Here is a 226,787-nt window from a genome sequence, read left to right as displayed (position 1 = left end):
GCTCCAAAAATCCGCTGTAAATATGGTCGACATCAACGACGCGGTCGCTTAAAAAGTCTTCTGCCTGCAGCCCGATGGCATCCGCTTTGACGCGCACGAGCGCATCTTTGCTCACCAAAATGACGGAGCGTCCATCTTCCTTCGCCTGCTCTTCAAGCGATAAATTTTTCGCCACCGCCAGAATGCGGTTGTCATTTGTTTTTTCGACAAAAATTTCTTGCAGTTGATGAAACGAACGATGGTTCAACTCAATGCGCAGCGCCCCTCCGTTTTCAAGCGGAATTTTTTCATGCAGCTTGCCGTTTTCGCGCAGACGGTCGATGAGCTTTGACACTTGGCGGGCATTTCTACCAATTTCATCCATATACCGCTTTTTCGAATCCACTTCCTCAAGCACGACCGCTGGAATGACGACCTCATTATCCTCAAACGCGAAAATCGAATACGGATCTTGCAACAGCACGTTCGTATCGAGCACGTAAATTTTTTTTCCCAAATTCCGCTTCCCCCCATGTGAGTTTTTCACGTTTTTCCGTTGGATGGGAATGGCTGTAATACAACATATGAAAACATGTATAAAGATAGAAGGACATTTGCAAACTAAAGAAAAAAAGTCGAGGTGGCCCATTATGAAGAGAAACTGCTGGCTCGCCGTTTTCTTCCTTCCCCTTTTGATTTTCAGCGGCTGCACGTTTGGAAACGATCATGAAGCGAACGAGCCCAATCGTTCACTCGTGCGCGTCAAAAATACGGTCGATGAACGCGTCGAGAACAAATCCGGGCAAGAGATCGCCCGCCGGCTTGCAGAAATCGCCGACCGTGTTCCAAACGTTCACAATGCCGCCGCGATCGTCGTCGGCAAATATGCCATCGTCGGCATTGACGTCGGCGCCAATATGGATGCCTCACGCGTCGGCACCATCAAATATTCCGTCGCCGAAGCATTGCAAAAAGATCCGTACGGTGCGAACGCTATTATTGTCGCTGACCCAGATCTTTACACCCGCGTGCGCAACATCGGCCGGCAAATCGATGAGGGGAGGCCGGTGCAAGCGTTCATGAACGAAATCGCCGACATCGTCGGACGAGTGATGCCGGAAGTGCCAAGCGACCTATTTGAAACGACGCCGAAGCCGACCGAAGAAAATGACGGACAGCTGAACGAACGGGAGGAGCGGCAACTGAACGAACAGCAAAACAAGCAATCGAATGAACATTTAAATCGATAAACGGTTTCTGTGTGGGTTATAATGGAACAGAAAGCGCGGCTCATTTCCGAGGAAAGCGGGAGTGAAATGCATTTGAATCAACAAACGATGGCGGGAAATGTGGTATAATGGGAACGAAAGAACACTCTACCATTTCGCGTTTGGATGTATTGAGGTGAACAATGAGAGTCAAATGCGTGCTTTGCGACCAAATCGATACGATCGACGATGAATCGCCGCTCGCCAAGCGGCTGCGCAACCGCCCGATCCACACGTACATGTGCCGCGAATGCCACGACCGCATCACCGAAAAAACGAAACAGCGGCTGGCAACAGGAAAGTTCCGCTTCTATCGCGGCCGCCGCGCAGACGATGATTGGTGATCCCGCAAAAAAAAACGGTGCGGAAGAGCGATCGCTTTTCCGCGCCTTTTTGGTTGTCATCATCCATACTTTTCCGGTTCGGCTTCGATCTGCCGCCACATCGCCTCAGCCAGCTCAAGCGGGAAACACGCCGCCCTTGTTTCCCCGCCGCGCACATATTCGACGATGTATTGCCCATTCGTTTCATCTTTGACGGCGTCTACGGCCGTCACACCAAAGTCGTTTTCCAAGATGGCGCGGAAAAACGAGGCCGTATCGCGCGCCGCCGCATCGTGCGGACGGGCTTTGGCGACGATGTGGATCGTCAGCCAGTTATAAAGGGCATCCTGCACGGATTTCATGACTTTTCTCCCTCTTTCGCCTGCTTCAGGCGCACTTTATAAATGATTAATACGAGGGCGGCGACGGCCAATCCTTCTGCCACCGGCAAAAAGACAGCAAAAAAGGTCAAAACCGTGCAGCCAAGCGCCAGCAAAACGTAAATGATGACGTTTTTCAACAGCGGCAGGCGCCGGGCAAAGCCGAGTCGATACACAAGCGCAGCAAGCAGCAACACTGTCACATACAATAGCCACATACCGCGCTCGGGATGATCGTGCACCTTATAAAGCGAGGCGAAAAACGTGAGCCGTTCGAGCACATTCACACCATTCCCCTCCCGTTCATCCTAATAGCGCCCTTCTCCAAGGCGTTTTCGATTGTTCGCAAACCAAAGACGCGCGCATGGCGCTTCCGGCTATTTCGCCTGCTCAACCGCTTTCTTTTTCTTCTCCGCCTTTTCACGCTCGCTTTTATTCAAGATTTTTTTGCGCAACCGGATCGAGGCTGGCGTCACTTCACAATATTCATCATCATTCAAATACTCGAGCGCTTCTTCAAGCGTCAACAGACGCGGCTTTTTCATCGTCACCGTCTGTTCTTTCGTCGATGAACGCATGTTGGTGACATGTTTTTCGCGGCAAATGTTGACGACCAGGTCGTTTTCGCGGTTATGCTCGCCGACGATCATCCCTTCGTACACCTCAGTGCCCGGCTCAACAAAAATGGTGCCGCGATCCTCAAGTTGCATAATGCTGTAAGCCGTCGCCTTTCCGGTTTCCATCGAGACGAGCACCCCTTGGCGGCGGCCGCCGATTGCGCCAGGCTGCACGGGGGCATAATGGTCAAACGAATGGTTTAAAATTCCATATCCGCGCGTCAACGACATAAATTCACTCCGATAGCCGATCAAGCCACGCGACGGCACAAGGAAGACGAGACGCACTTGCCCGTTGTCGCCGTGCACCATATCGACGAGCTCGCCCTTGCGGCTGCCGAGCGACTCCATGATCGCTCCCGTATATTCCTCCGGGATGTCCATGACGACCCGCTCGATCGGCTCGCACGTGACACCGTCAATCTCTTTTAGAATGACTTCCGGCTTCGATACTTGCAGTTCGTATCCTTCGCGGCGCATGCTTTCAATCAAAATCGCCAAATGAAGCTCCCCGCGGCCGGAGACAATCCACGCATCCGGCGACTCGGTCGGCTCAACGCGCAGACTGACATCCGTCTCCAGCTGGGTGCGAAGCCGCTCCTCCAGCTTTCTCGCCGTCACGTATTTGCCTTCGCGCCCCGCAAACGGGCTGTTGTTGACGAGAAACGTCATTTTGAGCGTCGGCTCATCGATGCGAAGCGGCGGCAGCGGCTCTTGATGATCGGGCGGGCAAACCGTTTCACCGACATTGATGTCCTCCATCCCGGCGACCGCGACGATGTCGCCAGCGTGCGCTTCTTCAATCTCAATCCGCTTCAACCCAATAAAACCAAACAGCTTCGTGACACGAAACATCTTGACGGCACCGTCGCGCTTTAAAAGAGCAACTTGCTGGCCTGTTTTCATCGTGCCGCGGAAAATGCGGCCGATGCCGATGCGTCCGACATATTCATTATAGTCGAGCAACGCCACTTGAAACTGCAACGGTTCGTTGCGGTTGTCCGCCGGCGCCGGAATATGCTCGATGATCGTCTCAAACAAGGCGGTCATGTCACCGTCCTGGCGATCCGGATCGAGGCTTGCCGTCCCGCGCAGCGCCGATGTGTACACGACTGGAAACTCGAGCTGCTCCTCAGAAGCACCAAGTTCGATAAACAGGTCGAGCACCTCATCAACGACTTCCGCCGGCCGAGCAAATTCGCGGTCGATTTTGTTGACGACGACGATCGGCACAAGCTGCTGCTCAAGCGCTTTTTTGAGCACAAACCGCGTCTGCGGCATGCAGCCTTCATACGCATCGACGACAAGCAAGACGCCGTCGACAAGGCGCATGATCCGCTCCACTTCCCCCCCGAAATCAGCGTGTCCCGGCGTATCCAAAATGTTGATGCGCGTTCCTTTATACAAGACAGCCGTGTTTTTGGCCAAAATCGTAATGCCGCGCTCCCGCTCCAGATCGTTGCGGTCAAGCGCCCGCTCCGCGACTTGTTCGTTTTCGCGGAACGTCCCTGACTGCCGAAGCAGCTGATCAACGAGCGTCGTTTTCCCATGGTCGACGTGAGCGATGATCGCGATATTGCGGAGATCGATTCGTTTGTTCGTCAATGTCGGTCACTCCTGTTCGGCAAACTGCTTGTCTATTATATCACAACCGATAGAAAATCGGCATGTTTTCCTGTACACTAGAAAAAGACGCCCACTTTGCCAGAAAGGAGTCAACCCAGTCAACTACCCCCACTTCGCGAACGCTTGAAGTGGGGGCTTGCCACTCCCCAGAAGTGCAAACGGACTTCGTCCTCCTTCCTTGACTTGGGGTTGCATCAGGGGGCAGGTTGACGACTGCCCAACGACGCAGGTCATGCCTGCATCGTTGCCGATTCTCTCGGTGTGTCTGTTGGCAGTACTTGGCTTCCACACACAACAGACGGACCTACGCTCGATGTTTTACGTTGCAACGTTTCCTGCAACCAACTCCATACATCGAGCAGCAGTTTATTGGAGTGCCTTTATTGAACGGTTTTCTCCACGCCTTTATTCTATCATATACAAAAGAAAGGGGGAACGCGCATTCCTCTCCCACTTACTCCCTTTGGTCGTTGAAGTGGGAGTCTCCTGCGCGAAATAGGATGAAACGGATCGAGCCTGTACCGCTGTTGCTCGCCATTCTTGCCGTCGCCGCCATCATGGCGATCGGCGTCTTCATCGCCGAGCAAAGTTTGATCGGCATCGCCGCTTCCACGGTCATCTTGATCGCCGCCATGGGCGCCGGGTTCGCCCATAAAAAACGGACGCGTTGAAAAACGGGACAAGCTGGATGCTTGTCCCGTTTTCGCGATTTCGCGCCTCATCAATCGTGAAGATAGCGCCGCAAAATTTCTTCGTGCACCCCAGGTTTCGCAGCAAGCACCGAATTGCGGCCAAGCAGATCCAGCGGCTTCCCGTCAAGGGTCGTCACCATTCCGCCCGCTTCTTCAATCAAAATCATCCCGCCGGCGAAATCCCACGGCGACAGGCGCGGCGAAATGTAGGCGTCCAAACGGCCGGCGGCAACATACGCGAGCTCAAGCGCCGCTGAACCATACGAGCGCGTGCCGCGCGCCTCTTTCGCCAGCCTCATGAGCGGGCGATGGTCGAGGCGCTTGTTTTCCATGAGCCATGTCCCGTTGATGGCGATGATCGACTCCGCCACTGGCGCGGGCTGCAGGAGGCCGAGCGGCTCCCCGTTCAAAAACACCCCCCGCCCTTTTTGCGCCGCATACAGTTCGTCAAACACGACGTCATACACGTAGCCGAGCTGCCCGATGCCATCTTCAAAAATGCCGATCGATACAGCAAAATGGCGCCGCTGATGAACGAAATTCATCGTGCCGTCGATCGGGTCAATCACCCAAACAACGCCGTCCAAGGCATCGATCCGGTCGCCAAATCCTTCTTCCCCCAACAGGCGGTGGCTAGGGAACTGGCGACGGATGTGCTCGGCGAAAAACTGCTCAATGGCGCGGTCAACATTCGTCACTAAGTCGTTCGGGTTCTCTTTCGCTTCCACCGTCAGCTGTTTGGCAAACGAGGCGCGGATGCGCTTTCCTGCTTCGTCGATCCATTGCCGGGCGTATCGGTCGATTTCTTCCCATTTTTCTGCCATATTGATTCCTCCTGCCTTCGGTTATGTATAGATCGCAACCGGAACGGGGGCGGATGCGGCTCAAGAAAAAAACGAACCGGAAAGATGGTTCGCCTTGAATCAGAATCATACTTGAAGGCGCATCAGTTCTTGGCGCAGCTTTTCAAGCCGCCGTTTGCACTCTTTTTTCTTTTCTTCATCGTTTTCCATCATGGCCTCGTACAGCGTCGCTAATTCGTAATCGAGTTCGAGCCGCAACACCGCCATGCGTTTGTCTCCATCTGGTCGCTTCAGCGAATTGGCGGTTTTTTTCATATTCGTCCGCACCCCTTTCTCGATCATCCGCTAAACTTCCGGCGCCCGTCACGAATGTGCTGCTTCATTTTGTTTTATATTATATTATGTGGAAAAAGGGGTGTATGCAACTAATTTGTGCGTTTACCTACCGCGCTTCCGTTGTGGCTCGAATGATACCACAGCGATAATCCCAGGGGAACTATGACCATCAATGATTTCTTGTGTTGACCAGTCGTAGGAAAATGGATAGGAATAACCCATTGTTCCACCTCCACCGTTAGTTTGCCCAACGGCGCCGAATTTGTTCCGCCTCTTCCATCATGCGGGCAAACAACTCAGCGACGGACGGAACGTCGTGAATGAGCCCGATCGCCTGCCCGGCCCAAGCGAATCCTTCGTCCACCTTTCCTTCGTAAATGAAGCGCCGGTTCGCTTCTCCGCTAATATATTCTTTTAAATCATCATACGTACCGCCTTGGCGCTCGATTTCCAATATTTTTTCCGCCCAGGCGTTGGCCAGCACCCGCCCTGGCGCCCCGAGCGACCGTTTAATGATGACCGTATCGTTTTCGGTGGCGTTGAGAATCATTTCTTTATATGCGGGATGAGCATGAACGCATTCTTTCGTGGCGATAAACCGCGTTCCCATCTCAATCCCTTCCGCTCCAAGCGCCAATGCCGCCATCAACCCGCGTCCATCGGCGATGCCGCCCGAGGCGATGACCGGAATCGATACGGAGTCAACGACTTTCGGAATAAGGACGAACGTGCCAGTATCGTATTTGCCGAGATGCCCGCCCCCTTCCTGACCGACGACCATCACCGCATCAGCACCGAGCTCCTCTGCTTTCACTGCCTGGCGGACGGCGGCAACGAGCACGAGCTTTTTCACGTTCGTTCCTTTCAATTGTTCAAAAAACGGCGCCGGATTGCCGCCGGTGACCGAAACGACCGGCACCCCCTCATCAAGCGCTGCTTCAAGCATATGAGCAAACGGGCGGCCGTGCTGGCCAATGGCGAAATTGACGCCGAACGGCCGATCGGTTTTTTCCTTCACCTTGCGGATTTCCTCGCGCAGTTGCTCCGGTCCATCGAGCGACATCGCCGTAATTTGTCCGAGCCCACCGGCGTTCGAGACCGCTGCGGCCAAATCAGCGTACGCCAAGTAAGCGAGCCCCCCTTGAATGATCGGATATGTAATGCCGAGCAGCTCTGTCACCCTCGTTCTCCATTTCATTTCGATAACGCCCCCTTTTTGCTTTGTCTTTCTTTTATTTCTCTCTTGAACCGCTGTTTTCCTTTTTCAGCGTCCATTCATTTCTTCTTTGCAAACGGAAAAATCCATGCTATAATGCACTTGTTTTATCCTCGAGATAAAGAGGTGTGAAAAACCATTGTCGCAACTCGAGACACCATTGTTTACCGGTTTGTTGGAGCATATGAAAAAAAATCCGGTTCAATTTCACATTCCCGGCCATAAAAAAGGGGCCGGCATGGATCCGGAGTTTCGCGCTTTCATCGGAGACAACGCCTTGGCGATTGATTTAATCAACATCAGCCCGCTCGATGACTTGCACCATCCAAAAGGGATGATCAAACGGGCGCAGGAGCTCGCTGCCGAAGCGTTCGGCGCCGATTATACGTTTTTTTCCGTGCAAGGAACGAGCGGCGCCATCATGACGATGGTCATGTCGGTCGCCGGGCCGGGCGATAAAATCATCGTGCCGCGCAACGTCCATAAATCGGTCATGTCGGCCATTGTCTTTTCTGGAGCGACGCCGATTTTCATTCATCCCGAAATCGACAAGGAGCTTGGCATTTCCCATGGCATTACGCCGCAAGCAGTGGAAAAAGCGCTCCGCCAGCACCCGGACGCCAAAGGGGTGCTCGTCATCAACCCGACGTACTTTGGCATTGCCGGCGATTTGAAAAAAATCGTCGATATCGCCCACTCGTACAACGTTCCGGTGCTTGTCGACGAAGCGCACGGCGTGCACATTCATTTTCATGAGGACTTGCCGCTCTCAGCGATGCAAGCGGGCGCCGATATGGCGGCGACAAGCGTCCATAAGCTCGGCGGATCGCTGACGCAAAGCTCGATTTTGAATGTGCGCGAAGGACTCGTCTCCGCGAAACACGTGCAGGCGATTTTAAGCATGCTGACGACGACTTCAACGTCGTACTTGTTGCTCGCTTCGCTTGATGTCGCCCGCAAACAGTTGGCGACGAAAGGGCGTGAACTCATCGACAAAGCCATTCGACTCGCCGACTGGACGCGCCGGCAAATCAACGAGATTCCATATTTGTACTGCGTCGGCGAAGAGATTTTAGGCACGGAAGCAACGTACGACTACGATCCGACAAAGCTCATCATTTCGGTTAAAGAGCTCGGGCTGACCGGCCATGACGTCGAACGGTGGCTGCGCGAAACGTACAACATTGAAGTCGAGCTTTCCGATTTATACAACATTTTGTGCATCATCACCCCGGGCGATACCGAACGGGAGGCGAGCCTGCTCGTTGAAGCGCTCCGCCGCTTGTCGAAGCAGTTCAGCCATCAGGCAGAGAAAGGGATCAAGCCGAAAGTGCTCCTTCCGGACATCCCGGCCTTAGCCTTGACGCCGCGCGATGCGTTTTACGCCGAAACGGAAGTCGTGCCGTTTCACGAATCGGCCGGCCGAATCATCGCCGAATTTGTGATGGTGTATCCGCCTGGCATTCCAATTTTTATTCCAGGCGAAATCATCACGGAAGAAAACTTGAAGTATATTGAGACGAACTTGGCTGCCGGCCTCCCTGTCCAAGGGCCGGAAGACGACACGCTGCAGACGTTGCGCGTCATTAAGGAATATAAACCGATCCGCTGATCGCACAAGCCGGTTTTGCCTGGCTTGTGCTTTTTTGCCAAAATAAACGGCGCGCATGTGACTTGTCGACATGCGCGCCTCTATCCGTTCCTTTCCCCCATCGGTTTGACCGTTTTATTCTTTTTCTCCGCCCTCATGGTCATGCTCGCAGCAATCACATTTCCCATAAAGCGTTGTCACTTTTTCATCTTCGAAATACGCAATCGTCGCATCACACGTTTGACATACGATCGTGCCCATCCCCAAAACCCCTTTGTGATGATAAATTCGCTTGTTGATTTCATAATAATATATCACATTTCAATTGTCAATCCTAATTTGTATATCACATTTAATAAAAAAGAACTTTTTTGAAACCGCTCTTTTTCCATTTATTGTCCGCCAACATATGGTACAATAAGGATAAAGACGCAATGGAAATGGTGGGAGGGGAAGGAATGATGAACACCGATCTAAAGCTGCCTGCGGGGAAAACGATGACCATCGAGGACGTCAAACAGCTGCTCGAGCGCTACCAGATGGCGCTCAAAAAGACAGGGGAACAGCTTGGTTGGGCGTATGAACAGGCCGCTTTCCCGTATACGGTCCGCATACACGAATCCGTTCTCTACTTGCAAGGCGACGGCCGTTTGTACAAAGGGATGGCGATTTCCGTGCGAACAGCTGGAGAAGAGACATTCATTGACATCGCACTGCCGCCGGGGGCGACGCATGGGGATAAAGGGAAGGCCAATGAATTCAGCAAATGGCTGGCGAAAACGCTCGGCGGTGAACTGCACTTGTTCAGCGGCCGGACGATGGTGTTTGGCAGCGCGTAAACAGCGGGCATTCGACCGCTGTTTTTTATTGAACGGCCTGCCAAATGACATGCTGACCGGCAAAGTACACCGCCGCCGTCCCAATCGTCGTCAGCGCCGCCTTGCGCGTCGCCAAGCCGAGCTGGCGGGCCAGCAAAAACGCGATGTACATAAAGATGCACAGCATCAGCCCGCGGAAAAACAGGCGGTCTCTTCCTGACAGCCACTCGATCAATGAGAAACTGCTCCAAATCATCATCTGCATCAAAAATGCAACGTAAGCTTTCATTTCAACTCCATCTCCCGCTTGTTCTTTACCATAACGATATGAAGCGAGAGCGGAAAATAGTATGGGAAATTGGACAAGAAATGGACCAGGCCGCTCCTTTGGACAAAAGACTGTCGACCGGGCGCAGCAACAGGCGAACATACAGCTGCCGCCGCAGATTCATTTCTTTTCTGCCAATCATCTTGCTTCTGGATGATGTTTCCTGCTTATTGCACCGCAGGAAAAAGGTGCCCCGCTGTGTTTGGGGCACCTTCGTTTTCCGTTACTTCGCAATGATATGAATCGGCGTGCCAAGCGCCACTTCCGCCGCTTCCATGGCGATTTCGCCAAGCGTCGGATGGGCATGAATCGTCAAGGCGATATCTTCCGCCGTCATGCCGGCTTCAATGGCCAGCCCAAGCTCGGCGATCATATCCGAGGCGTTCGGGCCGATGATTTGCGCTCCAATCACAACGCCGTCTTCTTTGCGGACGACAAGCTTCAAGAAGCCGTCCGTATCGTTGAGTGACAGAGCGCGGCCGTTGGCGGCAAACGGGAATTTCGCCGTAATGACGTCGATGCCTTCCTCTTTCGCCTGTTGTTCAAAGTAGCCGACCGAGGCGCATTCTGGATCGGAGAAGACTACAGCCGGAATGGCGATGTAATCCACTACCGACGGATGGCCGGCGATGGCTTCCGCCGCCACTTTCCCTTCATACGACGCTTTATGGGCGAGCGCCGGGCCTGGAACGATGTCGCCGATGGCGAAAATGTTCGGCACGCTTGTCCGGCATTGTTGGTCCACTTCAATCAAGCCGCGGTTCGTCATTTTGATGCCGATTTGTTCAAGACCAAGTTCATCTGTATTCGGTCGGCGGCCGACCGTCACCAACACATAGTCGGCGTCGATCGTTTTCGTTTCGCCGTTCGCCTCATACGTGACCGTCACGCCGTCTGCACGCTCTTCGGCTCCTTTTGCGAGCGCATTCGTCACAACTTCGACCCCTTTGTTCTTCAGACGGCGCTTAATGATGGACACCATTTGCTTTTCAAAGCCGGATAAAATCTCACCGGCCCCTTCCAGAATCGTCACTTTCGCACCAAAATTGGCGTAAGCCGTACCGAGTTCGATGCCGATGTAGCCGCCGCCGATGACAACGAGCGATTTCGGGATTTCCCCGAGGTTGAGCGCACCGGTCGAGTCGAGAATGCGGCCGGAAAACTTGAAGTTCGGCAGCTCGATCGGACGCGAACCGGTGGCCAGAATCGCGTTTTTAAACGTATACGTCTGCGCGCTGTCGCCGTTGACCACGCGCACCGTATTGGCGTCGACGAAGTACGCTTCCCCTTTGACAATGTCGACTTTGTTGCCTTTGAGAAGTCCTTCGACGCCGCCCGTCAATTTTTTGACGATGCTCGCTTTCCATTCTTGCACTTTCGAGAAATCAACCGTGACGTTTTCCGCCTTGATGCCCATCTCGTCGGAATGTTTCGCCTGCTCGTAGCGATGGCTTGCCGAGATGAGCGCCTTGGACGGGATGCAGCCGACGTTTAAGCAGACGCCGCCCAAATTTCCTTTTTCCACAATCGTCACTTTTTGGCCGAGCTGTGCGGCGCGGATGGCGGCGACATAGCCGCCAGGGCCGGCGCCAACGACGAGCGTTTCTGTTTCAATTGCAAAATCGCCAACTACCATCGTTTTACGCCTCCATTAATAATAATTCTGGATCGCTTAACAGCTGCTTGATATGGTTGAGCGCTTTTTGCGCTGTCGCTCCGTCGATCATCCGATGGTCAAAGCTGAGCGAGAGCGCCAAGACCGGAGCAGCGACAATTTCACCGTCGCGGACGATCGGTTTTTCGGCAATGCGGCCGATGCCAAGAATCGCCACTTCCGGATGGTTGATGACCGGCGTAAACCATTGCCCGCCGGCTGAGCCGATGTTCGTGATCGTGCACGATGCGCCTTTCATTTCGTTTGGCATCAGTTTGCCTTCGCGCGCTTTTTCAGCGAGTTCGTTGATTTCCTTCGCCAGCGCGAAAATCGGCTTCCGGTCGGCATGTTTAATGACCGGCACGAGCAACCCTCGATCCGTATCAGCGGCGATGCCGATGTTGTAGTAATGCTTATGAATAATTTCCTCCGTCGCATCGTCGATCGACGTATTCAGCACCGGATATTCACGCAGCGCAGAAACAAGCGCTTTGACGACATACGGCAAGAACGTCAGCTTGATGCCTTTTTCCGCGGCAATGGCCTTGAATTTTTTTCGGTGAGCAACAAGCTTCGTCACATCGGCTTCGTCCATCAGCGTCACGTGCGGGGCCGTATGTTTCGAATGCACCATGGCCTTGGCGATCGCCCGACGGATGCCGCTCATTTTCTCGCGCGTTTCCGGGAATTCGCCTTCCGGCATAACCGGTTTCGCCGCTGGCGCTTGCGGCGCTGCCTTCTCTTCCGCCGCTTGCGGCGTCGGCTCAGCCGCGGCTTTCGCGCCGCCGGCGAGGAAGGCATCAATATCTTCTTTCAAAATGCGGCCGTTTTTCCCCGTGCCTTGGACGAGGCGGATATCGACGCCTTTTTCACGCGCATATTTGCGCACAGACGGCATCGCGATGACGCGGCGGTTCGGGTCGACTTCCGCTTCGGCCGCCGGTGCGCTCGGAGCAGCGGTCTCAACCATTTCCTTTTTCGACACCGTTTCCGCTTTTTCCTCTTTTTTCACTTCTTCGTGTTCTTGTCCTTTAAACGTCATGTTTTCATAGCCCGGCGCATCGAGCGTAATGAGCGTTTGCCCAACCGTCGCCACCGTTCCTTCCGGGACGAGAATCTCAAGCACTTTCCCCTTGACAGGAGATGGGATCTCGACGACCGCTTTGTCGTTTTGCACTTCGCACAACACGTCGTCTTCGTTCACTTCATCGCCCGGCTTGACGAACCATTTGACGATCTCGCCTTCGTGAATGCCTTCGCCAATGTCCGGCAGCTTAAATTCAAATGCCACTGTAGGTCGACCTCCTATCGTTTGCCGAAAATGAGCGGGGGAAGGCGCTTCGCTCCCCCGGACTTGTCCAAATTAGAAGTTGATCACTTTTTTCGCCGTCTCGATCACGTCTTTAAAGTTCGGCAGCCACACCGATTCTGCTTGAGCGAACGGATAGACGGTATCCGGCGCGGCGACGCGCAATACAGGCGCCTCAAGGCTTAAAATCGCGCGCTCGTTAATTTCAGCAACGACGTTGGCGGCGATGCCGGCTTGCCGTTGCGCTTCTTGAACGACGATGGCGCGGCCCGTTTTTTCGACCGAACCAATGATCGTCTCAATATCGAGCGGCTGCACGGTGCGCAAGTCGACGACTTCGGCAGAAATGCCTTCTTTCTCTAATTCTGCCGCCGCCTTTAACGATTCATGCACCATGGCCCCGTACGCGATAATCGTAATGTCTTTCCCTTCACGCTTAATGTCTGCTTTGCCGATCGGAATTGTGTACTCTCCTTCCGGCACCTCTTGTCGGAACGAACGGTACAGTTTCAAATGCTCAAGGAAAATAACCGGGTCGTTGTCGCGGATCGCCGAGATGAGCAATCCTTTCGCATCATACGGCGTCGACGGGATGACGACTTTCAAGCCCGGCTGTTGGGCGACGAGTCCTTCTAAGCTGTCTGAGTGCAATTCTGGCGTATGGACGCCGCCCCCAAACGGCGAACGAATCGTAATCGGAACATGGTAGCGGCCGCCAGTGCGGTAGCGGATGCGCGCCATTTGTCCGCAAATCGCATCCATCGCCTCATAGACGAACCCGAAAAACTGAATTTCCGGCACCGGGCGAAACCCTTGCAAAGCCAAGCCGATCGCCAAACCGCCAATTCCCGATTCGGCCAGCGGCGTATCAAACACACGTTCTTCGCCAAACTCAGCTTGCAGCCCTTCGGTCACCCGGAATACGCCGCCGTTGACCCCAACGTCTTCGCCAAACACCAGCACGTTCGGATCGTTTCTCATCTCGATGCGCAGCGCATCGGTGATCGCTTGAACCATTGTCATTTGCGCCATGGCTTACTTCGACTCCTTCTCTTTATAAATTTCATACTGCTCTTTTAAGTTCGCCGGCAGCTCTTCGAACATGATGCTGATTAAGTCGGTCACTTTTTGTTTCGGCGTTTCGTCCGCTTTTTTGATCGCTTCCTTGATGTCCTCTTTCGCCTGCTCGATGACGCGGTTTTCTTCCTCTTCGCTCCATAAACCTTTCGCTTCTAAAAACTTGCGGAAGCGGACAAGCGGGTCTTTTTTCGCCCATTCGTTTTCGAGTTCTTTCGAACGATAGCGCGTCGGATCGTCGCCGGACATCGTGTGCGGACCGTAGCGGAAGCAAAGCGTTTCGATGAGCGTCGGCCCTTCGCCGTTAATGGCGCGTTCGCGGGCTGCTTTCACCGCGGCGTAGACCGCAAGCGGATCCATGCCGTCGACTTGAATGCCCGGAATGCCGGCAGCGACCGCTTTTTGCGCCAATGTTTTGGCGACCGTTTGCTTCTCCACTGGCGTCGAGATGGCAAAGCGGTTGTTTTGCACAACAAAGATGGCCGGTGCCTTAAACGCCCCCGCGAAGTTGATCCCTTCATAAAAGTCGCCTTGCGATGTGCCCCCATCGCCGGTATATGTAATGGCCACCGCCTTTTTGCCCCGCATTTTCAAACCGAGCGCCACGCCGGCCGCTTGAATGTATTGAGCCCCGATAATAATTTGCGGCGGCAAGACGTTGACGCCTTCAGGAATTTGATTGCCATGAAAGTGGCCGCGCGAGAACAAAAACGCTTGATAAAGCGGAAGCCCGTGCCAAATGATTTGCGGAACGTCGCGATATCCCGGCAAAATGAAATCTTCTTTCTCAAGCGCAAAATGGCTGGCGATTTGGCTCGCTTCTTGCCCGGCGGTCGGCGCGTAAAACCCGAGTCGGCCTTGGCGGTTCAACGAAATGGAGCGCTGGTCGAGGATGCGCGTATACACCATGCGGCGCATCAGCTCTTTCAGCTGCTCATCGCTTAACTCCGGCATCGCCTCTTCGTTGACGATTTCGCCTTCTTCATTCAAAATTTGAAACGTCGGAAACTGCTCGGCTACTTTCTCGAGCTGCTCCGCAAATCGAAACTGGGAGGTTTTCACACCCATGTCATCCACCTCTGCCTTTCATGAGAAATTTTAGAAATGAGAATACATTCACCCATATACTATTAATGTACCCAAAATGAAAGAGAAATAAAAAACGGCCGCCATCCGGCGCCAACGCAAGCAACAAAGGCGCCGAAATCTGTTTCACTATTTTTCAAGATTGAATTAGTACAATACGCATTTGCAAGTTTTAGTTTACACGTTCTTGGATCAACCGTCAACGACTTTGATTTCTCATGTTTTTTCGCTTTATCTTTTGGGTGAAATTGGAATTGGTAATATTCCGCCCACAAACTGTTATATTACATCCCTCACCATCTGTATGAGTCCTGTATTATATTTTCACAAAATACAAAACACACAGTGGCTTGACAAGATAATGAAAACGTTTTCTCGAATTTGTCTTATTGTTTTCCTTATACTCGAATAATATATTCGTGCGGTTGCGTTTTTATTTACGATCGATGCTCATTTTGTTAGACTAAACGATAGACAGCGATGCCAAACGTAGGGAGTGAACGAAGCGAATGATCACGATGAAGGACATCATCAAAGAGGGGCATCCGACATTGCGGAAAATCGCCGAACCCGTTCCGTTGCCGCCTTCAGAGGAAGATAAGCGCATTTTGCAAAGCTTGCTTGACTACGTGAAAATGAGCCAAGACCCGGAGCTGGCAGCGAAATACGGCCTGCGGCCCGGCATTGGCCTTGCCGCCCCGCAAATCAACGTCTCAAAGCGGATGATCGCCGTCCATGTCACCGATGAAAACGGGACGCTGTACAGCTACGCCTTGTTCAATCCGAAAATCGTCAGCCATTCCGTCCAGCAATGTTACTTGACGACCGGGGAAGGCTGCCTGTCGGTCGACCGCGACGTGCCGGGGTATGTGCCGCGCTATGCCCGCATCACGGTCACTGGGACGACGATCGACGGCGAAGAAGTCACACTGCGCTTAAAAGGGTTGCCGGCCATCGTCTTCCAACATGAAATCGATCATTTAAACGGCATTATGTTCTATGACCGCATCAACCCCGATGACCCGTTTCAAGTGCCGGACGGAGCGATTCCAATCGGGCGCTAAAAAGCCCGCTGTCAATGGCGAGCGGCCTCGCCGAAAAGGCCAAGGCCGCTTTTTATCGGATGAGCTGCAGCTGTTTCAATCCGTACCAAATGCCTTCCTTATCGACCGGCTTCGTAACGAAGTCGGCGACCCTTTTCACTTCCTCATGGGCGTTGCCCATCGCCACCCCGGTTCCGACAAACGACAGCATTTCAATATCATTCAATCCATCGCCGAACGCGTACACATCCTTCTTATCGATCCCGAGCTTTTCGATCATCATGCGGATGCCTTCCGCCTTCGAGCCCCCTGCCGGCAGCACATCCGTCGAGACGTCGTGCCAACGGACGAAGCGAAATTCGGGATAGTTGCGCACATACGGTTCTTCTTCCTCGGCGCGGCAAAACAGAAGCGCTTGGTAAATGTCTTTGTTCTCATAATAAAGAGGGTCGACAGGCGGGTGGGCGAATTTTAGGCTCGCCATGCTGACGTGGATGTGCGGATGGTCGCTGATGCTCGCTCTCATTTTCTCCGCATCCATAAAGACGAGCGGATGGCCGTTTTTGTGGGCTTCCTCCGTCAGCGCCCTGATTTTCTCGCGCCGGAGCGGCTGCTTGTATAGCACATTCCCTTCAAAAACGACGTATTGGCCGTTGAAACTGACGAACGAATCGATGCCAAGCTGTTTGCGCACATGCTCAAACATAAACGGAGCGCGTCCGGTGGCGATGGCGACATAAACGCCCGACTGCTTCAGGCGGCGAACCGCTTCGATCGTTGACAACGGCAGCTGCTTTTGCTCATCAAGAAGCGTGCCGTCGATGTCGAAAAAGACGATTTTTCTGCCCACGTTCACTTCCCCTTGTAAAAAAATTGTTCATTGTTTACCGTACTGAAAAACGCCCGGAATGTCAACCAAGAGGCACGATCTGTCCCATTTTTACCCATGAAAAACAAACCTCCGCCTACATATCATATAGAATAGAACATTTACTTTCACCGCAAAATGAGTACAATAAAAGGTAAGGAGTGATGAAACATGTTGAAAAAGCTGAAAAAAAAGCTGCTTCAACAGTGGAAAGACCTGCTCCGGAAAAAATTGATCGCCTGACCGTTACAACAACAGCCCTTCCATTCGAAGGGCTTCTTTCCCACTTTGGCGAATAAAGCGGGCAACATTCATCAAAGATGATGCATATCGTCGGCACATCTCACGCCTGTTTTTTGCTTTTGGCAACAAAATACATGAAAAGAACGTTACATTCTTATATAATAGATAGAGCAACCATTGTACGATAAGGAGAGATTTCACGATGATTTTCAAAGTGTTTTACCAAGAAAACGCAGACGAGGTGCCCGTGAGAGAAAAAACGAAAACACTCTACATCGAAGCAGAATCAGAGCGGGATGTACGCCGAAAACTCGAAGGCCGTCCGATCAATATTGAGTATATTCAGCCGTTAGAGGGAGCGCATCTAGAATACGAAAAGAAAAGCCCGAACTTTCAAGTATTGGAGATTTCATCATGAAGCTGTTGACAGACCAGCAAGTTGGCGTTTTTGCCCTCGGCGGACTGGGTGAAATCGGAAAAAATACATACGGCGTACAATTCCAAGACGAAATCATTGTCATTGACGCAGGCATTAAGTTTCCGGAAGATGAGCTGCTTGGGATCGACTATGTCATTCCAGACTACTCCTATTTAGTGAAGCACGCGGACAAAGTGAAAGGACTGTTCATCACCCACGGGCACGAAGACCATATCGGCGGCATTCCGTATTTGCTCCGGCAGGTGAACATCCCGATTTACGGCGGCAAATTAGCGCTTGGGCTGATTCGCAATAAGCTTGAGGAACATGGATTGTTGCGCCAAGCGAAACTCATTGAGATTCGCGAAGACGATGTCATCCGCTTCCAAAAAACGGCCGTCACCTTTTTCCGGACGACACACAGCATTCCGGACAGCTACGGTATTGTTGTGAAAACGCCAGTCGGGCAAATCGTTCACACTGGGGATTTTAAATTCGACTTTACGCCGGTCGGCGAGCCGGCCAATTTGACAAAAATGGCCGAAATTGGGAAAGAGGGAGTTCTTTGCCTGCTGTCGGACAGCACGAACAGCGAGATCCCGCATTTTACGATGTCGGAGCGGCGCGTCGGTGAAAGCATTCACGACATTTTCCGCAAGGTGGAAGGACGCATCATTTTCGCCACATTTGCATCCAACATCCACCGTCTCCAACAGGTGACGGAAGCAGCCGTCGCCAACAACCGAAAAATCGCTGTCTTCGGTCGAAGCATGGAAGCGGCGATTGAGATCGGACAAGACCTCGGCTATATCAAATGTCCGAAAGGCACGTTCGTCGACGCGAACGAAATCAACCGCCTGCCGGCCAACCGGGTGACGATTTTATGCACCGGCAGCCAAGGGGAGCCGATGGCCGCCTTGTCGCGCATCGCCAACGGCACGCACCGGCAAATTCAAATCATCCCGGGCGACACGGTCGTCTTTTCCTCATCGCCGATTCCGGGCAACACGGTGAGCGTCAACCGGACAATCAACATGCTGTACCGCGCCGGTGCAGAAGTCATCCATGGCCCGCTCAACGACATCCATACGTCCGGCCACGGTGGGCAGGAAGAACAAAAATTGATGATCCGGCTGATGAAGCCGAAATATTTCATGCCGATCCACGGCGAATACCGCATGCAAAAAATGCACGCCAAGCTCGCCATCGACTGCGGCGTGCCGGAGGAAAACTGCTTTATTATGGACAACGGCGAAGTGCTTGGCATCAGCGACAAAGAAGCGCGCATCGTCGGCAAGATCCCGTCCGGCTCCGTCTACATCGACGGCAGCGGTGTCGGCGACATCGGCAACATCGTCTTGCGCGACCGCCGCATTTTGTCTGAGGAAGGGCTCGTGATTGTCGTCGTCAGCATCAACATGAAAGAGTTCAAAATCGCCGCCGGCCCGGACATTATTTCTCGCGGCTTCGTCTATATGCGTGAGTCAGGTGACTTAATCAGCGAAGCGCAAGTGTTGATCTCCAAGCATCTCGAAAAAGTGCTGGAACGGAAAACGAACCAATGGTCGGAGATCAAAAACGAAATTACGGAAACGCTCGCTCCGTTCTTGTACGAGCGGACGAAACGGCGGCCAATGATTTTGCCGATCATCATGGAAATCTAAAGAAAAAAGGGCGTCCTTGCAAAAGGATGCCCTTTTTCCGTCATCATCATGCACAGGCCGCCTGCCAGCCGTCAACCGACCACTTTTTCCTCAAACCGGTCAATGTCGCTGTCAGCGCCGATGACGACCAACACGTCGCCTTTGCGGATGATTTCCGAAGCGAGCGGGGAGACGATGACGCTTGCTCCACGCTTGATGGCGACGATGTTGATGCCATAGCGGGCGCGGATGTCAAGCTCCAAAAGCGAATGGCCGTCAAGCCGCTCGCTTGCCACGATTTCGACAATGCTGTATTTGTCCGACAGCTCCAGATAATCTAGGACGTTGTTGGAAATCAAATTGTGAGCGATCCGCTCGCCCATGTCGCGCTCTGGATGCACGATTTGATCAGCGCCGATTTTTTTCAGCACTTTCTCATGGTAATCGTTCGTTGCCTTGACCGTAATATGGTTGACGCCGAGCTCTTTTAAAATCAGGGTCGTCAAAATGCTCGCCTGGATGTTGTCGCCGATCGCGACAATGACATGGTCGAAGTTGCGGATGCCTAAACTTTTCAGCACGTTTTCATCGGTCGTGTCGCCGACGACGGCGTGCGAAGCGATCGACGCAAATTCGTTTACCCGGTCTTCATCAATATCAATGGCCAATACTTCCATCCCTTGTTCGCTCAGCGTCCGGCAGATGCTGCCGCCAAAGCGCCCGAGGCCGATGACGGCAAACTGTTTCTTTTTCATTGACACTCCTCCATCGTTGATCAAGCATTGTTTCTTCCCCTTATTTTAGCAAAAAAGAAAAAGGAACGAAAACGTTCTTCGTTCCTTTTCCACCATTCCTTTACGCTATGCGATTTCGCCATTTCGCCAAAAACGGGCTGCCAGCGCACACAGTCCGAACGTTCGTCATCAGCGAAGTTTTTCTTCGACTTTTTGGCAAATCTCTTCTGCGGTGAGCCCGCTCGCTTCAATGACCGGACCGGACGTCACGATGTTGTGAATGCCGGCGATATTGGCGTCCAGGCCGGTAATGACGCAGCAGTCGCAGCCTCTTGCGTCTTGCTCCCCTCGGAGCGGCACAACGTCATATCCTCGCTCTTTCAACGCTTCCTGTACATCCGTCAACGATGGCTCAACACCAATTTTCGCCATCACAATCCACCTCCTCACACTCATTAATGTGTGTTGCTAGAGGCGGAACTATACTTCATTCTGCGTTTCCTTTCCATGAAAAATAGTCGATTAAAAACGCGATGGCGCGGTCGATCGCTTCCTCGTTCGGAACCAGTTTTGCATGGTGCAGCCCATATGGCGAATCAACACCGAGCCAAAACATAAATCCAGGAATTTCCGCCAACATATAGCCGAAATCTTCGCCAGTCATCGCTTCTTTGCAACGGATCACATTCACGCCGCCGTGCGCCTTGGCAAACTTCATAAATTCCGCTGTCAGATCCGGATCATTGTACACTTCATGGTACATGGCACCGTAATCGATGGATGTTTCACATTCGTACGCGACTTCAATGCCATGCACGATCGCTTCAATCCGCCGCTTCACCTTCTGCATCGCTGCAGTCGACAGCGTCCGAATCGTTCCTTCGAGCCGGGCGTGCTCCGCAATGACGTTTTGCACCGTCCCGCCGGCAATTTTCCCGATCGTAATGACCGCGCTGTCAAGCGGATCGACGTTGCGGGCGACGATCGACTGCAGCTGCGTCACCAATGCGCAGGCGGCGACGACCATGTCATTCGCTAAATGCGGAAACGCCGCGTGGCCACCTCTTCCCTTCAAATCAATAAACAGCTCCGACGTATTGGCAAACAGCAACCCTTCTTTCGTTGCAATCGTACCGACTGGATATTCCGGCGCAATATGCAAGGCGACGATCATATCCGGCTTCCATTCCCGCATGATGTCGCTTTCTAACATTGGCTTTGCTCCGCCCGGTCCTTCCTCGGCCGGCTGGAACACAAACAGCAAATCATCTTCCAATGGATGATGAGCAAAATGGGTGAGCACGCCAAGAGCGATGCTCATATGCACATCGTGGCCGCACGCGTGCATGTGCCCTTCATGTTTCGACCGATACGGCAAGCCGGTCTCCTCGCGAATCGGCAGCCCGTCCATATCGGCGCGGTAGCCGATCGTTTTGCGCGGCGATGTTCCGTTGACTTTGACGAAAATCCCGGTTTTCCACGTCCGGACTTGAAGCCGCTCTTGCGGCAGGGACTGGATATAGCGAAGCAAATATTGCTGCGTCTTAAACTCCTGAAACCCAAGCTCCGGAATTTGATGCAAGTCGCGGCGAATGGCGACAAATGGGCTGATCGCAGACATCGTCTCTCCTCCATGGGTAAAAAAGCTGTCCTCGTGTGAAGGGACAGCTTTTATGATGATTATAATTGGCGAAGCTCCTGCTTAATCTCCGTTTTCGCCCGCGTTTGCTCGTCGATCTGCTTAATGACGCGCGCCGGCACGCCGGCCACGACCGTATACGGCGGCACGTCTTCGACAACAACGGCGCCGGCAGCCACAACCGCTCCTTTGCCGACCGTGACGCCTTCCAAAATAACGGCATTCGCCCCGACGAGCACATCGTCTTCAATGACGACCGGCTTGGCTGATGGCGGCTCGATCACGCCTGCCAACACCGCGCCGGCGCCGATATGGCAGTTTTTCCCGACCGTCGCCCGGCCGCCGAGCACCGCGTTCATGTCGATCATCGTTCCTTCGCCGACGACGGCGCCGATATTGATGACCGCTCCCATCATAATGACGGCGTTGTCGCCGATTTCGACATGGTCGCGGATGATAGCGCCCGGCTCAATGCGCGCCTTGATGCCTTTCAAATCCAAAAGCGGAATGGCCGAGTTGCGGCGGTCGTTCTCGACGACATAGTCCTCGATTTTGTCTTGATTCGCTTCGATTGCCGCTTGAATGTCTTGCCATTCGCCAAACACGACGCCGACGTTGCCGGTAATAAACGTTTTCGCGCTTGAGCCGAAATCGATGCCTTCGAGATCCCCTTTTATGTATACTTTGACTGGTGTCGATTTTTTGCTGTTTTGAATAAAGGAAATGATTTCATTGGCGTCCATCATCTTCATGGGCGATATCCTCCTTTACACCTGTATTCTTTTTTACTTTAGCAAAACAGAGATCATTGTGACAAGCACAAATTCATCGAGCAAAATGCTGTAAATATCTTCTCGAAGGCTTGTACTTGCGGAAGTTGCCACGCAGCTTCCGAACTGATCAGCCAAAGCCAGCTGCTCTTGTTATTGCACACGATTACCTTTCTGCTCATTGTTCAGCCTCTTTTCGGCCTAGCTTCCGGCCGCCATTAGGCCTGTGCAGCTGTTTATTCAGTTGCTTCAGTACTTCCCGTCGAGTGAAAATGCCTGCAAAATAGCCGTCGTCATTTTCCACACACACGAACGGATGGTTGACAATAAGCCCCACTGCCTTCATCAGGCTGTCGTCAAGCCGCAGGCGCGGAATGTTTCGGTTCATCACTTCTTCGACCTTCATCGTCTCGAGACGTTCAAATTCGATGCGCTCCAATCCTAAAATTGCATCCATCATCATCGTCATGCTGATGAGCCCGTGAAGCTTATAAGATGTGTCCAATACCGGAATCGCCGAATAGCCGGTTTTCGTCAGGACGAGCAGCGCATGATCCAAATAATTTCCCGGCTGCACATGCGCCACTTTATCCGCCGGAATCAGAAATGGCTTGACAGTCATTTGCATGAATTCATTGTGTTCCCATGTCATGCCGATGTTCCGCCTTTCTTCTGCATCTTCTCCTCTCCACACTGTTATCATACCATAAAAAAGACTATCGCTTCCTGCGATAGCGATAGTGCACAACAATTTTTATCCTTCCTCTTCCTCTGTCAACAGGCGGTCGTATAAACGCAACAGCTGCCGGTACCGGTGTTCATCGACCTCCTTGTCTCCGTTTTCGATATCCGCCAGCTCGGAGCGGATGAGCTCGAGTGCATATTGCTGGCTGAACAAAACGTCAAGCAATAACGCCGCTTCCTCGCCCGACAGCCTTGTCGGCAGCCGCTTCGTCATCTCCATTCCCCCTTTGCCTCTTCCGCTTCCATATATATTCGCCGGCAAAGGAAAAAAGTCATGGAAAAAACCGTCATTTCCAAGCGACCAAAAAACGGTTTTCTCTCCTTAAAGCAGACAGATGCGTGATATTTTGTGCATGGCGGCCATCAAAAAAGGTGTCCCGCCTTGTTGGGACACCTTCCGTTCAATAATATCGAAGCGCCAAATAACCGATGGCAAACACAGCAAGCAAGACGGCGAGCACATACGCAAGCAATATCGGGTTGCGCAAATAGGCATGCTCCTCGACCGTTTTCGGGATCGGCCCGTCAAGCTCTCCTTGCCAGCGCTGCTGGCGGCCGAGACGGACCGTATAGATAAATCCAATCACCGCAATCAATACAGAAAGGACAGATAATACGAAAGTCAGCTGTGCCATACGTTTCACCTCATGCTTACTTTGCCGCAATGAGGCGATTTTATGCAGTCAATAATGGGCGTCATGCTCAAACAAATAGCTGTACGACAAGTCAATAAACAAGTAATGGCGCTCATCGATCGGATACGAATACGTCCGGATCGTTTCCCCTGTTTCAATATCCGTGTATAAATCGGACAAAATCCCTCTTCGGCGCGAGCGCATGCGAATAATGTTTTCCAAAAAATATGGGCGCCAGCTCCAGTTTTTCATATAATATTGCGGCTGAAGCTCCCACCGGCCGCCGCGCTTGAACATATTGCCCGACTGCTGGAAGCCGTCCTCATCACAAACATAAATGCGGAAGCAAACATCGTCGAGCTCGCCGGCCAACAGGGAAATGAGCTCGTTAAAATCGGCGGCTTTTTTGTATTTGCCAAGCAGCGCGCTGATCCGCTGCTGAAACTGCTCAGCAATTTGATACAGCGTTTCAAGCTTTTTCTTTTCCTGCTGGATGAAGCGATGGCACTCTTGGCGGAGCAAGTCTTTCAACAAATCGCGCGGCACAACCTCAGGCGCCGGCTTGGCCAAATAATACCCTTGATAATAGCGGCCGCCATGCCGCCAAGCATACTGAAGCTGAAATGACGTTTCGATGTCCTCATACAGGAGCGTCGCTCCGATTTTGCGCGCCAACAGCGAAATCGAGTGAACGATTTCCTGGTATGCTTGATGAACGGACGTTTTCCGCAATTCACGCAAATCGATTTTTAAAATGTCAGGCGACAAGACGCCGATTCGCTCAAGATGAATGCTATGTTCGGCGATGTTGTCGACCGCCACTTTAACGCCGTATGTACGAAGATACGTCAATAAATGGCTGAGCTGATCGACGTCTCCCTTGAAATGCTGCTCGTTGATTTCCAAAACGATGCGGCTTAGCGCCAACCCTTTCGCTTCGTAGGTGAGAAGCAGCTGCAAAAACGACTCGCCGCGGTCAAGCATCAGCAAGTTGGCATCACGGTTTAAAAAAATGAGCAACGTTTGATCATCAAGCGACAGAAAATAGTCGAGCGCCTTTTTCGTAACCACATCATCCACTTCGATGCGAAATTCTTCTGGAATGGTTTCATCGTGAAAAAACGGCCCAAGGCTGACCGGCCCTGTTTCCGTTTGAAACCGACCGAGCACTTCATAGCCGACGACCCCATGCTCATCGGCGCTGAAAATCGGTTGATAGTGCGGAATCACTTGCGGCAAGTTGGCCATAACGTCTAATGCATCCATCGTGCCCACCTCATTCCCATCGACCATCTTTGCCTTTATTATAGCATAATTGCCCAATCGTTCCTGACGTAAAAAAAGCGGCTCCCCTGACAGCAGGGAATCCGCTTGTGACAAAAGCCGTTACGTGCAATGAGCCGGTTGCCCGCGATAAATGAAGAAATACCGCCTGCAATCCCTTTTGGGTGAGGACCATCTTTCTTTACGGCAAATTTGAGTGAACTACCCACCACCTACGCTTCGCTTAGAGATGGGGGCTTCAAGCGACTTGTGTGTGTTCGCCGAACGGTAAGCCACACACAAGAACCCTTTACGCTTCCCTTCGTTCCGAAGGTGTCCGTTCTAGCCATATTCTATCCTATTCGTTGGCTAACGCCAACCGAATTCATCTCCCACTTTCACTTCGTTTCAAAGTGGGAGACTTCTTTCGGAAAGATGTTAAAACGGCCGCCGGTTCAGCCATTGGCCGCCGTCGACTGTGATGCAAGCGCCGTTAATGTAAGCGGCTTCATCCGAAAGCAAAAACGAGGCGACCGCCGCGATTTCTTCCGGCGTCCCGAGCCGCCCGAGCGGCACGCTTTCCAACGTCATCCGCTCCGCTTCCTCTGATTCCCAAAGCCGCTCCGCCCCGCCGGTCCGTTCGATCGGTCCGGGAGCGATCGCATTGACGCGGAAGCCGTACTTTTTCCCCCATTCCACAGCAAGCGTGCGCGTCATTGCCAGCACTCCAGCCTTGGCGCTCGCTGAATGAATGACCCCGGCGCCGGCATGCCAGGCATATGTCGCAACGATGTTGATAATGTTCCCTTTCAAGCCGCGCTGAATCCAGTAGTTGCCGACTTCCCGGCTGCAGTAAAACGTGCCGTTTAACACAATGTTAATGACGCTGTTCCAGCCGTTGATCGACAACTTTTCCGCCGGGCAAATGAAATTGCCCGCCGCATTGTTGATGAGGGCATCGATGCGGCCGAATTCCGCATCAGTCCGCTCCACCATGTGCGCCACTTGTTCCGGGTTGCGCACATCCATCGGGATCGTAAGCACTTTCCCTCCATCCGGCGCGGCGATTTCCCGCTTGGCCTCTTCGAGCGCCTCGGCCCGCCTTCCCGTAATGACGACGTTGGCCCCCTCAGAAACAAACCGCTTCGCCATATATTTCCCCATTCCGCTCGACCCGCCGGTCACAATGATCACTTTTCCGTTCATCCATTTCTCCTCCTAATGACTGATTACTCATTCATTTCTATCATATCATAAAATAGCGGAATATTCGAACATTATTGTTCCCCTATTGTCCTTCTCTCCCCCTTTTCGTTATAATAAAGCTACTTGTGAAAGGACGGCGAAACGATGCACCATATCGAAACAACCAAACTAAGCCGGCGCGCCTTTTTGAAAAAGCTGGCGCGCACAAGTTTCAGCGCAGCGCTGGCGATGGCAGCCGCCTCTGGCTACGCCCGCTGGATTGAGCCAGCCGAGCTGACCGTGACGCACCATGCACTGTCGCATCCGCTGATCCCAAAGTCGTTTGCCGGCGTCAAGCTGCTGCAGTTCAGTGATCTCCATCTCGGCCATTATTACGGCTTGGAACGCTTTTACCGCATCATGGGCCGCATCAACGAACTCGGGCCCGATCTCGTCGTATTCACAGGCGATCTGCTCCATGAGGCGAACCGGTATCCGCACGTCGACGCGGTCGCTGAGGCGTTGGCCGGCGTCCGCGCTCCTCTTGGGAAATTTTGTATTTACGGAAACCATGATCACGGCGGCTATGGAACAGATATTTACCGTCGATTGATGGAACGAGCCGGGTTCCGCGTTCTCGTCAATGAGCATGCACTCGTCCGGCGCGGCCACGGGGCGATCGCGATCGCCGGCAGCGACGATATGATGCTCGGACGCCCGGACTGGTCGAAAATGACGAACGGCATTCCGCGGGCGACATATACGATCGCCCTCGTTCATGAGCCGGACGGTGCCATTGAGGCTCGCCGCTTCCCTATTCACGTTCAACTGTCTGGCCATAGCCACGGCGGGCAAATTCAGTTGCCGTTTATCGGGCCGCTTATCACGCCGCCGTTGTCTGAGCGGTATTATGAAGGGTTTTACCACGTCGGCGGACTCTTGTTGTACGTCAACCGCGGCCTTGGCACGACGCGGGTGCCGCTTCGCTTCTTCGCTCCGCCGGAGTTGACCGTTTTTTCGCTTACCCCCGGCTAGAAGTAGGACAAACCGGCCAACAACGCTGCTTCCTATGTTATAATAGAAAGAAAAAAGGAGACATGCCGATGAAACCGTTGCAATTGACGGTCGACAATATTGCCAAAGCGATTTTTACCGTCAACCGCCATGCGAAAACCGCGTTGAATCCTGCATTCCTTTATCTTCTAAAGAAAAAGGCGATTGAAAAGCTGCTCGAGGAGGGGAAGGCGAAAAAAGTGGGCCTCCATTTTTCCCGCAATCCGAAATACAGCCAACAACAATCCGACGTGCTTGTCGCCGTCGGCGACTACTACTTCCACATCCCACCGACAAAACAAGATTTCGCCGCCCTTCCGCACCTTGGCGCTCTCAACGATTCATACCGCAACCCTCCAGCTCGGATGCCGCTGTCAGAGGCAAAAGCCATTCTCATGGCCTACACCGGATTAAAAGAAAAGCCGGAACAAAAGCCGAAACGGCTGACAAAACCCGTATTTAAACGACTCGGCGACCGCTATTAAGCGGACGCCTGTTTTTTCAACAAGGGGGGCATCTTAGCACCGAGCCGGCAGCAGAAACATCGATCTCTCTTTTGTTTCACCCTGTTTTTTCACCAATCCTAAAAATACCCGAACTCCAAAATGTGTAAAGTGGCAGCGCTCAATATAGGGACATGTTCATCCTTCTGCTGATGACGAATTTTTTTGTGGCTCTTCACCAAAAGTTGTACTTGATTTTTTCTGAACATACCCTATTTACGCTTGTGAGGGAAAATCAACAAATCAGTGATTTTTGCACATCTTTGTGCAGGAAACCGTATTGCTTGTCAAGTACATGTTGTGGTGAAGAGCCAATATCCGTAAGGCTTCTCCGTTTGAGGAAAAACAGGATTGAGCCGCCTTCCCTGTTCAATCACCAGTCCTCTAAAGGAGCACAAATGCTGCTTGAGCCTCTCCGCTTCAAGCGGCATGCCGATTTCCGCCATCGCCTTGAGCGCGCGAACGCGAAGCTCCAACTCATCGGATGCCAACAGCTCCAGCAAAAACGACCGCTCCTCGCGCCGGCGGATGCCGATCATATCCACGAACGCGCATTTCCCCGCCCGCGTCAGCTCATCAAATCGCTGTTCCACCTGTCGAAGCAGCCGCTCGCTCATATGGCCAAAAATAACTCGGTACGCAAACTCGGTCAATTCATATTTCGGCTCAAGCACGTAGGCCACCACTGAGCTATAGTCAAATCGGGCGAAAATCGTCAACAGTTTTGCTTCTTCTCCTCTCGTCACCCGGTCGGAGAGGTACAACCGCTCCATCTCCGGCAGCATCGCCTTCATCTGCAAATCCTCGATCAGAAACAGTGCGTTCATCCGCTCGCTCCAATCCCGGCTTGACAACCGGCGGCGCAGCCATCCTTGAAAATGCTTTTCCGCCAATGTTCGGATTCTCTCCTGCACCTTTTCTCCTTTCAAGAGCGAAGCGAAATGGTCAAGAAGCTCCATCATCGCCTCACGCTCAAGCGGCGAAGACGGCAACGGCAGCTCTTCCTCTTCGCCGAGCACATAACGAAACAGCGGAAGATGGAACCGCTTCTTCAAAACCCTGATCTCTGCCTGGCGTCTATTTTCCCTCCATTTTCGCACCACCAAATAGAGAAAGAGGTTTACTAACAGTGCAAGGAAAACAATCGTTGCGGCTAAGGCAGAAAAAAGCGCCATCACTCCTCCAACTCCTTCAACAGCCGGCGCAGCCGCGCCTCAAGCTCAAGCCATTTAAACGGCTTTGTCACATACTCGTCCGCTCCTCGGTTCAGCGCATGGGCAATATCCCGCTCATCTTGGCGCGACGTCAGCATCATCACCTTGTATGGCTTTCGCTCTTGACGGAGGCGGTTCAGCACTTCAAGGCCGTCCATTTTTGGCATCACCCGATCCAAAATGACGACAGATTGCCGCCCGCTTTGATAAAACGGAGATTCGAGAAACGAAAGGCCGTCGCCAAACTCGTAAATGTCTGCTTTCCTCCCCTGTTCATTGACGAGCTTGCGGACAAGATCAGCAATCATCATCCGCACGAGTTCATCGTCGTCTACGATGGCAATCGCCCATCGCCGCCGATCCGTTGATGCTTGGCTTGGGGCCTCATCCGAAAAACCGCTTTTCTCACGCGCCGCCTCTTCGATCCGATTGCCGCCGCCTCGTTTCGCCGCATACAGCGCCTTGTCGGCCAGACGCAGCCAATAGTCAAGCGGCCGATCCGGTTCATCGCACTCAACCAGGCCGGCGGAAAACGTACATGATAGGAGTGCGCCATCCGCTTCGACTTTTTCGGCGGCGAACTGGCGTTGCAGCCGCTCAAGCACTGCACGAGCCTCGCTTTTGGACGTTTTGGCCAGCCAAACGACAAACTCTTCGCCCCCCAAGCGAACGACCGTATCCACTCCACGTGTATGTTGGCGCAAAAAGGCAGCCAGCTTTTGCAATACCGCATCGCCTGCAAGGTGGCCGAAACGGTCATTGACTTGTTTGAAATGGTCCAAATCAAGCAACGCCAAACAGCTTGGCGCTCCGTAACGCTCGAGGTCGCTCCGAAGGCGGGCGTATACCCGCGGCAAATACTTCCGGTTGTACACACCTGTCAATTCGTCAATGAGCACAAGGTCATCGATTTTTCGTTTTTTTTCAATGAGCCGGCGAACGCGAACGAACAGCTCATCTGCCGCTGGGGTGGTGATGACATCATCCGCGCCAAGCTCATAACCTTTCAACCGCCCCTCTTTGCCCTCGTCTCTCCTTACAATGACAACAGGAAGATAGGGGCGCTGTCCGGCGCGCTCAAGCAAAACCGTCAAGTCCGGATTCTCCCACTCTCCCTCCTTCACGCTGACGATGATGCAATCCGGGCTGAGACGAAACATCGACGCGGCCGCCTGCTCAAGGGAGGGAATCGTCGTGAAACGCCATGGCACGGTTTGCAGGGCGCCGCGGACGTAAGCAAAAAACAGGGGATCATTTCCACAGAGGAGAATCGCTGCTTTCGGCCCTTGGCGGTGCGAAGAGGGAATGGCGGCAGAAGCCGCTTCCCCGGCTTCATAGAAGCAGCGAAGGAGAGAAACCATCTCCATCAGCGCCTCCTCCGCTGTCCATTGCCGTTTTGTTTGGCCGTTCAATCGATGAATGAGCCGCTCTGCTTCAGCAGCGATGTCGCTGCGACCAATCACCGCCGCCGTCCGGCCGACAGCATTGAAAAATCGGGCCAATTCCCCACCGTCAAGCGGCGGCCCCGCCCTCCATCGTTCGTATTGTTCATGGATGCGATCCAACAACGAGGCGACAGATCGATCCATATTCCCTCTCCTTTCGATCATCGTTCCGTTTTTCCCAACCGACTGACATCCTCCTTTTTTCCTATTACTAATATAATCAATCCAAGCAAAAAAATTAAAAGAAAAGACGCGCAACAGCCAACAATTCTTTAGCCGCATAAAAAAGCCGCTGCCTTTTTGCAACGGCTTTGTTCAATACAAAAAGTCCAATAGGCGTCGGTCAGCTAAATTCGTGTCAACCGGGCAGACTTCTGCATCACGTCCGTACTGCCACACCCAGACATTCGCGCTGCAAGGCGGGGCAGCCGGCTGATAGCGCGGCGCTTTCTGCTCTTTCGTCGTTCCCGGCCTTGGTGCGGCGCTCCAAATGACCGCCTGCACCGCCACTTGGTTGTTCCGGCTGACCGCCTCGCAATAGGCAGCGGCGAAATCCCCTTTCGTCGGGTCCGCGTACAGCCCCGGCCGGTATCCGGTCGGATAGAGCGTTTCCACCCAAGCAGCGATCCAAGCGGCATCCACAGCGAAAAAGTCTTCGATGTTGGCAAACAGCAGTTTATTTTTCGGAATGCCGAGCCGCCGCGCATGGAACACCGCGTTGCGCGCCGCCACCTGACCGTTCGCATAGCCGACCGCTTCGCGGAAGGCGTTATAAATCGGCAGCACCTTCACGCCATAGTTGCGGATGCGGGCGATCTCGTCGCGTGTCAACCCTTCGGACACGTTCGGCACTTCCGACAAATAACGGCCCCAAAATTTCGGATAGCCAAGCTCCGTCCGCACGCATTGAAACAGCTGATCCGTTACGGCTTGCGCCGAGTCGACGCCCCAAATTCCTCTTGCCATCGGTTCCCCTCCTTCGCGCTTACGCTGCCGTCATGATGTAATTATGTATATGAGGGGAACAGCCCGTTTTATACGGCTACTGGCGGCGCTCTCGCTCCTCCTTCGCCCAGTCTCCTTTCAACAACTGAAACCAACCGTTGCGCTTAAACCAGACGAACATCGTCATGCCGATCACCGCCATGGCGGCCAATACAACAAAGTATCCGTACTTCCAGTGCAATTCAGGCATATAATCAAAGTTCATCCCATAAATGCCGGCAATAAAGGAGAGCGGCATGAAAATGGTCGTAATGGCTGTAAATGTCATCATAATATTGTTCATTCGATTCGAGTTGAGCGATAAATAGCTGTCGCGGATATCCGCGGTAATTTCTCGGTTTGTCTCAATCATTTCCGACAGCTTCAGCAAATGATCATAAATGTCATGAAAGTACAGCTGCCGTTCTTTCATGCGCTGCAGCCGGTCGGAGTGGATGATGCGGTACAACAAGTCGCGCATCGGCACGATCGTTCGGCGCAGCTTCGATAAATCACCGCGAATGTCAAACACTTTTTCAATAATGTCGTGAATCGGTTCATTGTTCGTATTCTCCTCTAAATCGTTCAGCACGTCTTCAATATGGTAAAGCGGTGGAAAATAATCATCCACAAGCTTGTCGATCAGCCGGTACATGACGTGAAACGGCCCCTGCTGAACATCTTCTTCATGCTTCAATCGCTCCCACACCTCGTCGACGGCATGAATCGGCGACTTATGAAACGAAACGATGAAGTTTTGCCCGACAAACAAATCGACTTCCTCAGCCTCCAGCGTCATCCCGGCAATGGCATGAAGCACAACAAACAAGTAGCGGTCATAAAAATCGAGCTTCGGCCGCTGCACATATTCGAGACAGTCTTCAATCGCCAGTGGGTGAAAACGGAAAAAGGAGGCGAGCAGCGCCGATTCCTCATCCGTCGGCTCATGAAAGTCAACCCAATACCATGAGACATCCGGGCTGTTGACAAGCGTTACGTCAACATCATACAAAATCTCAAATTCTTTTGTCACGACACACGTGCGAATCATCGCCATCACCTTTGCCTTGTTCTCCTCTTATCATAACCGAAAAACTGTTAAGCCCCAACAAAAAACGGGTATAAAAATCATGTAGAGAAAAAATTGACAAAAAATATTTATCTAAATTTTCTTTACATTAGCATCAAAAACGACGATAATATAAGAAAGGGAACTGTTTCGTTCCCATATGGGAGGGACTGAATCATGTACGAAAAACAATACCCGAATGAAGGCACCGTTTTGTTCAACCAGCCGGAAGAAAAAAGCAGCTACGGACCGATGGCCGAACAAGTGCTGAAAGAAGCGATCTTCCAGTTTCAAAGAAAAAAACTGATGGAACAAATTGATGAAGCGCTCGCGGCCGGTGACAAGCCGTTGTTTTTCAAGCTTTCCGCCCAATATAACGACCTGTTGAAAAAATACGGCGCGTAAAAGGAGCGAACGAAGTTGGAAAGTGAATCGTCGATGACCGAGTGAGCCCCATTTCCGTTTGTGGGAACCATCCGGACGGAAAGGGGCTCATTTTTGTTTTTTCGTTTTCCTCGCCAATGGTACAATAGAAACAAAAAAGAAAGGTGGACAACCGTGAAACACCTCATTCAACCACGTGTTCAAGCCATTCAGTTATCAGGCATCCGCCAATTTTTCAACCTTGTCGCCGACCGGCCGGGACTTGTTTCCTTGACGATCGGCCAGCCTGATTTCCCAACGCCCGATCATGTCAAAGCAGCCGCTCAGGAGGCGATCGCCGCCGATTTCACGACGTATACAGCGAACGCCGGCCTGCTGGAACTGCGCCAGGCGGCTTGCCAATTCGTCGCTGACAAGTACGGCCTTCGCTACACGCCGGACGAAGTCATCGCCACCGTCGGCGCCAGCCAAGCGCTTGATATCGCATTTCGCACGATTTTGGAGGAAGGGACGGAAGTGCTTCTTCCCGCACCCGTCTATCCTGGCTATGAACCGCTCATCCGCCTGTGCGGAGCGAAACCGGTGTACATCGACACAAGGCCAAACGGTTTCCGTCTCTCGGCTGAGCTCATTGCGCCTTATTTGACGGAAAAGACGCGCTGCCTCGTTCTTCCATACCCATCAAATCCAACCGGGACGGCGCTGTCAGCCGAAGAGCTTGAGAACATCGCTTCCCTTTTGAAAGGACGGCCAATTTGGATCGTTTCCGATGAAATTTACAGCGAGCTCGTTTACCACGGACGCCATCACTCGATCGCCGAGTGGCTGCCGGAGCAGACGATCGTCATCAACGGTTTAAGCAAATCGCACTCCATGACCGGTTGGCGCATCGGGTTTGTCTTCGCTCCAGCGTTCGCCGTTGAACAAATGGTGAAAGTGCACCAATACAGCGTCTCGTGCACGTCATCGATCAGCCAAAAAGCGGCGGTGGAGGCGCTGACCGCCGGCAAAAACGACGCCGAGGTGATGCGCGCCGCCTACGCCGAGCGGCTTGAGTATGCCTACAGTCGTCTCACCGCCATGGGGCTGCCGGTTGAGAAGCCGGATGGAGCCTTTTACTTGTTTCCGTCAATCGCCGCCTTTGGCATGTCTTCGTTTGATTTTGCCCTCGATGTCGTCGAAAACGCCGGCGTCGCCCTCGTTCCCGGCAGCGCCTTTTCTGAATACGGTGAAGGCCATGTCCGCCTGTCGTACGCTTATTCGCTCGATGTGCTCAAAGAAGGGCTTGACCGGCTCGAGCGGTATATCCAAACGAAGCGCCGCAGACCGTAACGGTTTTCAAAAATCGTATCGGTTTAGGCCGCCATGCCCCCATAAGAAAAAGGCTGCTTTTCTTTCGACTTTTGTTCACCATTGGCTTTAGGGGAATATGCAAGAAAAGGGTGTCCCAAAAGGATCGGGACACCCTCTTTCGTTTCTATATATACGCACTGACCGATTCTTCCGCACTATATTTTGTGTTTGCCCTGAAGGCAGACAGCCTTTTGGGTCAGCCCCCCTCTTCTTTACTTATGGCACAAGCAATAGCTTGCCATGCGTTTTCCGCCCCTGCAGCAGCTGATGCACTTCAGAAGCCTGCTCAAGCGGGTAGACGCCGCCGATCATCAGCTTCAGGCTTCCTTCCTGCACCCACGCGAGCAATTCCCGCAAACTTTGTTCGTACAACGCCCGCTTTTTCATGATTTGCGGCAAGAAAAAGCCGATCACCGACCAGTTTTTCGCCATCAGCCGGACTGGATTGAGACGCGTCATTTCCCCGCTCGCCGCCCCATATACGACCAGGCGGCCGAACGGAGCGAGGCAATCGAGCGTCTGATGAAAGACATCGCCGCCCGCCATTTCCAAAGCGACATCGACGCCGCGCCCACCGGTCGCCTCCATCACGGCCGCCGCCCAGCTGTCTTTTGTATAATCAATGGTGACATCAGCGCCAAGCTGTTTGGCGAGCGCTCGTTTTTCCTCCGTGCTTGCCGTGGCGATGACCATTTTGGCGCCGAACCGTTTCGCCAATTGGACGGCAATCGTCCCAACGCCGCCGGCTGCGGCATGAACGAGCACCGTCTCTCCTTCTTCCAAGCGGCCCATCGTTTTGAGAATATGGTAGGCGCTTAGCCCTTGCACCGGCAAGGCCGCCGCCTGCCGGGCATCCATTCCATCCGGAAGCGGCACGACCGCCCGTTCATCGACGGCGACAAACTCAGCGTAGCCGCCGGATTCGATCAACGCGACGACGCGTTGCCCCGGGAGGACCGTTTGCACCTCCGGACCAACTTCACGGACAACGCCCGCCACTTCCGTCCCAGGTATGAACGGAAGCGGCGTCGGCACAACATAGCGGCCTTCCCGTCGGGCTGTATCCGCATAGTTGACGCCGATCGCTTCAGCTTCAATCACGACTTGCCGCCCCGTGGGTTTCGGACGTTCGCCTTCGCAAACACGCAAGACATCCGGTCCACCGTATTCAACGAATTGGACAAATTTCATGGCGATATCCCCTCTTTCGTTACTTTTGTCGACGCCATATCGCGCAGTTCCGGGCCGAACGGCCCCAGCTCAAGTTTTGGAACGGCAGAAAGCGACCCATGCCGGTTGATGTAGTCGATTTCTTTTTCCAAGCCGTACGCCATCATCCAACGGCCGACGCGCGAGGCAGACAACACTTCTTTCGCCTTTCCTTCATCCGAATATTGCCGGTAAAAGAGCCATGCGGCCGTCGCGCTGTCGGACAGCTCCGCCGCGTTGATCCCTTGCTCGATCAAGCAGTGCACAAAGTAGCCGGCGCCATAAAAGTCTTCTAGGCAAAAACGGCCCGACGAGCCGGAACAAATCACAATGATCGTCTCTTCCTGATGTAAACGGCAAATATGCTCGCCGACCGCCGGGCTGTTCAGTAAGCTCGCCGCGTACACCGCACGGGCTGGCTGAGCTCTGCGAATCGCCACCGTGCCATTGGTCGTCGATAGCACGACTGTTTTCCCTGGACAAACCGTTTGCAAAAATAGCGGCGCCGGCGGATGAAAACCGGCGATCGTCCGCCCTTCGTATTCGCCGACGAGCTCATAGCTGCCCTCTGGCAAGCGAAGCGCGATCTCCTTGGCCTCCTCGGCATCGCGCACCGGGATCACCGAACGAGCGCCGGCAGCGAGAACTGCTGTAATCGACGAGGTGGCAAGCAAAACATCGAACACGACAGCCACCTTTCGATCAGCAAGCGCCATCTCATCAATGTCTTCTTTGCGCAGCACGACATGCACTTTTGTCATCACGCCGCCTCACCGTCCTGTCGCCAGCTGCCATGCATGCTCAATGAGCGCTTCGACAAACTGGCCAAAATGGCGAAACCGCTCATCGTTCGTCTGTCCGCGGCGGTAGCGGTAATAAATTTGCTGGCAAATGACCGCTAATTTAAAGTAGGCAAACGTTAAATAAACGTGTATATCGGACACATCACGGCCGCTTTTTTTGGCATATGCCTCAATAAACTGTTCGCGCGTATAAAAACCGGGACGGACGGTGACCGGCGCGCGGCCAAACCCACTTTTAATGAGTGGAGGATCGTCTTCCTCAATCCAATAACTCATGGCCACCGCCAAATCGGCAAGCGGATCCCCGACCGTCGACATCTCCCAATCAAACAGCCCAACCATTTTGGTGATGTCGTCTTTGGCAAACAAAGCGTTATTCAGCTTAAAATCGTAATGGATTACGGTTGCTTCGCGCTGCGGTGGGATGTGGGAAGCGAGCCACTTCATCAGCGCCTCGGCTTCCGGAATATCATCCGTCTTGGCCCGCTCATAGCGCTGGATCCATCCGTGCACTTGCCGTTCCATAAACCCATCCGGCTTTACCATCTGAACGAGGCGTGTGTTCGTATAATCAATTTGATGGATACGGACAAGCGTCTCGACCATCGTCTCAGAGATGCCACGGCAAACGTCTTCTGTCGGGATGACGCCATCGGGAAAATCACTGTCAATCACGACGCCATGCCGCCGCTCCATGACGAAAAACGGACTGCCGATCACCGATTCGTCTTCACAAAAATAGAATGGTTTCGGCGCCAACGGGAACAGCGGATGGATTTCAGAAAGCCACGTGCTCTCCCGCTTCATATCGTGCGCTTTCGGCGGCACCGGGCCAAACGGCGGCCGGCGCAGCACCGCCTCCCACTCCCCACAGCGGAGCAAATACGTCAAATTCGACCGGCCGGCGGAAAATTGCTGGATCTCGAGCTCCCCATCCGGCATGTCCGGCAGCACCGTTCGCAAAAACTTGGCCAGCTTCCCTGCCGGCAGTTCTTCCCCCTTGCGCACTGGAATAATCGCTGTCATCTCCCTCTCCCCCTTGGTCAACAATTCAAGCGAGCCATTGCCGCCGCACGAACAGCATCCATCGACACACCTCGGATCAAACTTGTTTGTCTCTCTTTTCACTCGGCTTTCGAGACAGACGGCGCGCTCATGCCATCAAGCAGGATCTCCACCATCTGCTTCGCCACCTCGGCATCGGTCAGCTCGCCGTCCGGACGAAACCATTGGTAGCTCCAATTGGCCGCCCCAAGAACGGTAAGCGTGGCGATCGATGGTGACAAATCGCAGCGCAGTTCACCGCTTTTCATTCCTTCCTCAATCAACGACTGCAGCCGATAGCGGAACAAATCGCGCTTTTCTTTTACTTTCTGTAAATGCTCTTCATTCAAATGCTTCATTTCACGAAAAAAAATACGCGCTTCCCGTCCCTGCCGTTCGACATTATGGATGAGCATGAAGACGATGTCATACAGTCGTTCCCGCACCGAGCGCTGTGTATCGCTTATAATCCGCTCCTCTTCGTCCAGCAGCCATTCAATGTAGCGAAGGTGAATATCCATCAACAGTTCTTCTTTGCTTGTAAAATAGTAATAAAACGTCCCTTTTGTCACCCCGAGGGCGTCAACGATGTCTTGGATCGATGTTTCGCTGAAGCCGTTTTGTTCAAACAGCTCAATGCTGGCAGCCATAATTTTCTCCTTCACGTTTTTACACCTCTTGCCTAAAATGTAGTCGCTGCCAGCTATTGTACCATAAAACAGCCAAGCCTGCTTCGGACTTGGCCGAAAGCCGCGCCGTTATTGCGAGCGGGATGCTTCTTCACGCAAGGCGCGGCGCAAAATTTTCCCGACGTTCGTCTTCGGCAGTTCGGCACGGAACTCGACAATGCGCGGCACTTTGTACGCCGCTAAGTTTTTTCGGCAATGGGCAAGAATGTCTTCTTCGCTTGCCTGTTGTCCGTCTTTTAACACAATGATCGCCTTCACCGTTTCACCGCGATACGGATCAGGCACGCCAACCGCCGCCGCCTCTTTCACCGCTGGATGTTCGTACAGCACTTCTTCGATTTCACGCGGATAAATGTTATAGCCGCCGGCGATGATCAGATCTTTTTTCCGGTCGACAATCGTCACATACCCTTCCTCGTCAATCGAAGCCAAATCGCCAGTGTACAGCCATCCGTCACGCAGCGCCACGGCCGTTTCTTCCGGCATGTTCCAATAGCCTTTCATCACTTGCGGTCCACGGATAATCAGCTCGCCGACTTCTCCTGGCGGCAACTCTTGCGTGCCAGTCGCCACATCGACGACTTTGTACTCAGTCAGCGGCATGCCGATGCCGACCGTGCCCGGCTTGCGAGCCGCAAACGGCGGATTGCAATGCGTCACCGGCGAGGCTTCAGACAAGCCGTATCCTTCAAGGACAACCGCTCCCGTTTTCGCCTCGAAGTCGCGCATCAATTCAAGCGGCATCGGTGCGCTGCCGCTGTTGCACGTTTTGATGCTGCTGATGCCGTACTGCTCGACACCCGGCGTATTGGTAATCGCGACATACATCGTCGGCACGCCTGGAAACACGGTTGGTTGCTTGTCGCGAATTGTCTCCAACACTTCTTTCAGCTCAAAGCGCGGCAGCAAAATGTTTTCCGCTCCTTGGTAAATGGCCAAGTTCATTCCCGACGTCATCGCGAACACGTGGAACAACGGGATGACGGTTAAATATCGCTCTTTCCCGAACTCAAATGTCCCTTTGAAAAATTCGGCGCATTGCAAGACGTTGGCGAAAATGTTGCGGTGGGTGAGCATCGCTCCTTTGGAGCGCCCCGTCGTCCCTCCCGTATATTGCAATACAGCAACGTCGTGCATCGGCTCGATCGGCACCGGGCGCACCACTCCGCTTCCTGCGGCAAGAAATTCGTCAAACGTGACATCTCCTTCAGCCAGCGCAACGGACGACGGCGCCCCAAGGCTGACGGTGACCGCCTGCTTGACGGCTGTCTCCCCTCTGACGGCGGCAAGGCGCGGATAAAGCGGTTCATAAATGACGATCGTCTCGGCGCCGGAGTCTTTGAGCAAATAGGCAAGTTCGCGCTCAACAAGCATCGGGTTCACTTGTGTGACGATCGCGCCCGCCTGCAAAATGCCATAGTAAGCGATGACATATTGCGGGCAGTTCGGCAGCATGATTGCGACGCGGTCGCCTTTTTGCACGCCGCGCGCCTGCAGGCTTGAGGTGAAACGGTTGACCGCCGCCTCAAGCTCGGCATAGGTGATCGTCTTGTCGTAAAATGTCAGCGCCGGCTGGGAGCCGAATTCCGCCGCTCGTTCATGCAGTACATCGCATACCGTTTTGTCGGGAATATCCATATAGAACGAAATGTGTTCCGGATAAAGAGACAACGCCCGTTTTTCGCCCATTTGCGTTTCCCCCTTTTTTAATTAAATGCCGGTCGCATGGCTGCCTCCGTCAACGACTAACAGCGCACCGGTGACAAACGCAGACGCCGGCGAGGCGAGAAACAGAACGGCGCCTTTTAAGTCATCCTCGCCGCCAAAGCGGCCGAGCGGCGTATGCTCGAGCACTTTTTTCCCAACGCGTTCAAGAACGACTTTTGACATTTTCGTCGGGAAAAAGCCCGGAGCCACCGCGTTGACGCGAATGCCGTGCTTCCCCCATTTGGCTGCTAGGTCCCTCGTAAACGTAATGACCGCCCCTTTGCTCGTGTTGTAGCCGATCGTATTTAAAATGTCCGGGTGCGTGCCGCCAAGGCCGGCGACGGAAGCGATGTTGATGATGGCGCCGCCCGTTTGCTTCTCAATCATCACCTTGCCGGCCGCCTGGCTCATGAGAAACGTGCCGGTTACATTGACGTTCATCACCTTTTGCCATGCTTCAAGCGGCATCTCTTCGACCGGCGCTCCCCACGTCGCTCCGCTGTTGTTCACCAAAATATCGATGCCGCCAAACTCCTTCACCGTCGTTTCGACGACATGTTGGACATCATCCGGGTTCGTCACATCACACTTTAGCGCCAATGAACGGACGCCCAGCTGTTCCAACTTTTCTTTCACTTGCTCGCACGCCTCCACTTTGCGCGAGCAGACGACAACGTTCGCCCCCGCTTCGGCGAGGCCGACGGCGATTTGCTCGCCGAGCCCGCGCCCGCCGCCGGTGACGATGGCGGTTTTTCCTTCGATTTTAAACAAGTCCAACACATGCATAAACGCCACTTCCTCTCCCTTTATTGTTCATATGGACGCAACTCAAGCTTGGCTACTTGCTCTTTATGCACCTCATCCGGCCCGTCGGCCAACCGAAGCGTGCGCGAGTTCGCCCACATGGCAGCAAGCGGAAAATCGTTGCTCACCCCGGCGGCGCCGAACGCCTGAATGGCGCGGTCGATCACTTTTAAGGCGACATTCGGAGCGACAACTTTAATCATGGCAATTTCTTTGCGCGCCGCTTTGTTGCCGACCGTATCCATCATGTACGCTGCCTTCATTGTCAACAGGCGCGCCTGCTCGATCTCAATGCGCGACTGAGCGATCCAATCGCGAATGACGCCATGGTCCGCAAGCCGCTTGCCGAACGCGACCCGCGACTGCACGCGCCGGCACATAAGCTCAAGCGCCCGCTCCGCCGCTCCAATCAAGCGCATGCAATGATGGATTCGCCCCGGTCCAAGCCGCCCTTGGGCGATGGCAAATCCTTTCCCTTCTCCCCAAATGATGTTCTCTTTCGGCACTCGCACGTTGTCATACGTAATCTCCGCATGCCCGTGCGGCGCATGGTCAAAACCGAACACCGGCAGCATCCGTTCGATTTTCACCCCCGGCGTATCAAGCGGAACGATGATCATCGACTGCTGCTCATGCTTCGGGGCATCCGGATTCGTTTTCCCCATCACAATGGCGACTTTGCAGCGCGGGTCGCCGGCGCCGGACGACCACCATTTCCGCCCGTTGATGACGTATTCGTCCCCGTCGCGGACGATGGAAGCGCGAATGTTCGTCGCATCGCTTGACGCGACGTCCGGTTCGGTCATCGAAAAGCAGGAGCGGATTTCTCCGTTCAAGAGCGGGATGAGCCATTTCCGCTTTTGTTCTTCTGTTCCATAGCGGACGAGCACTTCCATATTGCCGGTATCCGGCGCATTGCAGTTGAACACTTCCGGAGCGATGAGCGAACGGCCCATAATTTCGCAAAGCGGCGCGTATTCGACGTTCGTTAAGCCGGCTCCGTATTCGCTGTCCGGCAAAAACAAGTTCCAGAGCCCTTCTTTTTTCGCTTTTTCCTTCAGCTCTTCGATGATGGGCGGCACCCCTGACCATCTTGACTCTTGGGCGTTCAGCTGCTCCTCATACACCCTTTCGTTCGGATAAATGTACTCTTCCATGAAAGCGCTTAATTTTTTGATCAACTCTTGGACTTTCGGCGAATAGGAAAAGTCCATGTCATCCCCTCCCTGTATACTAACCGGTTAGTATGTGCCCTTTATTTCTACTATACCTCGACCAAAAGAAATATTCAATATTTTTTGATAAATATATCTCACATTCAAAAAAAGAGAGGACGAATCCGCCCCCCATGTCACTGTCTGATATAGCGTTTGTACAATGCTTGCGTGCCGCTGTTTTCCTCACCGGCTTGCGCCAGCTCCTCATACATTTGTTTGGCGAGCGCCAGCCCTGGCAGCGGCAAGTTCATCCGCTCGGCTTCCTCAAGCGCAATTTTCATATCTTTAATGAAATGCTTGATGTAAAACCCCGGAGCAAAATCGCCTGACAACATGCGCGGCGCCAAGTTGCTCAGCGACCAGCTGCCCGCCGCCCCTTTGGCGATGCTTTCCAACACTTTGAATGGATCAAGACCAGCCCGCTTCGCATACGCCATGGCCTCGCAAACGCCGATCATATTGGTGGCGATGGCAATTTGGTTGCACATTTTCGTATGCTGGCCGGCTCCAGCTCCTCCTTGCCGCACGATGTTCGTGCCAAGCCGCTCGAGAATCGGCTTGCACGCCAAAAAGACGTCTTCATCACCGCCGACCATAATCGTCAACGTTCCTTCGCGCGCACCGATGTCACCGCCGGACACCGGGGCGTCCAACGCGTGAATCCCTTTTTGCTTGGCTGCTTCATAAATGGACTTTGCAAGCGTCGGCGTTGACGTCGTCATATCGATGACATACGTTCCCGGCCGCGCATTCTCCAAAATGCCGCCTTCGCCGAAATACACTTGCTCGACATCGTGAGGATAGCCGACCATCGTGATGACGACATCCGCCTCCCGCGCCAAATCAGCGACCGTTTCCTTCCAAACCGCCCCTTCCTGAAGCAAGTCTTCCGCCTTTTCTTTTGTGCGTGTATAGACGAGAAGCGGATAGCCCGCCTTCAGCAAATGGCGCGCCATGCTTTTTCCCATGACGCCAAGGCCGATAAACCCGATCGTTTTCAACGCTGTCCTCTCCCTTCTTGTCCGTTTGGCCGCAAGCGCCCAGCGATCTGCCCACCACCTGCGCTTCGCTTAGCAGCGGAGGCTTCTTTCGAAAATCGTTAAATCGCTTTGACCATGCCGCCGTCGACGATCAACGCTTGTCCGGTGACGTACGAGTTCGCTTCGGACAATAGAAAGACGACGACGTTCGCAAATTCTTCCGGCGTCCCGTAGCGGCCGAGCGGAATGGCGCTTTTCATGCGCGCTTCCATTTCCTCTTTTGTAATGCCAAGCTTTTCGGCGTTCACCTTATCTAAAAAGGCGACGCGTTCTGTCGCAATCCGCCCGGGAGCGACGGTGTTGATCAAAATGTTGTCCCGCGCGAATTCCGTCGCCAACGTTTTCGTCAGCCCGACAATCCCGGTGCGAAACGTGTTCGACAAAATCAAGCCCGGAATCGGTTCTTTGATCGATGACGAAGCGATGTTGACAATTTTGCCGCCGTTTTTCTTTAAATATGGCAGCGCTTCACGAATCAGCCGAATGTAGCTCAATAAATTGAGCTCAAACGCATATTGCCAGTCTTCGTCGCTCACCGTTTCAAACGTTCCCGCCGGAGGGCCGCCGGCGTTGTTGACGAGCAAATCGATCGTCCCAAACGTCTCGACCGTTTTGGCGACAAGCTGGCGAATGTCGTCGGCGTTGGTGACATCTGTGCGCGTATAAGCGACGCGTCCCTTATGTAAACTGTTCAATTCTTCCGCCACTTCGTGCAACTTTTCTTCGTTTCGGCTCGTGATCATCACGTTTGCTCCTTCAAGCACAAGCGCCCGGGCGATCGCCTTGCCAAGCCCTTGGCTCGAGGCAGCGACAAGCGCCGTTTTTCCCGCCAATCCAAGTTCCATCGTCATCCCTCCAACAAAAGAATGGTGTTACGTAACCATATTCGCGCTCATTCGTCATTTTCCTTCTTTCGATCAGCGAAAAAAGTGATCCGCTGGGCGGATCACCTCTCTTCGAAAAGCGACTGAAACCGTTTCATCCCTTCCTCGACGTCAAGGCGATCAACGTGAAACGAATTCGGATTGGCAGCCTTCATCGGATCAGCATCAGTCCGCACCCCAATCGCCTCGGCGCCGTCGGCGGTCGGATCGTTAATGACGCTTTCGCGGGCGCCGTCGCGGTAAAACATGTGCGGGTGATCGTTTCGTCCACGCTCTGGCATCAAATTCCCCCCTTTTTTCCGGTAGTGTTCCGTAAGACATGGAAAATCATTCACCGATCAAGGAAAGGCGGGGAAAAAGAAAGAGCCCGCGCATCGCAGGCTCCCCTTTTCCTTTTCAGCTTTCAAGCAGCAAATCTTCCGGATTTTCGATCAAGTCTTTCACCGTTTTCAAGAACCCGACGGCCTCTTTGCCATCGATAATGCGATGGTCGTACGACAAAGCAACGTACATCATCGGCCGGTTTTCGATCCGCTCTTCGTCGATGGCGACCGGGCGCAGTTTGATCGAATGCATCCCTAAAATGCCGACTTGCGGGCCGTTGAGAAGCGGAGTCGACAGAAGCGAGCCGAAGACGCCGCCGTTTGTGATCGTAAACGTGCCGCCTTGCAAATCGGCAAGCGACAACTTATTGCTGCGTGCTTTCGCCGCCAATTCGGCAATGTCGCGCTCAATTTCGGCGAAGTTTTTCCGGTCGCAGTCGCGCACAACCGGAACGACAAGCCCTTCATCCGTCGATACGGCAACGCCGATATCGTAATATTTTTTCAGCAAAATCTCATCGCCTTGGATCTCCGCGTTGACGTACGGATATTTTTTCAGCGCCGCGACAGCCGCTTTGACGAAAAACGACATAAAGCCAAGGCGGACGTCATGCTCTTCGAAAAATTTATCTTTTTTCCGCTTGCGCAAATCGATGACCGCCGACATGTCAATTTCGTTAAATGTCGTCAACATCGCGGTCGTTTGCGTCACTTCCAACAGCCGTTTGGCGATCGTTTGCCGACGGCGCGACATTTTTTCGCGGATGACCGGCTTGCCGGCCTCAGCGGTTGGAACGGCGGCCGGCGTCGACGTCGGCGCGGCTTGCGGCGCCGGCTGCGGAGCGGCGGCCGGCTGGGCGGCAAACGAGGCGACGTCTTGTTTGCGCACGCGTCCAAGCGGATCAACGGTCGGCACTTGCGTCAAGTCGATCCCTTTTTCACGCGCCATTTTCCGAGCAGCCGGCGAAGCAATCGGTCGTTGGCCTGGCGCTTGGGCAACCGCAACCGGCTGCGGCGCTGGCTGCTCAGCACGGTCGACCGGCACAGCCGGTTTTGGTTCCTCGGCCAGCTGCGGCGCCTTCTCTGGTGCAGGCGGTGCCGACGCCGCTCCTTCTCCGATAATGGCGATCGCTTGACCGACCGCAACCGTATCGCCTTCATTGGCAAGCAGCTGTTGCAAAACGCCCGACTCTTCCGCCATAATTTCCACGTTCACTTTATCCGTTTCCAGCTCGCAAATCGATTCTCCTTTTTCCACGTAGTCGCCCGGTTTTTTCAGCCATTGGGCGATCGTTCCCTCCGTGATGGATTCTGCTAACTCTGGGACTTTGATCTCAGCCACGTTGATGCCCTCCTCAAATGTTCCGTAGTCATCATTCATGCTTCGTCAATGCACAGCGGATGATGCGCTCCTGCTCTTTTCGGTGGACGACCGGATCGCCTTCCGCCGGGCTCGCCCGCCGGCGCCGCCCGATATAGCTGACATCGACACCTTCTGGGGCAACGGCACGCAGGTGCGGCTCCATATACGTCCACGCGCCCATGTTTTTCGGTTCTTCCTGCACCCAGACGAGCTCTTTGACGTTCGGATAGCGGGCGATGATGTCTCTCACTGCTTCTTCCGGGAATGGGTACAGCTCTTCAATGCGCACGACGTGTAGCCAATCGAGCCCTTCGGTTTTGCCGATCTGTTCGGCTAAATCGATCATCAATTTGCCGGTGCCAAACACGATGCGTTCCACTTTGCCAGCGTCAGCGCCCAATCCCGGCTGTTCCAGCACCGGCGAGAACGCACCGTCAACGAACGCTTCCGCATCCGATTCCGCCAGCGGATGGCGGAGCAAACTTTTCGGCGTCATAATGATGAGCGGGCGAACTTCTTCCCTTGTCAACAGCGCCGCCTGCCGCCGCAAAATATGGAAATATTGCGCGGCCGTCGATAAGTTGGCGACCGTCCAGTTGTTTTCCGCCGCCAGCTGCAAAAAGCGCTCGACGCGGCCGCTTGAATGTTCCGGGCCCTGCCCTTCGTAGCCGTGCGGCAAGAGCATGACAAGCCCAGATTTTTGCCCCCATTTCGCCCGGCCGGATGAAATGAATTGATCAAACATCACTTGCGCCATGTTGGCGAAGTCGCCAAATTGCGCTTCCCAAAGCACGAGCGTCTCCGGCGCGTAAACGTTGTAGCCGTATTCATAGCCGAGCACAGCAGCTTCCGTCAGCGGGCTGTTGTACACGACAAACGACGCTTTGGCGCCGCTGATGTGGTGAAGCGGCACATACTCTTTGCCGGTTTTCACGTCATGCAGCACTAAATGGCGCTGTGCGAACGTGCCGCGCTGCGAATCTTGACCAGTCAGACGGATCGGCACCCCGTCTTGCAAAATCGTGGCGAACGCCAAAATTTCCGCGTGCGCCCAATCGACTTTGCCGTTTTGCGCAAACACGCCGCTTCGCCGTTTTAAAATGCGCTCAAGCTTGTTAAAGACGTTGAATCCGTCCGGAAACTGCAACAATTCTTCGTTCACACGATGGAGCACGTCTTTCGCCACGCTTGTTTTCACTTCCGGTAGCCGATCGACGACCGGTTTGGGCGGATCCATGATGAAATCAAGCTCGTCTTCGTTTTTCGGCACCCGCTCGTAGGCGATTTTCAGCCGTTCCGCCACCTCTTGCTCCATTTCGTCGACTTCCCGCTCGGTGATGATCCCTTTTTCCATCAATTTTTGCGCATACAGCTTGCGCACAGTCGGATGTTGGTTGATGATCGCGTACATCGTCGGGTTCGTCGCCATCGGCTCATCCATTTCATTATGACCGAAGCGGCGGTAACCGATTAGGTCAATGACAAAGTCTTTTTTAAACCGCTGGCGGTAGGCAAACGCCAAGCATGCGGCCGCCAAACAAGCCTCCGGGTCGTCGGCATTGACGTGCACAATCGGCACCTCAAACCCTTTCGCCATATCGGAAGCATACGTCGTCGAGCGTGAATCGTAACTCTCCGTCGTAAAGCCGATCATGTTATTGGCGATGATATGGATCGTCCCGCCGGTCGTATAGCCGCGCAGCTGGCTTAAGTTGAGCGTTTCCGCGACGATCCCTTGTCCCGGGAACGCGGCATCGCCGTGAATCAAGATGGCAAACGACGCATCCATATTTTGCACCGGCACTCCTGGTTTTGTCCGATCTTCTTGCGCGGCGCGCGTGTAGCCAAGCACAACCGGATTGACCACTTCGAGATGGCTTGGGTTGTTAGCGAGCGTAATCCGCATCGTATGCGCGCTTTTATTGCGAAGGCGGCGCGCCGCTCCTAAGTGGTATTTGACATCGCCCGTCCACCCGTACGTGATCGCCACTGACCCTTCAGACGGAATGAAATTTTTGCTTTCCGCATGCTGAAACTCGGCGAAAATCATTTCGTACGGCTTGCCGAGCACGTGAGCCAGCACGTTCAACCGGCCGCGGTGCGCCATGCCGATGTTGACGGCGTCGATTTCATGTTCGATCGCCTGCCTGACAAGCTCATCCAAAAGCGGCACCATGGCGTCAAGCCCCTCAATCGAAAACCGCTTTTGCCCGACGTACGTCCGATGGATGAATTTTTCAAACCCTTCGACTTCCGTCAAGCGGCGCAACAAGGCGACCCGCTCTTTGTTCGCCAGGCTCGGATAGTACGCTCCGGACTCAATTTGCTGGATGAGCCAGTTCCTTTCTTCTAGATTATGTACTTGCGAGAATTCAAACGCGATTTTATCGGTATAAACTTTGCGCAAGTGCAAGATGGCATCCCAGCCGTTTTGAACATGGGCCGGAGCATGCGGGCAAAGGAACGCAACTGGAATGCGCTTTAAGTCCTCTTCCGTCAAATCGTACTCGTCAAGCTCGAGACGGCGCAGCTTTTTCTCTTCTTTGACGAGCGGATTCGTGTCGGCAGCCAGATGGCCATAATGGCGAATGCTGTCCGCCAGCTTGACAGCGGCGACAAGCTTGCTGAAGGCGTTCGGCGTTTCCGGCAGCCGGAACGTTTGATGCGTTTTGGCTGTTTCGTCATCCGCAGGAGAAACCGGTTCTTCCAAGACCGGCGCCCCCCACTGTTCGAATAATCGTTTCAGTTCCGGGTCGACACTGTCCGGGTCATCGAGATACTGTTCATACATGTCGATGACATAGCCGAGGTTCGGCCCGTAAAACTGGCTCCACGGTTGAGCGTAGTTCGTCTGTTTTGCCATCGTGAAAAAACCTCCACCTTGTTTTCGCATCGTTTGGGCTGGCAACAGCTATGCATAAAAGTCCTCATTGCGCTGCCAGCATCCCCAAACGTACAGCAAAATAACGGTATAAACGTTTTCACTATTTATTTTAGCACTATCGCTCACTAAAATCGACGAAGAAGCTGAAAAAATTTCACTTATTATCATTGTATGAATAGAAAAAAGATCGTGACTGCACGGCGGCGGGACATTCATGATTTTAAGCAAACGCCGACCGACATTCATCTCCCGCTTATTTTTGGACTGCACCCTGTACAAAGCGAAAGTGAAAGTCTCCTATTCGAAAATGATTGAACGCTCTCTTGCCTGCGCAAACGTTTAGCGGTGGGAGATTCTTTGGAACAACCGCTCCACGACAGGCTTGCCAGCCAAGCCATCCTCGTGTGTCCCACGGTTCCGTTGTCTTACGAAGACAGCAAGCGAAATCCTTCTTTATTTTGGGCGGCGTTAGGGAACATCCTTGATGCTTCATCCCCCACTTACGCACGCGGAAATGGGAGCCTTCTCGGCTGGAGATGATAAAAAAGGCGCCCCGTTGCCGCTAGGACGCCTTCCATTTTTTATGAAATCTTAAACTTCTCAACCAGTTGTTTCAACTGCCGGCTCATTTCGCTTAACGCCTCCGCCGATTCGGTCACCGTCGAAAGCGCCTGCAACTGATCATCAGCCGAAGCAGCCACTTCTTCCGCCGCTGCCGCTGCTTGTTGGGCGATGGCGGCGATGTTTTGCATCGCCCCGACGACATCGTCTTTGCTCGCGTTCATCCGCTTTGCTTCCTCCATAATCCCAGCGAGCGCTGTTGCCACTTGCTCCATCATGCCAGTGATTTTGACAAATGAATCGCCGGTCGTGTGCACCGCTTCCCGCTGTTCGTCGTACGCCTGCTTGGAGCGGCGGACCGCCTCCATCACCAGCCCGGCTTGCTGCTGGATGGCGGCGATCGTCGCGCGGATCATCTCCGTCGCTTTCGCCGATTGTTCCGCCAGCTTCCGCACTTCGTCCGCGACAACGGCGAACCCTTTGCCGTGCTCGCCGGCGCGCGCCGCCTCAATGCTGGCGTTTAACGCGAGCAAGTTCGTCTGCCCGGAAATGGCGGTAATCGTTTGAATGACATCGTCAATTTCTTTCATTTTTTTCACAAGGTCGTTAATGACGTTTTCTACTGACTCCAGCTCATGTTTCGCTTCCTCCGATTTTTTCTGCAAAATGTTTAAATGCTCCAAGCCGTCGTAGCTCGCGGTTTTCGTTTCATCGGACAGCGACTCCATGCCAGCCGTCGCATTCGTGACCGCTTCGATTTGCTGCGACAGCGCCGTCGTCCGCTCATTGATCGTATCAAGGCTTCCTGCTTGATCGGTCGTTCCTTTGGCGATTTCGCCGATCGCTTTCGCCACTTGTTCGCTTGTGGCCATCGTTTCTTCGGAGACAGCGCTCAAATGGTCGGCCGAAACGGCCAATTCATTGACCGAGCGGTTCACCTCGCTAATCAGCATCCGCATATGGTCGATCATGTCATTGAAGTGGCGGGCGAGGCGGCCAATCTCATCTTTGGCAGTGATGCGCGCGTGCACCGTCAAGTCGCCGCCCGCCGCCTTTTCGACTTGCTCTTGCAGCGCCACAATCGGCCTTGTGATCGAGCGCGCCAAGAAATAAACGACGACCAAAGCGATGATGAACGCAATCACCGTAATGACAAGCATCGTCATCCCAAGTGAGCGGCTCATCGCGGATAAATCGCTTTCTCTATAGACAGCGCCGACTTTCCAGCCGAGCTCTGGAATCGTAGTGAAGTAAATCACCTGCCGTTCGCCGTCTTGCTCGTATTCGTGCATTCCTTTTTCATGCTCGAGCATATAGCGGACCGTCGCGTTTTTCGCCATGTTTTTCCCCTTATATTGAGGGTGGACGACCGCCGTCCCTTTCGCGTCAAACAGCACCGGATAGCCGTGATAGCCGACGTCGCTCGCATTGACGATTCTTGTCACCGCATCGAGCGTCATATCGATGCCGATGACCGCAGCAATGCGGCCGTTTTCGCTCACCGCTTTGGCCAACGTCACAACGTGCTTGCCGGTAATCGCATCGACGTACGGTTCGGTCCACACCACTTCATCCGGCCGCTTCATCGCCGCTTTATACCACGGGCGGCTCGTCGGATCATATCCGTCCGGGAGCTCTGTCATCGGCGATATATACATTTTCTTCTGCTCCGTGCCAATATAGATGAATTGCACATTCTCATGCAGGCGCAAAAACGTGCGGAACTGTTTCTCAAGCTGCAGCCACATTTTTTCATCTTGAACCATTTGCAAAGCCAACGGCGATTCACTGAATTGCACTAAGCTATTCTCCTCACTTTGAAAACTGTCGCGAATATCGCCGAGCAGTCCGTCAAGCGCCGTCTGCGCCCGCTGTTTCACGTCAGCATCCACCATCTTCCGCATTTGCACAACCCCAACGAGTTGTGTTGCTGCCAATGAAATCACTAACAATAAAGCCATCAAGACGATCAATTTGCTGCGCAATGTCCGGAACACTCTCTATTTCTCCCCTCTGTTTCCTCTTTTTGTCGAACCACGTCCATTATAAAAGGACAATCGTCCTGCGTCTATAGGATGAGCTTCTTATTCATACATAGAGAGCCGCGCCTGTGGGACATTAAACGTAGGCAGGTGAACCACAATGGGCGCGATTGAACATGAGGGCTATATATTTGAGATCGAATACAGCGTCTTGCTGCAAAAAGGGGCGCTGCACGTTTATCGCGACGGTGAATTGATTGAGGAAATTGAGTTTGCATTTTGCGGCGAAAAGCCCGATGAACAGCAAATCGAAGCGCTTGTGAGCGAGTATGTCGAGCAAAAAACCTCCGGCCGCTGTTAGTTGTCGGAGGCTTTTCTTGCCATTTTTTCGCGTTTTCTGTTATGATGAAGGTAAAAAAGCAAGGGGGATCGGCATGTACGATAAACGTTTATACGTCTTTGACGGCAACACCCCGCGCGAAGCGGTCATCCGCAACTATACGACAGACGACTTTGCTGATCTCATCCGCGTGCAGCAAGAAAGTTTTCCGCCCCCGTTTCCATCGGAGTTGTGGTGGAACGAGGAACAATTAACCAACCATGTCACCTTGTTTCCCGAAGGAGCGCTTTGCGTCGAAGTCGAAGGGCGCATCGTCGGATCGATGACCGGCTTGATCGTTGATTTTGATCCAGCCCATGCCGATCATACATGGGAAGAGATCACCGACGGCGGCTACATCCGCAACCACCGCCCGGATGGCAACACGCTGTATGTCGTCGACATTTGCGTCTCGCCGCCATACCGGAAGCTCGGCCTCGGCAAGTGGCTCATGCAGTCGATGTATGAAGTCGTCGTCCATCTCGGCCTTGACCGGCTGCTCGGCGGCGGGCGGATGCCTGGCTACCATCGACATGCGGCTGAACTATCGCCGGAAGCCTACATCGACAAAGTCGTTGCTGGCGAGCTGAACGATCCGGTCATTACATTTTTGCTCCGTTGCGGGCGAACGCCGCTTGCGATTGTCCGTAATTATTTAGAAGACGAAGAATCGCTCAACCATGCCGTGTTAATGGAATGGCGCAATCCGTTCAAGCAAAAACAAGGACACAATTGACAGAAACGAAAAAAAGGAATCACCCGCATCGGCCGCGAACTAAGAAAAGGAGAACGACCGACGGAAAGGAATCGCGGCCGATGAAATCGATTTTGTATAGTGATCCGCTTGCTCCTTTGCTTATTCGCAATGAATTGTTTTCCCTGCTGCCAGCGCACATTTCCCGTTTGACCGTCGTTTGCATCGGCAGCAACCGCATCAACGGCGACAGCTTAGGGCCGTTCGTCGGCACGCTGCTGGAAAACGCTTATCCGGATCATTTGACCGTCATCGGTACACTTAGGAAGCCTGTCGATGCAACGAACATCCATCGTGTTTCCGAGCGGCTGCAACACGAGCGCGGAGCGTATGTGGTGGCAATCGACAGCATTGTCGGGCCGCAGCCGTTTGTCCATACGATCGCCATCCGCCCTGGCGCCCTTTCCCCTGGCACGGCGCTCGGCAAATCGCTGCCACCGGTCGGAGACATCAGCGTCATGGGAGTCATGATGGAGGACACGGCCGATGTAAGCGCGCTTCCGTATACGAATTTGCACATAGTTTACCAAATGGCGAAAGTTATCGCTATCGGCCTTTCGCTTACGGTCCGGCAGCGGTATGGCTATGAATCGTCGACGCCGCTGTTGGCATAACGCAAAACGAAAAAAGCGCGGCGAACGTAAACGTCGCCGCGCTTTCATTCAGGCAAGTGAAAATGTTCGTTTGACAAACGACACGACTTCCTCAGCCGTGCCGAGCGACAACACCGTTTCTTTGATGCGAGCCGCCTCTTCTTTCGACAATTGTTTCAACTGAGCGCGCGCCGGCAAAATCGAGGTGGCGCTCATGCTGAACTCATCAAGGCCAAGGGCAAGCAAAATCGGAATCGCGATCGGGTCGCCGGCCATTTCTCCGCACATCCCGACCCATTTTCCTTCGCGATGGGCGGCATCGATCACGTGGCTGATGAGCCGCAAAATCGCCGGGTTGTACGGCTGGTACAAATACGCAACCCGCTCATTCATCCGATCGGCCGCCATCGTATATTGGATCAGGTCGTTCGTTCCAATGCTGAAGAAATCGACTTCTTTCGCAAACTGGTCCGCCATGACGGCAGCTGCCGGGATTTCCACCATCATGCCGACTTCAATTCCATCCGCAACGGCAACCCCTTGGCGGAGGAGCGCCTCTTTTTCTTCAAGCAAAATGGCTTTCGCTTGGCGGAATTCATCGAGCGTCGCAATCATCGGGAACATGATTTTCAAATTGCCGTACACACTCGCCCGCAACAAGGCGCGCAGCTGCGTCCGAAACATGTCTTGCATCTCAAGGCAAAGGCGGATCGCCCGGAACCCTAAGAACGGATTCATTTCTTTCGGCAGCTGCAAATACGGCAGCTCTTTGTCGCCGCCAATGTCAAGCGTCCGCACAACGACCGGCTTGCCATTCATTTGTTCCAGCACCGTTTTGTAAGCCACAAACTGTTCGTCTTCCGTCGGCAGTTCCGAGCGTCCCATGTATAGAAATTCTGTGCGATACAATCCGATTCCTTCCGCTCCGTTCGCCAACGCTCCTTTCACATCGTCTGGCGTGCCGATGTTGGCAGCCAGCTCGACATGAATGCCGTCAGCCGTCACGGTCGCCTCGTGAACGAGTTTCGCCCATTCTGCCTTTTGCGCCTCATAGCGGGCCCGTTTTTGTTCATATTGGGCGAGCAACTCCGGCGATGGATTGATGATTACTTGGCCGTCGAGCCCATCGACAATGACGATGTCGCCGTTTTTTACTTCCGCCGTCACCGTCTTCGTGCCGACGACGGCAGGGATTTCGAGCGAACGGGCCATAATTGCTGAATGCGACGTCCGCCCGCCGATGTCGGTGGCAAATCCTTTCACATATTGGCGGTTCAGCTGCGCCGTATCGGATGGCGTCAAGTCTTCCGCGATGATCACGACTTCCTCAGAAATGAGGCTCGGGTTCGAGATTGTGACGCCAAGCAGATGGGCGAGGACGCGCTTTGTCACATCGCGGATGTCAGCGGCCCGTTCTTTCATATATTCATTGTCCATCGCCTCGAACATCGAGATGAAAAACGAGGCGGTTTCATCGAGAGCGTACTCGGCATTGACGCGCTCCGTTTGGATTTTTTCTTTAATCGGGTTCAACAATTCTGGGTCGTCAAGCACAAGCAAGTGGGCGGCAAAAATGGCCGCTTTATCTTCGCCAAGCTTTTCCAAGGCATGCTGCTTGATGGCTTCCAGCTCTTCTTTCGCTTTCGCCACCGCCGCCTCAAGCCGCGCTACTTCCGCTTCAACATCGGCAACAGCCCGTTTTTCGGCTGCCAAATCAGGGGTTTCTAAGCGGTATGCCTTCGCGATGGCAATACCGCTCGATGCAGCAATCCCATGGATCGTTTTTTCACGGATTGCGTTTCCCATTATTCTGCAAGACCTTCTTTCGCCAACGTATCCGTTAACGCCGCCATTGCTTCCGCCGCATCGGCCCCTTCTGCCGTGATTTTGATCGTTGCCCCTTTCGGAATGCCTAACGACATGACGCCCATGATCGATTTCAAGTTCACCGTTTTGCCGTTGTACTCAAGCTGGATTTCGCTGTTGAATTTGCTCGCCGTTTGCACCAAAATCGTCGCCGGACGAGCGTGGATGCCGGAATCAGAAACGACTTTAAACGTTTTTTCTGCCATGTTCATCATTCCCCTTTTCTTCAATTTTTTCTTTGCCATCATATCAAATGCAGGGGCGGGAAGGCAACGGAAAATGCTTGTCCCCGCCCCGCGGCGAATAAGCAGCTTAGCGGATCGTCACAACAGCGTCTTCTCCTCGAGCAACTGAGCCTTGCTTGTTGACGTGAACCGTTTCGCCGGCTTGGAGATTCGTGAAAATCACCGGTGTGACGATCGATGGGGCGTTCTGTTTGACATAATCAAGGTCGACGCGCAAAATCGGCTGTCCTTTTTTCACTTCGTCGCCTTCCTTCACAAGCGCTTCAAACCCTTGGCCGTTCAGCTTCACCGTATCGATGCCGACGTGGATCAAAATTTCATGCCCGCCGGCCGACTGAATGCCAATGGCGTGCTTCGTCGGAAAGACGTTGATGATCTTCCCATCAACCGGAGAGACGACCGTGCCGTCCGTCGGCATGACTGCGAACCCATCGCCCATCATTTTTTGCGAAAACACTTGGTCCGGCACTTCAGCGAGCGGAACGATTTCTCCGGACATCGGCGAAGCGATCGTTTCGGACTCCGCGGCTTCCGAAGCCGCTGTTTTCGGCTTTTCTTCTTCCGCCGCACGGGCCGGCGCTTTTCCTTGCATGATGTCTTGAATTTGCCCTTTTAACATATCCGATTTCGGACCGAAAATCGCTTGCACGTTGTTGCCGACTTCCAGCACCCCGGCAGCGCCAAGCGCCTTCAGGCGGTCTTTATCGACTTGGCCAATGTCATGGACCGACACGCGCAAACGTGTAATGCAGGCGTCCAAATGTTCGATGTTTTCCTTTCCGCCAAGAGCAGCGAGCACTTCATACGGCAGGTCGCCAGCAGCGGCCGCCTCGGCTTTCGGTGCTTCCTCGACCGTTTTTTCCCGGCCCGGCGTCGCCAAATCCCATTTGCGGATCGCAAAGCGGAACCCGAAATAATAAATCACGGCAAACACCAAGCCGACCGGAATGACGAGCCACCATGCCGTCCGGTTTGGCAGAACGCCAAACAGCAAGAAGTCAATGACCCCGCCGGAGAACGTCATCCCGATTTTGACGTTCAACAAGTGCATGATCATAAACGACAAGCCGGCAAAAACGCAGTGAATGGCAAACAGCACCGGAGCGACAAACAAGAACGAAAATTCGATCGGTTCGGTAATCCCAGTCAAAAACGATGTCAACGCAGCCGATCCCATAATGCCGGCCACAACTTTTTTGTTTTCTGGCCGCGCTTCATGGTAGATGGCAAGCGCCGCTGCCGGAAGGCCGAACATCATAAACGGAAACTTCCCGGTCATGAACGTGCCGGCCGTCAGTTCCACGCCGTCTTTCAGCTGCTCGAAAAAGATTTTTTGGTCGCCATGGACCACTTGCCCGGCTTTATTGACGTATTCGCCAAATTCAAACCAAAACGGTGCATAGAAAATATGATGCAAGCCAAACGGAATCAACGCCCGTTCGATGACGCCGAAAATAAAGGCGGCCAACGGTTTGTTCGCATCGATCATATTGTGCGAAAACGCATTGAGCCCGTGCTGAATCGGCGGCCAGATGAATGTCATGATAATGCCAAGCACGACCGCAGACGCCGCCGTCACGATCGGCACGAACCGCTTGCCGGCAAAAAAGCCGAGATATTGCGGCAGTTCAATATTGAAGTATTTGTTGTACATGTAGGCGGCCAAAATCCCGACGATAATCCCCCCAAAGACGCCGGTTTGCAGCGTCGGGATGCCGAGAATGTTGGCATACGACGGGTCAGCGCCGACCATATCGGCCGTTACACCTAAGATGACGCTCATCGTCACGTTCATAATCAAGTAGCCGATGATCGCCGCCAAGCCTGCGACTCCGTCCCCGCCGGCAAGGCCGATCGCTACGCCGACCGCAAACAAGAGCGACAAGTTGGAGAAGACGATGCCGCCCGCTTGCTCCATCACGTTGGAGACGAGCACGACCCAATCGGCTTTTAATGCGGGAATTTTATCCGTGAGCGCCGGGTTTTTCAACGCATTGCCAAACGCCAGCAAAATCCCGGCCGCCGGCAAAATCGCCACCGGCAACATGAGCGCTCTCCCGACTTTTTGCAGCGTGCCAAACGCTCGCTTCATCTTCATAACCTCCTTTAGGTTCCTTTTCTTAAGTTTTGCAGCAAACAGCCGATTCATGTATCGAAAATGGAGCGGACGCTTCCGAGGGGCATCGGCGCAATAAAAAAGGCATGACTAAAGAGAGGCAAAAAGAACGCTTACAACAGCGCGCATACATTCGCAACTGTTGCCGCCTTATTTGCCCTCTTTACTCATGCCTGATCGAGTCAGTAACACGTAAAGCGAGACAACCTATGCAGTTGTATTGTTCTTTTTCTCCGCCAGCCGTTGCAAATGCAACGTCAAATAGACCGCCTCGGCATCGTCCGCCGGCAGATGAAGCGTTTGCTGCATGACCTTAACCAACTTCCATGCTAGATTATAGCACAATGGATACGCTTCCTTCAAGATTTTCGACAAATTTTTTGGTTCTTCGACTTTTTCACCTTTTTTCATCCGCTCAATCGCATAGCGCAAATGGCGGACGAAACGCAAATAATGAACGCTCTCGCGGTCGATGTCAACGCCAAGCTGTTGCTCGACGATCTTGACAAGGTCAGCAATGAGCTGGGAATATCGATTCGCTTCTGACACGCTTTGTTTCGAAATCGCGCTATGAATATGAAGAGCAATAAAGCCTGTCTCCCCTTCAGGCAGGGAGACTCCGAGCTTTTGTTCAATCGTGCGGGCCACTTCATGGGCAATTTCATATTCCAACGGATACAAGCTTTTCGTCTCAGCCAAAAACGGGTTTTTGACGTCCAATCCTTGCTCAAGCCGCTTTAATGTAAAGGCGATATGGTCCGTCAGCGCCACATGGATGTGCTCGTCGAGCGGTGCGCCCACGCGTTGCTGAATATGTTGAACCACCTCGCTCATGAGGGCGATGAATTCTTCGCTCAATTCCGGAAGCAGCTTTTTGTATTGCTCTTGTTCGCGTTCGTTTTTCAGAACGAAACATTTTTCCACAGCGCTCTTCGCAATCTCGTCCCCCCGTTTTTTGCCGAAGCCGATTCCTTTGCCAAGCAGGACGACTTCGCCATACGCCGGATGGGAAGCGATTAACACGTTATTGTTGAGCGTTTTTTCGACGCGAAACGGCTGTTCCATCAGGCTCCCTCCTTTCCGCACCCATCGTCTGCCGCTAGTCTATGCAGACTACATTATAAACCGGACGGGCCATCGCTCTCAATGACGTTTTTTGGATGGGGAGATGCTCTTCTCGACATACTAATAAGAGGGCTGGGAGGGAGGAAAGGTTTTGCGGGCATACGGCAAGCGGAGCGAAACGAGCCGAAAGGAGGGGATCGCATGTCGAACAAAGGGAGACAAAACAAGGTGAGCCAAGAAACAGCCAACCCGACCGTCTCCAAGGCGGAGGCAGAAATGGCCAAAGACAGCGTGGATACGGCCAAACAAGCGAAAAAGAACCGCTCGTAGCGACAGCGAGGCTGCCCTTTCTTGGGGACAGCCCCGCTGTTTTGCCGCTATAGCGCCGGCCATCGGCCCGGCCGCCCACTTCGACGGCGACTAGGCCGTCCGGCGCACCGGATGAAGACGGCTGAAAATCATCTTCAATAATGGCGGCGTCACAACAGTCGTTACCAATACGACGATGATCATGACCGCAAACATGTCTCCATCAAGCAGGCCGGCTTCCAAGCCGATGCCGGCGATGATGAGCGCCACCTCACCGCGCGACACCATGCCAGCACCTACCGCCAGCGAGCTTCCCCACGAAAATCCGGCCCATTTTGCCCCCAGCGCGGCGCCGACAAGCTTTGTCAAAATCGCGAGCGCACTCCAACCGACAATCAGCGGCCAATGCTCGACGATGCCGGAAAAGTCGGCCGCAACCCCGATGGAGGTAAAAAAGACAGGGACAAACAAAGAATAGGCGATCGTTTCCACTTTCTCAAATACTTCTTCCCGATAGTCCGTAAAACTCGCGCCAAGCCCGGCCATATAGGCGCCGATGATCGCCGCCACCCCCATCGCCTCAGCAAAATAGGCAAAGGCAAAACAGATGACCAGCCCGGCTGAGACGACCGCCTCTGTCACACGCAACGGGGCAAACCACTTTAATACGAGCGGGATGGCTTTCCAAGCGAGCAAAATGGCGACGGCAAAAAAAACAGCTTTTTTCAGCACGACCGCACCAAGCTCGACGTCGCCGCCAGTTAGGCTTAATAAAAACGCCAAGGCAATGACGACCAGCACGTCGTCGATGACCGCCGCGCCGAGAATCGCGGATCCTTCCTTCGATTGCAGCTGTCCCATCTCTTTGAGCGCCTGCACGGAAATGCTGACGCTCGTTGCGGACAGCAAAAGTCCGAGGAAAAGAGCTGTGCCGGTTTCCATGCCGAACGCTGCGCTAGCCGCATACCCGGCGAGCAGCGGAACGAGAATGCCGAGCACTCCGACCGCCACAGCAGCTTTTCCAGTGCGCCGAAACTGGTCCATATCCGTCTCAAGGCCGGCGATAAACATAAGCAAAATGACGCCGATTTGGCTTAACTCCTGCAAAAGGTCGGTATCCTCGATCACACCGAGCACGCTCGGACCAAGCACAATGCCGATGAGCAGCTTGCCGAGCACGGCGGGCTGGCCAAGGCGCACGGCAAGATCGCCGGCAAGTTTGGCGGCGAACAAAATGACTGCCAGTTGGGCGATGAACACACCATCACATCCTTTTCCCATTATCCCTCCCCAAACTACGTTTATCATGTGCAATAGGTTTCATTTTTAACGGATTTCCGAAAGAAGTCTCCCACTTCAAGCAAAGCTAAGTCGGAATCGTTCCCTGCACGATCGGCAGTTTCGACCCTAAACAACTGAAAGAGAAATTTTACGAACCAAAACGCGCTGTGCACCGACAGGGCCTATGATGATCCGCAAAGCATCGGCCTCTGCCTGCCATAGAACTCGGCTGCCTATCAGCCATCGATTGAGCCGTTAGCCCAAAAAAAAACAGACATCCTCGCTCTGCGTGGACGCCTGTTGTTATGACAGCGCATTTTGCCGGCCGTTTGCGGCTTTGACGCCGCCGGACGGAAACGTCAAATGAACAGTCGTTCCCTTCCCAACCTCGCTTTCGATCCGCATCGTTCCTTTATGTTCTTGAACGATTTTCATGCTTGTCGTCAGCCCGAGCCCCATTCCTTTTTCTTTCAAAGTGAAAAACGGTTCACCGATTTTCTGCAGCCGCTCTTTCGAAATGCCGACGCCGGTGTCGGCAACATCGACATAGATCTTCCCGTCCGCTTCCGCAACGTGGACGTATAAAATTCCGCCATCAGGCATCGCTTCGATGGCATTTTTCATAACGTTCAACAACACTTGAACAATTTGGTTTTGATCGCCGTACACACAAGCTTTCGGAGCGGTGTTATGGACGGAAATGGAAACGTTGTTCAACGTCGCCTCATGGCCAATCAAGCTGATGACATACGAAATGGCCTCGTCTAGCAAAAACGGCCGATAATCGTGGCTTTGCGGCTTGGCGAGCACCAGCAGCTCGCTCACAATTTGGTTGATGCGGCCGAGTTCACTTAACATAATGCGCATATAATGATCATTCACTTCGCGCGTTTCTTGCATCATCTGAATAAATCCTTTCATGGAGGTGAGCGGATTGCGGATTTCATGGGCAATGCCGGCGGCCAGCTCGCCAAGGACGGACAGCTTTTCTTTTTTCAAGAGCAGCTCCTCGGCAAGCTTTTGCTGGGTAATGTCGCGGCCGATCGTCAGCAGCCCTTTGCGCGCTCCGTTTTCGTCAAAGAGCGGCACTTTAATGACGTCAAACGTCTTCACTTCCCCATCCGGCGTCGCAAACGACTCCTCGCGGCGGGTGACCGTTCCGCTTTTCCATGCTTCGCGGTCCGATTCGATGCACTGCTCGAAAGCGTCCTTAAAAAACGGCACCAGCTCGCCAAGTTCACGATCGGTTTTCCCGACATAGTCGATACGCTCGAGATGATAAAGCCGCTGTCCGAAATCGTTGACGCGCAGCCATCGACCCTCGCTGTCTTTAAAGCAAACGAAATCGGGCATCGAATTGATGAGCGTAAGCAGCTGTTGTTCATTTTCTTCGATCTTTTCCAGCTGCTCGCGTTTTTTTAACAGCTGGTACAAAAAAATAGCCGAGAGCAAAATAAACACGGCCCCTTTGGCGGCGCCAAGCGCCATATATACAGCGCGGCTGATCGACAGCATATTGAGCAGGGTGTCGGTGGCGGCAATCCATAAAATGCTGCCTATGATATATACTGCGATTACTTTTGTTTTGTTGACCACGTTGTCATCGAACCCCTAACATGCAAAGTCGCTGGCGGCCACGGTCGCCCTCTAGGCTACATTTCCCGCGCCCAGCCGAGCAACCGCACGGCCAAGAGGGCGGCGCGCTCATGGTCAAGCCGCTTTTTTAGCGATGCCTCAAGCCGCTCGGCCACCGCCTCCGCCTCTTCCTCATAGGCGAACGAAAATGACCACTCAAGCGCCGGAATGGCAATCACGATATATTCTTCTTTTCGATTTTCGTAAATGTAGACATTAGCCGGAGCTTGTCCGTCCATCACCGGCGTTTTGCGGATTTTCATTTTTCCGTCCCACCTTTTCCTTTCAAGCCGTCCCCATTTTGTTTATTTTAACAAACGCCCGCTCCCTACTCAATATAAATCATTTTCCTTGTCATTCCCCCGTCGATGACCAAATTGACCCCGGTGATAAAATCGTTTTCCTCATCGCATAAATACAGACAAGCGCGGGCGATATCGTCCGGTTTGCCGACGCGGCCGGCCGGGTGCTGCCGGTGGTCAATGTCTCGCAGTTGCCCATAATCGCCCGTTTCAATCCAACCGGGGCTGATGCAATTGACGCGAATGCGATCATCCGCAAACGACACCGCCAGCGCATGGGTCAAAGCGACAAGGCCGCCTTTCGATGCAGCGTACGCCTCGGAATTCGGCTCGGACATGAGCGCCCTTGTCGAGGCAATGTTGACGATGGCTCCGCCTTTTGCATTGCGGCGCATATATTTCGCTGCTTCTCGAGAAGCAAAAAAAGCGCTGCGCAAATTCGTTGACAGCACGTCATCCCACTCCTCAACCGTCAGCTCATACGGCGACTTCCAGCGTGAGACGCCAGCATTGTTGATCAAATAGTCAATGCGGCCGAAGCGGCCGGCAGCTTCTTGTACAAACCGTTCAATATCGTCCACCTTCCGCACATCCGCTGCCACAAAGATCGCCTTGAACCCGTCCGACTGCAATTGCGCGGCGAACGCTTCACCGTTTTGAATATCGCGGTCGATGATCACGACGTTCGCTCCCTGTTTTGCGAATGCTCTAGCGATCGCCTTGCCGATCCCATTCGCTCCACCGGTGACAATGGCTGTTTTCTGTTCCATGCTCATGTGCAATCTCTTCTCCCTTCCTTTGCTCCGTTTGCTTTCGGATGGGATCCAACCGAAAGAGGTAGGCCTTATGCATGGCCTTCCCTCCTACGATAAGGAACGTTTGTTCTATTCATGACCATTTTATACCTTTCGTTCTCTTGATGCAAGAGAAAGGTGGATGAGGAAAGATACCGATTCATCCCCCACTTGCGCTCACGCATGGAAGTGAGGATTTTCTCGGCCCGAGATGTAAAAAAGACCGCCATTCGGCGGTCTTTTTTGGCATCTTACCGATAGGGGCCATACGAGATTGGAAAGCCAGGTGCATACGGGGTTCCTCCGCCATAATATGGAGGCAGCGGCGCAGCGGGATAGCCATAGCCATACGGCATCACCGGGGCATACGGCTGCGGCGCCATCGGTGGATAGTACAGCGGCGCATACGGATGTGCGCCAGGAACGAAACCTGGTGTTGCACCAGCAGCCATTCCAGACAGCGTGCCAGGAACGGCCACGGGAGCCGTGCTGCCAGCCGGGGGGACGTTTTCTGCATACGGGGCCGTCATGCCATACGGAATAGCGGCGTCATCAGGCGTCATCGGCGGCGTGTTTTCTTTCCCACCCATCGGCCAAACGGAAGCATGGGCCATATTCGGCCCGGCTCCTAAACCGAGCGGCGGCGCCGGCAGCATCATATCGGAGCTGTCCGGACTGTCTGGACTGTCAAGATGGACCGGACTGACAAGCGGCGCTGGCGGCGCAACCGGTGGACACCAATAGCCATAAGGCGCTGCCGGCGGATAATACGCCATCGGCATCACTTGAGTCGGCGTCGCTTCATTTGGCGTCGTTGCCGATAGCGGAGCCATCGGCGGCACGTTATTCTCCATCCACCCGGCTTCATTGTCATGGCCGGAAGAGGTTGAAAACGGACCATTCATATACGGATCCCAATGATTCATTGTTCTCTCCCTTTCTTGCTTATATTCTCGGGGCGCGTACCCACCCATATTGTATGTCAGAACAAGCAAAGGGTGTTTGCCCGGCCAAAATATAGGTATTTAACCCAACAGGCGTCTGTGATACGATAAATAACGGTGACGATGCCGAATCAACGCTTGGGGGGACATGCGATGGATGAAGCACTGGCGGCCAAGCAAATCGATGAATTGCGCAACGGAATCATCTCCGAACTGTTGGTGAAAAAAGAGGACTTCCCTGTTTTTCGTGCCGTGCTCGTCAAACAGCCCGACTTCAAACGATTTCGCGGCATCGCCCAGCGCGGCGGCCACGTTATTTACCACTATATGGATGCTCCACGCAGCTAAAAGCTCCTGTCCCCATGGCTTCACACCCGGCTTTCCGTCCTGGAAGCCGGGTGTTTTTGCTCGCGGAGAATTTTCCATCCCTCTCTATGAAACTAGTCATTTCAATGCCTCGCGCGTTTTTTCCATCATTTCGATAATGACTCATCGCGTGATCCTTGTTACTCTAGTAGCGAGTTTGCAAGACAAAAGGAGGGATGTGGATGAAACAAGCAAAAGCATGGGTGACGGCTATGTTGTGCGGCATATTTTTCTTTGCCGGCCATGCCGATGCGGCGATGATCCACACCGTCAAGCGCGGCGATACGCTTTGGAAAATCGCGAAACAATACGGTGTGCCGCTGAAACAACTGCAGCAGACAAACCGCAAAGACGATTGGCTATATCCTGGTGAAAAACTCGTCATCCCTGATGCCGGCATCACGGCGGCGGAGAAAGATTTGCTCGCTCGCCTCGTCCATGCCGAGGCGAAAGGGGAACCGTACGCCGGGAAAGTGGCCGTGGCAACGGTCGTGCTCAACCGCGTCGACCATCCGGATTTTCCGGATACGATCCGCGCTGTCATTTATGAGCGCTCTGGCGGCCATTATGCATTCACGCCGGTCGCAAACGGATCGATCAACGAACCGGCCGACCGTGAATCATACCGCGCCGTTGAAGAAGCACTTGCTTTTCGCGGTTTAGGAAACGGCTCGCTCTATTTCTACAATCCGAAAACGGCGAAAAGCAAATGGCTGCGCTCGCGTCCAGTGACCGTCGTCATCGTCAACCATGTGTTTGCCAAGTAGACGAAAACAAGGGGACGGCTTCGCCCCTTGTTTTTTTTTTTAAAATATCAGATTTTAGGAAAGAAACCCCTTTACTTGTGCATAAAAATAAGGCAAACTAGTAAAAAAGCGCCTGCTCCTTTTTATAAAGAGCGGGCACAACGGCCAGGGCGCACCGGCCGGCCGCCTTTTCGGCCGATCACGCCCGTTTTAGCCGCCGACGACTATATTCGGTTTAAAAAGGGGAATGATAGAATGGTGAAAAAAGCAAAAGTCGGGGACATTATTGAATTTAAAAATGGATTGCGCGGCATCGTGGAAAAAGTGAACGAAAACTCGGTCATCGTCGATTTGACATATATGAAAAACTACCGCGAGCTTGATTTGCAAGAGCGGACGGTGGTCAACCATAAAAATTATAAGATTATTGAATAGAAAAAAGAGGCCGTCAAGAGCCTCTTTTTTGTTTACGAAATGCGGGCGAGTTCATCACATTCATAGATGTGGACGCCGTTCGCTGCGGACGCCGCCCGGTAAAACATCGCCAAAGCAAGCTGATGGGCGTCAACCGGCTTATATTTTTTCCATTTGCCGACGAACAAAAACGGCAGCCGGCATAACAGCCACCCGGCGAGCATCTCGCCAAGGCGGAACTCCCGACGCTTGCCGACGAGCAACGATGGACGGAAAATATGAAGCGATGGGATGGAAAGCCGCTGCAACGCCTCTTCCACCTCTCCTTTGACGCGCTGGTAAAAAAACGGCGAACACGGGTTGGCGCCAACCGAAGAGACGGTCAAAAAGCTTTTCACGCGGCACTTTTCCGCCAACGCCGCCGCGCGCAGCGTATATTCATAGTCAACTTGAATGAACTGCTGCTTCGTTTTCGCCTTTTTCCGCGTCGTTCCGAGGCAGCAAAACACATCATCGACATAAAAATGCCGCTCATACGATTCAAGCCGCGCAAAATCGGCGACGACTTGCTGCAGTTTTTCATGTTTAATCGGCAGCGGGGTGCGGACAAAAATGGTCACTTGCCGGTACAAATCCGACTCAAGCAGCAACTTGAGCAGTTCCCCGCCGACCAAGCCGCTCGCCCCAAGCAAAAGAGCTGTTCTTCGCTCCAACGCCAAAACCTCCAAGGCAAACATTCACTGTCCATTATATAGGAGTGTTGGCGAAAAAACTACCTCTTTTTTGTAGTTTAGCGGTTGTCGACTTTTTCTGGATACAAGTCGTGGTTGAGCAGCCGGTATTCCGCTATTTTTTCGTATTTTGTCCCCGGGCGCCCCCAATTGCAGTACGGATCGATGGAAATGCCGCCGCGCGGGGTGAATTTGCCCCACACTTCGATATAGCGCGGTTCCATGACTTTAATCAAATCGTTCATAATGATGTTGACGCAGTCTTCGTGAAAGTCGCCATGATTGCGGAAGCTGAACAAATACAGCTTCAACGATTTGCTTTCGACGCATTTTTTGTCCGGGATGTAGCTGATGTAAATCGTCGCGAAGTCCGGCTGCCCGGTTTTGGGACATAGCGAGGTGAACTCCGGACAATTGAACTTCACGAAATAATCCCGGTCAGGATGTTTGTTGTCAAACACTTCAAGAAGATTGGGGTTGTACGTAAACGAATACGTTGTCCCTTGATGGCCAAGCAGCGTCAAGTCTTTCAATTCTTCCTCTTTTCTTCCTGCCATTCCTTCATTCCTCCCTTTGATTCATGCAACGTGAGCGGCCGCACCCCGCTTTACACGCCGCGCTTGTTTCCCCAAAGAAGCGTGTGCAGCTGCGGCAGGATGTGGACGTCTGCCAGCTCTTCCGAATCGGCGGCTTGTTCCACGAGCCATTCCAACCGACTGAGAAGCTTCGCGCGGAGTGCATCCACATCCGAATCGGCCACATCGGCGTTTCCTGTCTGCAAATAAAACGGAACACCTGGGTAGCGGCAGTGCACCTCTTTCGCATACGCCAAATCGGCGTCATCAAAGACGACGACTTTCAAGCTGATGCGCCGCACCCGGCTTTGGTCAGCCTGCAGCCGTTCCATGATTTGATCGAGCGCCGACCAGTCGGTGTCCATCCCCGAGCTTGGCGGCTTCGGGGAAAGGGTGACATCGTCAATGTCAAGCAGCCAATCCTGCCAACGGCTCCCTTGCGTTTCAACCGCAACCCGCATCCCTTTTTCATGAAGAAGCGCGATGAGCTCCCCAAGAGCCGCAATCAGAAGCGGGTTGCCGCCTGAAATCGTCACGTGGCGGAAGCGGCGGCCGCCCATGGCTTCAAGCCGCCGCCAAATGTCGTCTGCCGTCAACTGCTCGATCTCGTCTTTCGCTGATCCGTCCCACGTAAACGCCGAATCGCACCAGCGGCAGCGATAATCGCAGCCGGCTGTGCGGACGAACATCGTCTTTTGGCCGATCACCATTCCCTCTCCTTGGATGGTCGGACCAAAAATCTCTAGCACCGGAATCGTGCGCGCCATTACCGCTCCCCCGCTTTCGGCCGGTAGACGACATAACTTGTCGGCGTTTCGCGGACAAACACTTGCAAACATGTCGGCTTGTGCGGCAGCGTATCCAAATAGCGCTGAATCGTTTCATAAATCGTGCGCGCCACCACTTCCGTCGTCGGAAACCGATTCGGGTCATGACCGTCAAACCAATCGCTATGGTCATTGAGCAACGTATGATCCAGCTTTCCATGCACAAGCTGTTTGATCGTTTGAAAATTGACCAAAAATCCGCTTTCATCGAGCTCATCGCCAGCAATCGTCACATTGACGATGTACGTGTGGCCGTGCACGTTGGCGCAGCTCCCGGCCGCTTCGTGCGGGATGAAATGGGCGGCGGCGATGTGCATATCTTTGTTCAGCTCATAGCGGTAAGGGTGCATCACTTGCGGATAAAGCTGGTGCATCATGGCCGCTCCACCCCCGCTTTTTCCCGCAAATATTCATCCAACCCGCGCTTGCGCAGCAAGCATGCCGGACATTCGCCGCAGCCGTCGGCGATGATGCCGTTATAGCACGTCAGCGTCTTCGTGCGAATGAACTCGAGCGCCCCGAGCTCATCCGCGAGCTTCCACGTCTCCGCTTTCGTCAGCCACATGAGCGGCGTATGAATGACAAATTCGTAATCCATCGCTAAATTCAGCGTGACGTTCAATGATTTGATAAACACATCGCGGCAGTCCGGATAGCCGCTGAAATCTGTTTCGCACACTCCGGTGACGAGATGGCGCGCGCCCCGCTGTTTGGCAAACACCGCGGCGAATGATAAAAACAACAAATTGCGCCCGTCCACAAATGTCGTCGGCAGCTCGCCTTCCTTTTGTTCAATGGCGATGTCCCGGCGCGTTAGGGCGTTCGGCGCCAATTGCCCAAGCAGCGACATATCGAGCACCGTATGACGAACGCCAAGCTCAGCGGCAATTGCCTGAGCGACTTCAATTTCGCGGCGATGACGCTGCCCATAGTCAAACGTCACCGTTTCCACTTCACCAAACTGTTTTTTCGCCCAAAACAAACACGTCGTGCTGTCTTGGCCGCCGCTGAAGACAACGACCGCCTTTTCTTCATTCATCTTCATCATGATCAACCTCCTTCTGAATCAGCAGCAGAAGAGGTTTCCAAAACAAAAAAGGCCATACCCCTAGGATACAGCCGTCCCTAGTTTTTTATAGAGGGTTTTGCTAGAAACCTCTCCCGTACAAGCGTACGGAATTGCGATTCTTCTGTTTTTCTTCTTTACTATACCATACTTATGGCTTTTGTTGTAGCGTCTTTTTCACTTTTTCCGCTGTCCATACATACACATACAGGAGCGGAACATACACCGCGACAAGATAAAACCCTGCCTTCGCTGTCCATTCCGTCAACTGCTCAATATCTGTCTTCTCTTGGAAAAACAGCGTCCCGACAAATAAGCAAGCGAGCAACACGGGAAGCGAACGGCGCTGCTGAACAGCGAACAGCTGTTTGATCACGCGCGTCGCCGCCCAAATAGAGACCGCGATGATCGGGAACACAACGAGCACATAAATCGAGATGACAATATACTCCATCCGCTCGATAAACGGCACTTCCGGAATTTTGGCCAGCGTCAGCGTCGGCCATGTAATATGCTGAATTTGCTCTTTGTTATAAAACACGATGGAAATAAGGATCAAAACAAAATAAATGAACATCGTAAATGCGTTGGCCGCATGCGCCCACTTTTGCGAGGACGGAGCCTGTTTTAAAAACGGGTAATACATCAGCAGCATTTCAAACCCTAAATATTGCAGCACCATCTCTTTCGATGCTTTTGCCAATTGCCCAAACGAATGGTCGAACACCGGCAATAAATTCCGGTATTGAGCATACTCAAGCGGAAAGAAAACCATCGGAAAAATCGTCAACAGCGGAGTCACCACCCCCCAAACGCATAAGCCGACAACGACGCGAAACCCGCCGGAGACGACATAATACGTCATCAGCAAAAACATAAGGCTGAACTGCCACGCCCCCATCAACGGGAACACCCATACTTTAATGATTTCAATGTATGATTGAAGCACCATAAACGCCGCCAACGCGTAGTAAAAAAGAAGTCCAAGGCTCAGCACCCCGCCGATCCACCGCCCGAAGTACTGTTCATGAAGCGACACGAGGTCTCCGCCTGATGGCAAATGCGACAGCAGCCGATACATCAGCCAAATCAACACGTGCGCCGCCAGCCCGGCCATTAAGACTGCCATCCAGGCATCCTGCCCCGCCTCTTTCATCAGTGGACGCTGAAAATTGAGTGCCCCGACCCCAACTTGCGTAGCATGAATGACAAAAAACACAAGAAACGGGGAGATGAGAAACCGTTCCTGAATGGCCTGCTTCATCCTAATCCCTCCTCATGTTCCCCGTCTTATTCGCCAATGCCGGTATGGACGATATCCACCGTGACGTGCGGGCGGATGTCTAGATCCGGGTATTCACGGTAAAACGCGTCGGAATCCCAATGTCTTGTCACACTGCGAACAAAATCGCCGATGCCGAGCGGGTCAATCCGTTTTTTCTGAAAATAACGGAATAACCGACGCATATTATGCTCCAATTCGTTTTGCATTTTTTTCTTCACATCAGCAAACAAATCTTGACCCGGCTGATCGAGCCATGACGGGTAATCCCGCACCGACGCATGGATATGGACGAACACATCAAGCACATGGCGGCTTCCATCACGCTTCCATTCATATTTCGACTTCGCCCATAAGTTTTGCAGCATCACCCGATCCTCGCCCTGTTTCCCGCGATTCCCAACCTTCAGCTGGTAGACGCCGTTTTTCGTTTCTCCAAGCAAAATTTTCATTAAAAACGAATCACGCAAACTCACATGCCCGACATATTGGTCGTCGCGAAACAACGCGACCCCTTCAAGCTTGACGAAATCTCCTTTTTTTTCAAAATACGGCAAAAACGGATCGCTGCCTGGGGAAAAATAGCGATACAAAAACAAGTGCAAATTCGTTTTCGGCAAGTTCATCGACTGCTCATTCTGCTCCACCAGATTCGGCAAATACAACGTATCGCTCAGCGTCGTTTTCGCCGTGATTTTCAGCAGCTCCTTCGCGCTTTCTTCCGCTACGCCAAGCAGCAAATGACTGCCGACTTTGTTGTTGCGCGCGAGGCTGTGCGTAATTTGCGTCACCCCCCGCCTGGCAAACTCCTTGCCGAACAAAATCAAGCGCAGCTGCCCTTCCTCAACCGGCAGCGCGGATTTCGATGACAGGCGCGGAATCAAGTCGTAGACCGTCGGCGACGTCGTCGTCAGCATATTCGGCTTTGTCATCGGCCCTTGCTTGAACGTCGGGTACACCGCGGTGCCCGTGTAGCGGCCGTTCTCGAAATCATACCCCATCTGTTGAATAATTTGAATTTCATCAATCGGCCGCGAACTGGCGCAGCCGCCAAGCAACAGCAGCGCACCGACCCATGCGAGCCCACGCCTCATCATGATCCCCCTTACTCATCAATGTCGCGTTTTTGCTTCGCCGCATTCGGATCGTAACGAAACCGCGACCGCGGACGAAGAAACATCGGCCGCTCCGCCGTTTCACTGTATGGCGAACGAATGAATGTATCGCGGAAGCTGCGAACACGAAATGGATAAAACGGCAGCAAATACGGATAACCAAACGACTGCAGCCGCCCTAAATGAATGAGCAGCCCGCAGACGGCAAAGATAATGCCGATCCCGCCCCAGAAAGCGGCAAACAAAATAAATGGAAACCGGATGAACCGAATCGTGTTGGACATTTTGAAAATCGGCGTTGTAAACGAAGCGAGCGCCGCCAACGCGACGACAATCAACAAAATCGTACTCGTCAGCCCGGCATCAACGGTTGCTTGCCCGATGACAATCCCGCCGACAATCCCGAGCGTTTGCGCGACTTTCGTCGGCAGCCGCGCCCCGGCCTCGCGCAACAGCTCAATCGTAATTTCCAAAAACAGCACCTCGAGCATCGGCGGAAATGGCACGTTCGAGCGTGAATAAATGATCGGTCCAAGCAAGTCTTCGGGAATCATTTCATAATGATACGTCAGCACCGCCACATAAATCGGCGACGCCAACACGGAAAACGCAACGCCGAAAAACCGAATGAGCCGGAAAAACGTACCGAGCACCCATGGCAAGTAATAATCTTCGGGCGACGTAAAAAAATCGAAGAGAGCGGCGGGGCCAATCACGGCATACGGGGAGCCGTCGCAAAAAATGGCCACCTGACCCGACACAAGCGCATAGATGGCCCGATCGATCCGCTCGGTCGAGATAAAAAGAGGAAACGGCGTCCGTGAATTATCCGCGAGCAGCTGATCCAAAATCGCGTTGTCAAACACGACGTCAAAATGAATGGACTCAAGCCGCTGCGTCACCGTTTGAATGACTTCCGGATTAGCGACACCGTCGATGTAGGCGATGACCACTTTCGTTTTCGACATCGAACCGATCGACATTTCCCGAAACACAAGATTTGGCGTCACCACTTGCCGGCGGATGAGATGCAAGTTGACGCCGACATTTTCCACAAATCCGACTTTGGGCCCAACGACGCTGAATTCGTTTTCCGAATCATTGTTTTCCCGAAGCCCCAAATTTTCAGCCGCGGCGCCCATGAGCGCCGCTTTGTTCGGTTGCTCGCGGAATGTGACAGCGACAAACCCTTTCAGCACCTTCTCTTCAATCAGCGCCGTGTCTTCGCTCACTTCAATGCGCTGAATCGGCACGATTTGCTGCAAGTCTTCCAAACGGACAGTTGGATGGTTTGGAATGTCGTTTTGCAAATGGCAAAGAATCCGCTCTTGCAGCACTTGCGGATCGACGAGTGAATCAAAATAATAAATCGACAGCTCCTTACCTCCCACAACAAACGACACTTCGACAAAATCGCTCGATTGCCGCAGCGTTTCCCAAAGCTGCGAAATGGGCCGCTGAGGGGGGCGTTTTTTCTTTTTTTTCCAAAATGAGAATAAACCCACGAACATCCCCTCGCCTTTCCGTTTACGGCATAGTCTTCCAATCGATCGATATTTTTATGCATCCCCCTTTCATCCTATTGATTCGACAAAATCTTCTATATATTATTGAAAATAGACAAATGAAAAAAGGAGAATCGTCTATGAGCGAACTGACGAAACAGCGTCGGTCGAAACGAGCGTTGAAAAAAGTGACAGAAACGGCGGAAGCGCTGCGAAAGATGATCGACCGAACGCGTCCGCTTGAAGAGCAGCTCGACCGCATCCGCGCCTTGTTGGATGAACAGCTTGGCCATGATGAATATTTTGTTCTTGTCGATGAAAGCGGATACGGAGTTGTCCATACGAACCGCCTCCGCGAGGGAAGGGTGTTTGCCGACCCAGTCGGGCTGGCTGCCGCCCGCACGAATGAACCGCTCTTGCAAGTGTACGAACGCGATACGGGCGAGGTGCTGATTGACGCCAGCTGCCCGTTTTGGACGGAGCCAGGCGGAAGGCGGTTCAATTTGCGGATGGGGCGGCTCATGCACCGCCCGTATTTGCAATGGGTGTTAGCAAGCGTCGCCATTGCGCCCGCAGCCGTTGGGCTGGCCGCTTCCATCGCAGGGGCGCCGCCCGTTTTGGCCGCGCTGTGCGCCGCTCTCGCTGGGCTTGGGCTTGGCGCCGCCTGGCATCGGGCCATTGCCGCCGAGCTTCGCCATTGGTACAGCGTCGCCCGCACCGTCTCCTCAGGCCAATTGCAGACAGAAGTGAAAACGACGGGAAAACGGAATGAATTTCATCAAATCGCCTACGAAATCAACAAAATGATTCTCGGCATCCGCACGATCATCCATGAGCTTGGCAAAGCGGCCAAAACGGTGCATGATGTGAGCGTTGAACAGCAGATGGAAATGCGCCGCCTCTCTGAATCGTTTGACGAAATCGCCGCCGCCGTCGAAACGTTCCGCGAAGGGGCGAAACAACAAACGACCGCCGTCGAGCAAGCGGGTGACGTCATCGGGCAGATGGTGGAACGCGTGCAACTCATGCGGGCCGCCGTTGAACGCGTCGTAAGGCAAGCGGGCGACACTTGGTCGTCAGCAGCAGAAGGCATCCGCCTCATTGAGGAAACGAAAACAAACATGGACGCGATGCAGCGCGGCATCGGCGAAATGACTGCCCTCATCGACAAAGCAGCCAATGAAGCGGCGCGCGTTCATGAGATGATCGCCGCCATTCGCACGATCGCCAAGCAAACGAACTTGCTCGCCCTCAACGCCTCGATCGAAGCGGCGCGGGCGGGTGAAGCGGGCCGCGGCTTTTCCATCGTCGCCCAAGAAGTCCGGAAGCTTGCCGAAGATACAAACGCCTTCGCCGCTGAAATTTTCGCCTCGCTCGACGCCATGACGAACGCGCTCAAAGAAGCCGTGCATGCGATGCAAGGAAGTGGCCGCCACGTCGAAAAAACGAAAGACTCTCTTTGGAAAACAGGGGAAACGTTCACATCGTTTCAAGGCATGTTCGCCCAGCTGAACGACTTGCTTCAGCAAAACGAATCATATGTCAACGACATCACCGCCGACGGCGAGCAGCTCGGCGGACTGATGGAAGACGTACGCACCGTCGCCGCCGATTTTTCAAACATGGTGCAAGAAACGGCGGCGGGGCTTGAGCAACAGACGCTCGCCCTTCACCAGTTGGCGCGGGAAGCCGACACGTTGGCTGCAGCAGCGCGCGATTTAGAAAAAATGATCGCCCGCTTCCACTCATAACGAAACGAAGCCCTTTCGTCCCCCTTCACCAAAAAACTTTGGGGAACGAAAGGGCTCATTTACCGGCGCGGCAGCTGCCGGCGCCAAAGAAGCCACAAAAGCACAAGACTCATATAACCAAACAGCGGATAGATGAATGACAGCAGCTCCCCGTAATGAAACGGGCTGACCGCCGCAAACAGCAAAACGAGCAGCACGCCCAGCCATTTCCCGCCAAGCGGCGCCCAAACGCGCACTTGGCGTGCAAGTCCAAACATGCCGCCGATGACCGATGTAAAAATTTCTCCGTAAATGACGACGACATAAAGCCAATACAACACAGTAAAAAACGTATGAACGACTTCGGCCATTGGAATATCATAATCGTCCTTGTGTGGAAACGACAGCAGCACCATATGGTTCAACAGCAGCAAAACCGTCAACACCATTCCGCCTAACATCGCTCCGCGCCTCACCGCTCGCTCATCGGTCGCTTCGCGGGCGATGGGGACAAGCACCGCTTGGGCCATCGCCAAGTTAAAGGCCGCATAGGAAAACGGGGACAACATCGCCTTGAGGGAATAGTCCACCGCAGCCATGTCCGGACGGCACAAATCGCCAGCCACGATTGTTTTCACAAAGGCGATGGCGCTGAACAGCACCATCATCGGCGCGACGAACACGTTGACGCCAAACAGCCCTTTGCGGTCAAACAACATGACAAGAAGCGCCAAACCGAGCGTCAGCGTGACGCCCGCCTGCCTCGGCCAGCCGATCTGCTCTTCAAACACGGCACCCGCCCCGGCGATCATCACCGCCGTCACCCCTGCGATCATCACCGTCATCACGAGCGTCACAAACGGGCTCAACATGTTCCCGAACAAATAGCGATTCAATTCATCATAGGACGCGGCTCCAATGCGGCGCGCCATCACCATGAGCCGCGCGCCTCCCCATATAAACAAACAACCGCTGATGATGATGCCAACCGTTCCAGCCGTCCCATAACGAGTGAAAAATTCCATAATCTCTCTTCCGGTCGCAAATCCTGCCCCAATCACCGTTCCAACGTAAACAGCAGCGATTTGCCACGCCTCCGACCACTCGTGTCTCTTGCCCAAATCCTCCATCTCCCTCTCTTGTCCGTTGCTTTTCCATATATATGTATATGTCCGGCATGGACAAGAAAGACGACAGAACGAAAAAAGAAGGCATCCGAGACAAGATGCCTTCTCACACACCGCAAACTCTCTTCATTAATATGGCATGCGATGTGAAATCGCGTTTCCATCAATGAACTGTCACGTGTTCGACTTGATGTTCGTGCAGCCCGCCGCTTCCTTCGACGTGCACTTTCACCGAATACGTTCCTTTGTTGGCAAACGTGGCCATGGCTTCGTACTCGCCGTTTCCTTTTTCCTTTGCATCGACAAATTCATGCTTATTGTCCGCCTGCCAAATCTCAAAACGAACGGTCGCACCTGTCAACGGCTTCCCATCTTTGGAGAGGCGGACGGTCAACGCCGCCGGTTTTCCGGCTTCGAACGAACGGGACGACAGCGAAATGGCGACGGCGCCATGATGATTTTCTTCAGCACTGCCTTGGGAATTTTCGCGCGCACCGTCGGCCGTCGCCGCCTGTTCCGGGCTGCCGGCGACAATATCTTTCTTCGGCATGTTATGCATGTCGCGCGCCGTCACATGGGCGACCACCGAATATGTTCCCGCTTCGGTGAACGTTTTTTCCACCGAGTATCGGCCGTCGCCGTCATGCTTCGCTTCAAGCATTTCCCGCTCGTCGCTTCCATGCTTCCATACTTCAAACTTGACTTCGTTCGCATCGTCTACTTTTTCGCCGCCGTACGTCACGACGCAGGCGAGCTTGGTCGGTTTGTTCAAATCGATATGATCCGGCGCATCGATTTTCACGTCAAGCACGGCCGGCGTCTCGGCTTGCTTGTTGTGATTTGTACAAGCAGCCATGATCATCATCCCCAAAAGTACAACAGCAAACGCGAAACCAACCTGTCTTCTCATCTTCACCTTTCTCCTTTTTCCTTCAAATTCATGATCATCATGAGCACCAAAGACGGAGTCTTTTCCGCCTCTTTTTCTGTTTTTCACTTTATCATAGCTTTGCCGCACCTACATTAGTATTCACCATTTTTTCAAAAACATTTCATCGTTATTACAATTTTTTTGTACAAAACACTTGAAAGTCAAAAAAGGTCAAAGTATAATAAAGTCAGAAAGTCAAAGAAAGTCAAAGTCAAATCCCGAATAAGAGAAAAGGGGGTATGTCTCATGCTATGCCAAGCATGCCAACAACGTGAAGCAACAGTGTTTGTCAACTTGCAATGGAACGGGGAAAAACAACAACTTCACCTGTGCCATGAATGCTATGAAAAGCAAAAACAACAACTGTCCATTCCGATGAACTTCGGCTTTTCACCGTTTTCCTTTGATGACTTCTTTACTAGCCCGTTCACAGCCGCCAACGCCGGAATGAGCGCGCCGAAAACGATGGCGAAGCGCCCGCAAAGCCATGGCGGTGGATTTTTGGATCAATTCGGCCGCAACTTGACGCAAATGGCGAAAGCGGGCTTGATCGATCCGGTCATCGGCCGCGACAAAGAAATCGCCCGCGTGATCGAAATTTTAAACCGCCGCAACAAAAACAACCCGGTGTTGATCGGGGAGCCGGGTGTCGGGAAAACAGCCATCGTTGAAGGGCTCGCGCTGAAAATCGCCGAAGGGCAAGTGCCGGAAAAACTATTGAACAAAGACGTGTACTTGCTTGACGTCGCTTCGCTTGTCGCCAACACCGGCATCCGCGGTCAATTTGAAGAGCGGATGAAGCGGCTCATCGCCGAACTGCAAGAGCGGAAAAACATCATCTTGTTCATTGACGAAATCCATCTGCTCGTCGGTGCTGGAGCCGCTGAAGGCTCGATGGACGCGGGCAACATTTTAAAACCGGCGCTTGCCCGCGGGGAACTGCAAGTCGTTGGGGCGACGACACTCAAAGAATACCGGCAAATTGAAAAAGACGCGGCTCTTGAGCGCCGCTTCCAACCGGTCATCGTCCACGAGCCGACCGTTGAGGAAGCGATCGCCATCTTAAAAGGCATTCAGCCAAAATATGAACAATTCCATCATGTCCGCTATACGGACGAAGCGATCGAAGCGTGCGTGAAATTGTCGCACCGCTACATTCAAGACCGCTTCCTCCCGGACAAGGCGATCGACTTGCTTGACGAGGCCGGCTCGAAAGCGAACTTGCGCCTCGGCCCGACCGATGAAAAGCAGCTGCAAGAGCGGTTGATCCAAATCACGAAAGAAAAAGAACAAGCGGCGAAAGAAGAAAACTACGAATTGGCGGCGAAACTGCGCGATGAAGAGCTGAAGCTCGAAAAACAACTCGAGCAAGGCGTCAACCAAGAACGCCCTGTCGTCGATGCCGCCGACATCGAACAAATCATCGCCGAGAAAACCGGCATCCCGGTCGGCAAGCTGCAAGCCGATGAAAAAGAAAAAATGAAACATCTTGAAGAACACTTGGCGAAAAAAGTGATCGGCCAAGCGGAAGCGGTGAAAAAAGTCGCGAAAGCCATTCGCCGCAGCCGCGCCGGCTTGAAAGCGAAACACCGCCCGATCGGTTCGTTCTTGTTCGTCGGCCCGACCGGCGTCGGGAAAACGGAGCTCGCCAAAACGCTCGCCGAGGAGCTGTTTGGCACAAAAGACACCATGATTCGCCTCGATATGAGCGAATACATGGAGAAACATTCCGTCTCGAAGCTGATCGGTTCGCCGCCGGGCTATGTCGGCTTTGAAGAAGCCGGCCAGCTGACGGAAAAAGTGCGCCGCAATCCGTACAGCATCATCTTGCTTGACGAGATTGAAAAGGCGCACCCGGATGTACAGCACATCTTCTTGCAAATTTTAGAAGATGGCCGCCTAACCGACAGCCAAGGCCGCACCGTCAGCTTCAAAGACACGGTCATCATCGCGACAAGCAACGCCGGTGCGACCGACAAAAAAATCACCGTCGGCTTTGAAAAAGAGGGCAACGGGCAAACAAGCGTCCTTGACTCTTTGAGCGCCTACTTCAAGCCGGAATTTTTGAACCGCTTCGACGCCATCATCGAGTTCAAGCCGCTCGAAAAACAGCACTTGCTCCAAATCGTCGATTTGATGCTCGCTGACGTCAAAGCGGCGATGCGCGAACAAGGCATTGAACTCGAAGTGACCGAAGCGGCGAAAGAAAAACTGGCCGAACTCGGCTACCATCCGGCCTTTGGCGCCCGCCCGCTCCGCCGTGTCATCCAAGAGCATGTCGAAGACAACATCGCCGACTGCCTGCTTGACGCAAGCAGTCCCGTGCGCGCAATCCGCATCGACGCAGAAGGGGACGCCATTGTGGCGAAAATCGAATCATAACTTACAACAGAGGATCCGCCGAACATCAATTTTGCTTTCGGCGGATCTTTCTTTCCAATGGACCGTTTATCAAACCGATTTTTCACCTCGATTCAGTCAAGCACACTTTTAGTGAAGGGGTGAATATTTTATAAAATAATTTTTTTGGAAATATTATTGACACTTACTTTTTTTTTTTGCTAAAAATAAGTTATAAATTCTAAATATTAGGAGGGATTGTGATGTTCAAAAGAAAGATGATTCAAACCATTAGTCCGATTCTTTTGGCTGGATTGCTTTCTCTTACCCCATTTAATAAGACAGAAGCAGAAATCAATCCAACCTATATCCCTTATGATGGATATGAATACGTTCACAGCACAGATACAAGAGGGCTGACCATTTATTGGACTCATACCCACGTAAACAACAAATCTACTACTGACACTGTTTCCCACACAGTCAAGAGAGAAGCGTATGCAACCGCTACTGTTTCTTCGTCGTCCACATTTAACGAGATGGTCCTGGAAGTAGGAATTAGTACGGAAGTAAGTTTAGGAGCGCGGGTGGAAAAAACAACAACTGTTACTTGGACGATCCCTCCTTATTCCACCTATACCCTTCGATATGGAAGCCGTTGGGTGAAAGCGACCGGTAAAGAAAATTACTACAGCAGAGGAACTCTCATCAGCTCGAAAACCGTCAGCGGACAATGGACATATGAGGGATATTCCGACAGCATTAAACAAAACTAAACACTCATGAATGGTGATTTTATGAGCAAAAAATTTTTCCATCCCCTTTTCATCTGCTTTCTCTTGCTGGCGGCGTGCGAACGCGGACACGACCCCGCCCCTGTTGCGCCGCATCCGGTGGAGAAAGCGAAGCAGGAACATGAAAAAGCGGAGACGGAACAAAAGCCGTTATCGTTGGAACAGAAATTTCTCCCTCCGCATTTTCTAGTCAATCAATTTATTGCAAAGGCGACAAGTCGATCGATCGAGCTGACGATTCATTACACCATCTCGGAACAGCTGTACCGTTTGCTTGAACAGTATCGAGATTACTATTTCGTCATTCAATATCCAGAGGAACTCTCGCGTCTGACCCATGTTGACCGTTCCAACGCTGTCAAAGGCCCTTTGCCGGCAAACGGACAGTTATCATATACCATCACCATTTCTTCCACTTGGACAAATGATATACCAAAAGATTTGATCAATCGAATCAATCATGGAGACTTGCGGTACAATCTTCTCATTTTGGACAAAGAACGGTTCCCCGTGCATATTTTCAATGATGTTCAATGGTACCAATCGTTCGACCCAAACAAAGGATCCAGCGTCATTTCGGAAGACGGTGGTGCAAGAAAATGACGGCCGTTCGGTCAAACGTTTTCATCGACCGCACGTCCGTTTCTTGAGGTCAGACTCTTTCGCACGAATAAAGGATTTTCGCTGTAAAAAGGGGCGGTCGCCATCGCCTCTTTTTCTTTTTCCGTCTTTTCTCCAGGAACGAAAAAATTTTGCTATAATGAAGAAAAACGCAAGGGGGCATCGCGATTGCCAAACGAAATGGAGACGATCATCATTCAGACGCTCCGCCCGGCTCTTCACCCGTTCGTCATCTACCTGTTCGGTTCAGCCGCCCGTGGGGCGATGCGCTCGGACAGTGATGTCGATATCGCCTTTGTCAGCGACGGCGAACCGCATGATCCGTATGAGCTGTTTCGGCTCGCGGGGCATTTGGCTGACAAGTTAGGGCGAGATGTCGATCTTGTCGATTTGCGCCAAGCCAGCACCGTGTTTCAAGCGCAAGTCGTCTCGAGCGGAAAGGTGATCGATTGTTGCGACGAACGGAAACGAATGGAGTTTGAAATGAAAACGTTGAAAATGTATGCAAAGCTGAATGAAGAGAGGGCGCCAGTATTAAAACGAATTGCAGAAAGTGGGTCGGTGTATGAAACATGATGTGATTTTGAATAAGGTCAGCATCATTGAACGATGTCTGAAACGAATTGACGAAGAATATGACCACGACCCCCAAAATTTACAAAATTATACAAAACAAGACTCGATCATTCTCAATTTACAGCGGGCGTGCGAGGCATGCATCGATTTGGCCATGCATATCGTGGCCGAGCAGAAATTCGGACTGCCGCAGCATAGCCGCGATGCGTTCGCTCTCCTCGAAGAACATGGGGTCATCTCCCCTTCCGTAAGCAAAAAGATGAAGGCGATGGTCGGATTCCGCAACATCGCCGTTCACAACTACCAACAACTGAACCTTGGCATTTTGCAAGCCATCATCGACCACCATCTCGATGATTTTAAACACTTTGCCAAAGCCATCCTCGATTATGCCAAGAAAAACGGCTAGGCCGGCTCCCACGCGGAAGCCGGCCGGTTAGCGCCGCAGACCGTTCATCAACACGTGAATCGTCCGCTCCATTTCCGCCTCATCGTCCCAATGGTGATCAGGCAAAAGGAGAAAGCGGGCGGCCAAAAAGCCGGTGAGCGATGTGATCGTCAAGCGGATGACCGAATCAACCGGCAGCTCGGCCAACTCCCCTTTTTCTTGAAAATGGCGGACAATACGGGCAAATTTTGGATACACGTGCTCTGTAAACACGCGTTGAAAGCACTGTTTAATCTCGGAATGAAAGGCAACCTCCTGCCAAAGCACGCGAATCGCCGGCAAATACGTTTTCACAAAGGTGTAGCGGTTGGCGAGCACCGCGCGCAAAAACTGTTCATACGTCTCATATTCGTTATCAAACACTTCGCGGACGAATTCTTTCGCCAAAAACGGGGCGACGGAATGAAACAACGTCGGCGTGACGATGGCCAGCAATAAATCTTTTTTCGTCTTATAATGGCGGAAGATCGTCCCTTCCGCCACCCCAGCCTTTTTGGCGATTTCGCTCGTCGACGTCGCCGCATAGCCTTTCTCGGCGAACATTTCAACGGCAGCTTCCAAAATTTTTAGCTGCTTTTCGCTGAACTGCCCTTCCTTGCCGCCGATTTGCAGCAATTCCTGAATCCATGAATGCTCGCTCATTGCTCTACCCCTTACAGCTTGCGATATTTTTTCAGCGTTACTACATTTAGTACCATAAACAGCAGCGTGAAACCAAGCAGCACGTATACGTCAACAGCGATAGCGCTCCACCCCTCTCCGCGCACCATAATATCGCGCAGCGCATCCGCCCCGTAGTTGAGCGGCATGACGACGCTCAGCGAACGCAGCCATTCTTCCATCGTGTCAAGGTTGAACAAGCCGGAAAAAAACACTTGCGGCACGACGACAAGCGGGATAAACTGCATCATTTGCAGCTCGTTGTTGGCAAACGCCGACAGCAGCATCCCGAGCGCCAGCGCCGTCATCGCCAGCAAAAACGTAATGAGCAGCACATACCCGAACGAACCCTCCATCATCATGTCGAGCACATCAATAGCAAACCATGAAATTAAGCTTGCTTGAATCGTCGTAAACAGCCCGAACCCGACCATGTAGCCGGCGACCATTTCCCAGCGCCTGAGCGGCGTCGCCATCAACCGCTCGAGCGTCCCATTCGTCCGCTCACGCAAAAACGATACCCCGGCGATCAAAAAGACGAAAAAGAAGATGAAAAAGCCGATGAGCACCGGGCCGAAATAATCAAACGACGCCATGTCGCTTGACCCGTGCCAATACGTTGTTTTCAACTGAAACGGGGGCTTGGGCGCCATGGACTGAAACGCCTGCTGCACCGCGGCCATCACCGCCTGATTGGCCGTCGGGTCGCTTCCTTCCAGCGTAAGGTGCGGAGCGCTTCCGCCCATGTCAAGCCATGCGTCAATATCTTGGCCGTCCAGCTGCTTTTGCGCTTGTTTTGCTGACAGCTCGTTCACGTTCGCTCCCGCTTCTTTTAACTTATCAACAACCGCCTCAGGCACATTGTCGCTGACGGCAATGGCTGGTTTGTATTCCTCCCCGTTGAATACTAAATCCATTAACAACAAGACGAACATCGGGGCGACAATCATGAGCGCCAGCGTGCGCTTGTCGCGGAAAAACTGGCGGATGATGCGGACAACCATCGCCAACACTCTCATCGCCGGACACCTCCAAACGCCAAAAACGCTTGTTCAATCGTTTCCGCGCCTGCTTTTTGTTTCAACTCATCCGGGCGGCCAACGGCGATCAACCGACCTTCGCGAATCATGCCAAGCCGCCCGCACTTTTCCGCTTCATCCATCACATGGGTCGTGACGACAACGGTTGTGCCGCGCCGGCGAATCCGCTCGAGTTCCGCCCAAATCGATTGACGCAGCACCGGATCGATGCCGACCGTCGGCTCATCCAAAATGAGCACGTTCGGTTCATGAAGCAAGGCGATCGCCAGCGACAGCCGGCGCTTCATCCCTCCTGAATATTGGTGCACCGGCTTTTTTCGATCATTCGTTAAGTTGACAAGCGCCAGCATGTCATCGATCCGCTCTTTTTGTTTTTTCCCTCGCAACCCGTAGATGGAAGCAAAAAATTGCATGTTCTCCAGCGCGGTCAATTCTCCGTACAGGGCATCCGACTGGGCCATAAAGCCGATCCGCTTCATGGCGCCAAGATTGGGCATATTCACGCCCAGCACGCGAATCGTCCCTTCACTCGCTTGATCAATGCCGGCGATCATGCGCACCAACGTCGTTTTTCCTGCACCCGACGGGCCGAGCAGGCCGAAAATTTCTCCCGCGCGGACATCCAACGACACATCGTCGATGACCACTTTTTTTCCAAACCGCTTGGAGACACGCTCGACTTGAATACATGGATTGGCGGTCATTGCTTTTCTCCCCCCTCTGCTCAGTAGTGAGTAATCACTCATATATAGTATAAAAAAGATAAACCCTTTCGTAAAGTGAGTAATCACTCACAAAATGAATTTTTTAAGCTGCCGACGGTTCGGCAGCCCACCTACTGTTCCATCAATTGGACGTCTCGCCAGCCGTAGCACCACTCCCATAACGCTTTCCCTCCGATTTCCACCCTTTCCTCGGCCACTTTTTCACCGCCAAGCCGTTCGTAAAAACCGCGTGACGGATTGTCGGCAAGCACCCAGACAGTCAGCGAATGAATGCCTTTTTGCGTCAAATCGCGGGTCAACGCTTGAACGAGTTGCCGGCCGAGCCCTTTTCCTTGCACCTCTTTAAGCAAATAAATCGCATACAGCTCCCCGTCATACTTCGCTATCGGACCGTCGGCTGCCCGATTTGGTCCGCCGGAGACAAATCCAACGACGCGCCCGTTTTCCTCGGCGACAAACACAGAATGACCCGATTGGCTGAGCACCTTCTCCCATAAGGGTTGTTTTTCTCCCACTGACAACGTCTCCAAGTATGCGTCTGGCACGATGCCGCTGTATGTCGTCTTCCAACTTTCAACGTGGACCGAAGCGATGGCCGGTGCGTCGGCCCATGTGGCTTTACGGATCATCGTTTTCCCCCTTTTCCCCAGTTTGATAGAAGTTTTCAAATTGAACGCTCTCCCTCCTACGCTTGAGCTTTGAGGTGGGAGATTCTTGGGAACACCCGCCCCACAGCAGGCTGTCAACCAAGCCATCCCCACCCTCTTCTGCTCACGTGTGGAAGTGGGGGTCTTCTCGGCGCGAGATGATAAAGAAAAGCAGGGCGGTGCCGTTCCCGCCCGCCTTTTTTGCTTCTTTTTACAAGGCTTTGTCATCGACGCTGTCGAGCCATCGTTCAATATGGCCGACGACCGAAGCGACCGCCCCGTCAGCAAACGGCGACTGTAGGTTGGCGCTTTGGACGAGCTCGGTGAACGGCCGGCTGCCGCCCAATCGACAAAGCGCCACATAGTCGCGCCACGCCGCAGCCCGGTCGTCTTGCGCCCGCTTCCAAAATTGGAACGCGCACACTTGCGCAAGGGTGTAATCAATGTAATAAAACGGGTCGGTGTAAATGTGCCCTTGCCGCTGCCAAAACCCGCCGCGCTCAAGGTAGTCATGGCCGGCGTAGTCTCTTGTCGGCAAATACACGTTCTCGATGTCACGCCATGTTTTCTTCCGCTCAGCTGGCGTCATATCCGGGTTCTCATAGACCGCGTGCTGGAATTCATCGACCGCCACGCCGTACGGCAAAAACAAAAGCGCGTCGCTCAAATGGGCGAATCGGTATTTGTCGGCGTCGTCGGCGAAAAAGAGCTCCATCCACGGCCAGGTGAAAAACTCCATGCTCATCGAATGGATTTCACACGCCTCAAGCGTCGGCCAGTTGTATTCCGGAATGTCGTAATGGCGGCTTTCATACACTTGGAACGCATGTCCGGCTTCATGGGTGAGCACATCAATGTCGCCGGACGTCCCGGTAAAGTTCGAGAAAATAAACGGCGCCTTGTAATCATCGATATACGTGCAATAGCCGCCGCCCGCCTTTCCTTTTTTGGCGACGAGGTCCATCAATTCATGTTCGACCATATAGCGGAAAAACTCGCCTGTTTCCGGCGACAGCTCTTCATACATGCGCCGGCCGTTTTCGACGATCCAGCTGGCATCGCCTTTTGGCGCCGGGTTGCCGGTTGAAAACATAAACGGCTCATCGTAATAGTAGAGCTTCTCGACCTTGATGCGCTGCCGCTGGCGCTCGCGCAGCCTGGACGCGAGCGGAACGATGTGTGTTTTCACTTGCCGGCGGAAATTGGCAACCATGTCGGCATTGTAATCGGTCCGTCCTAAACGGGCATAGCCGAGCTCAACAAAGTTTTTGAACCCAAGCTTCCGGGCGATCGCTGTGCGGACGTGGACGAGCTCATCATACAGCTCATCGAGCTCTTTTTCGTGGTCCGTGAAAAACGAAAACCGCGCTTCGCTCGCCCGTTGGCGCATCGTGCGGTCCGGCGACTCGACAAACGGCTGCAGCTGGGCGAGCGTCCGCTCCTCTCCTTCAAACATGATTTTCGCCGATGCAATGAGCTTCGTATATTCGCTGGCCAGCTTGTTTTCTTTTTGCAAGTCTTCGACAACCGCCGGCGCGTATGTTTTCAGTTGCGTTTCCGCCAACGCAAACAGCTGTTTTCCCCACACTTGTTCCAATTCAGCGCGGAACGGCGAGGAAACAAGCGCGCGGTAATAATCGTTGACGAGCCCCTTGACGACCGGCTCGGTTTCGTCGAAAAAGTCCTGTTCTTGTTTATAAAATTCATCGTTTGTATCAATCGTATGGCGGATGTGGCAAAGGTTCGCCATCGTGCTGTAGCGGCGGCGCAGTGCATTGATCCGCTTCATCGCCTCGTGCTGCAAGGCGGCGCTCCCGGCACGGCGGAACGAATCAAGCGCTTCTTGAAACGATGCTTGCAATTGAGCGATGTCCGGCCGCTCGTAACGAAATTCGGAAAACTTCATGCTCTGTCCCTTCTTTCCTTTCATTTTTACATTTTTTCATCACTCAGCCGACCTACTGTTTATTCGCCATGAATCCTCAAAATCCTTCTCGATTTCCCATTCTCTGGGTTCATCACCACAAATTATACTAATCATTTCACTCATATTTCGCAACCTTTGCATAATATATAAAAAACCACCCATATATGCGCATAAAAAGGCTCTTCACCAAAATTTTGCGCTTTCTCTTTTCCATCGGTCCATTAGGCGCGTTGGAAATCTTTATCTGAGAGAGCGTGCAAACGTTCCGAAAGAATGTGCAAAATCTGGAACAATTGGAGGCTTGGATTCATCGTTATTCGTTTTGTCCTTGTTCAGTTGTGCGAGCCATCGCAAAATCACTCGTCAAACGAACAGACGAAATCATATCATGCATTTTATCGTCTTATTCGAATGGGAAAATGGAGGAAACGAATAACAAGATTAAGCGGATCAAACGTCGGGGATACGGATACAGAAATATCCAACGTTTTGCATTTCGGGTTCGGTTAGAAACAGCTAACATACTTTAATGGCTAGTGCAAGTACATCTTTTAGTTTTTAGTGATGAACCATTCTCTGAACAAATTTCCATTTTATTTCCTCATAGAAAAAGAAGGCAACTATCATGATCTTGATCTTCGCAACCATTTCTATTTTTCAAAAACAAATCATATTCCCATTCGCGCCCTCTTCCCCCTAGAAATAGCGGCCATGGATTGGGAATCTCGTCCCATCTTCTGTATTTCCCAAAAACATATTGACGATTTTTGTCGAATCAGGTAAGATAGTGTCGGCAACCATATACCCCCTCTCCACTTCAATGGGATAGAGGTTGCGGTGAACAAAAGTAGCGCTGCCGAGGCTCGGAGCGGTCCATGACGCAGCGGGAAAGGGTTCACCGCCGAAGTTTGCGGCGCGCTCCGGCGGCGCAAGCTGGGCCTGCGGCCGAACAGGCGCAGGACTGCCATCGCCCTTGGGCGATGGAGCGCTATCGCCATTCAGTTGGATGCGAATCGATCATGCACCCGCTGAAAAGGCGCGGGTGCTTTCTTTTTTCGAAAGGAGCGTTTTGACCTTGGATCAGCAACGAAAACTTGGCATTTGGGTGTTAACCGCGCTTGTCGTGGGCAATATGGTCGGATCCGGCATTTTCATGCTGCCGCGCTCGTTGGCGGAAGCGGCGAGCCCCATCGGCGTGATGCTCGCCTGGCTGTTGACCGGAGCCGGCGTCCTCATGACGGCGGTTGTGTTTGGCAACTTGGCAATCCGCAAGCCCGAGTTAGGCGGCGGACCGCAAATTTACGCGAAGGAGCTGTTTCCGAAAGGCTCCAATCTCTCGATTTTATCGGGATTTATGTCATCATGGGGCTACTGGGTCGGCAACTTTGCCGGCAACGTGGCGATCATTACAACATTTGCAAGCTACTTGTCGACGTTTTTCCCGGTTCTGACGAGCGGCCAAACGGTGTTCACCGCCGGGGCGTTCCACCTTGAAGCTTGGGAACTTGTTGACGTTTCTCGTCTGCACGGCGCTCCTTTGGGGGATGCATATCATCATTTTGCGCGGTGTAGAAGGCGCTGGCAAGCTGAATTTTGTCGCCACCGCGGCCAAAGTGCTTGGCTTTTTCCTATTTATCGTCATCGCCTTGTTTGCCTTTGACAAAGCGGTCATCGGCCCGCTTGATGCCCCTCGCTATGACGGGAACGGACAGCCGATCGGTTTGCTTGGACAAATCAACAACGCCGCGTTATCGACACTCTGGGCGTTTGTCGGCGTTGAATCGGCGATGGTGTTCGCTTCCCGCGCGCGCAAACAAGCGGACGTAAAACGGGCGACGATCGCCGGCCTGCTCATCGCCTTAGCCATTTACATCGGCATCAGCTTTTTGGTGATGGGCGTCTTGCCGCAACGCGAACTGATTCAATCGGAAAAACCGCTCGTGGACGCCATCAATGCCATCGTCGGACCGGCGGGCGGCTACGTGTTGGCTGGCCTTGGGCTGATCAGCTTGCTTGGCTCGACGCTCGGCTGGATCTTGTTGAGCGCCGAAGTGCCGTACCAGGCGGCGAAACAAGGGATGTTTTTGCCGGTTTTTTTGAAGGAAAACAGAAAAGGGGCACCGAGCTTCTCGCTCACATTGTCAAACGCGCTGGCGCAATTGTTCATTTTCTCGACCATTTCCAACTCGATGGCAACAGCGTTTGACTTCGTCATTTACATCGCCACGCTCGCTTATCTCGTTCCATATTTGATTGCTTCCGTCTTCCAGCTGAAGCTCACGCTCACGGGGGAAACATATGCGGCAGGACGGGAGCGGCTCGCTGACGGCATCGTTGCGGCGCTGGCAACATTGTATTCCGTCTGGGTCGTCATCGCCGGGACGGCGGATATGAAAACGTTCCTGCTGGGCGTTGCCTTGCTGGCAAGCGGCGTGATCTTCTACCCGCAGGTGAAAAAGGCAGCGCAGCAGGCAAATGAAAAACAAAAACTGTCGGCATAGCTAAAAAACGGACGCCTATCGTTTGGGCGTTCGTTTTTTTCTGTTTTGGGGCAGGATCTTTTCTTTCGTAAGACGAAATATACAAGATGGTTCCATTTTTGAAGGAAAGAGAGGTCTTGCTGATGAACAACAACGAGCACCTGACGAAACGCCGCGGCATGACGGCGGAAGATTTGCTTCGCCTCCGCTCGGTGCGCGACCCGCACTACGCGCCGGACGGAACGCGCGTCGTGTTTGTGGAAAAATCGATCGACGAAGAAAACCAATACCGCTCCCATCTATCTATGTGGACGGAAGACGGCGCCGTCCGTCCATGGACGTTCGGGCGCTGTCGCGACACGAAGCCGCGCTTTTCCCCGGACGGCGAAACGATCGCCTTTTTGTCTGACCGCTCGGGGCGTGTGCAGCTTTGGCTGCTGCCTGCCAATGGCGGCGAAGCGCGCCAGCTGACGTTTTTCAAAAACGGCGTGCGCGATTACGTCTGGTCGCCGGATGGAACGTTTCTCATCGCCCTAACGACGCTTGGCGATGATGAAACGATTGAAGACCGCGAAGAACCGGAAAAGGCAGAAGTGAAGCGAGCCGACCTGAAACCGCGCGTGATCGAGCGGCTGTATTACAAATCGGACGCGGCTGGTTTTCTTGACGGCAAACGGGCGGTGCTCACGCGCATCGATGTGCTGTCAGGAAAAATCGAAGCGTTGACGGGCCGCGAGGAGGAAATCGGTTCGTTTGCGATTTCGCCAAACGGACGGACGCTTGCCTTTGTCGCCAACCGAAACGAGGATCCGGACACCGCCTTTACCCGCGACATCATTTTGCTCGATCTCGAGAAAAAAACAGAAACGAACTTGACGAACGGCTGCGGCGCGTTCGCTTCACTCGCCTGGTCGCCGGACGGAATGAAGCTCGCGGCCATCGGCCATGATTTGGCTTATCTTGGGGCGACGCTTCACCGGCTTTACGTCTTTGAGCCGGAACGTGGAACGAAGCGGGTGTTGACCGCCGACTGGGACGTCCATCTCGGTGACGCCATGGTCGGCGACATGCACGCTGATGCGAAAGGCCCGGGCCCGATTTGGGCGAGCGACGGAAGCGGCCTGTATGTCACCGCCTCAGAGCGCGGACGCGTCAACGCATATTTCGTCTCGCTCGCCGGCCCGATCGTTCCAGTGGTCGAAGGAGATTTTCATCTATACGGATTCACCGTCCATCCGAATGGACGGCAAGCCGTCGCCGCCATCAGCTCGCCTACGTCCGTTGGCGATTTATATGCGGTCTCGCTTGCCGATGGAACGAAAACACGGCTTACGCGTGCCAATGAAGCGCTTGAACATGAAGTGGCCTTCGCCGCTGCCGAACCGTTTACGTATCGATCGGCGGACGGTTTGGAGATTCAAGGCTGGATCGTCAACTACCCCCACTTAGCTAACGCTTGAAGTGGGGGCTTGCAACTCCCCAGAAGTACAAGCGGACTTCGTCCTCCTTCCTTGACTTGGGGTTGCATCAGGGCAGGTTGACAACTACCCAACGACGCAGGTCATGCCTGCATCGTTACCGATTCTCTCGGTGTGTCTGTTGGCAGTACTTGGCTTCCACACACAACAGACGGATCTACGCTCGATGTTTTACGGTTACAACGTTTCCTGTAACCAACTCCATACATCGAGTAGCAGTTATTGGAGTGCCTTTATTAAACGGTTTTCTCCACGCCTTTATTATATCATACACAAAAGAAAAGGGGAACGCGCATTCCTCTCCCACTTACTCCCTTTGGTCGTTGAAGTGGGAGTCTCCTGCGCGAAATAGGATGAAACCGCCTGAGCTTGACGAAGGAGAAAAGGCGCCGCTTGTCGTCGAAATTCACGGCGGACCGCATGCGATGTATGGATTTACGTTTTTCCATGAATTTCAGCTGCTCGCTTCATCCGGTTATGCCGTGCTGTTTACGAACCCGCGCGGCAGCCACGGATACGGCCAATCGTTTGTCAATGCCGTGCGCGGCGACTATGGCGGCATGGATTATGAAGACATTATGGCTGGCGTCGACGCCGCGATCAGCAAGTTCGACTTTATTGACAAACAACGGCTTGGCGTCACCGGCGGCAGCTACGGCGGGTTTATGACAAACTGGATCGTCGGGCATACCGACCGATTCAAAGCGGCTGTCACTCAACGTTCGATTTCCAACTGGCTCAGCTTCTCCGGCGTGAGCGACATCGGCTACTTTTTCACGAAATGGGAAGTCGGCTGCGACGTTTGGGAAGACGCTGAGCGGCTTTGGCATCATTCGCCGCTCAAATACGTCAAACACATGCGCACACCGCTGTTAATTTTGCATAGCGAACGCGATTACCGCTGCCCAATCGAGCAGGCCGAACAGCTGTTTGTCGCCTTAAAGCAGCTCGGGCGGGAAACAAAGCTCGTCCGCTTTCCGGACGCCAACCACGATTTGTCGCGCACCGGCAACCCTGCTCTTCGGCTTGAGCGTCTTCGCCATATCGTCGACTGGTTTGACCGCTATTTGAAAGGAGCATCGCATTAATCCGAAAGGAGAACCACCATGCACGCACTCGTCATCGGTGGGACAGGCATGTTAACCGACGTGTCGCTTTGGCTCGTGCGAGAAGGGTACCATGTATCCATCGTCGCCCGGAACAGGGAACGGATGGAACGGCTCATCGCCCGCGCCGCACATCTGGAGGCCATTACCCCGCTTTTGGTCGATTATCGCGATCATGATGTACTATGTTCCTTGATTCACCAAACAATCAATGAAAACAGAGCCTTCGACCTTGTTGTCGCATGGGTGCACAGCGACGGGAAACAGGCGTTTCCGGCCATCATCCGGGAAAATAGCAGACATCCCGGTCCTTGGCGTCTGTTCCACGTGCTCGGCAGCCGGGCCCATCCGGCCGAGGCAAAGCGGGAACTCCGTTTGTCTTCCGCTTGCCTGTACCGGCAAATTCAGCTTGGCTTCGTGATCGAAGAGCATAGCACGCGTTGGCTCACCCATCAAGAAATCAGCAGCGGCGTCATTGACGCCATTCGGCGTGATGCGCCGTTTCATCTTGTCGGCACACTAGCATCAGAGAAGAAGCGGCCGCATTAATGGGAAGCGCCCTCTCGTTTGTACCGAGAGGGCGCTTTGTCCGCCTTTGGCGCGGATGGTTTCACGATGGAAGCAGTTCGACATAATCGCCCGTTTTCAAGCCGGCCGCGTTCGCTTCATCGGTGTCAATGTGCATATCTAATGCAAAATCTTCGCTGACGCGGACGATCACTTCGTCAAAAATGAGCGCCCGCTCCCCTTGCGTTTTCACTTTCACAACTTGTTTATCGCGGACGCCAAACGTCTCGGCATCTTTCGGCGTCATATGAATGTGGCGCTTGGCAATGATCACCCCTTTGTCGACGGTCACCGTCCCCTTCGGTCCGTGAATCGTAATGCCCGGCGTTCCGTCAATATCGCCGGATAAGCGGACCGGGGGCGCGACGCCGAGCTTGAAGCTGTCGGTTTTCGAAATTTCAAGCTGGGTGAGCGAACGGACCGGTCCGAGGACGCGGACGTTTTCAATTTTCCCTTTCGGCCCTTCGACCGTCACCGTTTCCTTGGCGGCGAACTGGCCAGGCTGCGACAACGGCTTGAGCACCGTCAGCTCGGCGCCTTCGCCAAACAGCGCCGCCATGTGTTCTTTTGATAAATGAATGTGGCGATTCGATACCCCTACTGGAACCATCAATGGTGATCTCTCCTTTTTTGCTGGCTATGGTATGTTCTTTATATAACGTATCCATTTCCGGCAAAATTAAAGAGGCCGACCTCGCGTCAGCCCCTTGTTTTTGCCCCATATCCTAATTTTTTCAGCAGCGCAATCGCCTGCTCTTTTTCTGCCGCCGTCAGCGCCGAAACCGTTTCGTGAATTTTTTCCGCATGCTCGGGAAATACGCGTTCAATAAACCGCCGCCCCTCTTCTGTAATGGACGCGTACGTGACGCGCCGGTCCTTTTCGCAGGCGCGGCGGACGATCAATCCTTTGTTTTCCAGTTTGTCAATGACGTAGGTGATGCTCCCGCTCGCCAGCAAAATTTTTTCGCCAATTTGCTGGAGCGGCTGATCCCCTTTATGGTATAACAATTCTAACACGGCAAATTCGGTCGGATTGACCCCGAATGAGTGGATTGATTTGTTCACTTGGTCGCTTACGGCGCGGTAAGCCCGCGACAATACGATAAACAACTTTAGCGATTGCTCGAGTTCTTGCTCTTTTTGTTCCATGCCATCCAACCCTTTGCATTTAACCATTTCTTACTTGCATTATACTTGAACAGCAAACAGGCAGGCAACCGTTTTTGCCAGGCGCTGGTCCATTTTTCTCGCCAGCGGCCGTTCCTTTCGCTATGATAATTTTGTGATAGGGCAGCGCTTGGGCGATTGTCACATTTGTGGAAACGGCGCATATGAAAAAATAAAGGCTGATGAAGGGGGAATTGGATGAACGGGGTATTGACCGGCAGTGTGCTGTCCGCCTTATCGACCGGACTTGGCGCTGTGCCGATTTTGTTTATGGCCAAATCGCTCACCCACCGCTGGCGCGATGTGCTCCTCGCGTTTTCAGCCGGCATTATGATGGCGGCCTCGATGACAAGTCTTATTCCCGAGGCCCTGCGGTCCGGCGGTTTTGAGGCGCTCGCCATCGGATTGGCGGCGGGGGTGCTCGTGTTAACGTTGCTTGAGATGACCGTCCCCCATATCGACTTGGAGCATACGAAAAGCGGCTTGCAATTCGACGAAAAGGCGATGCTCATCATCGCCGCCATTGCGATGCACAATCTCCCCGAAGGGCTGTCAGTCGGGGTGAGCTACGCCTCAGACGGCGCTTCGCAAATCGGCAATTTGATCGCATTGGCCATCGGCTTGCAAAACGCGCCGGAAGGATTTTTGGTCGCCTTGTTTTTAGTCAATCAGCAGATTGGCCGCTTTAAAGCGTTTGTCATTGCCACGTTAACCGGCGCGGTCGAAATTGTGACGTCTTTGCTCGGCTTTTATTTAACCTCTCTCTTCCGCGGCCTCGTTCCATACGGGTTGGCGTTTGCCGCCGGGGCGATGCTGTTTATCATTTACAAAGAACTCATTCCCGAAAGTCATGGCGACGGCAACGAACGGATCTCGACGTACGCGTTTATTATCGGCATTTTGTTTATGATTTTGTTAACCGAATCGTTTTAGCGATCCCCCCTTCCGTCATCGAGACAGGCGCTCCTCTCCATACAGAACGAAACACCCCGCTGCCTTGCCTGGCAGCGGGGTGTTCTCATTATTGGACGGCCTCTTCTTTTTCTTCATACGGATGGGCGACCCAGCCGGACGGGTCGATGAACAGACGGACGGCTACGACTTGGCGGTCGTCCATGAGCGTAAAGTAGTGCGGATTCCCTTCCGGCACAGAAATGACATCGCCGGCTTCCAGCTCGACGTCAAAATAACCGGTTTCTTTGTCGCCTTTGATGATGAAAATGCCATGGCCGGCTGTAATGGCGCGCACTTCGTCTTCCGTATGGATGTGCACTTGTTCAAATTTTTTCAGCAGTTCATCCAAGTTCGGCGTCGCATCGGACAGAGCGACGATATCCCATGTTTTGTAGCCGCGGCGCGCCGCCAAATCTTCAATTTCATCTTTGAACGTCGCCAAAATTTCATTTTTCTCTTCATCCGTGAGTACGTATTTGTCACGCAAATGCTCCGGCAGTTTCGTGATGTCCCAATGTTCATACAACACCCCTTGACTGTTCAAAAACGCGCGCACATTGTCTTCTCCTTCAATCACTTGGCCCGTTTTTCTCACTTTGATGACGGCCATGTCAAAATCCCCCTTCTAAAAGATGTATATTAACCAACCGGCAGGCCGGCCCGTTGCAAAAGCAGCCGCTTCACCTGCCAGCTGAACAAAAACTCCCACGCTTCCAAATGTTTTTTCGCTTCAAACGCCGTTCGTCCCCAGACGGTAATGCCGTGGTTGTGGATCAACACGGCGCCCGCATCGCCATGAATATATGACGAAAACTGTTGAGCCAACGTCGGGATGTCGGCGTCATTGCCAATGATCGGAATGCGCACTTCGGCATTTTCTTCCCAAATGCCGAACGCCTTAATGATTTCTTGCCCGGAAAAGACCGCCTCTCCGTTGGCTGCGTACACATCGGAAATGATATTATTGTCGACCGTGTGAACATGCAAAACGCAACCGGCGTTTGTGCGATTGTAAATTTCCACATGCAGCAGCGTCTCCGCTGATGGCTTTAAATGTGTTTTCTCCGCTGGTCGGCCGGCGGCGTCAACGAGCAAGAAGTCCTCATCCGTTTGCTTCCGCTTATCCTTGCCGCTCGCTGTCACCAAAAACGTCAACGGGTCGTCCGTCACTTTGATCGACAAATTGCCGCTTGTTGCGAAAAACCAATCGCGGGCGGCGAGCTCGGCTTTCACTTCCGCAAGCTCGTTCCACTTTTTCACGACGATGCTCATACGATCACCTCCATTCGCTGCAACGCATCCATCACGTCAAAAAACGTCGCAAATGGCGCGTGCGGCAGGTCAAGCTCTTGACATTTTTCAAGCAGAAAATCGCGCGCCAGCACATAATCGGCTTGTCTTGCCACCGCCAAGTCGGTGATCGAATCGCCGATGACGACGTGATACCCGTCGGGGCGGGCGAGCCTGCGCAATAGCGACGGCTTGCAGCAGCCGCAGCCGTTTTGGCACTGGCTGTCGCATGCATGCGGCCATGTGATGCGGATCGTCTCACCGCTGAAGTCAGAGCCGTTGCAAAAAATGCGCTCCGGCTCAATCAGCCCTTCAAGCAGTGGGTAGACGAAAAAGTCGATGCCGCCGCTCACGATATAGAGCGGGATGCTTTGCTCTTTCGTCCACGCGACAAACTCACGGAACCCTTCGCGCAAACGGGCGGTGCTAAGCAAAAAGTCAACAATCTCCTCTTTCAGCGCCGACGGAAGAAGTGAAAACATTTTTCCGACGCCTTCCTGAACGGAGATGCGCTGGGCGAGAATGTCGTCCTTTAACGCCTCCCACTCCGGCGGGGCGAACTGTTTCATAATGGCGATAATGTTGTCGTTTTCCGTAATGGTGCCGTCAAAATCACAAAAGAGAACGAGCTGTTTCGTCATGCTTCCACCTCAATGGCGCCCCAGCGGTCGATCGCCTTTTGCAGCGCCTCGTTGTCTTTCGCCGCTTCACGGAGCGGACGGCCGGCCAGCGCCGCGTCGATGGCAGCGCGAAACGCCTTTCCGCCGCCGATCGCCCCGTCCGGGTGGCCGTGAATGCCGCCGCCGGCGTTGACGATGCTGTCACGGCCGAAATCGCGGACAAGAAGCGGCACCAAGCCCGGATGGATGCCGGCCGAGGGCACTGGAAACGCTCGGGCAAACGGCTCTTGTTCATCGGTCAGCGCTTGGGCGATGCCAAGCGCCTGCCCGCGCTCCAAAGCGACGCTGCCATACGGAGACGGGAACAACACAAAATCGGCGCCGGCAAGACGCAAAAGTTTTCCAAGCAAGAGCGACGGGGCGACGCCGTAAAACTCCGACGGCGTGATGGCGCCGCTGAACGCCGGGTGGGCCATAATCGGGACGGAAATCTCTTCATCTTCCCGCAGCCCTTGCAGGACGTCCAATCCATAGGCGAACACGTTGAACAACAGCACATCAGCACCAAGCTCGGCGGCTCGTCTCGCCTTCTCTTTCAGCTCAAACGTTTTGCCGGTCAAGTTGACGGCGTACAGCGTCCGCTTGCCTGTTTGTTCGTACACCTCTTCGAGCGCCGCTTTGCCTTCTGTAATGCGCTTCGCAAATGGCAGACGATCGCTGTCAAACAAAATTTCGTCATCTTTGACCAAGTCAACGCCGCCAAGCGCTTGCTTTTTCAACTCTGATGTCAAATACGCCAAATCGCGGCCGACGATGCCTTTGAAAATGCTCATCAACAGCGGGCGGTCGTACACTCCGACCTTTTCGCGAATGCCGGCGATGCCAAAGCGCGGTCCCGGGAACTTCCGTTTCCACTCCTCTGGAAGTTCCAAATCAAGCAGCCGCACTTCCCCGTCCAGCGACAGCTTGCCGAACGTCGTCACCAACAATGCTGGCAAATCGGCGCTGAAGTTCACCGTCGGATAGGCGATTTTGACGATCGCCCGCTTCAGCCGCTTGCCGAAGTACGCATTCGTCCGGTCGCTTTCCTCAAGCTCCTCGACCGCAACGACTTCCCCTTTATGCTTGCGGAGCTGGTCTTGCTCCAGCTGCGGCAAGTCGGTCCATGTGCCGACCGTCAAGCCGAGCGCGATCCCTTCGGCCTTTTTGCGAATGTCTTTCTCGTCATGAAGCAAATACGTCGCAATGACTGCACTCATCGTCCATCCCTCTTTCAATATATGGCGAAATAAAAAAGCCCCTTCCTAAGAAGAGGCGTCATTCAGTCATGGCGCTCTTCTTATCTCTCAGCGTTTCCGCTGCAAGAATTAGCACCGTGCTTGGCGCGCGCCAAGCCGGTTGCCGGGCTTCATTGGGCTCGTCCCTCCGCCTGCTCTTGATAAGAAAGCCTGCTCGTTTATGCACTTGTCAAACAATTGGCAAATTTACTTTGAATTATGACATCGCCGATTGGCGTTGTCAATCATTTTTCAAAAATTTTTTTCGAACAATCCAAGGCGGCCGATCCGCTCCGCTGCTTCGCGAAGCCGCGCTTCATCGGTCAAGAGGCCGACGCGCACATACCCTTCGCCGTGCTCGCCGAACCCGATGCCTGGGGCGACGGCGACATGCGCCCGCTCAAGCAGCATGTCGGCAAACTCAGCGGATGATATGCCTTTTGGCAGCGGAAGCCAGGCGAAAAACGACCCATATGGCGCCGGCGCTTCCCAACCGATCTCGCAGAGCGCAGCGATGAACGCATTGCGGCGCGCCTCATACAATGCGACCAACTCCGTGACACAATCTTGCGGACCAAGGAGCGCCGCGGCGGCCGCTTCTTGGATGGCGCCGAACAAGCTGACATACAAATGATCCTGCAAAAGCTCAAGCGCCCGAATGATCCGCTCGTTGCCGACGGCAAACGCCACACGCCAGCCGGCCATATTGTATGTTTTCGAAAACGTATAAATTTCGACGCCGACGTCTTTCGCCCCATCGGCTTCCAGGAAGCTGACCGGTTTCCGGCCGTCAAAGCCGATCGCCCCATAAGCGAAATCGTGCACGACGGCAATGCCGTGCTTGGCGGCAAACGCCACCGTCTCCGCGAAAAATTCCTTTGTCGCCGTCGCACCGGTCGGATTGTTCGGATAGTTTAAAAACATGAGCTTCGCTCGGTCGGCGACCGACTCCGGAATGGCTTCGTAATCCGGTAAGAATCCGTTTTCCGAAGAAAGCGGCATCATCTCCATCCGCGCGCGGGCAAGCGCGATCCCCGACCAATAGTCCGGATAGCCCGGGTCCGGGACAAGCACCACATCGCCCGGGTTGACGAGGCAAAGCGGCAGCTCGACAAGCCCGGCTTTGCCGCCGAACAAGATGGCGACCTCGCGGGCCGGGTCGATCGTCACCCCGTACTCGCGCGCGTAAAACGCCGCTACGGCTTCTTTCAAAAACGAGTAGCCTTGAAACGGCGAATATTTATGGTATTTTGGGTTCGCGGCTGCCTTCTGCATCGCTTCGACAATGTGCGCCGGCGTCGGCTGATCCGGATTGCCCTGCCCTAAGTTGATCACATCATAACCCGCCTTGATCTTCGCACCGACTTTCGCCACGAGCGAGGCGAAAAACTGCTTCGGCAGCTGTTCAAGCAGTTCGGAAAAGGGAAATTCGATCGTCATCGTCCACACCTTCTCAAAAATTCTTGAAATTCTAGTGCAACATCATATATCGTAAAAAGCAAAATGTAAAGCAAAATTTTTTCGAGGTGAAAACTCATGACGATCCGCATCGCCTGCCTCCAGCTTGATATTGCGTTTGGCGACCCGAACGAAAACGAACGGCGCGCGGAAAGCGCCATTGAATCGGCCGTCAAGGACGGCGCGAATATCATCGTGCTGCCAGAGTTATGGACGACCGGCTACGATTTGACGCGCCTGGATGAAATTGCCGACGAAGGCGCCGAACGGGCGAAGGCGCTCGCTTCCCGATTGGCGCAAACGTACGGCGTCCATTTCGTCGCTGGTTCGGTCGCCAAAAAAACAGCCGCCGGCGTGACAAACACGATGATCGTGGCCGACCGTCATGGCCAAATCGTCGGCGAATACAGCAAGCTTCACCTGTTCCAATTGATGGATGAACATTTGTATTTGCAGCCGGGAAACGAGCCAGGCTTGTTCTCGCTTGACGGGCTGCCGTGCGCTGGGGTCATTTGCTATGACATCCGCTTTCCGGAGTGGATTCGCGCCCATGCTTTGGCTGGGGCGGAAGTGCTGTTTGTCGTCGCCGAATGGCCGCTTCCCCGCCTGCACCATTGGCGGACGCTCTTGATGGCGCGGGCGATTGAAAACCAATGCTACGTCGTCGCCTGCAACCGGGCTGGCCGCGACCCGAACAACGTCTTTGCCGGCCATTCGCTCGTCATCGACCCATGGGGCGAAGTGATCGCCGAGGCGGACGAGAAGCCGGGCATTCTCTCGGCCGACATCGATCCCGCGCTCGTTGCGGACGTCCGCGCGCGCATCCCGGTGTTTGCCGACCGCCGGCCGCACGACTATGAAACGGCAAAAAATTTTTTCAAAACGTATTGACAATCGATTGGCCGACCATGTATCATTCGAATCAAGCAACCAAACAATTGAGAACATCGTGAAAATTCCCGAAACTGAATACAAGAAATCGGTACTCTTATCAAGAGTTGGCTGAGGGAATTGGCCCAATGAAGCCCAGCAACCGACCGTAATACTATCGTGAGATAGGGCGCACGCCAAGGGCGGCGCCGGAAGCGTCATGCTTCCGCAGGGCACGGTGCTAAGTCCAACAGAAAGACCGATGTCTTTCTGAAAGATAAGAGGCGCGAAGAACGAATGAATCTTCAAGCCTCTTTCCGTATGCGAAAGAGGCTTTTTCATTTGCCGGAAACGCCGAGTTTTAGCGCGCGTCAGAACCGGCATTTGAAAACGAGCGAAATGAAAAAAGGGGGAACAAGGCAATGACCACTGTTCAAACATCGGTTTACGAACCGCTGACCGAACCGAAGGCGGTATCTCTCGCTGTCCGCCTCGGCTTATTCCGCGACGGGGCGCCTCTTTTGTGCCGCGAGATCGGCGACGGCAACTTGAACTTAGTGTTTCATATCGTCGACCAAGAAACAAAGCAAGGCGTAATCATCAAACAAGCGTTGCCGTACGCCAAAGTGGTCGGCGAAAGCTGGCCGCTTACGTTAAAGCGCGCCGTCATCGAAAGCAACGCGCTGCGCACGTTTGCGAGCTATGTGCCGCAATACGTGCCGAAAGTCTACTATTCTGACGAATCGCTCGCCATTACGGTGATGGAAGACTTATCCCGTTTGCAAATCGCCCGCAAAGGGCTGATCGAAGGGAAAACGTATCCGCTTTTGTCCCAGCATATCGGCGAGTTTGTCGCCAAAACGGCATTTTATACGTCTGACTTCGGCATGAACCAGCAAGAGAAAAAGAAATTGGCGCAAAGCTTCGTCAATCCGGAACTGTGCAAAATTACCGAAGACCTCGTCTTCACCGACCCGTTTTTTGACCACGAAACGAACAACTTTGAAGACGAATTGCGCCCAGACGTTGAAGCGCTTTGGCGCGATGACCGACTCCACCTAGAAGCAGCAAAGCTGAAGCGCAAGTTTTTAACCGAAGCCGATGTGCTCTTGCATGGCGATTTGCATACCGGCAGCATTTTCGTAAGCGCCGACGAAACGAAAGTGATCGACCCAGAATTCGCCTTTTACGGTCCGATCGGGTTTGACCTTGGCCAATTTTTCGCCAATTTGCTGTTAAATGCGTTGTCCCGCTCTGAATTAGAGCGCCAACCGCTCTTTGACCACATCGACCGGACATGGGACGTCTTTGCGTCCGTGTTCTCAAACCTTTGGCGCACCGAGAGCGTGGAAACGTACGCCGCGACGCCGGGCTTGCTCGAGGACGTGCTCCGGCACGCGTTCATCGATGCTGTCGGCTTTGCCGGCTGCGAAGTCATCCGCCGGACGATCGGCCTCGCCCATGTGGCGGACCTTGACGGCATCGAGCACAAAGATGAACGGCTTGTTGCCAAACGGCATGCGCTCCGCCTCGGCCGCCGCTTGATCATTGAGCGGGCTGAGCTGACAGGAACGGATGGCTTCCGCCGGCTGCTCGCCGAAACCAAGCAGTAATGCCATTCGATCCGGCCCGCCGGCGACGGGCCGGACAAACGAACAACGCCAAAAGAAAGGAAGACAGCAATGAGCACATTTGCCATCCCGCGCTCAGTCGAATGGCGCGAGACGCATGTGACGATTTTAAACCAACAAAAACTTCCAACAGTCACGGAATATATCGACTTGCACACCATTGAAGACGTATATGACGCGATCGCCACGCTGAAAGTGCGCGGCGCGCCGGCGATCGGCATCACTGCCGCCTATGGCTTGGCGCTCGCCGCTTCGAGCTATGACACCGAGTCGGTCGATGAATTCCGCCGTCGCTTGAAACGAGATCGTGACTACCTAGCCAGTGCCCGGCCGACTGCCGTCAACTTGTTTTGGGCGCTCGATCGGCTCGTCACCGCTGCGGCCGACGCCCTTTCCGTCAACGAGGCCAAAACGACGCTCGTCCACGAAGCGATTCGCATTCAAGTGGAAGATGAGGATGTGTGCCGCCGCATCGGCGAATACGCGTTGTCGCTCTTTCGTCCGGGCGATCGGGTGATGACGATCTGCAACGCCGGCTCGATCGCCACCGCCCGCTACGGAACGGCGCTCGCCCCGTTTTATTTGGCGAAAGAAAAAGGAATTGAACTATCCGTTTACGCTCTCGAGACGCGGCCGGTGTTGCAAGGGGCGCGCCTGACCGCTTGGGAACTGATACAAGCGGGCGTTGATGTGACGCTCATCACCGACAACATGGCAGCGCAAGCGATCAAGGCGAAAGGCATTGGCGCCATCATCGTCGGCGCCGACCGGATCGCGCAAAACGGCGATACGGCGAACAAAATCGGCACGTTCGGCCTGGCCTTGCTCGCGAAGTCGTTTGACATTCCGTTTTACGTCGCTGCGCCGTTGTCCACGATCGATTTGACGACGAAAACAGGTGCGGACATCCCGATCGAAGAGCGCCATCCGGATGAAGTGACCCACATCGCCGGCGTACGCATCGCCCCGGAAGGCGTCAACGTATACAATCCGGCGTTTGACGTAACGCCAAACGAACTCATTACCGCGATCATTACCGAAAAAGGCATCATTCGCGGCAATTACAACGCAACGCTGCCATCATTATTCACAAAGGAGGAGCAACATGAAACGATTTAAGGCCTTATCTTCCCTTTTTCTTCTTTTCTTTGCCGTGTTCTCCATCTTGACTGGCTGCACACACGAGCAAGATGCCGTGAGCTCCAAGCCAGCCAACGGAGCCAAGACCACGAACAACAAAACGGAAACGACATCCAGCCACTCGACGGCAACAAGCGACGAGCAAGCGGCCATTCCTGAAAAGTTGAAAAAGCCGGTGAAAATCGCCGCCATTATGCAACTGTCCATCGGCACGTTCTCATCGCAATACATCGCCGGCGTCAAAGAACAAGTGCAAAAATTCGGCGGCGAGGTGCAAATTTACAACGCCGACAACGATTTAACCAAAATGGCATCGTACGTTGAGACGGCCATTACGCAAAATGTTGACGCCATTTTGCTTGACCACGGCCGCGCCGATGCGCTCGAAGGCCCGGTGAAAAAAGCCGTCGCCAAAGGCATTCCAGTTGTGGCATTTGACAACGATTTGAACATTCCCGGCGTCACCGTCATCGACCAAGACGACTACAGCCTCGCCTGGAAAACATTAAAAACGCTCGCAGAAGACTTAAACGGGGAAGGCAACATCGTCACGATTTGGGTCGGCGGCTTTACCCCGATGGAACGCCGCCATATCATTTATGACGCGTTCAAAAAACGCTATCCGAACATTAAAGAAATTGCCAAGTTTGGCACGGCGAGCGCCAACACAGCTTTGGACACACAAACGCAAATGGAAGCGATTTTGAAAAAATACCCGAACAAAGGCGACATTGACGCTGTCTTCGCAACTTGGGACGAGTTCGCCAAAGGGGCGACGCGCGCCATCGAGCAAGCTGGGCGCACGGAAATTAAAGTGTACGGCATCGATTTGAGCGATGAAGACTTGCAAATGATCCAAAAACCAAACAGCCCATGGGTGGCGACAACGGCGACGGACCCAGCCGAAGTCGGCCGCGTCCAAGTGCGGTTCGCGTATCAAAAAATCGCCGGAGAAAAAACGCCGAACATTTACTCGCTTGAGCCGCATTTAGTGAAACGGTCCGATCTTCCGGACAAACAAGTGTCGATGAATGAGCTTTCGCAATACATCCCGGGCTGGGGGCAATCCAATGTCGCCATCTCGCCGTGGATGAAAACGTTGGAAGCCCAGGTGAACAAAAAATGAACGGGTTGTCAATGCGGGGCATGGAAAAATCGTTTGGCGCCGTGCGCGTGCTTGACGGCGTGGACTTCGACGTTCGTCCTGGCGAAGTCCACGCCCTTTTGGGCATGAACGGCGCCGGCAAAAGCACGCTCATGAACATTTTGGCCGGCGCCATTCCTCCCGACGCCGGCACGATCACGATCGATGGCGTCAACTGCACCTTTTCGTCGCCGCTTGACGCGAAACGAGCCGGCATCGGCTTCGTCGTCCAAGAGGTCGACACGGCGCTTTTCCCAGGATTGCCCGTTTACGAAAACTTGGCGGCTGATGAGCTCGCTGATGTGAAGAAACAGCCGATCCGCTCGCTGCGCCGGGAAAAAGAACGGGCCGCTGCTCTGCTTCGCCGCGTCGGCCTTGCCATTTCGCCGGCAAAGCTCGTGCGCGACTGCTCGCTCCATGAAAAACAGCTGATCGTGCTCGCCAAAGTGTTGTCATCGAATGCGCGCTACATCATTTTGGACGAACCGACCGCCGCCTTGAGCGAAGCCGAAACGAAGCGGCTGTTTGCCATCATCACGGAACTGAAACAGCAAGGCGTCGGCTTTATTTACATCTCTCATAAACTGAAAGAAGTGCAGGAAATCGCCGACCGGCTGACGATTTTGCGCGACGGCCGCGTCGTCTACCATGGTTCCGCCCTCGGTTTGCCGCTTGAAGACATCGTCCTTCATATGACCGGAACAAGGCGAGCCGCCGCCATGAAACAAACGCGCGCGCATGGAAGCGACATCGCCTTTGCCGTCCGTGGGATCACGATCGAAAAAACCGGCACGACGGTCGATCTTTACGCCCATCGCGGCGAAATCGTCGGCATCGCCGGCTTGGTTGGCGCCGGCAAAACGGAGCTCGCTGAAAGCCTCATCGCCCACCGGAAGACGTCTGGCGAATGGCAACTTGACGGCCGGCGCTATACATTTTCATCGCCGCATGAAGCGATTGCCGCCGGCCTTTGTCTTATTCCGGAAGAACGGCGCAAACAAGGGCTGTTCTTGCCCGAGTCAGTGAAAACGAACTTGACCGTCCGCCTTCTTTCCCGCCTGTCGCGCTGGCAATGGATCAGCCGGGCGAAAGAAGCGGCTGAAGCCGACGGGCTCGTCCGCTCGCTAGGTGTTCATCCGCCGTCAAGCACCACCGTCGTTCGCCACTTGAGCGGCGGCAACCAGCAGAAAGTCGTCATCGGCAAATGGCTGAACACAAACGCGCGTGTTTTTCTATTCGACGAGCCCACGAAAGGAATCGATGTCCACGCCAAACAAGAGGTGTTTTCCATCATCCGTGCTCTCGCCGATGAAGGAAAAACAGTACTATATTTTTCGAGTGAATTTCACGAGCTTCTTGAGGTGTGCGACACCATCTACATCATGGCTGACGGCCGGCTACTCACCCGCCTGCCGGCCGCTGAACTGACGTATGAACAGCTTGTTTACTATTGCAGCGGAGGTGAGATCCATGAGCCAGCCAGCCGTTTCCGCGCCGCCGTCGAAAAAAGCGGCGCCGTTCATTCTTGAATTTTTGTATAAACATGGCACACTGCTTGCCATTTTGGCTGTAATCGCCTATTTTGGCCTGACACAAGACCGGTTTTTCACCTATGAAAACTTCAGCGACATTTTGCGTTCCATTTCCATCGTCACCTTGGTGGCCATTGGCATTACATTTTCGCTCATCGTCGACGGCTTCGATTTGTCGGTCGGTTCGACAGTGAGCTTGGCGACGATTGCCAGTGCGGCGGCGCTTGTCTTGCATCGCCAAGAAATTTTCGTCACCTTGCTCGTGCCGCTGTTGCTCGGCGTCGCCGTCGGGCTGCTTAATTCGTTGTTGATCGTCAAATTCAAACTGCCCGATTTGCTCGCAACATTGGCGACGATGTACGCCATTAACGGCGTGCAGCTCACCTATACGAAAGGGTTTTCGATCTACAACGACATGCCGCTGCCTGATGGCGGCACGGCGCCGGGCAAATTCATTCCTTCCTTTTTATTTATCGGCCAGGGAGAGCTGTTCGGCGTACCGTTTTCTGTCTTGCTTATGCTGTTTGTCGTCATGGCCGCTCATCTGTTTTTAACGTACACGAAACCCGGCCGCCTCTTTTATTTGACCGGGGAAAACCGCGAGGCGGCAAGGCTCTCAGGCATCCCAGTCAACCGCTATCGGACATATGCATACGTCATCAGCGGGTTTTTTGCGGCCTTAGGCGGCATCGTCCTTGCCTCGCGCATCGGCACCGGGCAAGTGTCGGCCGGCGCCTCTCTTTTAATGGACAGCGTCGCCGCCGCCTACATCGGCTTTTCCGTCTTTGGCGCCGGCAAGCCGAACGTCATCGGCACATTGTTCGGCTCGATTTTAATGGGCGTGTTGCTGAACGGCTTGACGATGATGAACGTCCCGTATTACGCCCAAGACATTATAAAAGGCGCCATTTTAGTCGGCGCCCTCGCCTTGTCGCATTGGCAAAAAAAATAACGCCCGATCTCTGCCCCCGTGGATGGCAATCCTCGGGGGCAGACGCGTTTTTCATATAGATGCAACGAAGAAGTTTACCATATCCTTGACGGAAAAGCGGTTTGTCCATTTTCGACTGTCGAAGGCAAGCAACAGGCTTGCCCCGTCACGCCTTGGCGTGACGGAAGACCGAACAACCACCTGCTTCACAGACCCATATATGGGTCTTTAAGCGGCGTTGTTCGGTCGCCCGACAGTCGATCAAATACTTGATAAAAGCTATAAATGGTAAAGCTTCAAATTGCATCTATATAGACAAGCCATCAGCTTCTTTTTCCGCCTGCTCCATTGCAGCATCCGCATACAACGCCTTCCAAACTCTTTGCCTGTTCCACGAACGCAAGAGCGTCATCTACGTAAGCGGCGCTCAAGCTCCAACAGCTTCGCCTTCACATCGGTGCGGCTTCCGGCATAGCCAATGAGAGCGCCGTTTTTGCCGACAACACGGTGGCACGGAACGAGAATCGACAGTTCATTCGCCCGGTTTGCCTGGCCGACGGCGCGCACCGCTTTCGGGCGGCCGATTTGCGCGGCGATGTCAGCGTATGTCGCCGTCTCGCCGTATGGGATGCGGCAAAGCGCCGCCCACACCTCTTCTTGGAAGGCTGTTCCCTTCCACTTCAGCGGCAAGTCAAATGCTTGGCGTCGACCGTGGAAATACTCATCCAGCTGCCTAAGCGCGCGTTCAAGAAGCGGCGACTGGCTTTTGACAGCCGGATGTTCGCCGGCGAACGCGCGCCATTCTTCTGGAAACAGCTCGACTTTGACAATCGCGTCGCCGTCGGAGGCGATGTAAATGTCGCCGAGCAGCTCTGAGCGGTATACTGCATATTCAATCGTCATCGTCGTCCTCTCTTTCCATTCGTTCGATCGGCAGCGTGATATGGAACGTCGTGCCGACGCCGACTTCGCTTTCCACTTCAATTTTCCCTTGGTGCTCTTCTATGATTTTATAGCTGACCATCAAGCCGAGGCCGGTGCCGCGTTCTTTCGTCGTATAAAACGGCTCGCCAAGCTTTTTGATTTTATCTTTTGGAATGCCGCATCCTTGGTCGGTGATGGAGATGCGCACATAGCACCCGGCGCGGGTGATGCGCACCGTAATGTCCCCGCCTTTTGGCATCACTTCGATGGCGTTTTTCAAAATATTGATGAACACTTGCTTCAACTGATTCGGCTCGCAATACACCGGCGGCAGCCCGCGCTCGAAGTCGGCGATGATTTGCACGTTGTGCATCATCGCTTGGGCGCTGATCAAATCGATCGTGTCTTGCATAATTTTGCAGATATCATTTTGTTTGTACTGCACCGCCTGGGGCTTCGCCAGGACAAGAAACTCGGTGATGATCGACTCAATCCGTTTCAATTCCGACATAATGACATTAAAATACATCGAATAGTCGCCGTCAATGCTTCCTTGCAACAGCTGAATGAAACCCTTTAGCGCCGTCATCGGATTGCGGATTTCATGGGCGATGCCGGCGGCCAATTCCCCGACGACGTTGAGCGTATCCGACTTGCGCAGCTGCAGCTCCATCTCCTTGCGCTCGGTCACATCGCGCAGCATCATCATCCCGACGCCGGGAATCACTTCCTTTTTCAGTGAAAACTCAATAATTCTCCCTTTTCCCTCGTCGAAAAATTCGACCTCGCCGCTCGCTTCGCCGGTGCGTTGGCATTGTTGAAGCAGCTTATTGAGCTGGCGGCGCGCCCGCTCCGGAACGAGCTCGACCACCATTCGGCCAAGCAGCGCCTCCTTTTCGACGGAAAAAATGCCGCAGACAACCGGATTGGCGTCGATGATCCGATGCTTGGCATCCCAAAGCAAAATACCATCCATCGCATGATCGAAAATGCTCCGGAACTTTTGCTCGCTTTCGCGCAGCTCGCGCTCGATTTTCCGCCGCTCGCTCACATTGCGGAAAATCGTCAAGTGGTACCCGTCGATCGCTCCTTTTTTCATGGTGAACTCGAGCTGCTTATCCTCACCGTTCGGCATATGAAACGTCAGCTCGTCACGGATTTCCCCTTTGCGCCGGAACTCGCTGAAAATGCGTTTCACCTTTTCGTCCCCATAGTCGACAAAATCAAACAAATTGCGGCGCACAAGCAAATTCAAGGGCAGCTCAAACGTCCGGCTCGCCGCCGGATTGGCGTTCAATATGTAGCCAAAATCGTCCCAAATGAGGATCGCCTCATGCGCTTGTTCGAAAATAGCCCGGAACCGTTCTTCGCTTTTTTGCAACTTGATTTCCATATTTTTTCTTTCTGTCACATCGCGCATAATGGCCATGTAAAACCCGCTATAGACGTTGGAAGTCGCCGTCAGCTCAAACATTTTCACCGTTCCGTCCGGGCGGACAAGCGACAACTCGCCTTTGGCCGTTCCCTTTTCTTTCACTTCCGCGAGCAGCCGAGCGAACTCATTGGCGCATTCGCGGGCGACGAACTGCTGAAACGACAAATTGAGCAGTTTTCCTTTTTCCAAGTTCAAGCTCATCGAAAACGCCGGATTGACATCGATAAACCGCCCAAATTCATCGAAAATGACGATGCCGTCAACGGCGCGGTTGAATACGTCGCGAAACAAAAACTCATGAATGATGCGTTCGCGCTCAAGCGCCTTATGGGCTGAGATGTCGCGCATCATGACAAGGTCAAATTCGTCGAACACATCCTTTTTCATCGAAAATTCCACATGCTTCACTTTGCCGTCCGGCAGTTTGATGAGCAGTTCATCGCTGAACGAACCGAACTTTTGCAACATCGAGCGCTGAAACAGCAAAATATCGGGCGGCACAAGTTCGAGGAACGAAGAAAACGAATGGCCGATCAACGAAAACTTATCCATCTCAAACAGCTTGCACGCCGCTTCGTTCACATCGACAAATTCACCGTTTTTATTTAAAATCACGATCGCATCGAGCGACCGCTCAAAAATGATCGAATAACTGTTCAACCGCTCTTTTAACCGCCGATTTTCCTCTTCAAGCGACCGCACATCCGTCGATGCATTTTGTTCTTCCCGAGGAGAAAGGCTTTGGGCCATATCCATCTCTCCTTGTCTATTCAAACCATTCAACGAAATATATATTCGATGTGGAAAAATTTACTCCTCCCTTGATTTACGAAGATTTTTTAAAATTCTTTTCCACAATGTTCGACAAGTTTTTCTGCTTTTTCATTTGGCTAAACTGCATGATAGTCAACTCTCCCCCCTCGCTTAAAGCCAAATGAAAGCTTCCAATTGCATCTATAAATTATAGACAAAGGAGTTTTGCTGCTATATTATAGACAAAGGGGTTTTGTTGCGATGAACATCGTCTGTGCGACATTGAATGCCAAATACATTCATATGAATTTAGCCATCCGCTATTTAAAAGCATACGCTCAGCCCGAATTTGACGTCAAGCTTGTTGAGTATACGATCAAAGACCCGGTGCTGAACATTGTGACTGATTTGTACCAACGCCGTCCGGATGTCATCGGCTTCAGCTGCTACATTTGGAACATTGAAGAAACGATCAAAGTCGTCAAGCTGTTGAAAAAAGCAGCGCCGAATATTGTCATCGTCGCCGGCGGACCGGAAGTGTCGTACGATGTGCGTGAATGGATGGAGCGGGTGCCGGAATTGGATTTTATCGTCATCGGTGAAGGGGAAGAAACGTTTAAACAGCTGCTCTTTGCCTTAGAAGGCCGCAAAGAAGTGGCAGATGTCGCAGGGCTGGCGTTTCGCGATGGAAAGCGCATCGTCGTCAATCCGCAGCGAAACAAAATCCGCCTTGCTGATATGCCGTCGCCGTTTCGCTTTCCGGAAGACATCCCACATCTTCCGAACCGGATCATCTATGTGGAGACAAGCCGCGGCTGCCCGTTCAGTTGCCAATTTTGCCTGTCCTCGATTGAAGTAGGTGTCCGCTATTTTGACCGTGAAAAAATCAAGGATGATTTACGCTATTTAATGAAGCACGGAGCGCGGACGATCAAGTTCGTCGACCGGACGTTCAACATCAGCCGCAGCTATGCAATGGACATGTTTCGCTTTTTAATTGACGAACATGTACCGGGCACGGTATTTCAGTTTGAAATTACCGCCGACATTATGCGCCCGGAGGTCATCGAGTTTTTAAACAAGGAGGCGCCGCCCGGGCTGTTCCGCTTTGAAATCGGCGTCCAGTCGACAAACGACGAAGTGAACCGTCTCATTATGCGCAAGCAAAACTTCGCAAAACTTTCGCGAACGGTGACGATGATTAAAGAAGGCGGGAAAATCGCCCAGCATTTGGATTTGATCGCCGGTCTGCCCGAAGAAGACTACAACTCGTTCCGAAAGACGTTTAACGACGTGTTCGCCCTTCGCCCGGAAGAACTGCAGCTTGGCTTTTTGAAACTGCTGCGCGGCACTGGGTTGCGCCTGCGCGCCGAGGAGTACGGCTATGTGTATATGGACCATGCGCCATACGAAGTGCTCGCCAACAACGTCTTGTCGTTTGATGACGTCATCCGCATCAAGCAAGTGGAAGACGTGCTCGAAAAGTATTGGAACGCCCATCGAATGGACGAAACGATCGAGTACTTGGTGACCGATGTGTTCCCATCGCCGTTTGACTTTTTCCAGCAGTTTGGCACGTATTGGGATGAGCGCGGCTGGGCGCGCATTGGCCATCAGCTTGAGGATTTATTCCGCCGCCTGCATGAGTTTTTACGTACGTGTGCGCCAGATGCCCTGCCTGTCGCCGAATCGCTCATGAAATACGACTACTTGCGCAACCAAAAATACAAACCGCGCAAGCCGTGGTGGGAAGAAAAAACGGAGAAAACGACGCGCACGACCGTCTACCGCGCGCTGCTTGAGCGCCCCGAGGTGCTTGGGGAGGACTTTGCCGCCCTCGGGCTCGGGGAAAAGGAATTGTTTAAACATACGGTCGTTGAAATCGTGCCGGTCGATGTCGGCCGCTATATCGCCGCGAAGCAGCTCTCGTTTGCGCCAACGGCCATCGTCGCCTATTTCGACCCGTCGGGCACAGGAGCTACGGTCTTTTCTGCACCGCTTTCCACCCTGTTTGCGTCATCCGCATCGGCTTGAACGCCCAAGCGAAAAAAGAGCGCTGTTTCCAGCGCTCTTCTTTGTCCACCCACCAATCCAATCCCATCAAAACGGCGGCCTCACCGCGGCGGCTCTTTTTGTTTTGTCTCCTTCTCCTTTGCTTGCTTTTGCTCCTCGATCAGCCAAAACGGCTGATCACGAGCGAAATCGCCCCATTCAAACGCCATTTCTTCATTCGTTCGAGCGGGCCGCTCCTTATGCTCTTTACCCATCGCCGCCTCCTTGTCGCCCTTTTTTCGAATTGCGGTTCGCGCCGCGGATCATGTCCTCCTCGCCGGCATATTGTGCCGCAAATTCGGTATCCGGCAAACTTTCCGTTGGCGTTTTATTGTTGTTTTTCGCTGCGTCAAATTTCACTTTTCGCTTCATCATCGTTTCGTCTCCTCCTCATCAACCGTTTTCCGCTCATAAGCGACAAGCACAATTTCTTCTCCTGTTTCTTCACGCAGCCGCTGTTCGAGTTGCTGGAGCTGGCGAAGCGTCCCGTCATGAAGACGAGCGACTGGAAATGCGACGTTGGCCACACCCATCCTCCTTTCGCATTTTTTCTTATCATGCCTCGTTCAGGTGCGTTTTATCATAGTTCCGAAAGAAGACTCCCACTTCAAGCAAAGCGAAGCGGGAGTAGTTTACGCGTCTCCATAGCCGGTACATCCCCCGTCTGTCATCATCTGATCCAGAGGCTTTCGTTCGGCAAGAAAGAGGGAAATTGAAAACGCCCCACTGTCCCATATTTCCCTTCATGACAGCTTTTCTCTTTGAGCATGTTCTGGATGAATGAGCCAAACAGCCATGCTACCGGCGATCAGTGCTAGTGCGCTGAGCACCAAAAGAAGCCAACTTGCACCATTTTTCATCAGCCATGCGGCAAAACGATCGGAAACGCCCCGGCCGCCCCGAGCCCTTGCAACATGCGCCCGGCGATCATCCAGCCGTACGGGTCGCTCACCCGCCAAGCAGCCCATCCCGCCAGCCCCCCTCCCACCGCCGCCAGCAACAGGCTTGGAACGATGACCATTTTTCTCCCGATGCGGTCGCTTATATATCCGGCCAGCGGAATGAACAAAATCGCCACAACGGAATACATCGTGATCAGCAGGCTCGACTGCAGCGGCGTGATGTCGAGATGCCGTTCCATCGCCGGCAGCACCGGGATGAGCATCGAATTGCCCAGCGTCATGACAAGCGGAATCGAGGCAAGCGCAGCGACCGCCCACCCCCGACCAGCCTGCCTCCCTGCCGGTTTTGACAGCTGCACCGTCCATTCCATCGCTTCGGTCCCTTTCTTATGAAGTCGATATTTCCACTTATATGATGTGCGTTTTTTTCATGGATATGCCGCGCGAAAAAAAAGCTGCCACCAAAGGAGGACAACCCTCCGTTTGGCGAACAGCCCCTTCTTGTCATGACCGGAAAACCGTTGTACAAAACGTCCGTTATTTTCCGCCCGTGAACGAAATTCCTTTGATGAAGTAGCGGTTGAAAAAGACGTAAATGACCAACACCGGCAGCGTAAACACCATGGATGCCGCCATAATGTAGTTCCAATAGCTGATGTACTGTCCTTTGAAGCTATTGAGGCCAAGCGGCAACGTAAACAGCTGTCGATCGGACAAAATAATGAGTGGGCGCATGAAATCGTTCCACGAACCCATGAAGACGAAAATGGCCTGAGCCGCCAGAGCTGGACGAGCGAGCGGCAATGTCATGCCCAACAATTGCACTTTGTCAACTACCCCCACTTAGCTAACGCTTGAAGTGGGGGCTTGCAACTCCCCAGAAGTACAAGCGGACTTCGTCCTCCTTCCTTGACTTGGGGTTGCATCAGGGCAGGTTGACAACTACCCAACGACGCAGGTCATGCCTGCATCGTTACCGATTCTCTCGGTGTGTCTGTTGGCAGTACTTGGCTTCCACACACAACAGACGGATCTACGCTCGATGTTTTACGGTTACAACGTTTCCTGTAACCAACTCCATACATCGAGTAGCAGTTATTGGAGTGCCTTTATTAAACGGTTTTCTCCACGCCTTTATTATATCATACACAAAAGAAAAGGGGAACGCGCATTCCTCTCCCACTTACTCCCTTTGGTCGTTGAAGTGGGAGTCTCCTGCGCGAAATAGGATGAAAAATTCCTCCTGTAATTCCCAACCATATCTCTTTGTTCGGTCGTCCATACTAATCATACCTCATCAAAAAACCATCAAGGAGGAATTTCATATGGCTCGTTCAAGCAACAAACTGCTTGTGCCAGGCATTGAACAAGCGTTGGAACAAATCAAATACGAAATCGCCCAAGAGTTTGGCGTACAGCTCGGGGCTGGCACGGTTTCGCGCGCCAACGGCTCCGTCGGCGGGGAAATTACAAAACGGCTCGTCGCCCAGGCGCAAAGCGAACTGGCCGGCCGGAGAACAGAATAAAGCCGAGCGCCATCACTCGGCTTTTTTTGTTTTGGAATTCATTGCTTCCGAAGGACGGCCGGGATGGGCCGGATGGCGCCGCTCTTTTTGGTCGTTGCCATCCGGCCGGCCGCCTGCCGCTTTTTTCTCTACATAATGACCGCCCGGCCGCGATGGTCTGGCGTTTCCATGTTTTTTCCCTTTCGGAGACATTTCCTTGTTTGACGGAGAGCTTTCCTTATTTAAACCGGAGTTTTTCCGCTCGTGCGGCATCTGTTTTTCTTTTTTCTGCTGTTTCGTCTTCTGTTCCCTATGCTTCTGTTTCACTTGCGCCGGCTGTTCCAGTTTTCTCCCTTTTGATGGTGATGCTTTCTTTTCACTCTTTCCGACTTGTCCGTTCCCTTTGTCCGGCTTGGTGGATGTAGACGAGGCCGGTTTCACCTTTTTCTCGATTTGCAATAATTTTCCGGTTGTCATCCCCCGTTTGACAGCTTGGTTGCGCACGGCCATCGTACTATTGGCCGTGGTAATGACAATCCGGTCATCCGCCACTGACCGCTGGATATCGGCGAGCGCGGCAGACAGCTTCCGCGCCGAAGAGGCGTCGCGCTCCCTCTCCACCGTCGTAATCAGCACTTCCCCGCCTTTCTTTAAATACCCCTTTTGTTCGCTTAGCGCAATGATTTGTTTCGCTACCGAAGAAAACGGTTGACGTTTCCAGGAAGGAAGCGCCGTCAGCACCTTCTTTCCTTCCTCATTGTAAGCCTTCAGTGTCAACACGCGCAGCTCCGCATCGACTCCCGCTTCCATGCTTGGGTTGATGTCGATCGACATGTAGGCGTACACCGCATTAGAAGGCCATTGAATCCAAGTCGCCAGAAGCACCGCGGCCGCCGTCAGAACGCTTATGAGCGCATATCGAAACGAACGGCGGCAAAACGGAAAAGGACGGCCAACCGCATTCGCTTTGACCTCTTCTCCAATCTCCCATTCTTTTTCTTTTTTCAATCGAAGAAATTCCCCTTCCGGCGTCAATACCGTGACGAACTCTTCATCCAACTCCAGCACAATTCCCTTTTTCACGATGAAAGCACCCCTTTTATATAGTCCTTTAGGTAAATGTAATCGCCTGCCAAAATAACCGCGATCGCAATAATGTATTTTCTATTTCTCTCAATCGTTTTGCGGCTGACGGATGCCATCGCTTCCAACTGCTTGATCGGCAGCTGTTTTTTTTGAAACAGCAAGTGGACCAAGTGTTCGTTCTCGACAAGCAGCTGGGCGACGCGAATGGCGTTTAGGCGGGCGTCTTTATGTTTTGGCGATTGTTCGACTAAATCGTGAAAATGAATGCCGAATTGTTTCAGCACTTGCTGGTAATGAAGAATTTCTTCCCGACGCTGTTCTTGTTCGATTTGCCTGTAAAACTCATCGACGGAAAGCTTGGCGTCCAAGTATGTTTGCGCCGCCTGCTCACTGTTTTCTCCGTTCTCCACATGCCATACGGCATCGCGCATTCTCGCCTCTTTCCGAATATAGTCAATGAGACGCCGTTTGATGAGCAGTTCAGCAAATGAGAGGAAGGAACCGCCCTTATGCGGCGCATACTTTTCAATCGCTTCATTGAAGGCGATCAGCCCGATGCTCGCCTCATCATCCTCTTCGCGAATGAACCGCTTGCACACGCTCGACGCCGTTTTGGCGATAAACGGTTTGTATTGCTCGATCAGCTCATTGCGCAACGCTTCATTTCCTCGCTGAATTTCCACAACCGTCCGTTCAAGCGTTCTCTCTCTTCTTTTCAATAATGTCCCAAACACCCTTTTCACCCCGCTTATACAAAGCCGGACTGACGCTCATTCTTTATATTATTCGCACATCGCAACCCAAATATGGCCGTCGCTCAAAGGGGATTTTTTCAAGTTGCGCAAGTGAACATAAGTCCCCAAAAGGGCTCAACGCTGCCTGCGCCAAGCAAACGCCCTCCATCAACAAAAATCATGCATTTCTGTGCTTGACGGTTTCAAAACATCTCACGCTTTCTTCTGTAAGGGAAAATCAGTAAATCAACATTTTTCAGACATGGTGACGCGCGAAAAAGCCTCACTTGTCAAGTACACTTTGTGGAGATGAACCCTTCTAAATGAAAAAAGAGTGAAACGCGGTGTTGCCGAAAAATTTCACATAATGGAAAAAGGGGCTGTTTCCCCATTTGGGTCAGCCCCTTTTTCATTGTTTGGCCGTTCATCCGGCCTTTTCTTCCGTCCGTGCCATTTCATTCAGCTCACTATGCTTGCGGCCGTAGATAAAGTAAATCACTAAACCAATCAGCAGCCACGAGACAAAACCGATCCATGTCATCGCCGGAAGCTGAAGAACAAGGTAGCCGCAGAACAACACGGCCAAAATCGGGATGACCGGAACGAACGGGACGCGGAATGCCCGCTTTAAGTCCGGCTGCGTTTTACGCAGCACCAACACGCCGATCGAGACGGTGATAAAGGCAAAGAGCGTGCCGATGTTCGTCAGTTCCGCCAATTTGTTGAGCGGAATGATGCCGGCAAATACCGCTACAGCCGCTCCCGTCAGCCACGTATTGACATACGGCACTTGGCGCGTCGGGCTGATGCGGGCAAACACTTTCGGCAACAGGCCGTCGCGGCTGATGGCGTAAAAGAGACGCGTTTGCCCATAAAGCATAACAAGCAATACCGTCGTAATACCTGCGATCGCCCCGAGCGAAATAAAACCGGCGACCCAGTCTTGATGGATATAGTTTAACGCAAACGCCACTGGGTTTTTCACGTTGAGCTGCTCGTACGGAACGATGCCTGTCAATACGAGCGAAACCGCAATATACAACAATGTGCACACAAGCAACGAGACGATAATGCCAATCGGCATATCACGCTGCGGATTGCGCACTTCTTCCGCCGCCGTCGACACCGCATCAAAGCCGATGTAAGCGAAAAACACCGTCGCCGCGCCGGTCGCTACGCCAGAGAAGCCATACGGCATAAACGGCGTCCAGTTTTCCGGCTTGACGTACCAAACACCGACCGCCAAAAAGAGCAGCACGACCGCCACTTTAATGGCAACGATCACCGCGTTAAAACGCGCCGATTTTTTGGCGCCTAAGTTCAACAAAAACGTAATGAACAGAATAATTAAAATCGCTGGCAAATCGATGAACGTCCCTTTCTCCGGATCATACGCGCTCGTCAATGCTTTCGGGAGTTCGATGCCAAAACCGGTAAGCAACCCTTGGAAATAACCGGACCAACCGACGGCAACCGCCGACGAGGCAACCCCATATTCCAAAATCAAATCCCAGCCTAAAATCCAAGCGAATAATTCACCGAATGTCGCATAGCTATATGTGTATGCGCTCCCTGACACCGGCACCGTCGAGGCGAACTCGGCGTAGCAAAGCGCCGCGAACACACACGCCAATCCTGATAAGATGAACGAAAGAACAAGTGCTGGGCCGGCATGTTCCGCCGCCGCCACCCCGGTCAGGACGAAAATGCCTGTCCCGATGATGGCACCGATGCCGAGCATCGTCAAGTCGAATGCACCTAACTCTTTTCGCAGCGAAGCTCCTTTCGCCCCCGACTCCTTAAGCAACGATTGAATCGGTTTTTTACGAAACAAATTCATAGATGTCTCCCCTTGTCGTTTTTTGTAGAAAATTGTTGAATTTTGTTGTCGAATACAGTTGACATTCTACATGATCCTCGTTTTTTTGTAAAGTGCGAAAATAAGAAAAACAGCAAAAAATTTTCTCCGTTTTATGCGGCAAAGCAAAAAATAGTTTTTAAAAATAACAAAAAACATCAATTTACAAATTTTTCAGATAAATATATAATGAATGTGTGACAAATTTGTGTCAGAAAGGGGGAGTCACATCCACCGTTTGCGACAGAACAGTTCATTGCCCTTTTTGAAAACGCTTTAATACAGACAAGGAGGGATTACAATGGCAGTGAAAAAACAATCAAGGGCCGACCAAGGCGGCATCAACTATGATGCCATCGCTCAATCCGCTTCATTCCGCGGGCTCATTCAGGCGAAGAAGCGCTTCATCATCCCAGCCACCGTCTTTTTCTTCGTCTTTTACTTCGCCCTTCCGGTGTTGACGTCGTATTCGAAAGCGCTCAACGCACCAGCGATTGGGCCGGTCAGCTGGGCGTGGCTGTTTGCCTTTGCGCAGTTTATTATGACATGGGCCTTATGCATCCTTTATTCGAAACGCGCAGCACAATTTGATGCCATCGTCGAGCAAGTGAAGCAAGAAGCAGCGGAAGGAGGAAACACGTAATGCACGGGCTCGCCTTTTTCCTCTTCCTCATTATCGTCGCCTTGACGCTTGTCATTACGTACTACGCCTCGAAACGGACGAAAACGACAAGCGAATTTTACACCGCGGACAGCAGCCTCACCGGCTGGCAAAACGGGCTCGCCATCGCAGGCGATTATATGTCCGCCGCATCCTTCTTAGGAATCGCTGGCATGATCGCGCTGACGGGATTTGACGGCTTCTTTTACAGCATCGGCTTCCTTGTCGCTTATCTTGTCGTCTTGTATATCGTCGCCGAACCGCTTCGCAACCTCGGCAAATACACGATGGCCGATATGATCGCCGCCCGTTTTGACGATAAGAAAGTGCGCGGCGTCGCGGCGTTAAATACGATCGCCATCTCGATTTTCTATATGATCGCCCAGCTTGTCGGCGCCGGCGGCCTCATCAAGCTTCTGTTGGGTCTAGACTACATTTATTCCGTCTTGATCGTCGGCATTTTGATGACGGTGTACGTCGTCTTCGGGGGCATGACAGCAACGAGTTGGGTGCAAATCGTCAAAGCCGTCTTGCTGATGGTCGGTACGTTTATCATTTCCATCATCGTCTTTGCCAAATTCGATTTCAGCATCGCCAAAATGTTCCACGAAATGAAAACAGCGACGCCGCTTGGCGAGGCGTTTTTAAACCCGGGCAACAAGTTTAAGGATCCACTCGATACGATTTCACTCAACTTGGCGCTCGTGTTGGGGACGGCCGGGCTGCCGCACATTTTGATCCGCTTCTTTACGGTCAAAGACGCCCCGACTGCGCGCAAATCGGTCGTGTATGCGACATGGATCATCGGGATTTTCTATGTCCTGACCATCTTTTTGGGGTTTGGCGCCGCCGCGTTTGTCGGCTATGACAAAATCGTCGCCGCCAACCCGGCCGGCAATATGGCCGCCCCGCTGTTGGCGGAAGCGCTTGGCGGAGATTTCTTGTTCGCTTTCGTCTCTGCCGTCGCCTTTGCGACGATTTTGGCCGTTGTCGCCGGACTTGTGTTGTCAGCCGCCTCGGCGTTTGCCCATGACTTTTACAGCCATATTTTGCGGCGCGGCCAGGCGACGGAAAAAGAACAAATGCTCGCCGCCCGCTGGGCATCCGTCGGCGTCTCGGTGTTGTCGATTTTGTTAGCGCTGTTTGCACAAAAAATGAACGTCGCGTTCCTCGTATCGCTCGCATTTGCGGTCGCCGCCAGCGCCAACTTGCCGACGATCGTATTCACCATTTTCTGGCGCCGCTTTAACACGACTGGAGCGATTACGGGGATGCTTGTCGGCCTGATCAGCGCCTTGGTGCTCGTCTTCTTCAGCCCGAACGTCTGGTCGCCGCAGCCGGGCGCCGCCATTTTCGTCGGCGAACCGCTCTTTAAGCTCGCCAACCCGGGCATCATCTCGATTCCGCTCGGCTTTATCGGTGCGATCGTTGGCACGCTCGTCTCGTCGAAAAAATCGGATGAAAAGAAATATACGGAAATTGTCGTCAAAGCAAATACTGGGATAGGACGCGTGTAACACAGCAAAGAAGGGGCTGGCCCAAAACGTGCTTGCGTTTGGGCCAGCCCCAATTAGCATTATAACAGTTTGTATAGGTAATATTCATTTACAAATTCCCCATTCACTCTTAACGATTGAACTCTCTCGCCTTCTAATACGAACCCCATCTTCCTATATAAGTTGAACGCCTTATCGTTCCCTTTCATGACCGTAAGTCCTAATCTCAAAATTCCAACTTCCTTTGCCCACTCAAACGCTTTGTTGAATAGTTTCGTGGCAATGCCCTGTCCTTGATAGTCTTCAAGAACTCCCAAAACAACATTGGCAGAATGTCGATTTCGTTTTACATCGCCTCCTATGACAGCAAGGAACCCGACAAGCTTGTTTTCCGTTTCAGCAACAAAGATCATTTTATTCGGCTCAGACAACATTCTTTCAATCGATTTACTTTGTTGCTCAACCGTTGTTTGCCGTTCGCCAGGCTCAAATAACATAAAACCAGATTCATCAATTTTTTTGCACAACTCCAAGAAATGTTCCGCATCACGAACTTCAATCGGTCTGATCATCATTTTTTCTTTCTCCCTTTATCATCCTTTATGCCGTCGCCGTACGGTGAAACACCTTCGCAAACTGCGTATACCGCTCCACTTGGCGGCGGTCGACGTCATAGCCGATGCCGGGAGCGTCCGGCACGCGGATCAAGCCGCCGTGCACCTCAACTTCCGGCGTGATGATATCCCGCTCCCAATAATGCGACGACGCGGCGGTGTCGCCGGGAAGGGTGAAGTTTTCCAACGTCGTGATCGCGATGTTGTGGGCGCGCCCGACGCCTGCCTCCAGCATCCCCCCGCACCAGACCGGCGCACCGCGCTCAGCGCAAAGATCGTGGATGCGCTTCGCCTCCCAAAGCCCGCCGACGCGCCCGATTTTGATGTTGATGATGCGGCAGCTGCCAAGGTCAAGCGCCTTGCGCGCATCGTCATAGGAACGAATGCTTTCGTCAAGACAAATCGGAGTATGCAGAAGCGGCTGCAGCCGGGCGTGATCGAGGAGATCGTCAGCGGCGAGCGGCTGCTCGATCATCAGCAGCCCGAATTCATCGAGCGCTTTCAACCGATCTGCATCGGCAAGCGTATACGCTGAATTGGCATCGGCCATAAGCGGCACGTCGGGAAACGCGCGCCGCACGTCGCGAATGACATCAACATCCCATCCCGGTTTGATCTTCACTTTGATCCGCCGGTACCCTTGCGCCACATACCGCTCCATCACCTGGAGCAGATCGGCAACCGTCGGCTGGATGCCGATGCTGACGCCGACTTCAATGTCCTTTTTCGTTCCCCCGAGAGCTTGAGAAAGCGGAACGCCGAGCCGCTTGGCGTACAAATCCCATACCGCCCCTTCAATCGCCGCTTTCGCCATGTTGTTTTGGCGGATGGCAGAAAAGCGCTTTGCCAGCTCCTCCGGGTGATGAATCGGCTCAGCCAGCGCAAGCGGCACAAGGAAATCTTCGAGCATATGCCAGTTCGTTTTCACCGTTTCCTCGCTGTACCACGGGGCGGCAAACGCGACCGATTCACCCCAGCCGGAAACGCCGTCGCGATCGACAACTTCCACTAAAATCAACTCTTTCCTTTGAAATGTGCCGAAGCTCGTCGTAAACGGCGCCTTCAACTTCATTTGCAAATGGCGCAATATGACGTACTCGATGTTGATCGTCATTCTTCTTCCCCTTTCTGCTGCCATCGTTCACTCCGCCGCTTCCATATGTAATAAAGCACTCCTTCCTCCAGGCAGCGCCAAGCGCCGGCGGCAATCCATCCTTCCGCAAGCAGCCGCTGAAACAAGGCGCGCGTCGCCAGCCGCCACTCAAGCGCCAGCGCGAAATCCTGCTCTTTCAGCTGCGGAAAGTCAAGCGGGATGGCTGTCAACAGCAACGGCGCCGCTGTTCCATCGATGTCTCTCGGCACCGGCTGCAACAGACCGTCAGCCCTTTGCCCTGCCTCGAGCACCGTCAACCTTCTGGCCTTGAGAAGATCTGCTTCAACCAAATTCCGTTCCCCAGTCACTCGCTCATCAAGCCGCCATTCGACGATGAAGCGGTCAGACGGCAGTTGACCGTTCAACGCGTCATTCATTTCGCCGTAGCAGTTTTCCACATACTCGACGCCAACAGCCCCAAGCTTCGCCAAGTTCAAATAGCCGTTGCGGCTTTGCAGCGGGTCATACGTCCAGCGGATGACTCGGTAGCCGCGCCGCCGCGCTTCTTCCGCCTGTTTCATTTTCAAGCGATAGCCGAGGCCACGATCACGAAACGATTCAGCAATCCCCATCATATGGGAACAAAGATACACTTCCCCATTTCGAACCCCAGGAAAGCTGTAGACAAAGCCGACAAGCTTCCCGTCCGCATACGCCCCGATGATAATGCCCCCGTTTTTCGCCGCCGTCAGCGTTTGATGGAGCGGAACCGGCGCCGTTTTCCAAATCTCCTCCTCAAGCCTGGCCATCTCTTTCAACTGTTCGATCGTCTCAATGATTTGCAGCGACAGAGGCACGCTCGTTCTCCCCCTGCGGCGCAAACGTCGCAAACGTGTTCATCACAACCCGCGCCAAAATTTCCACGCCGGAAAGCAAATCATCGCGCCGGAACGTCATGTTCGGATGATGGAGCCCTGGACGCAAGTCGCAGCCCAATCCGAGCATCGTTGTTTTCAGCTCCGGTTTTTTAAAGGAATAAAAATGGAAATCCTCTCCTCCCGACGTCACGACCGGCGGAACGCATTTTTCCGTCCCCAAGGCCGCGATAATCGCCTCCTCCATCAGCCGCACCGCATCTGAATCAGGATCAGCGGCGACGATGCGCGTCCGTTCCACCAGTTCAATCTCCGCCCCATAAATGGCAGCGACCCCGTTGATCACATGACGCAACCCTTCAACGAGCCGCTCCATCGCCTCGTTCGTTTGCGCCCGCAAATCAAGGGCGAATTCCGCGTAGTCCGGGATCGTGTTCGCATCTTTTTCACCGGCGTGAAACTTCGTCATTTTGATCGACGCCGGCACTTGGGGATCGACATGAATTTTGCCGAGCTCTTGCACAATGGCGCTGCCGACTTCAATGACATTGACGCCTAAATGCGGCCGCGCCGCGTGCGCCGCCACACCGCGGATCCGCCCTTCGATGCATTGCGCCGCCCCATGGATGATCGCCGGCGCCGCATATCCGCCTTTCACTTCTTGAATCGGCCGCAGGTGAACGCCGTATAAAAACGACACGCCGTCGACCGCTCCTTTTTCGATCAGCTTTAACGCCCCTGTTCCTTTCTCCTCGGCCGGCTGGAACAAAAACCGGAGCGTCCCCGGCGGCTCATAGCCGATGCGGCGAAGCAATTTCGCCACGCCAAGCACAATCGTCATGTGAGCGTCGTGCCCGCACGCGTGGTTCGGCTGCCAAACGCCGTCAACTTCTTGCCAAAGAGCGTCCATATCGCTGCGCACTCCGACCATCAACGGCCCTGTGCCAATTTCCGCCACCACGCCCGGACAATCGGCAAACGTCCGCGCCCGATACCCTTCGCGCTCCAACTCTCGGCGAAGAAATTCGGTTGTTTGCCACTCTTCCCAACTGATTTCTGGATGACGATGAAGGTGATCGAAAATCTCCCATAGCTCCGCCTTCATCTGCTGAACAATTTCTTTCATCCCGCTCTCCCCCGCTGTTTAAAATCAATAGAAAAAACATGGTTATATTCATTATAATATTCAAGCAAACAAATACAACGATAGGCAAATGATTGGAAAAAACAACTACACGCAGTTAAGGGCGGCGCTTGACCAGTTGGTTGACGACCTCAGAAAAAATGAGCCCCATCGCAATCGCCCCAGAAATCATGAACGCTTTTGCCGCCAACGGAATCGCTGCATTGTAGTCGTTCATGACGACATGACGCATCGCTTCAAATGCCGTCCCACCTGGAACGAGCGGGAGAATGCCAGGAACAATAAAAATGGTTGCCGGCGCCCGATAGCGCCGAGCAAACGCATTGCTTAAAAAGGCGACGAAAAACGCGGCTATAAACGTCGCAATCACACTGTCTACGCTCGAACGTACAGCAAACGTATAGGCCGCCCATCCGCTCATCCCGACCAATCCGCTATGCGGCAACAGCCGCGGCGGAACATTAAAAATCATGCCAAACAACGTTGACGCCACAAAGCTAAGCAGCAACTGCATAACAATCATGACCTGTGCTCCCTATCATCGAATAGATAAAACAAAGGCGATGCCAGTGCCGATCGCAAACGCCGTCAAAAACGCCTCAGCACCGCGCGACAAACCGGCGATCAAATGGCCGGCCATTAAATCGCGCACCGCATTGGTAATCGCCAGCCCCGGCACGAGCGGCATCACCGAGCCAATCATCATGTTTCCTACGTCCCTGACAAATCCGGCCCTTTCCATCAACAGCACGATCCCACCGGCGACAAAAGCGGCAAAAAATTCAGCGAAGAATCGGATTTTCACAAACCGATGCACCATCTCAAAACACCAAAATGCCACCCCTCCGGAAAAAAGCGATGGGAAAAAGTGAACCATCCCTCCAATCAATGACGCAAAACAAGCACTCGCTAACGCTGCGGCGGCGGTTTGCTGCCAAAGAGGGTAACCCATCGGGGCGCGCCCGATATCCTCGAGCTCCTTTCGCGCCTTTTCAAGCGTCAATTCACCGCGGCTGATGCGCCGGGAAATATCGTTCACGACCGCCACTTTCGCTAAATCAGTCGAACGCTCGGAAATGCGGATCAATCTGGTTGAGTCTGTCCCTTCAATAGAAAAAATAATGGCCGTTGGTGTGACATAACCATGGGAGCGCGGCATGCCAAACGAAGCAGCGATGCGCGTCATTGTATCTTCCACCCGATACGTCTCTCCGCCGCTTTCAAGCATCAATTTTCCCGCTAATAAACAAACCTCAACAATATCATCCACCCGCTCCGTCATAACCGGTTTGCTCCTTTCGTTTTCGCTCGGCATGGCATTGGCCATCCCGTTTTCCCCTGCCGGGCGCTCATCGCAAAAACAAACTCCCACCAAACAAATTGGCAGGAGCCGCCTCGGATATCGTCTTTGTCAAACTTGTTTCCATTATAGCAAACAAGCGGTTGACTGCCAAACCGTGAAGGAACTCTCACCATTTCCCTTTCTTTCCTATTTTTCTGTTTCTTTCGCCTGATTTTTCGCTCCCACAGTCGAAAAATAGCGCACCGGCGGAAGACGAGACAGCGGTTCAACAAAATGAACAAACGAACACCAGCACAAAAATAGAAACGAACTCGTCCCCCACGCAAGCGATCAAGATAGAAACAAAAGGGAATATGTACCATAAAACTGCTGCCAGCGCCAAAGCAAACGGTCAAAAACACCAAGCGGCGGTTGCTGTGAACAAACAAACAGAGTCTCGTGTCTCGGTTTCCCATTCACAACAACTGAAGCAGGCAGCTGCACCGCAAGTGAAAGCCGACCATCCGGCAGGCCAAGGGAAACAGAACAAGCAAGAAAACAATAGAAAATGAGTTCCGAATGACATACTCCCGCCACCTGCGTATTATGAGTTCTTCATTTAAGATGAGAAAGGGGCTGACCCAAAAGGCTGTCTGACTTCAAGATAGACACGAAATATAGTGCGGAAGAAGCGGTCAATGCCGTATATAGAGAGACGAAAGGGGGTGTCCTGATCCTTTTGGGACACCCTCTTGGCGTTTGGCCATGTGCAACGCCGCTCCCTTTTCCCTGTTTCTTCAGTTGCCCGTTTTGCTTTCGACCGCTTCTCTCCTTTACGCTCACGTCGAATGATGGCGGTTCTCCCGCTCCGAGATGATTTTCGAAATACGGACAAACCCCAACATACAGAGAATCGTGATCCCCCAACCAATGCCTTCGCGAATGACAATCGCACGGTCAAACGCTTCGACGTCGTAGCGAACGATCAAGTACGCCTTAATCGCCGCCAACAGCCCGTCGCGCAAAGCAAAACCAACAGTGATCCATTGAAAAAGTGAAAAGACATCACGTTCCAAAAACCGTCTTTTCATGACCGAGCGCGGAGCCCCCTGCATTTCCACAAAATCAAGAGAAAAATAAAGCAACAACGGGCGCTTGACAACGACCGTCACCAAAAAAAAAGACAGACAAAACAATCGAGTACCAGACGTCATTCCATAACATCTGCAACGCAGAGCCAGCGAATATGTTCAACAGCGTACTAACGGCCAGATTAACAATCAAAAACGTGCCGAACCATTGCACTTTGCGAATACGCCAATAGCGATAAACGGTATAAACCGCTCCCGGCACGGTACAAATCAACATCGCCCCGTACTCCCCGACCGGGCTGCGCAATGCATGCCAGAGCATGATCGGAAACACCACATAGAATACGACATCAAACATGACCATCCGCTTCCCCACCACTTGTCTCCTCACTCCCCCTTTCTCTTTTCACATACGCCCTCATCATCCACCGAGTTCCGCGCCAATGACTCGCATCCTTTTAGCCTCAATCCAAGCCGACACCTCTCCCACCCCCGCTTCCTCTCCATCAGCGTGAACGGGGACAGGAGCGGCAGGGCGAATGTGCACGTTCCGCCCGGCAAACACGGAAACTTCTTTCATTCGCACATGCCCGCCCCAAAATACGGATGAACCTCCCCCACTTACGCCTGTAGGCGTCGAAGTGGGGGTTTCTTGTCGAAAACCAACCAAGAAGAAGCGAAACAACGTTTCTTGGTGTCCGCAACGCGCAACACCATCTTCTTGATTAGTTTTAGACAGGGAACTCAATCCCTAGTGGTCATAACGGCAGATATCTCCCGACATCTTGCCTCCCACCGTAAGCAACTATGGTGCGAACGGATTTCTCCTCCCATAGGGGCGGTCCGACCCATCTACTACTTCTCACTTACGTGATCCGTAGATACGTTGGCGGTTGAATGGAAATCGGGATCATTTTCCCGTATAAATATTTTGTTAAGATATTGCTTGCGCCGTGAATGTCGCGATGCTGCTCGTAACCGCAAGCACAACGATAATTGCGATTTTTCACTTTGTTTCGTTTTCCACAAACAGGGCATGTTTGTGACGTGTAAGATTCATCCACCTTTTCAATGGTAATGCCTTTGGCTTCTAATTTGTATTTCAAATAGTCATAGAGTTTGCCAAAACTCCAGTTGGACAATTTCTGATTCGTATTTTTATTTCGTTTCTTTTTGGTATTGCGCTGTACTCCTTCGACATCACCAACAACGACATGTTTGATTTGTTGCTCCAAACACCAGTCCACAAATTCTTTCGTCGTTTTATGCAAACAGTCTTTCAGTTGTGCTTCGCTTTTCGATAAAATATATTGCTTCGCACGGTTATATGTTTTCCATTTCCTTGATCCTTTTTTGCAGCGGGACATCAGTTTTTGCAGTTCTGCCAATTTTTTATTTCTCAATCGATGAATGGAACGCATTTTTCTTCCGGTGATGATGATGCTGCTTCCGTTTTCACTGACGGCACTGATGGCGTGAATCTCTCCTTGGTCAACAGCGGCGATGTTGGTTCCAGTAGAAGAAGATGCTTGTTTTCCGTCCTCATAAGACAAACAAAACTTGAGTCCTCGGTCATAGACGAGTTCGACTTCTTTGACTTCCCCTTCCGGAACATGGTGGAGTTTTATTTTTAATTTAGGAAGGCGCTTTCCATCCGGTCCTTTCGTGTTGCCGAGACTTAAGTAAAGGGTGTTTTTTTCTATCGAAAAAGCTTGATCGACCCATTTTGGGTTGAAGGTTTTCTTCATTTTGTAAGGGAAACGGATGTTTTTATCACTTTTTCTTGCTTCTTTGGCAGAATCCCTTGCTTGCAAAAATTTATGAGCGACGGCTTGGATGGTTTGACTGTGAATAGGGTATTTGCCTTTTAGCTCTTTTTGTAATTCGGTTTGGGTGATCCAATGATTCCCTAAACGATAATAATAACGGGCTAATTGCACACAATCATTCCAAATCACCCCACAAATCCGTCGGATGTGGAATAATTTCTCTATAGTTTCTTTGTTCGCAGAAAAGCTTGTTTTTACGGTTCGGTACATATTTTCACCTCCTTACTTACTAATATAAAGTATTTATTTTCGAAAATATATATTCTTTTTCATTGATTTACCCATTTTTTTCTTTTTTTTGATCAAAAGTAAAAAAAAGAACGCCGTGTATCCCCCACCTACGCTTCGCTTAGAGGTGGGGGACTTACGGCGTATGGGTTGTTAAAAACAGCGCAAGAATTTTCCAACGCTGCATCGGCCCTACGACCGTCACATGAAGCAAGCCGTCATCACCCCGGGCGGACGGGGCGATGCGCATACCTCCGCCGTAGTACGGATGATTGGACACAGTCGCCATCCAAGCTTGCTGAAATGAATAGTTTCGCCCGTCAATGCAAATGTCAAGATCGACGGGTCGATAGCGGAATAGCTCTATCACTAAATAAAGCACGTAAATAAGCGAGCCAAGCCCAAAACGATTGAACCGCCCTTTCCATGCCGAACGGTTGGCCATGCGGGCGATATGGGCGTCAAAACCGCAGCCGACGCTGTTGGCAAACGCGCCGTCGGGCACGGCGCTGCTGGCAAAACGGCCGAGATCGAAAGACAAAACCCTGCCTAGCCGAACGTCACTCAACAGCCGTTGGAGCGCCTGTTTCGATGTTCGGGCAAGCCGGAAGCCGCGGACAAAGTCGTTTCCCGTTCCGGCCGGAATGCAGCCAATCGCAACGTGCGGAAACGAACCCGCTCCGTTCACCACTTCATGCACGGTCCCGTCGCCCCCGACCGCCGCGATCACCGTCGGCTCAGCGCTTTCCTCGCCAATTCGTCGGGCGATTTCCTTTCCTTCCCCCTTTCGGGTCGTCCAATATGCCTGGTAGGCGATTCCTTCCCGATCGAGCAGCGGTTGCAGCTGCTTCCAAATCGACACGGACCGGCCGTTTTTGGCGGCTGGATTGATCATGAAATAAAGGTTCATCCTCTCCCCCCATTCATAATCCCTTTTCTTACCCCGAGTTCGACAGTTTTGAGGCCATTTTAGGCAAATGAAAATGGCCAAAATGCTGTTATATCAAAGATTTCGCGATGCGGATCCTAGAAAAAAACACTGAATTTCATAGGCACACGACTTGTTTATTTTAACTTTTAAAACAGCTGAATATCGGTTATAATATAGGCATGTACATACGGCGAGTAACACGCAAAAACAAAGATGGAACGACCGTGGCGTATCTCCAGCTTGCTCACAACGAATGGGATCCGAAGGCCAAATATGCGAAAGCGAAGGTGATTTATTCGTTTGGGCGCGAAGACGAGGTGGATCGCGCTGTCTTGGAGCGTCTGGCCAAAAGCATTTCGCGATTCCTTTCTCCTGAGCAGGCTTGGGAAATCGAGACGTTGACAGGAGAAGTGTCGGATGACTTTCAGTTTCAATCAAGCAAACGCCTTGGTGGCGCTTGGCTTTTGGATCAGCTCTGGAGACAACTGGGATTGGGAGAGATTCTCCACTCCTTGTTTGCCTCCCGACATCATCAGATTCCGTTGGAACGGCTGATTTTTGCCATGGTGGCGAATCGTGCCCTTCATCCGTCAAGCAAGTTGGCGATGGAGGAGTGGGTGGAGAAAGACGTGCATATCCCTCATCTTCCCCAAGTCGCCAGCCACCAGTTGTACCGGGCGATGGATGAGCTGCTGGCTGTGCAGCCGGAATTGGAACGCCAAGTGTTCCATGCCGTGGCCGATTTATTGAACCTGGAAGTCGATTTGATTTACTTTGATACGACTTCGTCGTACTTCGAAGTGGATCCATCCGAAACACCAGAAGGAGAATCGCTTCGAAAGCAGGGGTTTTCCAAAGATAAGCGTCCCGATTTGGTCCAAATCGTCATTGGACTGGCCGTTACCCGGGAAGGAGTCCCCATTCGCGCTTGGGTATGGCCTGGCAATACGATGGATATGACGGTCATCAAACAGGTGAAACAAGACTTGATTGGCTGGAAGCTTGGGCGTGTGATCAGCGTGATGGACCGCGGATTTTCGTCTGAAGAGAATTTGCGAATCTTGCAACAGGCCGGGGGACACTACATTGTCGGCGAAAAGATGCGGTCCGGCAAAGCTGCCGTCGAAGAGGCCCTAAACCGTCGCGGGCGCTACCAACAAGTTCGCGAGAACTTGCATATCAAAGAAATCATCGTGGGCGACGGAGAAGCGCGTCAGCGCTATGTTCTCGTGTACAATCCCAGCGAAGCCGAACGCCAACGCAAGGAACGGGAAAAGCTGCTCGAATCGCTGAAAGAGGAGTTGGAGGGGCTTCGCCAACTCCCCAATGAAGCTCATCATAAGGCCACCTGCCGGCTGCGTTCCCATCCGTCCTACGGAAAATACTTGCGTCAATTGAAGGATGGAACGCTTCGCATCGACAAGCAAGCGGTTCGTGAAGCGGAAAAGTACGATGGCAAATATCTCATCCGAACCTCCGATGACACCTTGTCTGCCGAGGATGTCGCGCTCGGGTATAAGCAACTGGTGGATATCGAGCAGGCCTTTCGGACGTTGAAATCAACACTCGAGCTGCGCCCCATGTATCATCGCTTGGAAGACCGTATCCGGGCGCATGTGCTGCTCAGTTGGCTGGCTCTCTTGCTGGTTCGGATCGTGGAGATCCGAACTCATGAATCGTGGCCGAAAGTAAGAGACGAATGCGAGCGTCTCATGCTTGGACATTTTTCTTCAAAAAACGGCGACCTTTATCAACGAACCGAACTGACGGCCAAACAAGCGCTATTCCTTGCGGCTCTAGGGCTGGAACCTCCTCCAAAGATTCTAGGCATCCACCCTCGCACCTAGATACACGCCCGAAGTGTGCCCAAATGCCTCCGATCCCTTTTGTATCAAGGGGCGAGAGGCATTTTGTTTGCCTAGTGACTGTCGAACTCGGGCTTACCTATTGGCGGTTTGTTTCATTTTTCCTCTCGGCGAAATAAGAAAAATCCGAACCCGCAAACCGGATTCGGATCCTCCGTCATTCCTCGCCAATAATTTTGACTTCTAATTCCAGATCGACCCCGAATTTTTCTTTCACTGTTTTGCGCACCATGTCGATCGTCGCGATGTAATCGGCAGCCGTCGCATTGTTTTTGTTAATAATGAATCCTGCATGCTTCGTCGACACTTCCGCACCGCCGAATCCTTTTCCCTGAAGGCCGCTGTCTTGAATGAGCTTGCCGGCGAAATAGCCCGGCGGCCGCTTAAACACGCTGCCGACCGACGGATACTCAAGCGGCTGTTTCGATTCGCGCTGAAATGTTAAATCATCCATTTTCGCCTTGATTTGTGCATAGTCGCCCGGCTGCAGGGAAAAGACGACTTCAAGCACAATATCATGCGTCCGGCTGATGATGCTTGTTCGATAACCGAGCTCCAGTTCCTCGTTTGTCAATGTTTTCAACTCGCCGGCGAGCGTCGCCACCTTGACATGGTCAAGCACATCTTTCACTTCCCCGCCGTACGCTCCGGCGTTCATCATAATCGCCCCGCCGACCGACCCCGGAATGCCGCAGGCGAACTCCAACCCGGTGAGATGTTGTTCGAGCGCGAACCGCGACACCGCTTTAATATCCGCCCCGCTTTGGGCGATCACGTTGTTTCCTTCACGCCAAATGCGGTTGAGATGCTTCAGCTGCATGACAATGCCGCGCAGCCCGCCGTCGCGGATGATGACGTTCGAACCGTTGCCGAGAAGGGTAAACGGCAGGCCGTACTCCTCTTTCAGCCGCAGCACCTCGATGACTTGCTCGTACGTTTCCGGCCAAACGAGAAAATCAGCCTTGCCGCCGATCCGCACTAATGTATGGTTTTTCATCGGCTCATCGCGCAGGACGTTTCTTTCCCCACAAATCTCTACGAGTCTTTGATAAATATGTTCCGCACGTTTCATCGTTCTGTCTCACCTTCTTCGCTCATTCCATGCCGCTTGGCGGCATTCATTCCACATCGTTTCCATTATCGCCGGAATCGCGCCGCATATCAAGTGGGCAATGTTCCTTATTCTGTTTTATTCCGGACCAGGAGAAAAGGTGACATTCGAAGTGACATTGAACAGGCGAAACAGCTCGGCAGCCCGATCGACTTTTCCGCCGCCGCCAACGCCGCCCAGCAGTGCACGCTGCTCGAGGACGATTTGATTTTCAATGGTTCAACTGAATTTGGTTTGTCATTCAAATCGAACAAAAAGGGAAAACGTTCACCGTGCAGCCAGCCCCCGGCGTTTCGCTTCTTGACGCCGCCCTAGGACAAGGTGTTCTGCTCGATCACAAATGCAAAAAAGGAACGTGTGGCCGTTGCATGGTCACCGTTCTGGCCGGCGCTCACCTTCTCGCTCCGAAAACGCGGCGCGAGCGCGAAAAAACGGATCAACCAGCCAAACGGCTTGCCTGCCAAGCACAAATCCAATAAGCCGAGCGCTATTTTAGCACGATCGGCTTATTTTTTCCCATGCAACCGCTCCCACCTACTTTCTCTCATTGCCTGACTCTTTACGCCATGGTATGATGGTGAGAAATACAAAAAACGGAGGGGATGCCTATGAGAACGGTCACCTTAACCGACGTCTTTGCCCATCCGATTGCGCAAAAATATTTAAAACGATCCGGCCTCGCCCACGCCATCACCGCGGCGTACCATGCCTACCACCTTGCCCTCCGCCACGGAGTGAACGTCGACTTGGCGACAAAAGCGGCACTGCTTCATGATATCGGCCATTACACATGGTACAAAAACGGCCGTTGGGACTACGAACAATACCGGCAAAACGACATCCATGCCATCAAAGGGGCCGAGCGCGCCCATAAGCTGCTGATCCGCCTTGGCGAACATCCGCAAAACGCTAAGGAAATTGCCCTGGCGATTTTGCTTCATACCGATTCCTACCTTCCAGAAGGAGAATGGAAACGAACGCCGCTTCAAGCCATCGTCAAATGGGCCGACGAAGCCGACGAGGAGCCCGGCGGCCGCCACCATTATCGAACGATCAGCGACGACTTAGCGTGGAAAAAAATCCGCCAGCTCGACGAACTCGTCAGCCGTCAGCACGGAAAAGAGCGGCTCGGGGATATTGTTTGACCGCTTGCCTTGATGTCGCCATTCCCCTTGAACAGACGCGAAACATCGCCACGAACAATGTATGCTCTGAACGGAAACAGCTCACCCTTTCATCAGGTGGGCTGCTCGCGCGCCAGCGACACAGAACGATACACACCATCGAATGCCCTCTTATATCCTCATCGTCCACTCACGCTTTAAGACTGCTTGGCACCATCTGTCCCGCCAAAACGCCCGCTGCCGTTCTTCCTAAAAAACGGAAAGCCTTGGAGCACCGTCGCAACGCACCGTTTTCCTGCACTTACCGCTCTCTTCTTCGTAAATGTTCAATTTAACATCTTTCCGAAAGAAGTCTCCCACTTCGAAGCGAAGTGAAAGTGGGAGATGAATGTCGGTTGGCGTCAGCCAACGAATAGGATAGAATATGGCTAGAACGGACACCTTCGGAACGAAGGGAAGCGTAAAGGGTTCTTGTGTGTGGCTTACCGTTCGGCGAACACACACAAGTCGCTCGAAGCCCCCATCTCTAAGCGAAGCGTAGGTGGTGGGTAGTTCACAAGGACGTTTTTTCTCATTATACCAAGGTAAGGCGCCCAAGCCTACCGTCCGACAACAAGCCGCAACATCTCTTTTCCTTTTCTCTTCCCCATTGTATAATGCAGCGAGAATCCCTCCGTTAATCATGTTTTCCGGTAAAAAACCGCGTTGGACGATGCCCCAACGCGGTTTTCCTTACAGCTCATCAAACCCATTATCCACTTGCACTTTCGTATATTGGCGCGGTTTTTGCTCGAAGAAGTCTGATTTGCCGAGGTCGACTTCTTCATACGCTTTAATCCAGCGGAGCGGGTTCGTCCGGTAGCCGTCAAACGGGCGGTCAAATCCGAGCTGGTGGGCGCGGACGTTGGCGTAAAACTTAATGTACGCTTCCAAATCAGCCAAGTCGATGCCATCGATGTCATTCCCAATGATTTCCCGAGCCCATTCGATTTCCAGCTCTGCCGCTTTCATAAACGTGTTCCGGACGAAATCGGCAAGCTCCGGCGTCCGATACTCCGGGTATTCGTTCAACACTTCCTTGAAAATTTTTGTAAACAAATCAACATGAATGTGCTCGTCACGGTTGATGTAATTGATCATCGTGCTCGTCGCCACCATTTTTTGCTGGCGCGCGAGGTTGTAGAAAAAGGCGAACCCCGAGTAGAAAAACAATCCTTCTAAAATAACGTCAAAGACGATCGACCGCAGCAAGTTCTCCACATTCGGCTCTTCGGCAAACGCCTTGTAGCCGTTCGTCACAAAATCGTTCCGCTTGCGCAGCGTCGGTTCGTTTCGCCAAAAGTCGAACACTTCATCTTGCTTTGCTTTCGGCACAAGGCTCGAGAGCACGTACGAATACGAATGGTTGTGAATGACTTCCTGCTGGGCAAGCATGATCATCAAGGCATTGATGCTTGGATCGGTAATGTAATCCGCCACACGTCCCGCGTAATCGGTTTGAATGCTGTCAAGCAGCGCCAACAGGCCGATGATTTTCAAAAACGCCTCCTGTTCGCGGGCGGTCAGCTGCGGAAACTGCTTCACATCTTGGGCCATATTGATTTCAAACGGCGTCCAAAAGTTGGCGAGCATTCGCTTATATTTCGCATACGCCCATGGGTAGGCGATATCGTCCCAGTTCAACACATTCGAGCAGCGGCCGTTGATGATGCCCGTCGAACGGTTCGGCGCCTCTGGATCCATAATCGGCCGTTTGACTAAGCTGATTGTCATGATCCATTCCTCCCTTTCAGCTAAGCTTCGGCGTGAATCTTTCCCCGGAATCGGCAACGTCCGGGGGAAGACCGTCAGCTCGCGCAAGAATCGCACTCGTCGATCGTCCCCGATGTCGAACGCACGTAATACGTCGTTTTCAGCCCCGACTTCCACGCCGTCAAATGCAAATCGAGCAGCTCTTTTGCCTTAATCGTGTTCACGACGTAGAAGTTAAAGGAGATGGCTTGGTCGATATGGCGCTGGCGGGCGGCGTTTTGCTTGATGCTCCAGCGCTGGTCGATATGGTACGCCGATTTGTAATACCATGTCGTCTGTTCGTTTAAATCCGGCACCGTAACGGGAATCTTATAATCTTTCTTTTCCTCGGCGTACACTTTTAAGAAAATCGGGTCAATGCTCGCTGTACTGCCGGCGATGATCGACGTCGAGGCGTTCGGCGCCACCGCCATCACATAGCCGTTTCGCATCCCATAGCGGGCCACGTCTTGCTTCAGCCGATCCCAATCCAATTCACCGTGGCTTTCGTAGCCGCGCCGCTCAAAATAAGCGCCTGTCTGCCAATCCGATCCTGGAAACGCCGGGTAGCTCCCTTTCTCTTTGGCGAGCTCCATGCTCGCTTGAATCGCCAAATACGCGATCGTTTCATACAGCTCGTCGGCATAGCGGACCGCTTCGTCCGACTCCCAGCGAATGCCTTTTAACGCCAACAAATGATGCCAGCCAAAGGTTCCAAGCCCGACAGCGCGGTATTTTTCGTTCGTCAGGCCGGCTTGCAGCACAGGGATATTGTTTAAATCAATGACATTATCGAGCATCCGCATTTGAATCGGGATCAGCCGCGCCAAAACGCCGTCGGTCACCGCCCGCGCCAAGTTGATCGACGATAAGTTGCAGACGACAAAATCGCCTGGGATTTTCTCAATGATGATCGTCCCGTCTTTCACATATTGCCGCTTCGTCACTGTCGGGCTTTGGTTTTGCGCGATTTCCGTGCAAAGGTTGCTGCAGTAGATCATCCCGAGATGGCGGTTCGGGTTTTGCCGGTTCACTTCATCGCGGTAAAACATAAACGGCGTCCCCGACTCGAGCTGGCTGCGCATAATGCTTTTCATCACGTCGATCGCCGGCACTTTTTCTTTCGACAGCCTTGGTTCGTTGACGCATCGCCAATATTTCTCGCGGAAACTCCCGCGCCCTTTTTCCTCATCATAAAAATCTTCCAAGCTAAACCCCATCACCTTCCGCACTTCATGCGGATCAAACAAGTACCAGTCGCCGCGCTGTTCGACTTGCTCCATGAACAAGTCCGGAATGCACACGCCGGTGAACAAATCATGCGTCCGCAGCCGTTCGTCGCCGTTGTTGAGCCGCGCATCGAGAAACGCAAAAATGTCTTTATGCCATACATCCAAATAGACGGAAATGGCCCCTTTGCGCTGCCCCAGCTGATCGACGCTCACCGCTGTATTGTTCAACTGCTTCATCCACGGGATGACGCCGGAGGAAACCCCTTTGAACCCTTTGATGTCGCTGCCGCGCGAACGGATTTTGCCTAAATAGACGCCGATGCCGCCGCCCGATTTCGACAAGTTGGCGATGTCGGTGTTGCTGTCATAAATTCCTTGCAAGCTGTCATCGACCGTATCGACAAAGCAGCTTGAGAGCTGGCCGTACGACTTCCCAGCGTTGGCAAGCGTCGGCGTCGCCACGGTCATGTATAAGTTGCTTAACGCCCAATACGCTTCCTTCACGAGCGCAAGCCGCTGCTTTTGCGGTTCATTCGCCATGAGCGTCATGGCAATGACCAAAAACCGCTCCTGCGGCAATTCATACAACCGCCGCTCATAATCGCGCGCCAAATACCGGTCCGCGAGCGTGCGCAGCCCAATGTACGTAAACAGCTTGTCCTTCTCCGGATCAAGAAACGCACCGATGGCGTCGACTTCTTCTTTCGTATAACGTTCAAGCAAGAACGGACTGTACACCCCTTGTTCCGTCAGCGCAACAAGCAGCGAGTAGAAATCGCCATACCGCTCGCGTTCATCGTACCCGCGCTGCCGCGCCGCTTCACGGTACAATTGCCGCAAATACAGCCGGGCGCACACAAACGTCCAGTCCGGCTCCTCTTCATCAATGTAAGAAAGTCCTTCCAAAATAGCCGTTTGGTGCAGCTGTTCTACCGTGACGGACTCCTTTCGGCTAAGAAGCTGCCAAACACGCTCGACGTATTCATCAAGCGACAGACGGCCGAATCCAGCGGCGGCTTGCCCAATCAGCGACGCAAACTCTTCACGTGAAAACGAAACCGGCTTCCCTTGGTCATCGAGGATGATCGTTTTCGTCAATACGGTCATTCGTTTCCCCACTCCTTCAATAAAAAATCCGCTCGGGCAGGCGAGCGGATGAAACGACAGACGGAAAAAAGGCATACGAAACCCTTTTTCTTTTCCCCTATCGTTTCATCTTCTCACACCCCGAAGAACATGAAACGTTCCAAGCAAGGCAGGTCTCCTGACTCGTGCATCGTCCTACTTTGGGGCCTTCCCAGCGGCGCGCCGAACGGCTCTTGCCGCCAGTGGCCATCCCATTTCGTCCGCACATACAGTTGCGGGGGCAGTTCCGGATTCACACCGGATTCCCTATTAAGTCCTGATGGACACCATTGCTTGGCAGAACGATATGTAGTTGTACAACAAGACTTCAAAACCAATATATAGTATTTAGCATCCTGATGGAACAAGCATATACCAAAACCGGGAAAATTGCAAGAGCGGGAGAAAGCAAATTTTCTCTTTCGCTTCGCCAAAGGCAAGGAAACTGTCCGCACCATCGAAAAAGGCGTTCTAGGTGTCGCCCTTAGAACGCCCTGTCGTTTCCCTGCTACGCCTCCAAAACAGACGCTGGCCGCTCCTCGCTTTGTGCGGATGAAGCAAAATCGTACTTCTTTTCCACATACACTTGATGCCAAACCATAAACGCCAACACCGTCCACAGCTTGCGGCTGTGGTCCGCCTTGTGGCGGGCATGTTCATCCAGCAGCCGATGGAGCACATCCTTATGGAACAGATGATCGGTTTCGCTTTCGTGGATGAGCTGTCTCGCCCAGTCATACATTTCGTTTTTCAGCCAGTGGCGAATCGGCACGGGGAACCCTAATTTTTTCCGGTTTAACACATGATCCGGCACGATGCCTTCGGCGGCTTTACGTAAAATATATTTCGTCGTACCGTTGGCTATCTTCATATCAGGGGCGATTTGCCTAGCAACCTCAAATACCTTTTTGTCTAAAAAGGGAACGCGCAGCTCAAGCGAATGGGCCATCGTCATTTTGTCCGCTTTGACTAAAATATCGCCCCTTAGCCATGTATGAAGATCAATATACTGCATCCGGTTGACGGGCGGGTCATGAAGCGTTTCGCGGTAAAACGGAGCCGTCACCGCCGTATATTCGCACCCTCCTCGGTACGTTTTGAGCAGCGCCGCTTTTTCCTTTTCGCTATAGATTTTGGCATTGCCGACATACCGCTCTTCAAGCGGCGTCGTGCCGCGCTCCAAAAAGCTTTTTCCTTTCATCCCGTCCGGAAGCAGCTTCGCGATCATCCGCAACACCGCTTTTACGATGTTTGGCATACGCACAAACAGCCGCAGCGACTCTGGTTCGCGGTAAATGTTGTAACCGCCGAACAGCTCGTCCGCCCCTTCGCCAGAAAGCACAACCGTGACATGCTTTCTCGCCTCACGAGCGACAAAATAAAGCGGCACCGCCGCAGGATCGGCAAGCGGATCGTCCATATGCCACATAATTTTCGGTAGCTCTTCCATATACTCCTGCGGTGAGATGACATAGCTAATGTTGTCTACCCCAAGCTTCTCTGCGGTTTCTTTTGCGACATCAATTTCGCTGAACCCTTCCCGCTCAAATCCGACGGAAAAGGTCTTCAGGTGCGGATGGAATTGTTTCGCGATGGCGACGATGAACGATGAATCAATGCCTCCCGACAAAAACGCACCGACCGGCACATCGCTGCGCATATGGACGCTGACCGAATCAAACAGCGCATCGCGGATTTGCTTGACAAGCTCCTCTTCCGATTGGCGAATGGGGTCGAAGGATGCCTTCCAATAACGATGAATCGTGAGCGGTTTTCCGACTTGTTTCTTGAGATAATGCCCCGGCTCCAGCTTGTAAATGCCGGCCGACATCGTCAGCGGCTCAGGGACATATTGGAATGTTAAATAATGCTGCAGGGAATCGCCGTTTAGCGACTCCTGTCCCAGAGCGAGCAAGATGCTTTTCTTTTCCGAAGCGAAAAACGTGCGGTCTCCTTGCTCCGCATAAAAAAACGGCTTAATGCCGAACGGATCGCGCGCCGCAAACACCGTTTTCTCTTGCTTGTCCCAAATGACAAACGCAAACATCCCGCGCAGTTTTTCGACCGCTTTTTCTTTTTCGGCGCTGTAAAGGGCGACAATCACCTCAGTATCCGAATGCGTCGCAAACGAATATCCTTTCGCCGCCAGCTCCTCCCGCAATTCAAGATAGTTGTAAATTTCCCCGTTAAAAATGATCCAATATCGATCGTTTTCATAAGACAGCGGCTGATGCCCCGCCTCCAGATCGATGATGCTCAGCCGCCGAAAGCCAAAACTCACGTATTCATCAAAAAAATACCCCTCATCGTCGGGGCCGCGATGGGTAATCAGGCGGTTCATCTCCATCAACGTTGTTTTCCATGTTTGCTCAATCGCTCTCGGGCGATCATGAATACAGCCAATAAAACCGCACATGGCGATGATTGTCCCTCCACTTTGCTAAGAAGAATCCAAAAACTAAACGAAAAACCTTTTTGTTTAAAACTAAAATTATGGATACAAAGATACTTTCGGCTCTTCACCACAAAGTGTACTTGACAAAGAAAGACGATTATGATAGAGAAAATCAAAACAGCATTTTTCCTTTTTATACCACACATCTCTTTGAGCAACATTGCTATCATGTTTGTCTTTAAAAGTCAAGTACATCTTTTGGTGATGAACCATACTTTCATTCTATCGTACACAACGTCAAGTTTCAAAAACAATCTGTTTCCATTTTTTCAGGAACACTGCTTGCAAGATTTTCAGTTCCTCATAATATTAACGATAAAGTATGGAGAAAGTGTGAATTTCACCATTTTTGCACATCGATCTGTTACGATAAAAACACACACGTATTACAAAGGAGTTGAGAATGGCTTGTTAGCGTTTATCCTTTTTTTGACTTTTCTCATCGTTTCCCTTTGTTTTGTTCTCTTGAGAAGCCCTCTGAACGGGAGGATGAATCAACGGTCGCTCGGATTGTATATTTCGTGTTTCTTGCTATTGGCCGCCTCATTATCCTATTATGCAAGCTCGGCCCAGATAGGCGATGCCATCAAAGCCTTCATACAGAACAGAAACAGCAGAGAAACCGACCCGTCCCCGAGCAATCAAGCAAAGGAGGCGAATCGATCAGCTGCCGCTTCAAAGAAACAATCGCTAAAGACATCCGTCCTGATTGACGCTCCCCTTTTGTCTCAGCTTCCGGAACTGCCGAGGGGATGCGAAGTAACCAGCTTGGCCATGCTCTTGAATCATGCGGGCATTCGCGTCGATAAGATGACGTTGGCGAAACAAATCAAGAAAAACCCTACTCCCTATCAAGTGCGGAATGGCCAAGTGTTTTACGGACACCCAAATGAAGGGTTTGTCGGCGATATGTATACGTTATCGAAGCCTGGATACGGCGTGTACCATAAGCCGATCAAGCAGTTGGCTGAGCGGTACTTGCCGAACCAAATCGTCGACTTAACAGGGCAATCGTTTGAGAACATCTATACATACTTGGCCAAAGGCACACCGGTTTGGGTGATCACCAACACCACCTTTCGTCCTCTTCCTCCCTCTGCCTTTCGGGAATGGCAAACCCCGCAAGGCCCGATCAAAATCACGTACCGGGAACACGCGGTGCTCATTACGGGATACGATGAGCAGTATATTTATTTCAATGATCCATTGACCGCTGTCAAAAACCAAAAAGCGCCGAAACAAGACTTTATCGACGCTTGGGTTCAAATGGGACGGCAGGCGATTACCTACCACCGTTAGACATCGGTGAATCCGAATCGCTTGCCTTTTTTGAATTTACCGCAACCGTGCCGGGAACGTATTGGTATCATTCCCATCAAAAAAGCGCCGAGCAAGTGGACAAAGGACTGTACGGAACATTAATCGTAGAACCGAAAAATGAAGAAAAAGTCGATCGAGATTACACGCTTGTATTCGATGAATGAAAAGTGCCCCGTCATCACTTCGGGGCACCTTCCGTATGTTATTTCACATCATATCCTTGCTCTTCAATCGCTTCTTTCAGTTTTTCTACGCTGACCTTTGTTTCATCATACTCCACATCAACCGTACCTTCTTGCAAATGCACCTCTACACGGCTGACGCCATCCAACGCTTGAAGGGCATTGGTCACCGCCGCTTTGCAATGTCCGCATGTCATTCCTTGTACTTGTAATGTAATCGTCATCATCCATTCCTCCTTAAATGTTTATAGTTTCACGCGTTTCAAACGAAGCGCATTGGTAACAACCGACACCGAGCTGAACGCCATCGCTGCCCCCGCGATCCATGGTTCTAATAATCCGAATGCGGCGACCGGAATGCCGATCGTATTATAAAACAACGCCCAGAACAGATTTTGCCGAATGTTTTTCATCGTTTGGCGGCTCAACTCAATGGCTTTCGGGATATGGCGCAAATCGCCGCCGACCAAGGTCACGTCCGCGGTCTCGATGGCGACATCAGCTCCCGTGCCAATCGCCATCCCAATATCCGCTTTCGCAAGAGCTGGAGCGTCGTTAATCCCATCGCCGACCATCGCCACACGTTTTCCTTGCTTTTGCAATTCCTCGACGATGTTCGCTTTGTTTTCCGGGAGCACCTCGGCGTACACATGCTCAATGCCGACTTCATTGGCGATCGCTTCCGCTGTCCGTTGATTGTCCCCTGTTGCCATATAGACATCGATGCCCATTTGTTTTAATGTTTGAATCGCTTCTTTCGAGCTTTCTTTCACCGTATCCGCGACCGCAATGATGCCGGCAAGCTGTCCATCGATGGCAACGAGCATCACTGTTTTCCCTTGTTTTTCAAGCTCTACCATTTTATCTTCATGCACAGAAATCGCTACAGAGCGTTCCTTCATCAATTTTCGCGTCCCAATAAGGATGCTTTTTCCGTCAATGACAGCTTCAATTCCGTGGCCGGTAATGGCGGAGAAGTGCTCCAATGGCTTCAGCGAAATCGCTTGTTTCTTCCCGTATTCAACAATCGCATGAGCCAGCGGATGCTCCGAAGCGCTCTCGGCGGAAACCGCATAATCGAGCATGTCCTCGCGGAAGGCCAGCACATCGGTGACTTCCGGTTTTCCTTTTGTCACGGTTCCTGTTTTATCGAGTAATACGGCATTGATTTGATGCGTTCTCTCTAGGTACTCACCTCCTTTAAAGAGAATTCCCTGTTCTGCCCCTTTGCCGGTGCCGACCATAATCGATGTCGGTGTGGCCAAACCGAGCGCACAAGGGCACGCGATGACAAGAACGGCGATGGCCGCCTCAAGCGCTTTCGCCAAATCACCCGGCGCAGCAAAGAAGTACCAGATCATAAATGCAACAACCGCAATTCCGACAACAATTGGTACGAAAATACCCGAAATGACATCCGCCATCCGCTGAATCGGAGCTTTCGAACCTTGTGCCTCTTCGACGATTTTAATGATATTGGCAAGTGCTGTATCTTTTCCTACTTTTTCTGCTCGAATGGTCAGCACCCCATTTGTATTCATGGTCGCTCCGATCACATAGTCGCCTTCCTTCTTATCAACCGGAATCGATTCACCGGTAATCATCGATTCGTCTACGGAAGAGGCGCCGGAGATGACTGTACCGTCCACCGGGATTTTTTCTCCTGGCTTGACAAGGATCGTATCGCCGATCACCACTTCCTCGAGCGGAACTTTCATTTCTTCCCCATTACGGATGACAGTAGCTTCCTTTGCCTGCAGGCTGACTAGCTTCGAGATCGCTTCGGTTGTTCGCCCTTTCGCAAGAGCCTCAACGTATTTTCCGACAAGCACAAGCGTAATCAAGACGGCGCTTGTTTCAAAATACAACCTTGGCATATATTGAGGATTCCCAAGCGTTCGCAACGCTTCATACAAGCTGTAAACGTACGCGGCCGATGTTCCAAGCGCTACTAGGACGTCCATGTTCGCGCTCTTGTTTCGCAACGCCCGGTACGCCCCGACATAGAAAGGACCGCCGATGTAGAACTGAACCGGTGTAGCGAAAAGAAGCTGGAACCACGGATTCATCAAGAGCTGCGGCATCGGCAAGCCCATATCAAACGGCATATGAGCCAGCATCGTATAAAGCAGCGGCAACGATAAGATGATAGAAATGGCAAGTTGCCGTTGTTTTTGTTTCAACCGCTCTTCTTTCCGGCCAGCATCGTCTTGTTCTTCGTTTCGAATTTGCCCCTTATACCCAAGCTTTTTGATTTTCTCTAAAATGTCTTCGACAGATGTAACACCCTCCTTGTATTCGACCACCGCGCTGTTTGTCGCCAAGTTGACAGCAGCGCTTGTCACACCTTCCATCCGATTTAACCCTTTTTCAATCCGCGTCGCACAGGCCGCACATGTCATTCCTTCAATATCAAGCGTCACTTTTTCCGTCGCAACGCCATACCCCAAATTCTCAATTTTCGTTTCGATATCGGCGATCGTTTGCTTCGATGGATCGTATTGAATCGTGGCTTTTTCCATGGCCAAATTGACATGGGCTTTGACGCCTTCCATCTTATTCAATACTTTCTCAATCCGATTGGCGCACGCGGCGCATGTCATGCCGGTCACCTTCAGCGTCACGGTTTTCGGCTCCCCCATTTCCCGTTTCCCCCCTTACTTCGAAAATTGTTTCATCACATCCATCAATTCGCGAATCGATTCGTCTCCGCTCCCTTCACGGATCGCTTTCGCCACGCAATGGCTCACGTGGCGTTCAAGCAGCTGCAGCCCGACTTGGTTCAACGCCGCTCTGATCGCAGAAATTTGCACTAAAATATCGATGCAATACCGATTGTCCTCCACCATTTTTTGCACCCCGCGCACTTGCCCTTCAATGCGCTTCAAGCGCTTGATGATGCGTTCGATTTCCTGTTCCGTTCGTGGAACCATTTTTTTATCCACATGATGATCTTCATAATGGTTCATCAAACATCACCTCTTTTCATTACATTATACCGGTAATGGGTATAAAACGCAACATAAGCTCCTTAATACAAATCATGCCCACCATCATCAAGCCAATTGTTCAGCTGACTCGGACTCATTGCCTACCGAAAGAAAAAGCGAACGGTGCTCACCGTCCGCTTTGGGCAATCCATTGAACAAACCGTTCGATCACCTGATCCAACAATTGGATCGTTGCTGCGTCCGTCAATTGCCCCGATTCATCGAACTTTTGGTTCACAAAATTAATCAATACCTCGTTCCCGGCAGGCGGCAACACTTTCGCAGCCAGCCCCGGGCTTTGCAAGATTTGGCGCAAATGAAGCTGGGCTCGGATTGTTCCCATCATCCCTGTCGATACTCCGACAATCATCACGGGTTTATTGACCAACACTTTGTCCACACGCGACAGCCAATCTAGCGCGTTTTTCAGCACGCCGGGAACGGACCAATTGTACTCCGGTGTCACGATCAAAACCCCGTCCGCATTGGCTACTTGCCGCTTGAATGCCGCCACGACTTCGGGCGGATCGAGTTCATCGTCTTGATTGTAATGCGGCAGAGCGCCGATATCGGCAATGTCCAATTGGAATTTGTCTTTGTACCGTTCTCGCATAAACTCCGCTAATTTCCGGTTATATGAGTCTTTTCGCAAGCTTCCGACAAGAGCCACAATGTTCATCATTTTCGTCCTCCTTCAAATGGGGTTGATGGTCAATTTCCCTCGCAGCGCAAGGCGAGCACGCATTCCCTTACTATTTTGCCGTTCGCTTCCAGCAGCTGCCTTTTGCTTCAAATTCCCCTTGCGGTCATTCCCATTATAACTCTTCCCCGTTCGTCGCGATGACGTTTTGATACCAATCAAACGACTTTTTCTTTCTCCGCTCGAGCGTGCCGCTGCCGTCATCGTGTTTATCGACGTAAATCAACCCGTACCGTTTTGAAAACTCGCCGGTCGAGGCGCTCACGAGGTCAATGCAGCCCCATACGAGATAGCCAATCAATTCGACGCCATCGGCGATCGCTTCACGCGCTGCTTCGATATGACGGCGCAAATAGTCAATGCGGTAATCGTCGTGAATCGAGCCGTCTTCTTCCACTTTGTCATGCGCCCCAAGCCCGTTTTCCACAATAAAAAGCGGTACGCGATACCGATCGTACAACCGGTTTAAAATGATGCGCAGCCCTATAGGGTCGATCTCCCAGCCCCAGTCGCTCGCTTTAAGGAACGGGTTTTTCACCCCATCAAATACGCTGCCGGGGATGAGCTCATCATCCATCTTGTCTTTTTTCTGGGTGACGGACATATAGTAGCTTAAACCGATATAGTCGACCGTATGCTTCTTGATCAGTTCCAAATCCCCGTCGCGAATATCGAGTTTCACCCCGCGCTCGTCGAACACGCGTTTCATAAAGGATGGATACTCGCCGCGCACTTGAACGTCGGCGCAAAAGAAATTCAACAGCCGCTCCTCTTCAAGTGCATGCATGACGTTTTCTGGATTGCAGTCGTACGGGTACACGGGGGCGGCGAGAATCATGCAGCCGATTTTTGCGTCCGGAATGATCTCGCGGCACGCCTTCACCGCCAGGCTGCTGGCGACAAATTGATGATGGAACGCTTGAAACAACTCTTGATATTTCGTCTCTTCGCTTTCCGGCACAAATCCCATGCTCATGAGCGGAAAATGGAGCGCACCGTTTATTTCGTTAAACGTCAGCCAATATTTCACTTTATCTTTATAACGCTGGAAAATCACCTTGGCGTAACGTTCAAACAACGTTACCAGTTCGCGGCTCCGCCAGCCACCGTATTCTTTGGCCAAATGGAGCGGCATTTCATAATGGGAAATCGTCACCACCGGCTCAATCCCGTATTTATGTAACTCATCGAACACCCGATCATAGAAGGCAAGCCCTTCTTCATTTGGCTCAAGCTCGGTGCCGTTCGGGAAGATGCGCGTCCAGGCGATCGATAGGCGGAACGCTTTAAATCCCATCTCAGCAAACAGGGCTATATCCTCTTTATACCGATGGTAAAAGTCGATCGCTTCATGGTTCGGGTATGTATACTTCTCTTTATCAATGGCAAACTTTAGTCCTTTCTCTTTCAGCAGCTGCTGTCGTATTTTCCCTCCCGGAAGCACATCGGCAATGCTTACCCCTTTGTTTCCTTCGCCAAATCCTCCTTCGATCTGGTTGGCCGCCGTCGCTCCTCCCCATAAAAAGTTGGTGGGAAACGCCTCGTTCGTTGTAACCACTAGTCAGTCCCTCCTGTGCAAGTATGCCTCCCCACTAGCTTACCACAAACGCCGCTCCGCCTACACCGACGAATGCTTCGTTCCGCTGTTTCTTCTCCCCCATAAAAAACCATCCTTACAACGGGTGGTTGACATCGGAAGAAACACGAATCGTTTGCCTTTTCGTCAACTCCACATCGACCGTTAACAGCTCTTTTTTCTCCCAACTGACGAAACGGTCTTCCCATAACACGTGGCAAGAGTGAGCATTCATTTCAAGCACGATTTCCCTCGCCCCATCACAGGCAAAAATGACGCAATCCCCGATGTGGAACATAACGATCACCCTAGCCGAAAGACGATCCCGTGACCGCCTCTCGGATACTCCCAACGAATATTTTCATACGGACAGCCGATGCGGCAGCTGCCGCATTCATGGCAGCCTTCATAACCGACATGCATCCGCGTTCCCTCCCATTTATACACCGCCGCCGGGCAGAAAATCGTGCAAATTTTATCCGGGCATTTCGTCAGGCAAATGTCGTGGTCAAGGACGTGAAGGTGGGACTTCGTATCGGCATTAAAGCGGATTAAATATTGTTTTTCCTCAATCGTTGGCAAATGACTCATTATTTCATCACCTCCCCATACCTTGAACACATCACGCGCCAATTTGAGTTTTTCTTTCACCGAGCCAAGATCGCGCCAAATCTTTTTCTGTTTTTCCCATTTCGATGCCCCATCGACCGTAAACATGTGGCTGGCCGCCCGGTTGAGCAGCGGAATGTAGCGTTCAAAATATTGCGGGAACGCATCAAAATGATGGGTTGCATCTTTATACTTCTTCAAGTCTTGGACAATAAAGCTCTCCATCAGTTTCAGTCGATAATGGTCAAGCATGCTCTCCGAGAAATCGTTGTACGTTTTTGCCATAATGATCGTTTCGGCTGCCAGGCGTCCGGAAGTCATCGCCATGTTCGATCCTTCGCGGTGAATGGCATTGACGAGCTGAGCGGCATCCCCAACGACAAGCACACCGTCCCCGACCACTTTCGGCATCGAGTGGTAGCCGCCTTCCGGGATCAAATGCGCCAAGTACTCGACCGGCTCGCTCCCTTGGAGATACGGCCGGATCATCGGATGGTTTTTGACATATTCGAGCAGCTCGTACGGTTTGATTTTATGTTTGATCAGCCCGGAAAGCAGCGTGCCGACGCCGATGCTTAAGGTGTCTTTATTGGTGTATAAAAATCCGGTTCCTAATATGCCTTTTGTTGCATCGCCGAGCAGCTCGATCGTGCATCCTTGCTCCGGATCAAGGTTGAAACGTTCTTCGATCACTTTTTTATCGAGCTTGACAATGTCCATCACTGCGAGCGCGACTTCATCCGGCCGCCATTCACGGTGAAACCCGAGCTGTTTCGCCAAAAGCGAGTTCACGCCGTCCGCCAGCACGACGACATCGGCATACACCTCGCCGTCCGGGCGGTCGGTGCGGACACCGACGACGCGGCCTTTTTCAACGATGCATTCGAGTGCCACCGTTTCACAAACGAGCAACGCCCCTTGTTCGACTGCTTTCTCGGCAAACCATTGGTCAAACTTCGCCCGCAAAACGGTAAAGTTGTTGTACGGCTCGCAAATGATCCTCGAATGCCATCAAAAGGTCAATGGGATCTATGGATACTACCGCGTGAAGGCATGGATCAAACGAAATTATGGGAAGACCGTGAATCATAAGCGAGTGTACCGACTGATGAAAGAGTTGGGGGTTCAGGCCAAAATCCGTCGAAAAAAGCCGAAGTATAAAGCGGGAAAGGAGAATATCGTAGCGTCGAACGTGTTAAACCGTGATTTTGCGGCCACTGCAGCCAACCAAAAATGGGTGACGGATATTACCTATGTGCCATTTCAAGGAACCTATTTGTATCTGTCTGCTATTAAAGATTTGTACAACAATGAAATCATTGCGTATCGCATCAGTCGTTCGAATGACTTAAAATTGGTGATCGAAACGGTCAAGGATGCCATCAAAAAACGGGATGCGCGAGGAGTCCTTCTCCATAGCGATCAAGGCTCCCAGTACACATCCCGCCAGTACCATCAACTGCTGAAGGCTCATCATATCATTCCTAACCCGTGGTGCTAGTTGAGCTTTAGCGCTCAACTATAACTGTGCAATTTAATTCTTCTGCTTCCGATACAAATGTTACAATTTTTGAAATGCAGTATGATTTAAATAATGAGAAGATCATATCAGTTTTTAAAATACATTATGATGGAACTTCAAAAGAGATAACTGATTATGAAACAGGCGAAACAGAAGTTATTACAGAGGATCAAGAATGTACAGATTGCTCTGTTTCAAACGAGGAATTTAATGAAATACAAGATACATTACAAAACATAGAAGAAGTTGCTGTTTTACAAAACGAAATAGATGCTATTTTAGATACACAAAGTAATACAAATAATGAGAATAATGCGGAGAATATCATCTTTAGAGCAAGCGCTATTTGCCCAAAAGGTACTTATCCAAGTCAAATATGCAAAAATGTTCCGGCGTTTAGTATTTCAAAATATCTTGCTTGTATGTTGGTGATTAAAAAGCACAGAACATGCAGAGCAGTAGCATCCTATGTAAAGAAAGAATGTATATTGGAGTGTATGCCTTATACTTAAAATAAATTTTAGCAAGGGAGTGTTTGAGTGAAGTTTTTTCACGATATTAATGAGGATAAAGAGTATTCCCTAAGCCTTATTTGCTACTCAATATTAAACATAATCACTCTAGGAAAGATAAGGTTTTTTCGTATGAAAGTAGCTGAACTGAAAAGAATTTTAGAGGAAACCAAAAGACTTCGTTAATCTTTAAGGAAGAAATAGCTCTCCTTTAAGCTTAAACAGATCTTGGGAGGGCTGTTTCTTCCTTTCTTTTTAACCGATTTGAAAAAGAAAGGCGCTTGTTCAATTAAAGCCAAACAAACCTTGACCTGATACGAATAATATTCGATGTCGTAGATGTCCCTAAACTTGGGTAAGCTAATCTAAACTAGGACTCTCCTCGTGTTTCGCTAGTCCCTCTTAGGTAGGCTCAAATTTGAGTACATCTTTTTTTCGACTGACAAAAATAAAAATACGATGCCGGCGTGCCTTTTTATGCGTCCGAAAATTCCAGAATTACTCCTTAAAAATAACATTGTTTTAACCCTTACCAAAAAAATGACCTCTAAAATTGGCGTATAACACGTTTTAAACAGCGGGGTAATGGATGGTTTTAATCCCCTTGATTAAAAACGCCTATACGGTCCTACTAAACGCCTTAAAATCGATGCGGTTGTTTTTTGGAGGACGACATCGTATTTTAAATGATTGACTGTAGTTGAGTAAATTTACTAACATAAATTTACAACCAAACAAAAAAGGAGACATGAACCCGACTCCTTGGTTAAAATAGATGTGCTAACCAACCATTCACAAGGAGGCTCATGTCTCATGAATAGATTAGCACATCATCAAGGAATCCACAAGTTTTTCATGGCGTTGGGGTTGGCGCTTTATTTCTCGAAACCGGTCATCAAGCATCTCGTTCATATTGTGGATGCCTTGACGACCAAGGGATTTTCGGGAACGTTGACCGATGTCCATCACTGGAGTTTTCATCCCAACCATCGAACAACGCTCAGCCATTTTTTCACGAAAAGCCCTTGGGATGAAGAGACGTTGCTTCGCAAACTCCAGCAATGGATCCTTCATCGCATCAAGCGAATCGCCAAACGGGAGAATCAACCCCTTTTTGTTTCGATTGATGATACCATTTGCCAAAAAACGAAGCCTTCGTCACGGGCCACGCACGCCATTCAAGGGTGTGATTGGCATTTCTCCCACAAAGATCATCAATCGGTCTGGGGGCATTCGCTCGTTTGGCTGATGGTACACACCATGACTCAGGCATTCCCGTTCGCGTTTCGTCTTTATGATAAGGCGGCGGGAACAAGCAAAGTCGACCTAGCGATGGAGATGCTTTCTTCGCTCAAGGTGAAGCCGGATCATCCGGTGTATGTGCTCATGGATTCATGGTATCCGTCCAAAGAGCTCATCGAAGCCTGCCTGAAAAAGGGATTCCATGTCATCGCGATGCTCAAGACGAACCGAATTCTCTACCCGAAAGGCATCGCCGTCCAAGCCAAGCAGTTCGCCCGCTATCTCGAACCGCGAGACACCCGCCTCGTCACGGTGGGGAACGAGCGCTATCGTGTCTACCGCTACGAAGGTGCGCTCAACGGTCTTGATGATGCGGTGGTGCTGCTTACTTGGAAGGCTGCTCAGCCGATGACACCCGAACATCTTCATTGCATCTTGAGCACCGATCGGGAGCTGAGTGACGAAGACATCTTGCGTTACTATGCCCAACGCTGGTCGATCGAATGCTTTTTCCGGCAGGCAAAAGACCAGCTGAAGCTTGATGGGTACCGTGTTCGCCACGTTCGGGCGGTCAAACGGTATTGGATCACCGTGTTGTTGGCTTGCGTGTACAGCATAGCCGAATCTCAACAAGACCTCTCCGCCGGACTGGAGCTTCTTCGATCGCGGAAAGGACACAGCCTAGTTGAGTTCATTTACAACGCGGCGAAGCAAGATATTCCCATTGATGTTGTCAAAAAACAACTCCATGTCGCCTAAGGGTTACCCTGTTTGTCTCTTTGTTAATGGAAAATATTGTAATGAAAATTACTCATCTACAGTAAAACATGATAAAATTTTTTTAGGATGATTGGTACATTAAAAAAAGTTAATATTGCTAGGTATGGTGAACTTGTAAAACTAACAATTTGTGGTAAACTAGCATCTATATTAAATTGACACCTATTATGAACAGACGGTATAATTAAACAAAAAAGAAAAATGGGATGTTTTATGGTTTCGAGTGCAGTATTATCTAAAAATTTTAATCAATTTTCAAAAATTTTGTACCATGGTACTACTTCAAAACATTTTGATTCGCTTCAAGAAGGAGTCAATATTGATCTTTGTCAAGAATATACCGATTTTGGAAAAGGTTTTTATTTGACATCCAATTTTATCCAAGCAAGTAAACATGCAGAGAAAAGAGCTAAGTTAGAAGGCGAAGAACCAATAGTGTTCGTATATGTGTTAGACATATCAAGGTTAAAAAAGGAATATAATGGATATATACTGCATAAGATGGATTTAGAATGGGCAAAATTCATATATAACAATCGCTCAAAAAAACAATGCTTTACTCACCGTTACGATTATGTATTTGGCGGCGTAGCTGACGGAAAAATTTTTGACCTTGTTAATTTGGTCGATAGTGGAGAGCTTGATATTGAATTGTTTTATGAAGAAATTGCTCAGTATGCAACATATGACCAGCTATCTATTCACAACCAAAACATTTTCACATATAATGTGATTACCCTTCAAAAGGTGGTGAAAGCATATGACCAACAACAAACGTACAATGACAAGAGAACAGTTAAGAAATAAATTGAATTATGAGCACGAGCACGGCTATCCTTCTTTTAGAAATGAAATTGCAAAGGTTCTACAAGATAAATACAATATGGATTTTTCAAAGGCAAAAGAAATAGTTTGGGATCCAAAAATTATAAATAAAATCACCGAAGATATTGAATGGGCTCAACATATGGGACCAAATTTTTGGGCAAAATATATTTATGAGGAATATGAAAGTGTTTTTCCCAAAAGAGTAAAAAATTTAGAACTACAGGTATCGAATTAAGCTTTTAGCAAGAGATTATGCTAAAAGCTTAATTCTTTTCTTTGTCACATATTACCAGAAACATCATGCACCTATTTATTACTTTAAAAAATAATTTATGCATCTTTGGTAACAATACTTCCATAATGTTGTTTTTGGCAAGTAGAAAATGTATGAAATGGCAATTAAAAATGCATACATACACTTGCCAAATTCCATGGTTAACGTTGAGAGATTGAGTCTTTGTATCGGTGACTTTCACCATTGAAGATGATTAAATGAGAATGATGAATCAGCCGATCAATGACGGCCTCTGTTAAAATGGGATCGCCAAAGACATTATTCCATTGGCTAAAAGGTAAATTGGTTGTCACAATGATGCTTTTGGTTTCATAACACATGGAAATAACTTGAAATAATAACTCTGCCCCCTGTTTATGCAATGGAATATAGCCCAATTCATCAAGAATCAAGAGATCCAACTTTTCGATTTGATTGAGAAATTTACCAAGGTCACCTTTTTCATTGGCCTCCAATAAAGCATTGACAATGGAGGCGGCCGTATAGAACTTCACTCTTTTTCCTTGTTTTTTCATCAAATTGAGGGCGATGAGAGTGGAAAGGAATGTTTTACCGGTTCCCACTCCGCCATAGAAGATAAGGTTTTCCTGATTTTTCGTAAACTCACCTTCTAAAATATAATCTTTTGTGATGCCTGGGGCTAGTTGAATCTCCCGCCAATCATAAGGTTTATTTGGAATTTTCGGCAATGTCGCCTGTTTTAGTAGTAAATTTATCCTTCTCTCATCTCGATGCTGCACTTCTCGTTCAAACAGCTTCAGTAAAAATTCCTCATTTGTTTCCGCATGGATGGTATGGTAATTGGCTGGAATCCAGCTTAATTTTAGTCTTTTGGCATATTCCTTAATCATTTGTTCCATGATGCCACATCTCCTTGGGATTCGAATAGGCGGTCATAATGCCTTACTCCTCGGATGGCTTCCGGCATATCTGGAACGTGTTTTTTCGGTTGAATTGGCTCTCGTATACCTCTTCCATTGATTAATTGATAAAATACCTGTTTAATCGATTCTACTTTCGGATGACCATACTGGGAGGCAATCCTCAAAGCCTGTGTCGAAACTTCGAAATCATGTTCTTTTAGTAAAACAGCTAGTAGTTGTAATGCTTCCTTCTTTTCTTGAACGGTACAATTGGAAAAATAATTTTTCCATTCTTCCGGCATCTTTTCATAGAAATCCGTATATTTTAATGCATTTGGCCTTTTGGCCATTAACGTAAGATATGGTTGCCATTTCATTGATTTTTGTTTTGTGCCATATAAACGCTCGTGCTTGATAATCAGCTCATGCTCTTCTGTTAAAATGGCAATCTCATGATAAGAGATCTTTGCCAAAACCTTTTGTTTGGCAAAACGGGGAGACGTGGAATATAAATTGTTTTCTAAATGGATGAAACCGTACTTATCAGCCGTGACCTGCTCATATCGGACACATTCAAATTCTTTGGCTGGCAATTGAAGAAATAACGCTTGTTCTTCTTCAAATAATTCAGCGATGAGTCGCTCCTTCTCATAATGCGGACGATTCCAGTCCTTCTCACATTTCTCCCATAAAGATTCATTAAAACTTTCTAGTTGATAGATTGTTTGTTCAGGTAAAAAGAAATTGTTTCGAATATATTTCACCTTTGATTCGACATTCCCTTTTTCATTTCCGCTGGCTGGGTTGCAGAACTCGCATTCAAAGCCATAATGTAAAACGAATCGTTGAAATGTCTCTGTCAATTCTCTTTCTCCGTTTGGCAAGATCGTTTTTACTGCAGGGGAGAGATTATCAAAACGAATGACCCTTGGAACCCTTCCCATATAGTGAAAGATTCGTTTTAATCCTTCCAAGAAACATTCTTGATTTTGAGCTGGCATGACTTGCACATAGGCCGCATTACTGTAAGGGAATGAAACGACCAGGTAAGGAAAATCGACGTATTTCCCCTGATAGAGAAAAGGAGCTTCTCCAAAATCAACTTGAGCCGTTGCAGGTTTCGATTCTAAAGGTAACGCAGCTGGTTCACTTTGTTCGAGCAGTTCTTGTTTTCTTTTTGATACATAGAGCCGAACAGAACGATCTGAACCTGTAAATCCATATTCTTCTTTTAAGATTTCATACATTCGTTTCGCAGTTCTTCGATATTTTTTCTTCTTTGTCAAGTCCTCTTTAATCCATTGATCCAATATCGGTTTCACTGGATCCATCACTTTCGCTTTTCTCGTTTGTTTAACTTTTGAGGGATTGAAGTCTTCCATTTCCGCATACTTCTTCACTGTTCTTGGATCACGATTCATTCTTTTGGCAATATCGGAATAGGAACATCCTTTTTGGTTTGCTTCATATCTGATATAATGAATTTCAGCCACTGCTAACATCTCCTTGAATACCTCCCGTTGAACTGTTTTGTCCAACTAGGAGGGTAGTGTATTTGGGGAATGTTGGCAAGTGGTTTTTTGTTTTATAGGACCTGCATAAATTAATTGCCAAACGTTACATTTTTAGTTTGCCATAAACATCGACTAGCGAACTTTGAACATCAAACCTTAAGGAGTATTATTGAATTTATTTTGTTGTTCGATAAAATCATATCTTCCTTTGGGGGAAATTTTCCCTATCATCAAAAGTAATTCTAAAACTCTCTTTAATTAGAGGGTTTTCCCTTTCTATGTAACTACCCACTTCCTAATAGAGCTTCCTTTGAAGCCTAAGCTGCTTCGTTTCGATGGTGAAAAAACCTTAACAAACAGTGCCTGTTGCTGTTCTCCAAAAGCTATTACGAAAAAACAAAAAGCCGTAAACCCTTCAATAGGACTTACGGCTTTCTCCTATGATGATTCCGACTGGGCTCGAACCAGCGACCTCCACCCTGTCAAGGTGGCGCTCTCCCAGCTGAGCTACGGAATCATATTTTATTGTCCGCTATCGAACACATTTTTAATTATATAAACGGGCAAGTTGTTTGTCAACAACTTTTTTAAAAAAATCGCTGTTCATGATGAAAAAAGGAAAGGTGACTTCCTCCCAAAGGAATAATCCGTGTTGGAACGGTTCGACATCGTATTTTTTCTATATTCTGATTGTTCTATCAAACGAGAATTTGCTTACGAAGGCTGGCGGAATTGATGAAAAACGCCCGCCGCTTCCGGTGCCGCTCAAAATGAAACTGCAGCTGACGGTCTTGTTCAGCAGCACATTTCCTGTCTTATTGTTCAGCTTAGCGACGGAAATCAAATGGTCGCTCGCCGGACCGAGCGCATCCCATTGGTCGTATTGGCCCTGGGCAACCGTGATTTTGCTGTTTTCGATCGCATTTTCCGTTTTCTTGACTCGCTTGTTGGTCGATGAGATCCATGAGCCGGTCAGTGTGCTGTTAAGTCATATGAAACGGGCGGAAAACGAAACGTATAAACCCGTCGCCCACAATGTGTATACTGATGAATTTGCCGATTTGCTTCGCGGATTCAATCATATGATCGATGCTGTGCATCGCCGCGACCGAACGAACAAAGAACTGCTTAACAGTTTCATCACCGTCTTGACAGCGGCGCTTGACGCCCGCGATCCTTATACAGCTGGGCACTCGCTGCGCGTGGCCCGTTACGCACTCGCGATTGGGGAAAAGCTTTCCCTTCCGAATGAACAGCTTGATGCCTTGTATCGTTCCGCTCTACTGCATGACATCGGAAAGATCGGCGTTCCCGATGCCATTTTGCGTGAACTACCCACCACCTACGCTTCGCTTAGAGGTGGGGGCTTCAAGCGACTTGTGTGTGTTCGCTGAACGGTAAGCCACACACAAGAACCCTTTACGCTTCCCTTCGTTCCGAAGGTGTCCGTTCTAGCCATATTCTATCATATTCGTTGGCTAACGCCAACCGAAATTCATCTCCCACTTTCACTGGTGCTGGCGCACCTTCACGTTTAGAAGTAGGAGACTTCTTTCGGAGGGAAGTTAAAGTGGGAAAGCTAAGCGATGATGAATTTGCCCGGATCAAAAAACACCCCGCCCTTGGGGAGGCCATTTTGCGGGAAGTCAGGCCGATCGAACCGATCGAACCGCTTCTAGCCGGCATACGCTCCCATCACGAACGCATAGATGGAAAGGGATATCCAGATGGGTTGGCAGGTGATGACATTCCGTTGTTTGGCAAAATCATCGCCGTGGCCGATGCATTTGACGCCATGACTTCCGATCGCCCGTACCGAAAAGGCATGGATATTCGTCAAGCGGCGGACATCTTGAGAAAAGGAAAGGGAACGCAGTGGGACAGCGAACTCGTCGACCTCTTTTTGAAACACTTACAAGAGGAGAAGCTGTTGTCAACCTCAGCGGCATCTTGACCCGCCCGCCAAGCTGTGAAGGCTTGGCGGGCTGATGGCTATGGCGTTGAAACTGACGGCCGCTCCTGAACAAACGACAACGCCTGCTCAAAATCGGCGATCAAATCGTTGACATCCTCAATCCCGACGCTCAGCCGCAACAAGCCGTCGGTAATGCCGCGGCGGAGTCGCTCGTCTTTCGGCATGGCCGCATGCGACATTTTCGCCGGGTGCGATAAAATCGACTCGACCGCGCCAAGGCTGACGGCGAACACGGGCAAGCGGACGTTTCGGACGAACGTCCGGGCCGCTTCTTCATCGGCCAAGCGGAACGACAGCACGGCGCCAAACCCGTCCGCTTGATGGCGCTGGATGTCATGGCCTGGGTGGTGCGAAAGCCCCGGATAATACACTTCTTCGACCTTTGGGTGACAAGCCAAATATTGGGCGATGGCGGCCGCTGATTCAGATGACTGCTTCAGCCGGACGTGGAGCGTTTTTAATCCGCGCAGCACAAGCCACGCATCTTGGACGCCAAGGACAGCGCCAAATGCGTTTTGCAGTTTGTACAGCTCTTTTCCCAACTCTTCATCTTTCACCACGGCCAATCCGGCGACGACGTCGCTATGGCCGGCTAAAAATTTCGTGGCGCTGTGAAGGACAATATCGACGCCAAGGTCAAGCGGCCGCTGCAGCGCCGGCGTCATGAACGTATTATCCAAGAACGTCAAACAGCCGTGCGCTTTCGCCAGTTTGACGACGCCTTGAATATCGGTCACTTTTAACAATGGGTTGGACGGCGTTTCCATATAAATGACTTTCGTGTTCGGTCGGATGTTTTCGGCCACTGCGTTTAAATCGGTCATATCGACAAACGTATGCTCGATGCCAAAGCGGGTCAACACTTCCGTGATCATCCGGTACGTGCCGCCGTAGACGTCTTCAGTCACGAGGACGTGGTCGCCTCGGGACAAGAGCAAAAACGCCGTCGAAATGGCCGCCATGCCAGAAGCGAAGGCGAATCCGCGCACGCCGCCTTCTAACGCCGCGATCGTTTCCTCGAGCGCCTCGCGCGTCGGGTTGCCGGAGCGGCTGTAGTCGTATTTGCCGAATGAATCGAAATCGAACTGATGGAACGTGGAGGCATGCTGGATCGGCACGCTCACCGCTCCCGTGTGGCGATCGACTTTCCATTCATTATGGAGCAGTTTCGTTGAAAACGACCATTCCCGTTCCATCGCTTACACCTCTTTCATGTGTTTGAACGCTTGCGCCAAGTCGGCGATTAAATCATCCGCATGTTCGATGCCGACCGAGAAGCGGAGCAGTCGGTTGCAGACGCCGTTTTGGATGCGGATTTCCTCTGGAATGTCCGCATGCGTCTGCGTCGCCGGGTACGTGATGAAGCTTTCAACTCCGCCTAAGCTTTCCGCGAACGTAATGAGGCGCAAGCTTTTTAAAAACCCGTTCACCCACTTTTCATCGGCAATCCGGAATGACAGCATCCCTCCTCGCCCTGGGTACAGGACGTCAGTCACATCTTCATGTTCGCGCAAAAAGGCGCTGATGCGCTTGGCGTTTTCTTCATGTTGACGCATCCGGAGAGCCAACGTTTTCATCCCGCGAATCAACAGCCACGAATCAAACGGTGACAACACCGCGCCGATGGCGTTCTGGTACTCGGCCAAGCGTTGACAGAGATCCTCGCCCTTGGCGACGACAAGGCCAGCCAGCACATCGTTATGGCCGCCTAAATATTTCGTGGCGCTGTGGATGACAATATCGGCGCCTTGTTCGATCGGGCGTTGAAGCACCGGTGTATAAAACGTGTTGTCAACGATCAACAAAAGCCCATGCCGTTTGGCAAGCGCGGAGACAGCGGCAATATCCGTCTCCTGCATCAATGGGTTCGTCGGCGTTTCCAAGAAAATGGCTTTCGTTTTTTCCGTTATCGTTTCTTCCACTGCATCGAGGTCAGCAAAGTCAACGTAATGAAACCCAAGACCGTACTTGCGCCAGCCGCGCTCAAACAGGCGGTACGTGCCGCCGTAAAGGTCGGCCGATACGAGAAACTCGTCTCCGCTCTCAAACAAGGCGAGCACCGTCTGAATGGCGGCCATGCCGGAGCTGAACGCATAGCCTTGGTCGCCGCCTTCCAGTCTCGCGATCGCTTCTTCGACGATTTTGCGCGTGGGGTTGCCGGTGCGGATGTAGTCAAACCCAGTCGACTCTCCGATGCCGGCATGGCGGTAGGCGGTCGAGAAATAGACGGGCGGGTTGACCGTCCCCGTCACCGTTTCGCTCCGGTTGCCAATTTGCGCTAACAACGTCTCCAGTTTCTCCATCTCATCTCTCTCCTTCTGCTGAAAATTCCATCATGGATCAACGGCCGACCATTTGACGCCCAACGAAGCGCCGCTGTCTGTCGGGCAGCGGCCGAGGGCCTTGATCCTCGACGCCCCTCGGTTGAGGGAGCGGCCGCTTGAGTAAATAAAAAAAGTCTTCTAAGAAGAAGACTTTTCCATACGCACATGGTCATGCTTCTTCTTATCTGCCGAATTGAATGCTCAATTCGCTGGATTTAGCACCTGGCCGCCGGGCGGCTGGTTGCTGAAGCTTCATTGGGCCAGTTCCCTCCGCTTCTCTTGATAAGAATGAGACGCGTATTCAATTTTTCTAATTTTAATAAAAAATGTAGCGCATTCCCCCCGTTTTTGCAAGCCATTTTTTTGTGAATGGCACGATTCGGCAAATTCGCAAAAAATTCGAGCCCTTCGTTAACATCTTTTGGCGCAAATATGTTACAATAACAGATGAACTTACGCTTTCATGGAGGATGGTCATGGCGACAGCAACAGGAACGATGCGCGACTGCAAGTTGTACAGCGGAGAGCTGCAAGAAGAAATCGAACTGCTCGTCTACTTGCCAAGCAATTTTTCGCCGCTTTACAAATATTCTTTATTAATCGCGCAAGATGGCAAAGATTATTTTATGTATGGAAAAATGAAAACCGTCATCGAAACGCTGATGGCAGAAGGAACAATCGACCGGACGATCGTCGTCGGCATCCCGTATCGGAACGTCAACGACCGCTACGAGAAATACCACCCGGAAGGCCGAAAGCACGAAGCATACCTTCGTTTTTTAGCCCATGAACTCGTCCCGTTTTTGGACCGCGAACTGCCGACATACCAAATGGGCAAAGGCCGGGCGCTGATCGGCGATTCGCTCGGCGGAACGGTGTCGCTTCTAGCCGGGTTGTTGTATCCGCATACATTTGGGAAAATCGCCATGCAGTCCCCCTATATCGATGACTCGGTATTGGCGCGCATCCGCTCATTCCGCGATCCATCGCTCCTTTCGCTTTACCATTCTGTTGGCACAGAGGAAACAGCGGTGAAAACGACGGATGGCCATGTGCGCGATTTTATCACCCCGAATCGAATGGCGCGGGACTTGTTTATGGAAAAACGGTTTGCTTATACGTACCATGAGTTCGAAGGCGGTCATGCGTGGACGTATTGGCAGCCGGATGTCCCCCGAGCCGTAGCCGCTGTTTTATCGTTATAGGACAAAACGGAGCAACTTCAAAGATGTCGAAGCCGCCGCATCCATTCCGTGCGTTTCCTGCGCGTGGAAAAAGAACTGGTTCAAGGAGGGAAAACAAAATGAAGTACGGCATTGTGATCTTTCCGCCAAAACGGATTCAAGACTTCGCCAACTCGTACCGGAAACGGTACGACAGCCATTACGCCCTCATCCCGCCGCATATTACGCTGAAATACCCATTTGAAGCGGATGAGGAGCAAATAAAAAAAATGGCGAAAGAGTTGCGCCGCATTGCGGCGGAAACACCTCCCATTCCGATCAAAGTGACGAAATTCAGCTCGTTTTACCCGACAAGCAACATCATTTATTTGAAGGTGGAACCAAACGACGTGCTCGAGCGCCTTCATGAACAACTGCACAGCGGCTTGTTCGCCGGAAAGCCGGAGTTTGTGTTCGTGCCTCACATTACGATCGGCCGCGATTTGCCGGGCGCAGAATATGCGGACGTCTACAGCCAGCTGAAGCTGCAAGATGTGCACTTCGAGGAGACCGTCGACCGCTTCCATCTTCTCTATCAGCTGGAAAACGGCTCGTGGACCGTCTATGAAACGTTTATCGTCGGAGGAAAGGAAACGGTCTGAGATGAACATTGCGATTGGCACAACGCAAGATCGCGCTTTGTACGAAGACGCCTTGCGCGTCCGCCGGCTCGTATTCATTGAGGAGCAAAACGTGCCGGAAGACGAGGAAATCGACGCATTCGAGGACGACTCGTTCCACCTCGTCCTGTATGATGGCCAAACACCGGTCGGTGCTGGGCGACTCCGTTTCATTGACGAAGGCGTCGGCAAAATCGAGCGCATTTGCGTCCTGCCGTCCTACCGCGGCCGCGGCGCCGGACGGATGGTGATGGAAGCGATCGAACAGCTGGCGAAAACAAAAGGGGCGAAAACGGCGAAACTGAACGCCCAGACGCACGCGGAACCGTTTTACAAAAAGCTCGGCTACACGACCGTCTCCGGTGTCTTTATGGACGCTGGCATCCCACATGTGACAATGGTGAAATCGCTCGAATAACCAGCTGATTGAGCGTCCTTCGCCTACATGGCATCAAGTGCTGGGGGATCTGTAGAAACCTTTTCTTTTGCTTAGGCAGAGAGGGCAAAAAAGGGAGCTGTGCGCACGCAAGCTCCCTTTTGCTTACTTTTTGTTGTTCAGCATATTGGCGATCGTATTGAAATCAATTTGCTTGCCGTTATGGACGATCGCCTTGACGATTTGGTCTTCGAGCTCCTTTGGCACTTTTCGATTAGCGATTTGCGCCACCCGCTTCACCACTTGGCGCACCGTTTTTTCGTCGCTGAAATTGGCGTTTTGCAGCGAGTTGGCGAGCTCAAAAACGTCTTTCATATTGACACCTGTTTTCTTTTCGATGTTTTTAAAAAATTGCTGATCCATCGTTCCGCCTCCTTCTCCCTGCTATATCGTATGATGCTCCCGCCTCGGCGTGCATCAAATTAGGGAAAGAAAAATACGAGCCGCTCCGTGGCGCCGAAACGGCCCGTATCCCTTTCGCTTTTTCCGTTAGGCGACAAATGCCGCGCCGACAATAATCAACAAAATGAACAACACGACAATCAGCACAAAGCCACCGCCATAGCCACCGCCATAGCCGTAGCCGTAAGGATAACCATAACCGCAGAAGCCCATCATAATGTGCACCTCCTTCTCCGTTTACTGTATCGTATTCACCGGCTTAGCGGGGCGTATGGGCGCAAAGGCCATTTTGTCATCCAAATCGGCGGAACAGCTCGGCAAATTCCCGCTCCTTTTTCGCAAACCATTGCTCGATGTAGTCTAAGTTGCCTTGCACACTTTTTAAAAATCCATTGTTCAATTTTTCGATTTCTTGCAGCTGTTTGTTAAAGTCCTTTCCCCATTGTTCAAACAGGCGGATGAACGTTTCATGCCCTTCTTTGCGTGACGCCACCCAACCTTCGAGCGCCTTTTCCAGTTCTTTGCTCACACTTCCCCCCCCTTTCTTACTGTTGTATGCAAAAACGACTGCCCGAGGTGAAGGCATCCCCGTTCTTTTTTTGCCTTGCCATATGATAAAGTAAAGATGAACGTCAACATGAAAGGGAGGAAACGAATGTGAAACGCATTGAAACAGTGGAGCAATTCGAGGCGGTCATTTCCGGTGATAAACCAACGATCATCAAGTTTTACACAACTTGGTGTCCGGACTGCGTGCGCCTCAATATGTTCATCGATGACATCGTTCGCGACTATAGACAATATGATTGGTTTGAAATCGACCGTGACCAGTTTCCGGAACTTGGCGAGAAATACCAGGTGCTTGGCATCCCGAGCCTGCTTGTCTTCCGCAACGGAAAAAAAATTGCTCATCTGCACAGCGCTGACGCCAAAACGCCGGAAGAGGTGCGCGCCTTTTTGCAGTCCCTGCCGGAGTAAGACGGGGCGGCATCCTTGCCTCGCCAGAGAAGAAGGGCAACAAAAAGAGGCTGTCCGAGAAGGAAGCTTTCCTTCTCGGACAGCCATGCGAATGAACAGACAGCTCCTTATGGATCGCCGATTGTGGAAACGGAAGCCGTCAATATTCAATTTCGTCGTAGTCTTTCGGCTGGCGCGTCAGCTGCGGGCTGTCAAACATCAATTCAATCGAAATTTCCTCATCGGTCGTCCGCGTCCGCTCGGAGCGGTCGTTTGGTTTCAATTGGACTTGAATTTCCTCATCCGTCGTTTTTATCCGTTTGTCTTCCATCGTCTTTTCCTCCTGTGTCATCAGTTTCGCAAGAGCGGTTCGACTTTTTGCACAAGCTCTGCCATTTTTGCGGCGTTTCGTTCATACAGCGCCTTCGCCTCTTCGGAATTCGTCTGCAACGCATACAGCTCCAGATCAGCCTGCACTTTTTTCATCGCGGCCAAGAGCAGCTTTTTCTCCTGCGGCTCGGCAATTTGGATCTTATCATCGTACAAATCGATCGTCAGCTGTCCGTATGAATCGACTTGGGCGAGAAACACATTTTCAATCGCCACTCCTTGTTTGTCAAGCTGTTCCTTCAGCCAGCCGCGGCCAAGCCCCATCGTAGCGAGTGGCTCATCCAAAATCATGCCGTCCATAATGACCGTTTGCGGCTCTTTTTCCCGCGGTGGGTTTGGGAACACATCTCCGACGGTGAGCGGCTGCTTTTCCCGCTTCAGCAACACGTTCAAGTCGCCGTTTGGCTCAAGCACCGCAAACTCGACGTCGGCGACGCGGAACACATCTTTTTTGCGCAGCTGTTCGAGCAGCTCGTCAACCGTATATTTCTCCCGTTTCAAGTTTTCCTCTAAAATTTTGCCGTTTTTAATAAAAACCGTGGAATTGCCCTCGACAAAATCGCGAAATTTCTTGTTGCGCAGCGAGAGACGAGCGACAGCCACTGGAAACAGCGACCAAATCAAAATGCTGGTGATGCCTTCTTGCAACGAAATTCCTAGATCGACCGACATCGTTCCAGCGATATCGCCGACGGTAATGCCGACGATGTATTCAAAAAACGACAATTTTGATAATTGCTTTTTGCCGAGAATGCGGGTGATCACAAACAACCCGATTAAAATGCAAATCGAACGAATGGCGGTTTCTAACCATATAGGCATCGATCATGCTCCTTACTTTCCGTGGTATTGCGGCTCTTCGAACTCGAGCCGGCCGATCCGGTCTTTGATGTCCGCGATGATCTCCTCTGTCGCAAGCATCGCTTCATGAAACGTCCGCTGCGCCGTTTCATCCTGGGAAGTGAGCGCCAGCTGTTGCAGCCCAGCGTGAATGCCTTTTAAGCTCGCCAACGTTTGTTTCACCTGCGAAGCAACGGTCATGGAAGATCCCTCCTATCCTTTCGGGCGGAACAAGAGCGCCCCGATAAACCCAAAGACGATCGCCGCTGAGATGCCGGCGCTCGTCACTTCAAACATGCCGGTCAATACGCCGATAATGCCGTGTTTTTCCGCCTCTTGCATCGCGCCGTGAACGAGCGCGTTTCCAAAGCTCGTAATCGGAATCGTCGCCCCGGCGCCGGCAAAATCAATGAGTGGCTCATACAAACCGAATCCATCCAAAATCGCCCCGACGACGACGAGAATCGTCAACGTATGCGCAGGTGTCAGTTTAAACACATCCATCAAAATTTGCCCGATCACGCAAATCAGCCCGCCGACGACAAACGCCCAAAAAAACATAGCCAACACGCTACGCCTCACCTCCATACTCGATCGCCACCGCGTGGGCGATGCATGGAATCGTCTCGTTTTGCTGGAACGATAGCGGCGACAATAGCGCTCCTGTCGCGACTGCCAAAATGCGCTTCAGCTCGCCGCGCCGCATCCGTTTGATGAGATGCCCGTAAACGACGACAGCGGAACAAGCCGCCCCACTTGCGCCGGACAAAACCGGCTGCCCATCGCGGTAAATGAGCAGCCCGCAATCTTGGTAGCACTCTTCATCAATGTCAATGCCGTGCTGACGCAGCAAGTCAAGGGAGACTTGGCGTCCGATTCGCCCTAGATCGCCGGTGACGATCAAATCGTAATACGATGCATCGATTTGCATGTCGCGCAAATGCGCCTCAATCGTATCGACCGCCGCCGGCGCCATCGCTCCACCCATGTTGAACGGGTCGGCAAGCCCCATATCCACAACGCGGCCGATCGTCGCCGCGGTCACGCGCGGCCCGTCCCCTTTCGGGCTGACGATCGCCACGCCAGCTCCCGTTACTGTCCACTGCGCCGTCGGCGGCTTTTGCCCGCCGTATTCCGTCGGGTAACGAAACTGTTTTTCGACGGCAGCATTGTGGCTTGAGGCTCCGGTTAATATATAATCTGCCCCGCCGTAGTTGGCAATAAAAGCGCTTAGCGCCAGCCCTTCCATCGAAGTGGAACAGGCGCCAAAAACACCGAGATACGGCATGCCGAGCGTTCGGGCAGCAAAGCTTGTCGGGGTCATTTGGTTGATCAAGTCGCCGGCGATGAGAAATTGCACTTTTTCTTTCTCTAGGCCGGCTTTTTCCATCGCCTGAAACGCTGCTTCCTCCATGAGCACGCGGTGCGCCTTCTCGTACGACTCCTCTCCGAGCCATAAATCTTCGTGAAGAAGATCAAAGTCTTCCGCGAGGCGGCCGTTTGCCTCAAACGGCCCGCCGACCGCCGCTGTTGCGATGATTGCCGGCTTGTTCGCAAACACCCATGTGCGGTGCCCTTTCAGCATTACAATCCCCCCCACTGGGTCGCAATCGTTTTGACAAGGGCGATAACAAAGGCGGCAAACGTACCGAACAAGATGACCGATCCGGCGAGCTTGAACATGTTCGAGCCGACGCCTAACACAAATCCTTCCGTCCGGTGCTCAATCGCCGCCGAGATGACGGCGTTGCCAAACCCTGTCACCGGCACGGCGCTTCCCGCCCCAGCGAATTGGGCGATCCGGTCATAAACGCCAAGCCCAGTTAAAATCATCGACAAAAAGACCATCGTCGCCACCGTCGGATTGCCTGCCGTTTGCTCGGTAAAGTCAAAAAAATACATGTAAAAATAAGAGATCGCCTGTCCAATCACGCAAATGATTCCGCCAACGAGAAACGCGCAAACACAGTTGCGAACGATAGGGCGCTTCGTTTCCCGCTCTTTTTCGAATAAATGATATTCCTGCTGAACCGGGGTCAGCTTTTTCCGTTTTTCATTCGCCATAATGACACCTCTTATGTTTGCTCTTTGCTTAGCTTTTCAATGCGCCTGACTTCCCGATTGACTTTTCGTTCATCCCAGCGTCGATTGTCCATGTTGGCTTTTAATTCCTTCGTCTTCCAAAAAATTTTCAAATCGCTCGAGGAAACAACGTCATAGCCAGGAAACAGGTCGCGCAGTTTTTGGTCAATGTCTTTCTCAATTTGTTTTCGACTCCACCGCTTCATATGGGGAATTTGATAAGCAATGAGCAACCGATCCCCGCTGTTGACCGCCACCACGTCCCGAACATCGTCGCGCCCGCGCAAATAGCTGGCCGCCCGCTCGGCCGGACCTTGGTTCAGCTCCGCATGTTTCGCCGTCCCGGACGTTTGGGTTCTCAGCAGGTTTGCCCCTTGCAGCGATTGCTTTTGTTCCGTTTCTTCTTTGGCGCAGCCGCCGACCGCGATCATCGCAACGACGGCCGCCAACCACCATTTTTTCATCTTCATCAACCCATTCGTTTTTATGTATTTCCGCCAAGTCGGGAAAGGTTGGCGTGCTGTGCCAACCTTTCCGCCTAAACCATCCCATTCGCTTCTGCGAAGGTTATTGTTGTTTATATTGTGGCTCTTCGTTTTGAATTTCTTGCATGCGCGAGTTCACCAAATCAATGACCGCCTGCGTTTGTTGGGCAGCTTGTTGGTAAAGCTGTTTCGCGGCTTGGTTTTCGGTTTGCAAAGCAAACGTTTCGAAGCTCGCTTGAGCCGATTTTAACCCCGCCAATGTTTGTTTCACTTGTGTTGCAACCGTCATGATTCATGTCCTCCTTATATGGTGTAAGATTGGTGGTGACAATGTTTAGAATGGTTTTTCGCCGCCAAATTATAATTGTCATTTTCTGCAAAACGTTCTGCCGCCTTTCCAGCCTTTCCGGGCACGAAAAGGGCGCCTTCTGCAGGCGCCCATGCGGTTTACGACTTGTTATCAACTTTATCGGAATAACCGCGGCCAAGCGACGGGTTGTTTAAAATGCCGGCCATCACCAAAATGCTTAATAACGCATGATACAACTGTTCATACTTGCCAAGGTCGATGTCGACGCCAAACGTCTCCAGCGCCAGTACGACAAACGACCCGACCCCGAGCCAAAGCCCGTAATTTTTAAAACGCTCCACCGTTTGCGTCCCCCATTTGCTTTATGGCTAGATCCACGAGAACGGTCTCCGTTCTCCTTCGTTTCGATCATGGCCTCCTTCACCATGTTCTTCCTTATCCCGGTCCCGCACATCTTCAACGGCTTCCATTTCCGTATCATCGCGGTGCGGGAACAACCACGGATCGCGGATGCGGCCGCGCGGCATAATGACGATGTCATCGGCATGAATGATCAATTTATCGACATGAATCACTTTCGCTTTTTTCCGATCCGACATGCCCTTCCCCCCTTCCTTTCGCCTAGTTGCACTGTTAGACTATGCAAGGAGGCGAAGCGAAGTATAGGCATCTCTCACGGATTTCCGTTATTTCTTCTTGATGACGGCTGGCCGACCGCATCCGCATCCGCTCGGACGCCGCACAGGCTGCGTTGTCGAAGAAAGCACCCTTGTCACCGGTTTCGACGGAGTTGGCTTCTTCATTTCTCATCCCTCCATCCCGAAAAAGTGTAGCCCTCGCCGATCAACCAATTTATGTTCAAGTCCATTTCCGTACGATTCGTCTCTAATCGAAACGGCATAAAAACAAACAATGTCTAACGGCGAGAGAAAAAGCGAGCGGCTACTGCTATTGTATGGCTTGGCGAGCCAAGGGTGCCTCTCATTTTTCGTTTCGCTCCGGGTGTGGCATGATGGCATTTTCTTGCCTCAGTGTGCGGAAAAACCAGCTGTCCGGCCGTTCGTCCTCATCCGTCTTGCCCGTTTTTTCGCTCCATGGCGATTGCAGCAGCTGGCGGCGGAGCTCGTCATTTTCCTTCTCCAGCTGTTTGAGCTGCTCGTAGCGCTTGGCGCTTTGGTAAGCCAGCTCCTTTAACACAATGTTTTCGGCTTCCACCTCTTTCAGACGGCGCTCCAGTTCCGCCATTCGCTCAGCAAGCCGCTGTTCACCCGTGCTCCTTCTCTTTTCGTTCATCGCCCCATGTTTATTTTTCATCATTCGACATCTCCCCCTTTGATTCATCGCTGGCTGCGCCCACCAACCAAAAATCCGCATCTGTCCCAACACATTTACCTAATCCGTTCCATAGTATACAGTAGTCCCAAACCACCAAGCGTTGGGGAACAACTGAACGATAGGAGGAACGAAGAAAAATGAGTCATCATCACCGTCGCGATACAGAAAGAGTATGCATCAGAACGCGCAAAATTTACGACTGGGTGACGCGCCAAGTCGATGTGCCATTGCGCAGCTTCAGCGGCGAGGATTTGGAAGCACTTTTCCCGCTGGATCACTGCCGGCGGGAAGGAACGATTTGCGACTTTTTGGGAGCGCAACATACAAACCCGCAACACTTGACAATCCGTTGCTTCCTGACAGATGCTGAAGGCAATCCGATCGACTCAGTCGTTGACCAGGACGCCTTGATTTGCCAGGAAATTACGCAGCCAAACGGCCGGCAGTCCGTAAACGTCACCCTTCCTTCTGGGGAAACGGTGACGTTGCAAAAAGTCAAAGCGCTCATCAAAGGGCATGTCGTCGTGCAAATTGTCAGCCCATCCGGCACGGTCATTTGCCAATCGAAGCCAATTCCGTTCGCTACAGCACAAACGTTCATCTTATGCGCCCCGGAAGGCACACAGCTCAACTGCCATATTTCGTTCTTCGAATGCGACACGAGCCTAGTCTGCACAGACAACTTTGCACAACTCGATGTTTCCATCACCTTATGCCTTGAAGTCCAAGTGGAAGCTGATGTCAAAATCGAAGTCGAAGCTCGTTTCTGCCAACCGCGCGAAGAATTGGCCGAAGCCGTGCTTTGCCCGACAACCAAATTCCCGCCGCAATGCCCGGACGTATTCCCGGCCATGTAGCATTCTGCACCGTTCAGGCTGTTGTTCCAACAACAGCCTTTTTTATATGGCATGCACCCGCAATGGATACATAAGATGAGAATGGAAGGGGTGGAAACAATATGAAAAACAAAAACGACCAACATCTCCGTCTGCAGCAACAAATCATCCACTACCGGTCGGAAGCGGCCTCATGCCGGCAACAAGTGCAACAGCTGGAAGCCGAGCTGGCCAAAGAAAAAATGCGCAGCGCCTATTGGAAAGAAAAGTTCCGCGAAGCAGAAACCGTCAACGTTGAAACGTATAAGAAAAAAATCGCCGCCTTGGAACGCCAACTTCTGTTGTGTGAAATTGCACTCGAAGAAACGCGATCCAACATCTCCAAAGAAGCACAGACACCAGCGTTTGAACGAGCTGCCGCCGTGTCGTCGTTGTTTCACTACTCTGTCGTCATTCCGACGCATCTTGACGAGGAAGAGCTGACCATCATCGGCGATTTCATCATTCGCAATCACGGAACAGCGCCGCTTCACCATTTGATTGTCTGTCTCCGCCTTTCGCCTCCAAAAACAGCGGTGCTCAGCGGGAAAATTGTTTTGCCAAACAGCGGACGGGCCGAGCAGGAAGCGCTGATCTCCAATAGCGCGGAAAGCTGGACGTTCACCCAAGAAAACTGGCGGGAAAAAGTGCGGCAAAGCGGGGAATACTGGCTTGCCCCGCTTTATGATGTCCCGCTTGAACCAGGCGAGGAGCGGCGCTTTTCCCAGTTTGAAATCACTGTTCCCCCGTCCAGCAATGCCCGCTCATTGACGGTTGATGGATTCGTGTATTGCGCAGAACTGCCAAAGGGCGTTCCTGCCGCCAACCATATTGCCATTCAATGGTGACCCGCTCGTTTTCCGCCTTCATGCCGGCCAGCGGCGCACCTGCTGTTTGGGCCGGCCGTTTTGGGCCGGCTCCGCTATTTCCTATTTCAAACAATAGGAGTTGGACGTTTCCTTCCATCAACGTCATCCCGACAAGCTGCGCGGCTGTTTTGGCATCACCGGCTGACGACGGCTTGACGACTTCCATCCACACCGCCGGCCATTCCTTCAGCGAACGTTGCCCAACCAGCATCACCGGTTCGTTGTCCATTTTTTTGACCAAAACGACGCCCGCCGGCATCCCTCATTGGCTGTGTCATAATCTCAATAGCCGCCTTTCTCCTTACGACAGCCATTTACTGACGAGCGTCTCCATGATCGCCGCCCCGCCGGCAATCGCTAGAAGCATAATGAGCGGCTCAAAAACATTCGGCCAAAGCATTAGGCCAGTATAACAAAACGCCGCACACCAAATCCCCGTGCACCAGTAGCAGCTCAGCAATTCGCCAAACCAGCGACGCAGCCCGCCTCCCTTGAAAGAAAGAAATACTTGTTTGCTTCCGTCTGGAAGTTCCTGCTCCGTCCATTCGTGAAAGGGACGGCGAATCCAGGCGGTGATCGCATCATATACAATCAGCCGTGTCAGGCGAAAGCTGGCTAAACAAAGAAGGACAAATGAAAATGGATCGTCCATGCTCCTCTCCCCCTTTCCGTCGGTCATGACCGCTAAAAAACCGATTACCTCTCCGTCGTTCCAACTTGGCAGCCAGTGAATTCTCTTTGACGCGGACGTTTGCCCAAACGCTCTCCTAAGCCAATCATATGATGAAGTATAGGTTTTTAACACAAGGGACAAGAAAGGAGGCGACGCGATGTACCATGTCTTTTTCAACCGACGCCCAACCCGACCCCGCCTTCCCCGTGCTCTTTACGAACAGCTGGCCGCGCTTCCACTCAACACTGAGGTTAACGTGCACACCACCAACGAGACGCATTACAATGCGCTTTTTCTCGGCTTCGAGCCGCGGACGAACAGCGTCTCGCTATTGGTTGACCGCTTTTATAAAGACGGGGGGCGCTCCCTTGCGATCGATGCGGCCGCGATCACCGCAATCGATCTCCCTGTTTCCATGCGGCCGGCTTCATCCGCTGATTCGGATGACGAGGAAGAATAACCAAGAAAGAAAGCACAGCCGGCTGACGCCAACCAACGCGGCCGGCGCTTATTTTTTTGGCGGCGCCGTTTTCTCATTGACTAGTGCGCTTGTCTATACATTCTCTTCTCGTATTACATACACTTTTACCAATCGACAATGGATGCTAGGAGGAACTGATCTTGGCTTCGAAACGATCTCGCTTGTTGTTTGACATTTTAAGCCGTTACGACCTGACTGGAACTGAAGTCGATATCATGAAGGAACTGAAAGAAAAAAAAGTATGGCTTGTGCAAAACAAAAAAACGAGGGAACGGTACGTGCTGAAACGGCTGAGCGAAGACAAAACGAATTTTCCGATTTTGCTTCATTCCAAGCTGTACCAAGAAGGATTTCATGTCCCAAAAATCTTCCAAACGAAAACAGACCAATATTACATCCACCGAAAAGGCCATTACTACTATTTGATGGACTACATCGTCCCAAGCGGAACGAAGCCCTCTTTCCAACAACGGATCGAAGGGCTCGCCCGCTTTCATGCTCACAGTCTGTTTGCCGATTGGATCGGCCCCTGCCCTTCATCGTTTCCGGAGCCAAAAGACGTGCTGAGCGCACATCGGCAAAAAGCAGCACAGTTAGAGGAGCAGGCAAAGGCCATCGATCATAGTGACACTCTTTCTCATATAATGGAACAGATGGCTGGAATCGCGAATCAAAGTTATGCATGGCTTGAAAAAAGCAATCTAGCTGATTTTTGCCGCACAGCGAAAGAACGAAAGGCCATTTGCCACGGGGATTACAACAGCAACAACCTTTTATTGGCGGAAAACCACGAAGTCATCATGATCGACTTTGACCTCGCCTACTATGGTCTTCCGCTTGATGATTTTCGCTTTTTGCTTATTTCTTTGACGAAAAACCCGAAAGACGATGCGGTAAAACGAACGAAGTTGCTATTTGACCTTTATTTCTCCGTTTGTTCCCTGTATGCTCCATACAAAAGGGTCTATTTAGCTGATGCCATGTTTCCGCACGTGTTTTACAGCGAAACGGTCGGCCAAGAAAAGCAAAAGCGGGCGGTAAACAGCCCAGCGTCCTTGAACTTGCTCACCCGCCTCGCCGAACAGGAAACAAAAAAATTCGCATTCTTGTCCGATTTTTTCAAAAGCGAGGGATAGAGAAAAATGAAACAAACGATCGCCCACTTTTTTCATGAAAAAATGAAAATCAATCAACGTTTTATTTACAACCAAATGGTTCATTTAAAAAAATACCGCCCGATCATGATCGGGTCATTCGCCGATGACGGCAGCCATCCGTTTCCTCTCATCAACTATTATCACCTCAACGACATCGACGATTTCGGCCGCTTCGCCAAAGAACAAAATATTGTCGCCATTCACGCTCACCATGGAAAGCATGCCGTCGAAATTCTTCCGCTTTGCATCGCCCATCGCATTCCGCTTGTCGTCAGCATCCGCGGCCGCGATGGATCGGCGAAGCATCAAAGTTTGCGGCGCAATCAAAAACGGTACAATTTGCTCAAACAGCACGGGGCGCTCTTTCTTCCTGTCTGCCGCTATCTTGCCAATGAACTGACTACACTAGGCTTTCCGCCGGAAAAAATCCAAGTTCTCTACGGCGGCATCGAGCTCGATTTATTTCCGTACCGAGAGCGGACGATTCCTGAGAACGGAGACATCATCATTCTCTCAATCGGCCGGCTCGTCGAGAAAAAAGGCTTTTTAACGCTCGTGCGCGCCTTTTGGCGCGTGCATGCGGTTCATCCGCGCTGCCGCCTCCGCATCATCGGCAGCGGCAAAGAGGAAGAAAACATCCGCCGGCTTATCAGCGAGCTGAAGCTCGATCCGTTTGTCGACCTGCTGGGTGCCATGGATGCCGCTTCAATCGCCCGCGAAATGGAACGCGCCCATCTATTTTGCCTGGCGAGCGAGACCGCTTCTGATGGAGACATCGAAGGCATCCCCAACGTGTTGAAAGAGGCGATGGCAAGCGGACTGCCGGTCGTCTCAACGAATCACGCCGGCATCCCCGAATTGATCGAACACAAACGCACCGGCTATCTCGCACCAGAAAGAGACGATATTGAGCTAGCGAACGGCATTCGGTTTTTTCTGGAACATCCGGAACGAATTCCATCCTTCACGAAAAAAGCACGCAAAGTGATTGAACAGCGGTTTGATATCACGAAACAAATCAAGGTGCAGGAGCGGTTGTATGATGAGTTCATCAAAAGGGGCTGACCCAAAAGGCTGTCTGCCTTCAGGATAGACACAAAATATAGTGCGGAAGAAGCGGTCAGTACGTATATATAGAGACGAAAGAGGGTGTCCCGATCCTTTTGGGACACCCCCTTTGTTGCTTAATTCTTCCCCTTTCCTTTCCAAACAGCAGAAAGGTTGTCCGCCGAAAATAGACCGCACCATTTCCAGCGTTTTAGGCGCTTGCCATGTAGCAAACCACGCTTGTCTGTTAATACGCTATAAAAGCCGGAGATTTCACGAAGGAGGCCTATTAGGATGAACATTTGCATCATTGGCGCTGGCTACGTCGGACTAACCACCGCTGCCGTCCTTGCTGAACTTGGGCATGAAGTGCATTGCATCGATCATGATGAACGGAAAATCCGCCTGCTCAATAACGGGGAAGTTCCGTTTTATGAGCCAGGGCTCGAAGAATTGATTGTCAAAAACTATAATGATCTGACGTTCAGCGGCCGCTGGGATGATATCAAAAGGGCGACCGTCGTTGTCATTTGTGTCGGCACCCCGCCGCGGCCCGACGGCGGCACCGACTTGCGCTATATTGAAGCGGTGCTCGACCGCTTGGCAACAACGATCAAATCGTACAAAACGATCGTCACGAAAAGCACCGTCCCTCCGGGGACGAATGAATGGATGTGTGCCGAGCTCATCCGCAAAGGAGTGAAACCGCAGTTGTTCCGCATCGTATCCAACCCAGAGTTTTTGCGGGAAGGGTCGGCTGTCTACGATATGTTTCACCCAGACAAAATCGTCGTCGGACTCGAACCGGATGATGACCAATCGCTTGCCGTCATGCAGGCGGTGTATGCCGGCATCAATGCCCCTTACCTCACAACAAGCCTGACCGGCGCGGAACTGATCAAATACGCCGCCAACGCGTTTTTGGCGACCAAAATTTCCTTTATTAACGAAATGGCGCGCATCTGTGACGCGTTTGCCGTCGATGTCAATGACATCGCCCGCGGGATCGGCCTCGACCCGCGCATCGGCCCGCATTTTTTGCGGGCCGGCCTCGGCTATGGAGGATCTTGCTTTCCAAAAGATATCAAAGCGCTCGAACATGCGGCGCGCTCGCGCCAAGTGGAGCCGCATTTGCTGAAGGCAGTGCAGACCATCAACGCCACCCAGCTTGACGTTTGCTTCCAAAAACTCAATGAGCAACTTGCCCCATTGACGGACAAAAAGATCGCCGTGCTTGGCATCTCCTTCAAGCCGAATACAGACGATACGCGTTTTTCCCCCGCTGAAGCGCTCATCCGCCGATTGAGTGAAAACGGCTGTACGGTTGCCGCCTACGACCCGAAGGCAACGCTCTCGGAGCCGCTCGCCCGCGTCACACAAGTCCAGTCGGTGCACGAAGCGATCCAAGGGGCGGATGGCTTGGTCATCGCCACCGATTGGGACGAATTCCGCACGCTTGACTGGGGGCAAGTGAAAGCGGCGATGAATGGGACGCTCGTGTTTGACGGTCGAAACTGTTTGGATCGCCATGCAGTCGAACAAAGCGGTTTGCGCTACATGGGGGTGGGGCGCCCGTGAACATTCTCGTCACCGGGGCGGCCGGATTTATCGGCTCCCATTTATGCGAAAAACTGCTCGAAAACGACGAGCATCATGTGATTGGCGTCGACGGCTTTCTCGGACCGACGCCGGCGCCGCTAAAAGCGAAGAACATTGCCCATTTGCAGTCTCATCCACGGTTTACCTTTCTTGAGCTGGATTTGTTGACAGCCGATTTGCCGTCCTTGCTGCAAAACGTCGAAGCGGTCTACCACTTAGCCGGCATGCCCGGCGTGCGAACGAGCTGGGGGACGGAGTTTGCCGCCTATGCTGCACACAACATTTCCGCTACCCAGCGGTTGCTTGAGGCATGCAAAGACCGGCCGCTCAAACGGTTCATCTACGCTTCGACCTCATCCGTCTACGGCGAGCGGAGCGGCCCGTTGTCGGAAACGCTTGAACCGGCCCCGCTCTCCCCATATGGCATTACGAAGCTCACCGGCGAACATTTATGCCGCGTCTATTTTCGCGAGTTCGCCGTACCGATCGTCATTTTGCGCTATTTCACCGTCTACGGCCCGCGCCAGCGCCCGGACATGTCGTTTCACCGCTTCATCCGCCAGCTGCTCGCTGGACAACCGCTCATTGTGTTCGGCGACGGAACACAATCGCGCGATTTCACCTATATTTCTGACTGCGTTGATGGAACAATCGCCGCAATCGAGCGGGATGGCGTCATTGGAGAAACGATCAATATCGGCGGAAAAGAACGAACATCGGTCAATGAGGTGATCCGGCTGCTTGAAAAGCTGACGGGAAAACAAGCGATCATTCAGTATACCCCCGCCGCCCGCGGAGAGCCGAAACAAACATGGGCCGACTTGACAAAAGCGGAGCGGCTGCTTGGGTACAAGCCGGTTGTAACGCTTGAGGACGGCCTGCAAAAAGAGATTGAATACATCCGTTCGCTGTATGAGGGTGAGCATTTATGAAAATCGCCTATGTCTGCACCGAAAAGCTGCCCGCCCCAGCAGTGCGGGGCGGGGCCATTCAAATGATGATCGATGGGATTGCTCCATTGATCGCCCGCCGCCACGAACTGACTATTTTTTCGATCACTGACCCGCTGTTGCCGCCTGAAGAGACAGACGGAGACATCCACTACATCCGTTTTCCAAAAGCCACGTATGAAACGGATGTGGCACGTGCGCTGGCCGCATACAACTTTGATGTCGTTCACGTCTTCAATCGTCCTGTTCCGCTCATCGATTACCAAGCGGCGGCTCCGCAAAGCGCCTTTGTGCTAAGCCTGCATAACGACATGTTTTCCCCGCTGAAAATGACAGCCAAGCAGGCGAAGCGGGCGCTAGACGCCTGCACCTTGCTGACTGCTGTCAGTGAATACATCAAACGGACGGTGACAAACCGTTACCCAATCGATCCTCAGAAAGTAAAAATCGTTTATTCCGGAGTCGATGCTTCCCAATACATCCCCGTCTGGACAGAAGAGGGCAAGCGCATACGCCAGGCGGAACGCGAAGCGTACGGACTCACTGATAAAAAAGTCGTTCTCTTTCTCGGCCGACTCAGCAAAACAAAAGGACCGCATTTGCTGATTCAATGCTTGCCATCCCTTTTGGTCCGCCATCCCGAGGCAGCGCTTGTCATCGTCGGCGGAAAATGGTTCGGCGACACCGGACGAAGCGAATACATCGACTGGCTTCATGAACTCGCGGCGCCGATGGCCGATCGCGTTCTGTTTACGAATTACGTTCCGCACAGTCATATCCCCAAACTGCTCTTAATGGCCGATGTGTTTGTATGCAGCTCGCAATGGCACGAGCCGCTCGCCCGCGTCCATTACGAAGCGATGGCCGCAGGCATTCCGGTCGTGACGACCAACCGCGGCGGCAATGCCGAAATCGTTCGCCACGGCGAGACCGGCTTTGTCATCGATGACTACCAAAACCCGCACGCTTTTTTTGAAGCAATTGATTACATGCTTGTGAACAAACATGAAGCGGAAACCATGGCGAAAAAGGCAAGAAGGCTCGTTGAACAGCAATTTCAATTTCACCATGTGGCCAAGCGGTTTGAAACGGTTTATATCGAAGCATGTTCCTCCCTTTCCCCAAACCAATAAGGGCTGTCTAAGAGAAATGGTTTCGGGACAGCCTTTTTCTCTTTCTCCGATGAAATCAACCATGCCGCTCCTTGTGCATGGATCCCCACTCGTCACACTTTCGCCGCCCCCCAGTTCGTCAAACTGCAGAGGCTTTGGGAAATATCCTCTATTTAATGAGCTTACCCAGTCCAATTTCGTTCTCCATACATATCCTAGTAGCAATCACACATATTTCACTTCGTCCATTCCCAAATACCTGACAGGAGGGATAGCATGAAAGACATCGTGATTGAACCATGGCTCGTCGATGAAACGACCCATGAATTTTTTATCCCTGAGTATATCATCCAGCTGGCAGAGGAAGTGCTGAAAAACTACGATTTATCCGTTCAAAACATGCAAATCGTTACGACAAAACCGGACAAGGGAGGAGCGATTTGGAAGCTCGAAACGAAATCAGGCCCGAAAAGTTTGAAGCTGCTGCACCGGAGGCCGACAAGGAGCCTATTCAGCCTAGGAGCACAAGAATATTTAGTGGAAGTGCGCAAGGCAAGAGTGCCGCCAATTGTAAAAACAAAGGATGGAAAACGTTATGTCGAGGCAGGAGGAAAACTATGGTTTGTGGCGGAATGGATTGAACCGTTGACGCCAGTTACAAAGGATTTGGAAGGAGCAAGAAAGCTTTGTTATGCCCTTGGTGAATTCCATCGGCTAAGCAAAGGGTATGTCCCCCCAAAACAGGCGGAAATGGCTTCGCGGCTAACCAAATGGCCAAAAAACTATGAAAAAATGATTACGAAAATGAGCTGGTTTCGGAACATTGCCAAATACTACCCTGAAATGCCGGCAAGCCCACCATTATTAGAGGTAGTTGACCGATTTGAAGAACAGGCGCGAAAAGGCATGGAACGATTCCTGCAATCCAGCTATGTTGAATTCGTCAAGCAAGGAACGGCTCATTGGGGGTTGGTTCACCAAGACTACGGTTGGTCCAACGGCCAAATGGGCGCGGACGGAATGTGGATTATTGATCTCGACGGAGTTGCCTTTGACCTTCCGATTCGTGATTTACGAAAACTCATTAGCGGCACAATGGCGGATTTATACAAATGGGATGCAACATGGGTGCGGGAAATGATTCTAGCGTACCATGAAGCAAATCCAATCACACCTGAATTATACGAGCTTTTGATGATTGACTTGGCCATGCCAAACGAATTTTATAAAAATATGAAAGAAGTCGTCTATGAACCGGAAATTTTTCTCAATGAACAAACAGCACAGTTAATTCAAACGATTGTCGAAACCGACCAGTCAAAGTGGCCTGTATTGGCAGAAATCGAAAATGACTGGAAAGGAGTGGGATAAATATGAGGATTTTGATGGTTTGTACAGAAAAACTCCCCGTTCCCCCTGTACTCGGCGGAGCCATTCAAACGTATATTTCCGGCATTCTTCCACATGTAAGCCAATTCCATGATATTACCGTTTTAGGCATCAGCGATTCGTCGCTTCCCGAGCAAGAAACGATCCATGGCGTTCGCTACGTGCGCGTACCGGGAAAAATATTTGAAATATACCGGGAAAACGTTGTTCGTTATGTGGAAGCGAACAAGTTCGATCTCATCCATATCTTTAACCGCCCCCGCCTTGTTCTGCCCATCCGGCAGGCAGCGCCCGACGCCAAAATGACGTTAAGTATGCACAATGATATGTTTCAACCGGAAAAAATCGATCCAGAAGAAGCAACGGCGGCCATCGCAGAAGTGGCCTACATCGTAACCGTGAGCGATTATATTGGCAATGTCATCCGCAGTCTATATCCGCAGGCATCGCCAAAATTGCGCACGATTTATTCTGGAGTAGACAGCGAACGATTTTTGCCGGGAAATCATCCAAAAATGCAGAAAATACGCAACGACATTCGGCGGGCACATGGGTTGGAAAACAAAACGGTCATTTTGTTCGCCGGAAGGCTGTCGCGCAATAAAGGGGTCGATAAACTCATTCTAGCATTGCCGGAGCTGGCAAAAAAATTTAAAAACTTAGCCCTGGTGATTGTCGGGAGCAACTGGTTTAGCGAAAATGACATGACTGATTATGTCGCCTATGTAAGAGCACTGGCGAAACGAATGCCTGTCCCCGTTGTCACGACAGGCTTTGTCCCACCGAATGAAATCCAAAATTGGTTTGCGGCGGCTGATTTGTTTGTATGCACCTCGCAATGGCAGGAACCGTTGGCGCGCGTCCACTACGAGGCCATGGCAGCAGGCCTTCCGATCGTAACGACCGCGAGAGGCGGCAATCCGGAAGTCATTTTCGCCAATGAAAACGGCCTTATCGTAGAAAATCCGGAGGACCCAAGTGATTTTGCCAACAAGATTGCCCAAATATTATCGGATCAATCATTGATGAGAAGAATGGGAGAAAAAGGCCGGCAGCTTGCGATTTCGATCTATCATTGGGAGCGAGTCGCTTCCGAGTTATTGGAAGTTTGGGAGCAGGCGGAGAAAACAGAACAAGCTGTAGTGAGTGAAGAACAAGCAGCCGGCATGACAATAGAACCGCTGAAAGAAGATGCAACAGAACAACGGAACCGGCCAACCCCTAAAGCGGATGCAAAAGAAAAAGTCCACTCGAAAAAGAACGCGGCAGCGTCATCCGACAAAACGAAAAAGGGAAAAACCAAAAAAGAGCGTGCCATATCAATGGAAGACCATCAACAAACAGCCAAACAAAAAGAAGCTGCGGCAGAGCGAACTGAACTCGCGAAAAGCGCCCCAGCTCCTAAACAGCCCCAAACCGGCCGCCACATAAAACCTTTTACCATTGCAAGCGGCAACCAACAAACGCTGGACGCGTCGCCTAAAACGCATTTGAACCGCAAATTGGCTCAAGCGAAACATGACACCAAACATTTTACGATTGCAAGCTCACACTAACACGAATCGAAAATCGCCAACGAAGAAAATGACGGACATCCAAAATAAAAATGAGAATACACTCCCACAGCAAATGAAGGAAACAAACCCTCATCATCCTTTCCTGGCGCCGCAACGCATTCAGGCAAAGATGCGTTTCAACGCAAGGAAATGCGTTACTGCACAAACCCGATCATCGTCACCGCGAGAAGCTGCGCGCGCCCGATGACCGTTTCGTTTCCCTGTTCATCGGCGATCGTCAACTCGGTCGCCGTGCACTTCTTTAATATGCCTTCATAGCTCTTATCCTTCATGACAAATTGGCATTTCAGCGGCGGCAAATGGCCGGGCAGCTCCGCCAAAAAGGCCAGCCGCTCGTCGAGCGCCATCGCTTGGAATTCTTTTTTGGCAAAAAATTCAGTCGGTTCCTCCTCGCCGCCTCGTTCATCGTTGGAATTTCCTTCCTCTTCCTGTTGCGTTCGGCTAGTCCACATAAACGTTTCTTGCATATGCGCCGCCGCCCGCATCGCTTTTGGCTGCACAATGTAAAGCAACGGCTCCGTCTCCACAACGTTTTGTTTCCGCACGTCGATCCCCCTTTTCCATGCTTGCCTTACCTTATATATGTATGCCCGTGATCTCAATAATTGCCCAAGTCAAGCAAAAAACAGCCGCTCCATCAACAGGAACGGCTGCTCGCACGTTTTTAATATCCTAAAATGTGGTATCCCGAGTCGACGTGAATAATTTCCCCGGTGATGCCGCGCGACAAGTCGCTGAACAAAAACAGCGCCGCATCGCCGACTTCTTCTTGGGTCGTCGTCCGGCGGAGCGGAGCGCGTTCTTCGATTTGCTTTAAAATCGAGTTGAAATCGCTCACCCCTTTGGCCGACAGTGTGCGAATCGGTCCAGCGGAAATGGCATTGACGCGGATGCCGTATTTGCCTAAATCGTTCGCCAAATATTTCACGCTCGCATCAAGCGACGCTTTCGCCACACCCATAATGTTGTAGTTTTGCACGACGCGCTCGCCGCCTAAGTACGTGAGGGTGACGATGCTGCCGCCTTCCGTCATCAGCTCTTTCGCCTCGCGCGCAACCGCGGTGAGCGAATATGCGCTGATATTGTGGGCGAGCAAAAAGCCTTCGCGGCTGACGTTCATATATTCCCCGCTCAAGTCTTCTTTATTGGCGTAGGCGATGCAATGAGCGACGCCGTGGATGACGCCGACTTGTTGTTTGATTTGCGCAAAACATTGAACGATGTCTTCATCTTTTGCCACATCGCATGGCAGCAGAAGCGAACGTTCGTCCCCAAGCGTATCCACAAGCGCCCGCACCTCTTTTTCAAACCGCTCTCCGGCATACGTAAACACCAACCGAGCGCCGGCAGCGTGAAGCGAACGAGCGATGCCCCAGGCGATGCTTCGTTTGTTCGCCACCCCCATCACGACATATGTACGTCCTTCCAACGATAAGACCATTCGTTCATCCTCCCAATTATCATTTATTCTTAGCACCAGGTGTTAATTCTATTATAGGCGATGCGGCGGGCGATGTAAATGCACGCTTCCCTTTTGCCTTCCGATTCCTTCATGCTGGCGGCGGTTTTTCCCACTTTGCAAAACCGGCGCGATTCGCTAATATGGTATATGGCACATTTGAATGGAGAGGATCGTTCCATGGATCATGATCGTTTTTCCAAATCGAAGCTGGATTACCATATGCTGTTCCTTTTATTCTTGATGGCGGTCGTCAGCGCCATCGCCATCCATAGCGCAGAACCGATGCTGCCGGAGAAACTGCAAAACGTCAACTTCGCTTCGAAACAGCTGCAATGGTACGCCATCGGCGCTGTCGTGATCGCCTTGACGATGATCATTGACTATGATCGGCTGTTTCAAATCGCTTGGTATTTGTATGGATTCGGGATGTTGCTGTTGCTTGGGCTGGAATTGAACGTCCCAGGATCCGTAACCATTAAGGGGGCGACGAGCTGGTATCATCTACCTGGAGGCAACTTTCAACCATCCGAGCTGATGAAAATTTTTATGATCATCGTCCTAAGTCGCATCATCGTCAACCATCGGGAAAAATATCCCGAACCGACGATCAGCGATGATTTTAAATTGCTTGGCAAAATCGCTTTGACCGTCTTGCCGCCGCTTATTTTGCTCGCCAAGCAGCCGGACATGGGCATGTCGATGGTGTTTATGGCCATCACCGCCACCTTGGTGCTCGTTTCCGGCATCCGCTGGCGCATCATTTTCGGCATTGTCCTTTCCGGTGTAACAATGGTGGCAGTCGTTGTGTTCATTTTCTTTTATTTTCCTGATTTCTTCCATAAGTACATTATTAAAGAAGATTACCAGTTGAACCGGTTTTACGGCTGGCTGGCTCCATATGAATATTCCAACGAACAAGGCTTCCAGCTCATCCGTTCGCTTATGGCCATTGGGTCAGGGGAACTGTATGGGAAAGGATTGGGCAACTTACAAGTCTATTTGCCGGAGGCGCACACAGACTTTGTGTTTGGCGTCATCTCAGAACAGTTCGGATTTGTCGGCTCAAGCATCGTCGTGTCTCTCTTTTTCCTGCTCATTTATCGCATGATCCATATTGCCTTGGAGAGCAACGATTTATATGGCAGCTATTTATGCGCCGGCGTCGCGGGCATGATTACGTTCCAAGTGTTCCAAAACATTGGCATGACGATTGGACTTTTGCCGATCACGGGGTTGCCGCTTCCGTTCATCAGCTATGGAGGAAGCTCGCTGGCGACTTATATGCTGGCGATCGGCCTCGTCTTAAACGTTCATTCGCGAACGCGGAAGTTTATGTTCGCAAGCGATGAATAAAGCCGCTTGCTGTGTCCGCAGGCGGCGTTTTTTGTCGCCATCAAGCTCAACTCCACTTCTTTGTTTCCTGGCCGCGGGCTCCGCCGTTTGGGCGTTGCCCCCGCAAAAGCCGCGATGAGACGGGCAAAACCGCCGCATCTTTTCTTTTCCTGACTGAACGGACATACTGGTAGTACAACCATTATGGCGAGAAAGGAGCACATTCGATGCAAGTGGACATCATCGGCGACATTCATGGCTGCTTCCGCGAATTCGCCGCATTGACGGAAACACTCGGCTACCATTGGGACGAAGGGGTGCCAATTCATCCCGACGGACGAAAGCTCGGCTTCGTCGGCGATTTGACCGACCGCGGTCCTGAATCGCTGAACATGATCGAGATCGTCTGCGCCCTTGTTGAGCGAAATTTGGCTTACTACGTGCCAGGCAACCATTGCAATAAGCTGTACCGCTTTTTTTTAGGACGAAACGTGCAAATCGCCCACGGGCTTGAGACGACGGTCGCGGAATATCGCGCCTTGCCTCCAAGCGAACAAGAGATGATCCGCCGCAAGTTCATCCGCCTGTATGAACAGGCGCCGCTGTATGCGGTGCTCGATGAGGGGCGCCTTGTCATCGCCCACGCCGGCATCCGTCACGACTATATCGGGCGGACGGACAAAAAAGTCAAGACGTTCGTCCTGTATGGGGACATCACCGGCGAAACGAACCCGGACGGGACGCCGGTGCGCCGCGACTGGGCGAAACGGTATCACGGCAGCGCATGGGTTGTATACGGCCACACGCCGGTCGAAAAACCGCGGTTTGTCGGGCGGACGGTCAACATCGACACCGGCTGCGTATTCGGCGGTGCGCTGACCGCCTTGCGCTATCCGGAAATGGAAACGGTATCCGTTCCTTCCTCGATGCCGTTCGTCCCGGAAAAATTCCGCACGTTCTCCTAATCAGCGCACCGTCTGCGCGTTGCCTCTAGGAGGAGTTCCATATCGTCAGGAAGCGGGGCGGAACATGTATACCAGCGCCCGGCAAACGGGTGAAAAAACGACAGCTGCCGGCTATGAAGCGCCTGGCGGCCGATCATCTCCCGGCTCCCGCCGTACAGTTCATCGCCGGCGAGCGGGTGGCCGAGATAAGCCAAATGAACGCGGATTTGGTGCGTGCGCCCCGTCTCCAGCCGGAGCGAAACGTATGTATAGCCATAAAGCCGCTCAAGTACACGAAAATGAGTGACAGCCGACTTCCCGTCTTCCCGCACTTCGCGGGCAATGATGCTGTCGCTTTGGCGGCCGATGGGGGCGTCAATCGTCCCTTCATCCTCGACGATGACGCCATGGCAAATGGCCTCATACGTGCGCACAACGTGCCCTTTTTGCTGCAATGCCGACAACAAATGATGAACGTGGCGGTGCTTGGCGACGAGCACGAGCCCGGACGTGTCGCGGTCAAGCCGGGTGACGATATGGACGGTCGAGTCGAGCTGCTGCTTTCGATAATGGTGAAGCAAGCCATTGGCGAGCGTCCCGCCCGGGTGGTGGCGCGACGGAATCGTCGCCAATCCCGCTGGTTTGTTGACAACAAGGACGTAATCGTCTTCATACAGAATGTCAAGCGGCATCGCTTCTGCGTCCATCCAATCGCTTGTCCGCTCCGGCGGAAAGACAACCGACAGCGTCTCGCCGGCGCGCAGCACATGGCGGACGGTGACGGGCCGACCGTCAACCAACAGCGCCCCGCCATGGAATTTAATATCGGTAAGCGCCGTCCGCGAAATGCCGTTCTCTTGCAAAAACTGGCGCAGCAGCTTTCCGTCGTGCTGTTCATCGATGGAAAAGGTCATGGTAAACGGCGGCAATGTTCGTCACCTTTCTGATCAAAAATCTCCGTCTTGCTCATCGTGTTCCATCCACTTTTCTTTGGCGCCGCGAAAACGGAATCGGCATCCGCGCCAAAAGACCATCACCTCGCCGCAAACAGGAAGCGTTGCCTAACCAAGGAGGCGTGCTTTCCCTCAGTCGGCGATAAACGAGTCGCGCACCCGCCGCCAAAACGGAAACGGCCGAAAGCGGGCGAAACGCACCTTTTCATCGGCCACCCGGCATTGAATCGACTTCACTTCTTTATGCAACAGTGACAAATGGTCGATCGTAATTTGAAAATCGACGTGGTTGACCGGCTTGAGTAAACACGTATGGTGCGCCGGCAGCACGAGCGGCGAACCGATTGTCCGAAACACGCGGTTGTTGATCGACGCCATCTCGGTCACTTGAATCGCCTCAAGCGAAGGATGCAAAATCGCGCCACCGAGCGCTTTATTGTAAGCCGTGCTGCCGGTCGGCGTCGAAATGCACAACCCGTCGCCGCGGAACCGCTCAAACAAGTCGCCGCGAATCTCGACATCCATCACGAGCGTCCCGCTGACGCACTTGACTGTGCATTCATTGAGCGCTAAATACTTTGCCTCGCTTCCGCCGTTGAGATAGCGGATCGTCACCTCAAGGAGCGGGTATTCGACCACTTGGTACGGCGTCTTGGCGATGGCGATGACGAGCTTTTCGAGTTCCTCCGGCACCCAGTCTGCGTAAAAGCCGAGATGGCCAGTATGGACTCCGACAAACGCCGTCTTGTCCAACCGATGGCAATAGCGATGGAACGCATACAACAGCGTTCCATCACCGCCAACCGAAATGACGAGATCAGGTTCCTCTTCATCGTAACGCAAGTCAAAGTCAAGCAAATACGTTTTCATTTTTTGCGCCAGAGCGTTTGATATGTCGTCGCCTTTGGACGTGATGGCGAACACGAGCGGCGCGTCCGTCCGTTTCATTGCCCTTCTCCTTTTGCTTCTTGTTTTCGAGAAAAAGCAGCCTGCGCTTCTTGAATTTCAAAGCGGATTTTCGACATCTCCTCATCGAGGCGATAGGCCGCCTCCGCGGCGCGCTGCAACCGAACTTTGATATCTTCGGGGAAACGCCCGCTGTACTTATAGTTCAACGAATGCTCAATCGTCGCCCAAAAGTTCATCGCCAACGTTCGAATTTGAATCTCCGCCAAGATGTTTTTTTCACCGCGGATCGTCTGCACTGGATAGCGGATGACGACATGGTACGAGCGGTAGCCGCTCTCTTTTTTTTGCGTGATGTAATCGCGTTCTTCGACAATCGTAAAATCGTTGCGCTGGCGCAATAGCTCGACGACGGTCTTAATGTCATCGACAAACTGGCACATGATGCGCAGCCCCGCAATATCTTGCATCTCTTCCTCGAGACGGTCGAGCGGGATGTTTTTCTTTTGCGCCTTATCCAAAATGCTGGCAACTGGCTTCACCCGTCCGGTGACAAACTCAATCGGCGAGTGCGCTTCAATCATCTCGAATTGGGCGCGAATGCCCCTTAGCTTCACTTTCAGCTCCTCAACCGCCTGCTTATACGGGGCTAAAAACAAATCCCAATGGTTGACCATCGTACCACCTGCCTACATGTTTTCGATCTCCCGCGGCTTACGTCTCTTGCTGCTCGATGGAACCGCTCATCTGTCGAATTCACCGGGCCGCTCCCGATCCTAACGCGCCGGAAAGGGAACCCCCCGGCTTATGGCTCAAAAAACACGTCTTGCACCGCCTGTTCAAGCGCCTCGCCATAGTTGGCGTTGCCGCGAATATTTTCAAGCAAATAAGACAGTTCATCGTGAAACTGTTCAAGCTCAAGCGTCCTCTCTCCACATCGAAGCCAGACCGGCTCCTTGGCGTCAAGCGCCGCCTTTAGCTCAGGCCACCACGGCTTCGGAATCATGACATATAGAAAGCGGTTATCGGTTTCCAAAATGTACGCAAACGCCAACGCATCCGAGTCGACAAGCATATGGCGTTTCGGCGTTACGCGGGCAAGCGGAACCGGAGCATCATTGACATACAGCCAAAGCCGGCCGCCTTCCCGCTCCGCCCGCTCGACGATCCATTTTTCGTTCATGTTTTCTCTCCTTCCGCATCAACCATCCGCCCTTTATTTTACCATATTCACCCTATACAGGCGAAATAATTGATATTCGCCGGAAAACAGCTGATAATAGAGGGAGACGACTATCCTGTCTGAAGGGGATTCACGATGCATCAAGAAATCGAAATCGAATTAAAAAACTTGTTAACAGCAGCGGAGTTTGCTGCCGTCCGCGCCGCCTTCCGCCTTGATGATGGCGCTTTCTTCCGCCAGGAAAACCATTACTTTGACACCCCGTCATTCGCCCTGAAAGAACGAGCGGCAGCGCTGCGCATCCGAGCGAAAGAGGGACGCCTGACCTTGACGCTGAAACAAACGCGGGCGGACGGGACCATTTTGGAAATCCATGAGCCGCTTTCGCTGTCTGAAGCGGAAGCGTTGCTTGCTGGTATAGCGGCGCCGCGCGGGGCGATCGCCGATTTGCTTGCAGAACTGGGCATCAACCCACACGAGGTGCGCTGCTTTGGCTCCCTTGTCACCGACCGAGCCGAATGGCCGCATGAAGGCGGCACGCTATGCCTTGACCATAACTGTTACTTGCAAAGCGAAGATTACGAACTTGAATATGAAGTGGATCACGTGGAAGCGGGTGAAAAGCGGTTTTTGCGCCTGCTTGAGGCGCTCGGCATCCCGCGCCGCCCGGCGCCAAACAAAATCGCCCGCTTTTACGCCCGCATGAAAGAAATGGAGGAAAGACGATGACCGTTTCGCCATTAAAGCTGCTCATCGAATGGCAGGCGCTCAATGCGTTCTCACCCGGACGCTCCAGCCTGTTGCCATCGCCGGTGCCATCCTTGTTTTCAAGCTTGCTTGCCGAATCTCTCAGCCGCGGTGAGGAATCTTCTGCCGAGGCGCCTCAAGCTGCCCTAAGCGGTCAGCCCCCGGCGCCCGCCGGCCATCGCAGCGCCCCGCTCGAACATGAAGCGGGTGCTGCAACCAACTCATCTTCTTCCATCGATGCTTTCATCGCGGCGGCAGCGGAAAAATACGATGTTGACCCGCAGCTCATCCGCGCCGTCATTCGCCATGAGTCAAATTTCCGTCCCGATGCGAAAAGCCCGGCTGGAGCGCTTGGACTCATGCAGCTCATGCCAAGCACGGCAAAAATGCTCGGCGTCCACAACCCGCTTGATCCGGCGCAAAACATCGACGGCGGCGTAAAATATTTGCGCCAGCTCCTTGACCGGTACAGCGGCAATATCACTCTCGCCTTAGCCGCCTACAACGCCGGGCCCGGGCACGTCGACCGCTATGGGGGCGTGCCCCCATTTGCCGAAACGCGGGCGTATGTCGAACGCGTGTTGAAAAGCTACCGCACATAAACGAGCGGTGCTCGAGTCACTTTGTTTGAGATCCATGCGTGCTGTTGATAAAATAGCAATCAAACGACAACGAATGATTTTCAAACAAAAGGAGCATCCGCGATGGGTGAACAATGGCAAACTCTTTATGAGGCGATCGGCGGAGAGGAGACGGTTGCGAAACTTGTCGAAGCATTTTACCGTCGCGTGGCCGCGCATCCGGACTTGCGGCCCATTTTCCCTGACGATTTGACGGAAACCGCCCGCAAGCAAAAACAGTTTTTAACACAATATTTAGGCGGCCCCCCTCTTTACACGGCAGAGCATGGACACCCCATGCTGAGGGCGCGCCATCTCCGCTTTGAAATCACGCCGAAGCGGGCGGAAGCGTGGCTTGCCTGCATGCGGGCAGCCATGGAGGAAATCGGCTTGTCCGGGCCGGCGCGCGAACAGTTTTATCACCGGCTCGTACTCACCGCCCATCATATGGTCAATACCCCAGATCATCTGGACAGAAAGGAGCATACCCTTGAGTGAGAAGTTTGCTGGGAAGACGACATCAACTTGCTACCCTTCCCAGCCGCTAGGCAACACGAACAAACCGCTCGAGCTGTATTTGTTTATCGATCCTTTATGCCCGGAATGCTGGGGGCTTGAACCAGTCATCAAAAAACTGACGATCGAATACGGCCGTTTTTTTACCTTAAGGCACATATTGAGCGGAACATGGGCGACATGGAACGCGCGCAAAGGAACGAAACCGGAGGCAATGGCGAAAGCGTGGGAGTGGGCGGCGAACCGCACCGGCATGTCATGCGACGGCAGCGTTTGGCTCGAAAACCCGATTTCGAGCCCGTTCGCCCCATCGCTCGCCATTAAAGCGGCGGAAATGCAAGGAAAGCGGGCTGGCCTTCGCTTTTTGCGCAAGCTGCAAGAACAGCTCTTTCTCGAAAAACAAAATGTCGCCGATTTGTCGGTGCTCGCCGAATGCGCCGTCAAAGCGGGCTTGGATGTCGATGAATTTTTGCGCGACATGCACTCGCCGGGAGCGGCGAAAGCGTTCCAATGCGATTTAAAAATCACATCGGAAATGGACGTCGACGAAATTCCGACGCTTGTGTTGTTTAATGAAAACATTGAAGACGAAGGCATTAAAATTTCCGGATGCTATCCGTACGACATCTACGTCGAATTGATCGCTGAAATGCTCGGCTTCCATCCTGAACCGTCCTCTCCTCCTCCGCTGGAATCATTTTTAAGCCATTTTAAATTCGTCGCCACAAAGGAAGTTGCCGTTGTGTACAACTGGACGATCCAAGAAGCGGAAACGGAAATGAAAAAGTTGCAGCTAAAGCAAAAAGTGGAGCGGGTGCCCGTCAAACACGGAACATTTTGGCGCTATATCGATGATTCCCGTCCCTAAAAGCAGGGATGGGCGCAAGAAAAAGCCCGGCTGACGCCGGGCTTTTTCTTGTTGCCAAGACAACAAAGGGGATGGGAGAAATTGTTCACGGTCAAACAAAGGGGTATCAGGTTTTGTCTTCCGTTCACGTTTTTATCTTACCAAACGTCCAACCAAATTGGCAACCCGTTTGCTCGTTTGTTCACATTATTGTCATAATTCGCCCTGCGTCATGATCAGGCAGACAAACAGCATATAATCAACTAGGCTCTTCACCAAAAGTTGTACTTGATTTTTTCTGAACATACCCTATTTACGCTTGTGAGGGAAAATCAACAAATCAGTGATTTTTGCACATCTTTGTGCAGGAAACCGTATTGCTTGTCAAGTACATGTTGTGGTGAAGAGCCATCAACTAAAGCAAATGGGAAGAGGTGGCCATCGCCATGAAGCAGCGCATCGTCTTATCCCTTTGGGCGGCGGCATCCGCTGCCGCCTTTATTCTGAATTTGTTGGGCCTTATGCAGCTCCTTCCGCTTTGGGCGACCATGCCGCTTTTGTTTCTCTCCTTGCTTGGGTTGGTGGCGACATGGAACCGCCGCCATCAGTTTCGTGGATTTCCGTCCAAACGAATGCGGCTGTAGCGCCGCATTCGTTTCATTTCTCAAGCAGCCGCTCCATCTCATCAAGCTTCTCCGCAAACACTTGGCACGCTTGGCGGATCGGCTCGGCGCTCGTCATGTCGACGCCGGCTTTTTTCAATACTTCAATCGGGTAATCAGAACTGCCGGCTTTTAAAAAGTCGATGTACCGTCTCACCGCCGGTTCGCCTTCTTCCAAAATTTGTTTGCTAAGTGCAGTCGCCGCGCTGAAGCCGGTTGCGTATTGGTACACGTAGTAGTTGTAATAAAAATGCGGAATGCGCGCCCACTCGAGGCCGATTTCTTTGTCCACGACAATATCATCGCCAAAATACGTTTTATTTAAGTCGTAATAAAGGGACGTCAACGTCTCGGCCGTCAATGCCTCGCCTTGTTGCGCCTTCAAATGGATCAAATGCTCAAACTCCGCGAACATCGTCTGGCGAAAAACCGTGCCGCGGAACCCCTCAAGATAATGGTTGAGCAAATAGAGCCGCTTTTTCTCATCATCGATCGTTCTCAGCAAATAGTCGTTCAACAGCGCCTCATTGCACGTCGACGCCACTTCGGCTACGAAAATTGAATAATGCGCATACGGATACGGCTGCGTTTTGCGCGTATAGTAGCTGTGCACCGAATGGCCAAATTCATGCACAAGTGTAAACAAATTGTTCACATTGTCCTGCCAGTTGAGCAAAATGTACGGATGGGTGCCGTACGCTCCCGACGAATAGGCGCCACTTCGCTTTCCTTTGTTTTCGCGCACATCGACCCAACGGTTGTCAAGCCCCTCTTTTACGATCGCCACATATTCCTCGCCAAGCGGCGCGAGCCCTTCAAGCATATATTGCTTCGCTTCCTCGTACGTCACTTCCATTTTCACTTCTTGCACAAGCGGCGTGTACAAGTCGTACATATGCAGCTCATCAAGCCCAAGCACTCGTTTGCGCAGCCGCACATACCGGTGCAGCAATGGCAAATGTTCATGAATCGTAGCAATTAAGTTGTCATAGACGCTCTCCGGAATGTTGTTCGCATCCAACGCCGCTTCCCGCGCCGAACGGTAGCGGCGGATGCGGGCGAAAAAGTTGTCTTTTTTCACCGTGCCGGCAAGCGTATTGGCGAACGTATTTTGAAACTTCTCATACGTATGGTATACGGCGTAAAACGCATCGCGGCGGACGCGGCGGTCCGTGCTTTCTAAAAAGCGGATGAACCGGCCGTGCGTGACTTCGACTTCCTCGCCGTTTTCATCGATGATCGTCGGAAACGTCAAATCAGCGTTGTTCAACGCGCTGAACGTGTCGGATGTCGCCTGCATCACCTCGGCTGCCTGCGCCAAGATCGCCTCCTCTTCCGCCGACAGCACGTGCGGGCGCTGGCGCGTAATTTCGTCTAACGCGTGCGCATACAAGCGAAGCGGCTCGTATTGTTCCAAAAACGAGCGCAGCACCGCTTCATCGATCGCCAAAATTTCCGGCACGATAAACGCCATCGCGCTCGATGCTTCGCTGTACAAGCTTTTCGCCCGGGCGTCGAGCCCTTGGTAAAACGAGTTGGTCGTATCTTGATCATAGCGCATATGGGCGTATGTATACAGCTTGCCGAGGCGCATCGATACGTCATCTTGGCATTGCAATGCTTCATACAGCACTTCCGGCGATTCGCCAAGCCGCCCTTTGTATTCGCCAAGCTTTGGAATCATTGCCTTCACTTGTTTGAATTCTTCTTCCCAGGCGTCATCGGTGGGAAAAATGTCCTCAAGCCGCCACGTTTCTTCCACCGGAATCTCGCTTCGCAGCGGCAGCGACTTTTTCGCTTTCTTTTCCTCCACCGTCATCATTCCTCCTTATACAAATAATCGATACACGAATTATTATTCACCATTCCGTTCATCTTTTCCTGTTTTCTGCTCATTTTTTCCACTCTCCCGAACTCAAGTGTTGACCAATAGCAGCTAAGCGCCGACGTTTGGTGAATTTGCTCAAGAAGCGCAGCATCTTGATGAATCATCTGATCGACGGTCGACGGAAACGACAGCGGCTTCACCAAATGAAGCTGGTCGCCCTCTTCGCGGCGGAGATAGCCGAGCAGGCTCAACCAATGCAAATACTCGCCGACGGCCTCACGATACGTATCCCGGCCGACAAGCGGCAGCCGGCGCGGAACGAGGCGGCCGGTGCGGATTTTGTCGTCGAGCCACTGAAATAAAGATACTGCCGTTGCCGGCCGTCCGGTCTTTCCAAGAAGAAACAAAAGGACATACGTTTGCCAAATGAACGGCGCCGTCTCCCATAAATACCCGCGCGGCACTGGCCAGCCAGCTTCGGTCGGAAACAGTGACGGAACGATGCCCGCCTGGTAAAAATCAGCACAAATGCGGCGCACGGTTTGGTTCGGATAAAGCGGAAACGTCCGCCGCCATTGTTTTTTTCGTTCGAGCCATCGTTCCCAAAACGTGGGTGAAAGCGGCAGCGGGCAGGGGGCCATCCAATCGGGGAACGAAAACGACGAAAGCGGAATCGAATCGACCGCAGCGAACGTTCGCTGCACCGATAGCGGCAACGGGCGAAAAAGGCGGATGAAGCGTTTCGTCTCTGGACTGTAGTACCATATATGTGGAACGACTGAATGTGGAGCGCGATGGGCAAACAACCATTGAAACCGGGAGAGCTGCACTTCCCCCGAATATTTTGGCGAACGCCGCAAATGATGGGCTCCTAACACCCACAACGGGCGGATGCCAAGGAGACGGTAGCCGTCATTGCGTTCGCGAAACAGCGATTCATCGATCGTGGAACATTGGTATTCGAGGGCATAAAGGTGTGGGCCATGGCGGAACAATATGTCAGGACGCTGCTTGATGGCGGGCAAATACGGCTCGAGCTTCGCCTCCATGCCTTGGCGAATGAGCCACGCGAACAAGTCTCGCTTCCCAGTTAAGTGACGCTCCGACTCCGGTTCGTGCTCGACCGGGCAGGCCGCCCCTTTTCGATGGGCGAAATGCGGCAAACGGTAGCGGCCCGACCGGAGCACCACTTCTTGACGGCACGCGGGACAAAAAAACGGTTCCTGTCGTTTCAGGCGCATCAGCCCCTCTCGTTCCCATCTTTCCGCCCCGGCAAGCGAAACCGTCCTGCCATCAGCTGAGAGAGCGACAAACAACATGATCACTTCCTTTCCAGTAAAAAATAGTTGTCTGTGAGCGGGAACAGCTGGAATTGTTCTCTGCTGCCCCCTTCACCGTCCGGTTCTTCCCTTTTATTCGTTGACCATCGCCGGTTTTCCTGCCCAAAGCCAAACTGCGCCGAAAAAAGTCCGCCGATTCGGCGGACTGGCGTTTACAAGCGGTTGGTTACAACAGAGGCGACAACAGCCGGGAGACCGATTCCGCGATGCGCACCCGGAACGGGCGCTGTTGAAACTGTTCGTAGTCGATCATGGAAGCGTGGCGAAAATCTTCCAAAAAGTCGCGGACGAGTTTATGAATGCTGTCGGTATAATACAAAAAGGCGTTCACTTCAAAATTTAAATGGAAACTGCGCATATCCATGTTCGCCGTGCCGATCGAGGCGAGCTCGCCATCGACGACGATGACTTTGCTGTGTAAAAACCCTTTCTCATACTCGTAAATTTTCACCCCAGCCTCGAGCAGCTCGGGAAAATACGAGCGCGAAGCGTAAAAGACAATTTTTTTATCCGGACGCTTTGGCGCCAGCAGGCGAACATCGATGCCGCTTAACGCCGCCACTTTGAGCGCCGTCAAAATGTCTTCATCCGGCACAAAGTACGGCGAGGCAACCCAAATCGACCGTTTGGCCGACGTAATCATGGCAAAATACAGCTGTTTGATCACTTCCCACTTTTGGTCCGGACCGCCGGCAATGAGCTGCACCCCGCCTTGCCCTTCCTCGACGATGAGCGGCGGCGACAAATAGTCCGGCGTCAACAAGCGTTCTCCCGTCATGTAATACCAATCTTGCAAAAAAATGAGCTGGAGCGTCCGGACGGCTTCACCGCGGATCAATAAGTGCGTATCGCGCCAAAATCCGAAATATTTGTTTTTTCCTAAATACTCATCTCCGATGTTCAGCCCGCCGACAAAGCCGACGCCTCCATCGATGACAATGATCTTTCGGTGATTGCGGAAATTGATTTGGTTGCTTAAAAACGGGAGGCGCACTGGTGAAAACGGGATCATCTCGACTCCAGCCGCGCGCAGCTCCTCGATATAGGCGTTTGACAACTTCCAACTTCCAACGGCGTCGTACAAAAAACGGACGCGCACCCCTTGGCGCGCCTTTTCCATCAAGACGCGCTTCAACTGTTGGCCGATTTCATCATGACGGACGATATAATATTCTAAATGAATATGGTGTTCCGCTTTTTCCAGTTCAGCAAAAATAGAAGAAAATGTCTCCTCTCCGTTCGTCAACACTGCCGTCTGCGAGGCGAGTGAAACCGGATGCTGGCCGATGCGATAAGCAAGGCGCAAAAGCGGACGCTGATGGGGCGCCATCGGCAGCCGCTCGACGGCAATCGGCGACGGCTCTTGAAACTTGAGCAGCACCGCCTCATCAAAATCGGCTTTCTTTTTATAGCGCCGTTGTTGCCAATAGTTGCGTCCGAACAATAAATAAAACAAAAAGCCGACAATCGGAAAGCTCCCCAGCACCGCCAGCCAAGCGATCGTCTGCGCCGGCTTTCGATTCTCAAGAGAAATGACCAGCGCAATAAAGATGACGGAACAAGACATCAATACGCTGAAAAGACCAAGCAGCTTCCCTTCCCAAAACCCGTTCGTCAATGCCAGCAACGCGCCGACAATGACGACGAGAATCGCCACTCTCGATGTGTTTCGCAACAAAACCCCTCCACCCGGCTCTTCATGATGGCCGTTTTTCTTCCGCTAACGTAGAAAACGCCGATTTCTGGCGGCGAAATCGGCGGAATGGAAACATTATGAGGCTGGAAAATACGTTTTGATCGTTTCGAGTGCATTGTCGCCCATAATTTCAGTCCCGTATTCTTCAAGTCGATAAATCGTCAGCTGGGAATCGCTTCCGTATTCCAACAGAAGGCTGAGCATATTGTCCACTTCCTGCTCGGTGTAGCGCTCGTCAAACTCCACGAACAAGTAATAGCGGCCTTCAAATTGGAACAGGCGGTTCGACAATCGAGAGAAGTCAGCGCGATGGGCCAAGGAAATGACATCCTCGATATCTTGGAACGAAAGGGTGAATTGAAGGACATCTTGCTCTTCTCTCTCCTCGGCGTCCCCGTTTTGACCAAAGTGGAAATGGTGGCCGAACAGCGATTCCACCTTTTCATCAGCTGACAGCGAAAACTCGCGCCATTTCTCTTCTGGAAGCGGCAGCTCGAGCTTGCTTCCGTCTTTGGACAACTGCGCTTTCGTCACGACGACTTCAAGCCCTTTTTCGAGCGCCTGCACTTGGATCCAAAGCGGACCATCGAGCGAAAAATCGCTTTCCCCATGAACTTCATCCATCATTTCCCAAAATAATTCTTCGCTTCGTTCCCGATTGTACCAAATTTCCTCGCGGTCAAAGCCGCGCTCCTCTATATCAACATAGGAAATGTAGAACTTCACCGTATGTTCATTGATGCGTTCGATTTCCATTTCTCAACTCTCCCTTCTAAAACAAAGAAATAAAAAAGGAAGGGATTGTGCCCCTGAAACTATTTAAATCAAAACTTATGATCTTGTACTTTTATTTTATGATAAAAAGCGAAAGAAGGGAAATAAAAAAACGCATTTTTAAAAATTGGTTATGAAACCGGCCATGCCCTACTATAATGATGATGAACACGGACGGAATGAGGGACGCCTATGGTGGATGAATACATCGTTTCCATCTTGCTGATTATCGGCATTGATGTCATTCTTGGCGGGGACAATGCGGTTGTCATTGCGCTAGCAAGCCGCAACTTGCCGGAACAAAAGCGGAATGTGGCCATCATTGTCGGCACCGCGCTGGCGATCGCTGTTCGCATTGTCTTGACGGTGGCCGTCGTTTGGCTGTTGACGATTCCGTTCTTGCAGCTCGCTGGAGGCATCGTCCTCTTTTGGATCGCCTTGAAACTGATCGGGCAAAAAGACGAAAAACCGACTATGATCAAAGCCGAACCGTCGCTTTGGAAAGCCATCCAGACGATCGTCGCCGCCGATGTCGCCATGGGTCTTGACAACGTCATCGCCATCGCTGGAGCGGCTCAAGGCCATATCGGACTTGTTGTGTTCGGTTTTCTCTGTTCCGTTCCTATCATCATTTTAGGCAGCAAAATCATCCTTTATGCCATGGAACGGTTCCCGATTCTCATTTATGCCGGCGGCGCCCTCTTGGCGTACACCGCTGGAAAGATGATCGCTGCCGAAGAGCGGTTGCGCCCGTTTTCCCCCCCGAATGGGGAGGCGCTGTTTCCAATGGCGGCGGCCGTTCTTGCCGTTTTGCTCGGCTTGGCGGCCCACCGCCGGTCGCGCGCCGCATAAAGCAAATGATAAAAAACTTCTACATGGCAGACCATGTAGAAGTTTTTTTATTACCCGTTCACCAGCCGCTGCGCTTCACGAAGCTGATACGCCCGCACTTTGCGCGGCAGAAAGCGGCGGATTTCATCTTCGTTGTAGCCGACTTGAAGCCGCTTTTCATCAATGATGATCGGCCGGCGCAAAATGCCTGGGTTTTTTTGAATGAGTTCGTACAAATCTTGCAGCGGCAGAGCTTCCAAGTTAATGTTCAGCTTCTGGAATACTTTCGAACGGGTGGAAATGATCTCATCCGTCCCCGTTTCCGTCATCCGCAAAATCTCTTTAATCTCCTCGACCGTGAGCGGCTCGGAGAAAATATTGCGCTCGACATAAGGAATATTGTGCTTCTCGAGCCACGCCTTCGCCTTCCGGCATGACGTGCAGCTCGGTGATGTGTATAGCTTGACCACTTCGATCACTCCTTTTGACAAGGAATCCCTTGCTTCCCTCGTCCGTCAGACGACAGACGTGCACCGCTATGCCGGTTTGACGTCTGACAGCATAGCGACACGGCCTGGACGCCAGTCTGGCGATCAGCCGCTTTGCCAATCGTTTGCAAATTGAAATGACTTTAACATGATATATTATACAATACATCGGCCAAGAAAGATATAGTTTTTCGATGATAAATGCAATTTTCTTTCTTTCCTCTTCCAAAGTGAAGGCAAATCCTCTACAATCAAAGTAGAAAAGGAAAAGGGAGGAAGAACCGATGGCCGGCTATTTCATCGACTTTGCCATTGCTTCGGCATTGATCGTCGTCCTCACCGCATTGATGGGGAACATCAGCAACACGATCGGAGAGCGGATGTTCGGCCGAAACAAAAGTGGAAAGCATGTCGAGGCCTCTCGCCGCATCCAACAAGGATGGAAAGTCGTCGGAGGAAAAAAATAACGCGCCAAGACAGGCGCATAGGTGGGCGCCGCCTCTTTCACCGTTCGCATCATGCGGCGATGAAGGAGCGGCGCTTTTTTCGATTTGGCTAGGCATACATCGCCCGATACCGCTTATACTCTTCCTCCGAACAAAGCACAAAATGGCCAGGCGTAATTTCACGGAATTCAAGTTCCTCTCCATCTTTGTAGCCATGTTGCGCCGGATCGTAAACGATCCGCTTGCGCGTCCGCTCCGTTTCCGGATCAGGAAGCGGAATGGCCGACAAGAGCGCCTTCGTGTATGGGTGGATCGGATTGCGGTACAGCTCTTCCGCGTCGGCAAGCTCGACCATTTTCCCGAAATACATGACGCCGATCCGGTCGCTGATGTATTTGACCATCGACAAGTCATGGGCAATAAACAAGTACGTCAATCCTTTTTCACGCTGCAGCCGCTTCAGCAAGTTGACGACTTGCGCCTGAATGGAAACGTCAAGCGCCGAAATCGGCTCATCGGCGATGATGAATTCCGGCTCGACGGCGAGCGCCCGGGCGATGCCGATCCGCTGGCGCTGACCGCCGGAAAACTCATGCGGGTAGCGGCTCGCATGCTCGCGGTTCAAACCAACCGTCTCAAGCAATTCATACACGCGTTGCATCCGTTCTTCTTTCGTTTTCGCCAGCCCATGGATGTCGATGCCCTCAGCGATAATATCCGCGACCGTCATCCGCGGATTCAACGACGCATACGGATCTTGGAAAATCATTTGCATTTTCCGATTTAACTCTTTCAGCTCTTTTTTTGATTTTTTGCCGTGCACATTGACCCCGTTAAACAGCACTTCCCCGTCTGTCGCCTCATAGAGCCGAATGATCGTCCGCCCCGTTGTCGACTTGCCGCAGCCCGACTCGCCGACAAGGCCGAACGTTTCACCTTTATAAATGTCAAAGGTGACGCCGTCGACCGCTTTCACCACCTCACCGCGGCCGGCCGGGAAGTATTGTTTTAAGTTTTTCACCTCGAGCAGCTTTTGTCTAGCCACGCGGTTTTCCTCCTTTCCGGGCGACGATGTCAGCAAACCGTTTCATCCGCTCGCGCACGATAGCCGGCGGTTCCACTTTCGGCGCCATTTCATGCAACAGCCATGTCGCCGCATAGTGCGTATCAGACACTTGGAACATCGGCGGCTCGAGCTCATAGTCGATTTTGAGCGCATACGGATTGCGCGGCGCAAACGCATCGCCTTTTGGCGGATTTAACAAATCCGGCGGCGAGCCCGGGATCGAATACAGCTCCGTATCTTTATGATCAAGGCTCGGCATCGAGGCGAGCAATCCCCACGTGTACGGATGTTTCGGATTGTAAAAAATTTCATCCACCGTGCCGATCTCCACGATTTTCCCGGCATACATCACCGCCACTCGATCGGCCATGTTGGCGACAACCCCTAAATCATGGGTGATGAAAATAATCGACATGCCGAGCTTTTTCTGAATGTCTTTCATGAGCTCCAAAATTTGCGCCTGAATCGTCACATCCAGCGCGGTCGTCGGTTCATCGGCGATCAAAATTTTCGGATTGCACGCCAAGGCGATGGCGATGACAACACGCTGGCGCATTCCGCCGGAAAATTGGTGCGGGTATTGCTTCATGCGCAGCTCGGCGTTTTTAATGCCGACCAGCTGCAATAGTTCAATCGCCCGTTTGCGCGCTTCCTCTTTCGACAGCTTTTGATGCTTTAAAATCGCTTCCATAATTTGCTTTCCGATCGTCATCGTCGGGTTGAGCGACGTCATCGGATCTTGGAAAATCATCGAAATTTTCGCCCCGCGGATCGATTGCATGTCTTTCTCCGACAGCTTGGTCAAGTCTTTTCCTTCAAATAAAATTTCCCCTTGCTTGATTCGGCTCGGCGGCGTCGGCAACAGGCGCATCAACGCCTTGGATGTCACGGATTTCCCAGACCCCGACTCGCCGACGATCGCCAGCGTTTCTCCCTTATACAAGTCGAACGTGACGCCGCGAACCGCCTGCACTTCACCGGCGTGGATGTCAAAGGAAATATGCAAATCGTTCACCTGCAAAATTTTCTCCATCGGTTTCACCCCTTCCGTCGGCTATTTGCGCATTTTCGGGTCGAGCGCATCGCGAATTCCGTCTGCCACCAAGTTGAAGCTTAAAATGAGCAAGCTGATCACAACCGCTGGAATAATCATCAAATGCGGATACGTTTGAATCGATTTATACCCGTCATTGACAAGCGAGCCAAGCGACGCTTCCGGCGGACGGATGCCAAGGCCGATAAAGCTTAAAAACGCCTCCGTGAAGATGGCCGATGGAATTGTGAACATCGTCGTAATGATGATTGGGCCGATGACGTTCGGGATCAAATGTTTGAAAATAAGCCGTGATGTCGGCGCTCCGAGCGTCCTTGCCGCCAGCACGTATTCCATGTTCTTTAATTTCAACACTTGCCCGCGCACGATCCGCGCCATCGTCGTCCAACCGGTAATGACCATCGCCAGCGTGATGGAAATGATTCCAGGCTCAAAAATCAAAATGAACAAAATGACCATAATTAAATACGGGATGCCGTTTAAAATTTCGATGATCCGCTGCATCACATTGTCGACGCGGCCGCCATAGTAGCCGGAAATGCCGCCGTACGCAATGCCGATCAATAAGTCGATCAACGCCGCCAGCAAACCAATGTAAAGGGAGATGCGCGTGCCATACCACGTCCTCACCCACAAGTCGCGTCCTAAGTCATCCGTGCCAAACCAATAGTACTCTTTCACGCCGCGCTGTTTATATACATCAACGCCATTGGCGTCCTTCCCGTCTAAATTCAGCCAGCTAATATGCTCCAACACCGGAACTTTGGGCGGCAGTTTCGCATGGCTTAAGTTTTGCTCTTTATAGGAACGTTCACTTGCCATTGGGGCAAAAATCGCCAATAACGCTAAAATGATAATCATGGTCAGCCCGGCAATCGCCGCTTTGTTTTCGCGCAGGCGAAGCCAAGCGTCATGCCAAAACGTCAAACTTGGGCGGCTGATTTTTTCCTGCTCGCCGACGTTCGGCGGGGCGGGCTGAAACCATTCCGGTGAAAGCTGGTCGTATTGTTGTTTCGCCATCATTTTTTCCCTCCCGCTAAACGAATGCGTGGGTCGACAATCCCATAGAGAATATCAACGATAAAAATGACAAAAATCAATAACGCCGAATAAAACAACGTAGTGCCCATAATGACAGGGTAGTCGTTCAGCTCGATCGAACGGACAAACTGCTCGCCGAGACCGGGAACGGCAAAAATTTTCTCGATGACGAGCGTTCCCGTCATTAAGTTGACCGCCATCGGTCCGAGAATTGTGATAACTGGAATGAGCGAGTTGCGGATCGCATGCTTGATGATGACCCCCGCATTGCTAATCCCTTTCGCGCGGGCTGTTAAAATATAATCGGATGACAGCACCTCAAGCATTTCCGTACGCATAAAGCGGGCGGTGTTGGCAATGACGCCGACAGACAGCGCCAACGTCGGCATAATCGTATACTTAAACCCTTCCCAAAACGCGACCGGCAGCCATTGCAGTTTAACACCGATGAAATACTGCAGAAATCCGGCCAACACGAACGACGGAACGGAAATCCCGATGACTGCAATGACCGTGGCTGTATAATCTCCCCAACTGTTATGGCGAATAGCCGCCAAAATGCCGAGCACTAAACCGACGAGCGTGCCCAAGACGATCGCCTGGAACCCAAGCTGGGCCGACGGGCCGATCCGGTCGCCGATCAACTCTGTTACCGGCCGGTTGTCATACTGGAACGAAACACCCAAATCTCCTTTTAACAAGTTGCCTAAATATTGAACGTATTGGACAGGCACTGGTTTGTCGAGCCCATATTCTTTCAAAATGATGGCTCGCTGCTCTGGGGTCAATTTTTCTTGGTTTTGCAGCGGCGAACCGGGCAACAGCTTCATCAAAAAGAACGTCACGGTCGCAATAATAAACAGCGTAATCACCATATATACGAGCCGCTGAATCGTATACCGCGCCATGGCTGCACCTCCTCTGTTTATTTCCTGTTTAATACCAATGGTATTTCAATCTTCAAGTTTTTTCGACATTTTTCGCCTTGGCAGGCAAAAGGAGAGTATATGCCTATGCATATACTCTCCTCCGCACCTCCTAGAGAACGGTTACTCGATATACGCCCATTTATAGCTATAATCTCCACCAAATGAATGAATAACAATGTCTTTTACGTATTCACGTTGCAAATACGCACGGCCGCGTTGATACAGCGGAGCAATTGGCATTTCTTCAAAGAGGATTTTTTCTGCTTTCAACATTGCGTCCCAACGGGCTTGCAAGTCGCCAAGCAGCGTCGTTTTCGCATCTTTAATCAGCTTGTCATATTCAGCATTCGACCAGCCCGTTTGGTTGTGCGGGTTATTTGTCGTCCACAGATCAAGGAACGTCATCGGGTCTTGATAGTCCGGACCCCAGCCAGAGAAGGATAGTTCATACTGCATATTGCTTTCTAGCTCAAGTTTTTGTTTGAACGGCTGTTGTTTAATGTTGACCGTAAGGCCAGGCAAGTTCTTTTCAAGCTGTTCTTTTAAGTATTCGCCGACTTTCTTCGCGACGTCGTCGTCATAGTTTAACAATTCAATAGTGAATTTATCTTTGCCAAGCTCTTTTTTCGCTTGCTCCCACAATTTTTTCGCTTCGTCCACATTGTACGACACTAAATCGCCGTTAGCGTCACGGAAGTCTTTGCCGTCCGGACCGGTGACGAAGTCTTTCGGAACCGCATAGTTGGCCACAACCGAGCCGTTGTTGAACAACGTGTTCACCATCGCCTCTTTATCGATAGCCATCGCGATCGCTTTGCGAGCGTTGACGTTGTTCAACGGTTCTTTCTTCGTGTTCATGCGCAGCCAGAAAATCGATGGTTCAAGATACGTGTGGAAATTTTTGTCGTTTTTATATTTATCAACAAACTCCGCACTTAGGATAACGCGATCCGCTTTTTTCGTGTCGTAAAGGTTTACCATTGTTGCGGTCTCTTTTACGACTTTGACGTTGATTTTTTCCAGCTTGACCGTATCTTTATCCCAGTAGTTCGGGTTTTTCGCATACGTCCAGCCTTGCTCATGCTTCCATTCGCTTAAGACGAACGGGCCGTTGTACAGCGTCGTATTGGCTTCCAAACCGTATTTGTCGCCTTGGGCTTTCACGAATTTCTCGTTTTGCGGCATGAACGTGCCGAATACCGTCAGGCTGATGAAATACGGAATCGGGTTTTTCAGCTCGACTTGGAGCGTGTAGTCGTCAAGCGCTTTGACGCCCAGCTGGTCAACTGGCAGTTTGCCGGTGTTGACTTCTTCCGCGTTTTTGATGTCGTACATAATGTACGCATACTCCGCTTTCGTTTTCGGGTCAAGCACTCGTCTCCATGCGAACACGAAGTCGTGCGCCGTCACCGGGTCGCCGTTCGACCATTTGGCGTCTTTGCGAAGCTTGAACGTATACGTTTTGCCGTCTTCGCTCACCTCATGGCTTTCCGCCACCCCAGGAACCGGCTTGTTGTCTTTGCCTAAACGATACAGACCTTCCATGACGTTGTTCAACACGATAAACGATACTTGGTCGGTGGCGAGCGCCGAATCAAGCGACGGAATTTCTGAGGAATCAAGCAAGTTCAGCACCTGCTCCTTTTTCTCCGCCGGCTTTTCGCCGCCCTGGCCGCCTTGGGCGTTGTCGTTGTCCTTGCCCCCGCCGCAAGCCGCGAGGAACGTTGACAGCGCGAGAAGCAGGACGAGGAAGAAAGAAAATCGCTTCTTCACTAAAAAACCCCCCTTAGGTTTATGTAGTGTATTACAAATCTTCTGAACCATTAGTTTTCAGAAGATTGTACTTACATGTTTTATTATATCCTGTATTAGTATACCTGAAAAGAATTTTTTTATTTTGCTAAATAAAAAATTTCTAATTACTTAAAACAGACAGGAAGATCGGCTTGTATTTACATCTGCATTTTACCGACTTTTGACGCTGTTGTAAATAAAAAATTTCTGTCAATATATTAGAAAACGCTTACAACATAGGTTTTTCGCCCCTCATCCCTATTGTAAAGCAAATTGTTCCTCTGTTTCCAAGATGAATACAAATTTTCTGATATAACGTTGTTAATAACATTGACAATCCTTCCTCTTACATATGTTAAAATAAAAACAACGAATTGGAAAGGCGGGAGAGACAAAATGAAACGGATCGCCGTTCGAACAGGGTGGATGGTGGCCGCTATGCTGGCGGCCAGTGCGCTTATCGTTTTCTGGCAAGGGGCATGGACGGCGGTTGCCTTTATTAACACCGCCTTTTTGCTCTCTCTTGTGCCGCTTTCGGCTGGCGGGCTTTTGTTCGTTTACGAGCGCGGGTTTTTCAGCGGATTTGCCTACGGATTCCGCCGGCTGCGCAAAAGCGCAACGAAAGCGGAGCGCTATATGGAAGAAATGGCCGAGGAAAGCGAGGCGGACGAGCCCCCCGGTCCGGCGCGGTTTGCCATCACGTACCCGCTCCTTTTTGCCGGACTCCTTTTGTTTCTCGCGATGATCGCCGCCGGATATGCCTTGCAATAAGGTTGCAACAGCTGAATGTTTTTCGTATAATATAAGGCAAATCTCGAATAAACCGAGCGATGAGAAAGAAAAGTACATATGGCGATGCCTTCAGAGAGCTTGTGGACGGTGCGAACAAGCGGCTAGCCATATGGAATGGGCTTTCGAGCTTCCCGCCGAACCGGCGACGCAGTAGGCGGGGACGTTCCCCGCGTTACAGGGGGCCATGCGCTAAGCATGGGTTGAGCGATTGCGCTTGTCGGCGCAATAAGTAGGGTGGCACCGCGGTCCTACCGTCCCTATCAGAGGGATGGCGGGGCCTTTTTTATTTTTTGCTTGAGGGAGTGAAGATCGATGAAAACCATTTTTTCCGGCATTCAGCCAAGCGGCGTCATCACCCTTGGCAACTACATCGGGGCGCTGCGGCAGTTTGTCGAGCTGCAGCATGAATACAACTGCTATTTTTGCATCGTTGACCAACACGCCATTACCGTTCCGCAAGACCCACACGAACTGCGGCAAAACATCCGCCGCCTCGCCGCTTTGTATTTAGCAGTCGGCATCGACCCGACGCAAGCGACGTTGTTCATCCAGTCAGAAGTGCCGGCGCACGCTCAAGCCGCTTGGATGCTGCAGTGCATCGTTTATATCGGCGAACTTGAGCGGATGACGCAATTTAAAGAAAAATCGGCCGGCAAAGAGGCGGTCAGCGCCGGACTGCTCACGTACCCGCCGCTGATGGCCGCTGACATTTTGCTTTATAACACCGACATCGTCCCGGTCGGCGATGATCAAAAGCAGCATATCGAATTGACGCGGGATCTGGCCGAGCGCTTCAACAAACGGTATGGCGAGCTGTTCACGATCCCTGAGGCGCGCATTCCGAAAGTCGGCGCCCGCATCATGTCACTTGTCGACCCGACGAAAAAAATGAGCAAATCCGACCCCAACCCGAAAGCGTACATCACACTGCTTGACGATGCGAAAACGATCGAGAAGAAGATCAAAAGCGCGGTCACCGACTCGGAAGGAACGATTCGCTACGACAAAGAAGCGAAGCCAGGCATTTCGAACTTGCTCAATATTTATTCGACGCTATCCGGTCAATCGATCGAGGAGTTGGAGCGGCAATACGAAGGAAAAGGATACGGCGTCTTCAAAGCCGACCTCGCTCAAGTCGTCATCGAAACGCTTCGACCGATTCAAGAGCGGTATCACCATTGGATGGAAAGCGAGGAGCTTGACCGCGTGTTGGATGAAGGGGCGGAAAAAGCAAATCGGGTCGCATCGGAAATGGTGCGCAAAATGGAGCATGCCATGGGGCTCGGGCGGCGGCGGTAAATAGCCGCATCGAGCGAAGCCATACAAAAACGGGCAGGCGCCTATCGCCTTGGCCCGTTTTTTAATTGACTTTTGGTTCTTGCTCCATTTCCCACAGTTTTTCGAAAAATGGCTGCCCTTTGATCAAGTTTTCGCACAGCTGCTCATGCCGTTCGGACCACCCGTATTTCGTCTCGTTATACAATTGTTCCCACGCTTCATCAAAAGACATTTTTTGAATAGCGGCGTATTTTTCCGGCGCCCATTCCGTATACCAATAGCGCATCTGGGCCGTATTTTTTGTCGAATAAAGCTGGTCAAGCGCCATAAACAACAGCTGTTTCAACTGCCGCTCTTTGCGCGTGAGTCCGCACATCAGTTCCGGAGCCGGCGATAAAATGTGGTATTCTTTTTCATACCTCGGCAGCGGATAGTCCCGTTCCTCCGCTTCGGCCGCCATTTCGTAGACGAGTTGTTCCTGACGCGGAATGAGACGGCTTTTGCGAATCGGGATTTGATAACCGATTGTATCGACAGCCAAAACGCCGGCGCCGTCCGTGACAACGAAACAATAGTCCAGCTGGATGCGTTCATGGTTTTTGCGGACATACGCCTTCTGATGCACATCGTCTAGCAGCGGTTTTGGAAGCTCGGACAAGCTGTTTTCAATGTAATGAAACAGGGCCGGAGATACTTTTAACAATGGCACTTGGTCAAGCAGCTCGATTTGATCGTCCTTGCGCCATTCATGGAAATGGCAGACGTTGTATCCGTTCTCTTCGCCTTCAAACCAGTTGACCCAAATGTCGTGCAGATAAAGCATGCGAGACCCCTCACTTCCAGACGTGTTTGTCCATCAGTATAGGCAGAGGGACAGAATTTTATTCCATTTCGTCCTCTTTTCCCCTCTAGGAGCTGCGGCTTGGAAACGTCAAGCTCCCCCACATCAAAAGAAGGCCAATAGGGAATAAATAACATTCCACCCTTGTCGAAATATAAGACAAGTATTCGTGAAAACCACGCTCTGGGGTGATGATGTTTAAATAAGCGATCACCATCATGCCGCCGACGACCGAAAAACCAAAGCCGACCAAATAAAAAAACAGGCGGACCACCGGGCTTTCCCTTCTTTCTTGTCCACGTCCTTGTTCTACATATATGTCGGCGTCATGGACAACATGCCTGTTTGCGCCCGATGTCCCTAAGATTCTTGTGATAACCGGACAGCGGCGTCCGCCATGCGGTTTCGAGCTAAGACGCTCCCTGTTTGTCTGAAAAGCCCGCCAACTCCGCGATGTCTTTCGTTTCCATCGTCATCAATTGGGTGAGCGAATATCCTCTTTCCAGGCAGCGACGGACGATGGCATACCCAACGGCATAGCCCCCCATTTTCGGATGCCATCCAAGTCCGTACAAAATGCGGGAAGTATGCGGATGCGAAACGGGCAAATGTTTATTCGGGACTATATAGCGCCGCCAAAACCGTTCCATCTCCCGATCGGTGTAATACTTCGTCCATCCCGCACACTGTTCGGCGCCGACTGTCTCGGCGACGGCATGCTCCGCCAATCCTTCCATCACGACGGCATCCAGCAACGTCGCATCTTCGCCTTCGTTCGGCAACTGCTTGAGACGGCATACATGGTTGTATTCATGTGCCACCAACGCGGCGATCTCCTTGTTGCTATGATCTGGAAGCAAGAAGAAAAACAGCTTATCGGCAAACGCCACCCCGCCTTTTCCTTGAAACTCGCGCGCAAGCTTCCAGTTTTCGTCATCGGCCGGCAGCAAACATACCGGAACGTCTGGCCCCTTCCATATCCCCCGTTGCCGTTCATACAAACGGCCAAGACGTTCCCAAAGACGGCGCTCTTTCATCTCCGGCAAAAGCCGCTCGGCCTGTCGAGTGCTTCGGTACATGCCATACAGCCGTAAATAGCTGTAAATCTCACGCGCCGGCATCTTGCCAAAAAGCGGCGCCAACCGTGCGCACAACCGGAGCGGATCGCCTTCATCCTCTTCCAGCCATCGATCGGTCGGAAGCAATCCCATCGCTTTTCCCTCCTTTTCTCTTACGTTATGTCGGCAGGGAAAAGACGGTGAAACAAAACAAAAAAGAGAGCCTGACGCTGAACCGAACCCGCCGTTAGTCACGCGTTTTCAGCTCTGCTCAACCAAGGCTCTCCTTTTCATCCATTACACATATTTTTTAAAAATCAATGTCGCATTATGGCCGCCAAATCCAAATGAGTTGCTTAAGACCGCACGCACGTCTTGCTTGCGCGCTTCATTCGGCACATAGTCGAGGTCGCATTCCGGATCCGGTGTTTCGTAGTTGATCGTCGGCGGAATGATGCCGTCGCGGATCGCCAGCACGGAGAAAATCGCTTCCACCGCACCGGTCGCCCCGAGCAAATGCCCGGTCATCGACTTCGTCGAGCTGACAGCGAGCTTATAGGCATGATCGCCGAATACTTCTTTGATCGCCGCCGTCTCATACTTATCATTGTACTCGGTGCTCGTGCCGTGGGCGTTGATGTAATCGATCTCCTCCGGCTTCAGGCCAGCGTCTTGAAGCGCCTGGCGCATCGCCCGCACGCCGCCTTCGCCGCCCGGCGCCGGCGCGGTGATATGGTACGCATCAGCGGTCGCACCGTAACCGACAATTTCGGCGTAAATCTTCGCGCCGCGGCGCAACGCGTGCTCCAATTCCTCCAGAACAACGATGCCTGCTCCCTCACCCATGACGAAACCGTCGCGGTTTTTGTCAAATGGGCGGCTCGCCGTTTTTGGATCTGGATTGGTTGAAAGAGCCGTATTGGCGCAAAAACCGGCGAACGACATTTTCGTAATCGGCGCTTCCGTCCCGCCGGTGATCATGACATCGGCGTCGCCGCGCTGAATGACTTTAAACGCATCACCGATCGAGTTCGCCCCGGTCGCGCAAGCGGTCACCGTGCACGAATTGATCCCTTTCGCGCCAAGGATGATCGATACTTGCCCAGCGGCCATATCCGGGATCATCATTGGCACGAAAAACGGGCTCACTCGGCGATAACCGCGCTGCTGGAAAATCTCAAACTGCTGTTCAAACGTCTCCATGCCGCCGATGCCAGAACCAATCCAGACGCCGACCCGTTCAGCGTTGCTTTCATGAATGTCGAGATTGGCATCTTTGACCGCCATGAGCGCCGCCGCGACGGCGAATTGGGTAAATCGGTCCATCTTCCGCGCCTCGCGGCGGTCGATAAACAGCGACGGATCGAAGTCTTTCACTTCCGCCGCCACTTTCGCCGGAAAGTCGTCCGGATTGACGCGAGTGACAATGTCGATGCCGGACTGGCCGGCGATGATGTTTTTCCACGTCGTTTCTGCGTCATTCCCAAGCGGGGTGACGGCGCCTATGCCTGTCACGACGACTCGTCTTTTTTCCATCGTTTCCGTCTCTCCTTTTTTATTTCGATAATATACGTGCCGTTAACGGCCCCAGCGCAAAGCGATCGCGCCCCACGTCAGCCCGCCGCCGAAGCCGACCATAATGATGAGATCATCGTCATGGATTTTGCCCGCTTCCAACTCTTCTACAAGCGAAATCGGAATAGATGCGGCCGACGTGTTGCCATATCGACGGATGGTTGTCGATATTTTCTCTTCTGGCAGCTCGAGCCGCTGTCTGGCCGCTTCGACGATGCGAATGTTCGCTTGATGCGGAATGAGAAAGTCGACATCGTCTTTCGTGAGCCCGGCTTTTTCAAGCACACGCACGCTTGATTCTCCCATTTGCCGGACGGCGAACTTGAATACTTCACGGCCGTTCATGACGATATATTCGTCTTTGTATAAATGTTTTCCTCCTGTTCCGTCAGCTCCCAACTCGAAAGATAAAATCCCGCGCCCGGGCGACACCGGACCCATGACGACCGCTCCGGCGCCGTCGCCGAACAGCACCGCCGTGTTGCGGTCGGTCCAATCGGTGATTTTCGATAGTTTGTCTGCCCCCACTACTAATATATACTTGTAGGCGCCTGTGTCAATAAATTGGGCGGCCGTGACCATCCCGTACATAAACCCCGCGCAGGCAGCGCTAATATCAAGCGCAGCGGCGTTGACGGCGCCAAGCCGCTCTTGCAGCATGCAAGCGACCGACGGAAACGGACGGTCCGGGGTGACAGTGGCAACTAAAATGAGATCAATGTCCTTCGCCTCCATGCCAGCGTCTTGAAGCGCCCTTTTGGCGGCAAAATACGCCATATCGGACGTATCAATGTCATCCGCGGCGATGCGGCGCTCCTCGATCCCGGTGCGCGTTCGGATCCATTCATCCGATGTATCCATCATTTTTTCCAAATCAAAGTTGGTCAACACTTTCTCCGGCACATAGCGGCCGACCCCGATAATTCCTGCTCCCATATGGTCCATCTCCTCTTTCCCAAAATGGCGAAAAAATGCTCACGCTGACAACCAAACTTGAATGTACAATCAGTATACATCACCAATTATTATTACTTGGTACTAATTTTAGCCGAAAGAGCGTGGATGCGCAATAGAAAACGAAAGTTGAACGAGCGCTTTCCGTTCCCCTAAGGCATTTGTCCAAACCGCTTTTTCCTTTCTGCCATACAATACAAATACGAGCAACCATCGCATGAAAGCAATACAAATACGAGCAACCATCGCATGAAAGGGAGGATCGCCCATGGCCAACGGCGAAGCACAAGAACAACGTCGCGAACGGCAAGACCATTTTTCCCGTCTAATGTTCGGATCTTTTCCTTCTCGCGCAACCGGCGAGCGCGAAGATCAAGGGAGCGGGGCAGAACCGCCTTTACTGCCGAACATCGATTTCATGAAGCTGTTTGAAAACGTCAATACGCTAGCCGACTCATGGCAACAATTAAAACCGCTCGTGAAAAAGATCACCTCGCTCGTCGACTTATTGAAAAAATAGCAGGGGCTGATCCAAAAAAGCGGTAATACCCCTATCTGAGGCAACATGGAAAAATAGACCACCTTGAAAACCCGGTACAACCAAGGGGTCAGAGGTGGTCTTTTCAATACTTGGGTGAAATTTCATCAAAAAGGAGCTTTTGAGTCAGCTCCTGCCCTTATCGTTTACGGGAGTTCATTGTATTGGCAGAAAAATTGCCCGATTTGCCGAGCCAGTTGGCGCCGTTTCTCCGGCAGCTCGTAAACGACGCGCACCCGGTTGTTTGTCGTTTTCATCCATTGTTCATATTTACGGCTATGCAAGGCGGATGGATACGGGCTCACTCCGGCCAGCTGCCAAATCGTCACCGGAACGTCATGAGGACTGAGAAAGAGGGACGGAACAGCCTCCGGCACCTCTTCTTCTTTCAAGCCATAGGCAGTCGCGATTTCCCTCACCATCCGCCGGTACACGAATGGATGTTCTTGTTCATAGTCAAGCTGGGCGCGTACGTCAAGGCAAGGGTTGATCATGGCGACGGCGCGGATTTGACTTGGCATGGCGCCAAGCAGTTGCAAGGCAACGAGCGCGCCCATTCCTTCGGCAACGATATAGATGCGCTGGTTCACAATTTCGCTTTTCAACACCGAGTAAATGAGCTGGCGCGCCAGCCGGACCGCTTTCGGACTTCCCCAATGCCGGCCGTACAAATGGGACGAAAAGACCGTATACCCACGTTTCAACCAATCTCCCAGCCATTGGCGCCGCCCCGGATGTTCGAGCCAAAAACTCGTCTGTTCGTTCACAAAATGGTCGCCGTCGCCCATTAAAAAAAGGGCAAACCCATTTGGGCGCTCCGGCACGTGAACGATGCACCATTGCTCATCGAGTTGAAAAAACCGCCGTTGTCCTGCCATCGTTTCCATTCACCCTTGTTTGGCAATGCATAATGGTACAGTATACGATATGCGCGGCCAAAAAAAACGTCCGGGTATATGCCTACGCGACAAATTGTGATAAGATAAGAAAAGGAATGACGAGAAGATGGGAGGAACAAAGATGCGCTTGTTTTGGACGTTTTTTTGGACGTTTTTGCTCGTGCAAATGGCAACGTACGTCATGGGCTCGATGCAAGGGATCGGCTATAACTTCGCAACCGGTGCTTTGCTTGGCGTCATCGTGACGATCTTAGTCTTCGTGATTGCAGCCCTGATTCCGGACGAGCCGGCCGGGGATCACCATCATTGATCATTCGCTTCATAAGACAACGCCTTGGGGTGAAAGTCCCAAGGCGTTGTTTTTTGTCATCTTTAACCGAGAATCCTCCCACTTCAACACCTATATATAGATGCAATTTGAAGCTTTAACATTTGTAGCTTTTACCGAGCATTTGATCGACTGTCGGGCGACCGAACAACGCCGCTTTCAGACCCATGTATGGGTTATGGGTCTGTGAAGCGGGTGGTTGTTCGGTCTTCCGTCACGCCTTGGCGTGACGGAGGCAAGCCTGTGGCTTGCCTTCGACAGTCGAAAAATGGACAAGCGACTTTTCCATCAAGGATATGTTAAACTTTTTCGTTGCATCTATATAGGTGTCAATGGAGGAGCATTCCATCCCTATTGATCTAGACTTGTGTTTTCCGTCCATGCTCAAACAATGCGACCAACCCGGCAGACAGGAAGCACGTCTCTCCGCGTCGGCGGCGCCCCCTTCAGCTCGTTTGCGCCGACGGACGAATGATGATCTGCCCGTTGTCAACATCGACCGTGACGGTGCTGTAATCTTTCACCCGCCCAGCGATCAGCTCTTTCGCAAGCGGCGTTTCGATTTGCTTTTGCATAAACCGTTTGAGCGGGCGGGCGCCGTATACTGGGTCGAAGCCCGCTTCGGCGATGTATTGCTTCGCCGCTTCGGTCAGCACGAGTTCGATATGCCGATCGGCCAAACGGGCCGACAGCTCGCGGGCGAACTTTTCGACGATGCCTTTCACTTCATTCATCGACAATGGTTTAAACAAGACGATATCGTCGATCCGGTTTAAAAATTCTGGGCGGAAATGGGCGCGCAGTTGGTCAAACACTTGTTTGCGCGTTTCTTCATCGATGTCGCCCTGTTTGTTTTCCAACAACAGCGGCGATCCGATGTTCGATGTCATAATGACGACCGTGTTTTTAAAGTCGACCGTCCGCCCTTGCGAATCGGTGAGCCGTCCGTCATCCAGCAGCTGCAGCAGGATGTTGAACACGTCCGGATGAGCTTTTTCGATTTCATCGAACAACAGAACGGAATACGGCTTGCGCCGCACTGCCTCGGTCAGCTGGCCGCCTTCCTCATAGCCGACATAGCCAGGCGGCGCTCCGATCAAGCGGGAGACGGCGTGTTTTTCCATATACTCGGACATGTCAAGACGGATGAGCTGCTCCTCGCTGTCAAACAGCGCCTCGGCGAGCGCTTTGGCCAGCTCCGTTTTGCCGACGCCGGTCGGTCCGAGGAACAAAAACGATCCGATCGGGCGGTTCGGGTCTTTCATGCCGGCCCGCGCCCGCAAGACGGCGTCAGCGACAAGCTCGACCGCTTCGTCTTGACCGATGACCCGTCTATGCAGCAATTCATGAAGGCGAAGCAGCTTTTCTCTCTCTCCCTCGACGAGGCGGGTGAGCGGAATGCCCGTCCAGCGTGACACGATTTCGGCAATCTCTTCTTCCGTCACTTCCTCGCGCAGCAATTTCCCTTCACTTTGCTCACTGATTTCTTGCTCGAGCTGTTTGAGTTGCTTTTCCAACTGCGGAATGCGGCCATGGCGAAGCTCCGCCGCCTTGTTTAAATCATACTCGTTTTCCGCCTCTTCCAGTTCGCGTTTTGCCCGCTCGAGCGCCTCGCGCAAACGGCGGACGCGGTCAAGCGCCTCTTTTTCTTTTTGCCATTGCGCTTTCATGGCGTTCGCCTTTTCACGCAAATCGGCAAGTTCTTTTTGCAATGCCGCAAGCCGCTCGCGGCTCGCTTCGTCCGTTTCTTTGCTTAAGGCCGCCTCTTCAATTTCAAGCTGCATGACGCGGCGCATCACTTCGTCCAGCTCCGACGGCATCGATTCCATTTCCGTCCGGATCGTCGCGCACGCTTCATCGACCAAATCGATCGCTTTGTCAGGCAAAAAGCGGTCAGAGATGTAACGGTCGGACAAAACGGCGGCCGCGACGAGCGCGCGATCGTGGATTTTCACTCCATGGTGCACTTCATACCGTTCTTTCAATCCGCGCAAAATCGAAATCGTGTCCTCGACACTCGGCTCTTGGACAAGCACTTGTTGGAAGCGGCGCTCGAGCGCCGGGTCTTTTTCGATGTATTGCCGGTACTCATCAAGCGTCGTCGCCCCAATGCAGCGCAACTCGCCGCGGGCAAGCATCGGCTTGAGCATATTGCCGGCGTCCATCGCCCCTTCCGCTCTGCCGGCGCCGACGATTGTATGCAGTTCGTCAATAAATAAAATGATGCGGCCGTCGCTTTTTTTGATTTCATTGAGCACCGCTTTCAGCCGTTCTTCAAATTCACCTCGAAACTTTGCTCCGGCGACGAGCGCGCTCATATCAAGAGCGAAAATCGTTTTGTCTTTCAGCCCTTCCGGGACGTCTTTGCGCACGATGCGTTGAGCGAGCCCTTCGACAATAGCGGTCTTCCCGACGCCCGGCTCGCCGATCAACACCGGGTTGTTTTTCGTCTTCCGCGACAAAATGCGGATGATGCGGCGAATTTCACTGTCGCGGCCGATGACCGGGTCGATTTTTCCCGCTTTCGCTTCCGCGACAAGGTCGCGCCCGTATTTTGCCAACGCTTCATAGGTTGCTTCCGGATGTGGACTCGTCACGCGTTGATTCCCCCTTACTTTTCTCACTGCCGCTAATAGTGCTTCCTTCGTCAGTCCAAACGACGCCAGCTGCCGAGCGAACGGCTCGGCGCCATGAGGCAACGCGAGCAGCACATGTTCGACCGATATGTACTCGTCTTGCATTCGCTTCGCTTCGTTTTCCGCCTCCTCAAGCAGCCGCGCTAAGGCGGGCGCAACATACAGCTGCCCGTCCGCCCCATGCACTTCAGGCTTTTGGCGAAGCTGGTCTTGCAGCCAGCGGATCGCCTGAGCGCGGTCGGCGCCGCAAAGGGCAAACAGCCGCGGCGCCAAGCCATCTTCTTGCTCGAGGAGCGCCAGCAGAAGATGTTCGACATCAAGCTGTTGATGATGCCGCTCTTTGGCGAGCGACTGCGCCGCCATAAGTGCCTCTTGCAGTTTTTCCGTCAAACGGCTTGCGTCCATGCCGTCCCCTCCATTTGACCTTCTTTGACCATAAATCATTATAGCGGATCGCAAAGCGCACGGCAAATCAAAAGCCACTCCATGCTTGGAATGGCTTTTGTTCTGCTTCACGGTTTGCGCAAATACGTCCAATGTCGATTATGGTTCGACGTTTCTGGAAACGTATCGCCGGCTTTCAGTTTCAGCTTTTTCGGGTGCTTTACATTGTCGCCCGTTTCGCCGATTTCAATATACACGCCGTTGTTCGGCGCTTTATCGCCTGGTTTGAAATGGCGCGGTTGGCCCATTTGTTTCATCCCCCTTGCTTCGATTGCATTTGTTATCATGCCCGGTTTCATCGCTGTTCATAAGAAGGAAAATGATGGAGGATCGCAAACGGAACGCCAAGCTGTTCACAACGAAAAGGAGCTCTCCCCTCGAAATCCTTTTCAAAGTGAAAAAGGAACTCCCGAAACGGGAATTCCCCCTTTGCTATAAAACGGACAACAAAATCGCTTTTTGCGCATGAAGCCGGTTGCCGGCCTGCTCAAAGACGACCGAGTTCGGACCGTCCATGACGCCGGCCGTCACTTCTTCGCCGCGGTGGGCCGGCAGACAATGCAAAAAGAGATAATCCGGTTTTGCCGCTTTGACGAGCTCTTCGTTGACTTGATACGGCTGAAACACTTGCAGCCGCTCAGCACTTTCGCTTTCTTGGCCCATGCTCGTCCAGACATCCGTATAAATCGCATCCGCCCCCGCCACCGCCACAAGCGGGTCGTGCGTCACCGTGACGGCGGCGCCTGTCTGTTCACCGATTCGGCACGCCGCCTCGACATATTCTTTCTTTGGCTCATAGCCCGGCGGACAGGCGATGGCGACATCCATGCCGACTTTCGCCGCGGCCACAAGCAAGGCGTTGGCGACGTTGTTCCCGTCGCCGACATAGGCGAGCTTGACGCCTTGGAACGTTTTCTTCACTTCATAAATCGTCAGCAAATCCGCCAGCGCCTGGCAGGGATGATCGTCGTCCGTCAAGCCGTTGATGACCGGAACGGACGCATACTCGGCCAATTCCTCGACTTTTTGATGGGCAAACGTCCGAATCATAATGACATCGACGTATTGCGACAAGACGCGCGCGGTATCCGCAATCGTTTCACCGCGGCCAAGCTGCAAATCGTTGCCGTTTAAATACATCGCCTGGCCGCCAAGCTGGATCATGCCGACTTCAAACGACACGCGCGTGCGCGTTGAGGGCTTTTCAAAAATCATCGCCATTGTTTTGCCGGAAAGCGGCGTATACGATACACCGGCTTTTTGTTTCGCTTTTAAATCGGCTGCTAGCGCCAACAAGTCCAAAATTTCTTCTGTCGAGAAATCAAGAAGCGTTAAAAAGTCTCTCCCTTTTAATGACATCACTGCATTCATGCGATCACCGCCTGTTCTGCCTGTTTTTTCTTTTCCAACCAGCCATGGATCGGCTGCACGTCAAGATGATCGACATCGAGCGCCTGCAAGAAGAGCTTCAATGTCTCACGTTCCGTGAAGACGAGCAATTGTCGGGACAACGCAGTCATTCGTTTGTTTGCCTCGTCTTCCTCTTTGCCCAAGTTGATCACCGCGAGCGCCGTGTCGCGCTTCACCCAATCGGCAAACGGGACATCTGGCACGATCACAAGCTGTTTCGCTTCGATTTCCGCGGCCAGCGTCTCATCGATGCCGCCAATCACATACATTTCATTGGCGTTTGCTTTCTTTCGCAAGTACGCGTAAAACGCTTTGTACGCCGCTTCTTCCTTCGTCGCTGCGATGCTGATGCCTTCACCGGTCGATTTCATCTCCGGTCCAACCATCGGGTCAACCCCCGGCAGCTTATGGCTCGAAAAGACCGGATACTTTAACACGGCGTACGGCATGACCGCCAATCCGCGAGCTTTTTCGTCAACGATGTCGACGAGTGATTTCCCAAGCAATAACTTTGTCGCAATTTGCGCCAGCGGCACGCCGGTCGTTTTGCTGACGATCGGCACCGTCCGGCTCGCGCGCGGGTTCACTTCAAGGACGTATACATTGCCGTCCGCAATGACGTATTGAATGTTCATGATTCCTTTAAAGCCAAGTTTTTTCGCAATCCGGCCCGCATAGTCGATGATTTTCGCTTTTTCTTCGTCTGTGAGCGTCTGCGCCGGCAGCCAAGCATAGCTGTCGCCGGAGTGGACGCCGGCTTTTTCGACATGTTCAATGATGACCGGCAGCACGATGTCTATTCCATCCGTCACAATGTCCGCTTCCGCTTCTTTCCCATCCAAGTACGCGTCAATTAAAATCGGATACGTTAACTCGCCTTGCTCCACCAATGCCGCAAGCTGGACTTCATCGCGGACGATGAACATGCCGCGGCCGCCGATGACATACGACGGGCGAAGCAGCACCGGATAGCCGATTTCGGACGCTATGGCGGCGAGCTCCTCAGCGTCGTTCGCCATTAGGCCAGGCACGTGCGGAATGTCAAGCTCTTCAAGCAACTGATAAAAGCGGTCGCGGTCTTCGAGCTGGTCGATCATATCATAGGTGACGCCAAGCAGCGGCACACCGGCTTCTTCAAGACCTTTGACCAAATTGATCGCCGTCTGTCCGCCAAACTGAACGATGACATGCTTGATTTGTTCCGCTTCAATGACATCGAGGACGCTCTCTAACGTAAGCGGCTCAAAGTACAGGCGGTCGGCGACGGCAAAGTCGGTGCTCACGGTTTCCGGATTGTTGTTGATCATCACCGTTTCATAGCCTTCTTTTTGCAAGGCGAACACGCTATGAACGGAGCTGTAGTCAAACTCAATGCCTTGGCCGATGCGAATAGGTCCGGCTCCAATGATCAGCACTTTCTCCTTGCCGCTCGCTTTCTTCCGCTCGTCTTCGCCGAAATAGGTCGAGTAGTAATAATCCGTTTCCGAATGAAATTCGGCCGCGCACGTGTCGACCATTTTGTATGACGGCACGATGCCAAGTTCCTTCCGCTTGTTGCGCACCTCAAGCTCCGTCACGCCCCACGTTTCGGCCAAAAAGGCGTCGCTTGCCCCTTTTTCTTTCAAGAAGCGCAACGTCGGCTCATCGATCGTATCAATCGTGGTGGCTGCCGCTTGTTTTTCGAGCGCCACGAGCCGTTCGAACGAAGCAAGGAAAAAGCGGTCGATTTTCGTCCATTCGTGAATCGCTTCGACCGCCACCCCGCGGCGGAGCAGTTCCAAAATCGCGAAAAAGCGGCGGTCGTCTTTGTCGACAAGCAGCTGTTTCAGCTCGTCATCCGTTTTCGCCGAAAGCTCTGGCAAAAACAGTCCGTTGTTTTTGCCTTCGAGCGACTGCACCGCTTTTTGGAACGCCCGCTCCATATTGCGGTCGATCGCCATCACTTCCCCGGTCGCTTTCATTTGCGTACCGAGCTTCCGGTCCGCGTGCGGGAACTTGTCAAACGGCAAGCGCGGGAACTTGACGACGACGTAGTCCAAGGCCGGCTCGAAGCTGGCGTACGTCGTTTTCGTCACCGGATTGACGAGTTCCGCGAGCGTATAGCCGACCGCCAGCTTCGCCGCAATGCGGGCGATCGGGTAGCCGGTCGCTTTGGACGCGAGCGCTGACGAGCGGCTGACGCGCGGGTTGACTTCGATTAAGTAATATTGTTTGCTGTTCGGATCAAGGGCGAACTGAATGTTGCAGCCGCCGATGATCCCTAAGGCGGAAATAATTTTCACTGCTGAAGAACGAAGCATTTGGTACTCCTCATCGGTCAACGTCTGCGACGGTGCGACGACGATCGAATCGCCCGTATGGATGCCGACTGGATCGACGTTTTCCATATTGCAAACCGTGATGCACGTATTCGACTGGTCGCGCATCACTTCGTATTCAATTTCTTTAAACCCAGCGACGCTCCGTTCGATCAAACATTGGCGGATCGGGCTTTCGGCCAGCCCTTTCTCCACGAGCGCGAGAAACTGCTCCATGTTTTCGGCAATGCCGCCGCCCGTCCCGCCGAGCGTATACGCGGGACGAATAATGATCGGAAAACCGATTTGTTCGGCAAACGCGACCGCTTCCTCGACGCTTGTAACAATTTCGCTCTCCGGCACTGGTTCGCCAAGCTCATGCATTAACGCGCGGAACGCTTCGCGGTCTTCCCCGCGCTGAATGGCTTCAATCGGTGTTCCGAGCAGTCTCACCCCGTATTTTTCGAGCACGCCGGCTTCATGAAGCGCAAACGCCAAGTTGAGCCCGGTCTGGCCGCCGAACGTGGCGAGCAGCCCATCCGGGCGTTCTTTGGCGATGACCGCTTCGACCGCCTCGACGGTGAGCGGTTCAAAATACACGGCATCGGCATGAACTTCATCGGTCATGATCGTCGCCGGATTGTTGTTCACTAAAATGACGCGATATCCTTCTTCCTTTAAGGCGATGCACGCTTGTGTGCCGGAATAATCAAACTCGGCGGCCTGGCCGATGACAATCGGCCCCGACCCGATCAGGAGAATCGACTGAAGCGAAGAATCTTTAGGCATACACGTTCTCTCCCTTGAACACGGTTTGCAAAAATTCGTCGAAAATATAGCCGGTATCGTGCGGCCCCGGATGCGCCTCCGGATGGTATTGCACGGACAAAATCGGTTTATGGCGATGGACGATGCCCTCGACCGAACCGTCGTTGACGTTGATGAAACGAATGTCAAACGGTTTGCCCACCAAACTGCCTTCTTTGACGACATAACTATGGTTTTGTGATGTCATCATCACGTTTTGCTTCACCGCGTCCCACACCGGTTGATTGGCGCCGCGATGCCCGAAGCGGAGTTTTTCCGTATCCGCCCCGTACGCTAAGGCGACAAGCTGATGGCCAAGGCAAATCGCAAGCGTCGGATACCGGTCGATAAGCTGACGGATAGCGGGAAGCTGATGGCGTAACTGTTTCGGATCGCCTGGGCCGTTCGAGAGGACAAGCCCGTCCGGTTTCAGCGCGTCAATCGCTTCCGGCGCCGTATCATGCGGCACGACCGTCACCCGGCAGCCGCGTGCAAGGAGCGACTGCAAAATCGACTTTTTATAGCCGAAATCGATGAGCACCAAATGCGGCCCGGCTTCGCCGTATGTTTCGATCGTTTTCGTTGACACCGCGCGCACTGGAAACGCCGCTTCCTCATCCGCAACTGCTGGAATGGGCGACAAACTTAATTCCGCCATCATCGTCCCAGCGGTGCGGATTTCTTTCACAAGGGCGCGCGTGTCCACGTGCGCAAGAAGCGGAATGTTCCAATGCTGCAAGTATTCTGCCAAGCTGTATTTCGCCCCATAATGAAATCCTGTGCTGCTCGCTTCGTAGACGACGACCGCTTCGACGTGCGGCCGCTTGCTTTCAAAATCGTCTTCATTAATGCCATAATTGCCGATCAGCGGGTACGTAAAAACGATGATTTGGTTTTTATACGACGGGTCGGTCAACACTTCTTGATAACCGGTCATGCCGGTGAAAAAAACGATCTCCCCGCTCACCTTTTCTTTAAGCGGAGCGGCGAGCTCGCCGCTGAACGTTTTTCCGCTCGCCACATGCAAGTACGCTTTCATTGGCGCCACCTCATCGTTTGAGTTTTTATAACCGTTTAAGAATTTTTATGCATGAACAGGAATAAAAATTAAGCCGTCGGCCGTCCGTTTACAAGACGGCTGAGGCGTTGGCGTTGTTCAACACGTTTGTTAAAATGTCCACCGCTTCATCGATTTCCGCTTTCGTCACGACAAGCGGCGGCAGCAGGCGGATCACCTTCGGCCCCGCCGAGAGGACAAGCAAGCCGTTTTCATGAATCAATGGCAACAGCGGTGCGACGTCCGTTTGGCACTCGACCCCGACAAGCAGCCCGAGCCCGCGCACGTCCTTGACGATGTCAAGCGGGGCGAGCGCCTCGTTTAACCGTCCGAGCAAGTAGCTCCCCTTTTCTTGCACCTCTTGCAAAAACGCCGGATCGAACACCACTTCTAACGTCGCCTTGGCAGCGGCCATCGCGATCGGGTTGCCGCCAAACGTCGACCCGTGCACGCCAGGCCCAAACGACTCTTTCAAAAACGCTTTGCCGATCATCGCACCAACCGGAATGCCGCTTCCAAGTCCTTTCGCCACGGTGATGATGTCGGGCTCCACGCCGAAATGCTGGTAAGCAAACGGCTTTCCGGTCCGGCCGATGCCGGTTTGCACTTCGTCGATGATCAGGAGCGCCCCGTACTGTTGACACAGCTCCGACGCTATTTGCAAAAACGCCGGGTCCACCGGGCGGACCCCCCCTTCCCCTTGGACGACCTCAAGCATCACCGCGGCCACTTCTTCGTTCATTGCCTGCTTGAGAGCGTCGACATCATTCAGCGGCAAGTGAATGAATTCCGGAAGCAGCGGACCAAAACCGCTATGCACTTTCTCCTGCCCGGTCGCGGCCATGGTCGCGAACGTCCGGCCGTGAAACGACTGGCGGAACGTAATGACTTTGTGTCTCCCGGTATGTTTGCGCGCCAGCTTCAGCGCCGCCTCGTTCGCTTCCGCCCCGCTGTTGCAGAAAAAAACATAATCGCCGGCGCTGTGGGCGACAAGCAAGGAGGCGACCTCTTCTTGAATCGGGATCGTAAACAAGTTCGAGACGTGCCAATATTGATTCAGCTGTTGTTCAATGCCCTTTTGGACATGCGGATGGCGATGGCCGAGATTGCAGACGGCAATGCCGGAGACAAAGTCGAGATATTGTTTTCCATTCACATCGGTCACAACCGTCCCTTCCGCGGCTTGGACGGCGATATTCCAACGGTTGTAAGTCGGAAATAGCGCGCTCATTATTTAGTAGACCCCCACTTCGTTTTCTTTCCGAATCGTTGTCCCATACCATGTTCCGTTCTGGTAAAACGTCGTTTTGCCGCTGACGATCATCACCTCGGGCAGCGCATCGGACAGGGCGGACAGCGCCGCTTTCACTTTCGGAATCATCCCGCCCGTGATGACGCCGTCTTCGATCAGTCGTTCAATCGTTTCCGCCGTCGCCTCGGCCACGAGCGCGCCGTCTCGCAAAATTCCGGGCACGTTCGTCACAAACGCGAGCTGGCTGGCGCCAATGGCGGCCGCGACCGCCCCAGCCGCCGTGTCGGCGTTAATGTTGTATGTTTGCCCGTTTTGGTCGATGCCAAGCGGCGAAACGACCGGAATGTAGCCCGCCTCAAGCAGCGTGCGCAAAAGACGGGAGCGAACCGTTTTCACACGGCCGACATAGCCAAGTTTAGCAACGTCAATCGGTTCCGCTTCGAGCAGCCCCCCGTCCACGCCGGAAACGCCGACCGCCGGCAAGCCGTTCTGCCTGAGCATCGCCACAAGCTGTTTGTTCACTTTGCCGGAGAGCACCATTTCCACAACGGCAAGCACCTCTTTCGTCGTTTTCCGCAAGCCGTTGACAAACTCGCTCGGCACCGCCAGTTTTTTCAACATTTGCCCGATTTCCGGCCCGCCGCCGTGGACGATGACGACATCCATCCCTTGTTCCCGCATCATGTTCACGCTGGCAAAAAAGGCGGGAGACAGCTCATCGAGCACGCTGCCGCCGCATTTGATGACGACCGTTTTCCCCATCGTTCTCTCTCCTTACGTCCGATAGCTGGCGTTGATTTTCACATAATCGTACGTCAAGTCGCAGCCCCACGCGACGCCGAAGCCATCGCCCAAGTGCAAATCCACCTCAATGACGACCGTCTCTTGTTGCAAATACGCCGTCGCTTCTTCTTCCGAGAACGGCTGCGGCTCGCTTCCTTTCAGCATCACAATCGGCCCGATCGCGACATCAACATTGTCCGGATCAACGTCAGCGTCCGCATAGCCGATCGCGCCGATGATCCGCCCCCAGTTGGCATCCGCGCCGTAAACGGCCGTTTTCACTAAGTTGGAGCCAACGATTTGCTTCGCGACTTTTTTTGCCTCATCGTCCGTTTTCGCGCCGCGCACGCGCACTTCAATGAGCTTCGTCGCCCCCTCGCCGTCTCTGGCGATTTGCTTCGCCAAGTCTTCGCACGTTTTCCGCAGCGCCTCGTAAAAGTTCCCCCAATCCGGATGATTCGGCGTCAGCTCATCATTTCCAGCAAGACCGCTTGCCATCACCACAACCATGTCATTCGTCGACGTATCGCCATCAACCGTAATTTGGTTAAACGAAACGTCCGTAGCCGCTCGCAGAGCCGCGTGCAGCACCGTCGATGAAATATTCGCATCGGTCGTAATGAACGCGAGCATCGTCGCCATGTTCGGATGGATCATCCCCGATCCTTTCGCCGCCCCGCCGACGGTGACCGTTTTCCCATCGACGGTCGTTTGGTAACAGGCGCGCTTCATCACCGTATCCGTCGTTAAAATCGCCGTTTGAAACGCCTCCGCATCCGCCATCGTCGCCCCTGGAACAAGCTTTTCGATGCCCGCGCGAATTTTTTCCATCGGCAAATATTCCCCGATCACGCCCGTTGAAGCGACAGCCACATGGTGCAGCGCCAGGCCAAACTGTTTCGCGCACAGCTCGCGCATTTCATAGGCGTCCTTGAGCCCCTGCTCGCCGGTGCAGGCGTTCGCGCATGCGCTGTTGACGATGACCGCCTGCAATTTTTGTTCTACAGCGAGGCTCGCCTGCGTCACTTTGAGCGGCGCCGCCTGAAAATGGCTTTGCGTATACACCGCCGCCGCCGAAGCGGGCACGTCGCATAGAATAACCCCTAAATCGTTTTTCGAATAGCGCAGCCCGGCATTCACCCCGGCCGCTTGAAATCCTTTCGGCGTAACCACTGTTCCGTCGGCGACCGCCGTCACTTGCCCCGTTTGTTTTGTGATCGTCATCGTTTTTCCCCTTCCCTCACGGATAGATCGGCAAGGATCGGAGGCCCTCCGCCTCATCCCAACCCATCATCAAATTGAAGTTTTGCACCGCCTGCCCGGCAGCGCCTTTCATCAAGTTGTCGATCACCGACACGACCGTCACCCGTCCCGTCCGTTCATCGTAGGCGAGGCCGATGTCGCAATAATTTGAGCCGTACACTTCTTTTGTCGCTGGAAACTGTCCAAGTTGACGGATGCGGACAAACGGCGAACCTTCATAACTTGTTTTATATAAATCTACCAAGTCGTTTGGCGAAATCGGTTGTTTCGCCTTCGCATAGATCGTCGCCATAATGCCCCGTGTCATCGGAATCAAATGGGTGCTGAACGTAATCGGCTCCATCGCTTCATTCCACGTTTGCAGCGTTTGCTCAATTTCCGGAATGTGCTGATGGACGTTCACTTTATAAATTTTCACGTTTTCGTTCACTTCGGAAAAATGCGTCCCAAGCCCGGCTTTCCGCCCCGCGCCCGATACGCCCGATTTGGCGTCCACGATGATCGAGTCTTCCTTAATTAATCCTTCTTTGACAAGCGGCGCCAAGCCAAGCAGCGTCGCTGTCGGATAGCAGCCCGGGTTGGATAGGAGCACGGCCTCGCGCACCGCCTCGCGGTTCCACTCGGTCAATCCGTACACCGCCCGCTCTAAATACGCAGCTGGCGCCGCCTCGCGCCCATACCATTGTGCGTACACCGCGCCGTCTTTCAACCGGAAATCCCCGGATAAATCGATCACTTTCACTCCCCGATCGACAAGCGCCGGCGCCCACTCCCCCGACACCCCGGGCGGCGTGGCGAAAAAGACCGCATCGTAACGGGAAAGCGCCTCGATTTCAAGTTTATGCAACACCGCACCATCGACCGCGCCGACGTGCGGGAAACTTTCCGATACATGAACCCCGTCCTGCGACGACGAGAAAACGTCGCAGCGGCTCACATGCGGATGCCCGTATAGCAAGCGGAACAACTCCGCGCCGCTGTACCCCGTCGCCCCGATAATGGCTACGTTCATCATGTTCCCCCTCACCCGTATGCCTCATGTAGTTCTCATTATAATACTGTATAAAAATAAAATCAAATGTATATTTAATAATTTTTGAGGATTTTTTTCTTGCCCCTCCCTCCGTCTATGGGAAACGAATACCGATTTGTCCCCGCATCCAAGGTGCATCCTTGACTCCATTGTCCTCATGTCTTCGGGATGCAAAGACTTTCACAAACGATTCCATCGATGTTCAACAAGTTTTCAATCTTTCCACTATCCTTATATTGACTTCCCTCTTTTTTCCTGTACACTTTTATATAGCGATACATTTTACGTAAGGTTGTGATCGGATGAACGAGATTGAATCTCGTGAATGGCAGAAGTGGCTTACACCGCTTGGGCGCGATCTTCGCCTTGAGAAGGGAACGTACTTGTTTCAAGAAGGGGAAAAAGCAGACGATATTTACTATATCCAATCGGGGAAAATCCAAATCAGCAAAATGGACATGGACGGACGGGAGCTCACGCTGCGCATTTGCAGCCAAGGCGATTTGATCGGCGAGCTGACGCTGTTTTGTCCTGGGGCCCGCTACATGCTGACGGCGAAAGCGCTCGAAGACAGCGTCGTTTCCGCCATTCCGCGCGAAAGGCTCGAACAAGAGCTCGCCAACAATCCGACGCTGGCGATCGAGTTGATGAAGTGGATGAGCCTCCATTTCCGCAAAACGCAGACGAAATTCCGCGACCTCATTTTGCACGGCAAAAAAGGAGCGCTCTATTCAACGCTCATCCGTCTGTGCAACAGCTACGGCGTGATGAAGGAAGACGGCATTTTGATCGACGTGCCGCTGACGAACCAAGAGCTCGCCAACTTTTGCGGCACCTCCCGTGAAGTCGTCAACCGCATGCTCGGCGATTTGCGGAAAAAAGGCGTCATCTCCGTGGAAAAAGGAAAAATTTGCGTCCACAACTTGCAATATTTGCGCGACGAAATCGCCTGCGAAGGCTGCCCGCCCGAGCTGTGCCGCATTGACTGACGGGCGGGTGCGGCAAAAAAAGGAGCTGACCGAAAAGAGCGGTAATGTTCCTATTTAGGGCGACATGGAAAAACAGGCCACCACGAAAAACCCGGTAAAACCAAGGGTTTCAGAGGTGGTCTCTTTCACATACTTCGGTTAAATTTCACCAAAAAGGGGGCTTTTGAGTCAGCCCCTTTTGCTCTTTTCGGAGCAATCATTCACACCGCACCTTACTTCACCATATCCCGATCCATCCAACTCAGACGGCCATCGTCTCCAGTGAACTACCCACCACCTACGCTTCGCTGAGAGGTGGGGGCTTCAAGCGACTTGTGTGCGTTCGCCGAACGGTAAGCCACACACAAGAACCCTTTACGCTTCCCTTCGTTCGGAAGGTGTCCGTTCTAACCATATTCTATCCTATTCGTTGGCTAACGCCAACCGACATTCATCTCCCACCTACTCACTGAGTTACACCCTTCGCGTTCCTTGCGGTGGGAGACTTCTTTCGAAAAGATGTTAAAAAAGATAACAAAAAATGCGCAAATACAGACCTCTCGTTGCCCTGCAGGCAAATACGATGTTTACTGATGATGATTGTTAAGAAAAGAAAACAAGCCCACAAATAAAAAAATCCCCCCCATCGTTTTATAAGTGCTTATATATTCTTTTAACATTTGCAAATATTCTTGAGAATCCACAGATCCCCCCATGGATCGAACCCACGATGAAGCAGAACGACTCCCTAATTCAGGACTATTTAACATCAACCACAATCCGATGAGAGAAAGAACGAGTGAAACAAACTTCATTTTGTTTGGGCTTTTTAAAATATTCATTTTGCATCCTCCTTTTTATGACTATCCGTTATGCTTAAACGAAACACAAAAACAGAAGCAAGTTCCATCAGGAAACTTGCTTCAATATTACTATAAATAACAGAACACAGAACATTACTCATAGTAATAAAAACATACCCCTACAGGCTTAGCGGCATATCCATACCCTACTTTAGAATCCCATCCAATAAGTGGGTCGTACCAAACTTCAAAGTTATAAACTTTGTAATACGGTCTAGCTATTATGGTATAGGTTTTTCCTGCTGGAACTTGAATTTGATAAGTGTCTGTAACTTCATAAGATTTTGTTACGTTAAATCCCAACGCTGCCGAAACTGTTTCAGCGCTTATATTTGTGTTCGATGACCATGTGGCAGAAACCCCTTGTTTTATAGACATGGTAGCTGTTGATGGTCCTTTAAAAGTAGATTGTCTTATTATTTCTGTTCCACATGCTTCACTAGTAGTAATGTTTTTTAGATAATAACCCGTTCCTAATTGTGGAGTCACCACAGGACGATCCCCTGGAAGGGATGACTCTTGTGCTTGAGTGTATGCGATTGAAACCCCAACTAGTTTTTTCCCTTTTGGTCCAGGAACAGAAGTTTCTAATCTTTTAAGAAATTCTAGGTCTGTTATTTCAATCACCTTGTTCCCGCTTTGAGATACGATCACACTCGATTCTTTCGCTCTATCTAAAAACCCATTTACTGTCACATTCGTCTTGCTACTGAGTGAACATCCTGCATTTGAAGTCCCTTCTTCGGCAGAAGCGATGATACTGCCACCCAGCAACAGACCGAAAACTAACGAAAAAGAAAGGATTGATTTGAGAAGATCTTTTATCATTATAACCTCTCTCCAATTACAAAAATGATGTCCTCCAAAAGCAACCAAGCAACGCGATCTGCCCACTATCTCTAAAGGGCTGGTGATTTAGCGCAAAATATGGCTGATTCCTGCTCTCTTTCAATTCGAAAAACGCGGCCGAATCGGCTTTCTTTTCTGATGAAATGCCATCGATTTGCAGGCCATTCTCGTTTTTCACCATCCTTCTAAGCGCGAAACATTTTGACGGCAACTATTGCCCCCTTTTTTTAACCTTTATTTTACAATTAGATTATATTTCGCCTTTACTAAAATTATCAATAAAAATTTGAATTGTTTGTTTCTTTGTCGCATAAAGTAAGATTTTTAAGCTTTATCGAGTTGTTTTTTGGCTCATCACCAAATTTTGTGATTTAGTGACAAAAGAGAAAGCACTGACGAGATCCTGGCCATAATGTTAGCGGTGAAATCAACATTAAGGAAGTCTCGTAAGGGCTTTCGACACCACTAGGATTGCCAGAATATTGAAAACAATTGATTTCCCACTCATGTTGAGTGACTTCCACGCGAACCACTGGGAAGCCGAACACTTAGCGAATGTCTACTTGAAGTGAATCGACATGTTCTAATTTTTATTTATTTGAGAACGAGCATAGAAGAAGAGGTAGGCTTTTGAAACGACCCTTTGCAAAACCGTTACAAGGAATTCACGCCCATTTCACATCATGCTTGTGCAGTGAAAAAGCAATACCGCCTAACCAAAAGAAAAAACCCCAAACGGTCATGGATGCCTCCCGTTTGGGGTTCGCTCAAGAGTAGAGCACGATCATCGCGATGAAAAAGTACGCCGCGTTGGCGATTTCCAGCATGCCGAGTTTCATGATCGGCAGCGACTTGCCGTATAAGTAGACGGCGCGAATGACGCTCGGGGCGTAGGCCAAAACAGCGAACGGCTCGCCGATGGCGATGAGGCCGACGATCAACAAGGCGTGGTAGCCCCATGACAGCCATTTGTACCGTTCATTTTTCTTTTCCCGAATCATCGTCTTGACGTAAAACGTGCTGCCGATGAAAAAGAGGAAGGAAAACGCGGCCAATTCGAACGCCTCCACCGTCAATTCCCCGCGTCCGGCGTAAAAGGCGGCGAGGCCGCCGATGCAAAACGCCGCGATGGCCGCTGCATCATTCCAAAAGGCGCGCTCATTCTTTTTCTTGCTGTAGTAGGTGTTTACTAGGAAAAACGGGATCATCGCCAATCCGAAGAGAACAAGGGTCGGCCGCTGC

The 226,787-nt window shown here is 52.2% G+C and carries 229 protein-coding genes, 1 tRNA gene, 11 pseudogenes, 5 riboswitches and 1 other annotated feature (2 of these 247 running past the window's edge); of the genes and pseudogenes, 83 read left to right on the top strand and 158 right to left on the bottom strand.

Annotated features, from left to right (window positions below; translation table 11 throughout):
• Positions 1-496, bottom strand: partial view of a PhoH family protein gene (locus QWV57_RS05060; protein ID WP_011230575.1) — the beginning only. The gene continues 836 nt to the left of window position 1, outside the view; the window shows 496 of its 1,332 coding nt (coding positions 1-496); the start codon lies at positions 494-496; the stop codon falls past the left edge of the window.
• 133 nt (positions 497-629) lie between these two features.
• On the opposite strand from QWV57_RS05060, the gene QWV57_RS05055 reads away from it, so the two are divergent.
• Positions 630-1,229 (top strand): YhcN/YlaJ family sporulation lipoprotein, encoded by a 600-nt coding sequence (locus tag QWV57_RS05055; protein WP_013145886.1) that lies wholly within the window; start codon positions 630-632, stop codon positions 1,227-1,229.
• Between the two features lie 161 nt (positions 1,230-1,390).
• A complete protein-coding gene (locus tag QWV57_RS05050) occupies positions 1,391-1,591 on the top strand; it encodes a YlaI family protein (RefSeq protein ID WP_013145887.1) in 201 nt (66 codons plus the stop codon).
• Positions 1,592-1,650: 59 nt separating this feature from the next.
• Here QWV57_RS05050 and QWV57_RS05045 read toward each other — a convergent pair whose 3' ends face one another.
• From QWV57_RS05045 to typA, 3 genes are all read right to left on the bottom strand, one after another.
• A complete protein-coding gene (locus QWV57_RS05045; RefSeq protein ID WP_013145888.1) occupies positions 1,651-1,932 on the bottom strand; it encodes a hypothetical protein in 282 nt (93 codons plus the stop codon).
• Positions 1,929-2,237 carry a YlaH-like family protein gene (locus QWV57_RS05040; protein WP_011230571.1) on the bottom strand — a complete coding sequence of 103 codons (309 nt, stop codon included), beginning with the start codon at positions 2,235-2,237 and terminating at the stop codon, positions 1,929-1,931. Before QWV57_RS05040 ends, QWV57_RS05045 begins: the two co-directional genes overlap by 4 nt.
• 90 nt (positions 2,238-2,327) lie before the next feature.
• Positions 2,328-4,172, bottom strand: coding sequence for a translational GTPase TypA (gene typA, locus QWV57_RS05035; protein WP_013145890.1), 1,845 nt, complete (start codon positions 4,170-4,172; stop codon positions 2,328-2,330).
• A 521-nt stretch (positions 4,173-4,693) separates the two neighbouring features.
• Here typA and QWV57_RS05030 point away from each other — a divergent pair.
• Positions 4,694-4,864: a DUF5325 family protein gene (locus QWV57_RS05030; RefSeq protein ID WP_014195347.1), complete on the top strand. Its 171-nt coding sequence runs from the start codon at positions 4,694-4,696 to the stop codon at positions 4,862-4,864.
• 50 nt (positions 4,865-4,914) lie between these two features.
• Here the strand turns inward: QWV57_RS05030 and QWV57_RS05025 are convergent, their stop codons facing one another.
• From QWV57_RS05025 to QWV57_RS05015, 3 genes are all read right to left on the bottom strand, one after another.
• Positions 4,915-5,709 carry an inositol monophosphatase family protein gene (locus tag QWV57_RS05025; protein ID WP_013523314.1) on the bottom strand — a complete coding sequence of 265 codons (795 nt, stop codon included), beginning with the start codon at positions 5,707-5,709 and terminating at the stop codon, positions 4,915-4,917.
• 105 nt (positions 5,710-5,814) lie between these two features.
• Positions 5,815-6,003, bottom strand: a complete 189-nt coding sequence (locus QWV57_RS05020; RefSeq protein ID WP_011230567.1) for a YkzI domain-containing protein — start codon at positions 6,001-6,003, stop codon at positions 5,815-5,817.
• A gap of 259 nt (positions 6,004-6,262) precedes the next feature.
• On the bottom strand, positions 6,263-7,222 hold the full coding sequence (locus QWV57_RS05015) for an NAD(P)H-dependent flavin oxidoreductase (protein WP_015374337.1): 960 nt from the start codon (positions 7,220-7,222) through the stop codon (positions 6,263-6,265).
• Positions 7,223-7,379: 157 nt separating this feature from the next.
• Between QWV57_RS05015 and QWV57_RS05010 the strand changes: the two genes are divergently transcribed.
• Positions 7,380-8,852 carry an aminotransferase class I/II-fold pyridoxal phosphate-dependent enzyme gene (locus QWV57_RS05010; RefSeq protein WP_011230565.1) on the top strand — a complete coding sequence of 491 codons (1,473 nt, stop codon included), beginning with the start codon at positions 7,380-7,382 and terminating at the stop codon, positions 8,850-8,852.
• 114 nt (positions 8,853-8,966) lie between these two features.
• Here the strand turns inward: QWV57_RS05010 and QWV57_RS05005 are convergent, their stop codons facing one another.
• Positions 8,967-9,092, bottom strand: coding sequence for a GapA-binding peptide SR1P (locus tag QWV57_RS05005; RefSeq protein ID WP_025949695.1), 126 nt, complete (start codon positions 9,090-9,092; stop codon positions 8,967-8,969).
• Between the two features lie 197 nt (positions 9,093-9,289).
• Here QWV57_RS05005 and QWV57_RS05000 point away from each other — a divergent pair, with 197 nt between their 5' ends.
• On the top strand, positions 9,290-9,670 hold the full coding sequence (locus QWV57_RS05000; protein ID WP_013145895.1) for a DUF1885 family protein: 381 nt from the start codon (positions 9,290-9,292) through the stop codon (positions 9,668-9,670).
• 25 nt (positions 9,671-9,695) lie between these two features.
• On the opposite strand, the gene QWV57_RS04995 is transcribed toward QWV57_RS05000, so the two are convergent.
• The 5 genes from QWV57_RS04995 to pdhA form a co-directional block, all read right to left on the bottom strand.
• Positions 9,696-9,938, bottom strand: a complete 243-nt coding sequence (locus QWV57_RS04995) for a hypothetical protein (RefSeq protein WP_011230562.1) — start codon at positions 9,936-9,938, stop codon at positions 9,696-9,698.
• 262 nt (positions 9,939-10,200) lie between these two features.
• A complete protein-coding gene (gene lpdA, locus QWV57_RS04990; RefSeq protein ID WP_013145896.1) occupies positions 10,201-11,613 on the bottom strand; it encodes a dihydrolipoyl dehydrogenase in 1,413 nt (470 codons plus the stop codon).
• 4 nt (positions 11,614-11,617) lie between these two features.
• Positions 11,618-12,922 carry a dihydrolipoamide acetyltransferase family protein gene (locus QWV57_RS04985; protein WP_015374336.1) on the bottom strand — a complete coding sequence of 435 codons (1,305 nt, stop codon included), beginning with the start codon at positions 12,920-12,922 and terminating at the stop codon, positions 11,618-11,620.
• 72 nt (positions 12,923-12,994) lie between these two features.
• On the bottom strand, positions 12,995-13,972 hold the full coding sequence (pdhB, locus tag QWV57_RS04980; RefSeq protein ID WP_011230559.1) for a pyruvate dehydrogenase complex E1 component subunit beta: 978 nt from the start codon (positions 13,970-13,972) through the stop codon (positions 12,995-12,997).
• Between the two features lie 3 nt (positions 13,973-13,975).
• Positions 13,976-15,085 carry a pyruvate dehydrogenase (acetyl-transferring) E1 component subunit alpha gene (gene pdhA, locus QWV57_RS04975; protein ID WP_013523311.1) on the bottom strand — a complete coding sequence of 370 codons (1,110 nt, stop codon included), beginning with the start codon at positions 15,083-15,085 and terminating at the stop codon, positions 13,976-13,978.
• Positions 15,086-15,612: 527 nt separating this feature from the next.
• Here pdhA and def point away from each other — a divergent pair.
• Entirely contained in the window at positions 15,613-16,167 is a 555-nt protein-coding gene (def, locus tag QWV57_RS04970; protein WP_011230557.1) for a peptide deformylase, read from the top strand.
• 52 nt (positions 16,168-16,219) lie between these two features.
• Here def and QWV57_RS04965 read toward each other — a convergent pair whose 3' ends face one another.
• Positions 16,220-17,002, bottom strand: a complete 783-nt coding sequence (locus QWV57_RS04965) for a Cof-type HAD-IIB family hydrolase (RefSeq protein WP_015374335.1) — start codon at positions 17,000-17,002, stop codon at positions 16,220-16,222.
• Between the two features lie 176 nt (positions 17,003-17,178).
• On the opposite strand from QWV57_RS04965, the gene QWV57_RS04960 reads away from it, so the two are divergent.
• The 3 genes from QWV57_RS04960 (at position 17,179) to rnjA (ending at position 19,339) form a co-directional block, all read left to right on the top strand.
• A complete protein-coding gene (locus QWV57_RS04960; protein ID WP_014195339.1) occupies positions 17,179-17,313 on the top strand; it encodes a hypothetical protein in 135 nt (44 codons plus the stop codon).
• Between the two features lie 146 nt (positions 17,314-17,459).
• Positions 17,460-17,675 (top strand): DNA-dependent RNA polymerase subunit epsilon, encoded by a 216-nt coding sequence (locus tag QWV57_RS04955; protein WP_013145900.1) that lies wholly within the window; start codon positions 17,460-17,462, stop codon positions 17,673-17,675.
• The gene (gene rnjA / locus QWV57_RS04950; RefSeq protein ID WP_011230553.1) at positions 17,672-19,339 is read left to right on the top strand and encodes a ribonuclease J1; all 1,668 of its coding nucleotides are present in this window, start codon (positions 17,672-17,674) and stop codon (positions 19,337-19,339) included. Before QWV57_RS04955 ends, rnjA begins: the two co-directional genes overlap by 4 nt.
• 71 nt (positions 19,340-19,410) lie before the next feature.
• Here the strand turns inward: rnjA and QWV57_RS04945 are convergent, their stop codons facing one another.
• The 9 genes from QWV57_RS04945 to fadH all read right to left on the bottom strand — a co-directional run bounded on the left by QWV57_RS04945 (position 19,411) and on the right by fadH (position 26,309).
• Positions 19,411-20,073, bottom strand: coding sequence for a potassium channel family protein (locus QWV57_RS04945; RefSeq protein ID WP_013145901.1), 663 nt, complete (start codon positions 20,071-20,073; stop codon positions 19,411-19,413).
• Positions 20,074-20,241: 168 nt separating this feature from the next.
• A complete protein-coding gene (locus tag QWV57_RS04940) occupies positions 20,242-20,484 on the bottom strand; it encodes a YkuS family protein (RefSeq protein ID WP_011230551.1) in 243 nt (80 codons plus the stop codon).
• Between the two features lie 55 nt (positions 20,485-20,539).
• A complete protein-coding gene (locus QWV57_RS04935) occupies positions 20,540-21,673 on the bottom strand; it encodes an N-acetyldiaminopimelate deacetylase (protein WP_015374334.1) in 1,134 nt (377 codons plus the stop codon).
• 59 nt (positions 21,674-21,732) lie between these two features.
• Entirely contained in the window at positions 21,733-22,443 is a 711-nt protein-coding gene (gene dapD, locus QWV57_RS04930) for a 2,3,4,5-tetrahydropyridine-2,6-dicarboxylate N-acetyltransferase (protein WP_011230549.1), read from the bottom strand.
• Positions 22,444-22,639: 196 nt separating this feature from the next.
• On the bottom strand, positions 22,640-23,113 hold the full coding sequence (cbpB, locus tag QWV57_RS04925) for a cyclic-di-AMP-binding protein CbpB (protein ID WP_011230548.1): 474 nt from the start codon (positions 23,111-23,113) through the stop codon (positions 22,640-22,642).
• Between the two features lie 102 nt (positions 23,114-23,215).
• Complete coding sequence (abbA, locus tag QWV57_RS04920; protein ID WP_013145903.1) at positions 23,216-23,419, bottom strand: antirepressor AbbA; 204 nt, start codon at positions 23,417-23,419, stop codon at positions 23,216-23,218.
• A 187-nt stretch (positions 23,420-23,606) separates the two neighbouring features.
• Positions 23,607-23,840, bottom strand: coding sequence for a hypothetical protein (locus QWV57_RS04915; protein WP_013145904.1), 234 nt, complete (start codon positions 23,838-23,840; stop codon positions 23,607-23,609).
• 48 nt (positions 23,841-23,888) lie between these two features.
• Entirely contained in the window at positions 23,889-25,106 is a 1,218-nt protein-coding gene (locus tag QWV57_RS04910) for an EAL domain-containing protein (protein ID WP_015374332.1), read from the bottom strand.
• 435 nt (positions 25,107-25,541) lie between these two features.
• A complete protein-coding gene (gene fadH, locus QWV57_RS04905) occupies positions 25,542-26,309 on the bottom strand; it encodes a 2,4-dienoyl-CoA reductase (RefSeq protein WP_013523307.1) in 768 nt (255 codons plus the stop codon).
• A 144-nt stretch (positions 26,310-26,453) separates the two neighbouring features.
• On the opposite strand from fadH, the gene QWV57_RS04900 reads away from it, so the two are divergent.
• Complete coding sequence (locus QWV57_RS04900; RefSeq protein WP_015374331.1) at positions 26,454-27,323, top strand: metallophosphoesterase; 870 nt, start codon at positions 26,454-26,456, stop codon at positions 27,321-27,323.
• 68 nt (positions 27,324-27,391) lie between these two features.
• Positions 27,392-27,826, top strand: coding sequence for a YkyB family protein (locus QWV57_RS04895; RefSeq protein WP_015374330.1), 435 nt, complete (start codon positions 27,392-27,394; stop codon positions 27,824-27,826).
• Between the two features lie 305 nt (positions 27,827-28,131).
• Here the strand turns inward: QWV57_RS04895 and QWV57_RS04890 are convergent, their stop codons facing one another.
• From QWV57_RS04890 to corA, 4 genes are all read right to left on the bottom strand, one after another.
• Positions 28,132-28,899, bottom strand: a complete 768-nt coding sequence (locus tag QWV57_RS04890) for a hypothetical protein (RefSeq protein ID WP_015374329.1) — start codon at positions 28,897-28,899, stop codon at positions 28,132-28,134.
• Between the two features lie 119 nt (positions 28,900-29,018).
• Positions 29,019-30,647 carry a diguanylate cyclase gene (locus QWV57_RS04885; RefSeq protein WP_129447506.1) on the bottom strand — a complete coding sequence of 543 codons (1,629 nt, stop codon included), beginning with the start codon at positions 30,645-30,647 and terminating at the stop codon, positions 29,019-29,021.
• Between the two features lie 171 nt (positions 30,648-30,818).
• Positions 30,819-31,469: a glycoside hydrolase domain-containing protein gene (locus QWV57_RS04880; RefSeq protein ID WP_015374328.1), complete on the bottom strand. Its 651-nt coding sequence runs from the start codon at positions 31,467-31,469 to the stop codon at positions 30,819-30,821.
• 76 nt (positions 31,470-31,545) lie between these two features.
• Positions 31,546-32,544: a magnesium/cobalt transporter CorA gene (corA, locus tag QWV57_RS04875; RefSeq protein WP_033005298.1), complete on the bottom strand. Its 999-nt coding sequence runs from the start codon at positions 32,542-32,544 to the stop codon at positions 31,546-31,548.
• Positions 32,545-32,733: 189 nt separating this feature from the next.
• On the opposite strand from corA, the gene QWV57_RS04870 reads away from it, so the two are divergent.
• Both QWV57_RS04870 and QWV57_RS04865 read left to right on the top strand, forming a co-directional pair.
• Entirely contained in the window at positions 32,734-32,961 is a 228-nt protein-coding gene (locus QWV57_RS04870) for an IDEAL domain-containing protein (protein WP_015374326.1), read from the top strand.
• A gap of 153 nt (positions 32,962-33,114) precedes the next feature.
• Positions 33,115-34,272: an aminotransferase A gene (locus QWV57_RS04865; protein ID WP_013145914.1), complete on the top strand. Its 1,158-nt coding sequence runs from the start codon at positions 33,115-33,117 to the stop codon at positions 34,270-34,272.
• A gap of 237 nt (positions 34,273-34,509) precedes the next feature.
• Here QWV57_RS04865 and QWV57_RS04860 read toward each other — a convergent pair whose 3' ends face one another.
• The 13 genes from QWV57_RS04860 to QWV57_RS04800 form a co-directional block, all read right to left on the bottom strand.
• Entirely contained in the window at positions 34,510-35,484 is a 975-nt protein-coding gene (locus QWV57_RS04860; protein ID WP_015374325.1) for a quinone oxidoreductase family protein, read from the bottom strand.
• Positions 35,481-36,263, bottom strand: a complete 783-nt coding sequence (locus tag QWV57_RS04855) for a 2-phosphosulfolactate phosphatase (protein ID WP_301100915.1) — start codon at positions 36,261-36,263, stop codon at positions 35,481-35,483. The genes QWV57_RS04860 and QWV57_RS04855 overlap by 4 nt, the downstream gene beginning before the upstream one ends.
• A gap of 9 nt (positions 36,264-36,272) precedes the next feature.
• On the bottom strand, positions 36,273-37,331 hold the full coding sequence (locus QWV57_RS04850; protein WP_033006386.1) for a phosphotransferase family protein: 1,059 nt from the start codon (positions 37,329-37,331) through the stop codon (positions 36,273-36,275).
• Positions 37,332-37,429: 98 nt separating this feature from the next.
• Positions 37,430-38,014, bottom strand: a complete 585-nt coding sequence (locus QWV57_RS04845; protein ID WP_020756249.1) for a TetR/AcrR family transcriptional regulator — start codon at positions 38,012-38,014, stop codon at positions 37,430-37,432.
• Positions 38,015-38,107: 93 nt separating this feature from the next.
• Positions 38,108-39,727, bottom strand: a complete 1,620-nt coding sequence (locus QWV57_RS04840; protein ID WP_020756250.1) for a long-chain-fatty-acid--CoA ligase — start codon at positions 39,725-39,727, stop codon at positions 38,108-38,110.
• A 21-nt stretch (positions 39,728-39,748) separates the two neighbouring features.
• Positions 39,749-40,531, bottom strand: a complete 783-nt coding sequence (locus tag QWV57_RS04835) for an SDR family oxidoreductase (protein WP_015374321.1) — start codon at positions 40,529-40,531, stop codon at positions 39,749-39,751.
• A 20-nt stretch (positions 40,532-40,551) separates the two neighbouring features.
• A complete protein-coding gene (locus QWV57_RS04830; protein ID WP_015374320.1) occupies positions 40,552-41,763 on the bottom strand; it encodes an acyl-CoA dehydrogenase in 1,212 nt (403 codons plus the stop codon).
• A 137-nt stretch (positions 41,764-41,900) separates the two neighbouring features.
• The gene (locus QWV57_RS04825) at positions 41,901-42,767 is read right to left on the bottom strand and encodes an NAD(P)-dependent oxidoreductase (protein WP_015374319.1); all 867 of its coding nucleotides are present in this window, start codon (positions 42,765-42,767) and stop codon (positions 41,901-41,903) included.
• A gap of 98 nt (positions 42,768-42,865) precedes the next feature.
• Positions 42,866-43,651, bottom strand: a complete 786-nt coding sequence (locus QWV57_RS04820) for an SDR family oxidoreductase (RefSeq protein WP_060788047.1) — start codon at positions 43,649-43,651, stop codon at positions 42,866-42,868.
• Positions 43,652-43,752: 101 nt separating this feature from the next.
• On the bottom strand, positions 43,753-43,971 hold the full coding sequence (locus QWV57_RS04815) for a hypothetical protein (RefSeq protein WP_060788048.1): 219 nt from the start codon (positions 43,969-43,971) through the stop codon (positions 43,753-43,755).
• Between the two features lie 115 nt (positions 43,972-44,086).
• On the bottom strand, positions 44,087-45,355 hold the full coding sequence (odhB, locus tag QWV57_RS04810) for a 2-oxoglutarate dehydrogenase complex dihydrolipoyllysine-residue succinyltransferase (protein ID WP_015374316.1): 1,269 nt from the start codon (positions 45,353-45,355) through the stop codon (positions 44,087-44,089).
• Between the two features lie 31 nt (positions 45,356-45,386).
• Complete coding sequence (locus QWV57_RS04805) at positions 45,387-48,239, bottom strand: 2-oxoglutarate dehydrogenase E1 component (protein ID WP_033005498.1); 2,853 nt, start codon at positions 48,237-48,239, stop codon at positions 45,387-45,389.
• 602 nt (positions 48,240-48,841) lie between these two features.
• A complete protein-coding gene (locus QWV57_RS04800; RefSeq protein WP_129446846.1) occupies positions 48,842-50,818 on the bottom strand; it encodes a methyl-accepting chemotaxis protein in 1,977 nt (658 codons plus the stop codon).
• A 145-nt stretch (positions 50,819-50,963) separates the two neighbouring features.
• Here QWV57_RS04800 and QWV57_RS04795 point away from each other — a divergent pair, with 145 nt between their 5' ends.
• The 3 genes from QWV57_RS04795 (at position 50,964) to yyaC (ending at position 52,550) form a co-directional block, all read left to right on the top strand.
• A complete protein-coding gene (locus QWV57_RS04795) occupies positions 50,964-51,164 on the top strand; it encodes a YbxH family protein (RefSeq protein ID WP_014195319.1) in 201 nt (66 codons plus the stop codon).
• Between the two features lie 73 nt (positions 51,165-51,237).
• On the top strand, positions 51,238-51,918 hold the full coding sequence (locus QWV57_RS04790) for a GNAT family N-acetyltransferase (RefSeq protein WP_060788050.1): 681 nt from the start codon (positions 51,238-51,240) through the stop codon (positions 51,916-51,918).
• A gap of 80 nt (positions 51,919-51,998) precedes the next feature.
• On the top strand, positions 51,999-52,550 hold the full coding sequence (yyaC, locus tag QWV57_RS04785; RefSeq protein WP_020754921.1) for a spore protease YyaC: 552 nt from the start codon (positions 51,999-52,001) through the stop codon (positions 52,548-52,550).
• 48 nt (positions 52,551-52,598) lie between these two features.
• On the opposite strand, the gene ptsP is transcribed toward yyaC, so the two are convergent.
• The 4 genes from ptsP to glcT form a co-directional block, all read right to left on the bottom strand.
• Positions 52,599-54,335, bottom strand: coding sequence for a phosphoenolpyruvate--protein phosphotransferase (gene ptsP, locus QWV57_RS04780; protein WP_015374285.1), 1,737 nt, complete (start codon positions 54,333-54,335; stop codon positions 52,599-52,601).
• On the bottom strand, positions 54,335-54,601 hold the full coding sequence (locus tag QWV57_RS04775; protein ID WP_011230496.1) for a phosphocarrier protein HPr: 267 nt from the start codon (positions 54,599-54,601) through the stop codon (positions 54,335-54,337). The genes ptsP and QWV57_RS04775 overlap by 1 nt, the downstream gene beginning before the upstream one ends.
• A 106-nt stretch (positions 54,602-54,707) precedes the next feature.
• Entirely contained in the window at positions 54,708-56,732 is a 2,025-nt protein-coding gene (ptsG, locus tag QWV57_RS04770; protein WP_033005500.1) for a glucose-specific PTS transporter subunit IIBC, read from the bottom strand.
• Between the two features lie 231 nt (positions 56,733-56,963).
• The gene (gene glcT, locus QWV57_RS04765; protein ID WP_129446845.1) at positions 56,964-57,821 is read right to left on the bottom strand and encodes a glucose PTS transporter transcription antiterminator GlcT; all 858 of its coding nucleotides are present in this window, start codon (positions 57,819-57,821) and stop codon (positions 56,964-56,966) included.
• 201 nt (positions 57,822-58,022) lie between these two features.
• On the opposite strand from glcT, the gene QWV57_RS04760 reads away from it, so the two are divergent.
• Positions 58,023-58,151: a hypothetical protein gene (locus QWV57_RS04760; protein WP_015374282.1), complete on the top strand. Its 129-nt coding sequence runs from the start codon at positions 58,023-58,025 to the stop codon at positions 58,149-58,151.
• A 90-nt stretch (positions 58,152-58,241) separates the two neighbouring features.
• On the opposite strand, the gene QWV57_RS04755 is transcribed toward QWV57_RS04760, so the two are convergent.
• From QWV57_RS04755 to QWV57_RS04735, 5 genes are all read right to left on the bottom strand, one after another.
• Positions 58,242-59,411 carry a cation:proton antiporter gene (locus tag QWV57_RS04755; protein ID WP_174520670.1) on the bottom strand — a complete coding sequence of 390 codons (1,170 nt, stop codon included), beginning with the start codon at positions 59,409-59,411 and terminating at the stop codon, positions 58,242-58,244.
• A 303-nt stretch (positions 59,412-59,714) separates the two neighbouring features.
• Positions 59,715-61,007: an ATP-binding protein gene (locus QWV57_RS04750; RefSeq protein ID WP_015374280.1), complete on the bottom strand. Its 1,293-nt coding sequence runs from the start codon at positions 61,005-61,007 to the stop codon at positions 59,715-59,717.
• A 56-nt stretch (positions 61,008-61,063) separates the two neighbouring features.
• Entirely contained in the window at positions 61,064-61,309 is a 246-nt protein-coding gene (locus QWV57_RS04745; protein WP_011230486.1) for a YueH family protein, read from the bottom strand.
• A 65-nt stretch (positions 61,310-61,374) separates the two neighbouring features.
• Positions 61,375-62,124: an SDR family NAD(P)-dependent oxidoreductase gene (locus QWV57_RS04740; RefSeq protein ID WP_013523280.1), complete on the bottom strand. Its 750-nt coding sequence runs from the start codon at positions 62,122-62,124 to the stop codon at positions 61,375-61,377.
• A 269-nt stretch (positions 62,125-62,393) separates the two neighbouring features.
• Positions 62,394-63,068, bottom strand: a complete 675-nt coding sequence (locus QWV57_RS04735; protein ID WP_011230484.1) for a hypothetical protein — start codon at positions 63,066-63,068, stop codon at positions 62,394-62,396.
• A gap of 171 nt (positions 63,069-63,239) precedes the next feature.
• On the opposite strand from QWV57_RS04735, the gene ykzS reads away from it, so the two are divergent.
• The 3 genes from ykzS to QWV57_RS04720 all read left to right on the top strand — a co-directional run bounded on the left by ykzS (position 63,240) and on the right by QWV57_RS04720 (position 64,633).
• On the top strand, positions 63,240-63,434 hold the full coding sequence (gene ykzS, locus QWV57_RS04730) for a protein YkzS (RefSeq protein ID WP_011230483.1): 195 nt from the start codon (positions 63,240-63,242) through the stop codon (positions 63,432-63,434).
• A 200-nt stretch (positions 63,435-63,634) separates the two neighbouring features.
• Entirely contained in the window at positions 63,635-64,219 is a 585-nt protein-coding gene (locus tag QWV57_RS04725) for a cell wall hydrolase (protein WP_129446844.1), read from the top strand.
• A 234-nt stretch (positions 64,220-64,453) separates the two neighbouring features.
• The gene (locus QWV57_RS04720; RefSeq protein ID WP_033005507.1) at positions 64,454-64,633 is read left to right on the top strand and encodes a YkvS family protein; all 180 of its coding nucleotides are present in this window, start codon (positions 64,454-64,456) and stop codon (positions 64,631-64,633) included.
• Between the two features lie 32 nt (positions 64,634-64,665).
• Here QWV57_RS04720 and QWV57_RS04715 read toward each other — a convergent pair whose 3' ends face one another.
• The 8 genes from QWV57_RS04715 to QWV57_RS04680 all read right to left on the bottom strand — a co-directional run bounded on the left by QWV57_RS04715 (position 64,666) and on the right by QWV57_RS04680 (position 71,713).
• Positions 64,666-65,349, bottom strand: a complete 684-nt coding sequence (locus tag QWV57_RS04715) for an NAD(P)H-binding protein (RefSeq protein WP_020754933.1) — start codon at positions 65,347-65,349, stop codon at positions 64,666-64,668.
• A 53-nt stretch (positions 65,350-65,402) separates the two neighbouring features.
• Positions 65,403-65,900 (bottom strand): preQ(1) synthase, encoded by a 498-nt coding sequence (gene queF, locus QWV57_RS04710; protein ID WP_081132884.1) that lies wholly within the window; start codon positions 65,898-65,900, stop codon positions 65,403-65,405.
• Positions 65,901-65,950: 50 nt separating this feature from the next.
• Positions 65,951-66,685, bottom strand: coding sequence for a 7-carboxy-7-deazaguanine synthase QueE (gene queE / locus QWV57_RS04705; RefSeq protein WP_015374274.1), 735 nt, complete (start codon positions 66,683-66,685; stop codon positions 65,951-65,953).
• Positions 66,685-67,122 (bottom strand): 6-carboxytetrahydropterin synthase QueD, encoded by a 438-nt coding sequence (queD, locus tag QWV57_RS04700; RefSeq protein ID WP_015374273.1) that lies wholly within the window; start codon positions 67,120-67,122, stop codon positions 66,685-66,687. The genes queE and queD overlap by 1 nt, the downstream gene beginning before the upstream one ends.
• The gene (gene queC / locus QWV57_RS04695; RefSeq protein WP_015374272.1) at positions 67,119-67,790 is read right to left on the bottom strand and encodes a 7-cyano-7-deazaguanine synthase QueC; all 672 of its coding nucleotides are present in this window, start codon (positions 67,788-67,790) and stop codon (positions 67,119-67,121) included. The genes queD and queC overlap by 4 nt, the downstream gene beginning before the upstream one ends.
• 172 nt (positions 67,791-67,962) lie before the next feature.
• Entirely contained in the window at positions 67,963-69,075 is a 1,113-nt protein-coding gene (locus tag QWV57_RS04690; RefSeq protein ID WP_081132883.1) for a GerAB/ArcD/ProY family transporter, read from the bottom strand.
• Positions 69,076-69,101: 26 nt separating this feature from the next.
• A complete protein-coding gene (locus QWV57_RS04685) occupies positions 69,102-70,187 on the bottom strand; it encodes a Ger(x)C family spore germination protein (protein ID WP_081132882.1) in 1,086 nt (361 codons plus the stop codon).
• A gap of 11 nt (positions 70,188-70,198) precedes the next feature.
• Positions 70,199-71,713 carry a spore germination protein gene (locus tag QWV57_RS04680; protein ID WP_081132881.1) on the bottom strand — a complete coding sequence of 505 codons (1,515 nt, stop codon included), beginning with the start codon at positions 71,711-71,713 and terminating at the stop codon, positions 70,199-70,201.
• A 140-nt stretch (positions 71,714-71,853) separates the two neighbouring features.
• Between QWV57_RS04680 and QWV57_RS04675 the strand changes: the two genes are divergently transcribed.
• Positions 71,854-73,464 (top strand): methyl-accepting chemotaxis protein, encoded by a 1,611-nt coding sequence (locus tag QWV57_RS04675; protein WP_081132880.1) that lies wholly within the window; start codon positions 71,854-71,856, stop codon positions 73,462-73,464.
• A 59-nt stretch (positions 73,465-73,523) separates the two neighbouring features.
• On the opposite strand, the gene QWV57_RS04670 is transcribed toward QWV57_RS04675, so the two are convergent.
• Together QWV57_RS04670 and QWV57_RS04665 are read right to left on the bottom strand one after the other, a co-directional pair.
• Positions 73,524-74,564 (bottom strand): YkvI family membrane protein, encoded by a 1,041-nt coding sequence (locus tag QWV57_RS04670; RefSeq protein ID WP_083509273.1) that lies wholly within the window; start codon positions 74,562-74,564, stop codon positions 73,524-73,526.
• Positions 74,565-74,733: 169 nt separating this feature from the next.
• A complete protein-coding gene (locus QWV57_RS04665; RefSeq protein ID WP_060788062.1) occupies positions 74,734-75,480 on the bottom strand; it encodes a FixH family protein in 747 nt (248 codons plus the stop codon).
• A gap of 267 nt (positions 75,481-75,747) precedes the next feature.
• Between QWV57_RS04665 and QWV57_RS04660 the strand changes: the two genes are divergently transcribed.
• The 5 genes from QWV57_RS04660 (at position 75,748) to hepT (ending at position 80,241) form a co-directional block, all read left to right on the top strand.
• Entirely contained in the window at positions 75,748-77,883 is a 2,136-nt protein-coding gene (locus QWV57_RS04660; protein ID WP_301100854.1) for an ATP-dependent Clp protease ATP-binding subunit, read from the top strand.
• A gap of 221 nt (positions 77,884-78,104) precedes the next feature.
• Positions 78,105-78,617, top strand: a complete 513-nt coding sequence (locus QWV57_RS04655; RefSeq protein ID WP_020754942.1) for a hypothetical protein — start codon at positions 78,105-78,107, stop codon at positions 78,615-78,617.
• A gap of 21 nt (positions 78,618-78,638) precedes the next feature.
• Positions 78,639-79,238, top strand: a complete 600-nt coding sequence (locus QWV57_RS04650; RefSeq protein ID WP_033005529.1) for a hypothetical protein — start codon at positions 78,639-78,641, stop codon at positions 79,236-79,238.
• Between the two features lie 186 nt (positions 79,239-79,424).
• Positions 79,425-79,832 (top strand): type VII toxin-antitoxin system MntA family adenylyltransferase antitoxin, encoded by a 408-nt coding sequence (gene mntA, locus QWV57_RS04645; RefSeq protein ID WP_020754944.1) that lies wholly within the window; start codon positions 79,425-79,427, stop codon positions 79,830-79,832.
• Positions 79,822-80,241: a type VII toxin-antitoxin system HepT family RNase toxin gene (hepT, locus tag QWV57_RS04640; protein WP_033005519.1), complete on the top strand. Its 420-nt coding sequence runs from the start codon at positions 79,822-79,824 to the stop codon at positions 80,239-80,241. The genes mntA and hepT overlap by 11 nt, the downstream gene beginning before the upstream one ends.
• A 27-nt stretch (positions 80,242-80,268) precedes the next feature.
• On the opposite strand, the gene QWV57_RS04635 is transcribed toward hepT, so the two are convergent.
• The 5 genes from QWV57_RS04635 to QWV57_RS04615 all read right to left on the bottom strand — a co-directional run bounded on the left by QWV57_RS04635 (position 80,269) and on the right by QWV57_RS04615 (position 85,258).
• Positions 80,269-80,922, bottom strand: a complete 654-nt coding sequence (locus QWV57_RS04635) for a TetR/AcrR family transcriptional regulator (protein ID WP_033024961.1) — start codon at positions 80,920-80,922, stop codon at positions 80,269-80,271.
• An 11-nt stretch (positions 80,923-80,933) separates the two neighbouring features.
• Entirely contained in the window at positions 80,934-81,959 is a 1,026-nt protein-coding gene (locus QWV57_RS04630) for an ABC transporter permease (RefSeq protein ID WP_020959100.1), read from the bottom strand.
• Positions 81,956-82,684, bottom strand: a complete 729-nt coding sequence (locus tag QWV57_RS04625) for an ABC transporter ATP-binding protein (protein WP_301100846.1) — start codon at positions 82,682-82,684, stop codon at positions 81,956-81,958. Before QWV57_RS04625 ends, QWV57_RS04630 begins: the two co-directional genes overlap by 4 nt.
• Before the next feature lie 131 nt (positions 82,685-82,815).
• Entirely contained in the window at positions 82,816-83,334 is a 519-nt protein-coding gene (locus QWV57_RS04620; protein WP_301100844.1) for a GNAT family N-acetyltransferase, read from the bottom strand.
• 229 nt (positions 83,335-83,563) lie between these two features.
• A complete protein-coding gene (locus QWV57_RS04615) occupies positions 83,564-85,258 on the bottom strand; it encodes a M3 family oligoendopeptidase (RefSeq protein ID WP_301100842.1) in 1,695 nt (564 codons plus the stop codon).
• 299 nt (positions 85,259-85,557) lie between these two features.
• On the opposite strand from QWV57_RS04615, the pseudogene QWV57_RS04610 reads away from it, so the two are divergent.
• The 5 genes and pseudogenes from QWV57_RS04610 to QWV57_RS04590 all read left to right on the top strand — a co-directional run.
• Positions 85,558-85,809, top strand: a pseudogene (locus QWV57_RS04610) (transposase); the annotation flags it as partial.
• A 288-nt stretch (positions 85,810-86,097) separates the two neighbouring features.
• A riboswitch (Lysine riboswitch) is annotated at positions 86,098-86,278 on the top strand.
• Between the two features lie 133 nt (positions 86,279-86,411).
• Positions 86,412-87,780, top strand: a pseudogene (locus tag QWV57_RS04605) (amino acid permease).
• 122 nt (positions 87,781-87,902) lie between these two features.
• Positions 87,903-89,189, top strand: a pseudogene (locus QWV57_RS04600) (TolB family protein); the annotation flags it as partial.
• 401 nt (positions 89,190-89,590) lie between these two features.
• Positions 89,591-90,325, top strand: a pseudogene (locus QWV57_RS04595) (alpha/beta hydrolase family protein); the annotation flags it as partial.
• An 18-nt stretch (positions 90,326-90,343) separates the two neighbouring features.
• Positions 90,344-90,892, top strand: a complete 549-nt coding sequence (locus QWV57_RS04590; protein WP_014195275.1) for a short-chain dehydrogenase — start codon at positions 90,344-90,346, stop codon at positions 90,890-90,892.
• Between the two features lie 61 nt (positions 90,893-90,953).
• Here QWV57_RS04590 and QWV57_RS04585 read toward each other — a convergent pair whose 3' ends face one another.
• Together QWV57_RS04585 and QWV57_RS04580 are read right to left on the bottom strand one after the other, a co-directional pair.
• The gene (locus QWV57_RS04585) at positions 90,954-91,520 is read right to left on the bottom strand and encodes a phosphate propanoyltransferase (protein ID WP_033006192.1); all 567 of its coding nucleotides are present in this window, start codon (positions 91,518-91,520) and stop codon (positions 90,954-90,956) included.
• Between the two features lie 89 nt (positions 91,521-91,609).
• Positions 91,610-92,059: a MarR family winged helix-turn-helix transcriptional regulator gene (locus QWV57_RS04580; protein WP_014195273.1), complete on the bottom strand. Its 450-nt coding sequence runs from the start codon at positions 92,057-92,059 to the stop codon at positions 91,610-91,612.
• A gap of 216 nt (positions 92,060-92,275) precedes the next feature.
• Here QWV57_RS04580 and QWV57_RS04575 point away from each other — a divergent pair, with 216 nt between their 5' ends.
• A complete protein-coding gene (locus QWV57_RS04575; RefSeq protein WP_015374254.1) occupies positions 92,276-93,010 on the top strand; it encodes a ZIP family metal transporter in 735 nt (244 codons plus the stop codon).
• 88 nt (positions 93,011-93,098) lie between these two features.
• On the opposite strand, the gene QWV57_RS04570 is transcribed toward QWV57_RS04575, so the two are convergent.
• From QWV57_RS04570 to QWV57_RS04550, 5 genes are all read right to left on the bottom strand, one after another.
• A complete protein-coding gene (locus QWV57_RS04570; RefSeq protein WP_015374253.1) occupies positions 93,099-93,641 on the bottom strand; it encodes a 1,2-dihydroxy-3-keto-5-methylthiopentene dioxygenase in 543 nt (180 codons plus the stop codon).
• A gap of 29 nt (positions 93,642-93,670) precedes the next feature.
• Entirely contained in the window at positions 93,671-94,303 is a 633-nt protein-coding gene (locus QWV57_RS04565) for a methylthioribulose 1-phosphate dehydratase (protein ID WP_129446837.1), read from the bottom strand.
• Complete coding sequence (mtnX, locus tag QWV57_RS04560; RefSeq protein ID WP_020755950.1) at positions 94,300-94,962, bottom strand: 2-hydroxy-3-keto-5-methylthiopentenyl-1-phosphate phosphatase; 663 nt, start codon at positions 94,960-94,962, stop codon at positions 94,300-94,302. Before mtnX ends, QWV57_RS04565 begins: the two co-directional genes overlap by 4 nt.
• Positions 94,959-96,200 (bottom strand): 2,3-diketo-5-methylthiopentyl-1-phosphate enolase, encoded by a 1,242-nt coding sequence (gene mtnW, locus QWV57_RS04555; RefSeq protein WP_033006186.1) that lies wholly within the window; start codon positions 96,198-96,200, stop codon positions 94,959-94,961. The genes mtnX and mtnW overlap by 4 nt, the downstream gene beginning before the upstream one ends.
• 77 nt (positions 96,201-96,277) lie before the next feature.
• A riboswitch (SAM riboswitch) is annotated at positions 96,278-96,386 on the bottom strand.
• 84 nt (positions 96,387-96,470) lie between these two features.
• Entirely contained in the window at positions 96,471-97,658 is a 1,188-nt protein-coding gene (locus tag QWV57_RS04550; protein ID WP_021321409.1) for a pyridoxal phosphate-dependent aminotransferase, read from the bottom strand.
• 96 nt (positions 97,659-97,754) lie between these two features.
• Here QWV57_RS04550 and QWV57_RS04545 point away from each other — a divergent pair, with 96 nt between their 5' ends.
• From QWV57_RS04545 to QWV57_RS04520, 6 genes are all read left to right on the top strand, one after another.
• On the top strand, positions 97,755-98,567 hold the full coding sequence (locus QWV57_RS04545) for a carbon-nitrogen family hydrolase (RefSeq protein ID WP_081133130.1): 813 nt from the start codon (positions 97,755-97,757) through the stop codon (positions 98,565-98,567).
• 94 nt (positions 98,568-98,661) lie between these two features.
• Positions 98,662-98,830, top strand: a riboswitch (SAM riboswitch).
• Positions 98,831-98,968: 138 nt separating this feature from the next.
• Positions 98,969-100,159: an S-methyl-5-thioribose kinase gene (gene mtnK / locus QWV57_RS04540; protein ID WP_060788073.1), complete on the top strand. Its 1,191-nt coding sequence runs from the start codon at positions 98,969-98,971 to the stop codon at positions 100,157-100,159.
• 69 nt (positions 100,160-100,228) lie between these two features.
• Complete coding sequence (mtnA, locus tag QWV57_RS04535; protein WP_020755941.1) at positions 100,229-101,296, top strand: S-methyl-5-thioribose-1-phosphate isomerase; 1,068 nt, start codon at positions 100,229-100,231, stop codon at positions 101,294-101,296.
• Positions 101,283-102,443: a sugar ABC transporter substrate-binding protein gene (locus QWV57_RS04530; protein WP_081212720.1), complete on the top strand. Its 1,161-nt coding sequence runs from the start codon at positions 101,283-101,285 to the stop codon at positions 102,441-102,443. The genes mtnA and QWV57_RS04530 overlap by 14 nt, the downstream gene beginning before the upstream one ends.
• Entirely contained in the window at positions 102,440-103,990 is a 1,551-nt protein-coding gene (locus tag QWV57_RS04525; protein WP_020755939.1) for a sugar ABC transporter ATP-binding protein, read from the top strand. The genes QWV57_RS04530 and QWV57_RS04525 overlap by 4 nt, the downstream gene beginning before the upstream one ends.
• The gene (locus tag QWV57_RS04520; protein ID WP_081133134.1) at positions 103,932-104,945 is read left to right on the top strand and encodes an ABC transporter permease; all 1,014 of its coding nucleotides are present in this window, start codon (positions 103,932-103,934) and stop codon (positions 104,943-104,945) included. Before QWV57_RS04525 ends, QWV57_RS04520 begins: the two co-directional genes overlap by 59 nt.
• A gap of 387 nt (positions 104,946-105,332) precedes the next feature.
• Here QWV57_RS04520 and QWV57_RS04515 read toward each other — a convergent pair whose 3' ends face one another.
• Together QWV57_RS04515 and QWV57_RS04510 are read right to left on the bottom strand one after the other, a co-directional pair.
• A complete protein-coding gene (locus tag QWV57_RS04515; protein WP_129446835.1) occupies positions 105,333-105,827 on the bottom strand; it encodes a methylated-DNA--[protein]-cysteine S-methyltransferase in 495 nt (164 codons plus the stop codon).
• Entirely contained in the window at positions 105,817-108,033 is a 2,217-nt protein-coding gene (locus QWV57_RS04510) for a PAS domain-containing sensor histidine kinase (RefSeq protein ID WP_081133135.1), read from the bottom strand. Before QWV57_RS04510 ends, QWV57_RS04515 begins: the two co-directional genes overlap by 11 nt.
• 264 nt (positions 108,034-108,297) lie before the next feature.
• Here QWV57_RS04510 and QWV57_RS04505 point away from each other — a divergent pair, with 264 nt between their 5' ends.
• Positions 108,298-110,070 (top strand): B12-binding domain-containing radical SAM protein, encoded by a 1,773-nt coding sequence (locus QWV57_RS04505; RefSeq protein WP_129446834.1) that lies wholly within the window; start codon positions 108,298-108,300, stop codon positions 110,068-110,070.
• Positions 110,071-110,150: 80 nt separating this feature from the next.
• Here the strand turns inward: QWV57_RS04505 and QWV57_RS04500 are convergent, their stop codons facing one another.
• The 5 genes and pseudogenes from QWV57_RS04500 to QWV57_RS04480 all read right to left on the bottom strand — a co-directional run.
• Positions 110,151-110,303, bottom strand: coding sequence for a hypothetical protein (locus tag QWV57_RS04500; RefSeq protein WP_013145978.1), 153 nt, complete (start codon positions 110,301-110,303; stop codon positions 110,151-110,153).
• The gene (gene ykzP / locus QWV57_RS04495; RefSeq protein WP_014195259.1) at positions 110,296-110,460 is read right to left on the bottom strand and encodes a protein YkzP; all 165 of its coding nucleotides are present in this window, start codon (positions 110,458-110,460) and stop codon (positions 110,296-110,298) included. The genes QWV57_RS04500 and ykzP overlap by 8 nt, the downstream gene beginning before the upstream one ends.
• Entirely contained in the window at positions 110,460-110,615 is a 156-nt protein-coding gene (locus QWV57_RS04490) for a hypothetical protein (RefSeq protein ID WP_013523245.1), read from the bottom strand. Before QWV57_RS04490 ends, ykzP begins: the two co-directional genes overlap by 1 nt.
• 341 nt (positions 110,616-110,956) lie before the next feature.
• Positions 110,957-111,361 (bottom strand): annotated as a pseudogene (locus tag QWV57_RS04485) (MFS transporter); the annotation flags it as partial.
• Between the two features lie 166 nt (positions 111,362-111,527).
• Positions 111,528-111,800: pseudogene (locus tag QWV57_RS04480) on the bottom strand (carbohydrate ABC transporter permease); the annotation flags it as partial.
• A 515-nt stretch (positions 111,801-112,315) separates the two neighbouring features.
• On the opposite strand from QWV57_RS04480, the gene QWV57_RS04475 reads away from it, so the two are divergent.
• Complete coding sequence (locus tag QWV57_RS04475; RefSeq protein WP_015374238.1) at positions 112,316-112,516, top strand: alpha/beta-type small acid-soluble spore protein; 201 nt, start codon at positions 112,316-112,318, stop codon at positions 112,514-112,516.
• Positions 112,517-112,528: 12 nt separating this feature from the next.
• Here QWV57_RS04475 and QWV57_RS04470 read toward each other — a convergent pair whose 3' ends face one another.
• The 3 genes from QWV57_RS04470 to bcaP form a co-directional block, all read right to left on the bottom strand.
• Positions 112,529-113,578 (bottom strand): anti-sigma factor domain-containing protein, encoded by a 1,050-nt coding sequence (locus QWV57_RS04470; protein WP_060788079.1) that lies wholly within the window; start codon positions 113,576-113,578, stop codon positions 112,529-112,531.
• Positions 113,575-114,324, bottom strand: a complete 750-nt coding sequence (sigI, locus tag QWV57_RS04465) for an RNA polymerase sigma factor SigI (protein ID WP_435817513.1) — start codon at positions 114,322-114,324, stop codon at positions 113,575-113,577. Before sigI ends, QWV57_RS04470 begins: the two co-directional genes overlap by 4 nt.
• A gap of 415 nt (positions 114,325-114,739) precedes the next feature.
• Positions 114,740-116,155, bottom strand: a complete 1,416-nt coding sequence (bcaP, locus tag QWV57_RS04460; RefSeq protein WP_301100816.1) for a branched-chain amino acid transporter BcaP — start codon at positions 116,153-116,155, stop codon at positions 114,740-114,742.
• Positions 116,156-116,474: 319 nt separating this feature from the next.
• Between bcaP and QWV57_RS04455 the strand changes: the two genes are divergently transcribed.
• Positions 116,475-116,816, top strand: coding sequence for a DUF485 domain-containing protein (locus QWV57_RS04455; RefSeq protein WP_020755959.1), 342 nt, complete (start codon positions 116,475-116,477; stop codon positions 116,814-116,816).
• Positions 116,816-118,351: a solute symporter family protein gene (locus tag QWV57_RS04450; protein ID WP_015374233.1), complete on the top strand. Its 1,536-nt coding sequence runs from the start codon at positions 116,816-116,818 to the stop codon at positions 118,349-118,351. Before QWV57_RS04455 ends, QWV57_RS04450 begins: the two co-directional genes overlap by 1 nt.
• A 59-nt stretch (positions 118,352-118,410) precedes the next feature.
• Here the strand turns inward: QWV57_RS04450 and QWV57_RS04445 are convergent, their stop codons facing one another.
• The 11 genes from QWV57_RS04445 to QWV57_RS04395 all read right to left on the bottom strand — a co-directional run bounded on the left by QWV57_RS04445 (position 118,411) and on the right by QWV57_RS04395 (position 127,396).
• Complete coding sequence (locus tag QWV57_RS04445; protein WP_015374232.1) at positions 118,411-118,905, bottom strand: GNAT family N-acetyltransferase; 495 nt, start codon at positions 118,903-118,905, stop codon at positions 118,411-118,413.
• Positions 118,906-118,930: 25 nt separating this feature from the next.
• Positions 118,931-120,058 carry an o-succinylbenzoate synthase gene (gene menC, locus QWV57_RS04440; RefSeq protein WP_301100812.1) on the bottom strand — a complete coding sequence of 376 codons (1,128 nt, stop codon included), beginning with the start codon at positions 120,056-120,058 and terminating at the stop codon, positions 118,931-118,933.
• A complete protein-coding gene (locus QWV57_RS04435; protein ID WP_060788690.1) occupies positions 120,055-120,894 on the bottom strand; it encodes a GNAT family N-acetyltransferase in 840 nt (279 codons plus the stop codon). Before QWV57_RS04435 ends, menC begins: the two co-directional genes overlap by 4 nt.
• Positions 120,869-122,038, bottom strand: coding sequence for a M20 peptidase aminoacylase family protein (locus QWV57_RS04430; protein ID WP_301100803.1), 1,170 nt, complete (start codon positions 122,036-122,038; stop codon positions 120,869-120,871). The genes QWV57_RS04435 and QWV57_RS04430 overlap by 26 nt, the downstream gene beginning before the upstream one ends.
• A gap of 115 nt (positions 122,039-122,153) precedes the next feature.
• Positions 122,154-122,579, bottom strand: coding sequence for a threonine/serine exporter family protein (locus tag QWV57_RS04425; protein WP_096225633.1), 426 nt, complete (start codon positions 122,577-122,579; stop codon positions 122,154-122,156).
• 15 nt (positions 122,580-122,594) lie between these two features.
• Positions 122,595-123,338 (bottom strand): threonine/serine exporter family protein, encoded by a 744-nt coding sequence (locus tag QWV57_RS04420; protein ID WP_301102011.1) that lies wholly within the window; start codon positions 123,336-123,338, stop codon positions 122,595-122,597.
• Positions 123,339-124,177: 839 nt separating this feature from the next.
• Positions 124,178-124,429 (bottom strand): hypothetical protein, encoded by a 252-nt coding sequence (locus QWV57_RS04415; protein WP_223810892.1) that lies wholly within the window; start codon positions 124,427-124,429, stop codon positions 124,178-124,180.
• 34 nt (positions 124,430-124,463) lie between these two features.
• Entirely contained in the window at positions 124,464-124,805 is a 342-nt protein-coding gene (locus QWV57_RS04410; RefSeq protein ID WP_223810891.1) for a VC0807 family protein, read from the bottom strand.
• Between the two features lie 45 nt (positions 124,806-124,850).
• Positions 124,851-125,009 (bottom strand): hypothetical protein, encoded by a 159-nt coding sequence (locus tag QWV57_RS04405; RefSeq protein ID WP_235048605.1) that lies wholly within the window; start codon positions 125,007-125,009, stop codon positions 124,851-124,853.
• A gap of 286 nt (positions 125,010-125,295) precedes the next feature.
• Positions 125,296-126,468 (bottom strand): RNA-guided endonuclease InsQ/TnpB family protein, encoded by a 1,173-nt coding sequence (locus tag QWV57_RS04400; protein WP_020754490.1) that lies wholly within the window; start codon positions 126,466-126,468, stop codon positions 125,296-125,298.
• Positions 126,469-126,622: 154 nt separating this feature from the next.
• Positions 126,623-127,396: a diacylglycerol/lipid kinase family protein gene (locus tag QWV57_RS04395; protein WP_301100796.1), complete on the bottom strand. Its 774-nt coding sequence runs from the start codon at positions 127,394-127,396 to the stop codon at positions 126,623-126,625.
• Between the two features lie 200 nt (positions 127,397-127,596).
• On the opposite strand from QWV57_RS04395, the gene QWV57_RS04390 reads away from it, so the two are divergent.
• On the top strand, positions 127,597-129,264 hold the full coding sequence (locus QWV57_RS04390; RefSeq protein ID WP_023633822.1) for an IS1634 family transposase: 1,668 nt from the start codon (positions 127,597-127,599) through the stop codon (positions 129,262-129,264).
• Between the two features lie 175 nt (positions 129,265-129,439).
• Here QWV57_RS04390 and murB read toward each other — a convergent pair whose 3' ends face one another.
• The gene (gene murB, locus QWV57_RS04385) at positions 129,440-130,354 is read right to left on the bottom strand and encodes a UDP-N-acetylmuramate dehydrogenase (RefSeq protein ID WP_015374224.1); all 915 of its coding nucleotides are present in this window, start codon (positions 130,352-130,354) and stop codon (positions 129,440-129,442) included.
• Positions 130,355-130,507: 153 nt separating this feature from the next.
• Between murB and QWV57_RS04380 the strand changes: the two are divergent.
• The 3 genes and pseudogenes from QWV57_RS04380 to QWV57_RS04370 form a co-directional block, all read left to right on the top strand.
• Positions 130,508-130,657, top strand: a pseudogene (locus QWV57_RS04380) (encapsulin); the annotation flags it as partial.
• Between the two features lie 8 nt (positions 130,658-130,665).
• Complete coding sequence (locus QWV57_RS04375; protein WP_020754493.1) at positions 130,666-130,872, top strand: 2Fe-2S iron-sulfur cluster-binding protein; 207 nt, start codon at positions 130,666-130,668, stop codon at positions 130,870-130,872.
• Between the two features lie 129 nt (positions 130,873-131,001).
• On the top strand, positions 131,002-131,538 hold the full coding sequence (locus QWV57_RS04370) for an HD domain-containing protein (protein WP_013146000.1): 537 nt from the start codon (positions 131,002-131,004) through the stop codon (positions 131,536-131,538).
• A 711-nt stretch (positions 131,539-132,249) separates the two neighbouring features.
• Here the strand turns inward: QWV57_RS04370 and QWV57_RS04365 are convergent.
• The 3 genes from QWV57_RS04365 to asnB form a co-directional block, all read right to left on the bottom strand.
• Entirely contained in the window at positions 132,250-133,290 is a 1,041-nt protein-coding gene (locus tag QWV57_RS04365) for a ribonucleotide-diphosphate reductase subunit beta (protein ID WP_047757707.1), read from the bottom strand.
• Between the two features lie 74 nt (positions 133,291-133,364).
• Positions 133,365-135,722: a ribonucleoside-diphosphate reductase subunit alpha gene (locus QWV57_RS04360; RefSeq protein ID WP_083509315.1), complete on the bottom strand. Its 2,358-nt coding sequence runs from the start codon at positions 135,720-135,722 to the stop codon at positions 133,365-133,367.
• Between the two features lie 55 nt (positions 135,723-135,777).
• Positions 135,778-135,973: riboswitch (cobalamin riboswitch) on the bottom strand.
• A 200-nt stretch (positions 135,974-136,173) separates the two neighbouring features.
• Complete coding sequence (asnB, locus tag QWV57_RS04355) at positions 136,174-138,081, bottom strand: asparagine synthase (glutamine-hydrolyzing) (RefSeq protein ID WP_060788692.1); 1,908 nt, start codon at positions 138,079-138,081, stop codon at positions 136,174-136,176.
• Between the two features lie 447 nt (positions 138,082-138,528).
• On the opposite strand from asnB, the gene QWV57_RS04350 reads away from it, so the two are divergent.
• Together QWV57_RS04350 and QWV57_RS04345 are read left to right on the top strand one after the other, a co-directional pair.
• Positions 138,529-139,419 carry a C39 family peptidase gene (locus QWV57_RS04350; protein WP_060788693.1) on the top strand — a complete coding sequence of 297 codons (891 nt, stop codon included), beginning with the start codon at positions 138,529-138,531 and terminating at the stop codon, positions 139,417-139,419.
• 29 nt (positions 139,420-139,448) lie between these two features.
• A pseudogene (locus QWV57_RS04345) lies at positions 139,449-139,601 on the top strand (multicopper oxidase domain-containing protein); the annotation flags it as partial.
• Positions 139,602-139,642: 41 nt separating this feature from the next.
• On the opposite strand, the gene copZ reads toward QWV57_RS04345, so the two are convergent.
• From copZ to QWV57_RS04305, 8 genes and pseudogenes are all read right to left on the bottom strand, one after another.
• Positions 139,643-139,846, bottom strand: coding sequence for a copper chaperone CopZ (gene copZ, locus QWV57_RS04340; RefSeq protein ID WP_011230404.1), 204 nt, complete (start codon positions 139,844-139,846; stop codon positions 139,643-139,645).
• A 21-nt stretch (positions 139,847-139,867) separates the two neighbouring features.
• A complete protein-coding gene (locus QWV57_RS04335; protein ID WP_301100784.1) occupies positions 139,868-142,264 on the bottom strand; it encodes a heavy metal translocating P-type ATPase in 2,397 nt (798 codons plus the stop codon).
• Between the two features lie 15 nt (positions 142,265-142,279).
• On the bottom strand, positions 142,280-142,591 hold the full coding sequence (locus QWV57_RS04330) for a metal-sensing transcriptional repressor (protein WP_013523213.1): 312 nt from the start codon (positions 142,589-142,591) through the stop codon (positions 142,280-142,282).
• Between the two features lie 148 nt (positions 142,592-142,739).
• Positions 142,740-143,291: an NADPH-dependent FMN reductase gene (locus tag QWV57_RS04325; protein WP_301100781.1), complete on the bottom strand. Its 552-nt coding sequence runs from the start codon at positions 143,289-143,291 to the stop codon at positions 142,740-142,742.
• 136 nt (positions 143,292-143,427) lie between these two features.
• Positions 143,428-144,870: a glycoside hydrolase family 1 protein gene (locus tag QWV57_RS04320; RefSeq protein ID WP_020756879.1), complete on the bottom strand. Its 1,443-nt coding sequence runs from the start codon at positions 144,868-144,870 to the stop codon at positions 143,428-143,430.
• A 115-nt stretch (positions 144,871-144,985) separates the two neighbouring features.
• Positions 144,986-145,186, bottom strand: a complete 201-nt coding sequence (locus QWV57_RS04315; RefSeq protein WP_033006882.1) for a hypothetical protein — start codon at positions 145,184-145,186, stop codon at positions 144,986-144,988.
• 5 nt (positions 145,187-145,191) lie between these two features.
• Complete coding sequence (locus QWV57_RS04310; protein ID WP_165754979.1) at positions 145,192-145,479, bottom strand: ferredoxin family protein; 288 nt, start codon at positions 145,477-145,479, stop codon at positions 145,192-145,194.
• Between the two features lie 15 nt (positions 145,480-145,494).
• Positions 145,495-146,487, bottom strand: a pseudogene (locus QWV57_RS04305) (FAD-dependent oxidoreductase); the annotation flags it as partial.
• A gap of 55 nt (positions 146,488-146,542) precedes the next feature.
• Between QWV57_RS04305 and QWV57_RS04300 the strand changes: the two are divergent.
• The 5 genes from QWV57_RS04300 to QWV57_RS04280 all read left to right on the top strand — a co-directional run bounded on the left by QWV57_RS04300 (position 146,543) and on the right by QWV57_RS04280 (position 150,616).
• The gene (locus tag QWV57_RS04300; RefSeq protein ID WP_242663835.1) at positions 146,543-146,998 is read left to right on the top strand and encodes an IS3 family transposase; all 456 of its coding nucleotides are present in this window, start codon (positions 146,543-146,545) and stop codon (positions 146,996-146,998) included.
• Between the two features lie 74 nt (positions 146,999-147,072).
• Positions 147,073-147,531 carry a hypothetical protein gene (locus tag QWV57_RS04295; protein WP_190300069.1) on the top strand — a complete coding sequence of 153 codons (459 nt, stop codon included), beginning with the start codon at positions 147,073-147,075 and terminating at the stop codon, positions 147,529-147,531.
• 813 nt (positions 147,532-148,344) lie between these two features.
• Complete coding sequence (locus QWV57_RS04290) at positions 148,345-149,532, top strand: IS701 family transposase (RefSeq protein ID WP_081133251.1); 1,188 nt, start codon at positions 148,345-148,347, stop codon at positions 149,530-149,532.
• A gap of 234 nt (positions 149,533-149,766) precedes the next feature.
• Positions 149,767-150,360, top strand: a complete 594-nt coding sequence (locus QWV57_RS04285; RefSeq protein ID WP_033006532.1) for a DUF3990 domain-containing protein — start codon at positions 149,767-149,769, stop codon at positions 150,358-150,360.
• On the top strand, positions 150,314-150,616 hold the full coding sequence (locus tag QWV57_RS04280) for a hypothetical protein (protein ID WP_301100775.1): 303 nt from the start codon (positions 150,314-150,316) through the stop codon (positions 150,614-150,616). Before QWV57_RS04285 ends, QWV57_RS04280 begins: the two co-directional genes overlap by 47 nt.
• A gap of 200 nt (positions 150,617-150,816) precedes the next feature.
• Here QWV57_RS04280 and istB read toward each other — a convergent pair whose 3' ends face one another.
• The 3 genes from istB to QWV57_RS04265 all read right to left on the bottom strand — a co-directional run bounded on the left by istB (position 150,817) and on the right by QWV57_RS04265 (position 153,570).
• Complete coding sequence (gene istB, locus QWV57_RS04275) at positions 150,817-151,536, bottom strand: IS21-like element helper ATPase IstB (RefSeq protein WP_013399917.1); 720 nt, start codon at positions 151,534-151,536, stop codon at positions 150,817-150,819.
• The gene (gene istA, locus QWV57_RS04270; protein ID WP_013401401.1) at positions 151,524-153,041 is read right to left on the bottom strand and encodes an IS21 family transposase; all 1,518 of its coding nucleotides are present in this window, start codon (positions 153,039-153,041) and stop codon (positions 151,524-151,526) included. Before istA ends, istB begins: the two co-directional genes overlap by 13 nt.
• 456 nt (positions 153,042-153,497) lie before the next feature.
• Positions 153,498-153,570: transfer RNA gene (locus QWV57_RS04265), tRNA-Val, on the bottom strand.
• Between the two features lie 193 nt (positions 153,571-153,763).
• Here QWV57_RS04265 and QWV57_RS04260 point away from each other — a divergent pair.
• Positions 153,764-154,446: pseudogene (locus QWV57_RS04260) on the top strand (HD-GYP domain-containing protein); the annotation flags it as partial.
• Positions 154,447-154,617: 171 nt separating this feature from the next.
• Positions 154,618-155,007: pseudogene (locus tag QWV57_RS04255) on the top strand (HD-GYP domain-containing protein); the annotation flags it as partial.
• 38 nt (positions 155,008-155,045) lie between these two features.
• On the opposite strand, the gene metC reads toward QWV57_RS04255, so the two are convergent.
• Positions 155,046-156,224, bottom strand: a complete 1,179-nt coding sequence (gene metC, locus QWV57_RS04250) for a cystathionine beta-lyase (RefSeq protein WP_020754313.1) — start codon at positions 156,222-156,224, stop codon at positions 155,046-155,048.
• Positions 156,225-156,227: 3 nt separating this feature from the next.
• Complete coding sequence (locus QWV57_RS04245) at positions 156,228-157,331, bottom strand: methionine biosynthesis PLP-dependent protein (RefSeq protein WP_015374187.1); 1,104 nt, start codon at positions 157,329-157,331, stop codon at positions 156,228-156,230.
• A 199-nt stretch (positions 157,332-157,530) separates the two neighbouring features.
• Positions 157,531-157,641: riboswitch (SAM riboswitch) on the bottom strand.
• Positions 157,642-157,828: 187 nt separating this feature from the next.
• Here QWV57_RS04245 and QWV57_RS04240 point away from each other — a divergent pair.
• The 3 genes from QWV57_RS04240 to QWV57_RS04230 all read left to right on the top strand — a co-directional run bounded on the left by QWV57_RS04240 (position 157,829) and on the right by QWV57_RS04230 (position 159,613).
• Positions 157,829-158,557 (top strand): GTNG_0744 family esterase, encoded by a 729-nt coding sequence (locus QWV57_RS04240; protein WP_013146035.1) that lies wholly within the window; start codon positions 157,829-157,831, stop codon positions 158,555-158,557.
• A gap of 98 nt (positions 158,558-158,655) precedes the next feature.
• Entirely contained in the window at positions 158,656-159,177 is a 522-nt protein-coding gene (locus tag QWV57_RS04235) for a YjcG family protein (RefSeq protein WP_011230365.1), read from the top strand.
• 1 nt (position 159,178) lies between these two features.
• Positions 159,179-159,613 (top strand): GNAT family N-acetyltransferase, encoded by a 435-nt coding sequence (locus QWV57_RS04230; RefSeq protein ID WP_013146036.1) that lies wholly within the window; start codon positions 159,179-159,181, stop codon positions 159,611-159,613.
• A gap of 123 nt (positions 159,614-159,736) precedes the next feature.
• On the opposite strand, the gene spoVIF is transcribed toward QWV57_RS04230, so the two are convergent.
• The 3 genes from spoVIF to QWV57_RS04215 form a co-directional block, all read right to left on the bottom strand.
• Complete coding sequence (gene spoVIF, locus QWV57_RS04225; protein WP_011230363.1) at positions 159,737-159,994, bottom strand: sporulation-specific transcription regulator SpoVIF; 258 nt, start codon at positions 159,992-159,994, stop codon at positions 159,737-159,739.
• Positions 159,995-160,120: 126 nt separating this feature from the next.
• On the bottom strand, positions 160,121-160,249 hold the full coding sequence (locus QWV57_RS04220) for a YjcZ family sporulation protein (protein WP_013146038.1): 129 nt from the start codon (positions 160,247-160,249) through the stop codon (positions 160,121-160,123).
• Between the two features lie 76 nt (positions 160,250-160,325).
• Entirely contained in the window at positions 160,326-160,562 is a 237-nt protein-coding gene (locus tag QWV57_RS04215) for a hypothetical protein (RefSeq protein ID WP_011230361.1), read from the bottom strand.
• Between the two features lie 128 nt (positions 160,563-160,690).
• On the opposite strand from QWV57_RS04215, the gene QWV57_RS04210 reads away from it, so the two are divergent.
• A complete protein-coding gene (locus QWV57_RS04210; protein ID WP_011230360.1) occupies positions 160,691-161,011 on the top strand; it encodes a thioredoxin family protein in 321 nt (106 codons plus the stop codon).
• Between the two features lie 139 nt (positions 161,012-161,150).
• Here the strand turns inward: QWV57_RS04210 and QWV57_RS04205 are convergent, their stop codons facing one another.
• The 11 genes from QWV57_RS04205 to QWV57_RS04155 form a co-directional block, all read right to left on the bottom strand.
• Positions 161,151-161,321, bottom strand: coding sequence for a hypothetical protein (locus QWV57_RS04205; protein ID WP_011230359.1), 171 nt, complete (start codon positions 161,319-161,321; stop codon positions 161,151-161,153).
• A 20-nt stretch (positions 161,322-161,341) separates the two neighbouring features.
• A complete protein-coding gene (locus QWV57_RS04200) occupies positions 161,342-162,202 on the bottom strand; it encodes a DUF421 domain-containing protein (RefSeq protein WP_013523193.1) in 861 nt (286 codons plus the stop codon).
• A gap of 12 nt (positions 162,203-162,214) precedes the next feature.
• Positions 162,215-162,421 (bottom strand): DUF1657 domain-containing protein, encoded by a 207-nt coding sequence (locus QWV57_RS04195; RefSeq protein WP_011230357.1) that lies wholly within the window; start codon positions 162,419-162,421, stop codon positions 162,215-162,217.
• 12 nt (positions 162,422-162,433) lie between these two features.
• Positions 162,434-162,790 carry a stage V sporulation protein AE gene (gene spoVAE / locus QWV57_RS04190; protein WP_013146042.1) on the bottom strand — a complete coding sequence of 119 codons (357 nt, stop codon included), beginning with the start codon at positions 162,788-162,790 and terminating at the stop codon, positions 162,434-162,436.
• A gap of 1 nt (position 162,791) precedes the next feature.
• A complete protein-coding gene (gene spoVAD, locus QWV57_RS04185; protein ID WP_301100748.1) occupies positions 162,792-163,805 on the bottom strand; it encodes a stage V sporulation protein AD in 1,014 nt (337 codons plus the stop codon).
• Positions 163,805-164,284: a stage V sporulation protein AC gene (spoVAC, locus tag QWV57_RS04180; RefSeq protein WP_011230354.1), complete on the bottom strand. Its 480-nt coding sequence runs from the start codon at positions 164,282-164,284 to the stop codon at positions 163,805-163,807. The genes spoVAD and spoVAC overlap by 1 nt, the downstream gene beginning before the upstream one ends.
• An 11-nt stretch (positions 164,285-164,295) precedes the next feature.
• Positions 164,296-164,772, bottom strand: a complete 477-nt coding sequence (locus tag QWV57_RS04175; RefSeq protein ID WP_033005017.1) for a YhcN/YlaJ family sporulation lipoprotein — start codon at positions 164,770-164,772, stop codon at positions 164,296-164,298.
• A gap of 97 nt (positions 164,773-164,869) precedes the next feature.
• Positions 164,870-165,076 (bottom strand): DUF1657 domain-containing protein, encoded by a 207-nt coding sequence (locus QWV57_RS04170; RefSeq protein ID WP_011230352.1) that lies wholly within the window; start codon positions 165,074-165,076, stop codon positions 164,870-164,872.
• A 158-nt stretch (positions 165,077-165,234) separates the two neighbouring features.
• Positions 165,235-165,438 (bottom strand): hypothetical protein, encoded by a 204-nt coding sequence (locus QWV57_RS04165; RefSeq protein ID WP_015374179.1) that lies wholly within the window; start codon positions 165,436-165,438, stop codon positions 165,235-165,237.
• Between the two features lie 27 nt (positions 165,439-165,465).
• Complete coding sequence (locus tag QWV57_RS04160; RefSeq protein WP_011230350.1) at positions 165,466-165,696, bottom strand: hypothetical protein; 231 nt, start codon at positions 165,694-165,696, stop codon at positions 165,466-165,468.
• A 382-nt stretch (positions 165,697-166,078) separates the two neighbouring features.
• Positions 166,079-166,414 (bottom strand): spore coat protein regulator protein YlbO, encoded by a 336-nt coding sequence (locus QWV57_RS04155; RefSeq protein ID WP_081132961.1) that lies wholly within the window; start codon positions 166,412-166,414, stop codon positions 166,079-166,081.
• A 155-nt stretch (positions 166,415-166,569) separates the two neighbouring features.
• Between QWV57_RS04155 and QWV57_RS04150 the strand changes: the two genes are divergently transcribed.
• Both QWV57_RS04150 and QWV57_RS04145 read left to right on the top strand, forming a co-directional pair.
• A complete protein-coding gene (locus tag QWV57_RS04150) occupies positions 166,570-167,289 on the top strand; it encodes a BMQ_0737 family morphogenetic spore coat protein (RefSeq protein WP_063192226.1) in 720 nt (239 codons plus the stop codon).
• A gap of 101 nt (positions 167,290-167,390) precedes the next feature.
• Positions 167,391-168,155 (top strand): hypothetical protein, encoded by a 765-nt coding sequence (locus QWV57_RS04145; RefSeq protein WP_081132962.1) that lies wholly within the window; start codon positions 167,391-167,393, stop codon positions 168,153-168,155.
• Positions 168,156-168,477: 322 nt separating this feature from the next.
• On the opposite strand, the gene QWV57_RS04140 is transcribed toward QWV57_RS04145, so the two are convergent.
• Positions 168,478-168,828: a DUF1360 domain-containing protein gene (locus QWV57_RS04140; protein WP_081132963.1), complete on the bottom strand. Its 351-nt coding sequence runs from the start codon at positions 168,826-168,828 to the stop codon at positions 168,478-168,480.
• A 178-nt stretch (positions 168,829-169,006) separates the two neighbouring features.
• Between QWV57_RS04140 and QWV57_RS04135 the strand changes: the two genes are divergently transcribed.
• From QWV57_RS04135 to QWV57_RS04100, 8 genes are all read left to right on the top strand, one after another.
• The gene (locus QWV57_RS04135; RefSeq protein WP_015374176.1) at positions 169,007-169,309 is read left to right on the top strand and encodes a hypothetical protein; all 303 of its coding nucleotides are present in this window, start codon (positions 169,007-169,009) and stop codon (positions 169,307-169,309) included.
• 161 nt (positions 169,310-169,470) lie between these two features.
• Complete coding sequence (locus tag QWV57_RS04130; protein ID WP_015374175.1) at positions 169,471-170,466, top strand: aminoglycoside phosphotransferase family protein; 996 nt, start codon at positions 169,471-169,473, stop codon at positions 170,464-170,466.
• A gap of 6 nt (positions 170,467-170,472) precedes the next feature.
• On the top strand, positions 170,473-171,552 hold the full coding sequence (locus tag QWV57_RS04125; protein WP_301100735.1) for a glycosyltransferase: 1,080 nt from the start codon (positions 170,473-170,475) through the stop codon (positions 171,550-171,552).
• 276 nt (positions 171,553-171,828) lie between these two features.
• Positions 171,829-173,112, top strand: a complete 1,284-nt coding sequence (locus QWV57_RS04120; protein ID WP_081132966.1) for a UDP-glucose dehydrogenase family protein — start codon at positions 171,829-171,831, stop codon at positions 173,110-173,112.
• Positions 173,109-174,065 carry an NAD-dependent epimerase/dehydratase family protein gene (locus tag QWV57_RS04115; protein ID WP_301100733.1) on the top strand — a complete coding sequence of 319 codons (957 nt, stop codon included), beginning with the start codon at positions 173,109-173,111 and terminating at the stop codon, positions 174,063-174,065. Before QWV57_RS04120 ends, QWV57_RS04115 begins: the two co-directional genes overlap by 4 nt.
• Positions 174,062-175,216: a glycosyltransferase family 4 protein gene (locus QWV57_RS04110; protein ID WP_015374171.1), complete on the top strand. Its 1,155-nt coding sequence runs from the start codon at positions 174,062-174,064 to the stop codon at positions 175,214-175,216. Before QWV57_RS04115 ends, QWV57_RS04110 begins: the two co-directional genes overlap by 4 nt.
• Before the next feature lie 255 nt (positions 175,217-175,471).
• Positions 175,472-176,566 (top strand): CotS family spore coat protein, encoded by a 1,095-nt coding sequence (locus QWV57_RS04105; RefSeq protein WP_301100731.1) that lies wholly within the window; start codon positions 175,472-175,474, stop codon positions 176,564-176,566.
• A gap of 2 nt (positions 176,567-176,568) precedes the next feature.
• Entirely contained in the window at positions 176,569-178,140 is a 1,572-nt protein-coding gene (locus tag QWV57_RS04100; RefSeq protein ID WP_301100729.1) for a glycosyltransferase family 4 protein, read from the top strand.
• A gap of 155 nt (positions 178,141-178,295) precedes the next feature.
• Here the strand turns inward: QWV57_RS04100 and QWV57_RS04095 are convergent, their stop codons facing one another.
• Both QWV57_RS04095 and fabI read right to left on the bottom strand, forming a co-directional pair.
• Positions 178,296-178,706: a CotO family spore coat protein gene (locus tag QWV57_RS04095; RefSeq protein ID WP_011230336.1), complete on the bottom strand. Its 411-nt coding sequence runs from the start codon at positions 178,704-178,706 to the stop codon at positions 178,296-178,298.
• Positions 178,707-178,825: 119 nt separating this feature from the next.
• Positions 178,826-179,602, bottom strand: coding sequence for an enoyl-ACP reductase FabI (fabI, locus tag QWV57_RS04090; RefSeq protein ID WP_015374168.1), 777 nt, complete (start codon positions 179,600-179,602; stop codon positions 178,826-178,828).
• Positions 179,603-179,800: 198 nt separating this feature from the next.
• Between fabI and QWV57_RS04085 the strand changes: the two genes are divergently transcribed.
• Positions 179,801-180,976: an FtsW/RodA/SpoVE family cell cycle protein gene (locus tag QWV57_RS04085; protein ID WP_011230334.1), complete on the top strand. Its 1,176-nt coding sequence runs from the start codon at positions 179,801-179,803 to the stop codon at positions 180,974-180,976.
• A gap of 206 nt (positions 180,977-181,182) precedes the next feature.
• On the top strand, positions 181,183-181,920 hold the full coding sequence (gene prpE / locus QWV57_RS04080) for a bis(5'-nucleosyl)-tetraphosphatase PrpE (RefSeq protein ID WP_015374167.1): 738 nt from the start codon (positions 181,183-181,185) through the stop codon (positions 181,918-181,920).
• On the opposite strand, the gene QWV57_RS04075 is transcribed toward prpE, so the two are convergent.
• The 4 genes from QWV57_RS04075 to QWV57_RS04060 form a co-directional block, all read right to left on the bottom strand.
• Positions 181,917-182,828 (bottom strand): RluA family pseudouridine synthase, encoded by a 912-nt coding sequence (locus QWV57_RS04075; RefSeq protein WP_015374166.1) that lies wholly within the window; start codon positions 182,826-182,828, stop codon positions 181,917-181,919. The two genes, prpE and QWV57_RS04075, sit on opposite strands and share 4 nt — an antisense overlap.
• Positions 182,829-182,984: 156 nt before the next feature.
• Positions 182,985-183,800: an NAD kinase gene (locus QWV57_RS04070; protein WP_011230331.1), complete on the bottom strand. Its 816-nt coding sequence runs from the start codon at positions 183,798-183,800 to the stop codon at positions 182,985-182,987.
• A complete protein-coding gene (yjbM, locus tag QWV57_RS04065; protein WP_011230330.1) occupies positions 183,797-184,435 on the bottom strand; it encodes a GTP diphosphokinase in 639 nt (212 codons plus the stop codon). The genes QWV57_RS04070 and yjbM overlap by 4 nt, the downstream gene beginning before the upstream one ends.
• A 128-nt stretch (positions 184,436-184,563) precedes the next feature.
• A complete protein-coding gene (locus QWV57_RS04060; RefSeq protein WP_060788649.1) occupies positions 184,564-184,941 on the bottom strand; it encodes a UPF0738 family protein in 378 nt (125 codons plus the stop codon).
• Between the two features lie 135 nt (positions 184,942-185,076).
• On the opposite strand from QWV57_RS04060, the gene QWV57_RS04055 reads away from it, so the two are divergent.
• From QWV57_RS04055 to QWV57_RS04035, 5 genes are all read left to right on the top strand, one after another.
• A complete protein-coding gene (locus QWV57_RS04055; RefSeq protein WP_011230328.1) occupies positions 185,077-185,670 on the top strand; it encodes a CYTH domain-containing protein in 594 nt (197 codons plus the stop codon).
• Entirely contained in the window at positions 185,667-186,290 is a 624-nt protein-coding gene (locus QWV57_RS04050; protein WP_015374164.1) for a lytic transglycosylase domain-containing protein, read from the top strand. Before QWV57_RS04055 ends, QWV57_RS04050 begins: the two co-directional genes overlap by 4 nt.
• A 102-nt stretch (positions 186,291-186,392) precedes the next feature.
• Entirely contained in the window at positions 186,393-186,806 is a 414-nt protein-coding gene (locus tag QWV57_RS04045; RefSeq protein ID WP_015374163.1) for a globin domain-containing protein, read from the top strand.
• Positions 186,799-187,692 (top strand): ClpXP adapter protein SpxH, encoded by an 894-nt coding sequence (gene spxH, locus QWV57_RS04040; RefSeq protein WP_015374162.1) that lies wholly within the window; start codon positions 186,799-186,801, stop codon positions 187,690-187,692. Before QWV57_RS04045 ends, spxH begins: the two co-directional genes overlap by 8 nt.
• A gap of 425 nt (positions 187,693-188,117) precedes the next feature.
• Positions 188,118-188,315, top strand: a complete 198-nt coding sequence (locus tag QWV57_RS04035) for a hypothetical protein (protein ID WP_015374161.1) — start codon at positions 188,118-188,120, stop codon at positions 188,313-188,315.
• Between the two features lie 13 nt (positions 188,316-188,328).
• On the opposite strand, the gene pepF is transcribed toward QWV57_RS04035, so the two are convergent.
• The 4 genes from pepF to mecA all read right to left on the bottom strand — a co-directional run bounded on the left by pepF (position 188,329) and on the right by mecA (position 193,953).
• Positions 188,329-190,152 carry an oligoendopeptidase F gene (gene pepF, locus QWV57_RS04030; protein ID WP_013523174.1) on the bottom strand — a complete coding sequence of 608 codons (1,824 nt, stop codon included), beginning with the start codon at positions 190,150-190,152 and terminating at the stop codon, positions 188,329-188,331.
• Complete coding sequence (locus QWV57_RS04025; protein WP_129446824.1) at positions 190,152-191,480, bottom strand: competence protein CoiA; 1,329 nt, start codon at positions 191,478-191,480, stop codon at positions 190,152-190,154. The genes pepF and QWV57_RS04025 overlap by 1 nt, the downstream gene beginning before the upstream one ends.
• Before the next feature lie 187 nt (positions 191,481-191,667).
• Positions 191,668-193,176, bottom strand: coding sequence for a cardiolipin synthase (gene cls / locus QWV57_RS04020; RefSeq protein ID WP_011230321.1), 1,509 nt, complete (start codon positions 193,174-193,176; stop codon positions 191,668-191,670).
• A 96-nt stretch (positions 193,177-193,272) separates the two neighbouring features.
• Positions 193,273-193,953 (bottom strand): adaptor protein MecA, encoded by a 681-nt coding sequence (gene mecA, locus QWV57_RS04015; RefSeq protein WP_020753707.1) that lies wholly within the window; start codon positions 193,951-193,953, stop codon positions 193,273-193,275.
• Between the two features lie 210 nt (positions 193,954-194,163).
• Between mecA and QWV57_RS04010 the strand changes: the two genes are divergently transcribed.
• Positions 194,164-194,823, top strand: coding sequence for a TerC family protein (locus QWV57_RS04010; RefSeq protein WP_301100716.1), 660 nt, complete (start codon positions 194,164-194,166; stop codon positions 194,821-194,823).
• Positions 194,824-194,873: 50 nt separating this feature from the next.
• Here the strand turns inward: QWV57_RS04010 and spxA are convergent, their stop codons facing one another.
• A complete protein-coding gene (gene spxA / locus QWV57_RS04005) occupies positions 194,874-195,272 on the bottom strand; it encodes a transcriptional regulator SpxA (protein WP_011230318.1) in 399 nt (132 codons plus the stop codon).
• Positions 195,273-195,574: 302 nt separating this feature from the next.
• Here spxA and QWV57_RS04000 point away from each other — a divergent pair, with 302 nt between their 5' ends.
• A complete protein-coding gene (locus QWV57_RS04000) occupies positions 195,575-195,757 on the top strand; it encodes a hypothetical protein (protein ID WP_011230317.1) in 183 nt (60 codons plus the stop codon).
• Positions 195,758-195,845: 88 nt separating this feature from the next.
• Here QWV57_RS04000 and QWV57_RS03995 read toward each other — a convergent pair whose 3' ends face one another.
• The 5 genes from QWV57_RS03995 to QWV57_RS03975 form a co-directional block, all read right to left on the bottom strand.
• Positions 195,846-196,781 carry an ABC transporter ATP-binding protein gene (locus tag QWV57_RS03995; protein WP_301100711.1) on the bottom strand — a complete coding sequence of 312 codons (936 nt, stop codon included), beginning with the start codon at positions 196,779-196,781 and terminating at the stop codon, positions 195,846-195,848.
• Complete coding sequence (locus QWV57_RS03990; protein WP_060788912.1) at positions 196,774-197,835, bottom strand: ABC transporter ATP-binding protein; 1,062 nt, start codon at positions 197,833-197,835, stop codon at positions 196,774-196,776. The genes QWV57_RS03995 and QWV57_RS03990 overlap by 8 nt, the downstream gene beginning before the upstream one ends.
• Before the next feature lie 21 nt (positions 197,836-197,856).
• Positions 197,857-198,879 carry an oligopeptide ABC transporter permease gene (gene opp3C / locus QWV57_RS03985; protein WP_081132976.1) on the bottom strand — a complete coding sequence of 341 codons (1,023 nt, stop codon included), beginning with the start codon at positions 198,877-198,879 and terminating at the stop codon, positions 197,857-197,859.
• Complete coding sequence (gene opp3b / locus QWV57_RS03980) at positions 198,876-199,805, bottom strand: oligopeptide ABC transporter permease (protein WP_014195171.1); 930 nt, start codon at positions 199,803-199,805, stop codon at positions 198,876-198,878. Before opp3b ends, opp3C begins: the two co-directional genes overlap by 4 nt.
• A gap of 141 nt (positions 199,806-199,946) precedes the next feature.
• Entirely contained in the window at positions 199,947-201,599 is a 1,653-nt protein-coding gene (locus tag QWV57_RS03975) for a peptide ABC transporter substrate-binding protein (protein ID WP_301100705.1), read from the bottom strand.
• 417 nt (positions 201,600-202,016) lie between these two features.
• Here QWV57_RS03975 and QWV57_RS03970 point away from each other — a divergent pair, with 417 nt between their 5' ends.
• Together QWV57_RS03970 and trpS are read left to right on the top strand one after the other, a co-directional pair.
• Positions 202,017-202,391, top strand: coding sequence for a DUF3899 domain-containing protein (locus QWV57_RS03970; protein ID WP_033004677.1), 375 nt, complete (start codon positions 202,017-202,019; stop codon positions 202,389-202,391).
• A 50-nt stretch (positions 202,392-202,441) separates the two neighbouring features.
• Positions 202,442-202,674 (top strand) — a binding site (T-box leader).
• A 50-nt stretch (positions 202,675-202,724) separates the two neighbouring features.
• A complete protein-coding gene (gene trpS / locus QWV57_RS03965; protein WP_020753715.1) occupies positions 202,725-203,711 on the top strand; it encodes a tryptophan--tRNA ligase in 987 nt (328 codons plus the stop codon).
• A 61-nt stretch (positions 203,712-203,772) separates the two neighbouring features.
• Here trpS and QWV57_RS03960 read toward each other — a convergent pair whose 3' ends face one another.
• The 5 genes from QWV57_RS03960 to QWV57_RS03940 all read right to left on the bottom strand — a co-directional run bounded on the left by QWV57_RS03960 (position 203,773) and on the right by QWV57_RS03940 (position 208,100).
• On the bottom strand, positions 203,773-204,513 hold the full coding sequence (locus QWV57_RS03960; protein WP_015374151.1) for a YjbA family protein: 741 nt from the start codon (positions 204,511-204,513) through the stop codon (positions 203,773-203,775).
• A gap of 85 nt (positions 204,514-204,598) precedes the next feature.
• On the bottom strand, positions 204,599-204,805 hold the full coding sequence (locus QWV57_RS03955; protein ID WP_015374150.1) for a YuzI family membrane protein: 207 nt from the start codon (positions 204,803-204,805) through the stop codon (positions 204,599-204,601).
• Between the two features lie 136 nt (positions 204,806-204,941).
• Positions 204,942-205,742 (bottom strand): DUF2268 domain-containing putative Zn-dependent protease, encoded by an 801-nt coding sequence (locus tag QWV57_RS03950; protein WP_129446819.1) that lies wholly within the window; start codon positions 205,740-205,742, stop codon positions 204,942-204,944.
• Positions 205,743-205,886: 144 nt separating this feature from the next.
• Complete coding sequence (gene fabF, locus QWV57_RS03945) at positions 205,887-207,125, bottom strand: beta-ketoacyl-ACP synthase II (RefSeq protein ID WP_015374148.1); 1,239 nt, start codon at positions 207,123-207,125, stop codon at positions 205,887-205,889.
• Positions 207,126-207,167: 42 nt separating this feature from the next.
• Entirely contained in the window at positions 207,168-208,100 is a 933-nt protein-coding gene (locus QWV57_RS03940) for a beta-ketoacyl-ACP synthase III (RefSeq protein WP_011230305.1), read from the bottom strand.
• A 286-nt stretch (positions 208,101-208,386) separates the two neighbouring features.
• Between QWV57_RS03940 and QWV57_RS03935 the strand changes: the two genes are divergently transcribed.
• Positions 208,387-208,638 (top strand): hypothetical protein, encoded by a 252-nt coding sequence (locus QWV57_RS03935; protein WP_033004681.1) that lies wholly within the window; start codon positions 208,387-208,389, stop codon positions 208,636-208,638.
• Between the two features lie 164 nt (positions 208,639-208,802).
• Here the strand turns inward: QWV57_RS03935 and QWV57_RS03930 are convergent, their stop codons facing one another.
• Positions 208,803-209,543: an alpha/beta fold hydrolase gene (locus tag QWV57_RS03930; protein WP_020753723.1), complete on the bottom strand. Its 741-nt coding sequence runs from the start codon at positions 209,541-209,543 to the stop codon at positions 208,803-208,805.
• A 133-nt stretch (positions 209,544-209,676) separates the two neighbouring features.
• Here QWV57_RS03930 and QWV57_RS03925 point away from each other — a divergent pair, with 133 nt between their 5' ends.
• Positions 209,677-209,865 (top strand): YjzD family protein, encoded by a 189-nt coding sequence (locus QWV57_RS03925; protein WP_011230302.1) that lies wholly within the window; start codon positions 209,677-209,679, stop codon positions 209,863-209,865.
• Between the two features lie 464 nt (positions 209,866-210,329).
• On the opposite strand, the gene clpB is transcribed toward QWV57_RS03925, so the two are convergent.
• The 9 genes from clpB to argC all read right to left on the bottom strand — a co-directional run bounded on the left by clpB (position 210,330) and on the right by argC (position 222,844).
• Positions 210,330-212,924, bottom strand: a complete 2,595-nt coding sequence (gene clpB / locus QWV57_RS03920) for an ATP-dependent chaperone ClpB (RefSeq protein ID WP_033006384.1) — start codon at positions 212,922-212,924, stop codon at positions 210,330-210,332.
• Positions 212,925-213,031: 107 nt separating this feature from the next.
• A complete protein-coding gene (locus QWV57_RS03915) occupies positions 213,032-213,211 on the bottom strand; it encodes a YjzC family protein (protein WP_011230299.1) in 180 nt (59 codons plus the stop codon).
• 184 nt (positions 213,212-213,395) lie between these two features.
• The gene (argF, locus tag QWV57_RS03910; protein ID WP_011230297.1) at positions 213,396-214,334 is read right to left on the bottom strand and encodes an ornithine carbamoyltransferase; all 939 of its coding nucleotides are present in this window, start codon (positions 214,332-214,334) and stop codon (positions 213,396-213,398) included.
• On the bottom strand, positions 214,331-217,459 hold the full coding sequence (gene carB / locus QWV57_RS03905) for a carbamoyl-phosphate synthase (glutamine-hydrolyzing) large subunit (RefSeq protein ID WP_301100689.1): 3,129 nt from the start codon (positions 217,457-217,459) through the stop codon (positions 214,331-214,333). Before carB ends, argF begins: the two co-directional genes overlap by 4 nt.
• Entirely contained in the window at positions 217,452-218,516 is a 1,065-nt protein-coding gene (locus tag QWV57_RS03900) for a carbamoyl phosphate synthase small subunit (RefSeq protein WP_081132238.1), read from the bottom strand. The genes carB and QWV57_RS03900 overlap by 8 nt, the downstream gene beginning before the upstream one ends.
• An 88-nt stretch (positions 218,517-218,604) precedes the next feature.
• Positions 218,605-219,765, bottom strand: a complete 1,161-nt coding sequence (argD, locus tag QWV57_RS03895) for an acetylornithine transaminase (protein WP_081132240.1) — start codon at positions 219,763-219,765, stop codon at positions 218,605-218,607.
• 3 nt (positions 219,766-219,768) lie between these two features.
• Positions 219,769-220,548 carry an acetylglutamate kinase gene (gene argB, locus QWV57_RS03890; RefSeq protein ID WP_081132242.1) on the bottom strand — a complete coding sequence of 260 codons (780 nt, stop codon included), beginning with the start codon at positions 220,546-220,548 and terminating at the stop codon, positions 219,769-219,771.
• 12 nt (positions 220,549-220,560) lie between these two features.
• Positions 220,561-221,793 (bottom strand): bifunctional ornithine acetyltransferase/N-acetylglutamate synthase, encoded by a 1,233-nt coding sequence (gene argJ / locus QWV57_RS03885; protein WP_081132244.1) that lies wholly within the window; start codon positions 221,791-221,793, stop codon positions 220,561-220,563.
• Between the two features lie 16 nt (positions 221,794-221,809).
• Positions 221,810-222,844, bottom strand: coding sequence for an N-acetyl-gamma-glutamyl-phosphate reductase (gene argC, locus QWV57_RS03880; protein WP_301100683.1), 1,035 nt, complete (start codon positions 222,842-222,844; stop codon positions 221,810-221,812).
• Positions 222,845-223,167: 323 nt separating this feature from the next.
• Here argC and QWV57_RS03875 point away from each other — a divergent pair, with 323 nt between their 5' ends.
• Positions 223,168-223,854 carry a Crp/Fnr family transcriptional regulator gene (locus tag QWV57_RS03875; protein WP_301100681.1) on the top strand — a complete coding sequence of 229 codons (687 nt, stop codon included), beginning with the start codon at positions 223,168-223,170 and terminating at the stop codon, positions 223,852-223,854.
• A gap of 566 nt (positions 223,855-224,420) precedes the next feature.
• Here the strand turns inward: QWV57_RS03875 and QWV57_RS03870 are convergent.
• The 3 genes from QWV57_RS03870 to QWV57_RS03860 form a co-directional block, all read right to left on the bottom strand.
• On the bottom strand, positions 224,421-224,675 hold the full coding sequence (locus tag QWV57_RS03870) for a hypothetical protein (RefSeq protein ID WP_060787888.1): 255 nt from the start codon (positions 224,673-224,675) through the stop codon (positions 224,421-224,423).
• A 114-nt stretch (positions 224,676-224,789) separates the two neighbouring features.
• On the bottom strand, positions 224,790-225,524 hold the full coding sequence (locus tag QWV57_RS03865; RefSeq protein ID WP_020279624.1) for a DUF6426 family protein: 735 nt from the start codon (positions 225,522-225,524) through the stop codon (positions 224,790-224,792).
• A 788-nt stretch (positions 225,525-226,312) separates the two neighbouring features.
• Positions 226,313-226,787 carry the 3' portion of a YwiC-like family protein gene (locus QWV57_RS03860; RefSeq protein WP_301100678.1) on the bottom strand. Its footprint extends 254 nt past the window's final position, so the window shows 475 of its 729 coding nt (coding positions 255-729); the start codon falls outside the window, past its right edge — the gene reads right to left on this strand; the stop codon is at positions 226,313-226,315.

The organism is Geobacillus zalihae (assembly GCF_030414215.1).
Classification (GTDB): domain Bacteria; phylum Bacillota; class Bacilli; order Bacillales; family Anoxybacillaceae; genus Geobacillus; species Geobacillus zalihae.
The sequence above is the reverse complement of the archived record's forward strand: the minus strand, read 5'-3'. Positions and strand labels throughout refer to the sequence as shown.

Coding starts and splice junctions, on each gene's coding strand:
- mecA (WP_020753707.1), bottom strand. CDS start 193,953: ATGGAAATCGAACGCATCAATGAACATACGGTGAAGTTCTACATTTCC.
- trpS (WP_020753715.1), top strand. CDS start 202,725: ATGAAAACCATTTTTTCCGGCATTCAGCCAAGCGGCGTCATCACCCTT.
- QWV57_RS03950 (WP_129446819.1), bottom strand. CDS start 205,742: ATGGGATTGCTTCCGACCGATCGATGGCTGGAAGAGGATGAAGGCGAT.
- QWV57_RS04615 (WP_301100842.1), bottom strand. CDS start 85,258: ATGAAGTTTTCCGAATTTCGTTACGAGCGGCCGGACATCGCTCAATTG.
- QWV57_RS04545 (WP_081133130.1), top strand. CDS start 97,755: ATGACGATCCGCATCGCCTGCCTCCAGCTTGATATTGCGTTTGGCGAC.
- QWV57_RS03875 (WP_301100681.1), top strand. CDS start 223,168: ATGAACGAGATTGAATCTCGTGAATGGCAGAAGTGGCTTACACCGCTT.
- QWV57_RS04285 (WP_033006532.1), top strand. CDS start 149,767: ATGGTTTCGAGTGCAGTATTATCTAAAAATTTTAATCAATTTTCAAAA.
- yjbM (WP_011230330.1), bottom strand. CDS start 184,435: ATGGTCAACCATTGGGATTTGTTTTTAGCCCCGTATAAGCAGGCGGTT.
- QWV57_RS04630 (WP_020959100.1), bottom strand. CDS start 81,959: ATGAGAGTGTTGGCGATGGTTGTCCGCATCATCCGCCAGTTTTTCCGC.
- spoVAD (WP_301100748.1), bottom strand. CDS start 163,805: ATGCTGAAAGGGCACCGCACATGGGTGTTTGCGAACAAGCCGGCAATC.
- QWV57_RS04455 (WP_020755959.1), top strand. CDS start 116,475: ATGGCAGTGAAAAAACAATCAAGGGCCGACCAAGGCGGCATCAACTAT.
- pepF (WP_013523174.1), bottom strand. CDS start 190,152: ATGACGGTGGAGGAAAAGAAAGCGAAAAAGTCGCTGCCGCTGCGAAGC.
- QWV57_RS04880 (WP_015374328.1), bottom strand. CDS start 31,469: ATGGCAAGAGGAATTTGGGGCGTCGACTCGGCGCAAGCCGTAACGGAT.
- copZ (WP_011230404.1), bottom strand. CDS start 139,846: ATGACGATTACATTACAAGTACAAGGAATGACATGCGGACATTGCAAA.
- QWV57_RS04850 (WP_033006386.1), bottom strand. CDS start 37,331: ATGACAGCGATTATTCCAGTGCGCAAGGGGGAAGAACTGCCGGCAGGG.
- fabI (WP_015374168.1), bottom strand. CDS start 179,602: ATGGTCTTATCGTTGGAAGGACGTACATATGTCGTGATGGGGGTGGCG.
- ptsG (WP_033005500.1), bottom strand. CDS start 56,732: ATGAAGCGAGCGTTTGGCACGCTGCAAAAAGTCGGGAGAGCGCTCATG.
- QWV57_RS04910 (WP_015374332.1), bottom strand. CDS start 25,106: ATGGATGCATTAGACGTTATGGCCAACTTGCCGCAAGTGATTCCGCAC.
- def (WP_011230557.1), top strand. CDS start 15,613: ATGATCACGATGAAGGACATCATCAAAGAGGGGCATCCGACATTGCGG.
- QWV57_RS04900 (WP_015374331.1), top strand. CDS start 26,454: ATGCACCATATCGAAACAACCAAACTAAGCCGGCGCGCCTTTTTGAAA.
- QWV57_RS04315 (WP_033006882.1), bottom strand. CDS start 145,186: ATGTTCCACATCGGGGATTGCGTCATTTTTGCCTGTGATGGGGCGAGG.
- QWV57_RS04145 (WP_081132962.1), top strand. CDS start 167,391: ATGAAAAACAAAAACGACCAACATCTCCGTCTGCAGCAACAAATCATC.
- QWV57_RS04125 (WP_301100735.1), top strand. CDS start 170,473: ATGAAACAAACGATCGCCCACTTTTTTCATGAAAAAATGAAAATCAAT.
- asnB (WP_060788692.1), bottom strand. CDS start 138,081: ATGTGCGGTTTTATTGGCTGTATTCATGATCGCCCGAGAGCGATTGAG.
- QWV57_RS03900 (WP_081132238.1), bottom strand. CDS start 218,516: ATGAAAGCGTACTTGCATGTGGCGAGCGGAAAAACGTTCAGCGGCGAG.
- QWV57_RS04745 (WP_011230486.1), bottom strand. CDS start 61,309: ATGAAAATCCGCAAAACGCCGGTGATGGACGGACAAGCTCCGGCTAAT.
- QWV57_RS04945 (WP_013145901.1), bottom strand. CDS start 20,073: ATGAAAAAGAAACAGTTTGCCGTCATCGGCCTCGGGCGCTTTGGCGGC.
- QWV57_RS04025 (WP_129446824.1), bottom strand. CDS start 191,480: ATGTTGTTTGTCGCTCTCTCAGCTGATGGCAGGACGGTTTCGCTTGCC.
- ykzS (WP_011230483.1), top strand. CDS start 63,240: ATGGATGAAGCACTGGCGGCCAAGCAAATCGATGAATTGCGCAACGGA.
- QWV57_RS04725 (WP_129446844.1), top strand. CDS start 63,635: ATGAAACAAGCAAAAGCATGGGTGACGGCTATGTTGTGCGGCATATTT.
- abbA (WP_013145903.1), bottom strand. CDS start 23,419: ATGACGAAGCGGCTGCCGACAAGGCTGTCGGGCGAGGAAGCGGCGTTA.
- QWV57_RS03930 (WP_020753723.1), bottom strand. CDS start 209,543: ATGGAAACGATGGCAGGACAACGGCGGTTTTTTCAACTCGATGAGCAA.
- QWV57_RS03865 (WP_020279624.1), bottom strand. CDS start 225,524: ATGATAAAAGATCTTCTCAAATCAATCCTTTCTTTTTCGTTAGTTTTC.
- hepT (WP_033005519.1), top strand. CDS start 79,822: ATGAAACATGATGTGATTTTGAATAAGGTCAGCATCATTGAACGATGT.
- QWV57_RS04325 (WP_301100781.1), bottom strand. CDS start 143,291: ATGAACATTGTGGCTCTTGTCGGAAGCTTGCGAAAAGACTCATATAAC.
- QWV57_RS04855 (WP_301100915.1), bottom strand. CDS start 36,263: ATGACAAAAGTGCATGTCGTGCTGCGCAAAGAAGACATTGATGAGATG.
- QWV57_RS04760 (WP_015374282.1), top strand. CDS start 58,023: ATGTCGAACAAAGGGAGACAAAACAAGGTGAGCCAAGAAACAGCCAAC.
- QWV57_RS04830 (WP_015374320.1), bottom strand. CDS start 41,763: ATGGACTTTTCCTATTCGCCGAAAGTCCAAGAGTTGATCAAAAAATTA.
- argC (WP_301100683.1), bottom strand. CDS start 222,844: ATGAACGTAGCCATTATCGGGGCGACGGGGTACAGCGGCGCGGAGTTG.
- QWV57_RS04000 (WP_011230317.1), top strand. CDS start 195,575: ATGGCCGGCTATTTCATCGACTTTGCCATTGCTTCGGCATTGATCGTC.
- queF (WP_081132884.1), bottom strand. CDS start 65,900: ATGGCAGGAAGAAAAGAGGAAGAATTGAAAGACTTGACGCTGCTTGGC.
- QWV57_RS04885 (WP_129447506.1), bottom strand. CDS start 30,647: ATGGATCGATCTGTCGCCTCGTTGTTGGATCGCATCCATGAACAATAC.
- queC (WP_015374272.1), bottom strand. CDS start 67,790: ATGAAGATGAATGAAGAAAAGGCGGTCGTTGTCTTCAGCGGCGGCCAA.
- QWV57_RS05050 (WP_013145887.1), top strand. CDS start 1,391: ATGAGAGTCAAATGCGTGCTTTGCGACCAAATCGATACGATCGACGAT.
- QWV57_RS04390 (WP_023633822.1), top strand. CDS start 127,597: ATGTACATACGGCGAGTAACACGCAAAAACAAAGATGGAACGACCGTG.
- QWV57_RS04120 (WP_081132966.1), top strand. CDS start 171,829: ATGAACATTTGCATCATTGGCGCTGGCTACGTCGGACTAACCACCGCT.
- argD (WP_081132240.1), bottom strand. CDS start 219,765: ATGAGCGCGCTATTTCCGACTTACAACCGTTGGAATATCGCCGTCCAA.
- QWV57_RS04505 (WP_129446834.1), top strand. CDS start 108,298: ATGAACATCGTCTGTGCGACATTGAATGCCAAATACATTCATATGAAT.
- QWV57_RS04860 (WP_015374325.1), bottom strand. CDS start 35,484: ATGAAATTTGTCCAATTCGTTGAATACGGTGGACCGGATGTCTTGCGT.
- QWV57_RS04360 (WP_083509315.1), bottom strand. CDS start 135,722: ATGCCTTTTTTCCGTCTGTCGTTTCATCCGCTCGCCTGCCCGAGCGGA.
- QWV57_RS04425 (WP_096225633.1), bottom strand. CDS start 122,579: ATGATTGTTATGCAGTTGCTGCTTAGCTTTGTGGCGTCAACGTTGTTT.
- QWV57_RS04665 (WP_060788062.1), bottom strand. CDS start 75,480: ATGAGAAGACAGGTTGGTTTCGCGTTTGCTGTTGTACTTTTGGGGATG.
- QWV57_RS04240 (WP_013146035.1), top strand. CDS start 157,829: ATGGCGACAGCAACAGGAACGATGCGCGACTGCAAGTTGTACAGCGGA.
- QWV57_RS03970 (WP_033004677.1), top strand. CDS start 202,017: ATGAAACGGATCGCCGTTCGAACAGGGTGGATGGTGGCCGCTATGCTG.
- QWV57_RS04655 (WP_020754942.1), top strand. CDS start 78,105: ATGTTCAAAAGAAAGATGATTCAAACCATTAGTCCGATTCTTTTGGCT.
- QWV57_RS04815 (WP_060788048.1), bottom strand. CDS start 43,971: ATGCCAGAGCGTGGACGAAACGATCACCCGCACATGTTTTACCGCGAC.
- QWV57_RS04235 (WP_011230365.1), top strand. CDS start 158,656: ATGAAGTACGGCATTGTGATCTTTCCGCCAAAACGGATTCAAGACTTC.
- lpdA (WP_013145896.1), bottom strand. CDS start 11,613: ATGGTAGTTGGCGATTTTGCAATTGAAACAGAAACGCTCGTCGTTGGC.
- QWV57_RS04500 (WP_013145978.1), bottom strand. CDS start 110,303: ATGGGTAAAGAGCATAAGGAGCGGCCCGCTCGAACGAATGAAGAAATG.
- QWV57_RS04200 (WP_013523193.1), bottom strand. CDS start 162,202: ATGCCTATATGGTTAGAAACCGCCATTCGTTCGATTTGCATTTTAATC.
- QWV57_RS04135 (WP_015374176.1), top strand. CDS start 169,007: ATGTACCATGTCTTTTTCAACCGACGCCCAACCCGACCCCGCCTTCCC.
- mtnX (WP_020755950.1), bottom strand. CDS start 94,962: ATGACGAAACAGCTCGTTCTCTTTTGTGATTTTGACGGCACCATTACG.
- dapD (WP_011230549.1), bottom strand. CDS start 22,443: ATGAAGATGATGGACGCCAATGAAATCATTTCCTTTATTCAAAACAGC.
- QWV57_RS04290 (WP_081133251.1), top strand. CDS start 148,345: ATGAATAGATTAGCACATCATCAAGGAATCCACAAGTTTTTCATGGCG.
- QWV57_RS05020 (WP_011230567.1), bottom strand. CDS start 6,003: ATGAAAAAAACCGCCAATTCGCTGAAGCGACCAGATGGAGACAAACGC.
- cbpB (WP_011230548.1), bottom strand. CDS start 23,113: ATGACATGGGAACACAATGAATTCATGCAAATGACTGTCAAGCCATTT.
- queD (WP_015374273.1), bottom strand. CDS start 67,122: ATGATGCACCAGCTTTATCCGCAAGTGATGCACCCTTACCGCTATGAG.
- QWV57_RS03925 (WP_011230302.1), top strand. CDS start 209,677: ATGCGCTTGTTTTGGACGTTTTTTTGGACGTTTTTGCTCGTGCAAATG.
- QWV57_RS04395 (WP_301100796.1), bottom strand. CDS start 127,396: ATGAACCTTTATTTCATGATCAATCCAGCCGCCAAAAACGGCCGGTCC.
- QWV57_RS04230 (WP_013146036.1), top strand. CDS start 159,179: ATGAACATTGCGATTGGCACAACGCAAGATCGCGCTTTGTACGAAGAC.
- QWV57_RS03940 (WP_011230305.1), bottom strand. CDS start 208,100: ATGGGAGCAGGAATTATCGGGGTCGGCCGCTATGTGCCGGAGAAAGTG.
- argJ (WP_081132244.1), bottom strand. CDS start 221,793: ATGACGATCACAAAACAAACGGGGCAAGTGACGGCGGTCGCCGACGGA.
- QWV57_RS05000 (WP_013145895.1), top strand. CDS start 9,290: ATGATGAACACCGATCTAAAGCTGCCTGCGGGGAAAACGATGACCATC.
- QWV57_RS04105 (WP_301100731.1), top strand. CDS start 175,472: ATGAAAGACATCGTGATTGAACCATGGCTCGTCGATGAAACGACCCAT.
- QWV57_RS04635 (WP_033024961.1), bottom strand. CDS start 80,922: ATGAGCGAGCATTCATGGATTCAGGAATTGCTGCAAATCGGCGGCAAG.
- QWV57_RS04060 (WP_060788649.1), bottom strand. CDS start 184,941: ATGAACGAAAAATGGATCGTCGAGCGGGCGGAGCGGGAAGGCGGCCGG.
- spoVIF (WP_011230363.1), bottom strand. CDS start 159,994: ATGGATCAGCAATTTTTTAAAAACATCGAAAAGAAAACAGGTGTCAAT.
- QWV57_RS03935 (WP_033004681.1), top strand. CDS start 208,387: ATGGCCAACGGCGAAGCACAAGAACAACGTCGCGAACGGCAAGACCAT.
- QWV57_RS04365 (WP_047757707.1), bottom strand. CDS start 133,290: ATGACAATCAGCTTAGTCAAACGGCCGATTATGGATCCAGAGGCGCCG.
- QWV57_RS05045 (WP_013145888.1), bottom strand. CDS start 1,932: ATGAAATCCGTGCAGGATGCCCTTTATAACTGGCTGACGATCCACATC.
- glcT (WP_129446845.1), bottom strand. CDS start 57,821: ATGGAACAGCCGTTTCGCGTCGAAAAAACGCTCAACAATAACGTGTTA.
- QWV57_RS04740 (WP_013523280.1), bottom strand. CDS start 62,124: ATGAGCATGGAACAGAAAACAGCCATTGTCACCGGTGGAGCGAATGGG.
- QWV57_RS04895 (WP_015374330.1), top strand. CDS start 27,392: ATGAAACCGTTGCAATTGACGGTCGACAATATTGCCAAAGCGATTTTT.
- QWV57_RS04085 (WP_011230334.1), top strand. CDS start 179,801: ATGGATCATGATCGTTTTTCCAAATCGAAGCTGGATTACCATATGCTG.
- QWV57_RS05030 (WP_014195347.1), top strand. CDS start 4,694: ATGAAACGGATCGAGCCTGTACCGCTGTTGCTCGCCATTCTTGCCGTC.
- QWV57_RS04035 (WP_015374161.1), top strand. CDS start 188,118: ATGAAGCAGCGCATCGTCTTATCCCTTTGGGCGGCGGCATCCGCTGCC.
- QWV57_RS04450 (WP_015374233.1), top strand. CDS start 116,816: ATGCACGGGCTCGCCTTTTTCCTCTTCCTCATTATCGTCGCCTTGACG.
- QWV57_RS04995 (WP_011230562.1), bottom strand. CDS start 9,938: ATGAAAGCTTACGTTGCATTTTTGATGCAGATGATGATTTGGAGCAGT.
- QWV57_RS04620 (WP_301100844.1), bottom strand. CDS start 83,334: ATGATCCGTAAAGCCACATGGGCCGACGCACCGGCCATCGCTTCGGTC.
- rnjA (WP_011230553.1), top strand. CDS start 17,672: ATGAAGCTGTTGACAGACCAGCAAGTTGGCGTTTTTGCCCTCGGCGGA.
- argB (WP_081132242.1), bottom strand. CDS start 220,548: ATGGGGAAAACGGTCGTCATCAAATGCGGCGGCAGCGTGCTCGATGAG.
- QWV57_RS04820 (WP_060788047.1), bottom strand. CDS start 43,651: ATGGAACTTGGATTGGCGGGAAAAACGGCGCTTGTCGCTGCCTCGAGC.
- QWV57_RS03990 (WP_060788912.1), bottom strand. CDS start 197,835: ATGGAGAAAATTTTGCAGGTGAACGATTTGCATATTTCCTTTGACATC.
- QWV57_RS04935 (WP_015374334.1), bottom strand. CDS start 21,673: ATGTCTGCGATCAGCCCATTTGTCGCCATTCGCCGCGACTTGCATCAA.
- QWV57_RS04055 (WP_011230328.1), top strand. CDS start 185,077: ATGCATCAAGAAATCGAAATCGAATTAAAAAACTTGTTAACAGCAGCG.
- bcaP (WP_301100816.1), bottom strand. CDS start 116,155: ATGAATTTGTTTCGTAAAAAACCGATTCAATCGTTGCTTAAGGAGTCG.
- QWV57_RS04915 (WP_013145904.1), bottom strand. CDS start 23,840: ATGGCACAGCTGACTTTCGTATTATCTGTCCTTTCTGTATTGATTGCG.
- QWV57_RS03870 (WP_060787888.1), bottom strand. CDS start 224,675: ATGAATATTTTAAAAAGCCCAAACAAAATGAAGTTTGTTTCACTCGTT.
- QWV57_RS04570 (WP_015374253.1), bottom strand. CDS start 93,641: ATGGCCGTCATCAAAGTGAGAAAAACGGGCCAAGTGATTGAAGGAGAA.
- QWV57_RS04295 (WP_190300069.1), top strand. CDS start 147,073: ATGCAGTATGATTTAAATAATGAGAAGATCATATCAGTTTTTAAAATA.
- QWV57_RS04940 (WP_011230551.1), bottom strand. CDS start 20,484: ATGGCGAAAATTGGTGTTGAGCCATCGTTGACGGATGTACAGGAAGCG.
- QWV57_RS04675 (WP_081132880.1), top strand. CDS start 71,854: ATGAGCGAACTGACGAAACAGCGTCGGTCGAAACGAGCGTTGAAAAAA.
- QWV57_RS04405 (WP_235048605.1), bottom strand. CDS start 125,009: ATGAAAGAAGTTTCCGTGTTTGCCGGGCGGAACGTGCACATTCGCCCT.
- QWV57_RS04475 (WP_015374238.1), top strand. CDS start 112,316: ATGGCTCGTTCAAGCAACAAACTGCTTGTGCCAGGCATTGAACAAGCG.
- QWV57_RS04580 (WP_014195273.1), bottom strand. CDS start 92,059: ATGGAACAAAAAGAGCAAGAACTCGAGCAATCGCTAAAGTTGTTTATC.
- QWV57_RS04045 (WP_015374163.1), top strand. CDS start 186,393: ATGGGTGAACAATGGCAAACTCTTTATGAGGCGATCGGCGGAGAGGAG.
- QWV57_RS04960 (WP_014195339.1), top strand. CDS start 17,179: ATGAAACATGTTGAAAAAGCTGAAAAAAAAGCTGCTTCAACAGTGGAA.
- mtnK (WP_060788073.1), top strand. CDS start 98,969: ATGACCACTGTTCAAACATCGGTTTACGAACCGCTGACCGAACCGAAG.
- QWV57_RS05015 (WP_015374337.1), bottom strand. CDS start 7,222: ATGAAATGGAGAACGAGGGTGACAGAGCTGCTCGGCATTACATATCCG.
- QWV57_RS04160 (WP_011230350.1), bottom strand. CDS start 165,696: ATGTCGGATCGGAAAAAAGCGAAAGTGATTCATGTCGATAAATTGATC.
- QWV57_RS04155 (WP_081132961.1), bottom strand. CDS start 166,414: ATGATGAAAAATAAACATGGGGCGATGAACGAAAAGAGAAGGAGCACG.
- QWV57_RS04510 (WP_081133135.1), bottom strand. CDS start 108,033: ATGGCCCAAAGCCTTTCTCCTCGGGAAGAACAAAATGCATCGACGGAT.
- QWV57_RS04170 (WP_011230352.1), bottom strand. CDS start 165,076: ATGACGGTTGCAACACAAGTGAAACAAACATTGGCGGGGTTAAAATCG.
- istA (WP_013401401.1), bottom strand. CDS start 153,041: ATGTTAGCAGTGGCTGAAATTCATTATATCAGATATGAAGCAAACCAA.
- QWV57_RS04445 (WP_015374232.1), bottom strand. CDS start 118,905: ATGATGATCAGACCGATTGAAGTTCGTGATGCGGAACATTTCTTGGAG.
- QWV57_RS04420 (WP_301102011.1), bottom strand. CDS start 123,338: ATGACGGAGCGGGTGGATGATATTGTTGAGGTTTGTTTATTAGCGGGA.
- QWV57_RS04520 (WP_081133134.1), top strand. CDS start 103,932: ATGAGCCAGCCAGCCGTTTCCGCGCCGCCGTCGAAAAAAGCGGCGCCG.
- corA (WP_033005298.1), bottom strand. CDS start 32,544: ATGGCGATGATTCGCACGTGTGTCGTGACAAAAGAATTTGAGATTTTG.
- QWV57_RS04795 (WP_014195319.1), top strand. CDS start 50,964: ATGGGCGCGATTGAACATGAGGGCTATATATTTGAGATCGAATACAGC.
- QWV57_RS04370 (WP_013146000.1), top strand. CDS start 131,002: ATGAGAACGGTCACCTTAACCGACGTCTTTGCCCATCCGATTGCGCAA.
- QWV57_RS04575 (WP_015374254.1), top strand. CDS start 92,276: ATGAACGGGGTATTGACCGGCAGTGTGCTGTCCGCCTTATCGACCGGA.
- QWV57_RS04735 (WP_011230484.1), bottom strand. CDS start 63,068: ATGAATCATTGGGATCCGTATATGAATGGTCCGTTTTCAACCTCTTCC.
- QWV57_RS04010 (WP_301100716.1), top strand. CDS start 194,164: ATGGTGGATGAATACATCGTTTCCATCTTGCTGATTATCGGCATTGAT.
- mtnW (WP_033006186.1), bottom strand. CDS start 96,200: ATGAGTGCAGTCATTGCGACGTATTTGCTTCATGACGAGAAAGACATT.
- fabF (WP_015374148.1), bottom strand. CDS start 207,125: ATGGAAAAAAGACGAGTCGTCGTGACAGGCATAGGCGCCGTCACCCCG.
- QWV57_RS04550 (WP_021321409.1), bottom strand. CDS start 97,658: ATGACGATCGAATTTCCCTTTTCCGAACTGCTTGAACAGCTGCCGAAG.
- carB (WP_301100689.1), bottom strand. CDS start 217,459: ATGCCTAAAGATTCTTCGCTTCAGTCGATTCTCCTGATCGGGTCGGGG.
- QWV57_RS04660 (WP_301100854.1), top strand. CDS start 75,748: ATGCTATGCCAAGCATGCCAACAACGTGAAGCAACAGTGTTTGTCAAC.
- QWV57_RS04110 (WP_015374171.1), top strand. CDS start 174,062: ATGAAAATCGCCTATGTCTGCACCGAAAAGCTGCCCGCCCCAGCAGTG.
- spoVAC (WP_011230354.1), bottom strand. CDS start 164,284: ATGGCGAATGAAAAACGGAAAAAGCTGACCCCGGTTCAGCAGGAATAT.
- QWV57_RS04335 (WP_301100784.1), bottom strand. CDS start 142,264: ATGGGGGAGCCGAAAACCGTGACGCTGAAGGTGACCGGCATGACATGC.
- QWV57_RS04590 (WP_014195275.1), top strand. CDS start 90,344: ATGCACGCACTCGTCATCGGTGGGACAGGCATGTTAACCGACGTGTCG.
- QWV57_RS04530 (WP_081212720.1), top strand. CDS start 101,283: ATGAAACGATTTAAGGCCTTATCTTCCCTTTTTCTTCTTTTCTTTGCC.
- yyaC (WP_020754921.1), top strand. CDS start 51,999: ATGAAATCGATTTTGTATAGTGATCCGCTTGCTCCTTTGCTTATTCGC.
- opp3b (WP_014195171.1), bottom strand. CDS start 199,805: ATGGCGCGGTATACGATTCAGCGGCTCGTATATATGGTGATTACGCTG.
- QWV57_RS04150 (WP_063192226.1), top strand. CDS start 166,570: ATGAGTCATCATCACCGTCGCGATACAGAAAGAGTATGCATCAGAACG.
- QWV57_RS04220 (WP_013146038.1), bottom strand. CDS start 160,249: ATGATGGGCTTCTGCGGTTATGGTTATCCTTACGGCTACGGCTATGGC.
- QWV57_RS04790 (WP_060788050.1), top strand. CDS start 51,238: ATGTACGATAAACGTTTATACGTCTTTGACGGCAACACCCCGCGCGAA.
- QWV57_RS04140 (WP_081132963.1), bottom strand. CDS start 168,828: ATGGACGATCCATTTTCATTTGTCCTTCTTTGTTTAGCCAGCTTTCGC.
- QWV57_RS05055 (WP_013145886.1), top strand. CDS start 630: ATGAAGAGAAACTGCTGGCTCGCCGTTTTCTTCCTTCCCCTTTTGATT.
- QWV57_RS05025 (WP_013523314.1), bottom strand. CDS start 5,709: ATGGCAGAAAAATGGGAAGAAATCGACCGATACGCCCGGCAATGGATC.
- ykzP (WP_014195259.1), bottom strand. CDS start 110,460: ATGAAGCGAAAAGTGAAATTTGACGCAGCGAAAAACAACAATAAAACG.
- QWV57_RS04625 (WP_301100846.1), bottom strand. CDS start 82,684: ATGACCGCCAATCCATGTATTCAAGTCGAGCGTGTCTCCAAGCGGTTT.
- QWV57_RS04870 (WP_015374326.1), top strand. CDS start 32,734: ATGTACGAAAAACAATACCCGAATGAAGGCACCGTTTTGTTCAACCAG.
- fadH (WP_013523307.1), bottom strand. CDS start 26,309: ATGAACGGAAAAGTGATCATTGTGACCGGCGGGTCGAGCGGAATGGGG.
- QWV57_RS04755 (WP_174520670.1), bottom strand. CDS start 59,411: ATGGGAAAAGGATGTGATGGTGTGTTCATCGCCCAACTGGCAGTCATT.
- QWV57_RS04525 (WP_020755939.1), top strand. CDS start 102,440: ATGAACGGGTTGTCAATGCGGGGCATGGAAAAATCGTTTGGCGCCGTG.
- mtnA (WP_020755941.1), top strand. CDS start 100,229: ATGAGCACATTTGCCATCCCGCGCTCAGTCGAATGGCGCGAGACGCAT.
- QWV57_RS04690 (WP_081132883.1), bottom strand. CDS start 69,075: ATGAAGCAGGCCATTCAGGAACGGTTTCTCATCTCCCCGTTTCTTGTG.
- QWV57_RS04070 (WP_011230331.1), bottom strand. CDS start 183,800: ATGAAACGGACGGACGCGCCGCTCGTGTTCGCCATCACGTCCAAAGGC.
- QWV57_RS04715 (WP_020754933.1), bottom strand. CDS start 65,349: ATGTTTGCCTTGGAGGTTTTGGCGTTGGAGCGAAGAACAGCTCTTTTG.
- QWV57_RS05005 (WP_025949695.1), bottom strand. CDS start 9,092: ATGGGCACGATCGTATGTCAAACGTGTGATGCGACGATTGCGTATTTC.
- QWV57_RS04805 (WP_033005498.1), bottom strand. CDS start 48,239: ATGGCAAAACAGACGAACTACGCTCAACCGTGGAGCCAGTTTTACGGG.
- clpB (WP_033006384.1), bottom strand. CDS start 212,924: ATGGACGCAAGCCGTTTGACGGAAAAACTGCAAGAGGCACTTATGGCG.
- QWV57_RS04565 (WP_129446837.1), bottom strand. CDS start 94,303: ATGAGCATCGTCGTGAAAAAGTGGAACGAGCTTGCGGAAGTGAAAGCC.
- QWV57_RS04280 (WP_301100775.1), top strand. CDS start 150,314: ATGACCAACAACAAACGTACAATGACAAGAGAACAGTTAAGAAATAAA.
- metC (WP_020754313.1), bottom strand. CDS start 156,224: ATGGAACGGGAATGGTCGTTTTCAACGAAACTGCTCCATAATGAATGG.
- QWV57_RS04415 (WP_223810892.1), bottom strand. CDS start 124,429: ATGAAAAGACGGTTTTTGGAACGTGATGTCTTTTCACTTTTTCAATGG.
- QWV57_RS04400 (WP_020754490.1), bottom strand. CDS start 126,468: ATGTACCGAACCGTAAAAACAAGCTTTTCTGCGAACAAAGAAACTATA.
- QWV57_RS03960 (WP_015374151.1), bottom strand. CDS start 204,513: ATGCTTTATCTGCACGACATTTGGGTCAACTGGTTTGAAGGCGAAGAG.
- QWV57_RS04585 (WP_033006192.1), bottom strand. CDS start 91,520: ATGGTTCCAGTAGGGGTATCGAATCGCCACATTCATTTATCAAAAGAA.
- QWV57_RS04955 (WP_013145900.1), top strand. CDS start 17,460: ATGATTTTCAAAGTGTTTTACCAAGAAAACGCAGACGAGGTGCCCGTG.
- QWV57_RS04310 (WP_165754979.1), bottom strand. CDS start 145,479: ATGAGTCATTTGCCAACGATTGAGGAAAAACAATATTTAATCCGCTTT.
- QWV57_RS04650 (WP_033005529.1), top strand. CDS start 78,639: ATGAGCAAAAAATTTTTCCATCCCCTTTTCATCTGCTTTCTCTTGCTG.
- QWV57_RS04330 (WP_013523213.1), bottom strand. CDS start 142,591: ATGAACCATTATGAAGATCATCATGTGGATAAAAAAATGGTTCCACGA.
- QWV57_RS04720 (WP_033005507.1), top strand. CDS start 64,454: ATGGTGAAAAAAGCAAAAGTCGGGGACATTATTGAATTTAAAAATGGA.
- QWV57_RS04050 (WP_015374164.1), top strand. CDS start 185,667: ATGACCGTTTCGCCATTAAAGCTGCTCATCGAATGGCAGGCGCTCAAT.
- istB (WP_013399917.1), bottom strand. CDS start 151,536: ATGGAACAAATGATTAAGGAATATGCCAAAAGACTAAAATTAAGCTGG.
- opp3C (WP_081132976.1), bottom strand. CDS start 198,879: ATGATGGCGAAACAACAATACGACCAGCTTTCACCGGAATGGTTTCAG.
- queE (WP_015374274.1), bottom strand. CDS start 66,685: ATGGCGCGCACGATTCCGGTGCTAGAGATTTTTGGTCCGACCATCCAA.
- QWV57_RS04245 (WP_015374187.1), bottom strand. CDS start 157,331: ATGGAGAAACTGGAGACGTTGTTAGCGCAAATTGGCAACCGGAGCGAA.
- QWV57_RS04835 (WP_015374321.1), bottom strand. CDS start 40,531: ATGCATGTGTTGGACTTGTTTAAAATCGAAGGAAAAACCGCCATCGTC.
- pdhA (WP_013523311.1), bottom strand. CDS start 15,085: ATGGGTGTGAAAACCTCCCAGTTTCGATTTGCGGAGCAGCTCGAGAAA.
- QWV57_RS04205 (WP_011230359.1), bottom strand. CDS start 161,321: ATGGAAGACAAACGGATAAAAACGACGGATGAGGAAATTCAAGTCCAA.
- menC (WP_301100812.1), bottom strand. CDS start 120,058: ATGACGATCAACATCGAGTACGTCATATTGCGCCATTTGCAAATGAAG.
- QWV57_RS04685 (WP_081132882.1), bottom strand. CDS start 70,187: ATGAGGCGTGGGCTCGCATGGGTCGGTGCGCTGCTGTTGCTTGGCGGC.
- QWV57_RS04100 (WP_301100729.1), top strand. CDS start 176,569: ATGAGGATTTTGATGGTTTGTACAGAAAAACTCCCCGTTCCCCCTGTA.
- argF (WP_011230297.1), bottom strand. CDS start 214,334: ATGAATGCAGTGATGTCATTAAAAGGGAGAGACTTTTTAACGCTTCTT.
- ptsP (WP_015374285.1), bottom strand. CDS start 54,335: ATGGGAAACGCAATCCGTGAAAAAACGATCCATGGGATTGCTGCATCG.
- QWV57_RS03915 (WP_011230299.1), bottom strand. CDS start 213,211: ATGGGCCAACCGCGCCATTTCAAACCAGGCGATAAAGCGCCGAACAAC.
- QWV57_RS04175 (WP_033005017.1), bottom strand. CDS start 164,772: ATGAAGATGAAAAAATGGTGGTTGGCGGCCGTCGTTGCGATGATCGCG.
- QWV57_RS04430 (WP_301100803.1), bottom strand. CDS start 122,038: ATGAAAGAAATTGTTCAGCAGATGAAGGCGGAGCTATGGGAGATTTTC.
- QWV57_RS04515 (WP_129446835.1), bottom strand. CDS start 105,827: ATGACGATTGAATATGCAGTATACCGCTCAGAGCTGCTCGGCGACATT.
- QWV57_RS04195 (WP_011230357.1), bottom strand. CDS start 162,421: ATGACCGTTGCTTCGCAGGTGAAACAAACGTTGGCGAGCTTAAAAGGC.
- murB (WP_015374224.1), bottom strand. CDS start 130,354: ATGAAACGTGCGGAACATATTTATCAAAGACTCGTAGAGATTTGTGGG.
- pdhB (WP_011230559.1), bottom strand. CDS start 13,972: ATGGCGCAAATGACAATGGTTCAAGCGATCACCGATGCGCTGCGCATC.
- QWV57_RS04840 (WP_020756250.1), bottom strand. CDS start 39,727: ATGGGCGAAAAACGGGCGTTGTCTCTTTATCCGGAACACATTTCGTTC.
- prpE (WP_015374167.1), top strand. CDS start 181,183: ATGCAAGTGGACATCATCGGCGACATTCATGGCTGCTTCCGCGAATTC.
- QWV57_RS04775 (WP_011230496.1), bottom strand. CDS start 54,601: ATGGCAGAAAAAACGTTTAAAGTCGTTTCTGATTCCGGCATCCACGCT.